This is a genomic window from Nocardia sp. SSK8, from assembly GCF_037034205.1.
In the GTDB taxonomy this organism is placed as follows: domain Bacteria; phylum Actinomycetota; class Actinomycetes; order Mycobacteriales; family Mycobacteriaceae; genus Nocardia.
Window position 1 is genome coordinate 115,343 of the sequence record NZ_JBAGKD010000006.1, and the last position, 230,686, is coordinate 346,028.

The following is a 230,686-nucleotide window of genomic DNA, read 5'->3' on the forward strand; positions in this document are numbered from 1 at the left end:
CGTACTGGTGCCGATGCGGACATGGACTGACTCGCTCGACTACCTCGTCAATCTTCGCCGCAACCTAAAAGAGTCGTACGGCCTCCTAATGCGCGAAGAGGTCAAGGCCAACTACCTTGTCGGTATCAAGAAGGTGTATCGGGAACTCGGGCTCGGTGATGGGCAGGTCCGGGACATCTACCAGCGCCACATCGATGCCGCCGTCAGCGTCTCAAGTGGTGTGTGCTCGCTCGTCGTGCACAAGTCCGAGATCAAGAAGCCAGACATCGATGTGTTCGAGAAGGCGTGGGAGTACCTGTTCACTCGTCTACGTAAGAGGAGCGAAGAATCGGGCAATCCCATCATGATCATTCATGACAAGGGCGAGGAAGAGCGCGTCCGGAAGCATCTGCGTAGGTTCCGCCGAAGCAACTGGCAGGGCGCTGGCTACGGCGGCGCCCGCATGCTGATCGAAGACTCAGTCGGCCGTGACTCCCAGCACAGCTACTTCATCCAGCTCGCCGACCTTGTGGCGTACGCGGGTTCACGGCACGCAGTACCAACCACTGGTAGGACCACCAAGATCTGTGATCAGACAATGTGGGATCGGCTGGAAGCAATCCAGATCAAAGAGGTGAGCACGCGCAGGGACGGCATCTACAAGTGGCCACCGTAAAAAAGGGAAGGCGCCACAGTGGGCGCCCTCCTTGACGGCCAACCTACCCCGACCACGCGGTCGGATCAGCCAGCACTCATAGTCTGACATAGAGCCGCGGTTTTAGTACCGATCTGTCCGTGACGTCACAACATCGTTGTTGTCCCGTAGGGGAGCATGTGGCCTGCGGCCACGAAGTCAGCGTGGTGGCGATACGTAGGCAAAGCCCTTCCACAAGGGCCACCAAGCGCCAGGCCGAGGAGCTCTGCAGGCAGCCCAACAACCGTTTCAGGGTGGCGTTCTCGAGGTCATTGAGCTTGCTCGCGTCATCGAGCCTTCCGCCCACGACCGAACCAGCGGGGTCAGGTCAACCCTGAGTCCACCGCGAGTTAGCGCGGGGGCTCAGGGTCCGCACCGGCCTACGCGGCGTTGCCGTCCACCGCCTTCCGGAACCGAGCCTCACGGCGCGTCCACTGGGCGTCTGAGCCGCGGCGCCAGAAGCTGTAGCTGTTGGGCTCGGTGGTGAATTCGAAGCCGAGCAGCTTCAGCAGCGCGATTTCGAGGTCGAGGCCCTGCCGGAGCGCCGTGTCGAACTGGGGGTTCGGCATCGGCTCCCGTGCCGACGGCAGCGCGCTGTACAGCTTCGTGCGCTCATACCAGTGGTCGCCGACATAGTCGTTCCAGGTCGCACGGGCGAGGTCGGATGCTTGTGCTTGCGGAGGGCCGTCGGGGTAGAACGGGGCAGCGTAGGCGAGGTACTTCGACAGCCAGTCCTGGGTGCGGATCACCTGCTGCATGAAGAACTGCGGGTCATCGCTCCGGGGATCTACGCAAGCGTTGAGGATCTCACCGTTCACCATGAACATCGTCGGCTCGAAATGGTCGAGATCGCAGGACTCTGGCGGGGCGTAGCCCAGCTCGGCGAGGGCGCGCTCGATGCGGTACTCGTCGAGGGCCAGGGCCCCGACACAGAGCAGGATCCACTGCCATTCCGATCCGCCAGCCAGATGGCGACGCCCCGTCACCGTCTCGCCGCGCCGGTTCAGCAGCACATGGCCGCCCTCGTGGGCGAGGATCCGCTCCAGGTCTTCGGCCTCGCGGCGCCGAAACTCCGGCGCGTTGAGCACGATGACGGAGTCGTTGGCGGTGGGGATCGTCTTGGCGCCCACCACCCCTGAGCCGCGGACGGCGACATAGTCAGGGTCACCGGTGATTTCGCGGACCTTGGTGACGAGGTTGTCGGTGACGATCACCTCCACGCTGTCCTGGGTCGCGCCTATCGCCACCAACCCGGTCTCGATGGCATCGAGCTGGCTCGAATCGAGCCCGGCGCCTTCGGTTGTCAGATGCATCAGCATCTCCTTCATCAGGCCGAGGTACTCGTCCAGATGGAACGCGCAGGCGAGGTGGCTTACCATCGGAGAGTCTGGCCAAAGACGCGTCCGAGGTCGTCCTGCCGGTGTTCCGCTCCGGCAGGGCGCCTCGGCGATAACGGTGGGATTACTCCCGGTTGCCGAATCTTCCTCCGGCAACTCATCAATCATATATGTTGGGGGTGACAACCTCCGTCAACACAACAGCTGGTGTTGCGAATTGCAGGCCAGGCAATGCGAGGCAACATCTGCGGGCGAATGTCGAGGTCAGCAGTGGGTCATCCGAACTGCTGAGCCTAGGGCACGCGAGCACACGTCGGTCTTCGGCGAGATCTGTGTTCTCAGCGCTGATGCCGGGCCCGGCGACGGCGTCCTTGCCGCAGTCCGGAGTCGACCTTGGCCCAGAGATCGGTTCTGCCAGCACAGCCGCCGAGTTATCGCAGACAGTGTGCGGACCTACGCGGCAACTCGCTACCGTGGCTATCTGCTGGATGTTCCCCGACCTCGAGAAGGTTTGCCGGAATCGTCGACGAGGGCGGGGTCCAACCTGGTCGAAACCCTCTGGGGCACTGACATTGAACACCGACGGAGCACCGCCCCTAGTGGGGCTGTAGGAGTAGGTCTGGCCCCATGAACGGGATCTGGATCCCCTCGATCAGCTGGACGGCGCTAAGCCTGCTCGGGGCATTCGGGCTACTGCGATCTTGAGCAGCAGGTCAGTTCGCATGCGCTCAAGAATCGGTACAACAGCACCTGCGGGGCCTTGGGCCGCGCCTGTGGCGGGTTCCATCGATCGATGCTCTCACCAAGCACTGAAGCAAGATTGAGTGAACGACCTACCGATGAATCCGACCACTGAATCGTCGTGGCGGTTGCGAATTGTTAGCGAGACGAAGATTTGACCGATGCATCGTGACGAACGAGTCCGGAATCATGGGCTCCTGTTAGGCCCAATGCATGTCGGTGCCCCGCCGTATTCTGGCGCCGCTCGGAGATTGCCGGGCGAGACATCATGGGGCGAGGAGCCGTTCAGTGAGCGCGAACCAGTATCGAAACCAGCTGACCACCAAGCGCAAGCAGCGCGTCGACGCTGAGAAGAAGGCCGGTGAGTTCAGGACCAAGGAGTCGAAGAAGCGCGGCGAAGCCGCAGCGGTTCGACTGGCGGCCTCGAAGACCAAGAGCGAGTCGATCGCTAAGAGCAAGCTCCGCGAGGCTGAGCGCAAGGACAAAGAAGCCGAGACCGCCGGAAAGGAAGCTGGTAGGTGGCAGGAGCGGGCCAGCAACTATGCCAAGAGTGAGGCTGATCTACAGGGCAAGCTCGCCAAAGCAGAGAAGTCCGAAGCCGACGCTGCCGAACTCAAGCGCAAGCGAGACGAGCAGCGTGCTCAGCGGCTCGCAGCCGGCCAACAGGCCGAACTCGAATCCCGGATCGCGAATACCGAATCCGCGGTCGACCGCGTGCTTCGCCGGCTGCCGACGCCGAAGCCCGAAAAGCTGCGCGTGCTCATCCTCGGGGCAGCAGGTGAGGGTGATCTTCGCGTGGGCCGCGAGCAGAAGCGGATTCGCGCGGCTGTCGAGTCAGCTCTTCATCGCGATCAGATCGAGTTCGACGTTCGCCCTGCGGCGACGCCGGCGGACCTGCTCGACGGGATCGGTAGGTTCCGACCTCACGTGGTTCACTTCTCCGGTCACAGCGATGATGATTTCCTGGTGTTCGAACAGGACACCGACGAGCTCAATTCGGGCACGGACGTCACCGCTGGGGCGTTTGTCCGCGCGATCCAGGCGACCGATACCCCGCCGCTGCTGGTGATGTTGAACTCGTGTAATTCCGCAGCTCAGATCGATGATCTCGTCGCCGAGGTCGTGCCGTTCGCGATTGGCATGGCTGACGAGATCGAGGACGGCGATGCGATCAACTATGCCGCTCAGTTCTATGCCTCCATCACCAACGGCCAGTCGATCAACTCCTCCCACTTGTCCGGGCGATCCGCTCTCGAACTCGCGGGGCTAACTGGCGCTGACCTGCCGACCCTTGTGTGGGCTCCTGACGTGGATCCGAGCGTGACGATCCTGGTCAAGCCCATGGACTAACTGCACAACAACTCCTGACCGCCCAAGTCTGCTGGTCTGATCGGTCGTGCTGTGGGCGATCTGCGCTTCCGACTGCATGATGCGGTTGTCGCCGCAGGATCGACATGATTGGGCTGCGCGGGACCGTCGCACCGATTCAAGATCTCGATTCCATGGGCAACGACCATCGGATGCATGGGCAACAGCGTGTTAGGAGCCAGCATTTCTAGAGGTCAGCGGGTTTCGCAAACTGCCCACAAAGACAAGAGGCTCGATCCCTTCGGATCGGGCCTCTTGTCGTTTCCGGGGTCAGCGGCGTACCAGGCGCAGCAGGGCCGCGCGCAGATCCGGCCGGGGGGCGGCGGCGTCGAGTTCCAGCAGGGCCGTTTCCGCGATCGCGGCGACCAGCAGGACAGCCACCGGGTGCGGGTCGGACCAGCCAAGGGCGGCCAGGTCGGTGCGCAGCAGCTCGGCGGCGGTGGCGTTGCGGGCCGAGACCGCGCCCTGCAGGCCCGCGTCGGTGCGCGCCTGCACGAGCAGACCCTTCGTCGCCGGTTCGGCCAGGCAGCCGTCCAGGTAGGTGGCGACGACGACCGTGAGCCGTTCTTCTCCTGGTGCCAGCTCGGCGATCGCGGTCTCGACCCGCGCGGTGAGGTCGTCGTGGAAGGCGGTGTGCAGGGCGAGCAGATAGTCCTCGCGGCTGGGCCAGTGCTGATAGAAGCTGCCCTTGGCCATTCCCGCCTCGGCGGTGATCGCGTTGACCGACAGCTTCCCCAGATTCGCGGTGGCCAGTAGCTGCCTGCCCGCGTCAAGCAGCGCGCGCCGCCCGGGTCCGCCGTCCCTCATGAACTCAGCTCCGCGCGGGCGGACAGGAATTCGCGCACGGTGTCCAGGAACAGCGCGGGTGCCTCGGCGAAGGGCTCGTGGCGGGTGGCCAGCACGGCCACCTCGGCCTTCGGCAGCGCGCGCCGCACCCCGCGCCTGCTGAGCAGCCACGGATTGATCGGATCGCGGCTGCCCCAGACCACCAGCGTGGGCAGGTCCGGCAGCGCCGGTCCGGCGGACAGGTCGACGCGCGGGTCGTCGAGGCTGCGCCACAATCGCCGATAGACCGCCAGCCGCACCGGATCGCGCGAGACCTCCCGCGCCCGTTCGAGAATCGGGCGCACCCCAACGTTGCGCGCGGAACCCAGATACATCCGCGCGCACGGGACCACCGCCCGCCGTGCCACCCCCGGTGCCGCCATCATCCGGAACATGGCTCTGGTCAACGGGTTCCACGGCGCGAATCCCGCGGGCTGCACGAGCACCACACCGGAGATCCGCGCACCGGCGCGCTCGGCCAGCCGCACCGCCGCGTACCCGCCGACGCTGTTACCTATCACTGTGAAAGAACGGAAACCTTTGGTATTCAACGAATCCACGACCTGCTCGGCGATCTCGCCGAGGGACTCCACGCCGAGCGCGTCGATCTCGGTGACCGTCGACGCGCCGTAGCCGGGCCAGTCCACCGCCGCGATCGCCCAGTCCCGGCCCAGTTCCTCGATGATCGAGTCGAAATCGCGATGATCGCCCGGATTGGCATGCAGCAGAAGCAGTCCCGGTGCGTCGCCGGGCGCCCGGCCGCTGAGGTGCACGGCCACCTCGCCATAGGCGGTCGAGACCGTATGGATGGCGTTCATGAGGTGCGCCGTCGGTGCGCGGTGTGGATCTCCATGTACCGACGGTACGTATGACCGACCGGTCGGTCAAGGCTTTCGACAGCGCTGAGCACGCCCGCCGCGGACGGTATCGATCAGGACTTGCGGGCGATCAGCAGGTGATGCGGGATGGGCGGATTCGCCAGGGTGTGCTGCTCGACGGTGAGTCCGGCCGCGGTGAGCGCGGCGACCACCTCGTCGACCGGGCGCAGCCGGAATCCATAAGCGGTGAACGGCATCTTGGCCATCGCCTCGGGATCGCCGATGCCGACCACGGCCGTCGCGCCCGGACGCAGCACCCGCGCGAGTTCGGCACCGGCGGCGGGCAGATCGTCGAGGAAGTAGACGGTATTGGTGGTGATGGCCGCGTCGAGGCTCGCCTCGGGCAGGCCAAGCGCGGTGAGCGAGCCGTCGGTGAGTACGAGCCTGCCCGCCGCCGATTCCATGGCGAAGCGGGCGCGGGCGCGGGCGAGCATGTCGGGGGAGGGCTCGATGCCGTGCACGGTGCCCTCGTCGCCCACCCGCTCGAGCAGCAGGCCGAGGCCGACCCCGCCGCCGAAGCCGATATCGGCGACGCTCGCGCCGGGACGTGGGGCGGCCGCTTCGACGGCGGCGGCGATGGCGCGCTTGTTCCCCCGGTTGAGGACGAAGGCCACCCCCTTGCCGAGCAGGCCGTGCGGATTACCGAGCTGGTCGGCGATGGTGGCGAGCAGGCGATCCTTGACCCCGGTCATCCGCCCATCGTAGGGGGCGCCAGGACCCTGGATTCGCGCTGGTGAGGCGAAGATCACAGTGCTTCCGACGGGGTGGTTCCCGGGCGTTCCCCGGGCGATTTCACGCCGTTCGGCGGACCGTTCGCAACCGGTCATCCGACCGGTTATCGACCCCTGGGAAGGTGTTCGAGCCGGATTGCTGTGCGCAGGTCATGTTTGCAGCGTTGTAAACCAACTTGAGGTTTCTTTTATCGCGTTCCGATCTCGGCAAACCGAAAATCCATGGACGAATCCGCAGGTGATGGGCTATGCGCCCGACGCGGATGTGATCCGGGCAACCGGTGCGAACAATCCGATGACGCGGCAACGATCGATGCCCGACGGGTTGTCCAAGGTTTGCGGAAGATGAATTTCTGGTGTGGCGCGCGCCTCGATCCGGGTGCCGCCGGAAGTTTGCTGCGGGTGTGGAAATCGCTGCCTCCACACATGTTTGCCGCTTCGCAATTCTTACGCCGGACCTGCGCGTTGGGGGTTGCATGGGCATAACGATTGTGTACAGTTAACGGCAACGCTGGCCGCAGCTGAGCTCGACTCGCTGCGGCCAGCGGAACTCAAATGGGGGAGTTCGACACCTTCTCGTTACCTCGCGTAGCTGCCGATTGTCCGGCGCTGTCCCGCCTCCGGTGTGCTCGGAGTTGCCTGCCGCGCAAATGCACGTACAGATGCGAGTTCAGGCCCGTTCCAGGGCGTTGTCCACAGGTGCCAGCCACCGCTGTGCCGGGTCCGGCAGCGCGGCAGGCGCGGCGGCGAGCGCGTCCTGTTCCTCGGCCACCCGCCTGCCGATCCCGAAGACGTAGCACAGGAACAGCGCCTCGGCGGTGAACCCGAAGGCGATGCGCACCGGCGCGGGCAGCCCACTGGGCGTCACGAAGCCCTCCAGCAGGCCGCACACCAGCAGCACCACCACCAGCCCGAGCGCCACCGTCGCCGTGGCGCGGCCCTGGCGGGCCATCGCGGCGGCCCGGCTACGCCGTCCGGGGTCCACCAGCGTCCAGCCCAGCTTCAGCCCCACCCCGCCCGCGACGAACAGCGCGGTGAGCTCGAGGGTGCCGTGCGGGAGGATGAAGCCGAAGAAGGAGTCGAGGCGGCCCGCGTCGGCCATCAATCCACCGGTTATCCCCAGATTCAGCGCGTTCATGAACATCGCGTACACAGCCGGGAGGATCAGCACGCCGGTGAACAGGGCGATGGCCGAGACCCAGGAATTGTGGGTCCACACCTGTGCGGCGAAGGCGTCGTTGGGGTGCTCGGAGTAGTAGGTCTCGAACGAACCCCCAGGTCCGGTGATGCTCGAGAGGTCGCCCTCGGGAATCCCCAGGGCCGAGCGGGCGGCCGCGGAGTTGTCCACAAGCACCGCGATCACGGCGGCCACCGCCAGGAAAACGACAGTTGTCCCCACCCACCACGGCCACGCTCTGTACACAGCCGCGGGAAAGTGCCTGGTGAAGAACCGGCCCACCTCGCGCCAGGGCTGGGAACGCGCCGCGAGCACCCGGCCGCGGGCCCGGGCGAGCAGCCCGCTGAGCCCGGCCACCAGGTCCGGATCGGGATGGTGGCCCTGCACCCGGGCCAGCTGCTGGGACGTCGCGCGGTAGAGGCGGACCAGTTCGTCGGCCTCGGCGCCGGTGAGCTTGCGCTGGCGGACCAGCTGATCGAGCCGATGCCACGATCGTTGATGCGCCCAGCTGTAGGCATCGGTGTCCATATCGGGAATGCTAGCCACATGGCCGAATTCACCACCGGCGAAGCGGTGGCGCTTGACCTGCCGCTGGCTCGTATCCCCAGCCGCGCGGGCGCCTTCCTGATCGATCTCACGCTGCAGGTGTTCCTGGCGATCTCGATCGCCTACGTGGGCATCATCGTGCTCACGGCCGCCGACGCCGACTCGGCCTGGTTCGCGGTACTCGGCGTGGTCACCATCGTGACGGTGCTGGTGGGCTATCCGGTGTGCAGCGAGACCGTCTCGCGCGGGCGTTCACTGGGCAAGGCCGCCTTCGGGCTGCGGGTGGTGCGTGCCGACGCGGGCCCGGTCGACTTCCGGCACGCGCTCACCCGCGGTCTGGCCGGGGCGATGGTGGATTTCTGGATGCTCGGCGCGTTCGGTGCCGTCGCGGTGATCACCTCGCTGTGCTCGGCGCAGGGCAGGCGCGTGGGTGACGTACTCGCGGGCACGGTGGTTGTGCACACCCGCCAGGCCATGCCGCGTCCCGCGCTCGCGGCCGCCCCGCCCTGGCTCACCGGCTGGGCCACCCAGCTCGATCCCGCCGCCGTCTCCGACGAGCTGGCGGCGGCCATGCGCCAGTACCTGACCCGGCTCACCACCCTCACCCCGCCCGCCCAGCACCACCTGGGGACAGCGCTGGTCGAGGCGGTCTGCCGGGCGATGCGGTGCGCGCCGCCCGCGGGTTATCCCCCGTATCACGTGCTCGGCGCGGTTCTGGCTCGGCGCCAACAACTTTCGCGCGGCTGAGCCTGTGGATAAGTCATCCCTGTGGACAACCTGTTGGTGAACCGGTGGATGAACTGTGAGTGGCGGTGGACAACTCGGGTTGTCCACCATTCACAGGGAGCCGGATTGCTTGAGTTCCAGGTACTCGTCGGCTAGCGCTTCGGCCAGTCGATCCGGTGACGCGGTCACCACGGCCACCCCGCGACGGCGCAAGGACTCCTGCACAACGGCCCTTTCCGCCAGCACCGTTTCGGCGGCGGCCGCTTTGTACACAGCCTCCGCTGTTCCACGATCCCGGGCGGCCGCGGCGATCTCCGGGTCGGTGACCGACACGATCAACACCCGGTGCCGCCGGGTGAGTGTCGGCAGCGCGGGCAGCAGGTGTTCGGTGACGGTCGGCCCGTCCAGACCGGTGAACCAGACGATCAGCGCCCGCTTGCGCACCCGGGAGATCACCGTGCGCACCAGGCCGCCGGTATCGGTATCCACAAGCCGTGGGGTCACCCCGGCGAGGGTGTGCATAAGTCTCAGTGGCAGTTGATGACCGGCCACACCGCGCACCTCGGCGCGCACCGCGCGGTCGTAGGCCAGCAGGTCGACGGTGTCGCCCGCCGCCGCGGCCAGCCCACCCAGCAGCAGCGCCGCCTCGATCGAGGCGTCCAGCCGGGTGCCCGCGCCGACCCGTCCGGCGGCCGCGCGGCCGGTGTCGAGCACCATCAGCACGTGCCGGTTGCGTTCCGGGCGCCAGGTGCGGACCAGCACGTCGGTGGCGCGGGCAGTCGCGCGCCAGTCGATGCTGCGCACGTCGTCGCCCGCCACGTACTCGCGGAAGGAATCGAATTCGGTGCCCTGCCCCCGGGTATTGGCCACATTGCGGCCCTCGAGATGGTGCAGCCGCTTGACCTTCGAGCGCAGCAGCCGCTCGCTGCGGAACGCGGGCAGCGCCCGCACCCGCGCGGGTACATCGACCCGGCGCTGCCGTCCGGCCAGCCCGAGCGGGCCGAGCAGGCGCAAGGTCACCGGGCCCGCGGCGCGATCACCGCGATAGATCGGAGTCAGGCTGGTGCGCAGGCGGATTCGGGTGCGCGGGGCCAGGTCGAGATGATGGGTGCCCAGGTCGGGGCGCGCGCTGTCCGGCCAGGAATCCCACAGCATGCCGCGCACGGTGGACGTGCCGGTGTTGGTGACCACCAGTTCCACCTCGGTGCCGCGTCCGAGCCGCACGATCGTGAGCGGATCGCGGGTGAGGGTGAGCGCCTCCGCGCGGCCCGCCAGACCCACATCGACGAGCAGCAGCGTGCCCAGCAGCAGGCACGCGCCGAGCACACCCCAGCCCGACGGCACCGCGAACATCACCAGCGCCGCCGCGGCCGTGGCGAGCAGCGCGAACCGTCCCGTGACGACCACGTCGCTACACCGGCACCGGCACCGAGACCAGCAGCGAGGAGAGCACACCCTCGCTGCTGACCCCGTCCAGCTCGGCCTCCGGCCGCAACTGCAGGCGGTGCCGCAGCACCGGCACGGCCACCGTCTTCACATCGTCGGGGGTCACGTAGGCGCGGCCGTTGAGCCAGGCGAAGGCGCGCGCGGCGGCCAGCAGCGCGGTCGCGCCACGGGTGGAGGCGCCGTGCGCGACGGCGGGGGAGGAGCGGGTGGCCCGGCACAGATCCACGATGTAGGCCAGCACTTCCGGGCTCACCGTCACCTCGGCGACGGCGGCGCGGGCGGCGGCGATGTGCGCGGGCCCGGCCACCGGGCGCAGGCCCGCCGCGCCGAGATCGCGCGGGTCGAAACCGTTCGCGTGCCGCTGCAGGATGCGGAATTCGTCGTCGCGTTCGGGCAGGCGGATGTCGACCTTGAACAGGAAGCGGTCCAGCTGCGCCTCGGGCAGCGGATAGGTGCCCTCCTGCTCGATCGGGTTCTGGGTGGCGATCACCACGAACGGATCGGGCAGCGGCCGTGGCTGTCCGTCGACCGAGACCTGGCGCTCCTCCATGGATTCCAGCAGCGAGGACTGGGTTTTCGGTGGCGTGCGGTTGATCTCGTCGGCCAGCAGCAGATTGGTGAACACCGGGCCGCGCCGGAAGGTGAATTCCGCGGAGTGCGGGTCGTAGATCTGCGAGCCGGTGACGTCACCGGGCATCAGGTCTGGCGTGAACTGCACCCGCGCGTGCTCGAGATCCAGCGAAGTCGCCAGCGCGCGTACCAGCAGCGTCTTCGCCACGCCCGGAACACCTTCCAGCAGAACGTGGCCGCGACACAGCAGCGCGAGCACCAGATACAGCACGGCCTGGTCGTTGCCGACCACGGCCTTACCGATCTCGGTACGCAAAGCGGCCAGTGCCGCACCGGCTTCCGCCGCGCTCGGCGATTTCTGCAGGACAGTGTTGTCGGTCATGCGAGCTCCGTCTCGATCCATTCGAGGTGTGCGGCAACGTGATAGAGGGTGTCCTCGTCCGGCACGTCGCCGAACAGGACGGTGCCGAGCTGCTGGGCGGGGATGCCAAGGCGCGCGGCGGCGGTGTGGACCAGCTGGTCGTCGGTGGGGTCGCCCAGGCGCGGGCGGATGCGGCGCAGGGTGGCCGCGCGCAGGATTCCCGCGACATGGGCGACATCGCCGGAGCGGCGGTACAGCCCCGCCTGCCCGGCGAGCAGTTCGTTGGCCGGGACCTCGACCGGGCGCGGTTCGCCGACCAGCGCGCCGCGACGGCGGGCGCGCCAGGCGATCACGGCGAGGAAGGCCAACAGGAACTGGAGTCCGCCGAAGGCGAGCCAGCCGGGTAGCGAGCTGAAGATCGAGTCCTTGCCCGCGCCGAAATCGGGGTCGAAGTCGCTGGGCGGGTCGGGGGTATCGGGAGGTGGCGGCAGATCCGGCGGGATGACGGGGGTGGGTGGGGTCGGCGCGGTGGGCGCGCCACAGGATTGCAGGGTGGCGTAGAGCAGCAGGGCGATCGCCAGCCCCGCCGCGATCGCGGCCCAGAACTTCGGGTTGCGTAGCAGGTCGGGCAGCGGGGGAAGTTGTTTGCGCTGCTTTGCTTCTCGCTCGGTGATCTCGAGTTCGACCGGCTCGGGTGCCGGGGGTGGGGCGCCCTGGGAGTAGCGGTCGGCGTATTCGAGGCGGCGGTATTCGTCCTCGGTGGCGGCGCGGCCGCCGTAGACGACCTCGTCGAAACTGCGTGCCGCCGGGTGTAGTTCGGTGGCGTGCTCCAGCGGGAGCGCGGTGGTGGCGTCGTCGGCGGTTTCCTGCGCGGTGCGCGAGCGGCGCACGGGCAGGGTGCCGCCCTGTTCGAGGGCGCGCAGGACGGCGCGGAAGCGTTCGCGCAGGGCGCTGTCGTAATCGCGGCGGTTCGCTGCCTGTTCGGCGGCGGCGCGGTGGTCGGCGGCGGCGCCGAGGCGGGGTGGGGGAGGCGGGCCGACGTGCGCCGGTTCGGTCGGCGAGGGGGACTGGCCGGTTGCCGAATCGTGCTGCGGCGCTGGGCCGAACTCTTGGTCGCTCATCCGGGTGCACCCGGGATCTTGATGTCGAGACCTTCACGCACGCAGCGGCGGTCGATATAGCAGACTGCGCGGCTGGCCGACTCGACGATCTCCGCCACGACCACCACCAGCAGCCATCCGCTCACCAGCAGGGTGAAGAAGGCCCAGCGGTGCGTGCCGGAGAAGTCGGACAGGAAGGACGGAATACCGAAGGCGGGCACCGCGAGTACCGCGAACAGCACCCGCTGTAACAGCCACAGCCCGGCGAGACGCCACTCCGCGCCCTGGGTGAGCTCCTTGGAACGGGCCACGGCCACCCCGTAGCCCGCGTGCTCACCGATGATCGCGGGCTCGACAGCGAACCGCCCCGCCCGCACATAGGACAGCCACAGCACCGCCAGCGGATAGGTGACGATCAGCAGACTGCCCACCACCAGAATCCCCACCCCGAACAGCGCGAACATCAGCTGGGCCAGCAGCAGCGGACCGAGATGATCGCTCGCGGTGCGCAGAGCCGCGCGCAGCCCGAACCGCGCGCCCCGGAAATCGGCCAGCGCCAGGGCGACGGTCGTCCCGCGCAGCACCAGCCGCACCAGCCACCCACACCCGAGCGTCGCCAGCAGCAATGCCCACATTGTCCCCAGCTTCGTGCCCCCGGTCAGATGCGATACCAGCCCGGTGAACCCGAGCACGGCGAGCACCGCCAGCACCAGCGCACTCCCACCGAGCACAGCCAGCGGGCGCAACTGGGCCTGGATCAGGGCGAACGGCTCGTCGAGCAGTTCGCGGAAAGCCAGGGGCCGGATCGGAACCGTCGGCGGCCGTACCGGATCGACGCCCCCGTCGGCGCCGACCGCATCGACGGTGGAACGCACGGCGAGCAGTCTAGCTGTGTTTTTGGAGCGCTGGCGCGCTCGAGGTCGCGGCCCCTGGGGGGCCGCCGGTCAGCGCTCGAGACTCGCGCCTGCGGCGCATGCGCTTCGAGCGCTGACCGGCGACCCGGCCGCGACCCGCCGCTGCGCGGCGGATCCCTCCTCGAGGTCGGGATGTGCGGGGCTGGGAGTGCGGGAGGTGGCGCACTTCAGGCGCAGGGTGTGGCTGGGAGTGCGGGAGGTGGCGCACTTCGGGTGTGTGGTGTGGCTGGGAGTGCGGGAGATGGCGCACTTCAGGCGCAGGGTGTGGCTGGGAGTGCGGGAGGTGGCGGACTGGGGCTTGGTGGGTGCGGTCTGGGCGGTGCTGGTTCAGGTGGGACTGGGTTAGGTGGTGGTTGTGGGCAGGGCGAGGTGGGTGGGGTTCAGGCGGCCTCGGAGGGTGACGGTGTCGCCGAGGGTCCAGTGGGCGGATTCGGTCGGGGTGGCGGTGGCGAGGGTGGTGGCGGAGCTGAGGAGGCGTTGTTCGTAGTTCTTGGAGAGTTCGCAGAGGCGGGCGGCTTCGTTGACGGCGTCGCCGATGACGGTGAATTCGTAGCGGTTGTGGGTGCCCACGTTGCCTGCGACGACGCGGCCCGCGGCGACGCCGATGCCCGCGTCGAGGTCGGAGGCGGCGCGTAGGCGGCGCTGGATGGCGCGGCCGCAGGACAGGGCGGCACCGGCGAGGTCGTCGAGGGGGGCGGGGGTGCCGAAGACGGCGAGGGCGGCGTCGCCCTCGAACTTGTTGAGCAGGCCGCCGTGGCGTTCCACCTCGTCGACGACGATGTCGAAGAAGCGGTTGAGGATGCCGACGATCTCGGGGGCGGGGCGGGTGGCGGCCATGGTGGTGGAGCCGATGATGTCGATGAACAGGGCGGCGGCCTCGGTCTCGGTGCCGCCGAGCACGGGCTGGGAGGCGATGGCGGCCATGGCGACATCGTGGCCGACGTGTTTGCCGAACAGGTCCTCGATCATGGCGCGCTCGCGCAGGCCGTGCACCATGCGGTTGAACCCGCTCTGCAGGTCGCCGAGTTCGGTGCCGTCGTAGAGGGGGATCTCGGTGTCGAGATCGCCGTCCTCCACCCGGCGCAGCGCCTGGCGCACGCCCTTGATCGGCGCCACCGTCGCGGCGACCACCTGCGCCATCAGCAGCATCCCGAACAGCAGCGCCGAGCCGCCGAGGCTGAGTACGCACACCGCCAGCCGGGCCTTGCTGACGGCCGGGTCGGCCAGCGCCCACACCGCGACCACCATCGACAGCGCCACCGGAATCCCCACCCCGACCAGCCAGGACAGCATGGTCCGGCCGAAAACGCCGATACCGCGGCGGCGGTGCGGGTCGGCCTGCAGCACGCGCGCGGTCACCGGGCGCAGGGCGAATTCGACGATCAGGTAGCTGTTGGCGCACACCACGATCCCGGCCGACCCGATCGACAGCGCGACCTTGGGGATGAGCGCGGGATCGGCGATCCCGTAGACGATCGTCAGCGTGACCAGCGCCAACGTCCACAGCACGGCTTGCTGCAGCACCATCCAGCGCGGCGCCGACACGGTGACGCGCTGTTCGGCGGGAGTCGGCACGCGGTCGGGATCAGTGGCCCAGCGCATGGTGCGCAGCCCGGCCACCGTCCCCCAGACGGTGCCGATCACCAGCGCGAGCACCGCGCACAGCGGCGTGAACACCGCGTTGATGAGCAGCAGGTCCCAGGTGAACACGGTCGGCCCGGGCAGCACGAACCCGGCCAGCACCACGATCATCGCGATGCCGATCAGATTGGCGACCAGCAGCGGCACGGTGAGCAGCAGCTGCACCCGCACCCGTCGGATGGACGATTTCTCCTCGACCGGTCCGAGCAGCGGCGAGCCCCATGGCGCGGTGCGCGCCCCGCCCTTCGGTCCGTCGCTGTGCGTCACTCACGCACTGTAAACCGGACCACGGCGTGCCCGGTGCTGTGTAGTTCAGGTCACTGATGCCGAGGGGTCGCTATATGACCAGTCAGCGCGCTGTTTCCGGGCAGCGCGGGCCGGGGTGGGAGTGCGATGCGACACCCGGCGAGTTCGGAGCACAGGTGTTCACTGAATTTCCGGCGCCCACGGAGCGACTTCGCGTGGCACGCCAGGAGATCTGCCGGTCAGCGGGCAGGCGGCAACTGACGCCGACCGCCACCGGGCAGCTCGTCGATCCCACGTCCGGCGATCTCTCCCTGTCCCTCCGCCGCGGGCAGCCCGGTGCCCTGGCTCGCGGGCAGCGCCGGGTAGCTCGGCGCGGCCGGGTACTGGCGTGGGTCCGGATGGAACCGGGTCGAGGGCGCGTCGACGACGGTCGAGGCGATCTGCTGGGCGTACGGGTTGTGCTGGGCGTACTGCGGCGCGGCTTGCTGCGGGTAGCCGGGCGGCAGGTAACCCTGCACCGGCTGACCGGGCAGCTGGTACCCGGCGGGCGCCATCATCTGCGGCTGCTGCGGCGCCTGCGAATCCTGGCTGTCGACGGTGACCTTGCGGGTGCGGCGCAGCGTGAAGGTGACCTCCTCGACCTCCTCGAATGCCTGTCGCGCGGTCCGCAGCGGGTGCGTCGCCGAGTCGATGGCGCTGGCCACGAACGAGGGCACCAGCGGCCGGATCCAGCGCGCGGCGGTATCGGTGAACGGCACCGTGCCGATGATCGGCAGCTCCAGCCCACCACCCCCGGCCGGTGCCTGCGCGGGCGCGGCGGGCGCGCTCACCGGCTGCTGCACGGGCACCAGCGCGCCCGCTTGCGGTGCGTTCGCCTGCGGCAGCGCGTTCGGGAGGTACCCGGCGGGCAGCTGCTGCGGTGTCACGTTCGGCTCCAGAGCCACGGAGTCGTCCTTTCGATGCGGCTCGGCGTACCCGAGCTCGAAACCGCCGATCGCGGCGATGATCCTGGTGCGCTGACGTTCTCGATCGATCACGGTATCGGCCTCGATGGCCAGGCGCGCGCTGGTGAGCTCGTGCTCGGCGCGCAGCGCGGCCGTCTCGGTGCGGACCTCGGCGCGCTGCACCGCGATGGCGGCGTCGGCCGCGCGCTCGGCCCGGTCGGCGATCTCGGCGGCGCCGAGGCGGCGGTCCAGCGCCGTCTCCCCGCGCCACCAGCGCAGCAGCAGCGGCAGCAGGGCCAGCAGCACGCCGATCGCCAGCATCAGCAGGCGCAGCGCGGCGGCGCCCGGATGACCGGTGGTGTAGCTGTTCATGGCCAGCCAGCGCGCCCCGAGGCCGCGGTCGGCGTCGGCGAAGGCCAGGGTGCGGGCCGCGGCGAGGTCGGCGGTCTCGGTGCGCACGGCCGCGTCGAGTGTCTCGGTGCGGGCCTGGGCGGCGGTGAGCTGCTTGCGGGCGTCGTCGAGCATGTCGTTGGCGGTCTGCGATTCCGGGCCGCGACCGGGCACGCCGGTGATCCGGGTCTGCGGGCATTCCGGGGTGGGGTTGTACTCGCAGCGCGCGATGACCAGCGCGGTGTCGATATCGGCCTGGGCCTTGGCGATGGTCGCGTCCAGCGCGGCGCGTTCGGCGGTGGCCCGGTCCAGCTCGCCGCGCGCGGCGACCACCACCGGCGCCTGTTCGGCACTGTCCTGCGCGCGGACGTCCAGCTCCCGGTCGACGGTCCCGCCGAGCAGCACGGTCGAGGCGAGTTCGGCGACCAGCACGCCCGCGGCCACCCCGACGCCGATCCTGGTCGCGGTCGCCCGCCGGTCGGTGCTCGCGGCCGGTTCGTCCGCGGAGATGCGCCAGGCCAACGGCGTGCTCGCCAGCGCCCGGCCGAGGGCCAGCGCCCCGGCAACGCCCAGCAGCGCGACCACCACGATCACCGGCCAGCCGATCCCCTCGGCCGCGCTCAGCGCCGCCACCAGCACGAGCCCGGTGACCGCGCCGAACAACGCCACCGCGGCTCCGGTGACGGCATATCCCGCTTGTTCCTGGCTGACGGCCTGCTCCGCGCCGGTATCCGGCGTGCCGCGCCGCGGCGAGGCGAGGCCTCCGCCGAGCCAGGTGAGTGTGCCGGTCATAGGTTCTCCCCGGGTCGTGCGCTCCACATGGCATGGCGAAACTGTCATGGATTCGTTGTGTCAGCGTGACAGGCCGACCGGCGCCACACCGAGCGACGACGGGCTGTTTGTGGTCAGCCTCACAACTGGACACTTGATACGTCGCGTCGGCATCCCGCGGGCCCGCCCACCTCGGCGTGTCGGCCCTGGCGAGCCATACTGGACGGTCTTATTCGATGCCGATGTGGCGAACGCCACTCCGCGAACGGTAGCCAGGAGTGTGCTGTGGCACATTCGCGAAATACAGACCGAACGGTTGGATGACTGCCCTGCATGTCGCGGCCGCTGTCGGATATATCTCACCGTGACCTACCCCGGTTAGCGGAGGTCCCAGGTTTGGCCGCCGCGGGTACGGGGAAATCTGCTGCGGTGCAGGTGAGTTCAGCTTTCGGCCAGGTGCCGGAGGCTGGAGCGGGCTTGCTCGCCCACGGTGTTCGCGCAGGTCGGCACGGGTTGTCCGGGATCGATCCAGCACCCGCTCTGCTTTACACTGGACGACGCGCGCGACGAAGCAAGCTGCCGTTACAAACCCCAGCTAGACAAGGTTATTAGCACAACCTTAGTTGGTTGGGCTCACGGTCTGACTTATCGTTTGCTCTTACGCCGAACACACCCCTGTTCGGCACAACCACCTGTTCGGGGTCCGGTGAAACCGGGCCAACAGTAGCGGGTGAAACCCGCGCGGAGGTGAGGAACGTGTCAACGTTCCGTTACCTCTGAGCACCCACTACGTCAACGAAGCGGGTGGACAACTGGAGACGTGACTGCACGCCGCAAACCATCACCGTAGCTGGTTTCGGATCGTACGGACGCAGTCTTGACGGAGGCGAAACGACGATAGGGCCCAATCCCACGGGCGGCCGATTCATCGACAGCCGACTTTCTTGAAGGCAGAGGCATGACGCAACTTCCTGGCCACAGGTCACCCGGTGTCACCGGGCTCTACGATCCGGCATTCGAGCACGACGCCTGCGGCGTCGCGTTCGTCGCCGACATGCACGGACGACGCAGTCGCGACATCGTCGACAAGGCCATCACGGCACTGCTGAACCTGGAGCACCGCGGTGCCGCGGGCGCAGAGCCGAACTCCGGTGACGGCGCGGGCATCCTGATCCAGCTCCCGGACAAGTTCTTCCGCGCTGTGGTCGACTTCGAGCTGCCCCCGGTCGGCTCCTACGCCTCGGGTATCGCCTTCCTGCCGCAGGCCCGCCGCGAGGCCGCGCGTGCCGCCTACGGCGTCGAGAAGATCGTCGTCGAAGAGGGCCTGGCCGTGCTCGGCTGGCGCGAGGTGCCGATCGAGGAGTCCTCGCTGGGCGCGCTGGCGCGCGACGCCATGCCCACCTTCCGGCAGATCTTCATCGGCTCGCCGAAGAACTCCGCCGAGCAGCTCTCCGGCATGGACCTGGAGCGTCGCGCCTACGTGATCCGCAAGCGGATCGAGCACGAGCTGGGCAAGTCCGGTTCGGGCGAGGGCGCGGTCGGCAAGGAGTCGGTGTACTTCCCGAGCCTGTCCGGCGAGACCTTCATCTACAAGGGCATGTTCACCACGCCGCAGCTGCGCGCGTTCTACCTGGACCTGCAGGACGAGCGCGTCGAGTCGGCCATCGGCATCGTGCACTCGCGCTTCTCCACCAACACCTTCCCCTCGTGGCCGCTGGCGCACCCGTTCCGCCGGGTCGCCCACAACGGTGAGATCAACACCGTCACCGGTAACGAGAACTGGATGCGCGCGCGTGAGGCGCTGCTGCGTTCGGACGTGTTCGGCAAGGACGAGGCGGGCAAGAACCGCCTGGAGAAGATCTTCCCCGTCTGCACGCCGGGTGCCAGTGACACGGCCCGCTTCGACGAGGTGCTCGAGCTGCTGCACCTGGGCGGTCGCGACCTGCACCACGCCGTCATGATGATGATTCCCGAGGCCTGGGAACGCAACGAGAACATGGACCCGCAGCTGCGGGCGTTCTACGAGTACCACTCCATGCTGATGGAGCCCTGGGACGGCCCGGCCGCCGTCTGCTTCTCCGACGGCACCAAGATCGGCGCCGTGCTCGACCGCAACGGCCTGCGCCCCGGTCGCATCTGGGTCACCGAGGACGGCCTGGTCGTGCTGGCGTCGGAGGTCGGCGTGCTCGACATCGACCCCGCCACCGTTGTCCAGAAGATCCGCCTGCAGCCGGGCAAGATGTTCCTGGTCGACACCGAGCAGGGCCGCATCCTCACCGACGCCGAGATCAAGGGCGAGCTGGCCGCGGCGCAGCCGTACCAGCAGTGGCTCGATGAGGGCGTCAGCCGCCTGGCCGACCTGCCCGACCGCCCGCACGTGCACATGTCGCACGACCGCGTGCTGATCCGTCAGCAGATCTTCGGATACACCACCGAGGACCTGAACCTGCTGATCACGCCGATGGCCAAGACCGGCGGCGAGGCACTGGGCTCGATGGGTACCGACACCCCGATCGCGGTGCTGTCGAACCGGTCGCGCCTGCTGTTCGACTACTTCTCGCAGCTGTTCGCGCAGGTCACCAACCCGCCGCTGGACGCCATCCGCGAGAAGGTCGTCACCAGCCTCAAGCGCAACATCGGCCCCGAGGCCGACCTGCTGCACCCGGGCCCGGAGTCCTGCAAGCAGATCGCGCTCGAGCAGCCGATCCTGGACAACGACGAGCTGGCCAAGCTGGTCCACATCAACGACGACGGCAGCCACCCCGGCCTGCGTTCGGTGGTCGTGCGTGGTCTGTACCCGGTCGCCGAGGGTGGTGAGGGCATGCGCAAGGCGCTGACCGCCATCAACACCCAGGTCTCGGCCGCCATCGACGGCGGCGCGCGGATCATCGTGCTGTCCGACCGTGAGTCCAACGAGAAGCTGGCGCCGATCCCGTCGCTGCTGCTCACCTCCTCGGTGCACCACCACCTGGTGCGCGAGCGCACCCGCACCATGGTCGGCCTGGTCGTCGAGGCCGGTGACGCCCGCGAGGTGCACCACATGGCGATGCTGGTGGGCTTCGGTGCCGCCGCGATCAACCCGTACATGGCCTTCGAGACCATCGAGGACATGCTCGAGCGCGGTTCGCTGCAGATCCCCGGCAGCACCGGTGATCGGGCCGCCGACTTCCGCAAGGCCGTCGCGAACTACTGCACCGCGGGCAGCAACGGCGTGCTCAAGGTGATGTCGAAGATGGGCATCTCCACCCTGGCCTCCTACAACGGCGCCCAGCTGTACCAGGTCATCGGCCTGGCCCAGGACCTGGTCGACGAGTACTTCACCGGCCTGCGCTCGCCGCTGGACGGCATCGGTCTCGACGAGATCGCCGCCGAGGTGGCCGCCCGTCATCGCGTGGCGTTCCTGGAGAACCGCAATGAGCGCGCGCACCGCGAGCTCGAGGTCGGCGGTGAGTACCAGTGGCGTCGCGAGGGCGAGTACCACCTGTTCAACCCCGACACCGTGTTCAAACTGCAGCACGCGACCCGTTCGGGCCAGTACTCGGTCTTCAAGGAGTACACCAAGCTCGTCGACGACCAGTCCGAGCGACTGGCGGCGCTGCGCGGCCTGTTCAAGTTCAAGACCGGTGCCCGCGAGTCGATCTCGATCGACGAGGTCGAGCCCGCCACCGCGATCGTCAAGCGCTTCTCCACCGGCGCGATGAGCTACGGCTCCATCTCGGCGGAGTCGCACGAGACCCTCGCCATCGCGATGAACCGGCTCGGCGCGCGCTCGAACTCCGGTGAGGGCGGCGAGAGCCCCGCTCGCTTCGAGGTCGAGGAGAACGGCGACTGGCGTCGTTCGGCGATCAAGCAGGTCGCCTCGGGTCGCTTCGGCGTCACCGCGCACTACCTGACCAACGCCACCGACATCCAGATCAAGATGGCCCAGGGCGCCAAGCCGGGCGAGGGCGGCCAGCTGCCCGCGCACAAGGTGTACCCGTGGGTCGCCGAGGTGCGGCACTCCACCCCGGGCGTCGGCCTGATCTCCCCGCCGCCGCACCACGACATCTACTCGATCGAGGATCTCGCCCAGCTGATCCACGACCTGAAGAACGCGAACCCGCAGGCGCGGATTCACGTGAAACTTGTCGCGGAGCCGGGTGTCGGCACGGTCGCCACCGGTGTGTCCAAGGCGCACGCCGACGTCGTGCTCATCTCGGGCCACGACGGCGGAACCGGCGCCTCGCCGCTGACCTCGCTCAAGCACGCGGGTGGCCCCTGGGAGCTCGGCCTGGCCGAGACCCAGCAGACCCTGCTGCTCAACGGCCTGCGCGACCGCATCGTGGTCCAGGTCGACGGTCAGATGAAGACCGGCCGCGACGTGATGATCGCCGCCCTGCTCGGCGCCGAGGAGTTCGGTTTCGCGACCGCTCCGCTGGTCGTCTCGGGCTGCATCATGATGCGCGTGTGCCACCTCGACACCTGCCCGGTGGGTATCGCCACCCAGAACCCGGTGCTGCGCGAGCGCTTCTCGGGCAAGCCGGAGTTCGTCGAGAACTTCATGCTGTTCATCGCCGAGGAGGTGCGTGAGCTGCTCGCCGAGCTGGGCTTCCGCACCCTCGACGAGGCCATCGGCCGGGTCGACCTGCTCGACACCACCAAGGCCAAGCAGCACTTCAAGGCCGCCAAGCTGGACCTGTCGCCGATTCTGGACATGCCGGAGACGGCGTTCATGAACCAGAACACCCGCTGCACCGGCACCCAGGACCACGGCCTGGACAAGGCGCTGGACAACGAGCTGATCGCGCAGAGCGCCCCCGCGCTCGAGCGGGGCCAGGCGGTGAAGATCGAAACCAAGATCACCAACGTCAACCGCACGGTCGGCACCATGCTCGGCCACGAGGTGACCAAGCTCTACGGTGGCGCTGGCCTGCCCGACAACACCATCGACATCACCTTCAACGGGTCGGCGGGCAACAGCTTCGGCGCGTTCGTCCCGGCCGGTATCACGCTGCGCGTGCAGGGTGACGCCAACGACTACGTCGGCAAGGGTCTGTCCGGTGGTCACATCGTGGTCCGCCCGGCGCTCACCGCGCCGGAGGGCTTCGTCGCCGAGGACAACATCATCGCGGGCAACGTGATCATGTTCGGCGCCACCAGCGGCCGGATCCTGATCAACGGTGTCGCCGGTGAGCGGTTCGCCGTGCGTAACTCCGGTGCCACCGCGGTCGTCGAGGGCGTGGGCGACCACGCGCTCGAGTACATGACCGGTGGCCGCGTGGTCATCCTCGGCAACACCGGCCGCAACCTCGGTGCCGGTATGTCCGGTGGTGTCGCGTTCGTCTACGACCCGGAAGGCACGCTGCCCAACCGCGTGAGCCCGGATCAGGCGGAGGCGATCGAGCAGCTCTCCGGTGATGACTTCACCTGGCTGCGCGACATCATCACCGCCCACCGTGACGAAACGGGTTCGGCGGTGGCCGAACGCATCCTGAGCGACTGGTCCCAGCAGGTGAACCACTTCGTGAAGGTCATGCCCCGCGAATACAAGAAGGTTTTGCTCGCCATCTCCGAGGCTGAGAAGAGCGGCAAGGACGTGGACGAAGCGATTATGGAGGCCGCACGTGGCTGATCCCCAGGGATTTCTGAAGCACACCTCTCGGGAACTTCCCACCCGGCGCCCGGTCGAGCTGCGACTGCTCGACTGGAAAGAGGTCTACGAGGACAAGTTCTCGCACGAGACCCTGCAGAAGCAGGCCAGCCGCTGCATGGACTGTGGTATCCCCTTCTGTCACAACGGTTGTCCGCTCGGGAACCTGATCCCCGAGTGGAACGACCTGGTGTACAAGGGCGCGTGGCGCGAGGGCATCGACCGCCTGCACGCCACCAACAACTTCCCGGAGTTCACCGGCCGCCTGTGCCCGGCTCCGTGTGAGGCGTCCTGCGTGCTCGGCATCAACCAGCAGCCGGTCACCATCAAGCAGGTCGAGGTCGAGCTCATCGAGAACGCCTTCGACGAGGGCTGGGTCACCCCGGTGTACCCGACCCGCCTGACCGGCAAGAAGATCGCGATCGTCGGCTCCGGCCCGGCCGGTCTGGCCGCCGCCCAGCAGCTGACCCGGGCCGGTCACACCGTGACCGTGTTCGAGCGTGACGACCGCATCGGCGGCCTGATGCGCTACGGCATCCCGGAATTCAAGATGGAGAAGGCGGTCATCGACCGTCGCCTCGCCCAGATGGAGGCCGAGGGCACCATCTTCAAGACCGGTGTCAACGTGGGCGTCGACATCACCGCCGAGCAGCTGCGCGAGCAGTTCGACGCGATCGTGCTCGCCGGTGGCGCCACCATCGCCCGTGACCTGCCGATCCCGGGCCGCGAGCTCGACGGCATCCACCAGGCGATGGAGTTCCTGCCGCTGTCCAACCGGGTGCAGCTCGGCGACGACATCACCGACGAGAACGGCCTGCCGCCCATCCACGCGAAGGGCAAGAAGGTCGTCATCATCGGTGGTGGCGACACCGGCGCCGACTGCCTGGGCACCTCGCACCGCCACGGTGCCGAGTCGGTCCACCAGTTCGAGATCATGCCGCGTCCCCCCGAGGAGCGCGCGGGCTCGACCCCGTGGCCGACCTACCCCCTCATGTACCGGGTCTCCTCGGCGCACGAAGAGGGCGGCGAGCGCGTGTTCTCGGTGAACACCGAGCGTTTCGTCGGCAAGGACGGCAAGGTCACCGGGCTCGAGGCGCACGAGGTCAAGATGGCCAACGGCCGCTTCGAGAAGGTCGAAGGCACCGACTTCACCCTCGAAGCCGACCTGGTGCTGCTGGCCATGGGCTTCGTCGGCCCGCAGAAGCCCGGCCTGCTGACCGACCTCGGTGTCGGCTACGACGGCCGTGGCAACGTGCAGCGCGACAAGAACTGGGCCACCAACATCCCCGGCGTCTTCGTCGCCGGTGACATGGGCCGCGGCCAGTCCCTGATCGTCTGGGCCATCGCCGAGGGCCGCGCCGCCGCCTCGGCCGTGGACAAGTTCCTGGAAGGCGAGACCGCGCTCCCCGCGCCGATCCCGCCGACCGCCGTCGCCCAGCGGTAATCTCTCGCGACAACACGAAAGGCGCTCGCCGACCACCAGGTCCGCGAGCGCCTTTCGCATTCTCCGGTGGTTACGCGGGCGGGGTCAGCTTGGTGACGGTGCCCAGGAAACTGGTGGCGTACAGGGAGTTCGGGTCCCAGCCGGGGCCGGAGCCGAAGCGGACCGAGGAGACCAGGGGCAGGCCATCGGCGATCCGGCAGGAGGTGCCGGTGTCGAGGTCGACCCGCTGCACGGCGCCCGCGACGTTCAGCGCGACATAGGCGGTGCCGTCGGTGTCGACGGTGAGGTCGTCGGCCGAGTTCAGTGGGCCGAAGCCGGGGAGTTCGGTGCGGGTGATCGGGGTGCCCGCGGTGTCGACGGCGGCGATCACCGTGGTGGGGTCGAAGGTGGTCGAGACGACCAGGCGATCACGGGGCGCGTCGAAGGCCAGTCCGTTGGTCGAGGTCAGCGCCGTCGCGAACGGCGTGGTGTTGCCCGCCGCGTCCACCCTGGTCATCGACCCACCGCCGATGTCCTTACTGACCACGAAATCACCGTTCGCCAATCGCGCCAGCCCGTTCGGCATCGTCAACCCGCGCGCGACCGTGCTCCGCACACCGGTCGCGAGATCGACCGCATCGATGGTCCCCGAACTCTGCCCGCTCAACGCGGCCGTCGCGGTGTTCCCGGTGGTGAAGTACGCGCTCGCCCCGGCGACCACGATCCCACCCGGCCCATCGACCTCGTTCGCCAGCGTGCCCCGAGTGCCATCGGCACCCAGCACCCGCACGGCCCCCGGCCCACCACCCAGATCCTGTTCGGACAGCAGCACATTCCCCCGCCCGTCGAACCCGAGATTCTCCAACGCCCCGAACCCACCGGCCACGACCTCCCGCGACCACGGCGCACACGCCTGCGGCGCGGCACTCACCGTAGCTGCCCCGGGCAGGACGAGAGCACCGGTCACCCCGGTCATCAGCAGGAGAAGAAGGCGAGGAGTTCTCATGATCCCGATGTCCTGACATGCCGCCGATCGAATTTCGTCCGATCGTATCCACGCACCCCCTGAGTACGTTGGGATTCATGAACTCCCGCCGGTCGACCGTCCTCCGTCTGGCCGACCTCCTCCTCACCATCGCACTCTGCGTCGCGGTACTCGCCGCGTTCGTCTACTCCGCCGCCATCGCCGCCGCCCTCATCGACGACCTGGACCGCTGCCCGGTCGACCCATCGTGCGAGGCCTCCAGCAAGATCACCGCCCTCACCGTCCTCATCATCGGCGAAGCCCTCGCCTTCGCCTTCGGCACCTTCCTCGCCTCCGGCGCCGCCCTCCGCGGCGACCTCATCTCCCCTCGCGCCGCCCTCGGCACCCTGGCCATGGCCACCACCTGGCCACTCGCCACCTGGATCTCCGCCTAACCACCCCACCCAGCCACCCGCCCAGCGAGCAGGTTGGTGGTGAAGCGGGTGATGTCGTCGGTCAGTGTGGAATGTGCCCGAGGATGTGGTGTTTCGGCTCGCACTGTGGCCAGCGTGCGGGACAAGGTGGTATCCACGATCTCGGCAGCGGTGGACAAACCCCAGGCAGCACCCTCGGCGATGAGGTGCGCACGGGTGATCGCCCGGTGGCGGTACTCCTCGTGCACCGCGAGCGCCATCTCGCCGTCGTTGCGCTGATGAGTCTGTGGAACGAAGTCGTACGCGGGCGCCAGCGTGGTCGAACCGTCGGGCAGGTGCAGCAGCGAGATGTTCTTCGCGTGCATGTCCAGATTGCCGACCGCGACCGCGAGCGTGGTCATCCGCAGCAGGCGTTCCAGCGACTCACGATCACCGAGGGCGGCCAGGCAGCCCGCGATGCGTGCCATGGTGACGCGCCCACCGAACCGCTGGTACTTCTGGTCGCCCGAGGCGCCCAGCACCTGGCTGAAGTCTTCCTGGTGAATTCGCGAGGAAGGCGCGTCGCCCATCCGATCGAATCGCTCGATCACCACGGCGGGGACGCCGTCGAACTCGGTTGTCCACGTGTCGTATTCGGCGAGCCCCACGGCGCGAACGAAACGTGCTCCGTACTCCTCGTCGTAGATCGTGCTCGGATTCATACCCGATTCGGGCTTGAGGATATGGGTCGACGGATAGCCGTCGATGACGCGATTCCACCCCTGTGGGGTCCGAGCCAGGACGATCTTGTCCTGCACGCCCGCCAGGGACGTTTTGCCGCCGACCGGTCTGTTTCCGAGCGGGTTCTCACCGACATTGACCAGCATTTCCGCGACAGCGGTCGGGGTCAGGGGCTCCAGCGCGGGGGATTTCGGCTCTCCGGGAACATCGGGATCCCAGATCTGGATCGCACCCGCCACGTCACGACCGTATCGGCGGAGCAGTCCGATCACGTCGCGCTCGCCGAGGTCCGCCGCCTCGGCCATGCGTGTGAGCATCCGGCCTTCCGGTAGCAGTTCGCGGAAGAAGTTCTGTCGACGTGATCTGCGTGCTCGCGTCGGGACGGCGGCGAGGGGGACGGCCAGCGACAGGATCGTGCTGTCCAGACCGAAGGTATCGATGGCTTCGACGTCTGCCACGAAGTCGTAGTCGCGGGTGGTGCCGGTGAGGGTTCCCACCCGGGTGCCGTACAGCTCGACGGTCAGGTCACCCATGGTTTTCCCTCGGGTCGATGGTCGCGGTGAGTTCCATGCCGGTCTCGCGCATCATGGCGAAGAGTCGTTCGACGTAGATCGAGGGCTTGCCTGCCTCGATCTCCCAGATGTAGCGCTGGGTGGTACCCAATCGTTCGGCGAGTTCGCGCTGGGTGAGGCCGCTGAGAAGACGGGCCTGTTGCAGGATTCGGCCCAGTGATTCGGGGCTGGTCACCTTTCCCGAGTAGGCCACGACAACCTCCTTGGTGACTACGATTTCGTAGTCATGATAGGCGACTACGATATTGTAGTCAACCTGTTTGACTACAATATCGACGTCAGTTGGTGGGGTGGTGGCCGAGCTGGCCCGAGGTCGTGCTCGAGCGCCGGGGTGGGCGCGAATCCGTATAGCGGGCGCGCCAGGTTTGCCCGGTAGATGCGTAGGGGGGTGAACGGTGTTATGGGGCAAGGGGTTCGGGGGTGGGGAGAACGACGTGGCTGATCTTCGGTGCAGCACATAGACTTTCCGTGTCGAGGTTGTAACCGGTGATCCGAGGGGGAGCTGTGCCGTTGCCGCCGGGAACGATGGCGAGCCTGCATCGCGCTGCCGAGCGCGGAGACGGTACCGCCATGCACAATCTGGCCAACATCTACTACGACCACAGCGATTTCGAGGCCGCGGAGTACTGGTTCCGGCAGGCGTCGGCGGCGGGGCACACCCGGGCCATGAACAACCTCGCGGTGCTGCTGGACAAGCTGGGTGACATCGATGAGGCCGAGTCCTGGTACCGGCGCGCGGCCTCCGGCGGCAACGCCAACGCCATGTACAACCTGGCGACGCTGCTGTATCAGTACGGCGACCGCGCCGACGCCGAGTCCTGGTACCACCGCGCCGCCGTGGCGGGTCACCTCGACGCCATGTACAACCTGGCGCGGCTCTACGAGCAGCGCGGCCACTACGACGAGGCCGAGTCCTGGTACGCCGAGGCCGCCGACAACGGCGACATCGACGCCATCAACAATCTCGGTCTGCTGCTGCGTGACAAGGGCGCCACCACCGAGGCCCGCCGCTGCTTCCGCCGCGCCGCCGATCTGGGTCATCCGCGCGCGATGGCCAACCTCGCCGCCCTGCTCGAATCCGAGGGCGCGCATCGCGAAGCCGAATCCTGGTACCGGCGCGCCGCGGGCTGACGCGCCGCGCGCCGGAACCCGGGAATAACGCTGCCCACACAATGGCGAGGTTTGCGAAGTGGATAATCCTTGAGTTCGCGCGAAGATCGCTGACGCGCGAAAAGGGGGATTGACCTTCGGATTCACCGGTGCGTAGCGAATAGGGCTTCCGGTTACTCAAAAGTATTGATACCGAGCGGTTTTCCAGCAAACCCCAGCAAACATTCTGGTGGGCAGCAATTTTCCGGCGTTCGGGATGCGGGCGGTTGCGGGTCGGTATAGCGTCTCGCTTCGATAACCGATCGATGACGGGCCGGGGCGTGTGAATTCTCTCGACGGCTGCTTGAAACGCATCATGGATATTCCCGGTGCGCGCAGCGTGACACTGGTGGATGGGGCCAGCGGTTTGGCGATCGCCGCGGCCGGGGATCACGGCATCCTCGACGAGCACGAGGACGCGGCGGGGACCACGGAGGTGGTGCGGGCCGCCCTCGGCTGTACGGCACTGTCCGGCGGGCGCGACAACGACGAGATCTCCGAGATCGTCGTGTGCCGCAGCGCGGGCTTCCACCTGTTGCACCTGGTCGACGGTGATTTCGACGGCAGGCTGTTCATGCACGTCGTCTTCGACGGTGACACCGGCAATCTCGGCATGGCGCGCTACCAGCTGCGCTCGGCACTCGACGAACTGACAGGTGGGCAACGATGAGCGTCGCGCTCGCCGACGAACTGCACCGGCTCGAACAGCAGCGCGAGACCGGCGTGCTGCGCACCGGCGACGGCGAATTCCATTTCGCCGAGGGCGCGATCACCGCCGCGGGCTGCCGCCGCACGCCGGGCCTGGACCGCCTGGTGGTCGAGGCGGGCGTGGCCACCGCCGAGGACTGGCGCCGCGCCGGTGCGGGCGACCCCGCCGCCTTACCGCACGGCCCCCGCCTGGAAACCCTGGCCGTGCTCTCGGTCTACGACGCCGCCTACTTCCTGCTCGCCTCCCCGGCCGAACCGGAATTCGTTCCGGCGCCCGAACATTGGCTGGCCAACGTCTGCCGGGTGGCCCCGCACGCGGTGGTGCACGAATGCGCCCGCCGCGGCGATCCGGAATTCGGCCCGTGGCCCGCCGAGCTGGTGGCGGACCAGCCGGTGGTTCCGGCACCGCGCGGCGACCGCAAACGGCGCACGCTGACCGGCAGCCAGGCCGAGGTGCTCGCCGCCGCGGACAGCTCCCGCAGCATCGCCGAGATCGCCCGCGACCTGGGCCGCACCACCTACGGCTGCCTGGTCGCGGTGCGCGATCTCACCGCCGCCGGGCTGATCGAGGCACCGGCCACGCGGCGCCGTCATCTGGCCATCGCGCCGGACCCGGCGCCGCGCCGCGCGCCCCGGCCGACCACCGGCCTCCCCGAACTGCCCCGGCGGGTGTCCTCCCCGCCGCGGCCCGACCGTCGGGTGACCGGCACGAGCGCACCGGGCAGGCACGCGGCCGTCGAGGAAGCGACCGCGACCGTCCGCTACCGCGACACCGGCACCCGGCCCTACCGCCCCGAACGCTGGCAACCGGTGGACCGCGACCTGCTCGTCCGGCTCAAAGCGGCGTTGGAGGAGCTTGCGTGACCGTGCGGAAGAAGCTGCTCGGTGATTGGAGGGGAAAGAAAGTGACCAAGGTGGCGATGACCGTGCCCGAACGGAACGCGGCCGTCCTGGCCGAATTGACCGCCCTGCGCGAGCGCGTGCCCCGGCTCACCGGCTCGGTGGTCGCCTCCAGCGACGGCCTGCTCATCGAGCACGACCTGCCCCCGCACATCGAACCTGCGGGCATGGCGGCGCTGGCGGCCGCGCAGCTGTCGCTGTCGTTCCGGCTGGCGTCCACGGCGCACGGGGGCGGATTCAACGAGGTCGTCGTGCACGGCACCGAGGGGCAGGTGGTCATCTACGCGGCCGGCTACACCTCGCTGACCGTGCTGGCGGGCCCGGAAGTGAACGTCGGCCGGCTGCACCTGGAATCGCGGCCGGTCGCCCGCGCCATCGCCGAACATCTGGCGGCGGCGAACTCCTCTGGCAACGAACAGGGGAAGCACACCAAATGAAAGGTAGGAAATGTCGAATATCGATCTGGCCCTGAAGGACATGATGGTGATCGACGGCGCGATCGGCGCCGCGATCGTCGACTACAACTCCGGCATGGCGCTCGGCATGCTCAGCAGCACCAAGGCCATGGACCTGCAGGTCGCGGCCGCGGGCAATACCGAGGTCGTCCGGGCGAAGATGCGGACCATCGAACAGCTCGGCCTCAACGAGGAGATCGAGGACATCCTCATCACCCTCGGCACCCAGTACCACGTGATCCGCCCGATGACCGGGCGCAAGTCGAAAGGACTGTTCCTCTACCTGGCCCTGGACCGCGCGCGCGGCAACCTGGCGCTGGCCCGCCACCGCCTCAAGGGCATCGAAGAAGACCTCGAGGTGTGAGTCCCCGAAACGAATTCCGCCACAGCCTGTCACGCGGAATTCATCGGTGGACCGTCGGAAATCGGACAACGGCGTCCGGTCATGTGGCACCAACGGGCGTGTGCCCCTATTGTGATTCGCGGCGAGGTCTGGGAAGACAAGGTTGAACTGGAGCGGCATGCGTTTGAAGAAAGTTGCCGCGGCGCTGGGTGCCGCCGCGGCGATGACCACCGGAATCATGGTCGGTTCCACGAGTGCCTCCGCGGCACCGGGATGTCCGAGCCTGTATGTCGTCGCGATCCCGGGTACCTGGGAGACCGGCCACGACAAGGCGCCCGGCCCCGGCATGCTGTCCGGAGTCACCCGGGGCCTACCCCGTAATACCGACGTCGATTACGTCACCTACGCCGCCACCGCGTTCCCGTGGGAAGGCGATGTGTACGGCAACTCCAAGAAGGAAGCGGTCAATGCCGCGCGTGGGCTGATCAACGCGAAGCTGGCTTCCTGCGGCGACACCAGGATCGCGCTGGTGGGCTACAGCCAGGGCGCCGACGCCGCCGGTGATCTGGCCGCCGAGATCGGCACCGGCATCGGCACGATCCGGCCGGAGCAGGTGGCCGCGGTCGGGCTGATCTCCGATCCGCGCCGCTCGCCGACCGACGTGCAGGTGGGCCCGCACGCCCAGGGCGCGGGCGCCGGTGGCGCGCGGCCCGGCGGCTTCGGCTGGATCAGCGACCGGGTGCGTACCATCTGCGCGGTCGACGATCTGTACTGCGCCACCGCCACCGACGATTTCGTCACCCGGTTCGCCGGTTTCCTGGCCCAGAGCTCGGACGCCAACCCGGCCAACCTGTGGCGCTACCAGATCGAGGCGGGCGCCATCATGAACGACCTGATGGCCCACGGCGGCGTGCCGACGCTGCAGGCGCAGCTCTCGGACGCCGCCAACCAGCAGCGCGCCAAGGACCTGGAGCGCTTCTACCGCTCCCAGGCCCACACCCTCTACGGCTCCTACCCGGTGGGCGGCGGCCAGACCGCCATCACCTGGATGCACAACTGGATCGCCCAGCAAGCATGAGCTGACCTGACGGCGGGCCCGGTGTCGACGACATCGGGCCCGTGGTCTGTCAGGGGGTAGTGCGGGAGAGGTTGCGCGGGAGTAGTTCCCAGACGTGGCCGTTCTCGTTGATGGTGGCCGCGGTGCGGGTGCCGGTGCGGGAGTAGAGGATGCGGGTGATCGAGCAGTAGTCGATCGGGAAGGTCAGCGGGCGGGGCAGGCCGAGGATGTCGGCCAGCAGGACGTTGACCACGCCGCCGTGGGCGAAGGCGACGACCGTGTCGGTGGAGGCACTGGTGGCGACCAGGGTTTCCACGGCGGTGAGGACGCGGGCGGTGAAGGCGGGGCCGTCGATCTGCTCGGGGAGATAACCGGCCTTGATGCGGGCGTAGGCGTCGGCGAAATCGGTCTTCGCGTCCTCGATGGGGATGTAGGCGGGCAGGTCGCGGTCGTATTCGGCGAGGTCGTCGATGATCTCCACGTCGAGACCGCGGGCGGCGGCGGTGGGCGCCGCGGTATCGCGGGCGCGGCGCTGCGGGCTGCTGACCACCCGGACGATGTCGTGCGCGGCCAGCGCGGCGGGCACCCGCTCGGCCTGGAGCCCGCCGATCTCGGTCAGCGCCGGGTCGGCGGCGGTGGACGTGCCGATGACACGGTCGGGCTGGGCATGGCGCACGAGAATCAGCTGCACCCCCTCACTCTGCCCCATCACCCCAGCCGCACGGCTCCGGGTCGACCTCTTCCCGTCCGGTGACATCGGCGACATCGAGAATCACGATCTCGCGCCCCTGCTCGAGCAGCATCGGCACCCGGCCAGACCGGTCGTTGAGAGCTCCCTGGCGAACAGGTGTTCGTTCGAGGACTCGCGGGGATGCCTCGTCATCGACCGAAGGTATCGCCGCGAGTCCTCCGATCAGGTCAGGGCTGGCCGTAGGGCGGCTGTCCCGGCTGACCGTACTGCTGGCCGGGCTGGCCATAGGGCTGCTGTCCGGGCTGGCCATAGGGCTGCTGACCGTAGGGCTGTTGGCCCGGCTGGCCGTAAGGCTGCTGACCGTAGGGCTGGTCCCCGGTGTTTCCGTGAGGCTGCTGACCGGGCTGGCCATAGGGCTGCTGGCCGTAGGGCTGGTCGCCGGTGTTTCCGTAGGGCTGCTGACCCGGCTGGCCGTAAGGCTGCTGGCCGAAGGGCTGGTCGCCGGTGTTCCCGAAGGGCTGCTGCCCGTAGGGCGGCTGGCCGGGCTGGCCGCCGTAGGGCTGCTGGCCCGGCGCGCCGTAGGGCAGCTGACCCTGCGGCGGCTGGTTGTTGTTCTTCTTCTTGGTCATGAGGACGACCACCACGATCACCACCACGACCACCAGGCAGCAGATGCCGCCGATGACCGTGCCGACGCCACCGCCGCGGCTCTTGCTACCGCCCCGCTTCTTCGCCAGTACGTCGAAGGCGGTGTTGACCGCGTCGGAGCTCGCCAGTGTGTCCACACTGCTGGTCAGCAGGTGTGGATCGGCCAGCGAGGCCGTGGTCAGCAGATCCAGATACATCTATTCCCATCCCGTCGAGGTGTTCGCGGCCGGTATTCCTCCCGGTGCCGGTCCGCGAGACCGATGGTGCCGCAACGACACCGAACTTCCAAGATCGCGGCGTGCACGTGCACCGTTAACGCCCCGGGACGGGGTACCCAATCAGCGAGGTTTCACCAAAGGGAAGGGCAAGGTTTCGCGAATGCTGCGACCGGTGATCAACATGACCACCCGGTCCACGCCCATCCCGAGCCCGCCGGTCGGCGGCATGGCGTGTTCGAGCGCCTGCAGGAAGTCCTCGTCGAGTTCCATCGCCTCCGGATCGCCACCGGCGGCCAGCATGGACTGTTCGGTGAGGCGGCGGCGTTGCTCGACCGGATCGGTGAGTTCGCTGTAGGCCGTACCCAATTCGACGCCCCAGGCCACCAGATCCCAGCGCTCGGTGACGCCATCGATGCTGCGATGCGAGCGGGTCAGCGGGGAGACCGAGGTGGGGAAGTCGAGGTAGAAGGTGGGCTCGGTGGTGCGCGCCTCGACCAGGTGCTCGTACATCTCGAGCACGACCTGTCCCGCGTCCCAGCCGTGCTGGTAGTTCACCCCGACCTGATCGCACAGCTCGTGCAGCCGCGCCAGCTCGGTGCGCGTATTCACCTCGGCGCCAACGGCTTCCGATACCGCGCCGTGCACGGTCTTGACCTGCCATTCGCCGGAGATGTCGACGGTCTCGAAGCCGCCGTCGGGCGTGGGGCGCAGGGCCACTTCGGCACCGTTGGCCGCCACCGCCGCGTCCTGGATCAGCTTGCGGCACAGCTGCATCATTCGCAGGTAATCACTGTGTGCCTCATAGGCTTCCAGGATCGTGAACTCGGGATTGTGGCTGAAGTCCACGCCCTCGTTGCGGAAGGTGCGGCCCACCTCGAACACCTTCTCCATGCCGCCAACGCACAGCCGCTTGAGGTAGAGCTCGGGTGCGATGCGCAGGTACAGGTCGAGGTCGTAGGCATTGATGTGGGTGCGGAACGGGGTGGCGTTGGCGCCGCCGTGTACCTGCTGCAGGATCGGCGTCTCCACCTCGAGGAAGCCCCAGTTGTGCAGCGAGTGACGCAGCGAGTGCAGCACCGCGCTGCGCTTGGCCATCACCTCGCGGGTCTCGGGGTTGATCGCCATGTCGACATAGCGCTGGCGCACCTTGGCCTCGGCGTCGGCCAGGCCGCGCCACTTGTCGGGCAGCGGATGCAGGCACTTGCCGTTCATCCGCCAGTCCTGGGCCAGCAGCGAGAGCTCACCGCGCCTGCTCACCCCGAGCTGACCGCTCACCTCGATCAGATCGCCCAGGTCGAAGAACTCGGTGAACTCGGCGCTGCGGTCGGTGCCCACGCGTTCGCGGTCGATGAGCAGCTGGATCTCGTCGGTCCAGTCGCGCACCACCGCGAAGATCACGCCGCCGTAGTCGCGGATGCGCAGCAGCCTGCCCGCCACCCGGACCGTGGTGCCCTTGGGACAGCGGCGGGCCTCGGCGATGGTGTGGGTCGGGGGATAGGCCACGGGGTAGGAGTCCACGCCCGCGGCGGTGAGCCGGTCGAGTTTGTCCAGGCGTACGCGGACCTGCTCGGGTCGGCGCGGGCCCTGATCGGCTTCGGCGCCCTCGGCCGAGGCGGGGGCGCTGCCGTCGTCGCGCAGGCCAGCGACGCTCGCGGGCACCGAGGGATGGGTGCCGGTGTGCACGGCGGCGTCGGGTTCCTTGCCCAGGCGCGGCAGGAAGCCCTCGGCCAGCCCGCACGCCATGGCCACGCGCGGCAGCTGCCTGCTCTCCTCGAACAGGAAGAACCGGGGCACCCAGCGCGGCTGGTACTTCACATTCGACCGGTACAGCGCCTCGAGCTGCCACCAGCGCGAGAAGAACAGCAGCACGCCCCGCCAGGCCCGCAGGATCGGACCGGCGCCGATCCGCCCGCCCTCCTCGAACACCGAGCGGAACACCGCGAAGTTCAGCGAGATCCGGGTGACGCCGTACTGATCGGCGGTGAGCGCGAGCTGCGAGATCATCAGCTCCATCACGCCGTTGGGGCTGGTCGGGTCGCGCCGCATCAATTCCAGCGAGACGCCCGAGCGACCCCACGGCACGAACGAGAGCATGCCGCGCACCTGTTCGGCGCCGTCGCACGCCTCCACCAGCAGGCAGTCGCCGTCGAGCGGGTCGGCCAGGCGTCCCAGCGCCATGGAGAAGCCGCGCTCGGTCTCGGTGTCGCGCCAGGCGTCGGCGCGGGCGACGATGGCGGCGTATTCGTCGGCGGGGATATCGCGCCAGCGCCGCACCCGCACCTCGAAGCCCTGCTTGCGCAGGCGGTTCGCGGCCTGGCGCACCTGTTTCATGTGCGGCCCGGCCAGGGAGAAGGCGCGGGTGTCGAGCACGGCCTCGTCGCCAAGGCGCAGCGCGGTCAGGCCCGCGTCCCGGTAGACGGTGGCGCCCGCCTCGCTGGCCCCCATCACCGCCGGTGCCCAGCCGAACCGGTCGGCCTGACGCAGCCACTCCCGGACCGCAGGCGCCCAGGCGTCGTGGGTGCCGATCGGGTCGCCGCCTGCCAGGCACACGCCCAGCTCCACGCGATAGGTGATGGCGGCCTTGCCGTTCGGCGCGAAGATCACCGCCTTGTCGCGGCGGGTGGCGAAATAGCCCAGCGAGTCCTCGACATCGGACTCGGCGAGCAGGCCGCGGATGGCCGATTCGTCGCGGCCGGTCATGGCGTTGTCGGCGCGCTGGGAGCGCAGCAGCACGACCACCGCGGCCAGCAGCGCGCACGCGCCGAACAGGCCGAGCAGCAGGTTCACCCAGTGCGGCGGGATGCCGTCGAAGTTCTCGTTGTCGACCAGCACCGCCGCGGTGACCCGGTACAGCGACCAGAGCGGGCGCTGCCAGCCGTCGGCGGGCAGCGAACCGGGGAACAGCTCCACCAGCCCCCAGCCCAGCAGCCAGCCCGCCGCGATCCCGGCCACCAGCACCCCGAGCGCCTTCCAGGCCGCGCCCGGCCGGACCCGGGTGTAGAACTGCTTGCGCGCGGCGATGAGGATCCCGAGCACCACTACGTGCACCGCGCAGGCCACCAGCGCGTCGATATCGCCCTTGTCGGTGTACTCGGCGATATTGGCCAGCGCGAACAACAGCAGATAGCCGATCAGTAGCCACCAGGCGATCCGCTTGCGCCCGGCCAGCGCGGCGGCCAGCAGGCCGACCACCAGCGCCCACACCAGACTGGTGTCGGGGGCGTCGAAGTAATAGGTGTCGATGTAGTGGCGCGGGGTGTGGGTCAGATACCGCAGCGCGGGCGACAGACTCCACAGAAAACACAGCACCGCGAACACCCCGAGCACCAGCCCGGTGAGGTGCGGTACCTCCGCGAGGCGGCCGTGCGGCCGGTGCGCGGCGGTCGCGCTCGCTCGTCTGCCGGGAGTCGCCGCGGGGGGTTGCTGCTCGGTTTGCACGGAGGTCACCAGTCCAGTGTGCGTGCATCCGCGGCGGATGGGTACGGCGGTGCGCGCGGCGTGTTCGTCACGCGCGGCAGCGGGGCCGGTGGTACCCGGTTTTCGGTGGAGGAGTAAGTATTAGCGCATGTCGGAACCAGTCGATGTGCCGATCGATGACGAGGTCATCAAGCTCGGGCAATTCCTGAAACTGGCCAACCTGATCGATTCGGGTTCCGAGGCCAAGACGGTGATCGCGCAGGGCTTGGTGCGCGTCAACGACGAAGTCGAACTCCGCCGCGGCAGGCAACTGCAGATCGGCGACGTGGTGGTCCTGGCGGGCCACCGGGTGCGGGTGTCCGGAAACTAGTCCCGGACACCCGCGCGGCTCAGTCTTCTGCGCGGACTACGACGCCGTCGTGGTCGCTGTAGAGCATGTCGCCGGGGACGAAGCTGATGCCGCCGAACTCGACGGTCACGTCCTTTTCGCCGCTGCCGGTCTGGGTGCTCTTGCGCGGGTTGGTGCCCAGCGCCTTGACGCCGATGTCGAGGGTGCGCAGGATCGCCGAGTCGCGCACCGCGCCGTTGACGATCACGCCCGCCCAGCCGTTGTCCACGCCGCGACCGGCGATGATGTCGCCCACCAGGGCGGTGTGCACGCTGGCGCCGCCGTCGACGACGAGCACCTTGCCCTCGCCCGGCTCGCTCAGGGTCTGCTTGACCAGCAGGTTGTCCTGGAAGCAGCGGATCGTGGTGATGCGCCCGGCGAACGTCTCCCGGCCACCGAACTGGATGAACTGGGTATCGCAGGAGCGGATCTCGGGGCCGATCTCATCGGCCAGGTCGGCAGTGGCCACAACATTCGCTGATTCGGTCATGGAGCCGATTGTGTCAGGTCGGGGCGGTGCCGTGGCATCCGTCGTTCGCCGACGCGGTCAGGCGCGCCCGTACCGGCGCTCGTAGGCGGTACGCGCCGCAGCTTCCTTGGCCCGCGCGCTCGCGTCGGCCAGGGCGGGGTCGAGTCCGTGCCGGATCAGCCGGTTTCGGCGGAACACGTAGGTCAGCGCCACGGTGAAGTAGATCAGCGGCAGGTAGAGCAGCGCCATCATCGACAGGCCCATCCACAGCGGACCCGGTGTGAGCAGGAACACCGCCAGCAGCGGCAGGATCGGCACCAGGATGCGCAGCAGGTAGCGGCGGGTGGCGCCGGGGCCGGTGAGGTCGCGCAGCACCCAGTCCCGCATCGAGGGCGGCAGGGTGCGCCCGTAGATGTAGCCGATCCGCTGGGGCAGGGTCGGGGTGCTGCGTTCGCTCATCGCTGTGCTTTCTCTCAGGCGCTGGCCTGGTGGGCCTTCTCGATCTCCCGGCGCAGCGCGTCGGTGGTGTGCTGGACGGCGATCTTGATGAACGGCTCGATCGTCTTGGCCAGCACCTTGCCCGCCAGGCCGCCGCCGACATTGAAGTCGATGACCGCGTCGATGGTGCTGAGCTGGTCGGTCTTCGGCAGGAAGCGGAAGGTGGTGACGATCTCGATGCCCTTGATCGAGCGGGTGGCGATGAGCCGGTTCTCCTCCCAGCCGACCACCTCGATGCGGGAGGTCAGCGAGGCCGGGCCCAGCTTCATCTTGCCGTCGAAGGTCGCGCCGAGGCCGTCGGTCTGCTCGGTGACCGGGGTGAAGGACTCCAGGCCGTACCAGAATTTCGGCAGGTTGTGGTAGTCGTTCATGAAGGCGAACGCGGTCTCGGCAGGCGCGGCGCAGTCTTCGGCGATCCTCACTTCGGTCATAGCGCAACTCTAGCCCGGTTCGTACATCGTCCAACGGAGCTGTGGGCGAACGTGACGGAGCCGACTACGCGGTGACCGCCAGGGTCGCGGCCAGGCCGAAGGCCAGCGCCATCACCGTGACCTCGATCGTCGCGTTGCGCAGCGAGGTCTCGGCCGTCACCCGGTGGTTGGCCGCCCGGGCGACCCAGCTCGTGCGCCACCACCAGCCGAGGCCGACCAGCACCAGCAGCACGGCGAGCTTGGCCAGCAGGATGCGCCCGTAGCCGGTGGACCACAGCGGGGCGAGCCCGCCGAGCCGGACCAGCCCGTCGATCAGGCCGGTCAGCGCGACGGCCACCACCAGCGGCGCGGCCAGCGCCGAGTATCGCGGCAGCGTGGCGGCCCATTCGCCGCGGGTGCGCAGCACCACCGCCATGGCCAGCAGCAGGCCCAGCCAGCAGGCGGCGGCCAGCGCGTGCACCGCGGCCAGCACCGAACCGAAGACCTGCTGGGACATGTGCCCGGTGATCGGGCGCAGCGCCAGCGCGACCGCGGCGAACACCAGCACCAGATCGGCCGAGGCCGACTCCGGCCCGCGGAAGGCCACCGCCGCGTAGCAGGCGATCGCGCCGGTGCAGAACAGGATCGCGATGCCGATCTGCCCGCCGCTGAGCCGGGTCAGGAAGGTGCCGAACTCGGCGGCGCCCAGCGCGCGCACCGGCACCCCGACGATCTCGGCGGCCTCGCACACCAGCACGGTGAACTCCGCCGCGAACCACGCCCCGGCCAGCGCCGCCAGCGGCCGCCAGGCCACCTCCAGCCGCTCCGCGAGCCGGGGCAGCGCGGCGAGGCCGAGCACCAGCGCGCCCGCGCCGTCGGCGATCACCCGCGCGAGCGCGACCCCGGGAAAGCCACCCGAGGTGCGCAGGGCCCAGGCCAGCAGCACCCCGGCCAGCCCGGTCACGACGACCGGCACCAGGACCCGCCACCGACGCGGTGTTGTACCGGGTACCCGGCGACCGGTCGTCATCGTGGACTACTTCGCGCGTCGGCCACCGAGCAGCGCCACCGCAAGGCCCGCGCCGAACAGCACCACGCCACCGGCGATGAACACCCACACGGGCACCCCGCCGGAGTCGCCGCCGTCGGCCTGGTCCTCGCCCGGGCGCGGGCCCGGGGTGCCGGTGCCCGCCTTGCTCAGCGTGAAGGTCCGGGTCCCGCTGACCGGGTGCCCGTCGGCCGAGGTGACCCGGAACGCGAGGGTGTACTCACCCACCGGCCCGAGCTCACCCAGCTCCACGCTGACGGTGTTGCCCTCGACGGTCGCCTTGCCCTTCGACCACAGCCTGCCGTCCGGGCCGACCACGGTCAGCGACGGAAAGCTCTCCTGCAGCTGCTCGTTGAAGGTGATGCTGGCGCGCGCCGGTCCGGTCTCGATGGTCGAGCCGTTCTCGGGCACGCTGCTCACCGCACCGGAGTGCGCGCTCGCGAAGCCCGCCACCGCGAACACCGAGGCGAACAGCCCGGCGAGCAGCACCGTGAGCACCCGCCCGGCGATCCGCCTGCGCGAGGAGCGGTTGATCTCGGCGACCACCTCGGGGCCGACCGGGTCGCGGCGCGGTTTCGTCGCGCGGGCGCAGTGATCGACGCGCATCACGACCGCCGTCCACGGAAGACCAGGCCCAGGCCCAGCGCGGCGGCGAACAGGCCAAGGGCCAGGCCGATGCCGCCCATCCAGCGGGCGACCGAGTCGGTGCCGGATTCGGCGGTGTCGCCCGAGGCGACCTGGTGGTCGTCGCCGTGCGCGCCGCCGGACGCGCCCAGGGTGAGCGAGGGCGCCGGGTGTTCGGGCTCGGCGCCGTCGGTGCTCGGCTGGTCCCAGGCGACGACCTTGCCGTCGCTGTAGGTCTGCTGGGCCGGGAAGTTCAGCGTGTCCTGGCTGGGCAGCGGGCCCAGCGAGAGCACGAACCGCTGGAACTGGCCGGGGCCGACACCCTTGTTGCCGGGATCGGCGGTCCACACGACCGCGACCGCCTCGCCCTTGTCGTTGCGCTCGATCTTCGCGGTCCAGCCCGCGAGCGGCTCGGTGCGCACGCTCTTGAGATTGGGCACGGCGACGCGCAGTCCGGTGGTGGCGGCGGTCTCGGATTCGGTGGGCACCTTGAAGGTGGCCACGGTGTACCCGCCCTGGGCCGCGCCGGGGGCGTCGACCGTCACGTGCGCGGCCGCGCTACCGCAGGCGGCCAGGACCAGACCGGCCGCGAGGGCCGCAGTGCCGGTACCACGGGTGATGAAGTTGTGCATGGAATTGCCTTCTGTCCGAAGAGATCTGAGGTGCGGAAATCAGGCGAACAGCGGCGGTGCGCGCGGGCTGCGCGAGCCTTTCGGACGGGCGCCGCGCCGGGCGGCGGGGGAGTCGAACCAGTGCGCGGGGCGCGGGCCGACGGGGGAGACCGGGACACCGAGCACGGCCCGAAGGGTGCTCGAGGCAACGAGATACAGCCGCTCGGCCGCGAGAATCAGTGCGGCGCAGGCGAAGGCGGCCAGCAGGTGCGCCGCGATCATCGGCGCGCTGGGCAGATGGAGCAGGTCGCCGTGATGGTCGAGGGTGGCGGATAACGCGAAGTGCCCGGCCAACTGGCCACCGATCAGTGCCGCGGCCGCGCGCGTCGCGGCAGGCGACCGGCCACATCCCGAACCGCCCGACCGCGCGAAAGTCCCGGCGCGAGAAGCGCTCGTGCCCGCCGGATACGCGGATGCCGTCGCACCCTCCGGTCGGCCACTCCCGGCGAAGATCCCGGCCCCCAGCGAAACCAGCAGCAGCAGCGCGATTTCCGCCGAGCGGGGGACGCCACCACCACCGATCCCGTGCGCGGCGACGGCCAGCGCGCCGACGAGGACGCCACAGCCACCACCGCGCAGGCGGGCGGACAGCTGTGGCGTGGTCACGACGGGGTCAGCGCACGCCGAGGCGGGCGAGCGCGTCGTTCTCGAGCACGGACAGTTCGGCCGAGATGGAGGCGTGCACGGCCTTGCGGCGCGGCGCTGGCATCTGCTCGGCGGTGTTCACCGCGACGTTCAGGTCGGTCAGCCGCGAGCGGGCCGCCTCGACGAACTTCTTGGTGTCGGCGTCGCCGGGGGCGTCGCTCACGATCTTGTCCAGCGCGGTCTCGGTGTTGGTGATGCGGGCCTGCAGGCGCGCGCCGTGCCCGCTGAACTCGCCGAGCTGGTCCAGCCCGATACCCAGCTGCTGGGCCTTGCGCGCGTCGAGCTGACCGCGCACCAGGGTCGCGCCCCGGTAGGCCAGCGGGGCCAGCACCGGGATGAGCACCCGCGCGACACCGATGTACTTGCGGATCTGGGCCGCGCTGAACAGTTCGCGGTCGGCCTTGGCGGCCACTTTCTGGGCGGCCTTCTCCTCGGCCTGCAGCGTGGCGATCTGCGCCTTGGCCACCTTGGCCTCGGTGCGGGCCTGCGCCTTGGCGGCCTTGCGCGTGGTGCGCTCGCCCGCCTTGGCCGCCTTGCGGTCGTTCTTGGCGGTCAGCTTGGCCTCCACGGCCGCCTTGTGCTTGAGCGCCTTCGCCTCCGCGCGCCGGCTGGGACGCCGCTTACGCTTGCTGAACAACCCCATGAGATCAGGCCCTCCGTCATGCTCGCCAAGTCATGAGGCAGCACCACCGCGCGGTGGGCTGCCGTACTTCGTAGCGTAGTGGGATCAGGGTAGCGATTGGGCATTGTGTCGGGGGGAGGGACCATACTGCTTGCGTGCGTGCAGCCGAGGACGACTTCGACGGCGGGCCGGTGCGATGCCCGGCCCCCGCTTCCGCTGCGCCCGATCGAGGTGCCGAGAGCGGGCCGGAGTCCCGGACCGCTTTCCTGGACGCGCGCTCGCTGATCGGGTGCAGGCACCGCCTGCACCTGGACGCGCTGCACCCCGGTGTGCTCACCGAGGTGCGCGAGGATCCGGGCGTGCAGCAGCGGCGCGAGGCCGCCGCCAGCCACCGGGCCAAGGTGCGCGACGAGCTGGTCGCCGCCGCCCCCACCGACTGGGTGGTGATCGACCCGCAGCTGCGCGCGGCCGAGCGGGTCGCCGCGACGATGGCCGCGATCGAGGCGGGCGCCCCCCGCATCTGGGGCGCACTGCTGCCCCAGGAGGCCGATACCGGCCGCCGCGGTGGGGTGGAGTTCCTGCTGCGCGACGAGGACCGCGGCGGCTATATCCCGATCATCGTGGTCAACCACAAGGTCACCGACCCGCGTCGCCCCGACCCGGCCGATTTCCATCCGCTCACCTCGGACCTGTTCCGCTGGGCCCCGCGCCGCGACAAACACGTGAAGCTGCGCCCGCAGCCCCGCGACCAGCAGCGCCTCGCGCATCTGTACCGGATGTTGCAGCGCTACGGCATGGCCAGCCCCGCCCTGGTCGGCGGCGCGATCGGCCTGGCCTTCGACCGCATCCTCGTGCACGACCTGACCACCGTGCTCGCCGACTACGACCAGCGCTACGCCGACCGCATCGCGGTGGTGCGCGGCGAACTGCCCACCCAGCCGTCGAAGGTGCCCGAGTGCAGGCAGTGCCCGTGGTGGGTGCGCGGTGCGGGGGGATCACCCAGCTGCGAGGGGCAGCTGGCGCTGATGCGGGACGTGAGCCTGGTCGCGCCGGGTTCACGGGCCGAGGTACTGCGCGGGCACGGCGTGCAGACCATCGATGAGCTGGCCGCCTGGGACGGCGACGACCCCGAGGACTGGCAGCACGGCCCGTTCGACGAGGCGGTGGTCACCGCGCGCGCCTGGATCGCGGGCGCGCCGCTGGTGCGCCGCTTCGAGCAGGTCAGTGTGCGCCGCGCCGACGTGGAGGTCGACGTCGATCTGGAGAGCTACCAGGAAGACGGCGCCTACCTGTGGGGCACCCTGCTCGACGGCGTCTACCGCCCCTTCCACACCTGGGTCCCGCTGCCCACCACCGACGAGGGCCGCTCCTTCGGCGAATTCTGGACGTGGCTGATGGATATCCGCGCCCAAGCCCACGCCGCGGGCAAAACCTTTGCCGCCTACTGCTATTCACGCACTGCCGAGGACAAGTGGCTCTACGAGTCGGCCCGCCGCTTCGCGGGCATGCCCGGCGTCCCCACCCACGAGCAGGTGCGCGCCTTCGTCGACTCGATCGAATGGGTCGACATGTTCCAGGCCGTCACCGAACAGTTCATCTGCCCCAACGGCAAGGGCCTGAAGAAGATCGCCCCGGTCGCGGGCTTCCACTGGCGCGACGCCGAGGCCAGCGGCGAGGCCTCGATGGGCTGGTACCGCCGCGCCGTCGGCTACGACGCCCCCAGCGACCTCTCCCAGCGCACCCGCCTGCTCGAATACAACGAAGACGACGTCCGCGCCACCCAGGTCCTACGCGACTGGATGACCCACCGCGCCGTTGACGAGGTTCCCGCACTCCCGGATTTCGGGCGCGGTGCGACCGGCGGGCCCGGAGGCGGTAGCGAAGCGTGACCACGGAGGGTCCTCGGGAGCACCGCCGATGAGCACGGTAATAAAATCGTCGGCGTGACTGAGCACGTCGAAACCCTCGAGTTCCAGGCCGAGACCCATCAGCTGCTGGAGCTGATGATCCACTCGGTCTACTCCAACAAAGACACGTTCCTGCGGGAGCTGATCTCGAATGCTTCCGACGCACTGGACAAGCTGAAGCTGGCCGCGTTCCAGGACAAGGACCTCGTCGCCGATACCGCCGATCTGCACATCGAGCTGGCGGTCGACACCGACAAGCGGGTCCTGACCGTGCGCGACAACGGCATCGGCATGTCCCGTGCCGAGGTGATCGATCTGATCGGCACCCTCGCCAAGTCGGGCACCGCCGAGCTGCGCCGCAAGCTCACCGAGGCCAAGTCCGATGCCGCCGCCGAGGAGCTGATCGGCCAGTTCGGCATCGGCTTCTACTCCACCTTCATGGTCGCCGACAAGGTCACCCTGACCACCCGCAAGGCGGGCGAGACCGAGGGCACCCGCTGGAGCGCCGCCGCCGGTAGCTCCACCTACGCGATCGACACCGTCGCCGACGCCCCGCAGGGCACCGCGGTGACCCTCGAGCTCAAGCCCGCCGACGAGGACGATCACCTCTTCGACTACACGCAGGAATGGAAGCTGCGCGAGATCGTCCGCAAGTACTCCGACTTCATCGCCTGGCCGATCCGCATGCAGGTCGAGCGCACGGTGATGGAAGGCGAGGGCGAGGACAAGGTCGAGAAGACCATCGTCGAGGACCAGACCCTCAACTCGCAGAAGGCGCTGTGGACGCGCCCGCGCTCCGAGGTCTCCGACGAGGAGTACAAGGAGTTCTACCACCACGTCTCGCACGCCTGGGATGAGCCGCTCGAGATCATCCCGATGAAGGCCGAGGGCACCTTCGAATATCAGGCGCTGCTGTTCATCCCGTCCACCGCACCGTTCGACCTGTTCACCCGCGAGCACAAGCGCGGCGTGCAGCTCTACGTGCGCCGGGTGTTCATCATGGACAACTGCGAAGAGCTGATGCCCGAATACCTGCGCTTCGTCAAGGGTGTGGTGGACGCGCAGGACCTCTCGCTCAATGTCTCGCGCGAGATCCTGCAGCAGGACCGTCAGATCCAGATGATCCGCAAGCGCCTGGTCAAGAAGGTGCTGTCCACGGTGAAGGACATGCAGGGCGCCGAGGACCAGACCAAGTACCAGACGTTCTGGTCGCAGTTCGGCCGGGTCCTCAAGGAGGGCCTGCTCTCCGACACCGACAACCGCGAAACCCTGCTCACCGTCTCGTCGTTCGCGTCCACCGCCTCGGAGTCCGAGCTCACCACGCTGAAGCAGTACGTGGAGCGGATGAAGGACGGCCAGGACGCCATCTACTACATGACTGGCGAAAGCCGTGCGCAGGTGGAGAACTCGCCGCACCTGGAGGCCTTCAAGGCCAAGGGGCTCGAGGTGCTGGTGCTCACCGATCCGGTCGACGAGATGTGGGTCGGCTCGGTGCCGGAGTTCGACGGCAAGAAGTTCCAGTCCATCGCCAAGGGCGAGGTCGACCTGGAGACCGAGGACGAGAAGAAGGAAACCGAGGCCCTGCGCGAGCAGCAGGACAAGGACTACGCCGACCTGCTCACCTGGCTCGGCAAGACCCTCGACGACGTCGCCAAGGAGGTGCGCCTGACCAACCGGCTCACCACCTCGCCCGCCTGCCTGGTCGGTGACGTCTTCGACTTCACCCCGATGCTCGAGCGCATGTACCGCGCCTCGGGCCAGGCGCTGCCGGAGTCCAAGCGCATCCTCGAGCTCAACCCGACCCACCCGCTGGTCACCGGCCTGCGCGATGCCTACGACGCGCGCAAGTCCGATGCCGACGAGGGCAAGGTCCCCGAGCTGGCCGAGACCGCCGAACTGCTCTACGGCACCGCGGTTCTCGCCGAGGGCGGCGAGCTCAAGGACCCGTCGCGTTTCGCCCAGCTGCTCACCGAGCGCCTGACCCGCACGGTCTGAGGACGCGTGGTGCCCGGTTCGCCGGGCACCACGCCCCGGTCACAGCCGCGCACCGTTCACCGGGAATTACCTCGCCACGCGGCGCGGCAGCCTGCACCATGAAGTCATGGCTGGGCACGAGATCCGGCGGGCTCGGCCCGGTGATTACGACGATCTGATCGCGGTGGTCGACAACTGGTGGGGGCGCACGGTCGTGCAGAACCTGCCCAGGATGTTCCTCGACCACTTCCACCGCACCAGCCTGGTCGCCGCCGACGCGGACGGGATCTCCGGTTTCCTGGTGGGTTTCGGCTCGCCCTCCCAACCCCGCACGGCCTACATCCATTTCGTCGCCGTGCGCCCCGACGCCCGCAAGGCCGGGCTCGGCCGCGCCCTCTACGACCGGTTCTTCGCCCTCGCCAGGGCCGACGGCCGCGAGGTGGTGCACGCGATCACCTCCCCGGCCAATTTCACCTCGATCGATTTCCACCGCAGCCTCGGCTTCACCGTCGTCGGCCCGGTGCCCGACTACAACGGTCCCGGCCGCGCGCTGATCACCTTCGCCCGGGCGATCTGACGCACCGCGCGCGAAAACGTAGGCTGGGCAACGATTGTCGGTGGCGTGTGAGAGGAACGAGCGCCTATGTCGGAGCAGACGCCGGTCGCGGTGGGACCGTGGGACCTGGTGGCCGAGGGCTACGCGCAGACGGCGAGCGCCGTGCTCGGGCCGTTCGCGGCGCACGCGCTGGAGTACGTCGGCCTCGGGTCCGACAGCGAGATCGTCGACGTGGCGGCGGGCTCCGGACTACTCAGCCTCGCCGCGGCCGCCCAGGGCGCGCGGGTCGAGGCGATCGACCTGTCCGCGCCGATGATCGACCAGCTCACCGCCGCAGCCGAACTCGCCGGGCACGGCACCATCACCGCGCGGGTGGGCGACGGCCAGGAACTGCCCTACGCCGACGCGAGTTTCGACGCGGGCTTCTCCCTGTTCGGCCTGATGTTCTTCGCCGACCGCCCACGCGGCTTCGCCGAATTGCGCCGGGTCCTGCGCCCCGGCGCGACCGCGGTGGTCACCGCCTGGGCACCGGCGGTGGACTCCTCGCTGATGCGCGCCCTGTTCGGCGCGCTCACCGCCGGTGACCCGAATACCTCGCTGCCCCGGCCGAATGCGCGTGGACTGGAGAACCCGGCCGTCTTCGAGGCCGAGATGCGCGCGGCGGGCTTCGACGCCGTCACCATCCGCCCGCACACCGTCGAGGTGTACTTCCCGGACGCGGAATCACTGTGGGACACCATGACCCGCAGCAGCGCCCCCCTCACCGCCCTCAGAGCGGAAGTGGGCGAGCAGGATTGGCAACGCCGCACCGAGGCCGCGATCGAGCACCTCACGGTCACCTACCGCCCCAACACCGCGCTGTTCGCCAACGCGCTGATCGGCGTGGGCACGGTCCCGACTGACTGAAAAGAACTGCCCGCCACCGGAAGTCCGATGGCGGGCAGTCTCGGGTGTGACCCTAGCGCGGGGCCATGCGCAGGGCGCCGTCCATGCGGATGGTCTCGCCGTTGAGGTAGTCGTGGGTGGTGATGTACTCCACCAGCTGGGCGTACTCGTCCGGACGGCCCAGGCGCGAGGGGAACGGCACGCCCGCCTCGAGGCCCTTGCGGTACTCCTCGGTGACACCGGCCAGCATCGGGGTGTCGATGATGCCGGGGGCGATGGTGTTCACGCGGATGCCGAACTGGGCCAGGTCACGCGCGGCCGGAACGGTCATGCCGTGCACGCCACCCTTGGAGGCCGAGTAGGCGATCTGGCCGATCTGGCCCTCGAACGCGGCCACCGACGCGGTGTTGATCACCACGCCGCGCTGGCCGTACTCGTCGACCGCCTCGGTCTTGGCGATGGCGTCGGCGGCCAGGCGCATGACGTTGAACGTGCCGAGCAGGTTCACGGTGATGACGGTGCGGAACAGCTCCAGATCGTGTGGGCCGTTCTTGGACAGGATGCGCCCGGCCCAGCCGACACCGGCACAGTTGACCACGATGCGCAGCGGCGCCGGGCCCTCGGTGATCGTGGCGATCGCGGCGGCGACCTCGTCGTTGCTGGTGACGTCGGCGGCGATCAGGGTGACACCGGCGGGGACGTTGTCGCCTGCGCGCTCGATGGACGCCGGAACGTCCAGGCCGAAGACGGTGGCGCCAGCGTCGGCCAGACGCTTGGCGGTGGCGGCGCCGAGGCCGGACGCGCCTCCGGTGACGATGGCGGCGGAACCCGAAATCTCCACAGTGATCCCTTTCTGAAACATTGGCGGCTCGAGCAGTGTGCCAATTAGCAAACTGCCAACAATGGCACCCTAGCCGGTTCCGGGCGTGGTGCCTATCACGTCCGCCGACTACCCGGTACGAGCTGCTGAATTACCGGTGAACAGGCGTGTTTTCCGGTGGTAACGTGCCGTCATGAGTTGGTTCTCTGGGCCGTCGGTGGCCGGGCGCAGGGTGCTGATCACCGGCGCGGCGCGCGGGATCGGCGCGGCGCTGGCGGTGCGGCTGGCCGCGCAGGGGGCGCGGGTGGCGCTGCTGGGCCTCGAGCCCGAACTGCTGGCCGAGGTGGCCGCCGAATGCGGCAACGCGCCGTGGCGCTACTGCGATGTGGCCGACCGCGCCCAAGTGGAGCGGGTGGTCGAGGCGCTGGTCGCCGAGCTGGGCGGGCTGGACGTGCTGGTCGCCAATGCCGGGATCGCCAAACAGATGGCCATGATCGGCGGCGACCCCTCGGTGCTCGAGGAGACGCTGGCGGTCAATGTGCTCGGCGCCGCCTATGTGGTGCAGGCGGCGGGCACGCATATCGCGCGCCCCGGCGGGTATGTGCTGATGATGTCGTCGATCTCCACGGCGGTCCAGTTGCCGCTGGCCGGGGCCTACAGTGCCTCGGCGGCCGCGATCGAGGCGCTCGGCATCACCCTGCGCGGTGAGCTCCGCTCGACCGGCGCCCGGGTGGGGATCGCCTACTTCGCCGAGATCGACACCGATATGACCCGCCGCGGTTTCGGGACCGCCGCCGCGCACACCGTGCTCGCCGAGATCAGCCTGACCGGCATCTCGCCGATCGCCCCGGCCGTCGACGCGCTCGCACGCGCGATCGCCCGGCGCCGCAAGGCCGTGGTGTCCCCCTGGTGGGTGGCGCTGGTGCTGCCGGTGCGACCCTTGGCGCAGCTGGTGGTGCAGCGGCTGCTCGGCAACAAGGTCGCGCGCGCGGTGGAGATCGCCCGCACCGAGGACGTCCCCTTCACCACCACCCAGCCTGCCCGCCCCCGCAGAATGGAACGACGATGAGCGATCCGGCACCGACGGTGCGCCCGCTGCCGCGCGGGCGTCATCACCTCTCGCGCGAGCAGGTGGTGGCCTCCCAGCGCGAACGCATCCTGGTCGCGATGGGGGAGGCGATGACCGAGGGCGGCTATGTCGGCACACCGGTCGCGGCGGTGCTCAAGCGGGCCGGGGTCTCCCGCGAGACCTTCTACGAGCTGTTCCGCTCCAAGGAGGACTGCTTCTCCGCCGCGTTCGACCGGGCGTCGGGCCTGCTGGCCGCCAAGTTGCAGGCGGTGATCGCCGACCACGCCGACGCCGACGCGCCGACCAGGATGGATCGCATCCTCACCGCCTATTTCGACCACATGATCGACGACCCGGCCGCGGCCCGCCTGTTCCTGGTGGAGGTCTACGCGGTGGGCCCGGCCGCGATCGAGGCGCGGATGGCCCTGCAGCAGCGTTTCGTCGAGGTGGTGGCGAGCATGCTCGGCGCGCAGAGCGACGAGCAGCGGTTCGCCTGCGCGACCCTGGCCGCCGCGATCGGCGCCCTGGTCACCGGCAAGATCGCTGCCGACGAGCTGGACAGCCTGCACGGCCTCAAAGACCAGCTCCTCGACCTGGCCCGCCGCTCCGGCACGCTCTACGGCAACGCCTTCGCGGGCTGATCGACCTCGATCTCGACGGTCCGGCGGGTGAGCTTCCAGGCACCCAGACCGGCGCCGGTCAGCGCGGGCACCAGCGCCGCCACCGCGATACTCCCCCAGCCGCCCAGGCCGGGCGCGAACGCGTCCAGCGTCGTCTTGGCGGCGAAGAACAGGAACAGCAGGCCGGAGGCGATGGCGATGCCGCGTTCGGGCAGGTGCTTGCCCGCGAGCTTGCCGACCAGGATGGCCAGCGCGCCCGCGGCGACCATGCCAGCCACCGAGCCGATCCAGACCGCCAGCCAGCTGTTGTTGGAGGCCAGCGCGGCGGCGGCGAACATGGTGCGGTCGCCGAGTTCGGCGAGCATGAAGGCCGAGATCACCACCAGGAAGGCATTGCGGGTGCTCGGGGCGGGCGTCTCGTCGGCCTCGTCGGCGCCGCTCAGCGCGTCGCGCAGGGTCCACAGGCCGACGGCGAGCAGGGTGAGCGCGGTGACCACGGCGATGGCGTTCGCGGGCAGCGCGGTGCCGAGGAAATGGCCGACACCTGCGGCGATGAGATTGACCGCGACACTGGCGACGCTGATCCCCGCCAGCACCACCCACCAGCGATAACGCAGCGCGAAGGTCAGCGCCATCAGCTGCGATTTGTCGCCGAGTTCGGCGAGGAACAGCACGCCGAAGCTCAATGCGATGGTGGCGATCATCCTGAACTCCAGACGGCGACTATGGCTGGCGGTCGGCCCTCAACCGCACCGAACTACGGCCGGTGCGGCCGAAGGGTCTCGTCCACCGCTGGTGTAGCAGCCGGACCACGCAAAGTGGTATGCCGACTGTGCGATTGCGGGCTTCTCCCGGGATCATCCCCGCGTGTGCGGGGAAGCGGCTACGGCGACCTCTCAACCATAGGCCGATTGCTGTCGATATGCCAAGTTCGGGTAACTCAAATCTCAATGGGCGCAATAAGTTTGGGTGTCCAGCGGGGATAGTTCGGATACCCTGATTTCGGCGTCACACAGAACCGTTGCCAGGCATTCGCCAACCCGGCGTGAGCGAAGGTCTCAGGCCGCCAGCAACATTGCCAGCACGGCGGTGTCGGGATCACTGATCAGATCCATCCCGACCCGGCTCACCAGCGAGGTGACGGTGCCGTCGAGCTCGGCCTCGGCCCAGGCCGCCCGATGCTCGAGACCCAGATGCGGCACGCCGGGCAGCAGCACGCAGCCCGAGGCCGCGCCCGCGCACTCGGGCAGCGAGGGGCGCGTCTCCGACGGGGGATGCAGCATGAGCAGAGCGGGCGGCACATGCGCGGCGAAGCGGCCCGGCTCGAGCGCCGCGTCACCGAGTACCGGCCCCTCGGCCAGCACCAGCCCGACCGTGCCGGGCTCGGGGTCGTCGGGTAGTTCCTCGCGGACCCCGAATACGGTGGTGGTGAGCAGCAGGCCGGGCATCGAGGCCACCCGCACGGCGAGCACCAGCACCTGGGCCCACTCCTTGGTGGTGTCGGGCCACCGGCCCGAGACCACGAATCCACACAGCTGACCGCGCGCCTGGAACGGCGTGATCCCGATCGGACCCTGCGTCGTCATGTTGGCCTCCCGATGTCCGGGGGCTGCACTGCCCTGTACACCAGGAATAGCCCGAAAACCATCTGGCACACAAGTACCAATGAGTGCTAATCGGGCATAAACGACAAGGGGCCTGTGCGCGGCGATTCCGCGCACAGGCCCCTCGAACGAGGCTCTTACCCGAAGATCAGGCCCTTGCCCTGCGACACCGCGCGGGCGAAGCGGTCCTGCACGTCGGCCCAGTTGACGACGTTCCAGAACGCGGTCACGTAGTCGGCCTTGACGTTCTTGTACTGCAGGTAGAAGGCGTGCTCCCACATGTCGACCTGCAGCAGCGGGATGATGCCGATCGGCACGTTGGCCTGCTGGTCGTACAGCTGGAAGGTCAGCAGGTTCTGGCCCAGGGTGTCGTAACCCAGGACGGCCCAGCCGGAGCCCTGCAGGCCGTTGGCGGCCGCGGTGAACTGCGCGCGGAACTTGTCGAACGAACCGAACTGGTCGTCGATCGCGGCGGCCAGCTCGCCCTCGGGCTTGTCGCCACCGTTGGGGGAGAGGTTCTTCCACCAGATGGAGTGGTTGGTGTGGCCACCGAGGTGGAACGCCAGGTTCTTCTCGTTGAGGAAGATGGCGGCGTGGTCACCCGACTCGCGGGCGGCTTCCAGCTTCTCCAGTGCGGCGTTGGCGCCCGCGACGTAGGCGGCGTGGTGCTTGGAGTGGTGGATCTCGTTGATCTGCCCCGAGATGTGGGGCTCCAGTGCGCTGTAGTCGTAATCCAGATCCGGCAGCGTGTACTCGGCCACGTTGTCCCTTTCCTGTGTCGGGCTGTGTGCGCCCATCCGTTCGAGCACACCAACCATCATTCGTACACCCGCACGGTGCAACTGACTACAGCCGCCTCCGCATTCCGCTTGTACTCACCGAGAGGAAAATCCGGTGGTGCGCCGCCCGAAACTCAGAGCGGAGGTGCCACGTCGGCCTTCGACGCGCGAGTGTCACCGGAATCGTGGGCGGCCCACCACCGGCGCCCACCCGCGATGAACTCCGCCATCGGGATCTCCTGGCCCGCCAGGTCGGTGACGGTGATCCGGTCGAACCAGACGCGTACATCGAGTTCGCGCGGGTCGATGCCCTCCTCCTGGGAGAACTCGATGACGTGCGCGGCGATGCGCTGGTCGAGGACGGTGTCGAAGCTGAGCAGCTCGCTCCACAGCGTCCAGCCGCTGTCGTCGAGGTCGATGAACTCCCAGCCGTGCAGCCCACCGCCGCCGAAGCTTTCGATGGCGTCGTCGAGCTGGTCGAGGGTCAGCGGCAGGACGCGGGCGTCGATGTCGTCCCAGCGCTGGATGCGCAGGGAGGCGGCGACCCGGGTGACGCCGGTGAAGGTGAGCAGGACTTTGGTGTCGGTGGGCGCGGGTCCGTCCGCGGGTAGCGTCAGCACCTCCAAGGCGAGTTGCAGCCGTCCGGCCGCGGCGTCCACTTCTACCCCGAGACAGGTGGATTCGGACAAAGCGGTATTCAGGCCGTTGATGTCGAAACTGTCGAGTAGCCCCCTGCTCGTGTTCATGCGCTCAGGCTACCGATCCGGCCGCCCAGATCCCAGGATTTAGGATTTTCTCTAGGGATGTCGTTTTTTATGGAACCGAAACCGGTCGGCTCGCGTCCAAGTAGATGTCGGGACCGGTGAACCTCGGAAATCCCGACGTCAGCGGCGAACGACCGCTCCGGGATGACATGGAGGGGAGTCCCGGATCGGTCGTTCCCGCTAGTCTTCCCCGGCCGCGACGGCCGTTGATAGCCCGATCCTCACGAATGTGTGCTGACCGATAGCTGAGACCTGTGGATCAAGTTGTGGATTCTGTGGATAACCGGGAACGATCCACCGACCACGCACTGTCGCGCCCGGGGCCGGGCCCGACATGGCAGGATCGAGGCGTGACGAGCTCCGATGTCCCGACGGTGCCGGTGGGTGCGGTACCCGCCGCGTTCGACGACGCCGAACCGGTCCCCGGCGCCCAGCTGCTCGACGTGCGCGAACCCGACGAATGGGCCCTCGGGCACGCGCCCGGCGCGATCCATATCCCGATGGTCGACGTGCCCGCCCGGCTCGACGAGATCGATATCGACGCCCAGCTGTACGTGGTGTGCAGGCAGGGGGGCCGCTCGATCGAGGTCGTGCGTTATCTGGCCCATATCGGGTACGAGGCAGTCAACGTCGCGGGCGGCATGGTGGCCTGGCAGCAGACCGGCCGCCCGGTGATCGCCGACGGCGAGCACGAAGCCAAGATCTACTAGTCCGGAACGGGGTGCGCGGGTGAGTTCGGTGGTGCAACCATGTGCACGCTGTGGCGCGCGGTGGGCCGTGCAGGGCGCGCCGATGCACTGGTGCCCGCGCTGCCGGGGCGTGCTGCTGTCGCCTGGCAAGGTCGACGCCCCCGCCGCGCAGCGCAACTATCGCTGGGTCGCCCGCAGGCCCGACCACCGCACCCGTCGGGCCGCCGCGTCGAGCGCTCCCGCTCCGCTCGGCCCCACCCCGCACTACACCGAGACCCCGCGCTGGGGCCTGCTCGACGCCCCGCCCCCGGCCGCCGCGGTCCCCGCGCGGCCGCTGCGCGGGCTCGCCGCCCGCCGCGACCGGCTGCTCGTGGCGTGTATGACGGCCTTCCTGCTGGCCGGGCTCGCCGAATACGGCCGCTACCTGATCCTGCTGCGCAACCGCACCCGGCTCATCCCCGAGTGGCTGCTCTGGCTGTCCGACTCGACGGTGTGGGTCTTCGGCACGCTGGCCCCGATCGTCGCGCTGGTGACCGCGTTGTCGCTGGTGGCGTGGCTGATCGAGGCCCGGCGCGCCGCCTTCGCCGCCGACGGCAGGCGCGATCCGCGCAGGCGCTGGACCTTGATCGCGGGGTGTGTGATCCCCGGCGTGAACCTGGTCTGGCCGGGGGTGTTCCTCACCGAACTGCTCGGCACCGATCCCGATCCGCGGGCGTTGCGCGCGGTGCGGATCTGGTGGGCGGGCTGGGTGGTCAGCGGGCTGGTGCTGGTCGTCGCGACGCTGTGGCGCGACGCGGGCACCCTGCAGGCCGAAGCCGACGGCGTCTCGTTCACGGGGTTCAGCAATCTGTGCGCGGCCGGGTTCGCGGTGCTCACGCTGTGGACCGTGCGCCTGCTCGAAGGCCGTGACCTGCGGGGCGCGGCGCGTGCGCCGCATCGCTGGGTGCGGGCCGCCGATCCGGCGCAGGTCGTCATCGCCCCGGTCCAGCCGGGCGTGCCTGCCCGGTCCGAAGCGGTCGAACGCGCGGATTCCGCCGATTCCGGCGAGAACGCGCTGGAGGAGGTTGTGGCCAAGTGAGCCAGGGCAATCGCGCGCCCTTCGTGGTCGCGCACCGCGGCGCGTCCGGGACGCGCCCCGAGCACACCCTCGCCGCCTACGAGCTGGCGTTGCAGGAGGGGGCCGACGGCGTCGAATGCGATGTCCGGCTGACCCGCGACGGGCACCTGGTCTGCGTGCACGACCGCACCGTCGACCGCACCTCCGACGCCACCGGCCTGATCAGCGAACTGACCCTGGCCGAACTCCGGGACATGAACTTCGGCACCGCCGAGCAGCCGCAGGGCGTGCTGGCGCTGGCCGACCTGATCGGCCTGGTGCTGGACTGGCGCAGCAGGCCGACCAAGCTGTTCATCGAGACCAAGCACCCCGTGCGCTACGGCGCCCTGGTGGAGAACAAGGTGCTCGCCGAACTCCAGCGCTTCGGCATCGCCACCCCCGCCTCGGCCGACCACTCGCGCGCGGTGGTGATGTCCTTCGCCGCCACCGCGGTCTGGCGCATCCGCCGCGCCGCGCCGCTGCTGCCGACCGTGCTGCTCGGCGAGTCCTCGCGCTTCCTCGGCGGCGGCGCCGCGACCACGGTCGGCGCGACCGCGGTCGGCCCGTCGGTGAAAACCCTGCGTGAGCACCCGGAACTGGTCGACAAGGCCGCCGCCGCGGGCCGCGCCACCTACTGCTGGACCGTCGACGACCCCGAGGACGTGCAACTGTGCGCCGACCTGGGCGTCAGCTGGATCGCCACCAACCATCCGGCGAGAACGAAGGCCCTGCTTGTTTGAGCGCTGGCGCGCTCGAGGTCGCGGCCCCTGGGGGGCCGCCGGTCAGGCACCGTTTCTTGCTCCTTCGTCGCCTACGAAACGGCGCCTGACCGGCGACCCGGCCGCGACCGGCCGACTTCGTCGGCCGCCGCTCCTCGGGGTCGCGGGTGCGGGGTTGGGAGGGTGTGCGCTGGTGCGTTGCTCCTCGTGGTTTCGGGGTGCGGGGTGGGGAATTTGCGTGGGGGAGTGATGGCCGACATAGCGGCCGACCTAGACTTCCCACGTGGGTAAAAGCAAGCGGAACAGTCCGAAGCCCGACAGTAATCGGGCTCAGCGTCTCGCCGAGCGGCGTGCGGCGCAGGAGCAGGCATCTGCGGCCGTGACGCGGCCGTTCGAGGGGCTTGCTGCCGAATGTGATCTGGTGGCGCTGCGGGAGTTCGTGCCCTCGGCGACCGCGACCTTGAAGCTGGCGCCCGGTGTCGCCGCCCAGCGCGAGGTCACCCTGGCGACGGTGCTGCCCGGTGCGGTGGCCGCGCTGGTGCGTGCCGCGGACGAGCCGGTCGGCTTCGTCGGCACGCAGATGCAGTACCAGGGTGGTGACGCGTCGGCCGATATCGCCGCGGCCATCCTGTGGACCCAGTCGGCCGAGCCGGGCGAGTCGCTGACGGCGGCGGAATCGGTCGAGGGCGGGCCGCGCCTGGCCGATGTCATCGACCCGGGCGCCGATCTCGAGCTCACCGTGCACCAGGACTTCGACTGGTGGGTGCCGGAAGGCGTCACCCCTGACCCGCAGGTCGCGGCCACCATCGAGCAGGCCAAGCAGGCGATCATGCCCTCGGCGCGGCTGGATCTGGGTGCCGACGGCATCGGCGCGGCCTGGTGGGTCGACGCGGGCGACAAGGCGCACGTGCGCTGGGTGCGTCCCGAGGACGAGGATGCCCTCATGCTCGCGCTGGCCCGCGTGCACGCCACCGGTGGCCTGCACATGGGCGAGGGTTCGCGTTTCGCGGGCTCGTTCCGCACGCACGGCCTGCTGGTGCCGGTCTTCGACCTCGATCCCGAGCGTCACCCCACCGAGTGGGAGGCGCCCGCGCGCGAATTCGGCGCCCGGCTGGCCGAGGCCCTGGCCTCGAAAGCGGAGATGACCAGCGCGGAACGTCGTTCGCGCGATGGTCTGCGTTCGCGCCAGGTCACCCTGCGCTGAAATGACCCGACGGATCAGGCTCGCACGGCGCGAGCCTGATCCGCGGTTTCCGAGCTAGACGCTGCCGCCCGCGACGGCCGGCGCGCCCGAGGCTTCCTTCGGGGTGCTGAGCTCGCGCCACATGAACGCCTCCAGGTCGAACAGGTTCGACCCGGCGCGATCGGCGATATTGAGCAGCGTGGTCATGTGCGCGACCTCTTCGACCTGTTCCTTCAGGAACCACTGCATGAACTGCTCGCCGAGGTAGTCGCCCTCTTCGCGCGCGGTGCTGGCCAGGCGGACGATCTGGTCGGTGACCGTCTTCTCCTGGGCCAGCGCGAGCTCGATCGGCTCGCGGGCGTTCTCGAAGCTCGATTTGGCCGCGTCGATGCCCGCGATATCGACCGCGATGTCGCGGTCGACGAAATACTGCACGATCATCATCGCGTGATTGCGCTCTTCGACGGACTGGGCGTAGAACCGCTTGGCCAGCTGCGGCAGGTCGTTGTTGTCGAACCACACAGCAATCGCGATGTACTGGTGTTCGGCGTTGAACTCATGCCGGATCTGATCTTGAAGCAGGCCGTGGAATTTACTGCGGGGGGGTTCCGGATGAATCGACATGGCCGCAACATTAGCCCTGGTCAGAGGGCTTGTCATCCAAGTGCATCCTTATTGAGGACAGTATTCCCTAACCAAGTATTTCCTAACGAAGCGTTCCCTAAGCGGTGCCCGCCATGCGCGGTGCGGTGTTGTCCACGGGCACCGCGCCGGTGAGTTCGCGGCGGATGAATTCCTCGACATCGAACAAATTGTCCTGCCGGTCCAGCACCGTCAGCAGGGTGTCCATTTCGGCGACATCGTCGATCTGTTCGCGTAGGAACCACTGCATGAATTGTTCGCCGAGGAAATCACTCGACTCGCGCGCGGCCGCTACCAGGGCGCTGATCTGCGCTGTCGTGGTCCGCTCGCGGTCGAGCAGGAAGGCGATGGCCGCGCGCGGGGAGTCGAATTCCGAGCGGATCTCGTCGAGCCCGCCGATGCTCACCCCCGCCTCGCGGTCGAGCAGATACTGCACCATCCGCATGGCGTGGCCGCGATTCTCCGCGGATCTGGCGTAGGTCTGCGCGGCCAGTTCGGGCAGGCGCTGCGCGTCGAAGTAGACGGCGGCCGCCAGATACTGCTGTGCGGTGGTCAGTCCGTGCCGGACCTGGTCACGCAACATGTCGGGAAACACTCGGTCCTCGCCCATCCTTCGACGTTACCGCGTCAGCAGGTCCTCCGGAATCGGCCGATCGTCGGCGATGGCCTGGAAGAAGTCGGGGGCCTTGGCCTTGTCCCAGAGCAGCACATTGCCCACATCGGTGTCGTCGAAGCCGCCGATCGGGACGCTGGTGGTCACCGTGTCGCCGCGCATCGCCCAGCCCAGCGAGGCCAGGTTCCAGATGTGGTCGCCGTCGTCGACCTTCAGCGAGCCCGCCACGCCGGTGGCCATCGGCCACAGCGAGAACGGATTGGCCAGGGTGCCCATGCTGGTGGCCTTCTGCAGCAGCGCCGAGAGGAAGATGCGCTGGTGGTTCATCCGGTCCACGTCGGCGCGCGGGGTGGCGCGGGTGCGCACGAAACCGAGCGCCTGCGGACCGGTCAGCTGCTGACAGCCCGCGGGCAGGTCGAGCCCGGCCAGCGGGTCGACGATCGGTTCGTCGAGGCACACGTCGATCCCGCCGAGCGCGTCGACCACGTGCGCGAAGCCGCCGAAGCCGATCTGGGCGTAGTGGTCGATCCGGATGCCGGTGGCCTGCTCCACGGTCTGTACCAGCAGTTCGGGGCCGCCGAGCGCGAAGGAGGCGTTGAGCTTGTCCTTGCCGTAGCCCGGAATGCTGACGTAGGAATCGCGCGGCAGGCTCACCATGGTCGTTGGGCCGGAACCGGGGATGTGCACCAGCATGATCGTGTCGGTGCGCTCGGTGCCGTCGATATCGCCGCCGGTGGCGAGCTCGGCTTCCTGTTCCGGGGTCAGGTCGCCGCGGCTGTCGGAGCCGACCAGCAGCCAGTTGGTGCCGGGGGTGTTGCCGACGCGGTCGCTGTAGGAGGTGAGCGCGGTGATGCGGGTCAGCGAGTTGTCCAGGTGCACGATCCCCGCGACGAGCCCGACCACGAACAGCACCACCAGCACCGTGAACCATCGCAGCGGATGACGCCTGCGCCTGCGTCGCGGCGGCTGCGCCTGCCCGCCCCCGTGGACCGGCGGGGGTGTGCGGCGCGGCGGCAGCGAGTCGTGATGCGGGACCGGGCGCTGCGTCGGGGCGTGCCGCACCGGCTCGCGCCGCGGCGGCGGCTGGGCGTGCGGCTGCTTGGTCTTGATGTGCTCGCGCGGCATCTGCGAGTAGGCCAGCGGCTGGTCGCCCCGGCCGTCGCGGTGCATGACCTGGGTCGGCTCGACGTGCGAGGCCGGTTGCCTGCGGTCCGGGGGCGGGGTGTGGCGGACGGTCTGGCCGTCGGCGGGCGGTGGGACCGGTCGTCGGCCGGGACCGCCCGGTGGTGGTGTGCGGCGTGCGGCTATGGGGTCGCCGGGGTGGTGGCGAGCGTCGTCGGATGGCCGGTGCGGTGGGCTCTGGCGGACGGTCTGGCCGTCGGGCGGCGGGACCGGACGTCGACCGGGGCCGGGTGGCGTGCGGCGCGCGGCCATGGGGTCGCCGGGGTGGCGCGCGTCGTCCGGCGGGGGTCGGCGCTGGTCGGCGGGGGGTCGGCCGTAGCCGGGCGGGGTGCGGCGTGGGGCCGGACCGGCGGCGGACGGCGGCAGCGGGGGCTGGCCGGGGCGGCCCTGAGGTGGCGGCACCCGGCGCCGGTGTGGATCGTCGCCGTTCATCACCGTGGAACTCTACTGATCGTCGGGAGCGCGGGGCGGTCGCGAGCGCTCGGTCTCTACTGGATACCTCGCGGGGCCCATGGTGTTAGCGCGAAACGCCGTGGTGTGGCCGACTCGCCGCGACACGCCGATCAGGGCAGCCACGACACGCGTCCACGCAGCACGTTGTAGCCGAGATAGGCGACCGCGTCGATGAGCGCGTGGGCCAGGATCAGCGGCCACAATCTGTTGGTTTTCTGCCAGTAGCGGCCGAAGATGATCCCCATCACGATATTGCCGAGGCCACCGCCCAGGCCCTGGTACAGGTGATAGCTGCCACGCAGCAGCGCCGAGGTGAGCAGCGCGGCATTGTCCGACCAGCCGAGTTTGCGCAGCCGGGTCAGCAGATAGGCCACCACCAGCACTTCCTCGGCCACCGCGTTCGCGCAGGCCGAGGCGATCAGCACCGGCAGCCGCCACCAGTGTTCGGACAGCGAACTGGGCACGATGGTGACGCTGAATCCCAGTGCGTGCGCGAGCAGATACAGTGCAAGGCCGGGCAGGCCGATCAGCGCGGCCAGGCCGATCCCGGGCAGTACATCCGCGCGGCCGATACGGGCCAGACCGATGAGCCGGGGCCCGATGCCGCTGCGCCACAGCAGGTACAGGCCGAGGGCGGCCCAGGCCAGCAGCCTGGTCACGCCGACGAGCTGGAAGAGCAGGTCGAGCAGGGAGTTGTCGGAGCGGGAGGCGTTGAGCGCCACCGTCCGTCCGCCGATGCCACCCGGTGACAGCGCGGAGTCGAGCAGGGACAGGGCCGCGCTGATCCCGCTGAGGCCGAACGTCACCAGCAGCACGATGACGATCTCGCACTGGATCTCGCGGCGGCTGAGCTCGCGGGTCTGCGGCTGCGGGGTCTCCGCTCCGGCGTTCAGGCGCCTGCTCCTTCGCTGTCGTCGTCACCCGTCGGGGCGACCGGCTCCAGCGCAGTCTAGGCAGCCCGGGATCAGATGCGGCGCAGGCCGTTCAGGAACGGGCAGCCGGCCAGGATGCGCACGGCCTTGCTCAGCGATTCCACGTCGTCGGCGGGCGTGGCGAAGGGCAGGCGCACGTCGTGGTCGGCGTCGGGGCCCTCCACGCGCAGGGTCAGGCCGTAGCGGTCGATGGCCAGCGGGTGCACCATGCCGCCGCGCAGCCGGGTGGGCAGGTGCCGCGAGAGCTGGGCGACGACATCGGCGTGGTCCTCGGCCATGTGCTGCAGCCAGGCGCTTTCCATCTGGCAGAACGGGTCCGGCGAGGCGGCGCGCAGGTCGGCGTGGTCGACCGATTCGGCGCCGGAGGTGTCGGCCAGCACCGCCGAGTTCACCACCACCCGCAGCAGCGTGGTGGTGTGGCCGACGTCGAGCAGGCCCGGATGCGGGTATTCCTTGGCGATCTCCACCGCGAGCGCGCGCTGGGCCTGCGTGGGCACCTGCCGCACCCAGCCGCGCAGCCAGACCAGCGCGCGCACCGGCTCGCGCAGCGGCAGCGGGGCGTGGTCGGTGAGTTCGAGGACGGCGGAGGTCTCGTTGGCCGTGGCCGCCAGGGCCGCCGCGATCGAGTCGGCGGGCACGGCGATCACCGCGTCACCACAGCGCCGCAGGTGATGCAGCGTGGTGGGGACCGGATCGATGCCGGGCAGCGCGAGCACCGAGGTCTCCGCGTGCGAGCACGCGCTGCGCACCCGCTCCGCGGTGGTCGGCGCGACGATCGTGGTGGGGCTCGACATGACAACCTCCGCGAACTGACGATTAGGTAACCCTAAGCTAAGTTACGAAGCCGTTCCGCGCAAGAGGACGCCCCCGGTGAACTTTCCCGAAAACCCGGTCTACGGTGAGCGGATGACGCACGACGACCACGAACCCGTCCTGGTCACCCTCTCCACCCCGGCCCGTCGCAGCCTGGTCGCTGGCCTGCTCCGCCCCGCAGGCAGCACCCCCGACACCGTCGACGCCGACATCCCCGACGCCGAACTGGCCGCCTTCCTGGCCGGTATCGCCCACGCCGACCGCGGCTTCGTCGCCCGCACCACCAGCGGCCCCCGCGCCCTAGCCGTCGTCGCGGGCACCGTCGCCGCCCTCTGCGGCGAAGACATCCCCACCGCCCTCACCACCCCCGACCTCACCTTCCTGAGGGGCCTCAAACCCCCGGCCATCGAAGCCACCCGCACCGTCCTGCTCGGCATCGAAACCCCCGCCGAGCCGGAAGTAGCGGCCGCCCTCGCCGTCCTGGACCCTTAGCTCGCAACCGGTCCCGCGGCGAATACGCGTGACGCCACCAAACACCCAGCGCACCTAGCTCGCAACCACCTCCCGCGACGGCACCCCCCACCTGACGCCACCAACGCCACCCCCGAAACCCAACCCCCACGGTTTTCGGCAGCCTCGCATCCGAGGGGCGAGACGTAACGGCGAAGCCGGAGTATCGCCCCTCGGATGTGAGGCCCAAGGGGCCGAAAACCACGCGGCGCCAGCCGCCAATCAACACAGCTAAAATGGCGCCCGTGCCACGTATTGGGTATTTCGGACCATCCGGAACGTTTACCGAGATGGCCTTGGTGAAGTTCGAGGACTCGGGGGCCTTCGACGGGCCCGTCGAGCGGATCGCCGCGCCCAGTCAGGGGGCCGCGCTGGATCTGATCCGCTCCGGTGACGTCGCCGCCGCCGTGGTGCCCATCGAGAGCTCGGTCGAGGGCTCGATCCCCGCCACGCTGGACTCGCTGGCCATCGGCCCGCGTCTGCAGATCGTCGCCGAGACCGAGCTGGAAGTGAGCTTCACGATTCTGGCCCGTCCGGGGCACACCCTGGACCAGGTGCGGTCGCTGGCCGCCTACCCGGTGGCCGGTGCGCAGGTCAGGGAGTGGGTGGCCCGTCATCTGCCCGACGCGCAGCCCTATATCTCCGCCTCCAACGCGGCCGCCGCCGAGGACGTGGCCGCGGGCAAGGCCGACGCGGCCGTGTCGACCGCGCTGGCGGGGGAGCGGCTGGGGCTGGTCGCGCTCGCCGAGGGCGTGGCCGACCACGAGCAGGCCATCACCCGCTTCGTCCTGGTGACCCGCCCCGGCGTCGCACCGCAGGCCACCGGCGCCGACCGCACCTCCATCGTGCTCGAACTGCCCAACGAGCCGGGCTCGCTCATGCGCGCGTTCGCCGAATTCGCCACCCGCGGTGTCGATCTCACCCGCATCGAATCCCGGCCCACCCGCACCGGCATGGGCACCTATCGCTTCTACCTCGATTGCGTCGGCCACCTCGACGACCCGGCCGTCGCGGAAACGCTCAAAGCCCTGCATCGCACGGCCCGCGTGCGCTTCCTGGGTTCCTGGCCCGCCACCGCGGCCGTCGGCACACCGCCCCCGTCGGACGAACCCGCCGCGGAATGGTTGACGCAGTTGCGAAAGGGGGTCGCCGACCTATGACCGCACAGCCCATCCAGCCCACCCGCGCGAAGCTGATCCTGGTGCGTCACGGCGAGACCGAGGGCAATGTGGCCCGCGTCCTCGACACCCGCGTGCCCGGCCTGCCGCTCACCGAACGTGGTGTGGCCCAGGCGAAGGCGTTCGGATCGGGTCTGCTGCGCCCGCCGCAGGTGCTGGTGTCCTCGGAGGCGCTGCGCGCCCGCCAGACCGCAGGCTATATCGAGGCCGCGACCGGCACCCTCTCCCATGTGCTCGACGGACTCTTCGAAGTCCAGGTCGGCGATCTGCACGGCCGCTCCGACCCCGAAGCGCACGAGCTGTTCCAGCGGATCTACCGCGGCTGGCACCTCGGCGAGCTCGACGCCCGCGCCCCCGGCGGCGAATCCGGGCAGGAGGTGCTCGACCGGATCCTGCCGGTGCTCGGTGGCCTGCGCGAGGAATTCCTCACCGGCGACGACGCGGGCGACGTGATGGTGGTGAACCACGGTGCCGCCATGCGCCTGGTCGGCAAGGCGCTGGCCGGGGTGGCGCCGCCGTTCACAACGAACAACCACCTCGACAACACCGAGACCATCGAACTGCTCCCCACCGAGGACGGCGGCTGGGAATGCCTGCGCTGGGGCAGGTTCACGCCACCGTTCACGGTGAAGGCCGAGCCCACCGCCGACGACCCGATGGGCTGATCGTCAGCTCTCGGCGACCGCGGCCTTGAATTCGCTTCGCACCGGCAGTGATTCGATCAGATCGGCCACCGCCGTGCGCAGGCGCGCGGCCGAACCGGTGGCGATCGAGGACCACTTCACGCCGTCGTCGGCGACGCTGGCCGTGATGAGGAAACGGCCTGCGCGCGTGTTGAACACGGCGATGTGGTTGTCCTGGATGTCGCGGGTGCCGTCGCCGTAGGCGACACCGACGATCTCGGCGTAGGAGTGGATCTCCACCAGGGCCGAGGCCAGCGTCTGGGCGTCGGTGGCCGGGTGGCCGACCTTCGTCAGCCGCTCGGTGGTGGCCGCCGCGTCACCGGTGTCGCCGAAGATCGGCGCCAGTTCCTCGGTCGGCGCGTTCATGCCGTACAGCTCGAGTGCCTCGGTCTGCCCGAGCGCGTGCAGAACCGCGCCGGGCAGATCGAGACCGGCATCGTCGACGACATAGGAATCCGGCCCGCGCAGGGCGACGACCGCGCGGTCGTCGCCCTGCGCCAGACAGAATCGATTCACCTGGCCCGCGACCACCCACCGCAGCGCGATGATCCACTGCGGCCGGTAGAGCACCCGCAGGCGCTCGGCGAGCTCGGGCGCGACCGTGTCACCGAACAGCAGTTCGCGTTCGGTGAGCACGGCCTCCGCGGCATTCATGGCCGCGTCGTGCGCGGTCACGTTGTCGTAGCGCCCCATGGCATCGAGGACGACGGGCATCTCGTCGAACTGCAGCTTCTCCAGGAGATACTGCATCTCGTCCAGCGAGAGCACGACGGCCTCGAGCAGCGATCCCCCGCTACCCCCGCCCAGGACCGTCACTTGGCCGTTCCGGCGAGATCGGCGCCGATCACGCCCTCGGCCGCGTAGCGCCCGTCGGTGAACTGCTCGTTGGAGCGGCCGTAGTCGACGGCGTCGTGCTCGTCGTCGTCCTCGCCCTTGGCGCCACGGCCGAGCAGCGGGTTGGCGCCGTGCGCGGTGTTGTTGCGCACCGGCGCGCCGTCGACGCGGTTGACCACCGACTCGGTGACCGGCGCCGCCGCGGGCGCGCTGGCCGCCGGAGCGCCCCAGCCCTCGGGCAGCTTGAGCTGACCCGGCGCGAACGTGGAGCCGCCGAGACCGGCCGACACGGTGGACAGGCCGCCCGCGGCCCCCGCGCCGAGACCGGCCATGACCGGCGCCGCCGCGGTGGCGGGCACGGTACCGGCGGTGGTGACCGCCGACAGCGCCGAGCCCGCGATATTGCCCGCGGTGCCGACACCGCCGGAGACGACGCTGCCCGCGACATTGGCCGCCTGGGTGGCCGCGCTGACCACACCGGGGTTGGACACGAAGGCCTGCGCCGCGCCGATCGCGGTGGAGATCGGGTCACCGCCGAAGTCGCCCTCGGTGGCGGTACCGGCGCCGCTGGCGATCTGCGGCGGCATGGAGAACTCACCCGGGGTGGTGACCGTGGCGGTGGTGGCCGCCTCGTAGGTCTCCATCACCAGCGCGGCGCGCACGTCCATGGCGTGGCGGGCGACCTCGGCCACCTCGAACGCGCCGGAGACGACACCGGCCGGGTTGGTCGAGGCGGCGACCGCCGCGTTGGTGGCCAGGATCTCGGGCAGGCTCGGCATCGCCAGCGAGGCCACGGTGTAGGCGGTGGCGTTGGCGGTGGCCTTGGCGCTCATCACACCGGCCATCGCGCTCTGCTGGCCGGTCCAGGCCAGGAACGGCGCGAGCCGCCCCAGCACGGCCAGACCGTTGACACCCTGCAGGCCGACGCCCACCTCGGCGATCACGCGGGTGATCGTGAAGGTCGCGTCACCCCAGGCCGCGGCCAGCGTCCCCCACGACGTGGCCGCTGCGGCGATCGGCACGGCGTGCGCGCCGGTGTTGAGGGTGGTCGAGTTGACCTCGGCCATACGCGGTAGCCAGAAGACCCCGGTGATCCCTGCGGTCATTGTTGTTTCTCCCCTGAGTGAATGATCGTCGACGGATCGGGTACGACTACACCTGGACGGCGTTGATGGTGGCCGCGCGGGCCACGTCCTCGCCGATGTGGGTGGTCAGCTGCGAGCGCAGCGTCGCGGCGGCGTGGTGCAGCTCGAGGATGCCCTGAGCCATCGCGCCGTCGTGGGTACCCGCCGCGCGGTTGAAGTGCGAGGCGGCCAGCAGCGACACCTCTTCGGCTCCGGAGGGGAGCACGTGGGTGGTGGGCCCGGCCAGGCCCGCGGCGACGGCGAGCCGCTCGGCGAGCAGATCGAGCTCGGCGGCGGCGGCGAGGACGATTTCAGGTGCGACGAGAACGTGTCCAACCATGACCCGACTCCTTCTGGTGGCGACTATCGGGAACCACGAGAATTCCCCCTACGAGTGATAGGACGCGAGAGCGGGTCGTTCGGTTCCATCGATTCCCCACCCATTTTCGCTAACCCCATCCCAGCTCATGCAACCGGTCGTCGTCAATCCCGAAATAGTGTGCTATTTCATGGATCACGGTGATCGCGACTTCCTCGATCACCTCGTCGTCGGTGGTGCAGATGTCGAGAATAGCCTCTCGATAGATGGTTATGGTATCCGGCAGCGAACCCGCGTAGAAGCTGTCTCGCTCAGTGAGCGCGATCCCGTGGTAGAGCCCGAGCAGCGAGGGCTCCTCGTCATTGCGGTCCTCCACCAGCACCACCACGTTGTCGATGGCCTCGGTGAGCTGAGGTGGGATCTGATCGAGAGCGTCGCTGACCAGCTCTTCGAACCGCTCCGGCGACATCCGGCCGGGTGCTGTCACCGCGGTTGCGGCTGCGGCGGCAGCGGTGCGGCGCCGGGCAGCGGTGCCGGGGTGGAGCGGCCGGTGTTCGGTGGCGGCACGGGTGCCTGGCCGTCGATCAGGATCTCGCCGCGGGCCGAGCCGACGATCGGCGCGAAACCCTCACGGTCGACACCCTTTCCGAGCCAGCAGTTCAGTTTGTGACTGCCCGCGAGCCAACTGGTCGGTTCCAGCACATCGAAGAACATCGTCAGCGTCTTGTTGCGGATGGCGTCGGGGCTGCCCAGATAGTCGGTGGCCAGCCTGCTGCACTCGGCCTCCACGTACTTGTCCTGGTCGGCCTCCGAGGGCGGCCCGCCGGTGAAGTTGGCGGCCAGGTCGACGGTGCCGACGATCTCCACCGCGTGCGGCTGGGCGCAGTCGACCGGGTCGGTCGGCAGGTTCTGGCTGATGCCGAGGCAGGTGCCCGGCTCGTGGATCTTGGACTGGTCGCCCTCGGCGATGCTGCCGGTGGAGGCCGGGCTGGTGGTGGTGGCGGCCACCTGCACCCCGCAGCGCAGGGTCCGGTCGCCGTGCTGCCAGCCCGCCGGGCTCGGTGACATCACGTTCACCGTGTACTTGCCCCTGGCGTCGAAGCGCCCGCCCAGGTAGCTCTGCACCGCGCTGACGCAGTGCTCGTCGCGCAGCTCGGTCATCCGCAGCGAATCCGGATGCCGGGTGCCCTCGCCGAACTCGCGGCCCGGGTAGGCGCTCAGGTCGATCACCCCGGCCACCTCGAACAGGTGCTTGTCCGCGCAGTTCACCTTCACCAGGTCGCTGCGGTCGGGCTTGGTCCAGCTCAGGCAGTCGCCCTCGTTGGCGCTGCTGAACTCCTTGTCTCGGACCACCGGCTCGGCGCCGGGCTGGTGCGCCTCGACCTTGTCGCTGTCGAACCCGGTGACGGTCATGGTGACCATCGCCGCGACGACCGCGCCGAGGGCGCCGATCAGCAGGCCCCAGCGGAGCTTGTTCGCCGACAGGTGCAGCGAACTGCCGCTGCGGCGGGGCTTTGCCGGGCTCGGTGCTGGGTCATTTCGCTGCTTGGACATCGTTGGCGAGTGTAGGTAACGTGCCGGAACTTTGTACGCGGTCCCAGATGGTGCTGTGTTTTTTGGAGCGCTGGCGCGCTCGAGTCGCGGCCCCTAGGGGCCGCCGGTCAGCGCTCGAGACTCGCGCCTGCGGCGCATGCGCTTCGAGCGCTGACCGGCGACCCGGCCGCGACCGGCCACTTCGTGGCCGCCGCTCCTCGGGGTCGCGGGTGCGGGGCTGGGAGTGCGGTCATGGCGGACCTGGGGTGTTTCGGTGTGGCTGGGGGTGCGGTAGGTGGTGCACTCCGGTCGTGCCGTGGGGGGCGGTCGTCAGCCGCGCAGGGCGGAGGCGAAGATGCCCGGTAGGCGGCGGATTTTCCCGTCGCCGTAGAACTCGGTCAGCTTGCGGCCGGTGCCGGTGCCGGTCTTGTTGGAGACGAACCACGGGGGCTTGGGGGTGGTCGCGAACTCGCCGCCCAGGATCGAGCGCGGCGCCGGGCGGAAGGGGCCGCGGACGACGGTGCGCTCGACATCGTCGAGGAGGAAGGCGTTGTGTACGACGCCGACGCCGCTCTGGATGTCGTCGAGGGTGTGGCCGGGGTAGGCGCCCCAGCTGGCGCGCGGGGTGAGGAAGGCCAGACCGGTCCAGGAATTGAGCGCGACGGTGCCGTAGCGCAGGTTCGCGATGGCGGTGTCGAGGGCGCCGCCGAGCTCCTTGATGGTGGCCGGATCGGCGATGAGGTTGGCGCCGAGGGTGCCCATCAGTTCGTCGTTGGCGAAATCGACCGCGTTGCCGAGGAATTCGGTGCCGGTGCCGGGCAGTTCCACCACGCCGAGCACGGGGGAGAAGTACTCGGTGCGCAGCAGCGGGGTGCCGGTGGTCGGCAGGTTCTCGACCAGCACGCGGCCGTTGGCGCGGGCGGTGCCCGGGTAGCTCTCCAGCGCGCCCGCGACCCGGTTGTCGCTGCCGGGGTAGTAGGCGGTGCGGGTGGGAGCGGCGTCGATGGCGGCGCGCAGTTCGGTGAGGAACTGCTGCTTGAGCGGCCAGTCGGCGGCCAGCACCACGGTCTGCGCGGCCACACAGTTGTAGCCGCCGTTGTGCAGGCGCATGGTCGCCACGTGCTCGGCCTGGAACTTCAGATCGGCCGCCGACCACTCGCCGGGCACCACGATGACCGGCGCGACGCCGCCCAGCTCGCTGGTGATCGGCTTCGCCAGCGCGGGCGTGCCCGCCGCGCGGCGCTGGGCGCCCTCCTCGCCGGTGCCCCAGACGATGGCGTCGTGGGTGGGCGCGCCGCCGGTCATGTGCACGTGCGCCACCTGCGGGTGGTTCACCAGGTAGCCGCCCTCGGCGGCGCCGCCGGTGAGGATGCGGACCAGCCCGAGTGCGATGAACGGCGCGAAGATGGTCTGGAACACCGGCAGCAGCGGGTCGGTGATGGGGTTGAGCTTGAGCGCGACGACGCGGTTGTTGGCGTAGAGCTCGTAGAGAGTGTCCAGCGGCGCGATGGACATGATGTTGCCCGCGCCGAGCACCGCGCCGACCCCGCCGGTCGCGGCCGGGTCGAGCTGGGCCAGGCCCGCCTTGCGCCGCGCGGTCCCCGCGTCGACGCCGGGCTTGAGCCAGACGTCCGCGGAGAACCCGCTGAGCAGCAGTTTGTCGTAGACGCCGTGCGGCAGCGCGGGCACGCTCACCCGGCCGCCGGGCGCGCTGCCCAGCGCGATCCCGTCGAGCGGGCTGCGGCCCTGCTCGAGTGCGCTCAGCGATTCGCTCAGCGCCTGGGCGCCCGCCAGCATGGTCATCGGGCCCGACATCCACTCCTCACCGAGCAGCGGGCTGTCGGCGTCGAGCTTCTTGATCACGCGCGCGGCGTCCACCCACGCCTGCGCCTCACGCGCGGTGATCGCGTGCAGTTCGTCGAGCAGTTCGCGGCGGCGACGCAGGTCGGTCGCGGCCCAGGTCTTCTCCCCCTGAGTGAGATCGGCGAGTGCGGCATCTATCCCGGCGGTGTCGAAAGAAGTACTCACACCGCAACTATGCTCTCCCCGCCCCCGCTTGGCATAGGGGCGAAAGATTATCCGTTGCGCGCACTACTAGGCTGTTTTCCTATGATCGACCTCCGATTCGTGCGCGAGAACCCGGAAGCCGTGCGCGCCTCGCAGCGGGCCCGCGGTGAGGACCCCGCCCTCGTCGACGCGCTGCTGGAAGCCGACGCCGCGCGCCGCGCCGCCGTGGCCACCGCCGACAACCTGCGCGCCGAGCACAAGGCCATGGGCAAGGTGATCGGCAAGGCGAGCAAGGAGGAGCGCCCGGCCCTGCTGGCCGCCGCCACCGACATGTCCGCCAAGGTCAAAGAGGCCGAGGCCGCTCAGCACGCCGCCGACGCCGACCTCGACGCCGCGCACCGCGCCATCTCCAATGTGGTGCAGGAGGGCGCGCCCGCGGGCGGCGAGGACGATTACATCGTGCTCGAGACCGTCGGCACCCCACCGGAGTTCGACTTCGAGCCGAAGGACCACCTGGAACTCGGCGAGTCGCTGGGCCTGATCGACATGGAGCGCGGCGCCAAGGTGTCGGGCTCGCGGTTCTACTTCCTCACCGGCCACGGCGCGCTGCTGCAGCTGGGTCTGCTCCAGCTGGCCGCGCAGAAGGCCGTCGCCAACGGGTTCACCATGATGATCCCGCCGGTGCTGGTGCGCCCCGAGATCATGGCCGGAACCGGCTTCCTGGGTCAGCACGCGGCCGAGGTCTACCATCTCGAGGACGACGATCTGTACCTGGTCGGCACCTCGGAGGTGCCGCTGGCGGGCTACCACGCCGAGGAGATCCTCGACCTGAGCGAGGGCCCCAAGCGCTACGCGGGCTGGTCGTCGTGTTTCCGCCGCGAGGCGGGCAGCTACGGCAAGGACACCCGCGGCATCATCCGGGTGCACCAGTTCGACAAGGTGGAGATGTTCGTCTACACCACCCCCGAGCAGGCCGACGCCGAGCACCAGCGCCTGCTGGCCTGGGAGCGCGAGATGCTGGCCGCCATCGACGTGCCCTACCGGGTCATCGACACCGCGGCGGGCGACCTGGGCAGCTCGGCGGCGCGCAAGTTCGACTGCGAGGCCTGGGTCCCCACCCAGCAGACCTACCGTGAGCTGTCGTCCACCTCGAACTGCACCACCTTCCAGGCCCGCAGGCTCTCGGTGCGCTACCGCGACGAGAACGGGAAGCCGCAGATCGCGGCCACGTTGAACGGCACCCTGGCGACCACGCGCTGGATCGTGGCCATCCTGGAGAACCACCAGCAGGCCGACGGCTCGGTGCGGGTGCCCGCGGCGCTGGTGCCGTTCGTCGGCACCGAGGTCTTGAAACCGTAGACCTCTTCACTGTTTGCCAGGTGGGCATTTGTAGCATGTGGCAAACGACCTGACCCGACAACATCTAGGCTGGTGCTCGTGCGAGGAATCGGGGCGCGCGGCGATACCCGAACCCGGGTGCGGGCGGCATCGGCGTTGGCGACGGCAAAGGTCATGGCCAGGACAACGGGGGCGTTCTACGTCCTCGGCGGTGTCCTCGGCCTGACCATCACTGCGATCGCACCGGCTGACACGCGTGCCCTGGACGTCACGGGCGTCGAGGACGGCAGCCGGTTACTGGTCGGCATCGCGGCCGCGGTCGCGCTGGTCCTCGGACTCACCCTGCTGGCCTGGGGTCCGCGCATGCCGCACGCCCTGCACCACGCCTACCTGGCCACCGCGACCGTGCTGGTCACCATCGCGGTGCACGATTTCCCCAACCTGGTCGGCGGCATCACGCTGGCCTCGTTCTACGTCTTCGTCGCCTGCGACGCCGCGCTGTTCTTCGCCTGGCCCTTCGCCGCCGCGCACATCGGCTTCGCGATGGCGCTGTGCCTGTGGGTGCTGCCCGATCGCGGGTTGCCGTGGTGGTCGGGTCTGATCCCGGCGGGTGTCACCTTCGGCGCGGGCGTGGTGGTCGGCATCCTCACCCGGATGGCGTCGGACGCCGATATCGACGTGCTCACCGGCCTGCTCAACCGGCGCGGTTTCGAGAAGCAGCTCAACCCGGCGATCGACGCGGCCGGACGCGGCGGGCACGGCCTGTCGCTGGTGCTGGTCGACCTGGACCGCTTCCAGAAGATCAACGACCATCTCGGCCACCGCGCGGGCGACGCCGTGCTGCAACGCGTGGCCGACACCTGGCTCGACCTGCTCGCCCCCGACCAGGTGCTGGCCCGCTTCGGCGGCGATGTCTTCGCGCTGCTGCTGCCCGGCACCACCGAACAGGCCGCCATCCTGCTCACCGAGCAGCTGCGCGCCGCGGTGACCATGGGCTGCTCGGCCGGTGTCACCTCCTGGCAGCCGGGCGAATCGGGATCGCTGCTGATCAGCCGGGCCGATGTGGGCCTGTACCGGGCCAAGCAGGCGGGCCGCAACCGCACGGTGCTCGAGTCCTCGCGGCAGCTGCCGCTGGCGGTGGAACTGCGCGAGGCGATCGACCGCGGCGCGCTGGACGTGCACTACCAGCCGATCGTCAGCCTCACCGAGGACGGCGGCCAGGCGGTCGGCGTCGAGGCGCTGCTGCGCTGGTCGTCCAATGCCCAGCCCGAGGTCACCACCGAGGGCCTGATCCGGGTCGCCGAGGAATACGACCTCATCTCCGACCTGGACGAACTGGTGCTGCGCCGCGCCTGCGCCGACGCCGCGCGCCTGCAGGAGAGCTTCGCCTCGCTGGACCTGACCCTCAATGTGAACGTCTCGGGCCTGGAACTGGCCGAGACCGATTACGCCGAGCGGGTCGCCACCATCCTGTCCGATACCGGCTGGCCCGCCGACCAGCTCGTCCTCGAGGTGACCGAGAGCGAACTGGCCGCCGAATCGCAGACCGCCATCGCCAACCTGCACACCCTGCGCGACCGGGGCGTGCGCATCGCCATCGACGATTTCGGCACCGGCTACTCCTCGCTGAGCCGCCTGGCCACCATCCCCAGCGACATCCTCAAGGTCGACCAGTCCTTCGTCGCCGCGATCCGCTCCGATTCGCCCGCGCCGCCGCTGCTCGGCGTGATCGCCGCGCTGAGCAAGTCGCTGGACCTGCAGGTCATCGCCGAGGGCGTGGAAACCGAATACCAGGCCGCGGTGCTCACCGAGCTGGGCTTCGCCCTCGCCCAGGGCTACCACTACAGCGATTCGCACCCGGTCTCGGAGCTCATCAACGACCTCAACGAGGGCAACCCGCCCGTGGGCAGCTCCGACGACGACGATTCGCTCTCCGCCAGCGGCTGGATCCCGCTCGGGTAAAAGCCCTTGACGGGTCGCGGCCGCGCGGCGAACCATGGTCTGCATGAGCATGCTGGTCTACGACTGTTGATCCCGGCTCGTCCGCCGATGCGCCGCGGTGGTTACGCGCTTGACCGCTGACCCGGTCGACGTCCGCGCCCTCACAGTGCGCGCGGTCCTGTTCCGGGGCACCCGCGACCTGCTGCCGATCTATGCCCTCTACGGTGTGCTCTTCGCCGACCACGGCCTGAGCACCGCCCAGATCTCGCTCCTGCTGGCTGTGTGGTCGGTGACGGCGTTCGTGCTCGAGGTCCCCTCGGGCGCCTGGGCCGACACCGTCTCGCGCCGCGCCCTGCTCATCGCGAGCTGCCTGCTCCAGGGCACCTGCTTCGCGCTGTGGATGATCGCGCCCTCCTTCGCCGGATTCGCGCTCGGTTTCGTGGTGTGGGGTATCGCGGGCGCACTCGAATCGGGCACCTTCGAGGCTCTGATCTACGACGACTTGGTCGCCCGCGGTGCCCCGAACGCCTACGCCTCGATCATGGGCTGGTCGCGCGGCGCCCAGGAATCCACCGTCCTGCTGGCGATCCTCGCGGCGGCCCCGCTCTACGCCCTCGGCGGATACGCCCTGGTCGGCTGGGTCAGCGTCGGCATCGCCCTGCTCCACACCGGCACCGCCCTGCTCCTCCCACGCCCCCCGGTCGCCATCTCCGCCACCGCCGTAGACGACCTCGACGACACCCCACCCACCCCCGACCGCCTCGGCCCCCACGCCATGCCCACCTCCCCGCCGGTCATCCGCGCCGCGACCGACACACCATCGCCCACCAAGGCTGACGCCACGCCCCCCAGTCGCGCCGATGCGCCCGTGCGGGGCGACGCCGATGCGCCCGTGCCGGGCGACAACGATGCGCTTGGCGACGGCGGGCTTGGCGACGGCGGTGTGCCCGCGCCTGGCGACGACGATGCGCCTGTGCCCGCTGGCGGTGGTGTGCCCAACGTCGATGACGCGTCCACATCCGGCGATGACACGCTGCGCGCGCTAACACCCGACACCGATCACCCGGCAGCAGCCACCACCTACCGCGGCGCAACGGTGTCCTCCCGCTACTTGACCATGCTGCGCACCGGTCTCGGCGAGGCCCTGCGCGTGCGCCGGGTCCGTCGCGGTGTCCTGCTCGGCGCGCTGCTCTACGGCGTCACCGCCTTCGACGAGTACTTCGGTCTGCTGGCCGTCTCCGGTGGCGCCTCCACCAGCACCTCCGCCCTGCTCATCGCGGTCACGGTGGTCGGTTCGCTGCTCGGCTCCCTGCTGGCGGGCCGCACCGAGGCCGTCTCGGCCCGCACCCTCGCCATCGCCCTGTTCGTCGCGGGCCTGCTGTTCGTCGCCGGTGCGCTGGCGGTCGGCGTGGGCAGCACCGCCATGCTGTGGATCGGCTTCGTCGGCATCGGTATCGCCTACGGCATCGACTTCAATGCCGAGGTCATCGCGGATGCCCGGCTCCAGGACACCATCGCCGGACCGGCCCGCGCCACTGTCACCTCGGTGTCGGGTCTGCTGTCGGAGATCGTGGCGCTGGGGGTGTTCGCGTTCGTCGCGCTGGCCACCCAGTGGCTGGCGATGTCCACCACCATCGCGTTGCTGGGCTTGGTCATCCTGGTCAGTGCCGTGCTCACCCCGACCTGGCTGCCGCCTCGCCCCACCCACTAGCGCCGCGCCGGGATGCTAGGTTGCTGGCGAAACTAGGAGTGGGGGAGTAACCGCGATGATCGAGCCGTTGTCGCCGACCGAGTCACCGGTGATCGGCCGCTACCGCATCCGCGGGGTGCTCGGCGCGGGCGGGATGGGCCGGGTACTGCTGGCCACCGGGCCGGACGGCCGTTTCGTGGCGATCAAGCAGATCCACGCGCACCTGCTCGACGACCGCGAGTTCCGCGCGCGCTTCGAACGCGAGGTCGCCATCTCGGCGCGGGTGTCGGGCGCGTTCACCGCCGCCGTGGTTGACTTCGACACCGCGAGCGAATCCCCTTGGCTGGCTTCGGTGTTCATTCCGGGCGTGCCGCTGGACAAAGCGGTCCGCGAGCTGGGCCCACTGCCGGTACCGGCGCTGCGCACCCTCGCCTCCGGCCTGGCCTCGGCCCTGCACTCCATCCACAGCGCGGGCCTGGTGCACCGGGATCTCAAGCCCGCCAACGTGATCCTGGCCGCCGACGGTCCCCGCGTGATCGACTTCGGTATCGCCCAGGCGGCCGGGCTCGGTTCCGCCCCACTCACCGAGGTGGGCGCGGTCGTCGGCTCGCCCGCGTACATGTCCCCGGAACAGGCCAACAGCGCTCCGGTCACCTCGGCCAGCGATGTCTTCTCCCTCGGCTCGCTGCTGTGCATGGCCGCGACCGGCGACAGTCCCTTCGCGGCTACGTCGGCGCCGTACACGCTGTTCAATATCGTGCACAGCGAACCGCAGCTCGACGCGGTCCCGCCGCCGCTGCGCGAGCTGATCGCGGGCTGCCTGCGCAAGGACCCGCAGGCCAGGCCGACGCCCGCCCAGATCCTGGACTACCTCGGGGTACTGCCGGTGCAGGCCCAGCCATGGCCAGCCCCCGTGCACGCCGAAATCGCGGAGCAGACGCGGAATCTGGTCGCGCTCACTTCCGATCCCGAAGCGACCCAGATCCTTCCGCCGAGTCTCACGATCCCCCGGCCGAGCTCGGCGGCGGTGCCACCCGCCTCGCCGGTTCCGAAGCGGCGCACCGGATTACGGCTCGCCATCGCCGCGACGGCCGCAGTGGTACTGGCGGGCGCGCTCACCGCGGTGGTCCTGCGCGGTGACGACGACCCGCCACCCCCGGCTGTCGCCACGGCCGCCCTCCCCGCGCTCGACCGCCTGCGGGGCATCGACACCTGCGACTGGCTCCGCGACGCACTCGGCGAAACCCTGCCTGCCGCCGTGGCTGCCAAAGCCGCCACCTCGGTCGATGCCTGGCGCTGGCAGCCGACCTCGAGCTGGGGCTGTGACAGCAGCTCCGGCGGCGCGCGCCTGGCCGTCGAGATCGGCGCCGCCACCGACCTTTTCGACGACGAGGCCGGAGTCGTCAACGGCTACGTCATCACCCGCCGCGGCACCGACTGCGCTTTCGCCATCGCCGGTCCCGACGCCCAGCCGTGGGGGATCACCGTTGACACCTTCACCCGCGACGACTGCGCGCTGGCCGAACACACCGTCGACCGGCTCACCTCCGCCGTCACCGGGCTGACCCCCGGCCCCGATGCCCAGGCGTCGCTGTCCTCGGTGGATCCCTGTGCCCTGATCGACGACTCCGCCTTTCTCTCCCTCGGCACCGCCACCGCGAAATCGGCGCACGTGTGTGAGTGGCCGGGCGCCACCAGCGTGCGCGTCACCCTGTCGCAACCGCAGCAGCGGCAGAGCTCGGTCGAGGAGAAGGTGATCGATATCGGTGACGGCGTGCTGGTCGAGGACGAGATCATCGGCTCGGTGGGGTTCAACGAATGCCGCCGGGTCTACCGGTTCCGCAAGATCGGTACCACCTATCGCGAGGTCGTCGAGGTGTTCGTCGCCGATCCCAAGCGCACCTCCGGCGATCTGTGCCAGGTGGCCGATCCGCTGATGCGCCAGGCCGTGAGCCGGTTGCCCGCGCGGTAGCCGCGGCGAATGCGCAGGTGATAGGTTCACCGCAGAGTTCGGGGAGGGAATGTTCGTGCGTCATCGGTACCTCGCGGTATTACTCTCGCTCACCCTGTTCACCGCGGGTTGTGGGGACGAGTCCGTCGCGCCCGACCACGGCGACTACGCGCTGACCCCGATCCCCGGCGATTTCGACGAGAGCCCCAGCCGGGTGCGCGGTTCGCTGGTGGAATCGGCGCGCATCGGTGAGCGGGTGATCTTCGCCGACCAGGTGGACCCGGAGCTCACCTCGGGCAACGGCGGTGGCGTGGTGGTGGGTGTGCGCGGGGTCGACGACATGCTCTCCGGCGTCCAGAAGTCCGCGCTCGGCCCGTTCGACGTGCTGGCCGGGTTCGGTGCCATCGGCGGCAACGGCCAGACCGACGACGAGCAGAAGGAGAAATTCCTCTCCGTCACCCTGCTCTCGCTGCCCGACGCGGCCCAGGCCGAGGCCGCCGCCCGCGCGATGGCCGCCGCGGACTTCACCGCCAATACCGAGAACGCGCCCTTGACGCTGCCGGAATTCCCCACGGCGCTGAGCCATTGGCGCCCCGGCGTGCCGACGGCCGGGAGCTGGCTGGTCTGGCAGAACATGGTCATCCGGGTGTTCGCGAAGGTCATCGAGCCGAGCCCCGAAGCGCTCACCGACCTGCTCGCTCGCACCTACCGCGCGCAACTGGCCGAGCTGGACGGCTTCGTGCCTACCCCGGCCGCCGAGCTGGCGAATCTGGCTCTCGACCCCGACGACCTGCTGGTCCGCACACTGAAGACTGGCGAATACTGGCCCGACCGCTGGAATTTCCTGATCTACGGCCCGCGCGGCTACGCCCTGCTGCTGGACAAGCCGACCGCCCGTCTGCGCGAATTCGACGCCGTCTCGATGGACGCCGTCGCGGTCTCGCACAACAAGTTCCTGCACCGCACCGCCGACGAGCAGGCCGCCACCACCTTCGCCGAGACCGAACGCCAGTCCCTGCTCGCCGGTGACTACACGGCCATGCGCGCGGTGCCCGGCATCGACGGGATCGACTGCTACCGGGCGGCGCGGCCGAACACCACCGCCAACGAGGCCCGGCGGTTCGCCTGCGTGGTGCGCCACGGCGAGTTCGTGGTGCGGCTCTACGGCAACGACGACATCGACATCCGCAGGCAGTCCGCCGCGCAGTTCGCGCTGCTCGGCGGCCGGTGGTGAGCAGGGGAGGCGCGATGCGACCGTTGACAGCCCAGGACCCGGATCAACTCGGCCGCTACCGCCTGCTGGCCCAGATCGGGCGCGGCGGCATGGGCCAGGTGCTGCTGGGGCAGGGGCCCGACGGCCGGTTGGTGGCGGTGAAGCAGATCCACCGCCAGTTCACCGGCAATCCGGAGTTCCAGGCGCGCTTCCGCCGCGAGGTGCTGGCCTCGCAGCAGGTCACCGGCGCCTACACGGCGGGCGTGGTCGACCACGACGCCGAGTCGGCGACCCCCTGGCTGGCCTCGGAGTACATCGCCGGGCCCGCCCTGCAGGACATGATCGCCGAGTACGGCAAGCTCACCGTGAGCGGTCTCAAACTGCTGGCCACCGGCCTGGCCATGGCCCTGCTCGAGATCCACCGCACCGGTCTGGTGCACCGCGATCTCAAGCCGAGCAATGTCCTGCTCACCAACGACGGCCCCCGGGTGATCGATTTCGGCATCGCCCGCGCGCTCGAGGACGACCTGGCCCTCACCCAGACCGGAACCGTGCTCGGTTCGCCCGCGTACATGTCGCCCGAGCAGGCCGAATGCCGCCCGCTCACCGCGGCATCGGATGTGTTCGCCGTCGGCGCGATCCTGGCCATGGCGGCCACCGGCGCCAGTCCGTTCGAGGCGGCCTCCACCCCGCAGGTCCTCTACAACGTGCTCTACACCGCCGCCGATACCAGCGCCGTCCCGCCGCCGCTGCGCCCGATCGTCGAGGCCTGCCTGGCCAAGGACCCGGCCGCGCGCCCCACCCCCGAGCAGCTGCTCGACCTGGCGGGCCGGATCGAGGCCGAACCCGTGTGGCCGGTGCGCATCCGCAGGCACATCGCCGACTGCCACGCCGAGGCCATGGCCTGGGCCGACGGCACCGCCCGGTCCGCCACCCCGCAGGCGCCCGCACCGCCGAAAAAGCGCTGGCAGCGTCTGGTCCCGATCGCCGCCGGGGTCTCGGTCCTGACCCTGGTCGCCATCGCGATCACCGGTATCGGCCAGGAGGGCACCGCGGTCGCCATGGACGACCCGCCGCTGGCCCTGACCGACGACGAGACCCGCGGCCTCGACGTCTGCGCGCTGATGAAACCGGACGTGCTCGGCGAACTCGGCACGGCCGTGGGCGAACTCGTGCCCGGCGGCGTCACCGGCTGCCGCGTCTACTACCTCGACCAGTCCGGCCAGAAGATCTACTTCGGCCTGGAGACCAGCATCCCGGTCGGCGAGACCCGCTCCGGCAACCAGCCGATGGGCACCACCATCAACTGGATGCCGGTGCTCGGCCGCTACCGCGAGGCCCTCAGCTGCGACCGCTCGGTGGTGACCCAGAGCGGCCTGCCGTTGGCCCTGACCATGACCGCCACCCCGAACGCGGGCAACGGCTGCCCGGCGGCCGAACGCGCGCTGGCCGCGGTGGTGCGCCGCCTGGCCGTCAACCCGCCGCTGCGCGCGGACGCACCGGACTCGGTGCTGCGGATGGACGCCTGCACGCTGATCGATATCGCGGCGACCAGCGCGGTCGTCGGCGATCCCGTCCGCGAGCGCACCCCGCACGGCTGCGCGGCGACCGGTCGCGACGGCTACTTCGCCGTCGACATCGACGATCGCGTGCGCCCCGACAATGTGGTCGGCGGCAAGGTCCGCCCGACCACCACCATCGCGGGCCGGGAGGTCTACGTGCACCACGAGGCCGAGACCTACTGCGAGTTCATCGTGATGATCCGCCCGACCCGCGACGACCGCGCCGAACAAGTGCACACCACCTACTACTCCACGCTGCCCGACCCGCCGGACACCTGCGACACCGCGGCTGGCCTGCTCGCTCCCGCCCTCGCGAAGTTGCCGACCTCATGACGATCCAGCCCCCCGACCCCCGCGACCCCGGCACCATCGGCCGCTACCGCGTGCTCGGCACGCTCGACTCCGCGCCCGGCTTCCACGCCGTGCTGGCCGCCGGACCCGACAACTCCCTGGTCGTGGTCCAGCAGGCAGGCCAGGAACTGCTCGGCGAACCGGACTTCCGGGTCCGCCTGCGGCACAGCGCCGTAGCCGCCATGCGGGTGGCCGGTGCGCACAACACCACCGTCATCGATGTCGACGCCGATGCCGAACGGCCCTGGCTGGCCTCGGTTTTCGTGCCCGGCGTCCGGCTCGACCAGGCGGTCGCCGAACACGGCCCGCTGCCGGTGCCCGCGGTGCGCGCGCTGGCCGGGTCGCTGGCCTCGGCCCTGCGCGCGGTGCACGGCGCGGGCCTGGTGCACCGGCGGCTGCGCGCGGATTCGGTGCTGCTGTCCACTGATCGCGGCAGGCTCAGCGAAATCGGCATCACGCCTGTCGAGGGGGCGTCGAATACCGCCGCGGCCCTTGGCACCCCAGAATTCCTGGCCCCGGAACAGGCTCTCGGACTGGAAGTCACGCCCGCCGCCGATGTTTTCGCGCTCGGCTCGGTGCTGGCCTTCGCCGCCTCCGGCGTCACCCCGTTCGCCGCGCCCTCGGTGCCGTACACGCTGTTCAATATCGCCCAGCGCGAACCGGATCTGAGCCGCGTCCCCGAACCGCTGTTCGAGATGCTCGCCGCCTGCCTGCGCAAGGACCCGGCCGCGCGCCCCACCCCCGGCCAGATCCTGCAGTATCTCGGCGGCGAACCGACCGGCCCGCCGCCGTGGCCCGCCCCGGTCCTCGACGACATCGGCCGCCGGGAACATGAGATCACGGCCCTGCTGGCCGCGCTGCCGCCGATGACCGCGCCCGAACCCGAACCCGCCCGTCCTCTTCCGGAGCGGCTGGCCGATCTCCGGTCGACGACCGTCGAATTCGGCAGGCGCGCGGCGCTCTTCGCGCAGGACCGGTGGAAGGCGTCGAGCCCACGCCTGCGGATCGGCGCGGCCCTCGGCGTGGTGGCCGTCCTGCTGGCCCTCACCGGGATCACCGCCTTCGCGACCCGCGAGCGGCCCCCGGTCACCGGGCTGACGCTGGCCGAACTGCGCCGCGTCGACGGCTGCGCCTGGCTCACCACCGCCCTCGGTGACGTCGTCCCCGTCGACCCGGAGCCATTGCCCGCCGACACCTGGACCTACGAACCCTCCTCGACCTGGGGCTGCCGGGCCGCCTCCGGCAGATACGGCATCACCCTCGCCCTCGGCGAGGAGAACCAGTACCTGACCCCGCAGGTGAACCTGGTCGACGGCGTCCCGGTGATCGACGGCAGCAACGCGACCTGTGCCAGGGCCATCGCCAGCCCGGGCGACGAACACGAGGCGGGCATCGTCATCAGCCTCACCGAGCCGGGCCTGAAGGGCACCTGCGCGGGCCTGGACTACGTCGCCGCCAATATCGCCCGCACCCTCACCTCGGCACCGCGCGCCGAGGACCGCGACGGCTCGCTGGCCACGCTGGACCCGTGCGCCCTGCTCGACCGCGAGCTCGTCGCCGACAAGATCGGCGCCCTGCCCGCCACGCCGACCATCGCCGACGCGCACACCTGCCAGTGGGACGCGCGCCTGCGGCTGAGCGTGAAACTGGTGCGCGCCAGCCTGCTCACCGCGGGTGAGAACCTGGAGATGACCACCGTCGACGGCCTCCAGATGTATCTGGACAAGGGCAGTTCGAGGGCCATCTGCACCCGCGCCTACCTGCTGCCGGATTCCACCGAGACGGTCGAGGTCGCGGTGCACGGCATCGACGGACTCCGCGAGGACTACTGCCCGATCACCACGTCCGTCCTGCGCCATGTGGTGGACCAGCTGCCGAACCGCTGATCGAGGTCGATGGGGAATACTCGACCCCGGACAACCACCACGAAGGGACAGCGATGGACCAGCTCGGGGTAGCGGTGATCGGGTACGGCCTGGCCGGGGCGGTGTTCCACGCGCCGCTGATCGCGGCCGAACCACGCCTGCGGGTGGCCTCGGTGGTGACCTCGTCGGAAGAGCGGGCCGCCCAGGCGCGCGCCGAGCATCCGGGCGTGCGGATCTGGGCGACTGCCGAGGAGCTGTTCGCCCAGGACGAGGACGTCGACCTCGCCGTGATCGCCACACCCAACCGCACCCACGCCCCGCTCGCGCTGAAAGCGCTGGCCGCCGGTCTGCCGGTGGTGGTGGACAAGCCCTTCGCCGTCACCGCCGCCGACGCCCAGGAGGTGGTCGAGGCCGCCGAGCGCACCGACCTGCCGCTGAGCGTGTTCCAGAATCGCCGGTGGGACAACGACTTCCTGACCGTGCGCGCCCTGCTCGACGCCGGTGAGTTCGGCGAGGTGCGCCGCTTCGAATCCCGCTTCGAGCGGTGGCGCCCTGAGGTGAAGGGCGGCTGGCGCGAGGTCGGCCCGGCCGAGGACGGCGCGGGCATCCTGTTCGATCTCGGCGCGCACCTGGTGGACCAGGCGCTGACCCTGTTCGGCCCGGTCGTCGAGGTCTACGCCGAACTCGACCGCCGCCGCCCCGGTGTCGCGGCCGACGACGACGCCTTCATCGCCCTCACCCACGCCCAGGGCACGCGCTCGCAGCTGTGGATGAGTGCCGTCGCCCCGCAACTCGGCCCGCGCCTGCGGGTGCTGGGCTCCACCAACGGCTACACCGTCTCCGGCCTCGACCCGCAGGAATCGGCGCTGCGGGCCGGACGCCGCCCCGATGACGGAAAACCCTGGGGCACTGTCGATCCCGAGGCCTGGGGAATCCTCGGCGCTGGCGCGGATCTGCGCGCCGTGCCCACCCGCCCCGGCGACTACCCCGCCTTCTACGCGGGCATGGCCGCCACGCTGCTCGACGGCGCCCCGGTCCCGGTCGACCCGCGCGACGCGGTGGAGACCCTGCGCATCCTCGAGTACGCCCGCCATGTCGCGGGCGGCCCCGAGGACTGAGGTGGCTAGAGCTCGAGCTCGGCGTCGATATCGGCCAGCCTGCGGCGAGCCAGCGCGAGATTGCCGCGCGAGCGGTCCATGGCCAGGTAGAGGAACAGGCCCTTGGACCGGCGCCCCTGGGTGGGCCGGATCAGGTGGTACTGCCCACCGAGGGTGATGAGCACGTCCTCGATCTCCTGCTCCAGCCCGAGCTGCTCCATGGTGCGCATCTTCGCGCGCAGCACCTCGGTATTGCCCGCGGCGGCGACCTGCAGGTCCAGGTTCTTGGAGCCGCCGATGGTGCCCAGCGTCATCCCGCTGGTGTAGTCGACGACGCAGGCCCCCAGCGCGCCGTCCAGCAGCATCATTTCCTTGAGCGCAACATCCATGTCCGCCATGGTTTTTCCTCTCGAATCGGATCGGATCGAACCGTTGTTCGTGAGGTTAGGCGAGAGCCGTTGCGGCCGATGCCGAATCGATACCTAATTCTCCGAAGATCGGCAGTTTGCAAGTTATGCAAACAGCGATACCAGGTCTCGGCACGAAAAACGGGCGAGACGAAGGTCGTCTCGCCCGTTCGGGTTTCGGGGGTCAGAGCTTGCGGGAGCGTAGTTCGTGGCCCTTGGAGGTCTTGCAGCGGCCCGATTCCAGGTCCCACTGCCAGCCGTGCAGGTTGCAGGTGAGGTTGTTGCCTTCCACCACACCGAATTTCGACAGGTCGGCCTTGAGGTGCGGGCAGCGGCGCTGCACCTCCCAGCCGTCCAGCTCGACCACGGCCGAGTCGTCGTGCGCCTCGGAGAACCAGCCGTCGGCGTAGGCGATGCGCTCGTCGGTGAGGCACTTGAAGAAGGTGTAGAGGAACTCGTTGTAGCCACCGATGCGCCACGCCTGGAAGCGGGTGGACAGGAAGATGGTGTTCACCCAGTCCGGCTCGTTGTCGCGCAGCACGGTGCGCACCAGCTCGGGCGCGATGCGGAAGCCGTAGCGGTAGCGGCCCTCACCCTCCACGGGCAGGCGCACGGTGCGGTGCGGGAAGTCCAGCACGATGGTCTCGTCGCCGATCACCAGGCCGACCGGGTAGCCGATGCCGTCGCTGATCAGCGCGCTCTGCTTCATGATCGGCTCGAACAGCTCGCGCAGCGGCTCGAGCAGCGAACCCTCGCCGGTCTCCCAGGACGCCTTCTCCGCGGCCAGCACCGGCGCGAACCGCTGCGCCATCTCGGCGATGTAGGCGGCCTTGTCGCCGTAGATGCGATCGGGGTCGAACGGATGCGCCAGATCCAGCTCCGCGCCGCGCACATCGGCCACCGAACCCGGGATCATCAGGATCCCGCCCGCGTTGCCGTGGATCTCCATCTGCTCGAGGAACACCATCTGATCAGGGAAGATATTGCCCTCGTCGCCCCGGTCGTCGTTGAGGTAGCGCAGCTCCTCGTCCAGGAACACCGGCGGACCGGCCGAGGGCACCACCCAGGTGGCGCCGACCTGCTCGATGTAGGAGCGGGCCCGGTCCATGCCGCGCTGCCGCTTCTGCTTGCCGAAATTGGCCTTGGTGCGCGCGGGGATGTCGTAGACGGCGGGGTACCAGATGGCGCCGGAGTACTGCAGCAGGTGGATATCGATGTGACCGAACGCGTCGTGGATGACGTCCATGTCCACCGGGCGCGCGTCGTTCATGTTGAAACAGGTGGTCTCGCCGTCGGAGACCAGGATGCCCGAGTCGCCGATGGGACCGTCGGCGGGCGCGCGCAGGGCCACGATCATGATGTCGAGCGAGCCCTTGGGCCCGGTGATCGTGTGCTTGACCGAGTCCTGGGTCTCGAAGAACTTGGTGAAGCCCAGCGCCTCGAGCTCACGGCGCAGATCCGGCACCGGGTAGTCCGGCAGCAGGATGGTCGCGTCCTTGTTGACGTACTTGCGCAGGTGCGCGGCGTCGAAGTGGTCGCGGTGCAGGTGCGACACGTAGAGGTAGTCGACATCGCCGAGCGACTCCCAGTCGAGCTGCGAGTTGTCCGGGAACGGGAACCACGACGCGAAATACGCGGGATTGACCCATGGATCGCACAGGATCGTCCCGGCCGTGGTTCGGATATGGAAGCCTGCGTGTCCGACGCTGGTGATCTGCACGAGCCATTTCCTCCTACCAGTACCAGCCAACCAGGGTAGTGGCTAAATCGTTACGTCACCGATGCAGTAGCCCTCGGCTGTCGGAACGAGGGTGAATGTCCGATTTCTCGTCTCCCCCGTCGCGGTGGTCACGGGAACGTGAACCGCCAGGTAGTCGCCACGAACCTGCTCGGATCGTAGCTCTTCGGCGGCGTAGGAGGTGACATTGCCTACTTTGCCCGAGTCGCCTGTCAAGGGGGGTGCTGTGGGGTTGCCGGTGCCCGTGGGATCCCAGGTGGCGGGATCGGCCTTGCAGGTCAGCGGGTGAGATGCTTCGATGTCTGCCGGATCGAGCGGTTTGCCGGTGGCGCGCGCGAGGTAGCGGCGCACGGTGTGGCGGGCGTCGGCGTCGTCGTAACCGGGCTCGACGCCCGCGGCGAACACCCGTCCGCAGGCGTAACCCGAGGCGACGGACTCGCGGTCCACGGTCACCGTGGTGGTGCCCGACTGCCAGGTCACCGTGTCGGCGGTGGCGGTGCCGGGGCTGCTCAGGGCGGTCAGTACGCGCTGCGGGTCGGCGTACATCTCGGCGACGGTGCGCGGCGGGATCGTCCAGCACTTGGCCTGGAGTTCGGCGACGGTGCCGGTGCGCAGGTCGGCGGCCCAGCGGCGCACGGCGGTGACGGCGTCCGGCTCGCCGGGGACCGCGCCGACCTGTGGCGCGTCGGCGGGCAGCGGGGCGGTGGTGGCCGTCGGGGCCGGTTCGCCCGGCGCGATCGGGGCGGGGGTCGTCTCGATGGTGGTCGTCGTGGTGGTCTCGTCCTGGACCGGGTCACCGGGAATCCCGGAAACCGAATCGCATCCGGCGACCAGCGCCGCGGTGACGGTCAGCCCCGCGACCAGCACGAAGGCGCGATGCGGGCGGGCCGGGACGGGCAGTTGAGCGCGTTGCACTGCGACGTTCCTCATTCCTAGGTCGTGGCACCCGCGTACCGAGCACGGGCGGTGACTGTCGGGGCGAGCGAACTCGCCGGGGGTAGGCCGGTGTGCGCGAACCGAATTCGGCACCCGAGGCATCGCCGCGATCCTACGGGGAGATCCGGCGACGGCGGCGACCTGCCGCGAGCGGCGATCGGCGACTACGCTAGCGGACTTGTGGAACCCGTCTACCGGTCGATCATCGGCCTGGCCCGAACCGTCTTCTTCCTCGAAGGTCTGAAGTTCACCGTCAAGGGCGCGGAGAACATCCCCGCGTCCGGCGGTGCCGTGGTGGCGATCAACCACACCGGCTACATGGACTTCACCTACGCGGGACTGCCCGCGCGCACACCTGGTCGCTACATCAGGTTCATGGCCAAGAAGGAGGTGTTCGACAACAGCGTCTCCGGCCCGATCATGCGCGCGCTCAAGCACATCCCCGTCGACCGGACCGCGGGCGCCGACTCCTACAAGTCGGCGGTGTCCTACCTGCGCGACGGCGAGCTCGTCGGCGTGTACCCCGAGGCCACCATCAGCCGCAGCTTCGAGATCAAGGAATTCAAGTCCGGCGCGGCCCGGATGGCGCTCGAGGCCGAGGTCCCGATCATTCCCGTGGTGATCTGGGGCGCCCAGCGAGTGTGGACCAAGGGCTTCCCCAAGCGCCTCGGCCGCACCAACACCCCCATCTCCATCGCCGTCGGCACCCCCATCCACCCCTACGAGCCCGCCGCCGACCTCACCACCGAACTCCGCACCACCATGCAGGCGATGCTCGCCGACCTCCAGGAGTCCTACGTCCACGAACCCGGCGCCTACTGGGTCCCCAAGCGCCTGGGCGGCAGCGCCCCCTCGCTCGAAGAGGCCACCGCCCTCGACGACGCCGAAGCCGCCGAACGCCTGGCCCGCAAAGCCGCGAAGAACTCCGATTCCTGATCCGGTGGTGGCGGCGCGCGGCGTCGCCACCACCGGATCAGTTCATGGTCAGCACCCAGGACCCGTTGCAGCCCTTGCTGGTGTTGCGGTCGGCGTCGTAGACCCAGGTGGTCTTCACCGGCGGGTTCGTGCGGACGCTCCACCGGCCGTTGGGTGACTTCACCACCTTGCCGTCGTAGGCGAGGAGCGACAGCTGGTTGCGGCCGAACGTCCACGTGCCCTTGCTGGTGGGGTAGTTCAGGCGCAGGTGCACGTTGCCGCCGCGGTGGTTCTGCACCACCAGGCAGGAGCGCGGATAGCTGCGACCGGCCGCGTAGTCGGCGAATCCGCCCTCCTCGACGTTCTCGACCGCGTCGGAGTATTGCGTCGGGTCGGTGATCTCGGCGTGGGCCGGGCCGGCGCCCAGCATGGTTACCGTGGTCACAGCGATCCCCGCCGCGACCGTCCCCAGAGTCTTCATTCGCGTGCCTCCCGTTGTCTTCCGGCAGGGCTGCCGGGCTGGGAAAACTGTGCGCCACAGGGTTTTCCGCATCCTTGTCGCGGGCTTAAGGTGACGGTGCGCCGGGGCCGGATCTCACCGTGGGCCGGGGGCGGCTGTGCGCACGGATTTCGTGTTTTCGGGGGTCACGCGCTAATGTCTCTTCTCGCACGGCGAAGGCCCCGGCGATCCCGGAACGGTCATCGAAGTGCATGCGGATGTAGCGCAGCTGGTAGCGCATCACCTTGCCAAGGTGAGGGTCGCGAGTTCGAATCTCGTCATCCGCTCCACGAGAAGCCCGGTAGACATCATGTCGCCGGGCTTTTCTCATGGCCGCTCGTCGGACATCGGGGGCAGGAAATCGCCGAGGAGGGTGCGGCGCCACCAGATGCCCTCGCGGAACAGCTCGGTGGGGGAGCTGAAGTGGTATTCGTAGAGCCGGGCGCGCAGGTAGGTCGGCGGGGTGTCGGGGAACGGGCAGTGGCGCAGCAGCCGCAGGGTGTCGGGGTCGTTGCGGAGCAGGCGCGTGACCAGGGGAACGAACCAGCCGCGCGCGTACGACGGCGAGAGCGCGGCGAACCACATCAGCCAATCCAGCCGCAGGTGGTAGGGCGCCCACTGACGCGGGCGGCGGCGCGGATCACCCGGTTTGCCCTTGAACTCGTATTCGCGCCACACCGTGTCCGCGTCGAGGTGGGCGGCGTCGGTGCCCTCGAAGACGATCTCCTGGCGCACCCGGGTGATGTCACCGAACGCGCCGTAGGTGTTGACCAGGCGCAGCGGGTCGAACGAGGCGTTCATGGCCTGCCGGGAGGACAGCAGGTTGGCCAGCGGCCGATAGCTCAGCACGAGCACGAGGGCGACATAACCGAACACCGCCACGGTGAACCAGAGCGGCGTGCTCGTCGCGGGCGGTCCGGGCGGCCCGGCGGCGACGGCGGTCGCGGCCAGCAGCAGGGTCACCCAGTTCAGCCAGGAGAAATTGCCGGAGAACACCAGCCACAGCTGGGTCACGATGATGAGCACCGCCGCCACGCTCGCCACCGGCTGCGGCGCGAACAGCCCGAACGGCACCACCAGCTGGGCCACATGATTGGCCGCCGCCTCCACCCGGTGCAGCGGCCGGGGCAGGTGGTGGAAGAACCAGCTCAGCGGGCCGGGCATCGGCTGGGTCTCGTGGTGGTAGTACAGGCAGGTCAGGTTGCGCCAGCAGGGGTCGCCGCGCAGTTTGATCAGCCCGGCGCCGAATTCCACCCGGAACAGCAGCCAGCGCGCGGCCAGCAGTACCAGCAGCGGCGGCGCCACGCTGTCGTTGCCCAGGAAGATCGCCAGGAAACCGGCCTCGAGCAGCAGCGATTCCCAACCGAACGCGTACCAGCGCTGCCCCACGTTCACGATCGACAGATACAGTGCCCACAGCGCCAACCACAGCGCCATCGAGGCCCACAGCGGCACCAGATCCGCGAGCCCCACCGCGACCGCCACCGCCAGCGCCGCCCCCGACCAGGCCACCACGGCGAAGAACCGGTCCGAGTAGCGCACGTGGAACAGGCTCGGTGACCGGCGGAACGGGGTGCGCGCGAGATAGCGCGGAATCGGCAGCAGGCCGCGTTCCCCGAGCAGCGCGCGGAATTGCAGCGCCGCGCCGACGAACGCGACGGCGTAGAGCACCGCCAGGCCGCGCTGGAAGATCAGCCTGCCCAGCCAGTATTCGGGTGCCGCGAACCACTCCATGCCAGTGCTCCCGGGCGCTCGCCTCCCTGATCGATGGGCTACCCGCTGATCGCCGGGCGAAACGCCGCTGCTCAGTCCGGCAGGTCGAGGCCCGCCGTACCGGTGAGCGCGGTGCGCAGTTCGGGCTCGGTCCAGTGGGTCGCGATGCCGGGCAGTGCCGCGAGGTAGCCGACGATCCGGTCGGTGTCCCAGCCGTGCGCGGCGCGCAGGCCGTCGGCGATCATGGCGAGGTAGCGGGCCGAGGGACGTTGCGGCACCACGGTTTCCGGTCGCCACGGCGCGGTGAAGGTGAGCACGGGAACGCCGTCGCGGGTGTCGGCGTGCAGCACGGTCTGATAGCGGCCAGGGCCGAGCCGCACGCAGCCGTCGGCCAGGACCGGCGCCGGATCGAAGTCGGCGGCCGGGGGCAGGTACATCTCCTGGGCGAGCAGGTCACCGAACTGGCCGGTGGTGAGCAGATAGCCCCGCGCGGCGACGCCGGTCGGCCAGCCGTCGGCGGGCCGGTCGGTATAGAACGCGACACCGCCCGTCCAGACCGGGCTCTGCCAGGCGAAATACAGGCTCCCGGGCAGGGTGAGCGGCGTGACGGCGGCTGGGGGAGTGGGGTCGCGGAAGCCCGGATAGTCGTGCGCGGTCGCCGGTGGCGTGCCGCCGAGCCGGTAGTAGTCGAACCGCGCCGCGTGCATATTGGAGCCGTACGCGGCGTACCAGACGTACTGAGCGCTGCTCACGGCCTCACCTCGGCTTCCCCGCGCGCCGGAAACGAAATCGTCTGCTCCTTCGATTCTCCTTCGAGAGGTCGGGGAGGACTACCGAGGGGAAGCTCATGAGAACAGCATTCGTGATGGCCGCGCTGGCGGTGACCGTGGGCGCGCTCACCGCCTGTGCCGGGGGCGACGGGGAACCGGTCGTCCTGCCGGGCACCACCCCGGCCGTGACCTCGGCCCTCGAACCGACGACCGCCCCGCCGGGCACCGGACCGGTGATCCTGCCCGAGGCGACGGGCCCGACGATCGTCGTCCCCGGCACCCCGGACCTCCCCACCCGCGCGGACGCCACCGTCGACGCCCGCGCCTACCAGCAGCGCGAGAGCTTCTACTTCCAGTCCCCGACCGGCAACATCATGTGCGGCATCCTCGCCGACGCCCCCTTCGGCTTCGGCTGCCAGCTCGCCAAGGCCAACACCATCCCGGCGCGACTGCCCGGCTGCACCGATGCCCCCGACCGCAAGGTCGCCGTCCACGTCGACGGCAACACGCGCGAATTCCTGTGCACCAGCCAGGGCATCTTCGTCGGCTCCCCGGTGGACGGCACCAACAAGGGCGGCGGCGCCACCCTGCACTACGGCGACACCCTCGTCGCCCGTGGCGTCGCCTGCACGTCCACCGAGAAGGGCGTCCGCTGCGAAGCCTCCGGTCACGGCTTCTTCATCTCCGCCGACGAACAGACCCTGTACTGAAAACGCCTGTGGGGGCGGCGAATCGCCACCCCCACAGTGTCCTTCCCGCTACTGCGCGGTCGACTTGAACCGGCGTAGCCGCAGGCTGTTGCTCACCACGAACACCGAGCTGAACGCCATCGCGGCGCCCGCCAGCATCGGGTTGAGCAGCCCGGCCATGGCCAGCGGGATCGCCGCCACGTTGTAGGCGAAGGCCCAGAACAGGTTGCCCTTGATGGTGGCCAGCGTGCGCCGCGAGAGCCGGATGGCGTCGGCGGCGGCGCGCAGGTCGCCGCGCACCAGGGTCAGGTCGCTGGCCTCGATGGCGACATCGGTGCCGGTGCCCATGGACAGGCCCAGATCGGCCTGGGCGAGGGCGGCCGCGTCGTTGACGCCGTCACCCACCATGGCGACGACCTTGCCCTCGGCCTGCAACCGCTTGACCGTGTCGACCTTGTCCTGCGGCAGTACCTCGGCGATCACCTCGTCGATGCCGACCTCGGCGCCGATGGTGCGGGCCGCGCGGGCATTGTCGCCGGTGAGCAGGATCGGGGTCAGCCCCAGCTCGCGGAACTGGGCGATGGCCTGCGCCGAGGTCGGCTTCACCGCGTCGGCGACCACGAGCACGCCGCGCGCCTTGCCGTCCCAGCCGATCGCCACGGCGGTGCGGCCCGCCGATTCGGCCTCGGCCATGGCGGCGGTGAGGGTGTCGTCCAGCGGCTGCGACCAGTCGGCCAGCAGCCGGGCCCGGCCGACGACCACCGCGTGCCCGTCCACCACGCCCTGCACTCCCAGGCCCTCGATATTGGCGAAGCCCTCGACGGCGGGCAGCGTGCCCACCTCGTCCTGCGCGCCCTTGGCGATCGCCTGCGCGATCGGGTGCTCCGACGAGTGTTCCAGCGCCCCAGCCAGTTCCAGCACCCGTGCGCGCTGTTCACCGGCGGCGGGCAGCACCTCGAGCAGGGTCATCTTGCCGGTGGTGACGGTGCCGGTCTTGTCCAGCACGATGGTGTCGACCTCGCGGGTCGATTCCAGCACCTCGGGCCCCTTGATCAGGATGCCCAGCTGCGCGCCGCGCCCGGTGCCGACCATGAGCGCGGTCGGCGTGGCCAGGCCCAGGGCGCACGGGCAGGCGATGATCAGCACCGCGACACCCGCGGTGAAGGCCGCCGCGACGGACCCGCCGGTGCCCAGCCAGAAGCCGAGCGTGGCCATGGCCAGCGCGATGACGATCGGGACGAAGATCCCGGAGATCCGGTCGGCCAGCCGCTGGGCCTTGGCCTTGCCGGTCTGCGCGTCCTCGACCAGCTGTGCCATCTGCGCGAGCTGGGTGTCGGCGCCGATCCTGGTGGCGCGCACCACGAGTCGTCCGCCGACATTCACCGTGGCACCGGTGACGGCATCGCCCGCACCGACCTCCACCGGCACCGACTCGCCGGTCAGCATGGACGCGTCGACCGCCGAACTGCCCTCGGTCACCACACCGTCGGTGGCGATCTTCTCACCCGGCCGCACCACGAACTCGTCGCCGACGGCCAACTGCTCCACCGGAATCCGCGTCTCCACGCGGTCGCGCAGCACCGCCACATCCTTGGCGCCGAGCTCGAGCAGCGCCCGCAGCGCCGCCCCGGCCCGCCGCTTGGACCGGGCCTCGAAGTAGCGCCCGGCCAGGATGAACGTGGTGACGCCCGCGGCGGCCTCCAGGTAGATGCTGCCGGTGCCGTCCATCCGCGCGATGGTGAATTCGAACGGGTGGGTCATGCCGGGCGTGCCCGCGGTGCCCCAGAACAGCGCGTACAGCGACCAGCCGAAGGCGGCCAGCGTGCCCATCGACACCAGGGTGTCCATGGTGGCGGTGCCGTGGCGCAGGTTGGTCCACGCGGCCCGGTGGAACGGCAGCGCGCCCCACATCACCACTGGCGCGGCCAGCGTGAGCGAGAGCCACTGCCAGTTGGTGAACTGCAGGGCCGGGATCATCGCCATGGCGATCACCGGGACGGTGAGCACCAGCGAGACCAGCAGGCGGGTGCGCAGCGAGGCGGTCGGGTCGGGTTCGGCGGCGGTGTCCTCGGTGGGCTCGGCCTGCTTCGGCGCGGGCAGGGCCGCGGTGTACCCGGCCTGCTCGACGGTGGCGATCAGGTCCTCGGGGGAGACCTCGCCGGTGAAGTCGACGCGGGCCTTCTCGGTGGCGTAGTTGACCGTGGCGGTGACCCCGTCGAGCTTGTTGAGCTTCTTCTCGATCCGGTTGGCGCAGGAAGCGCAGGTCATGCCACCGATCACCAGTTCTACCTGGCCGGTGCCCGGTGGGTGTGTCACGGCGGTCATGGGGTGCTCCGATCGTTTCCTGATATCGATTCTTGCTGAATGATTGCTCGTGGGTGGTGCGGGGTCAGTGGCCGTGGCCTGGGGTGCCGTGGTCGTCGGGCGCGCTGGTCGGCGCGGTGTCCGGCTGGGCGACCCGCACGGTGAACTCGGCCGTGCGCACCACGCCCTCGTGCTGGAAGTCCAGGAACAGGCGGTAGTCGCCCGCACTGGGCGCGTTCACCACGAAGTCGATGCCGGGACCGGCGGGGGTGACCCCGTCACCGGGCGCGCCCTCGGGATGAACGTGCAGGTAGGCCAGGTCGGCCGCGCGCAACGCGACCAGATGACCGTAAGCGCCGAGGTAGGGCTGCAGGTCGGTGACCGGCTTGCCGTCGCGGCTGACCGAGAGGGTCACCTTCGAGGCCGCGCCGGGGGCGACGGTGCCGTCCAGGGTCACCGTGTAGTCGCCGACCCGCGCGGTGGTGGCGGGGGCGGGTAGCGGCTGCACGTCGTAGTCGCCGGAGACCCGCAGATCCGCGCCCAGGGTCAGGTTCCGCCCGCCCGCCGGGGTGAAGTCGGCGAAGACGCGGTAGTCACCGGCCCGGCTCAGGTTCAGCGGGACCGACCAGGTTCCGGTCTGGTCGAGTACCGGGTGTACGTGCTGGAATCCGGCCATGTCGCGGCGGACCACGATGAGGTGCAGGTCCTTGTCGTGGCTGGTCTCGTAGCGGGTGACCGGGGCGCCGGTGGCGTCGAGGATGCGGAAGGCGGTCGGCGCCTGGGCCGCGGTCGTGGTGTCGGGCTGGTTCAGGGCCAGCGTGTAGCCCTGATCGGTGACGAGCAGGCCGCCCGGGATCTCGCCCTCGGTGGCCGGGGCGGCGTGCTCGTCGTGCCCGGCCGGTTCGGACGGATCCGGACCGATCAGGGCACCCGCGGCCAGAGCGATCCCGAAGATCGCCGCGAGGCCGAGGGCGAATCCGGCGAATTTGGCTGGTGCGTTCATCGGGATGCTCCGTTCCGGGTTCAGTCGGCGAGTTGGAAACCGGCCGCGGTGACGGCCTCGGACAGGGCGGTGCGCTCGGGTGCGGTGCCCTCGATGGCCACCGCGCCGGTGGCCAGGTCGACCGCGACCCCGGTGACGCCGGGCAGCGCGCCGACCTTGTCGCGCACCTTGGTGGTGCAGCAACCGCAGGTCATGCCCGTGACGGTGACAGTGGTGGTGCTCATGTTCGTCTCCTTGCGCGTAGTGTCGATCATTACCATACCCCCCTAGGGTAAGTTGTCAATTGTGCTCGCCGGTGGGGGTACGCAGGGTGGCGGCGGCGATGCCCGCGCCTGTCAGGGCGAGGACGCCCGCGCCGAGGAAGGCGGCCGAGTAGCCGTCGGTGAGTGCCGTGACGTCGCCGAGTTCGCCCGCGCCGAAGGCGGCGGCCAGTGCCGTCATCGCGGCCAGGCCGAGCGCGGAGCCCACCTGGTAGCTGACATTGACGATGCCCGAGGCCAGCCCGCCCTCCTCCGGCCGCGCGGCCGAGATGGCGGTGCCGAGCGAGGGGATGAAGGCCAGCGACATGCCACCCGCGGCGACCAGCGAGGCGGGCAGGACGTCGACCCAGAAATTGCCGGTCGGGCGGACCAGCGACATGACGCCGAGGCCGAGGCCGAGCACGAGCAGACCGGTGACGATCATCGGCTTGGCGCCGAACCGCTGCATGGCCTTGGGGGCAAGCACCACCATGCCGAGCATGATCAGCGTGGTCATCGGCAGCAGCGCCGCGCCCGAGGGGAACGCGCTGTAGCCGAGGACCTGCTGGAGGTACAGATTGAGGAAGAACCACATCGGCACCCAGGCGGCGGCCAGCGCGAACTGCGCGAAGTTGGCGGCGGCGAGGTTCGGCGCGCGGAAGATGCTCAGCCGCATCAGCGGTTCGGCGCGACGCGACTGCAGCACGACGAATCCGGCGAGCAGCGCGGCGGCCACGGCCAGCACGCCGAGGGTCTGCCCCGAGGCCCAGCCGACCTCCGGTGCCTGCACGATCGCGTACACGGCGGCCGCCAAACCCGCTGTCACAGTGATGGAACCGGCGATATCGATGGATCCCTTACGGGCCGGTGCGGCGGGCATGAGCAGCGGCACCGCGATCAAGGCGAGTACCGCGATCGGCACATTGATGTAGAAAACCCAAGGCCAGCTGAGGTATTCGGTGATCACGCCACCGAGGAAGACGCCCGCGGTACCACCGGCGGGCGCGGCCGCGCCGTAGACCGCCAGTGCCTTGGTGAGCTCACCGGGCGATCCGCCGAACAGCATCATCAGCAGCGTCAGCGCCGAGGGGGCGATGAGCGCGGCGCCCGCGCCCTGAATCGCCCTGCCCGCCAGCTCGATTCCCACCGAGCCCGCCGCTCCGGCGAGGACCGAGCCGATGGCCAGCACCACCCAGCCCGCGCCGAACACCCGCCGGGCGCCGAGCAGATCCGACAGCCTGCCGCCGAGCAGCAGCAAGCCGCCGAAGGCGATGACGTAGGCGTTGAACACCCAGGTGAGCGATTCGGGCGTGAAGCCGAGCTCGCCCTGCATCCGCGGCAGCGCGATCCCGATGATCGAGGTGTCCATGATGACCATGAATTGCGCGGCGGCGATCGCCGCCAGCGCCCACCACCTACGGGTGGATTTCGTTTGTGTGGTCACGACTTTCGTCCTTTCGAGCGGTCGAGCGCGGCGCGTCTCGGTGCTCGATACCATACCCCCCTAGGGTAGTAATCCGTCAAGCATGGATTTCACGCACGTGGCCTGGGCGAACGAAAACGCCCGGTCCGCCGTGCGGGCGGACCGGGCGTCGAAGGTGGGTCTGAGATCAGCTCGCGTGCAGGTGGCGGGCGGTGGGAGAGGTGGGTACGGCGGCCGGATCGGGGGCGGTGCGCAGGAGGCGATCGGCGGTGTTGGTGGTGGTCACCGTGAACCAGTAGTGCTCGTTCTTGTAGTGGTGGTGACGGTGGTTGCGCCAGACCGCGCGATACGGGGCGTGCCGGGGCTTGTAGTCGGTGTGGATGAGGTAGTGCGTCCACTCGTAGAGGAGGCCGAGCACGGTGATCGTCAGCAGGAAGGTCAGGCCCAGGGCGGTGCGGGGGAAGGCCAGCAGGGCGATGGCCACCAGCGCGACGATGGTGAGGGTCAGCGACTTGGGCGGGATGAAGATCAGTGGCACATCACGCGGGTCGGTGTGGTGGGCGCGATGCTTGCGGGCCAGCTCGCTGTCGAGAGTGAGCGGGCCCAGATGCCGTGGGCGCCAATGCAGGACGCTGACATGGATGACCCATTCGACCAGCGGGAACGCGGCGAGGATCAGCACCGGCACGAGGGCGTCGGTGAGCTGCCAGTCGCCGAGGACGAGGCGGACGGTCAGCACGACGGTCAGACTCGCCGCGATCATCCACGGCGAGGGGTGCCGGGCGAACTCCCGCGCCGCCGCCGCGAGCGTCAGGCTGCGGCGGATCGCGCGCGGCTTGGCGGTTCGCCGTTCGGCCTGCGGCGGCGCGAGCTCGTCGGGGGAATCGGAAGGGAGCGGGCTGGTGCTGGTCATGATGTTTCCTCGGGTGGATCACGCCCCGTCGAGGGCGTGGATGAGGGCGGTGGTCGCCGGTCCGAGCAGTGCTCGGGCGGATTCGGCGGCCCGTTCCGGCTCGCCCGCGCTGATCGCGGCGGCCAGGTCTCGATAGGCGTCCCCATTGCCCACCTCGGCGGACATGATCGGCGCCAGGGCGGCGAGCGCGGGCTCGTAGGCCGCGCGCAGCATGGAGTACATGAGGCGGAAGGCGATCGAATCCGCGAGATCCAGGACGTGATCCCAGAACTCGAGCGCGATCCGCTGCTGGCCGAGTGAATCCGTCTCAGCGACAAGCACTTCGACACACTCCCGCAACAACCCGAGCTCCGCATCGACCCGCGCGTTCGGTGCGGTGGGAGATTCGATCGGCGCGGCGGGGGTGGTATGAGCCCTGCGCACGCGGGCGGCCGCGAGTTCGGCGATCTTGGGGCCGTTGTGCAGGCGCGCTTCGAGGATGCTGCGGGCGACGGTGGGGTCGATGGTGTCGCCACGGAGGAGGAGGCGGGGGAGGACTTCCAGTCCGGCGCTGCGCCGATAGTCGAGCACGGTCGTCGCCTCGCCTTGACGCACCGAGACCAGTCCCGCCGCCGCGAGCCGCTGCAACGCCTCGCGCACCGCGGGCCGCGAAACCCCCAGCGCCTCGGCCAACTGCCGCTCACTCGGCAACGTACTCCCGGCAGCCAGCTCCCCGCCCAGCACCTCCCCGGCGATCTGCTCGAACACATCACCGGAAACCGACCGCTTCACCACAGGAGTCCATGCCACCCCCTGATAATCCACCCACCTTGGTCAGAGGTCAAGTGGTCAGACCAGTTCCCTGGCCTCCGGTCATCGCCACACTCCGGTGGCGGCAACAACGGAGAAGTCCGCTCTGGTGGCGGCAACGTCGAGAGTCCGCAGCCATCAGCGCGTGGTGATCGCTTGACCAGGTGATTAGCTGGGGTCGGAGCCCCGGATGGCGGAAAGCCAGGTGAAGGTGGTGGCGGCGACGGTGGTCGCGCCGACGAAGGCGCCGGTGCCACCGTCGGCGACATAGACCCAGAGCAGGCCCACGACGGGCGCGCCGACGGCGAACTGGGTGTCGAGCAGGAGGCGGCGGCCGGGGCCGAACGACGGCGGGTCGGCCGGGCGTGAGGGGTTGTCGACGAGTTTGCCGGTGGGCTCGGTGGTGCGCACCCGGCCGGAGGGATAGAAGCGCAGCTCACCGGCCGAGATCGAGGCCGCCGTGAGCTCGAGATCGGTGGGGGTGAGGGTGCTCAGGGCGGGGGTGTAGAACACCGGCTGCCACACCATGCGGTCCCCGCTGGTGATCTCCAGCCACGACCGGCTGACCAGCCGATGCTGCTGGCGCACCCGCTTCCCACGCACCGTCCCCTGCGCGACGAGCCCGGTCGGCAGCACACCGGCCGCGAGCCCGAGCTGGTAGGCCGTGAACACCAGGATCGCCACGGCTACCACGGCGAGCGCGCTGAGCTGATCGAGATCGGCGAACGGCACCCAGGCGGCGATCACCACCAGGGCGCCGCTCGTCACGAGCAGCGGATAGCCCAGCGCGCGCACCGCACTCACTTCAGGAAGCCGACCTTGGTGTAATCGGCCGAGGCGAGCCCGAACGCGCCGTAGTTGGCGAGGTTCTCGCGGGCCGCGTAGGTGCCAGAGGCCTGGTACAGCGGCAGCGAATAGCCCTCGGCGAAGATCATCTGATCGGCTTGGTTGGCCATCTCGATCGCCTTGTCCGGGTCCAGCTCGGACATGGTGCGCTCGATCAGCGCGTTCAGTTCGGGCGTGCCGATGCGAGCCTTGTTGCCCTGCAAGTTGTTCGGGTCGTAGGCGTAGATCTGCGGCAGCGCGGTGAGCGGCAGGACGCTACCGCCCCAGCTGAACTGGGCCAGCTCGAAATTGCCCGGATCGATCACATCCTTGAAAAGCCCGGTGCCGGGCACGGTCTGGATGTTCAGCTTCACGCCGACGGCGGCCAGGTTCTGCTGCACGATCTGCGCGACCTGCACCCAGCCGTCCTGCTGGTACATCACATCGCGCAGTTCCAGTCTGCGCCCGTCCTTCTCGCGGACCTCGCCGTTGAGCTTCCAGCCCAGGTCGTCGAGCATCTTCGCGGCGGCGTCGGGGTCGAAGGAGATGGGCGCCGAATTGTCCTGGTAGCCCTTCTGTCCCAGCACGAAGATGTGGTTGTTGAGCGTCTTCGGGTCGTCGACCACACCGTTCTGCGCGGCGTTGACGATGCCCTGCCGGTCGATCGCCTTGGAGATCGCGATGCGCAACTGCGGGTCCTCGAGCAGCGAGCCGGGCGCGCCGTTGAAGGTGATGTGCGACCAGCTCGGCTCCGGCGTGCGCCGCAGCACCACGCCCGGCGCCTGCTTGGCGGCGGTCACGTTCTCGATGCCGGACATGTAGGCGATATCGAGCTCGTTGTTCTGGATGGCGGGCAGCCAGGCCGAACTGTCGAGCACGCTGAAGGTGATGGTGTCCAGCTTCGGCGTGGCACCCCACCAGGACGGGTTGCGGCTCAAGGTGATCCGGCTCTGTGTCCGGTCGATATCACTCACCTGGAACGGCCCGGCGCTCACCGCCAGCCCCGACCGGTCACGATCGTTGAACGCGGCCGCCGACTCCGTGGTCGCCTTCGGGTACAGCGGGCTGAACTGCCCCTGCCACTCGGCGTAGGGCTGGGCGAAGGTGACGATCGCCTGCCGGTCGTCGACCCCGCGCTCCACCTTCTCCACCCGCTCGAACCCACTGGTCGACGACACCAGGAAGGCCGGATCCCGCCCGCTCAGCGCGGCGGCCTGCGAGCGCAGATCCTCCCAGGTGATCGGCGTCCCGTCCGACCACACCGCCTTCGGATTGATCGTGTAGGTCACCTGCTGCGGATCGGTGCCGGTGAGCTGGATATCGGTGAAATAGTCGTGATTGATCGCCAGCTCACCGGCCGCGTCGCTGGTGTACGGCGAGGGCAGCACCGGCTCGATCACATCGCCGGTGTTGTTGGTGCCGCCGTCGATCTGCAGGTAGTTGAACGTCTCCGGGAACGCGCTGAGCACCAGCCGCAGATTCCCGCCCTCACGCAGATCGGCCACATCGTGCGGATTGATGTCATTGGTACTGCCGACGGTCGCGCTTCCCGGCGTGACCCCACTGTCGGCCGAACACCCCGACAGGATCAAGCCGATCGCCACGCACGGAATGGCGAACCTGGTGCCGAGCGAGCGAATTCGCATGGGTGGTCCTTCCTGTCCGCGCGTGGCGGAGCTACTACTTGACGAAGCCGATCTTGGTGTAGTCGGCCGAGCTGAGTCCGAAGGCGCCGTAGTTCGCCAGGTTCTCCCTGGCCGCGACCGCGCCCGCCGACTGCACGATCGGCAGCGAGAAGCCCGACTCCCAGATGATCGTGTCGGCCTTGTTGGCCAGTTCGATCGCCTTGTCCGGGTCGAGTTCGGCGATGACCTCGTCGATCAGCGCGTTGAGCTCGGGCGAGCCGATGCGGCCGAAGTTGCTCAGCTTGTTCGCCGGATCGTAGGCGTAGATCTGCGGCAGCGCGCCGAGCGGGAAAATGCTCTTGGACCAGGCGAATTGGGCGATATCGAAATTGCCGGGATCGATCACGCCGGTGAAGAAGTTGCTGCCGTGCGGCTCGATGAGCAGCTTCACGCCGATCGCGGCCATATTCTGCTGGGTGATCGTGGCGATGCGGACCTGGGTCTCGTTCTGCGGAATCGCGTCACGGATCTCGAGTACCCGGCCGTCCTTCTCCCGGAACTCGCCATTGAGCTTCCAGCCGAGGTCGTCGAGCAGCTTTCCGGCGGCCGCCGGGTCGAACGACACCGACTGCGCGTTGTCCTGGTAACCGGTCTGGCCGACGAGGAACAGGTGGTTGTTCAGCGGCTTGGGATCGGTGACCAGGCCGTTCTGGACGGCGGTGGCGATGGCCTGGCGGTCGATGCCCTTGGAGACCGCGATGCGCAGCTTCGGGTCCGCCATGATCGAACCGGTCGCGCCGTTGAAGGTGATGTGGGTGAAGCTGTTGGCGGGCGCGCGGCGGACCTGCACGCCGGGGGTGTTCATGGCGATCTTGATGTCATCGACCGTGCTCAACGGCTCGACGGCATCGAGTTCGTTGTTCTGCAGGGCGCTGAGCTGGGCGGACGCGTCGAGAATGCTGTAGGTGACGTGGTCGAGCTTGGGGGTGTCACCCCACCATTTCGGGTTGCGGCTCAGCGTGATCCGCTGTTCGGGCCGATTGATGTCGGTGATCATGAACGGGCCCGCGGACACCGGCATGTCGTTGCGGTACAGATCGTCGAACGCCTGCGGCGACTCGTTGACCTGCTTCGGGTACAGCGGATTGAACAGGCCCTTCCACTCCGCGTAGTGCTCGGCGAAGGTGACGATCGCCTGCCGGTCGTCGACCCCGCGCTCGACCGTCCCGACACTGCTGTAGGCCTGCGTCGCGCGCACCTTGTAGGCGTTGTCGCGCCCGCTGAGGGCGTTGACCTGGGCGCGCAGGTCTTCCCAGGTGATCGGCGAGCCGTCGGACCACACCGCCTTCGGGTTGATCGTGTAGACGATCCGCTGCGGGTCGGTGCCGGTGAGTTCGATCGAGGTGAAGTAGTTCGGGTCGACCTCGAGGTTGCCCGCCGCGTCGCTGGTGAGCGTGCCCGGCAGCGTCCAGCCGGTCACCTCGGAGACGTAGCCGTCCGCGTCGATGTGCGAACTGTTGAAGGTCGGCGGGAAGTTCGGGATGGCCAGGCGCAGGTTGCCGCCGTCGGCGACCTCATCGCGGGACTTGGGGTTGATATCGCTGGTCGCCCCGATATCACTGGGCGCGGTATCGATCGTCGGGTCGGTGCCACAGCCACCCAGGGCCAGCGTCAGCGCGAGAAGGGGTATCGCGGCGCGGCGTAGGCGCCTGCCGGGGGCTGCAGTGGTCATTTCAGGAATCCGATCTTCGTATAGTCGTACGACGCCAATCCGGGCGAACCCATATTGGCGAGGGTGGCGCGGGCGCCGTAACTGCCGTCGGACTGGAACAGCGGCAGCGAGTGCCCCTCCTCGAAGACCGCGCGGTCCACCTGGTTGGCCAGGTCGATGGACTTCGCGGGGTCGAGTTCGGTGAGGGTGCGTTCGATGAGGGCGTTGAGTTCGGGGGAGCCGATGCGGCCGTAGTTGCCCTGCAGGTCGTTCGGGTCGTAGTAGTAGATCTGGCGCAGGCTCGACAGCGGGAACGGGTCGCCCTGGAAGGTGAACTGGGTGGCGTCGAAATCACCGGGCTGGATGACGTCGGTGAAGAGCCCGGCGGCGGGCTTGGTGTCGATGGTCAGGCCGACGCCGATGGCCGCCAGGTTCTGCTGGATGATCTGCGCGATCTGCACCCAGGTGGGGTCGTTGTACATGACATCGCGGATGACGAGCTCGCGACCGTCCTTCTCGCGCACGTCCCCGTTGAGCTTCCAGCCGAGCGCGTCGAGTTCGCGGGCGGCGGCCTCGGGATCGAAGCCGAGGCTGTTGTCCCGGTAGCCCTCCTGGCCCTGCAGGAAGACGTGGTTGTTCAGCGGTTGCGGGTTCTCCACCAGGCCGTTCTGCATGGCCGAGGCGATACCCTGCCGATCGATCGCCTTCGAAATCGCCACGCGCACCGCGGGATCGGCCAGGATCGAGCCGGGGGAGCCGTTGAAGGTGATGTGGCGCCAGCGATTACCGGGGGCGCGGCGTACCTGGAGGCCCTCGGTGCCGCGCACGGACTTCACGTCGTCGATGGTGGACAGCATGGCCAGGTCGAGTTCGTTGTTCTGCAGGGCCTGCACCCACGAGGTGCGGTCGAGCACGCTGTAGGTGATGGTGTCGAGCACGGGCTTGTCGCCCCACCAGGTCGGGTTGCGGCCCAGCACGATCCGGCCCTGCGCGCGGTCGGTGCCGGTGACCACGAACGGGCCGGAGGTGATGTCGACGGCATCGACGAGGCTGGTGTTGAACGCCTCCGGCGTGCCGGTGACCGACTTCGGGTACAGCATGCTGTTGCCCGCGAACTGCCCGCGCCAGTCGGCGAACGGGGTGTTGAAGTTGAGGATCGCCTGGCGGTCGTCCACGCCGCGCTCGACACTGTCGACGAACTCGAAGCCGTTGGTGATGGCGATCAGGTAGCGCTTGTCGCGCCCGCTCATGGCGTTGGCCTGGGCGGCGATGTCCGCCCAGGTGATCGGCGTCCCGTCCGACCACACCGCTTTCGGGTTGATCGTGTAGGTCACCCGCATCGGATCGGTGCCGGTCAGCTCGATATCGGTGAAGTAGTCGGTGTTCACGCTGAGCTTGCCCGCGGCGTCGATGTCGTAGGAGCGCGGCATCAGCGGGCGCAGGATGTCGGCGATCTCGCCCTCGTTGCCGTCGTTGGACAGCGTGTTCCAGTTGGCCGGAAACGAGGTGGTGGCCAGGCGCAGGTTGCCGCCCTCGCGCAGCTCCTCGACCCCGCGCGGGTTGATATCGCTGGTGGTGCCGATCTCCCCGGACAACCCCTCGGCCGACTCGTCACCGCTCCCGCAGCCCGCCACGATCATCCCGGCGGCCACCACCACGGCGGCACAGCGCAACCGGGTTCCGCGTCCTCGATGCAAGCGACGGGTTCTCATGGCGCCTCCTGTGGGGTCGGCGTGGCAGGCTCAGGCGCTGACCACGGGTTCCGGTACGGCCGCGATCAGCTTCCGGGTGTACTCGTGCCGAGGATTCGCGAAGATCTCCTCGGCCGGGCCGGATTCGACGATTTTGCCGCGCAGCATCACCGCGATGTCGTGGGCCAGATTGCGCACCACCGACAGGTCGTGGGAGACGAACAGGAACGACAGCCCGCGCTCGGCCTGCAGTTCACGCAGCAGATTCAGCACCCCGGCCTGGATGGAGACATCCAGCGAGGAGACCGGTTCGTCGAGGACAAGCAGTTGCGGGTCCAGCGCCAGCGCGCGGGCGATGCTGATGCGCTGCTTCTGGCCGCCGGAGAAGTCCGAGGGGTAGCGGTCGGCGTGCTCGGGCCGCAGCCCGACCTGGCGCAACAGCTCGGGCACCCGCCGGTTGACCTCCTCGCGCGAGCGCCCGTCGATGCGCAGCGGCTCGGCAAGCACGTCGAAGATCGGCAGGCGCGGGTCCAGCGAGGCGCTGGGGTCCTGGAAGACGATCTGCATCTTGCGCCGGATCTCGCGTACCCGCGCCTTGGTGAGCGTGGCGACATCGTTGCCGAGCACCTCGATGCTGCCCGACTGCGGCGTCATCAGGTCCATGATCTGCGACAACGTGGTCGACTTGCCCGAACCGGACTCGCCGACCAGCGCCAGCGTGCGGCCCGCGCGCACCTCGAAGCTGATGCCGTCGACCGCGCGCACCTCGCCGGTGCGCCGCCGCAGCAGCACGCCCGAGGTGAGCGGGAAGGTCTTCACCAGATCGGTCACCCGCAGCACCACGTCGGTATCGGTGCGGTCGGGCGTGGGCGGTGCGGTGATCTCCGCGCGGTAGGCCTCGAACAGCTGCGCGGAGCCCACCTCGGCGGTCCGGATGCAGGCCACGGCATGGCCGGGACCCACCTTCTCCAGCGGCGGTTCGGCGACGACGCAGTCGTCGATGGCGACCGGGCAGCGCGGCGCGAACGAGCAGCCGGGCGGCAGCGCGTGCATGGCGGGCGGGGCGCCCAGGATCGGGATGAGCGGGGTGCGCGGCGGGCCGTCCATGCGCGGGATGGAACCCAGCAGGCCGACCGTGTAGGGCATCCGGGGCGCGCGGAACAGCTCGCCGACCGGCGCGGTCTCCACCACCTTGCCCGCGTACATCACCGCCACCCGGTCGGCCACGGTGGCCGCGATGCCCATGTCGTGGGTGATCATGATGACGCCCGCGCCGGTGAGATCGCGCGCCTTGCGCAGCAGGTCCAGGATCTGGGCCTGCACGGTGACATCGAGCGCGGTGGTCGGCTCGTCGCAGATGATCAGCGCCGGGTCGTTGGCGATGGCCATGGCGATCACCACGCGCTGGCGCATCCCGCCGGAGAACTCGTGCGGGAACGAGCGCGCGCGCAGCCGGGCATCCGGGATGCCGACCAGGTCGAGCAGCTCGATCGCGCGCTCACCGGCTTCTTTGCGGGTCATCTCGCCGTGCGCGAGCAGCGCCTCGGCCACCTGGTCGCCCACCCGGTAGACCGGCGTGAGCGCCGAGAGCGGGTCCTGGAAGACCATGCTGATCGAGGAGCCGCGCAGCTTCGACATCTGCTTGTCGCCAAGGCCGAGCAGTTCGCGCCCGCGCAGCCGGATGGAACCCTGGACCCTGGCCTGATCGGGCAGCAGACCGATCACCGCGAGCGAGGACACCGACTTGCCCGAACCGGACTCGCCGACGATCGCGAGGACCTCACCGTCGGCGACGGTGTAGTTCACCCCGCGTACGGCGTCCACCCGGCCTTCCTCGCCCGGGAACGAGACTCGCAGGTCGCTCACCTCGAGCAGGGGCGCGGTCGACGTACTCATCGCTTCTCGGCTTTCTTCAGCTCGACCTGTGCCTGATCCTTGCGCTCGGCCTTGTCCTTGCGCAGCTTGCGCGCGCCCCTGGCACCGGGGTCGAACGCGTCGCGCAGACCGTCGCCGACGAGGTTGGCGCACAACACGATCGTGATCAGCAGGCCACCGGCGAACAGGAACAACCACGGATAGGTGATCGCCGACTTGGTGCCCGCCGCGATCAGCGAGCCCAGCGACACATCCGGCGGCTGCACACCGAAACCGAGGAAGCTCAGCCCGGTCTCGGCGCTGATCGCCGCGCCCACCGCGAGGGTGGTGTCGATGATCAGGATCGAGGCGATGTTCGGCACGATGTGGCTGACGATGATCGTGCGCGTCGGCGCGCCCATATACCGTGCGGCGCGCACGAATTCGCGTTCCCGCAGGCTCAGGGTGAGGCCGCGCACGATGCGCGCGGCGATCATCCAGCCGAACACGCTCAGCAGCACGATCAGGATCAGGATCGAGCCGGAACCCTTGGTGCGCGGGGCGAACAGCGCGATGATGATGAAGCTGGGCACCACCAGCAGCAGGTCGACGAACCACATGATGGCCCGGTCGGTCCAGCCGCCGAGCAGCCCGGCCACCGCACCGGCCGTGGCCGCGATAATGCTGGAGAACAGCGCCACGCAGAAGCCGATGATCAGCGATTTCTGCAGCCCGCGCAGGGTCTGGGCGAGTACGTCCTGGCCGATCTGGGTGGTGCCGAAGGGGTGCTCGAGGCTGGGTGGTTTGAGCAGCGCGGTGTAGTCCATCTGCTGGTAGTCCCATTTCAGCAGCGGCGGCAGCGCGAAGCTGGCGATCACCAGCACGATCAGGATCACCGCGCCCACCACGGCGGGCTTGTTGCGCAGGAACCGGCGCCAGACCAGTTTGCGGCGCCCGGCCGCGACGTTCTCCGGCGCGCCGACGGCGATCAGTTCGGTTTCGGTCACGACACACGCACCCTGGGGTCGAGCAGAGCGAGGACGACATCGGAGAGCAGGCCAGAGATCAGCACCACCAGCCCGGCGAAGGCGGTCACCGTGACCACCACGTACAGGTCCTGGGCATTGATCGAGTCGACCAGCCATTCGCCGACACCGTGCCAGCCGAAGATCTTCTCCACGAAGGTGGCGCCGGTGATCAGCCCGCCCAGGCTGTAGGCGAACAGGGTCGCCATCGGGATGAGCGCGGTGCGCAGGCCGTGTTTGTAGAGCGCGCGATTGCGGGAAAGGCCCTTCGCGCGGGCGGTGCGGATGAAATCGCTTTGCAGCACATCGAGCATGGCATTGCGCTGGTAGCGGCTGTATCCGGCCATGCCGTAGAGGGCCAGGGCCAGCGTCGGCAGCACGAGATGCTGTGCGCGGTCGACCAATTGGTTCCACATGCCGGTGATCTGATTGGCCGAGGTCTCGCCGGTGTAGAGGAAGAACTGGGTGCCCGTGGCGGTATTGAACTGCAGCGCACCGTATTTCAGCAGGGTCGCGAGCAGGAAGACCGGGGTCGAGATGATCAGCAGCGAGAGCACCGTCGAGAAATAATCACTGAACTTGTATTGCCGGATCGCGCCCGCCGCGCCGATCAACACACCGAGCACGGTGCCGATCACCGAACCCAGGATCAGCAGCCGCAGACTCACCGCGACCCGCCTGCCCAGCTCCTCGCTCACCGGCTGCCCGGCCAGCGTGGTCCCGAAATCCCCTTGCACGACGCCACCGAGCCAGGTGAGATAGCGCTGCGGGATCGGCTCGTCGAGGTGCAGCTGCTCGGCCTTGGCGTCGATCACCGACTGCGGTGGGCGCGGATTGCGTTGCTCGAGGCTGTCGAGCGGGTTGAAGGTCAGCGAGGCGAGGCTGAACGTCAGGAACGAGGCCAGCAACAGGAGCACGACGTAGTTCAGCGCGCGCCGCAACAGAAAGCCGGTCATCAGTCCCCTCTGGATCGGGTATTCAGGCCATGATCATAAGGACAACTACGCAATCGCCGCGTGGCGACGTGCGGCAGGATGGAACGGATGACGCCCCTGCACCCGAAACCGAAGCTGGTGGCCACCGACGTCGACGGCACCCTGATCGATGACGCCGACAAGGTCTCGCCGCGCACGAAAGCCGCCGTCGGCGCGCTCGTCTCCGACGGCACCACCTTCGTGCTGGCCACCGGCAGGCCGCCGCGCTGGATCGATCCGGTGGTCGCCGAACTCGGGTACGCGCCGCTCGCGGTCTGCGGCAACGGCGCCGTCATCTACGACAGTGCCACCGATCGGGTGCTGTCCTCGCACACCCTCGACGTGGAGACGCTGGCCTGGCTGGCCGAGCTCGCCGAACACGCGCTACCCGGGTGCGGGCTGGCCACCGAGCGGGTCGGGGCCAGCGCGCACGACGCGGTGACGCCGCAGTTCGTCAGCTCGCCGACCTACGAGCACGCCTGGCTCAACCCCGACGACACGGTGGTCTCGCACGCCGAGGTGATCGACACTCCCGCGATCAAGATGCTGATCCGGCTCAGCTCGGCGCGCAGTTCGCAGATGCGCGCGGCGCTGGCACCGCTGGTCGGCGACCGCGCCGAGATCACCTACTCCACCGAGCACGGGCTGATCGAACTGGCGGTGCCCGGGGTGACCAAGGCGTCCGGGCTGGCCGAGGTCGCGCGCAGGATCGGGGTGGGCGAGCATTCGATCGTCGCCTTCGGGGACATGCCCAACGACGTGCCCATGCTGACGATGGCCGGGCACGGCGTCGCCATGGGCAACGCGCATCCGGAGGCCCGCGCCGCGGCCAACGAGGTGACCGGCAGCAATATCGATCACGGGGTCGCCATGGTGCTCGAGCGCTGGTGGTCGTGAACAGGGTGGCTGATCACCACGATCGGCCCGCCACCGGCGCGTGCTGAGCCCGATCGGGAAAACATAACGGCCGGTGCCCTCGCTCGGAGGGACACCGGCCGTTCTTCGCCGTGGCCGGGTGTCAGCCAGCCGGGGCGGGTTCCGGGGCCACCGGTTGCTCCGGGGCCGGTTCGGGCTCGCCGACGCCTGCCTGCGGGTCAGCCGGGACCGGCGGGTCAGCCGGGACCGGCGGGTCAGCCGGGACCGGCGGGGTGGCCGGGTCGGTGGGGGCCTGCGGATCGGCGGGGACCGGGGCGTTCGTTGTCGGCGGGACCACCGAGGCCGGGGGTTGCGGCTCGGTGCCGTTCATTTCCGCCTTGTAGGTCTCGTCGTAGGTCTTCCAGAAGGTGGTGACGATGCCGGTGAGCTCGTTGAGCACCAGCGAACCGTTCTGGAAATCGGTGCGCATCCCGTCCGGGACCAGGTAGGAACTGCCGGTCGGCAGGCCGAGCACGCCGCTGTCGGCGCCCAGGCTCAGATACCGGTCCAGGATCGCGCCGACCAGCTCGAAGACCTGGCCGTTCTCGCCGGAGTAGACGAAGCCGTTGGTGAACTTCGCGTACTGGCGGCCCTGCGAACCGGACAGCAGATCCGATTTCGGCGCGCCGAGCGGACCGTCGACCCCGCCCCTGGCCACCCAGTGCTGGGCGATCGGGTTGGTCGAGGACAGGCCGAGCAGCTTGTCGACCAGCGCGCCCAGCTCGGCCATATTGCCCTGCGGGGCGGCCTGCACCTGCTGGTCGGGCTGCGGGGCGCGCGCGTCCTGGCTCGGTGGGCGATTCGGTGTCGCGGGGGAGCTGTAGGTATTGGCACCCGCCGCGATCGACCGGATGCGGTCCATCAGCGCGTAGGCGGCGTCACCGGGGCAGTCGGTATTGCCGACATCGCGGTGCGCGAACACCACCGGCAGGTCGACCTCCTCACCCAGCGCGTACGGGGTGAACTCGGTGCCCTCGGAGTACATGGTGGTGTAGCCCTTGGGATTGAGCCCGTCGATCTTGGCCCGCCAGCCGATGAACCGGCCGATCGCGGTGATCGACTCGTTGCTCGGCGTCTCGGTCTCGTAGTTGCCCATCAGCGCGACACCGGCGGTGTTCTCGTTGAAGCCGCCCGCGTGCGCGCCCTGCACGTCACGGTCCAGGCCGCCGTAGCGGCCCTCGAAGATCTGGCCGTACTGGTCGACCAGGGCGTTGTAGCCGATGTCGCACCAGCCGAGGGTTTCGGCGTGATAGGCGTAGATCGCGCGGACGATGCCCGCCGACTCGGCGCGGCTGTAGTCGTTGCGGCCCGCGGTGTGGTGCACGGTCAGGCCGCCGAGACCGTCGTCGTAGGTGGGTTCCTGGCAGCGGATCGACTCGTCGGCACCCCACTGCGCGCGGGTGATGACCTTGGGTCCGCCATTGGGCAGCGCGGCGGCGACGTCGTTGAGCGCGGCGTCGATGGCGGCGCGGCCCGGGTTGATCAGCACGGCCTTGAGCGCGGCCTCGGTGAGGTGCGCGGGGTCGTGATCGGGGGCCGCGGTGGGCTTGCGGGTCACCAGCATCTGCACCGCGGTGGTCTCGCCGACGTAGATCGGCTCGGTGCCGGTCGGCGCGTCGGCCGGGGTCTGATCGGTGGCCCTGGTGTCGATCGGATCGGCGTTGTACCAGGGACCCCAGTTCCCGTCCGGCTGCCTGGCGCGCAGCTTGGTGGTGGTGTTCGCCAGATCGCGCGCGGTGACGGCGACCATGCTGAACGGGGTCTCCTGGGTGATCTCCTTGACCTGCGCGCCCACCTCGTCGATCAGCTCCGGGCCGACGGCTCCCGGCGCGAGGGCTGGGGTGTCGGGGGTGGTGCCGGGTTCGAGGTTCGCGGGGTCGGCGATGAACTTCATCCCGGACGGGCGGTGCTGGGCGACGGGGTCGCTCGCGGGCGCGCCGGGCTCTGGCTGCGGTGCGCTGGGCGCCGACGGTGTGTCGGCGGGTGCCTGGGTGTTCGGTGTGCCGACCGGCGGTGTGTCGGCGGGTGCCTGCGCGTTCGGTGCTCCGGCTGGGGGTGCTTCGGCGGCCGGAGCCGGGTTTTGCGAGGTCGAGGTGGTGGCCGGGGCTGGTGTGTCGGCCGGAGCGGCCGGGGCCTGCGCGGCGGCGGGCGGCTGCGCGTTGGGCGCGGCCGGGGCCTGCGCGGGAGCGGATTGTGCTGGGGGAGTTGACGATTCCGGTGTCGCGGCGGGGGCGGGCCGGGCATCGGGGGTGGCTGCCGGGGGCTCCGGAGCGGGCGCCGGGGGCGCTGGGGCAGGTGGGGGCGGGGCGATCGGGGCCGTCGGGACCGCGGTGCTCGGCACCGGGGGACGGGCATTGGGTGCCGCCTCGGGTGCGGGCGCCTGCGTGGTGGGGGTCGGCTGCGCCTTCGACGGGATGGGCGGCAGCGGGATCTCGGTCGGCAGTGTCACGCCCGGGGGGACCGGCAGGCCAGGGGGGATCGGGATCGAGTCGGGCAGGGGGAGCATCTGCAGGTCGGAGAGGTGGAGATCGGGGAGGTCCAGGCCGGTCAGCTCGCGTAGTGGGACGGTGATGTCCTGGGCGGAGGTCAGGGCGACCTCGGCGAGCTGGGCGGGGACGGCGGTGAGCTCGGAATCGTTCGCGCTGCGGTAATCGGTCGAATCGCTCAGTGCGAACGCGCCGATCGGTGCGGCGACCGCGAGCGTGGTGACTACCGGGAGCACATAGGAACGTTTCGGCTTTCGGTATCGCACGTGCGACTCCAATCAGGGTCGAACCTTGCCTGTGGCGGCTGGCGCCTGGTGTTCCGCTGGCATGTGATGCTTGCTTCCTATCGCCTCACACACCACACTAGTTAACATACGTCACACATCTAAACCTCAACTTGAGGATTATGTGATTGCTCGAATGTAGCCCTCGGATCCCGCTCGGCGACGACGACATGCCGACGCGAGCTCCGCCGGTCGAACCGCGAAACCCGTGGGAGCGCAGTATGAGAGCGGACACCTTCATCAACCGCACGAACCGTCGTGGCACCCGGCGCCGAAGCGTGCCGGTCTTGCGGACCGTGCCACTGCCGGTGCTGGTCAGCGGAACCGCGCTGGTACTCACCGGCGCGATGGGGCTGTGGCAGATCTTGCCGGGGGAGGTTACGCCTACCGTCGGCGCTGGTCACGGGCGCGGTCTGAGTCAGTACGGCGCCTTCGAGAACGCGCAGGACGGGTGGTCGGCCGAGGACATCCTCGGGCACTACTATCCCGGCGCCGAACTCGGGCAGATCGGGCCCACCACCATCGGCGTCCGGCTCCAAGCCCAGGACGACGCCACCCTCGACACCTACGCCGCCGCGGGCGCGCAGGTCGCGGGCCGCGCGATCGGCCCCGGCGAGGCCGCGCACCTCACCCCGCTGCCCGACGGCGGCGCGAATGTGGTGGTCACCGCGGGCTGCGACGGCGAAGTGCTGTGGCAAGCGGCCACCGACGACCCGTTCGTCTACCCGGTGCATCCGGGTGTCGGCAGGCCCGCCGAGGAACACCTCACGCTGTGCAACGGCACCGGCTATCGCGGCGCGCTCGGCGTGGCGCTCGAGGGCGAGGCGTTCCGGACGGTCAACGAGGTCGACCTCGACGACTACCTCGCGGGCCTGCTGCCCGCCGAGATGCAGGCCAACTGGGCCGATCAGGGCGCCTTCGAAGCCCTGCGCGCCCAGGCCATCGCGGCCCGCTCCTACGCCCTGGCCGAGGACCGCTACCCCTACGCCCAGACCTGCGACACCACCGACTGCCAGGTCTATCCCGGCACGGTCCTCGAGGACGCGCGTACCACCGAGGCGGTGGCCGCCACCACCGGAACCGTGCTGCTCCGCGACGGATTCATCCTGCGCTCGGAGTACTCCGCGGCCCCCGATGGCGGCCGCCCCGCCGATATCCAGACCTTCGAGGTGGGCCCGGCCCCCGGCGATCTCGTCGAGACCGTCCCGATCCCCCCGGTCCCCGCCGAACCCATCCTGCCCGACCCCGCCGCGCCCGACCCGACCCGGCCCGATCCCACCATCGAGGCCCTGGCGGGCGAGAGCCTCATCGACACCGCCTACCGCCGCATCGGCGGCCCCGACAGCGCCGTCGGCGCGCCCATCGGCCCGGAAATGCTGCTCCCGCAACGCGCGGGCACCTACCGGATGTACACCAACGGCGTCATCATCGCCACGCCCACCCTCGGCGCCCAGGTCGTCGACTTCTCCACCCTCCTCGCCTTGGTCCCCGACCTCGGCGACGACCTCCCACCGTCGGCCTCCGGCCAGCGTCCCCGCCTGACCATGCCGGAAGGCGCCGTCCCCAACGGCGCGTCACCGGGTGCCGCGCCGGGTGCGCTGGACTCCGATGGCGTCGCGCCCGGTGGTGCCGCACCGGGCGACGGCCAGCCGGACGGCGCAGTGCCGGGCGCGGCGGCGCCAGGTGAGGCGGCACCAGGTGAGGTCGCGCCGAGCGATTCGTCGCCCGGCGAGGTCCCGCCGGGCGACGCCGCGCCGGAAGGGGCCTTCTGAGAACGGAATTCGCGGGCGGTGGGTGTACCACATGGCCGGTCGGCCTCGCCCATCGTCGAGCGTAGGAAGCCGACTGGTTTCGGCGGCCGGATCAGTCGAGGGTGGTGTCGTCCAGGCCGATGGACAGGGTGCGGAGCAAGGCTGCGAGGTGGTCGCGGTCGGTGGGGGTGAGGGCGGACAGGAGGCGTTCCTCGTTGGCGACGTGGAGGGGGAGCAGGTGGTCGACCAGGGCGCGGCCTTCGGGGGTGAGCTGGACGTAGACCGAGCGGCGGTCGTCGGCGCAGGGGGAGCGGCGGACCAGGTTCTTGGCTGCCAGGCGGTCGATGCGGTTGGTGATGGCGCCCGAGGTGACCATGGCGGCGCGGTTGAGGGCGCCCGCGGTCAGGCCCTTGTCGCCGCCGGAGCGGCGCAGCGTGGCCAGCACGTCGAACTCCCAGAATTCCAGCCCGTGACCGGCGAAGAAGCGCTTGAGGTCCTGTTCGAGGATGCGCGAGAGCCGGGTGATCCGGCCGATCACCGCCATCGGTGACACGTCCACATCGGGCCGCTCGACTTCCCAGTGCGCGGTGATCAGATCGACGGCGTCCCGCATCCCATTTTCCTCTCGATTAAAAATCTCAACGTTCATCTACTTGACGCTGAGTTAGATCGGCGAGTAGATATTTCAACGTTGAGATTATCAATCAGGAGTGAACATGACGACCGCACCCCGCTCCACCGGTTACGCGGGCACCCTCGCGCTCACCGCCCTCACCCCGATCGTGTGGGGCTCCACCTACGCCGTCACCACCGAATTCCTCCCGCCGGACCGCCCGCTGTTCACCGCGCTGCTGCGCGCCCTGCCCGCCGGACTGGCCCTGCTCGCGCTGACCAGGGTGTTCCCGCACGGCCGCTGGCTCGGGCGCGCCGCGATCCTCGGCCTGCTCAATATCGGCGTGTTCTTCCCGCTGCTGTTCCTGGCCGCCTACCGGCTGCCCGGCGGCGTCGCGGGCGTGCTCACCGCGGTCGCCCCAATGTTCGCGCTCGGTTTCGCGGCGGTGCTGCTGGCCGAGGTGCCCACCCGCCGCAAGCTGCTCGCGGGGCTGATCGGCGTGTTCGGCGTGGCGCTGGTGGTGCTGCGCGGCAATGCCGAACTCGACCTGCTCGGCGTGCTGGCCGGGCTCGCGGGCGCGGGGTCGATGGCGGCGGGCACCGTGCTGACGCAGAAGTGGGGCCGCCCCGAGGGCGTCGGCCCGCTGGCCATGACCGGCTGGCAGCTCACCGCGGGCGGGCTGTTCATCCTGCCGCTGGCGGTGCTGCTCGAGGGCGCGCCGCCCGCCATGGACGCGCAGGCGGTCGGCGGGTACCTCTACATCGGCGTCATCGGCACCGCGCTGGCCTACTGGCTGTGGTTCCGCGGGATCTCGCGGGTGCCCGCGACCTCGATCGCCTTCCTCGGCCTGCTCAGCCCGGTCTCGGCCGCGGTGATCGGCTGGATCGCGCTCGGCCAGGCGCTCACCGTCGTGCAGATCCTGGGCCTCGGGATCGCGCTGGCGGGCACGATGCTCGGCCAGATCCCGGCGAAAACCACTGCTCCTACGACTGTTTCACGTGAATCGGACACCGATCGAGCCGAACTGGTTGCCGCACCGAAGGTTCCGGAGCTCGCACGCTGAAACCGCGTCAGCCGCGCATCGCCCGCAGCAACTGGTCCTCGGTGAGGGCCGGAACCGGCAGGGGGTGCGCGGCTTTCGCGCGGAGACCGTCCAGGATGAGCGCCAGATTCCGCCGCCACAGGTCGGGGGCGACGGTGGCGGTCGCGGCCACCACGCTGGTGTGCGACCAGGTGATGAAGGCGATGTCCTCGAGCGTCCAGTCCGCGCGCAGTTCCCCGGCCTCCTGCGCGCGGGTGATGATGCGCCGCATCAGGGCGTGGCCGTGTTCGCGGGCGTGGGCCAGGGCCTCGCTCGGCGGGTGGCGCAGGGCGAGTTCGCCGAGCAGGCGGTCTCCGGCCTGGAGTGCGCAGATGCGCTCGACGAGCACCGTGAAGGCTTCCCACGGGTCGGCGATCTCGAGTGCCTGCTCGGCGATGCGGGTGCCCGCCTCCACGCGGTCGGCCACGGCGGCGGCGATCAGGTCATCGCGGGTGGGGAAGCGGTTGTAGAGGGTGCCGATGGCCACGCCCGCCCGGGCGGCGATGTCCTTGAGCGGGGCGTCGAGGCCGCGCTCGTCGAAGAGTTCACGGGCGGCGGTGACCAGCGCGTCGCGGTTGCGCTGGGCGTCGCTGCGCAACGGCTTGTCCTCGGGCATTCGCCGATCCTACAAATCAGGCGTGCGATTTATCTTGAGCCCTAGTTCAACTTAGTGCTACTTTGCGGATAACTTGAACCAACACTCAACTTGGTGAGGTAGACGGATGAGCACGCTCGCGATCTTCGGATACGGACCCGGCCTCGGCGCCGGAACAGCACGGGAGTTCGGCCGCAACGGTTTCCGGATCGCGGTGATCGGCCGGGACCCGGTGGCGGCGGCCGAGCGCGCGGCGGTCTTGCGCGCGGAGGGCATTGAGGCCGAGTCGTTCCCGGCCGATATCACCGAGCCCGCGCAGCTCAGCGCCGTCATCGCGCAGGTGGAGGACAAGCTCGGGCCCATCGAGGTGGCGCTGCATTCGGCGGCCGCGGGGATGTCGATCCGCAGCGAGTCGACCCGCGCGGTGGACCGGGCGGCGCTGGAGCTGCCGCTGGCGCTCAAGGTGTACTCCTCGATTCAGCTCAGCCGGGAACTGCTGCCCGGCATGATCGCGCGGGGCAGTGGCGCGCTGCTGTTCTCCTCTGGCGCCTCCGAGGCGAATCCGCAGCCCTACCTGGCCAATGTCGGTGTCGCGCTGGGCGCGCAGCGGGCCTATGTGCGGCAGCTGGCCGCCGAGGTGGCGGGCACCGGCGTCTATGTCGGGCTGCTCGGGATCGGGGCGCTGATCGAGAACAGCGCCGTGCAGCGCGAGGTCGACGCGCATCCGGAGCTGATCCCCGACGGGCTGGTGCTGCCGCGTATCGGCAATGCCGAACTCGGCGCGCGGTACTGGCGGATGGTCACCGAGCGCGACGCGGTCGAGGTCGAGATCGGGTTCTGAGTTCCGGGGTTGACCTTGACGTAGCGTCAACTTGCAGACTGGTCTCATCGACGGGAAAGGAGCTGGTCATGGCGGGTGAATGGGCCATCCAGGACCTCGCGAAAGCCGCGGGCACCACCAGCCGCACGCTGCGCCACTACGGGCAGCTCGGCCTGCTGGAGCCGAGCCGGATCGGCGCCAACGGCTACCGCTACTACGACCAGAACTCCCTGGTTCGCCTGCAGCGCATCCTGCTGCTGCGCGAACTCGGCCTCGGCCTGCCGGTGATCGCCGAGGTCCTCGCCGGTGAACAGGGCACCGCCGACGCACTGCGCACGCACCTGGAACTGCTTCGGCAGCAACAGGATCGGATCGCGCGGCAGATCGAATCGGTGTCGACCACATTGCATAAGACAGAGAGAGGTGAACCCCTCATGGCCGCAGAGGTTTTCGACGGCTTCGACCACACCCAGTACAAGGACGAGGTGATCGAGCGCTGGGGCAAGGACGCCTACGACAGCGGCGACCGCTGGTGGCGCTCGCTGACCGAGGACGACAAGAAGTCCTTCCAGCAGACCCAGCTCGACATCTCCGCCGACTTCGGAAAGGCCCACGCCGCAGGGCTTCCCGTCGACGGCGAGACGGTTCAGTCCATCGTCAGCCGACACGTCGCCTGGCTCGGCGTGGGCACGCAGGGTCGTCCCGTCAGCGACGAGTACCTGCTCGGCCTCGGCGAGATGTACGTCGCCGACCCGCGCTTCCGCAAGAACTACGACGTCCACGGCGAGGGCACGGCCGAGTACATCCTGGAGGCCTTCCGCGCCTATGTCGCCGGGCGGTCCGCCGAGTAGTTCGTGAGGTCGTGGCGCGTGGACGAGCGGCAGGTCATGCGCGCACCGGCATCGACTCCGGGTCGACCGGTGCGCGCGGCTGTCCGGATCCGGCGATAGGCTGACTCGATCGAGGCTCATCTACCCGGAGCCGAAGGGGGAGCAGTGAACAATCCGCACATGCCGCTCGGGGCGCCGCCACCGCCGTATGTCGCTTCCGGGCCAAGGATGCCGATGACCGTGCTCTTCGCCGGAATCGGCGCGCTACTCGGGGGCGGGTACGGAATCTTCGGTGTGCTCATGGGCGTGACCGGGCTGAGCCGGGAACCGTACTACCTGTCCATGTCGATTTCGGACGCGGAGCTCCGAGCGCGGATGGAGCTCGAAGCCGATATCGCGGAGCTCTGGCATGTCGTGGAACTCGCTACCGGTGCGGTGATGTTGGTGTTGCTCGGGATCGGCGGAGGTCTGCTGCTGCGCAGGCAGGCCGCCGGTCTGCCGATGGTGATCATCGGCAACGGGCTCGCCTTCTTCGTCTGGGTCGGCATCGGGGCAGCTGACGGCCGCAACGGCAGGATGGTGATCGCGGTGATGGCCGCGTTGCTATCGCTGGCCGTCCTGATCGCGGCGGTCCTGCCGCGCACGCAACGCTGGATCGATGACGGCCGGAATGCGCCGAATGGTCCGAATCGTGCTCGATCGGCGGTCGCGCCGTATAACTGACGGCGGCGGTGTTCGAGTACGGGGGCAGATGGTGGCGCAGGACGAGGACGGGCGGTCGCGGCGGGCGGTGACGGCGCTGGTGGCCGGGTGGCTCGGGGCTCTCGTCGGGGTCGCCGGGCTGGTGGTCGCGGGGGTGACCGTGGTGCTTCGGGTCATCGGGCGTGCGATCGAGCTCGACTACACGGGGGCGGGGATCGTCGGCGGGCTCGGGGTGGTGTACCTGCTGGGCGCGGTGCTGTTGCTGCGGCGGCGGCTGCTCGGGCGGCGGGTGCTGATCGGGGTATCGGGGGCGATGAGCGCGGCGACACTGCTGGTCGTGGTGCTCAACGGGGCCGGGCACGGATGGCGGCTGGGGGTGCTGGACTGGTGGCTGCTGCTGAACCTGGTGATCCTGGTGCTCAGCGTGATCGAGCCCACGCGGCGATGGACCGTCACGCGGTGACCCGGCACGGAATAAGGTCTTGATCGTGCGGGAGACGAACTCGAAAACCGGTGAGGTGGCGGCGATCGTCGCGGTGAGCCTCGCGGCGGTGGCGGCCGCCGCCAATCTGATCGCGGCCGCGGTACTGACACGCGCCTTCGTGCGCGACGCCGAGCTGCTCGACGACTCACTGGCCCTGTTCACCCTGCTCGGCGCGCTCGCCGCGGCGTTCGTGTTCGGCTACGGCGGCTGGCTGCTGGCCCGGCGCGAGGAGACCGGCCGGTGGCTGGTGATCGTGGCCGCTGGCACCCAGCTGGGGCTCGGCGTGCTCGCCCTGCTGGCCACGCTGGTGAACTACGACGCCGAGTACGGCATCCACTGGTTCGCGCCCGAACCGCTGCTGTCTTCGATTGTGCTCGGCTTCGGCGGGGTACCCGGTGCGGTGACGGCGATCGTGAACCACAGCTGGGCCGCGTCGGCGTCGGCGGTCGCGCTCGGTGTGCTGGCCCTGCTGCCCGCGGCGCTGCCGTGGACGGCGGACTACACACTCGCTCGCCCGCACCGCGCGGTCGAACCGACCGTATAGTTTCGGCAGGTCGGCGTAGGAATTCGAGGAGGGGGACACCATGGGGTATCCGTATGGCCCACAGCAGGGACATGATCCGTACGCGGGACAGGGATACGCGCAACCGGGCTACGGCGCCCAGCCGTATGCGGCGCCCGGACCCCAATACGGCTACGGCGCACCGGCTTACGGCGCCGCGCCGTACGGTTACGGCGCGCCCTACGGCCAGCCGCGCGCGAGTGGCGGCACCGCCATCACCGCCGCCCTGTTGGCCCTGGTGCTGTCCATGTTCGGCGGGGTGGGGCTGCTGGTCACCTTGGTCGCCATGTCGGAGATCGACGGGGCCGCCTCGGACGCGATGGTGGTTCCGCTCGTCATCGGCGGTGGCGCCTGCTTGCTGTGGTTCCTCGGCTCGATCCTGCTCTTCCGCCGCAAGGCCGCGGGCCGCGCGATCCTGATCATCCTGTCCACCCTGGCCCTGATCGGCATCGGCATCTCCACCGCCATCACCCTCGACAGCGGCGCCGAACCCGGCCCCGCCCTCGTCGGCAGCGCCATCGGCGGCGGCCTCGCCCTCCTCATCCTCTGCCTCGCCGCCGCGGGCTCGACCGGCCGCTGGATCCGCGACGCCCGCCAGCCCCAGGCCCCGTACCCGTACTACTGACCACTGGTACGGCCGTATAGTTCCGCAAGTCCACGTTGGGAATTCGAGGGGGATTCGTGGGATATCCGTACGGTCAGCAGGGGCATGCCCCGTCCCCGGTTCCGGCCAACCCGCAATTCGAGGTGGGACCGGCGGGCGTCCCCACCACGGCTTCGACGGCGGGAGCAGCCGGTCGGACACAACCCGGGGATGCGCGGATGAACCGTCCAGATGTTCCGAATCAGGGCTCGGCTCCGCTGTTTCCGCCTGGCCCGGTGAATCAGCCGGTGGGCTATGGAGCGCCCGGGTACCCGGCTCCCGCGCCCGCGGGTCCCTACGCTGGTCCGCAGCAGGGGCAGGCGGTGCCGCCGCCGGGGTATGGGCCGCTCGGCGGGCAGGGGCAGGTGGGTGGGGTGATGCCGGGGCCTGGTGCGGGAGTTGGGTATGGGCATCCCGGTGGGGCGGGACAGCCGTTCGGGCAGCAATGGCCGATGGGTGGCGGGGGTGGGCCGGTGCCGCGGGGGTATCCGCCTGTTCGGCCGAGGCGGGCCGGTGGGTGGGACTTGTTCGCCCACTGGGCGGGGATTGTGCTCGCGGTGTTGCTCGTCGGGGTCGCTCTCGGGGCGGCGGTCGGTGGGGTGGCGGCGTACCGGCTCATCGGGCCCGGGTATCCGGACGATACGAGTCGGGTTATGGCGATGACGCTGGTGCATCTGGGGGCCGCGGCGCTGTGGGGGCTTGCGGTGTTCCTGCTCGTGCGGCGCGTGAAGGCGGGGCAGGTGATTGTCGGCGTTCTCGCGGCGGGGTATATCGCGTTGAACGTGCTCGCGATGGACTCGATTTTCACGATCATGCTGCACTTCGTCGTTCTCGACCAGGGCTGGGGCCAGGGGTTCCTGGGTCTGCTCTTCGGGGACGAGTCCGGGACACGGATCACCGGGGCTGGGGCCGTGCTGGCGGGGTTGTTGCTGATTCTGGTGCTGGTGTCCGTGGTCAAGGGCAGGACGCAGGGGTCAGGAGCGGGGCGGGTGCCGGACGGGTTCGGTGGGCAAGCACCCGGGCAGACCCCATCGGCTCCGCCCCAGCCCTACCGCTGAGGCACCCGTATCGGCCCAGCTCACGGACTGGTCGGTGACTCCGCCGGGACAATCCGCGGTCTTCCGATACGCTGGGCTCCCGTGACCGCCGCATCGCCTTCTTCCTCCCCGGCCAACCAGTACGACCTGATCGTGGTCGGCTCCGGCTTCTTCGGGCTGACCGTCGCCGAGCGTGCCGCGAACCTGCTGGGTAAGCGGGTGCTGGTGCTCGACCGCCGCTACCACCTGGGTGGCAACGCCTACTCCGAGCCGGAGCCGGAAACCGGTATCGAGATCCACAAGTACGGCGCGCACCTGTTCCACACCTCGAACAAGAAGGTGTGGGACTACGTCACCCAGTTCACCGAGTTCACGAACTACCAGCATCGGGTGTTCGCCCTGCACAAGGGCCAGGCCTACCAGTTCCCGATGGGGCTGGGTCTGATCTCGCAGTTCTTCGGCCGGTACTTCTCCCCGGAGGAGGCCAAGGCGCTGATCGCCGAGCAGGCCGCCGAGGTGTCCACCGCCGACGCGCAGAACCTCGAGGAGAAGGCGATCTCGCTGATCGGCCGCCCCCTCTACGAGGCGTTCGTGCGCGACTACACCGCCAAGCAGTGGCAGACCGACCCCAAGGAACTGCCCGCGGGCAACATCACCCGCCTGCCGGTGCGCTACACCTTCGACAACCGCTACTTCAACGACACCTACGAGGGCCTGCCCAAGCACGGCTACACGAAGTGGCTGGAGAACATGGCCGCCTCCGAGCTCATCGAGGTGCGCGTGAACACCGACTGGTTCGACGTGCGCGACGAGATCCGCGCCGCCAGCCCGGACGCCCCGGTCGTCTACACCGGCCCGCTGGACCACTACTTCGACTACGCCGAAGGCGAACTCGGCTGGCGCACCATCGATTTCGAGACCGAAGTGCTCGAGACCGGCGACTTCCAGGGCACCTCGGTGATGAACTACAACGACGCCGACGCGCCCTACACCCGCATCATCGAGCCGCGCCACTTCCATCCCGAGCGCGACTACCCGGCCGACAAGACGGTCATCATGCGCGAGTACTCCCGCTTCGCCAAGACCGGCGACGAGCCGTACTACCCGATCAACACCCCCGAGGACCGCACCAAACTGCTGGCCTACCGCGAGCTCGCCAAGCAGGAGACCGCCGAGAACAAGGTGCTCTTCGGCGGCCGCCTCGGCACCTACCAGTACCTGGACATGCACATGGCGATCGGTTCGGCGCTGAGCATGTTCGAGAACGTGCTGCGCCCGCACCTCGAGTCCGGCGCGACCCTGGTGGACCAGGCGTGAGCGGGCAGGACAACAGGTCGGCGGCTGTCACCGGCGCGAACGAGCAGGAACCGGCTGTGAACGGGCAGACCGCCACGAACGGGCAGGCAAAGGCCGACTCCGCGCCCGCGAGCACGCCGTCCACCCGCGCACCGCGCAAGGCGACCAGTCCGAGCGCGCAGAACCAGGCCGCCGCCACGCCGGGTGCGAGCGCACCCAGGAAGCAGTCGGGCGACGACCAAGCCGCCGCGGCGAGTACCCGCACCCGGCGCAAGGCGGGCGCGAGCGCGGCGAAGCCTGCTCCGGTGAGCGCACCGCGGAAGGGACGCGGAGTGAGCGGACAGTCCGAGGCGCCCACCCAGACGCGAGCGACCTCGCTACTGCAGCGGGTCATCCTGCCGCGGCCCGGCGAACCGCTGGACGTGCGGACCCTCTACCTGGAGGAATCCACCACCAACGCGCGTCGCGCGCACGCCACGAGCCGGACCGCGCTCTCGATCGGCGCGGAGTCGGAGGTGTCGTTCTGCACCTACTTCAACGCGCTGCCCGCGAGCTACTGGCGCCGCTGGAGTGTGCTGAACTCGGTGGTGCTGCGGCTGGAACTGGACGGGCACGGGCGCGTCGACGTCTACCGCTCCAAGGCCGACGGTTCGCGAATCCACGTGCAGGGCAAGGAATTCGCCGTCGAGCAGGGCGCCGATTCGGTGTTCGTGGAGTTCGAGACCGATCTCGGCCCGTTCGAGGACGGCGGCTGGATCTGGTTCGACATCACCACCGACACCGCCGTGACACTGCTGGCCGGTGGCTACTACGCCCCGCAGGACGCGCCGGGCACCGGCACCATCGCGGTCGGCATGCCCACCTTCAACCGGCCCACCGACCTGGTGAAGACCCTGGCCGCGCTGGGCTCGGACCCGCTGGTGCTCGACAATATCGCCGGGGTGATCGTCGCCGATCAGGGCAACCGCAAGGTCGTCGACGAGCCCGGGTTCACCGAGGCCGCCGCCACCCTGGGCGACCGGCTGAGCATCCACGACCAGCCCAACCTCGGCGGGTCCGGCGGGTACAGCCGGGTGATGTACGAGGCGCTCAAGACCGACGCCGAGTTCATCGTCTACATGGACGACGACATCGAGATCGAGCCCGACTCGATCCTGCGCGCGCTCGCGTTCTCCCGCTTCGCCAAGTCACCGCTGCTGGTCGGCGGGCAGATGCTGAACCTGCAGGAGCGTTCGCACCTGCACAGCATGGGCGAGGTCGTCGACCGGGGGATCTTCATGTGGTCCTCGGCGCCCAACGTCGAGTACGACCACGATTTCTCGAAGTACCCGCTCAAGGACCGCGACAATTCCAAGCTGCTGCACCGGCGTATCGACGTCGACTTCAACGGCTGGTGGACGTGTGTGATCCCGCGGCAGGTGGCCGAGCAGATCGGTCAGCCGCTGCCGCTGTTCCTCAAGTGGGACGACGTCGAGTACGGCCTGCGCGCCCGCGAGGCCGGGTACCCGACCATCACCCTGCCGGGTGCGGCGGTGTGGCACATGGCCTGGTCGGACAAGGACGACGCGATCGACTGGCAGGCCTACTTCCACCTGCGCAACCGCCTGGTGGTCGCCTCGCTGCACCTGCCCGGTGACGGCAAGCCGATGATCGTGAACACCGTCAAGGCCACCCTCAAGCACCTGCTGTGCCTGGAGTACTCCACGGTCGCCATCCAGAACGAGGCGATCCGCGACTTCCTGGCCGGGCCGGAGGGCCTGTTCGACCTGCTGCCGAGCGCGCTGGGCAAGATCCACGCGATGCGCAAGGAGTACCCGGACGCGGTGGTGCTGCCGTCCTCGACCGAGCTGCCGCTGGCCAACCGGCACGGTGTGGGCGCCACCGGCGAGCCGGGTAACCCGATCGCCAAGGTCGCGCGCCTGGCCAAGGGCGTGGTGCACAACTTCCGCAAGGCCGACCCGGGCGCGCACGAGACCCCGCAGCTCAACGTGCCGACGCTGGACGCGCGCTGGTTCCTGCTCTCGCAGGTCGACGGCGTCACCGTGACCACCGCCGACGGGCGCGGCGTGGTCTACCGCAAGCGTGACCCGCGCAAGGCCGCCGAACTGCTCAAGGAAGCCCTGCGCCTGCGCAAGGAGCTCACCGCCCGTTTCCCGGAGATGCAGCAGCGCTACCGGGCCGCGCACGCCGAACTCACCAGCACGGCCGCGTGGGAGAAGATCTTCCAGACAGGAACCGAGAAGTGAACGCGATCAACCCCGAAACGCCCGAGCTCGAGCTGATCGAGGAAGGCTGCGGCGGCGAGTGCGCCTGCGCGTGCGGCGACGAGTACATCGAGGTGCCGCTCGAGGTCGGCATCATCAACACCGTGCAGAACACCATCGGCACCAGCCCGGCCGTCGTCTCGGCCGCGCGCGGCATGTCGCACTTCGGTGAGCACGCGCTGGGCTGGGTCGGTATCGCCGCGGCGGGTTGGCTGGTCGACAAGCCGCGCCGTCGGCAGTGGGCCGGGGTCGCGGTCGGCGCGGTCGGCGCGCATGCCGCGTCGATCGTGATCAAGCGGATCGTCCGCCGCCCGCGTCCGGACAGTCCCGCGGTGCAGGTCAACGTGTCGACGCCGAGCAAATTGAGCTTCCCGTCCTCACACGCGACCTCGACAACGGCGGCGGCGGTGTTGCTCGGCAGGCTCACCGGGCTACCCTTGCCTGCGGTGCTCGTGCCGCCGATGCTGCTGTCCCGGGTCGTGCTCGGCGTGCATTACCCTTCCGACGTGCTCGCCGGTTCCGCCTTGGGGGCCGCGTCGGCAGCCGCCGTGCTAGCCGCCGAAAAGAGACTCCGACCTTGACCGCAACTGAAAGAACCTTGGCTGAGATGAGCGAAGAACCGTCCGCCGCCGTCCTGGACGAGGCTGTCGTGAAGGGCCCGCCGAAGACCCTGGTCGGCGGCGTCATCAAGGCCATCCGCCCACGTCAGTGGGTCAAGAACGTGCTCGTGCTGGCCGCGCCGCTGGCGGTGGGACCCGAGGCGATCAGCGATGGTGGCGTGCTGGTGCACGTCGCGATCGCGTTCGTGGTGTTCTGCATGGCGGCCTCGGGCATCTACCTGGTCAACGACTCGCTCGATGTCGAGGCCGACCGGGCGCACCCGACCAAGCGCTTCCGCCCGATCGCGGCGGGTGTCGTTCCTGTCAACCTGGCTTACGCGCTGGCGGCGGTGCTGCTGGTCGGTTCGATCGGCGGTTCGTTCCTGGCGTCCTGGCACCTGGCCGTGGTGATGGCGATCTACATCGGCATCCAGCTGGCCTACTGCCTCGGCCTCAAGCACCAGGCCGTGCTCGACATCTGCATCGTGTCCTCTGGCTTCCTGCTGCGCGCGGTCGCCGGTGGCGCGGCCGCCGATATCGCGCTGTCGCAGTGGTTCCTGCTGATCATGGCGTTCGGTTCGCTGTTCATGGCGGCGGGCAAGCGCTACGCGGAACTGCAGATCGCGCTGGAGACCGGCGCCAAGATCCGCAAGTCGCTGCAGTACTACACGCCCACCTACCTGCGCTTCATCTGGACGCTGGCGGCCACCGCCGTTGTGATCTTCTACGGCCTCTGGGCGTTCCAGCAGGACGAGCTGCGCGACACCCAGTGGTACTCGATCTCCATGATCCCGTTTACCATCGCAATCCTGCGTTACGCGGTCGACGTCGACGGTGGCGAGGCCGGTGAACCCGAAGAGATCGCGCTGGGGGACCGCATCCTGCAGTTCCTCGCTATTGCCTGGATCGGAGCGGTAGGTGTCGCTGTCTATCTCACCTGACGAGATCGTGGTAGCGGAGCGGGAATCAACCGAATACGAGCGGCTACGCGACGACGAGTCGGCGCGTCCGGCCGCGCGTTTCACCGTCCTGTCCCGTGCCACCTTCGTCGGTGGGATCGTGCTCACCACGGTGATCTTCGCGGTCGGCGCGTGGAACCGGCGCTGGATCGCCGATGACGGCCTGATCGTCCTGCGCACCGTGCGCAACCTGCTCGCGGGCAACGGCCCGGTGTTCAATATGGACGAGCGGGTCGAGACCAACACCAGCACCGCGTGGACCTACGTGGTGTGGTTCTTCAGCTGGCTGACCCAGGCGCGCCTCGAGTACGTGGTGCTCGGCGTGGCGCTCACGGTCTCGCTGCTGGCGGTCGTTTTCGCCATGCTCGGCACCGCGCGGCTGTGGGGCGGTAGCGCCACCCAGCTGCTGCTGCCCGCGGGCGTGCTGGTCTACATCGCGCTGCCGCCCGCGCGCGACTACGCCACCTCCGGACTGGAGAGCGGGCTGGTGATCTGCTGGGTCGGGCTGCTGTGGTGGCTGATGATCCGGTGGAGCCAGGCCGCGGTGGTGCGGGTGCCGAGCCTGCTCGGGCTCGTCTTCCTTGCCGGGCTCGCGCCGCTGGTGCGGCCGGAGGCCACGCTGATCGGCGTGCTCGCGCTCGGCATGATCTTCCTGGCCCCGATGCCGGAATTCCGGTTCGGTCCGACCGCGCTGCGCGCGCTGATCGTGTTCGTCGCCGGGATCGTGCCGGTGGCCTACCAGATCTGGCGGATGGGCTACTACGGCCTGCCCTACCCGAACACCGCGGTCGCCAAGGACGCGGGCGGGGCCAAATGGGGCCAGGGCCTGACCTACCTGTGGGACCTGGTCGGCCCGTACTACCTGTGGATTCCGCTGCTGGTGCTGCTGATCGCGGGCATCGTGGCCGGGATCGCGCGCGGCTTCGCACTGCCGAGACTCTCGGTGGGCGGCGTGCGCGCGTGGCTGCGCTCGCCCAGCGCGGTCGTGGTGATGGTGCTGGCCAGCGGCCTGCTGCTGACCGTGTACGCGGTGCGCGTCGGCGGTGACTTCATGCACGGCCGGATGCTGCTGACCCAGCTGTTCCTGCTGCTGCTGCCGGTGGCCGTGGTGCCGCTGCGGCTGCCGCGCGACGGCTCGCCCAAGGACTGGTCGTTCGTCGCGCTGCTGGTCGCGCTGCTCGGCGCGGTGGGCTGGTCGCTGTTCGCGGCCAACACCACCGCGATCAAGACCGGCACCAAGATCAGCTCCTCCGGCATCGTCGACGAGCGCGTCTACTACGTGCTCAACACCGGCCACGACCATCCGATCCTGGCCGAGGACTACCTCGACTACCCGCGCATGCGGGCGATGGTCGAGGACATCGCGGCCAACCCCAACGGCGGCCTGCTGCTGAACTCGCCCTCGTTCACGTTCTGGTACCTGGACCCGCCCCCGCAGCCGATCCCCGAGGACGGCGCCGGGCACACGGTCTACTTCCTGAACCTGGGCATGACCAGCATGAACGTCCCGTTGGGCGTGCGCGTGATCGATCCGATGGGCCTGGCCTACCCGCTGGCCGCGCATTCGGACCGGCTCGCGGACGGGCGCATCGGCCACGACAAGAGCCTGTACCCGGACTGGGTGGTCGTCGATTCGGGCATGGTCGACATCCATCCGTGGATGCCCTGGTACATGGACGAGAAGTGGGTCAGCCAGGCCCGCGCGGCGATGTCGTGCCCGCAGACCCAGGCGCTGCTGATCTCCACCCGCGACCCGATGACCTTCGATCGGTTCAAGCACAACCTGCGCCACGCGCTGAGCTTCGCGAAGTACCGGATCGACCGGGTGCCCAAGTACGAGATCCAGCGCTGCGGCTTGGTCGATCCGCACCCGCAACCGCCGCGCTGACGCTAGTCTCTCCTGGGCCTGGCCAGGCATAACAGAGTGGTGTTCGCCGCTAAATCACTTTTCGGTAACGCCAGGCTATCGATGTAGCGATATGGTCAACGAGAACTCCACCGTCGGCGCACTGGTGTGCCGGATGACAGTCGGCGGCATTTGCAACCGCGGTTCGCGCGAACCGCACGAGGAAAGGCCCAAAACAGCATGCGTGGCGGACGTCTGAGAGCCAGGGGAGCCGGCTGGCTCAAGCGGGCAGCACTGGTTTCGCTGGCGGTTGTGCTGCCGCTCGGTGCGTCGGTGGCTGGTCCCACCGGTACCGCGTCGGCGGCGTTCAACCCGGATGGTTTCGACTTCTGGGTCGACTCCGAGATGGGCCCGATCAAGTCGCGGATCTTCCGCGCGGCCGACGGCAACACCGGACGCGTGGTCTACGCGCTCGACGGTATGCGGGCTCGCGACGATCTCAACGGCTGGGAGATCGACACCGAGGTCGCGCGCGCGCTGACCGCGAACAACATCAATGTCGTGATGCCGGTCGGCGGCCAGTCCAGCTTCTACGCGGACTGGAACGCCCCGAGCAACTTCTTCGGCATCGACGCCGGTTCGGGCGGTAGCTCGACCGGTTCGGCGGCCACCGGTTCGGCGATGACCGGCTCGTCGATCGCCCCCGCTCAGGTCGCGGGCAAGAAGAACACCTACAAGTGGGAAAGCTTCCTCACCAACAACCTGCGCAACGCGCTGGCCAGTCGGCTGGGCTTCAACCCCAACCGCAATGGTGTGTTCGGCCTGTCGATGGGTGGCTCGGCCGCGCTGACGCTGGCCGCCTACCACCCGGACCAGTTCAGCTTCGCCGGTTCGTTCTCCGGCTACCTGAACATCTCCGCGCCGGGTATGCGTGAGGCCATGCGCGTCGCGATGATCTCGGCCGGTGGCTTCAACATCGACGCGATGGCGCCGCCGTGGGGCCCGCAGTGGCTGCGGATGGACCCGTTCGTCTTCGCTCCGCGCCTGGTCGGCAACGGCACCCGCGTGTGGGTCTCGGCCGCCAGTGGTATCCCCGGCCCCGGTGACGTGTCCAACCCGATGGAGATCGTCCAGGGCGTGCCGCTGGAGCTGCTCGCGATGGTGAACAGCCGGGCCTTCCAGGTCCGCATGGCCACCCTCGGCGGCGGCAACGCGCACTTCGACTTCCCGATCACCGGCGTGCACAACTGGCGCAACTGGGAGACCGAAGTCAACCGCATGATCCCGGACCTCTCGGCCAACATCGGCTGAGACATGGCGGCTGGCGCCGTTCGCTAGGGAACCCGCTCAGTGCACTCGCACTGGGCGGGTTTTCTTCGTTTGCGTCACGATCCGAGCGAAAGCTGGTGACGAATCATGAGCGGCAGGTCACCGCGAGTTGTGCTCGGGGTCACTTTCCAGCAACATATAGGCATTCGTTCAGCGATTGATACACAGTGAGCATGCGTCGAGGTTGAATCGTCCGTTTTGCCCTGGATTGATCTGTTTCGACGCCCGATGAGGGAACCGACCGTGTAGCTCGGGGTTTGCGCTGGCGGTCAGCCGAGAAAGGTCTAGTCGAATGCGAACACTGCGCCGCAAGCATCGGTCCGTGCAGACTGCCTCCCGTGGTTCGTGGGTGCGGCGCTGGGCCGCTGGCGTCTCCATGGCACTGCTGGTTCCCGTGGTGACAGCCGTGGGTGGCACCACCGCTCCCGCCTCCGCCGGTTTCAACGGCGCCGCGTTCGACTTCTGGGTCGATTCCGGGATGGGGCCGATCAAGTCCCGCGTGCTGCGCGCGGCCGACGGCAACACCCACCGGGTGGTCTACGTGCTCGACGGCATGCGCGCGCCGGAGACGCTCAACGGCTGGGAGATCGAAACCGATATCCCCAACGCGCTCGCCGCGGCCAATATCAATGTGGTGATGCCGGTCGGCGGCATGTCCAGCTTCTACGCCGACTGGAACTCCCCGAGCGAATTCTTCGGCATTCCCGGAAACGGTGCCCCGAACTCCGGTTCCGGCGCGGCCAACGCGCTGTCCGGCGGTCCCGGCAAGAGCTACCGGTACCAGTGGGAAACCTTCCTCACCAACGACCTGCGCAACGCGCTGGCCGACCGGCTGGGCTTCAACCGCTTCCGCAACGGCGTGTTCGGCCTGTCGATGGGTGGCTCGGCCGCGCTGACGCTGGCCGCCTACCACCCCGATCAGTTCTCCTTCGCCGGTGCCTTCTCCGGCTACCTCAACATCTCCGCGCCCGGCATGCGCGAGGCCATCCGCATCGCCATGCTCGACGCGGGCGGCTACAACGTCGACTCCATGGCCCCGCCGTGGGGCCCGCAGTGGCTGCGGATGGACCCGTTCGTCTTCGCGCCCAACCTCGTCGCCAACAACACCCGGCTCTGGATCGCGGCGGCCTCCGGCCTGCCATCGAATACCGACGGCCCGCACATGGGCACCGTCAACGGCATGGCGCTCGAGGCGCTGGCCCTGGCCAACACCCGCGCCTTCGAAGTCCGCATGGCGACCCTCGGCGCCCGCAACGTGGTGTACTCGTTCCCGCCCTTCGGCATCCACGCCTGGAACAACTGGAACGACGAGGCCCTGCGGATGATCCCGGATCTGTCCGCCAATATCGGCTAGTCCGACACCGCGCGAACGCCCGGCACATTCGTGTGCCGGGCGTTTATTTTCCGGTGCTTCTCGGTCCCGAACCCGTTGGTCTTGCAACTAATTCGGTACTCGAATACTCTCCAGCGAGCGTAAGTGTGTCCAGATCGTTGTTTCGGCTGGCTTGTCGGGAACCAGTCGAAGATCAAGTCCTGTCTGGCATGCCACAACAGCAGAAAGAGAGCGGAATTCACATGCGTTTCGGCAAGGCCGCCGCGCCGAAGGGTGATCTGGGCGCGTCCCGGGCAGTAGCACCTCGTGGCTGGCGTCATCGAATTCTAGCTGTCGGCGCAGCGGCCCTGGTGCTGCCGATCGCCGCAGGGGCGGCCCCGACCGCGTTCGCCGCCCCGGCGCCCTCCGCGCCCGCGCTGCGGGCCCCGGCCGGTGGCTACGAAGAACTCATGGTGCCCTCGAAGATGGGCCCGGTGAAGGTCCAGGTGCAGTGGGCGCGCAACGGTGGCAACGCCGCGCTCTACCTGCTCGACGGCCTGCGCGCCCGCGACGACAAGAACGCCTGGTCGTTCGAGACCAACGCGATGCAGCAGTTCGCCAACGACAACGTCACCCTGGTGATGCCGGTCGGTGGCCAGTCGTCCTGGTACGCGGACTGGACCTCGGCGTCCAACACCAACGGCCAGAAGACCACCTACAAGTGGGAGACCTTCCTGACCGAGGAGCTGCCCGCCTTCCTCGAGGGCTACGGCGTCTCCCGCACCAACAACGCGGTGCTCGGCCTGTCGATGAGCGGCCCGGCCGCGCTGCGTCTCGCCGCGCTGCACCGCGACCAGTTCAAGCACGCGTCCTCGCTCTCGGGCCCGCTGAACTGGGGTGCCCCCGGCATGCGTGAGGCCATTCGCGTGATGATGCTCGACGCGGGCCGCTTCAATGTCGACTCCATGGCCGCTCCGTGGAGCCCGGCGTGGCTGCGGATGGACCCGATGGTCTTCGCGCCCGAGCTGCGTGGTCTGCCGATGTTCATCTCCTCGGCCAACGGCCTGCCCGGTCAGCACGACCGTCCGGCCGGTCTGGGCGGGGTGTACAACACCGCCAACGCCATGGGCATCGAGGCCATCTCCTTCGTGAGCACGCTGGCCTTCCAGCAGCGCCTCAAGACCCTGGGCATCAGCGCCATCTTCGACTTCCCCGCCAACGGCACCCACTCGTGGAAGTACTGGGAAGACGAGCTGTGGAAGGCGCGTCCGCACATCCTGGGCGCGCTGGGCGCCTGATAGTTTTCGCCCAGCAACCTGAGAAGACCGGTCCACCCGCAGGGTGGGCCGGTCTTTTCGTTGTAGTCGGGCTTCGCGTGTCGTCCCGGTTATCGGCCCGCACTGCGGTACAACCGAGGATGAGGCTGTCCCGTGGGGTGGGATGAGGAGGGTAGGGTCGCGCATGTCGAAACATCGTGTCCGAGCGCCCATGCGGCGGATCCTCGGAATCGCGGCCACGACCGTGGCCCTGCTGGCACCCGTCGTCGCCGTGCCCGCCCAGGCCCAGGCCCAGCCGGTCGCCTCGGCGGTGCAGCGCGTCGAGTGGCTCTCCGATCGCCGGGTGGCGATGTGGGTCTACTCCGCGGCCATGAACACCCCGATCCAGGTCCAGATGCTGCTGGCCAGAGACTGGCATTCGCGTCCCGACGCCCAGTTCCCGATGCTGCTGATGCTCGACGGCCTGCGTGCCCAGGACGACGAGAACGGCTGGACCAAAGACGCTGACGCCGAGGGCTTCTACGCCGACAAGAACGTGAATGTGGTGCTGCCGGTAGGTGGTCAGTCGAGCTGGTATTCCGACTGGCTCTCGCCCGACAACGGCTACACCTACAAGTGGGAGACATTTCTCACCAAGGAACTGCCGCCCATCCTCGAACGCGACTGGCGCACCACCGATGTGCGTGGCGTACAAGGACTTTCGATGGGTGGCACGGCCGCGATGAATCTGGCCGGGCGCAATCCCGGGCTGATGAAATACGTGGCCTCCTACTCCGGGCTGCTCACCACCACGACTCTCGGTATGCCGCAGGCGATCACCTTCGCCAACAAGGACGCGGGCGGCTTCGACGCCGCCGCCATGTGGGGTCCGCCCGGCAGCCCGGAATGGGCCGCACACGACCCCTATCTGCTGGCCGAGAAGCTGCGCGGAGTGAGCATGTACGTCTCCAGCGGCAGCGGGCTGGCCGGTACGCACGACCAGCTCAGCGAGATGCCGCTGCTGAGCGAGAACTGGGCCGGGACCGGGCTGGAGATCCTGGCGCGGCTGTCGACGGAGAACTTCGTCACCAAGCTGGAGAAGCTGGCGATTCCGGTGCAGGCCAACTACCGGCCCTCCGGCACGCACACCTGGCCGTATTGGGACTTCGAGATGCGCCAGTCGTGGAGTCAGGCGGCCGCGGCGCTCGGCACCGATCCGAACGGGGCGAACTGTGCTCTCGGCGGGGCGATCGCCGGGCTCGCGCAGGCGGCGAACTGGCTGGGCACCTGCCTGACCGCGGAGTACCCGGCGGCCACGGGCGTGGCGCAGGACTTCCAGCACGGGCGGGTCTTCCATTCCGCCGCCACCGGCACGCACGCGGTGGCGGGCCGGATCGGGGGCACCTACACCGGAGTCGGCGGGGCGGCCTCGCCGCTGGGCCTGCCGACCGGTGACGAGGTGGGCCTGCCCGACGGCCGCGGCCGGATGCAGACCTTCGAGGGCGGCTCGATCTACTGGACGCCGCAGACCGGCGCCCAGGTGATGCGCGGGGCCTTCCTGGCGGAATGGGGCAAGCAGGGCTACGAGCGCGGTCCGGCCGGGTATCCGGTCGCCGCCGAGGCGGCCACGCCCAGCCGTGACGGCGCGGTGCAGGCCTTCGAGCACGGTCCGATGTTCTACAGCGCGGCCACCGGCGCGCACCGGGTGCAGGGCGCGGTGCTGGACAAGTACGCCCAGCTCGGCTTCGAGAACAGCCCGCTGGGCTTCCCGGTCGCCGAGGAGGTGCCGCTGAAGGACCTCGGCCGCTACAGCCGGTTCGAGGGCGGCAACATCTACTGGAGCCCGCTGTCGGGGGCCTGGTCGGTGCGCAACGGCGCGCTGATGGAGGAGTGGGGCAAGCAGGGCTTCGAGAACGGCAGGCTGGGGTTCCCGGTGAGCGACGAGTTCACCGTTCCGGGCGGGATCCAGCAGAACTTCCAAACCGGGTTCATCGTGGTGCGAGACGGCAAATCCGAAGTTCACGGGGTGTGAGCCCGGGCTGAGAACTCTCTGAACTTCGCCGCCTGGCACCCGAACAGGCCCGATGTCCGGCTAGCCTGGTCTGCGACCGCTTCCCTGACGAACGATCGAGGAAAGACATCTTCATGCATCGGATCCCTGGCAAGGTAGCCGGATCGGTCGCGGCACTGGCCGCCGTCGCCCTGTTGTCCGCCTGTGGTGGCAACGACTCGACCGCGTCGCAGACGCCCACCCTCTCCAGCAGCGCGAGCGCCCCCGCGGCGTCCACCGCCGCCCCGGCCCCGTCGGCCGACGAGCACGGCGAGCATACGCCCAGCGCCACCGACGCGCCGGAGACCAGCGCTCCCGAGCAGCCGCAGACCGCGCCAGAGGCCACCGCGCCCTCGGCCCCGGTGACGGCCAAGGACCAGGCCTTCCTCGATGAGCTGGCCAAGAACGGCATCAACCCGGCCAGCCCGGATATCGCGCTGACCGCCGCCAACTACATCTGCTCGAGCCGCGCCACCGGTGCCTCCGATGCCGATATCGCCCCGTTCGTCGCGGCGATCGCAGGTACCGACACCAACTTCGACGAATCCAAGATGGACGTCGACAAGGCTTCCCAGGTCTATATCGCGGCCGCGACCTCGACCTACTGCTAGTGACGCCCCGGTCGACGCGACGGACCCGCAGGTTCTGGCCTGCGGGGTGCTTCACCCTGCTCGCGCTGCTGGTCCTGGCGATCATCGTCGTCCTGCTGCTGTGGTACCTGCTGGCGGGGCGGCTGGAGAAGCCGCCGCCGACCCCGCCGGGCGAGGAGCCGCCCACTTCGCAGTCGGCGGACTGTCCGGACGTGATGTTCCTGTCCATCCCGGGCACCTGGGAATCGGCCAGCGACGACGACCCGTACAGCCCGCACGCCAACCCGATCTCGCTCATGCTGAGCGTGTCGGGCCCGCTGCGGGCGCAGTTCCCGGAGGACCGGCTCGAGGTCTACACCGTGCCCTACGTGGCGCAGTTCTCGAACCCGATCGCCTTCCCGCCGGACGGCCAGGCCTCCTACAACGTCAGCCGGACCGAGGGCACCGCGCGGGCGACCGATGTGCTCTCCCAGCGGCATCGGGAATGTCCGTTGACGAACTTCGTCATCGCGGGCTTCTCCCAGGGCGCGGTGATCGCCGGTGACGTGGCCGCCCAGATCGGCGCGGGCAACGGCCCCATTCCGGCCGATCGGGTGCTGGGCGTGACGGTCATCGCCGACGGGCGCCGCACCGCCGACACCGGGCCGGGGCAGCCGACCGAGATCGGTGATCCGCCGCCTGCCGGGCAGGGTGCCGAAGTGGCGCTCAAGGGTGTCAATGTGCCGGGTATCAGCATGACCGGCCCGCGTCCCGGCGGTTTCGGTGAGCTGGCGTCGAAGGTGAACTCGATCTGCGCGCCCGGCGACATGATCTGCGACGCGCCGCGCGAGGCGCTCAACCCGGCCAACGCGCTGGGCAGCCTGGCCGCGCTGATCCGCTCGGCGGGCAACCCGGTGCACGCCCTCTACGCCACCAACACGGTGGACGGCGACGGCACCACGGCCACCCAGTGGACGGTGAATTGGGCGGCGGGGTTGATCGAAGCGGCGCCGCGTCCGCCGCATTCCTGAGTCTTGCGGGGCGGAGTTGTCACAGTCACAGCGGGTGCGTGATTGCCATGGATCATGCCTCGCTGTGACATCCGCACTCCCATTCGCCCGCACGCTGTAAAGTGCGCTGGTGATTGCGCCCGAGTACATCGCACAGCCAGGAGCGAAGAGTTCATGACCGAAGCTGCCGCACCCGTCGGTGAGTCGACCGCGCTGGGTACGCCGCTGCGTCCGTTCCGCTTCGGAGCGGCGGGCGAGGGCAACAAGCAAGAAGGCGGCGCTCGCAAGTTCGTGCAGACCGCGCAGGAGGCCGAGGAGTACGGGTACGACACCTTCTTCGTGCCCGATCACCTGGGCGATCAGATCGGCCCGATCGCCGCGCTGGGCGCGCTCACCCAGGCCACCAGCAAGATCCGCCTGGGCACCTCGGTGCTGGCCAACGGCTTCCGCCACCCGGTCGTGCTCGCCAAGGACCTCGCCACCCTCGACGTGCTGTCCAAGGGACGGCTCGAGGTCGGCGTCGGCGCGGGCTGGATCAAGGAGGAGTTCGACAACGCGGGCATCCCGTTCGAGCGCCCCGGCGTCCGGCTGGAGAAGCTCGACGAGTCGCTGACCATCCTGGACACGCTGCTGCGCGGCCAGGAATGCAATTTCGAGGGCAAGCACTACCAGGTGCGCGGCATCAAGGGCACCCCGCGCCCGCGGCAGGGCCCGCGCCCGCCGCTGTGCACCGGTGGCGGTGGCCCCAAGATGCTGGCCCTGGCCGCCAAGCACGCCGATATCGTCTCGATCGTCCCGCAGACCACCAAGAACGGGAAGGGTCTGCTCTCTGGCATCACGCTGGAGAAGACGATCGAGAAGGTCGAGATCGTCAAGGCCGCCGCCGGTGACCGGTTCGCCGAGATCGAGCTGAACTGGGCCATCACCGCCATCGTCATCACCGACGACCGGGAGAAGACCGCGGAGATGGCGCTCAACGCGATCGCCCGCGGGCTGCACCCGAATCTCGAGGTGGACGTGGAGCTCACCGTCGAGCAGATCCTGGAATCGCCCTACGTCGCGATCGGCACGTTCGAGGAAATCGCCGAACAGATCAAGCGTGTGCGCCAACTCACGTCGATGTCGTATGTCGGCATCTTCCCCACCCAGATGGATGCTTTCGCTCCGGTCATTCCGCTGCTGCGGGAGGACTGAGCGGGGGTTCTCTGTAACATGACTCTGGTTTGAGAACATCTAGCCGATAGCGGTCACCGCGCAGACCGCTCGAAAATCCGCAGGTTGTCGGGATGCACACGCCACGGCGTGCTCCTTGCGCCGGTGGCGATAGCGAGTCGAGGCCGCACAGGTGTCAACGCCCCCAGCGCGTTGGAACAATTCACCGGTGCCCGGTCCTCGGAGGAGAAGAAGGAATGGAAGAGACTTTCGACGACTACCTGGACGAGACCGGGAACATTGTGATTCCCGAGGGTCGGACCCTGGTCGATCACGTCGAGAAGCACACCCGTAACGACGCGAATACGCTCGCGTACCGCTACATCGACTACTCGCGGGAACGCGATGGCGAGGTGCACGAGCTGACCTGGCAGGAGTTCGGAGTTCGGCTGCGCGCGGTGGCCGCTCGCCTGCAGCAGGTGACCAACCCGGGCGACCGGGTCGCGATCCTGGCGCCGCAGGGTCTGGACTACGTGATCTCCTTCTTCGCCGCGATCTACGCGGGCACCATCGCGGTGCCGCTGTTCGATCCGGACGAGCCGGGCCACACCGACCGCCTGCACGCGGTGCTGGGCGACTGTGAGCCCTCGGCGATCCTCACCGCGACCTCCTCGGCCGCCGGTGTGCGCCAGTTCTTCCGCTCGCTGCCCGCCGCGCAGCGCCCGCGCATCATCGCCGTCGACGCGATCCCGGACACCCTCGGTGACTCCTGGATCCGCCCCGACACCGCGATCGACGACATCGCCTACCTGCAGTACACCTCGGGTTCCACCCGGGTGCCCGCCGGTGTGGAGATCACCCACCGCGCGGTCGGCACCAACCTGCTGCAGATGGTCAAGGCCATCAACCTGGACTGGAACTCGCGCGGTGTCACCTGGCTGCCGCTGTTCCACGACATGGGCCTGCTCACGGTCATCCTGCCCGCGGTCGGCGGCCGCTACATCACCATCATGTCGCCGAGCGCCTTCGTGCGTCGCCCCTCGCGCTGGATCAACGAGCTCGCCGCGGTCTCCGACGGCGCGGGCACCTTCGCGGCCGCGCCGAACTTCGCCTTCGAGCACGCCGCCGCGCGTGGTCTGCCCAAGGCGGGCGAGTCGCTGGACCTGTCCAACGTGATCGGCCTGATCAACGGCTCCGAGCCGGTGACGGTCTCCTCGATGAAGAAGTTCAACGAGGCCTTCGCCCCCTACGGCCTGCCCAAGACCGCCATCAAGCCCTGCTACGGCATGGCGGAGGCGACGCTGTTCGTCTCGGCCACCAAGGCCGAGGACGAGGCCAAGGTCATCTACGTCGACCGGCACGAGCTCAACGCGGGCCGGATGGTGCGCGTGGAGCCCTCGCACGAGAACGCCATCGCGCAGGTCGCCTGCGGGTACGTGGCGCTGTCGCAGTGGGCCACCATCATCGACCCCGAGACCGTGGAGTCGCCCGAGGGCGGCCGCGAGCAGGCCGACGGGCACGTCGGCGAGATCTGGCTGCACGGCAACAACATGGGTATCGGCTACTGGGGCCGCCCGGACGAGTCGACCAAGGCCTTCCGCAACAAGGTCACCCAGCGCATCGCCGAGGGCAGCCACGCCGAGGGCACCGACGCCGACGCCGACTGGCTGCGCACCGGTGACTACGGCGTGTTCTACGACGGCGAGCTCTACATCACCGGTCGCGTCAAGGACCTGGTGATCGTCGACGGACGCAACCACTACCCGCAGGATCTGGAGTTCTCCGCCCAGGAGGCCTCCACCGCGCTGCGCCCCGGTTTCGTCGCCGCCTTCGCGGTGCCCGCCAACCAGCTGCCCCCCGAGGTCTTCGGGGCCGACAGTCACTCGGGCCTGAAGTTCGACGCCGACGACGCGTCCGAGCAGCTGGTCATCGTGGCCGAGCGGGGTCCTGGCGCGGGCAAGGCCGACCCGGCCCCGATCGCCGACGCGGTGCGCGCGGCGGTCTCGCAGCGCCATGGTGTCACCGCGCGTGACATCCTGCTGGTTCCCGCGGGTTCCATCCCGCGCACCTCCAGCGGCAAGATCGCCCGGCGCGCCTGCAAGGCCGCCTACCTCGAGGGAACGCTGCGCGGTGGTTACACCCAGCAGGCTTTCCCCGATGCACCAGAAGAGTAATCGGCCGACCGGTTCGGTGATGACGCCCGGCATGTCACGCATGCCGGGCGTCATTCCACGGCGCGCCCTGTACGCAGACAGGTAGCTTGAGGAATTGATGGAACACAACGAGGCCTCCCAAGAACGCGCCGAAACCGCAGACGCAGATCGTCCGGCGACCGCCGCCGACGCGACGACCACGCCCTCGGGTGACCTTTCGGTCGCCGAGCTGCGTGAATGGCTGCGCAAATGGGTCGCCGACGCGACCGGGCAGTCGGTCGAGGCGATCACCGTCGACCGGCCGATGGAGGAGTTCGGGCTCGCCTCGCGCGACGCGCTCGCCCTCGGCGGTGACATCGAGGACCTCACCGGCGTCACGCTGACCCCGACGGTGGTCTACCAGCACCCGACCATCGCCTCGCTGGCCGAGGTCATCGTCAACGGTGAGCCGGAGCTGCCGGTCGAGGAGTCCGAGGACTACACCGTCGCGTACTCGCCGTCCGAGGCGCACGACATCGCCGTGGTCGGTCTGTCGACCCGGCTGCCGGGTGCGGGGACGACGCCGGAATCGACCTGGGAGTTCCTCATCGGGCGCGGGGACGCGATCCGGGAGCTGCCGGACGGGCGCTGGTCGGAATTCCTCGCTGACCCGGGCGTCGCGCAGACCATCCGCGAGTCCAACACCCTCGGTGGCTACCTGGACCAGGACGTGGTCAAGGGTTTCGACGCCGAGTTCTTCGCCATGTCGCCGGTCGAGGTCGAGCGCGTCGATCCGCAGCAGCGGCTGATGATGGAGCTCACCTGGGAGGCGCTCGAGCACGCGCGCATCCCGGCCAGCGACCTCAAGGGTGGCAAGGTCGGCATGTTCGTCGGCTCGTCCACCCACGATTTCTCGCTGCTCGCGGCCCTGGGTCTGGGCGACCGTGACCCGAGCCTGCCGATCTCGGCGGAGGCGTACGCGCTGCTCGGTGGCTCCACCGGCATCATCGCCAACCGCGTCTCGTATTTCTTCGACTTCCGTGGCCCGTCGGTCACCGTCGACACCGCCTGCTCCTCGACCATCGTCGCGGTCCACCAGGCCGTGCGCGCGCTGCGCGACGGCGAGGCCGATGTGGCGCTGGCCGGTGGCGTGAACATGATCCTGGCGCCCGTGATCACCCTCGGTTTCGAGAAGAACGGCGCGGTGGCCAAGGACGGCCACATCAAGGCCTTCTCCAGCGATGCCGACGGCATGGTCCGCTCCGAGGGCGCCGGTCTGATCGTGCTCAAGCGACTCGTCGACGCCGAGCGCGACGGCGACAACATCCTCGGCGTGATCAAGGGTTCCGCGGTGAACTCCGACGGTCGCTCCAACGGCCTGTTCGCGCCGAACCCGGAGGCCCAGGCCGACGTGCTGCGCGCCGCCTACCGCGACGCGGGCATCGCCCCCTCCACCGTCGACTACATCGAGGCGCACGGCACCGGCACCCCGATCGGTGACCCGATCGAGGCCGAGGCGCTGGGCCGCATCGTCGGTCGTGGTCGTGACGCCGACAAGCCCGCCCTGCTCGGCTCGGCCAAGACCAACTTCGGTCACCTGGAGTCCGGCGCCGGTGCGGCGAGCCTGGCCAAGGTGCTGATGTCGTTCCAGCACAACGTCATCCCGCCGAACATCAACTACGCGGGCCCGAGCCCGTACATCCCGTTCGAGCAGGCCAACCTGAAGGTCGTCGACGAGCCGACCGAGTTCCCCCGCTACAGCGGTGTGGCGACCGTCGGCATCTCCGGCTTCGGCTTCGGTGGTACCAACGCGCACGTCGTGCTGCAGGAGTACGTGCCGACCGCGCCGGTCGTCGAGAACGTCACCTCCGCGCAGGTCGCGGCCGAAGAGGTCGAGGGCGAGGAGACCACCGATGTGGTCGCCGAGGCCGTCGCGATCACCGAGGCCGCCGTCGAGCCGGTGCCGCCGGTGCTGGAGTGGGACGGCGAGCGCGCCGAACCGCTGCCGGTGATCCTGCCCGTCTCGGCCTACCTGCCCTCGCGCCGCAAGCGCGCCGCCGCCGAGCTGGCCGACTGGCTCGAGGGCGCGGGCAAGGACGTGCCGCTCACCGAGGTGGCCCGGGCGCTGGCCAAGCGCAGCCACCAGCGCTCGCGCGGTGTGGTGCTGGCCAAGACGCACGAGGAGGCCGTCGCCGGTCTGCGGGCGATCGCGGAGGGCAAGCCGGGCGCGGGTGTGTTCACCGCCGATTCCCCGGCCGCCGCCGCGCCGATCTGGGTGATGTGTGGCTTCGGCGCGCAGCACCGCAAGATGTCCAAGCAGCTCTACAACGAGAACTCGATCTTCCGTAAGACGGTCGACGAGGTCGACGAGCTGGTGCAGGACGAGGCGGGCTACTCGATCCGCGAGATGTTCCTCGACGACGAGCAGGACTACGACGTCGGCACCTGCCAGGTCGGCATCTTCACCACCCAGCTGGGCCTTGCCGCGCTGCTGCGCGCGCATGGCGCCGAGCCCGCCGCGGTGGTCGGCCACTCGATGGGTGAGGTCGCCGGAGCGTATATCGCCGGTGGGCTGAGCCTCGAGGACGCGGTGCGCGTGATCTGCGCCCGGTCGCGCCTGATGGGCGAGGGCGAGCAGATGATCACCGAGGACGACGTGCGCAATATGGCGCTGGTCGAACTCAGCGCCCACGATGTGGCGCAGCTGCTGCCGCGCTTCCCGGACGTGGAGTGCGCGGTGTACGCGGCGCCGACCAACACCGTCATCGGTGGGCCGCGCGAGCAGGTGGAGCAGATCGTCGCCGAGGTGGAGGGCATGGGCAAGTTCGCCCGCATCCTGCCCACCCGCGGCGCGGGCCACACCTCGCAGATGGACCCGCTGCTGGGCGAACTCGCCGCCGAACTGGCGGGCATCGAGCCCACCTCGCTGAAGACCGGCCTGTACTCGACCGTGCACGAGGGCCTGTACTTCAAGCCCGGCACCGAGCCGATCCACGACGAGCCCTACTGGGTGAAGAACATGCGCCACGCGGTGTACTTCACCAATGCCATCAAGGCCGCCGTCGACTCCGGGCACACCACCTTCCTGGAGCTGGCGCCCAACTCCGTGGCGCTGATGCAGGTGCTCGGCACCACCTTCGCCGCGGGCGTGCACGACGCGCAGCTCATCCCCACGCTCAAGCGCAAGGAGGACGAGTCCGCCGGTGTCATCGGCGCGCTCGCCCAGCTCTACGTGCACGGCCACGCCGTGAACCTGAGTTCGCTGCTGCCCGAAGGCGATTACGCCGACGTGCCGCGGACCGCGTTCGTGCGCAAGGAGTACTGGCCCAAGGTCGCCATGTCCTCGGGCACCGGCGACACCCGGGTGCCCGGCGCGCACGTCGCCATGCCCGACGGGCGGCACGCCTGGGAGGTGCAGGCGGGGTCGGTCACCGACCTGACCGCGCTGGTGCGAGCCGCTGCCGCGCAGGTCCTTTCGGATGTGGCCGTCACGGTCTCGCACCCGCACGCCGCGCTGCCCACCACCGGCACCCTCACCACCACCCTCACCCCGCACCTCGGCGGTGCCTCGGTGCAGGTGCACGCCAAGACGCCGGTCGGCTTCGCCCTGCTGTTCGACGCGGTGGTCACCTCCGGTGCGCCACTGCCCGAACCGGTTGCCGCCCTTGCCGTTCCGGCCGCCGCCGAGCCCGAGCCGACCGCCGCCGAGATCGCCGTCGCCACCAGCGACCGCTGGAGCCCCGACAGCGGCGAGACCATCGAACAGCGCCTGTGCGTGATCGTCGCCGAGTCCATGGGTTACGCCGTCGAGGACCTCCCGATGGAGATCCCGCTGATGGAGCTGGGCCTGGACTCGCTGATGGCCATGCGCATCAAGAACCGCGTGGAGTACGAGTTCGATATTCCGCAGCTGCAGGTTTCGGCCGTGCGCGACGCCAGCCTCAACGAGGTGTCGAAGGTGCTGCGGTACGCGATCGAGCATCGTGACGAGGTCGCCGCGATGGCGGAGAAGCAGGCCGCTGCCCGCGCTGCCGGTGAGGATGTCGAGCTGGGCGTCGACGCGAACTTCGTCGAGGCTGCTCGTGCCGCGATCGCGGCCGGTGATGATCCGTTGGCTGCCGCCAAGGTCGCTGGCGCGGACTTGCCGTCGGACGCCGCGGGCGAGCAGACGGTAGCCGGGTCCGCCGGAGCCGAACTGCCGGATGCCGCTGGCGCTGACGCGGTTTCGGCTGCCGATGCGGCCCGGACATCGGATATCGCTGCTGCCGAAGCAGTTTCGGATACGCGAACCGATGGGACGGCGGCCGGGGCTGCGCCTGCCGAGGCGGCGGAATCCGGCATCGCCGATATCGACTACTTCGGCGACGCGAGCGCCGACGAGGACAACGTTCCGCCACGTGACGCTGCCGAGCGTTTGGCTTACGCCACCTGGGCTGTCGTCACAGGGACGTCACCCGGCGGTGTCTTCAACACCCTGCCGATCCTGGAAGAGGAGGTCGCCGAGAAGATGGCGGCCCGACTCACCGAGCGGGTCAAGGCCGAGGTCACCGTCGACGACGTGCTCGACTGCGAGACCATCGAGCAGCTGGCCGAGATCGTGCGCACGCTCCAGGACAGCGGCGCCGACGTAGACGGCTTCGTGCGCCCGCTGCGCGCGCGGGTCGAGGGCACGGACAATGTGCCGGTCTTCGTATTCCACCCCTCGGGCGGCAACACGCTCGTGTACGAGCCACTGTTGAAGCGCCTGCCCGCCGACACTCCCATGTACGGCTTCGAGCGGGTCGAGGGCAATATCGAAGAGCGCGCTCGCCAGTACCTGCCCGAGCTCCGCAAGATCCAGGGCAACGGTCCCTACGTGCTCTACGGCTGGTCGCTCGGTGCGGTGCTGTCGTTGCAGGTCGCGCAGTTGCTGCGGGAAGAAGGCGCCGATGTCCGCGTCGTCGGTCTGATCGACCTGGCCCTGCCGGTCAAGGGCGAGGACAACAGCCCCGAGGAGCGGGTGGCCCGTATCCAGCGCTACCAGCAGTTCGCCAAGACCACCTACGGCGTCGAAGGGGAACTGCCCGACGAGCAGCTGCAGGAACTCGCCCAGGCCAACGACGAGGAGCAGTACGACATCGTCGCGAGCCTGGTGAAGCTCACCGGCGCGAAGATCCCCGGCGGTGTGCTCGAACACCAGCGCACCTCGTGGATCGAGAGCCGTCATCTGGCGAAGGCCACGCCCTCGCGCTACGACGGCGACGCGGTGCTGTATCTGGCCGACCGCTACCACGATGGCATGATTCAGCTCGAACCCCGTTTCGCCGACCGTCGGCCCAACGGCGGCTGGGATGAGTTCATCCCCAACCTCGAAGTGGTCCACATCCCGGGCGACCACCTCCAGATCGTCGACGAACCGCGGATCGGCCAGATCGGTGCCGACCTCGCCGCCAAGCTGGCCGCGATTTCCGCAAAGGGAGAGAAGTGAGCACCACCGCCGAGAAGCTGGCCGATCTACACGAGCGGCTGGAGCTCGCGAAAGAGCCCGCGGGTCAGAAGGGGATCGAGAAGCGGGCGCGCAAGGGCATTCCCAGCGCGCGTGATCGGATCAATCAGCTGCTCGACCCGGGCACCTTCGTCGAGATCGGCGCCCTGGTGCGCAAGCCGGGCGACCCGACCGCGCTCTACGGTGACGGTGTCGTGGTCGGCCACGGGCTGGTGGAAGGCCGTCCGGTGGCGGTGTTCTCGCACGACCAGACCGTGTACGGCGGGTCGGTCGGTGAGGCGTTCGGGCGCAAGCTGTGCGGCATCATGCAGTACGCGGCCAAGGTCGGTATCCCGCTGGTCGGCATCAACGATTCCGGTGGCGCGCGCGTGCAGGAGGCGATCAGCTCGCTGGCCTGGTACGCCTGGATGGCGACCAATCTCGAGCCGCTCTCGGGCATGGTCCCGCTGGTCTCGCTGATCCTGGGCAACTGCGCCGGTGGCGCGGTGTACGAGCCCATCTGCACCGATGTGGTGGTGGCGACCGAGTCGGCGCACATGTTCGTCACCGGGCCGAAGATCATCAAAGAGGTCACCGGCGAGGACGTCAGCCTCGAGGAGCTCGGCGGTGCGCGCACGCAGGCCGAGTACGGCAATATCCACCACGTCGCCAAGGACGAGGACGCCGCGTTCCAGTGGGTGCGCGAGTACCTGGGCTACATGCCGACCAGCTGCCAGGAGCTGCCGCCGGTCGTGAACCCGGGCCTCGAGCCCGAGATCACCGATTCCGACCGCGAGCTCAACACGATCATGCCGGACTCGGACAACGCCGGGTACGACATGTACGACATCCTGCTGCGCATCTTCGACGACGGTGAGTTCAAGGAGATCAGCTCCGGCACCGGGCCCAACATCATCACCGGGTTCGCCCGGGTGGACGGCCGCAGCGTCGGCGTGGTCGCCAACCAGCCGCTGGCCTCGGCCGGTGCGCTGGACGCGCGCGCCTCGGACAAGGCCTCGCACTTCGTGCGCCTGTGCAACGCCTTCGAGATCCCGCTGGTGTTCGTGGTCGACACCCCCGGCTTCCTGCCGGGTGTGGAGCAGGAGAAGGTCGGCGTGATCAAGCGCGGTGGCCGGTTCCTGTTCTCCTACGTGGAGGCCTCGGTCCCGAAGATCACCCTGGTCGTGCGCAAGTCCTACGGCGGCGGCTACGCCGTGATGGGTTCCAAGCAGCTCGGCGCCGACATCAACCTGGCGTGGCCCACCGCCCGCCTGGCCGTGATGGGCGCCGAGGGCGCGGTCAGCCTGATCGGCGCCGCCCAGATCGCCGCCGCCCCGGAAGACCAGCGCGCCGCGGTCCGCCAGCAGCTCATCGACTTCTACAACACCAATATCGCCACCCCGTGGGTCGCCGCCGAACGCGGCTTCATCGACGCGGTCATCGAACCGGCCACCACCCGCCTCGAGATCCGCCGCGCCCTGAAACTGCTGGAAGACAAGAAGATCGTCCGCAACCCCCGCAAACACCACGTCCTGCCGCTCTAGGCAAGTGGCATGCAGAATGGGCCGCCCAGGCATAGTCCGGGCGGCCCATTCGCTTTTGGCCACCCGAGCCGTGGTGGTAATATGTTTTTATGCGCACTACGGTTGATCTATCGCCAGGTCTGATGCAGGCCGCCAAACTGGCGGCTGCCGCGCGCGGAATCAGTCTCAAGGAGCTGTTCGCCAAAGCGCTGGCGCGCGAGGTCGGCGCCTCGCCGAGCCCGAGTGTGGGCCGGGTGAGCTTTCCGCTGGTCGGCACGGCCGACTCTGGTCCGCTTCGGAACATCACCAATGCCGATATCGCCGATGCCTTCGATGCCGACGACGTAGAGAGGTATGGCCGGTGACACTGGTCGATGTCGGCCTGTGGCTGGCCGCTGTGTACGGCAGGCATGTCCATCATCGCGCTGCGGCCACCTGGTTCGATGCCCAATCGGACAGCCTGCTCATGTGCCGGGTCACCCAGACCGGCCTGCTGCGCTTGCTCTCGAACCCTGCGGTGATGGACACCGAGGTCTTGTCTCGCAGTGCTGCCTGGCGGGTCATCGACCAGCTCAACGCCGATGAACGTGTGATCTGGGCCGAGGAGCCGAACTCGCTGGATCAGGTGTTCCGTGCGTTGTCGGCGCGCAACGACCACAGCCACAAATTGTGGACCGACGACTATCTGGCCGCCTTCGCGCAGGCGGGCGGCGCCACCCTCGCAACGCTGGATCGCAAGCTCGCCGCGCGGTACCCGTCGGTGGATGTGGTGACGGTTTTCGCCTGACCCGGGTACGGAACGGGGCCGTCACCGCTGTGGTGACGGCCCCGCTGGCTCGAAAAGCTACGCGACGGTGGCGGATTCGATGATGACGTCTTCGACGGGGACGTCCTGGTGGGGGCCCGCGCTGCCGGTCTTGACGGCGGCGATCTTGTCGACGACGGTGGTGCCGTCGGTGACCTTGCCGAAGACCGCGTAGCCCCAGCCCTGGCCCTGGGGGGCCGAGTGGTTGAGGAAGGCGTTGTCGGAGACGTTGATGAAGAACTGGGCGGTGGCCGAGTGCGGGTCGTTGGTGCGGGCCATCGCGACGGTGTACTTGTCGTTCTTCAGGCCGTTGGTGGCCTCGTTCTGGATCGGTGCCTGGGTGGGCTTCTGCTTCAGGCCCGGCTCGAAGCCGCCGCCCTGAACCATGAAACCGGGGATGACGCGATGGAACACGGTGCCGTTGTAGTGGCCCGCGTTCACGTAGTTCACGAAGTTGGCGACCGTGTTCGGCGCGGCCTGGTCGTCCAACTCGAGCACGATCTGTCCGTGGTTGGTTTCGAGATTCACCTTGGTCATGGCGTCGAGTCTAGGGAGCGGAAGCGCCGGGAAGGGACCGGGGTCCGCGCGGGCGTGGCGGCTACCCACCGCGCACGTCGCGAATATTGCCTACGATGTGGTGGAACCAGCGTGCGTGTGAGAGACGCACGCTGGTTCTTTTTCACACCGGATTGTTCATCGAATCAGCGCGGATTCGATTTCCCGGAAATTGTCAGGGGCCGACCGTGATCGGCACCGACGGGGTGGTGGTATTGGTGACCTGATATGTCCCGGTCACCGTTCCGGTGGTGGCGCTGGTGGGGCAACCGAAACCGCCGGTCACCTTGATCGGTGCCGGGGAATTGGTCGCCTGCACCGTCGACGGGGTGCCGTTGGTCCAGGTGCCCGCCAGCGAGGCCGGTGCCGTGGGCGCCACGACGACCTTGCAGGAGGCCAGCCCGGAGGTCTGGATGACCATGCCGCCGGTCGGCACATTGATCGAGCCGGCCACCGGCGACCCGTTCTGTCCGGTGATCGACCAGCTGCCGCTGGTGGTCACCGTCGCGCTCACGCCCCACATGCTGGTGGAGCAGCCGGTGAAGGTGGGCGCGCTGATCGGCACGGTCACCGGGCCGCTGGGGTTGGTGTTTCCCGGTGCGGCGGGCACCGAGCCGGTGGCCGAGGACGTGGTGCAGGTGATCGATACGCCACCGGCCACCGCCTTGACCACGCCCTGGTTGGTGGCATGCACCGCGGCGCCCGCGGGGCTGACCGTGGTGGAGGACTGGGCCGCGGCGGGTCCGAGCCCGAACGATGCCGCGGCCACCGCACACCCTGCGGTGACCAGTGCCGAGCGGGCGAAGAAGTTGCTGTACAACATTGCGTACTCCTTGCTAGAAGCGACCGATTCCAGAAGTGAAGCGGTCGTGTTCAAGAGTACGAAAAGGCAATTTTATCCAGCGGGGAGTTCGCGCCTACATTTTCATTCGGGAACCTTCGCGGTCCGCCCTCGGTAGTGCCGATCCGCATTTAAAATGCGCGGCCGTTACCGTGCGTAACGGTTACCATCGTTCTTATCTATGTGCGTTGTGCACACTGGTAAAGTCGAAAAACTCCTGTGCCATGGCCGTGAACGGCACATACCCGCCGATCGATAGCCGATTCCTATGAGAACGAAACCCGCGTCGGCTTGTGAATCCTAATGAAATGCTTGAACTTCACACCACAACATAGTGCATGTTCGGTAGCCAGGCGTGCGACCCCTCACAACGACCCCGGTGCGGATACCATGGCGAACCGTGCCAGACGCCGCAACAGCTGTTCTCACCAAGCCGCCCGCAGAACCGGCGGCTTCCGCGAAGGACTTCCGGATCGCGCGATGGATCGCGCTGGTCGCCGGACTCCTCGGAGCCCTCTTCGCGGTGGCGACGCCGTTCCTGCCGGTCACCCAGACCACCGCGGAACTCACCTGGCCGCAGAACGGCACGCTCGGCAATATCCAGGCCCCGCTCATGTCGCAGGTGCCGATCGACCTGAACGCCACCATCCCGTGTGCGGCGGTGGCGAGCCTGCCCGAACAGGGCGGCATGCTGCTGGCCACCGCGCCGCCGCAGGGCGACCGCGCCGCGCTGGAAGCGCTGTTCGTGCGCGTGTCCGACACCGCGGTGGACGTGGTCGACCGCAACGCGGTGGTGGCCTCGGCCGACCGGTCCGCGATGGACCAGTGCTCGGCCATCGTCATCAGCTCCGACCAGCACCGCACCACGGCGAAGTTCGAGGGGCTGAGCAAGGAGATCGAGCGGCCGATCGCCGGGCAGCCGGGCACGGTCGAGACCGTGCGGGTGCCGGTGCAGGGCCAGCTCGCCGGTGACCTGCGCCCGCAGATCGTCGGCATCTTCTCCGACCTGCGCGGCGATGTGCCGCAGGGTCTTTCGCTGACCTCCACCGTCGACTCGCGCTTCTCGTCGAGCCCGTCGCCGGTGAAGCTGATCGCGATCGTCGCCGCGGTGCTGTGCACCCTGCTGGCGCTGGCCGCGCTGGCCCAGCTCGACGGCAGCGACGGGCGCGGGCACCGCCGGTTCCTGCCGCGCAACTGGCTCAAGCCCACCTGGGCTGACGGCGCGGTGATCGGCACGCTGCTGGTCTGGCATTTCGTCGGTGCCAACACCTCCGACGACGGCTACATCCTCTCGATGGTCCGGGTGGCCCCCGACGCGGGCTACATGGCCAACTACTTCCGCTGGTACGGCGTGCCCGAGGCGCCGTTCGGCTGGTACTACCACGTCATCCAGGTGTTCGCCGAGGTCTCCACGGCCAGCCCGTGGGTGCGCCTGCCCGCGCTGGTGTGCGGCATCCTGTGCTGGATGGTGATCAGCCGCGAGGTGGTCCCGCGCCTGGGTAACGCGGTCAAGCGCAGTCAGGTGGCGCTGTGGACCGGCGGCCTGGTGTTCCTGGCCTTCTGGCTGCCCTTCGACAACGGCCTGCGCTCGGAGCCCATCGTGGCGCTGGGCGCCCTGCTCACCTGGGTCTCCATCGAGCGCGCCATCGCCACCGGCCGCCTGCTGCCCGCGGGCATCGCGGTGCTGATCGCGGCCTTCACCCTGGCCGCCGCCCCGACCGGCCTGATGTGTGTGGCCGCGCTGCTGGCCGGTATCCGCCCGCTGGTGCGCATCATCGTGCGCAGGCATCGCCAGTTCGGCACGCTGCCGCTGCTCGCACCGATCGCCTCGGCCGGGCTGCTGGTGCTGGTGGTCGTCTACGGTGACCAGACATTCGCCGGGATCCAGGAGGCCAACCGGGTGCGGCAGGCCACCGGCCCCAACCTGGCCTGGTACGAGGACTACCTGCGCTACTACTACATGTTCGTCGAGACCGTCGACGGCTCGCTGGCCCGGCGCTTCGCCTTCCTGGTGATGCTGCTGTGCCTGTTCACCACGCTGCTGGTGCTGCTGCGCCGCCGTCAGGTACCGGGTATCGCCTCGGGGCCGACCTGGCGGCTGATGGGCATCGTGTTCGGCACGATCTTCTTCATGATGTTCAACCCGACGAAGTGGACCCACCACTTCGGCGCCTACGCGGGCATCGCGGGTGCGCTGGCGGCGGTCACGGCGGTGGCGGTATCGCAGAGCGCGCTGCGCTCGCGCAAGAACCGGGCCATCTTCCTGGCTGGCCTGCTGTTCGTGCTGGCGCTGTCGTTCTCGGGCATCAACGGCTATTGGTACGTCTCCAGCTACGGCGTGCCGTGGTTCGACAAGACCGTCTCGCTGCGCGGCATCAACTCCAATACGGTGATGCTGATCCTGTTCGGCCTGGCCCTGGCCCTGGTCGGCTGGTACGCGCTGCGCGAGGACTATGTGAAACCGGTGCCCTCGGCCGCGACCAAGCGCGGCAGGCGCATCCGCAAGTTCGCGGCCATCCCGCTGACCGTGGTGGTCGGGCTGATGGTGGCCTTCGAGGTGCTCTCGCTGGTCAAGGGCGCCACCCAGCAGTACCCGGCCTACTCGCTGGCCCGCTCCAATATGAACGCGCTCGGCGGCGACGCCTGCGGCCTGGCCGGGGACGTGCTGGTGGAACCGGACCCCAACGGCGGCAAGCTCGAACCGATCGTCGACCCGGCCCGTCCGCTCACCGACCCGAACGACCCGCTCGCTGGCATCGACTCGGTCGGCTTCACACCCAACGGCGTGCCCGGTGACCTGTCCGCCGACGCGGTCGAGGTGAAGCCGGGTACCGGCAACACCAGCAACCAGTCGGTCGGCGCGGCCTTCGCCGAGGGCGAGAGCGCGGGCACCGGCGGTGGGCAGGGCGCGCTGGGCGTCAACGGGTCGACCGTGGCCCTGCCCTTCGGCCTCGATCCGGCACAGACCCCGATTCTGGGCTCCTACCAGGAGGGCGTGCAGCAGCCCGCGCACCTGGAGTCGTCCTGGTACGGGCTGCCCGCCCGCTCCGAGGACTCGCCGCTGATCGTCATCTCGGCGGCCGGACGCATCGCCTCGAAGTCCGATACCGGCGCCGACACCTACGGGCAGTCGCTGCTGGTGGAGTACGGCACCCGGAATCCGGACGGCAGCGTCACCAGCCTCGGTGCCTACCTGCCGCGCGATATCGGCCCGTTCCCGTCCTGGCGCAACCTGCGCGTGCCGCTGGCCGACCTGCCCACCGAGGCCGACGCGGTGCGTATTCTGGCCAACGACCCGATCCTGATCGGTGACCAGTGGCTGGCGTTCACCCCGCCGCGCGTGCCCAAGCTGCAGACGCTGGACCACTACATCGGCCGCACCCAGCCGGTGCTGCTGGACTGGGCCGTCGGCCTGCAGTTCCCCTGCCAGCGCCCGTTCGCCCACCACAACGGCGTGGCCGAGGTGCCCAACTACCGGATCCTGCCGGACCGGCCGCTGGCCATCTCCTCGACCGACACCTGGCAGGCGCAGGAGTTCGGCGGTCCGCTGGGCTTCGCGCAGATGCTGGCCAACCGGGTCACCATCCCGACCTATCTGAAGGACGACTGGGCCCGCGACTGGGGTTCGCTGGAACGCTACGACCAGCACCTGCCCGCCGAGCCCGCCCAGCTCACCACCGGGACCCAGACCCGCACCGGGCTGTGGAGCCCGGGCCCGCTGCGGGTGTTCTGATCCGATAACGCAGAAGGCGCGGACCACCTCGGGTGGTCCGCGCCTTCGCCGTGTGGTGGCCAGGAGTTCAGACGTTGAGCATGCGACGGGTGAGGTCGCGGCGTAATACCTCTTGGGAAGGCAGTCTCTCCAGTACCCGCATCACGGCAGGTCGTAGTTCGTGCTTCTCGTCGTCGCTGAGCAGCTCGACGAGATCTGTCAGATCCATGTCATCGAAGGCTCCTGTCATACCCACCAGGGTACGTGCTCAAACCTGCAGGCACATCGGCTTTACGCTGTCATTTACAGGTGCTTCACCAAAGCGAAACCCTAAGGGACACTGAGCATTTCGTAAGCGTCCAGACGCAACGCCCGGCCACTGCCCTTACGCTGCCGCACTCCTACTTTGCCCGGATTGCCGGTTCTTTCGCGCGTCCTGACTGATCGATCACAGCTACGGTGATCTCGGCCGGGGGTGCGGGCCGGAACGGGGTGAAGCGTTCCAGCGAGCCCCAGTCGCGGCCCAGATCGCGGTCCAGGTAGGTCGGGACGGTCTCGGATTCCAGCAGCAGCTCGGTCCAGCCGAGCGGTCCGCCGCCGATATCGTCCTGCCAGGCGTTGGAGGCATCCGAACCTACCCGGTCGGGCAGAATCCGCCACTCGGGGGCCTCGGCCACGCCGTCGTGGTGGTCGAACGGGCGCTGGCAGGGGAAGGCCAGGCCGACGTGCCAGTCGAGCAGCACCGGCGCGGTGTGGCCGACGACCGAGTCCAGGGTGGCCAGCTTGGGCAGGCGCGGCGGGGTGAGCGCCAGCCACTGCTTCTGGGTGATGTCGTTGTCGGTGGCCACCAGGCGCACCGCGTTCACCCCGGCGGGCAGCTGGTCGACCGGCACGCGCAGGTTGCGCCAGGACGGGGCCGGGCCGATATCGAGCGGCATGAGCGAGCCGGTGACCTCGACGGTGCCGTCCTCGGCCCGGGTGCCGTACTCGACCCGCAGGTCCTGGCCGTACTGCACGACGCCGTCGGTGTCGACCGAGCGGATACGGCCCGCGGCGGTGATCACCAGGGCCTGGTAGGCGGGGTCGTCGCGGACGGCGTCGGTGAGGTCGACGCGGTACCACTGCGAGGTCAGCTTGGCCTGCTGCTGCACGCCGTCCTGGTAGGAGCCCAGCACGGGGGTGCGGGCGGGGTCGAGGCCGAAGGGCAGGGCAACCGTGCTGCCGTTGACACCGGCCTGCTCGCTGGTGCCGCCGCCGGTGCCAGCGCCGGTGGTGTTGGTGGTCTTGTTGGCCGAATCGGTGTCGACCGAGTTGGCGCCGCCGACCACGGTCTCGTCGGCGTCGGCGGTGAGGTCGGTGGCCACGCCGTTGGGGTCGAAGCCGGTGGACTCGGCGCTCAGGCCGTCGGCGGGGTCGCCGGTGTAGGGGGTGAGCAGGGAGTCGGCGGTGTTCGTCTCCACCAGCACGTCGTCGGCGAGGGCGCAAGTATTGCCCTGGAGGGCTTCGATATTCGACTTGGCGATGGAGTAGGCCGGGTACTGGGTGATCGCGCCCTTGGCCATCGAGGCCACCTCGAACAGCACCAGCAGCGCGGCGGCGATGGTCAGCGGCATGGTCGCGAAGCGGTCGAAGCGGGCCGGGCCCGCGGGCTTGCGGTAGGGAGCGCGCAGGTGGAAGTACAGCGCGAGCAGCAGGGCGAGCACGCTGAGCCCGAGGAACAGCGTCGACAGGCCCTTGCCCGCCACCAGCGGCGCCTTGTCCCAGAACGGCACGCCGTAACTGGAGACGTACCACCAGCCGTTGGAGCCGGTGAAGGTCAGCGCGAGCAGGAACAGCACCGCCGCGGCGAACAGCGCCCGGTTGCGTGGCGCGCGAATCCCGTTGGTGCCCACCGCGACCGCCGCCAGCGCGGCCAGCGACCCGGCCAGGCCCGCGTAGACGCCGAAGTGGTGGGTCCACTTGGTCGGCGTCCACATCATCAGCAGTAGCGCCGCGAAGACGATGCCCAGGATGCGCACCGACGGGCCGCGCGAGGTGCCGGGGATACGGCCCTTGCGCAGCACCTGGAGGATGCAGACGATCAGGCACAACAGCAGCACCAGCACGCCGAAGCGACGGGCCAGCGAGCCGTCGGGGGAGAGCATGAACAGCGAGTCCCAGCGGGTGCGCTCGTCGAACCAGGCCACATTCGGGCCCACCAGCGTGCGCACGCGGGTGGCTTCCATGACGGTCGCCAGGGTCTGATCGGCGAAGACGACGATCAGTACGAGTGTCCCCGCGGCGAGTCCCGGTGCCAGCAGCGCGGCATAGCGGAAGATCGTGCTGGACAGCGACCGTCGCCCCGGCTCGCTCGCGCCGCGCTGGTCCGCATCGCGGTCGCGTTCGCTCGCGCCGTCGACGCTCTGCCCACTGCCTCCACTCCGGGCGCTGCTTGCGCCCTGCGCGCTGCCCGCACTCTGCGGGAGGCTCGTACTCTGCGCGCTGTCGGCGCCAGCGCGGGCTTGGTCGTCTCCGCTGTTCTGGTCCGAGTCCACATCGCCGAATGACGCGTCGCGGTCGGCGGCGATCCGGCGCGGCACGATGCCCTGGGCGCGCTTGATGATGATCTGCATGACCGGCCGGGTGCCTGCGATGAGGGCGGCGATGCAGATCAGGCCGGTCGGACCAGCGGCCAGTGAGAAGGCGGCGATGAGGATGGCGAGGGCGGCGGGCAGGAGCCGGGCGGTGGCGATGGCGCGTTCGATCGCGCACCAGGTGAGCAGCGCGCCCGCGGCGATCAGCGGTTCGGGGCGCAGGCCGTTGTCGTAGGGGAGCCAGAAGGCCAGGAACACCAGTCCGGCCGTCCACAGCGCCACCTTGTCGCGGCGCACCCGGGCGCCGAGGCGGGGCAGCACCTCGCGGCTGATCACCGCCCAGCAGACCAGCCCGGCGAGCAGCGCGGGCAGCCGCATCCACAAGCTGGCGTCGGAGATCTTGGTCATCCAGGCCAGCACCTCGTAGGACCAGCCGAACGGCGCCTCCGGCACCCCGAACCAGCGGTAGTAATTGGCCATGTAGCCCGAGGGGCCCGAGGCGCGGGCCATATTGAGGATGTAGCCGTCGTCGGAGGTGTTGGCGCCGATCACGTGCCACAGCAGCAGCGTGCCCACCACCGCGCCGTCGGCGGCGGTGACCTGCCACCAGTGCCGGGGCAGGAAGCGGCGGGCGCGGCGGCCGTCGGTGGTGTCGAGCAGGTGCAGGGCGATCAGGGCGGCGAGCGTGGCGACCGCGGCGACGATCATCGTGACCAGCTTGAGCGTGGTCGGAGTCGAGGTGAAGCGGGAGTCGATATCGGCGTGCAGCCGGGCGCCGGTGAGGGCCGATTCGTCCAGGTCGGTGTAGACGCCGACGATCTGCGGCCGCTTGTCCACAGTGACGGTATTGCGGAACGGGGTGCCGTCCTCGCGCGTCACCCCGAGGAACTCGACGGTCGTCGCCTCGATGGTGGAGACGATGCTGATCTGCGCGCACCCGCCGATCTCGGCGACCGGCGCCGACAGCATCGGCACATCGCGCGCCTGCACCCCGAGCACGCCGTCGCGCACGGTGACGCTCAGCCCCTTGGCGCTCTGGCCGGACTCGGCGGGGATGGTGGTGAGCAGCGTGGTCGGCTCCCCCTCGGGGAGATCCCGCAGCATGGCGCAGGGCAGCTGCGCGTCCAGCCGCTGCGGCACATACGACACGAGCGGCGCCTCGACACTCGTCGCGCCGGGCTGCGGCCAGTCCAGGCTCGCGCGGTCCTGGCGCACCGGCAGCAGCGGTGTCAGCAGGGCAAGCACGAACCCGAGCAGCCCACAGACGAGGGCGATCAGGCGGTAACGGGTGAACGCTCGTTCAGATCGGTCCGGTCGCACGGGGGTTGATGGTAGCCATCGAACCCGCGTGCGATGCGGCGCCGCGACCTAGCCGGTCTTGCGGTCGGTCCACTCCAGCTGGGTGCGGGCCCAGTCGGGGATCACGGCGTCGGGGCGGGGGAAGGCCTCGAACTCGGCGCGCAGGTCCTCGGCGGTGACCTCCGGCATCCAGTCGGCGATGCTGCCGGTGGAGTAGGTGGCCTTGTACCGGGTGGGCCCGGCGATGAAGATCTCGGCGCTGAGCCAGGCGCCCGCCTCGGCGTCGTAGGACATCTGCTTGTGGTCGGCGAAGTACCCGAGCACCTCCGGCGGCGGGACCAGATCGGTGAGCGACCCGTCGCGCTCCTTGATCTGCACCCCGGCGACGGTGTGCTCGCCGACCTGTAGGGACCACAGCAGGGCGAACTTCTGGCCGGGGGCCAGCATCGCGATGGTGGCGTCGATGACGGCGTGCTCGATCGCGACGAGCGAAGACAGCTGCTCGCGGGGGGCTGGGTCACGGTCCTGACGATGGGGCCGTGTCAGCAGGAGATCGATTCGCTCCGGTCTGCTGAGCGTCATAGCTATACCTCTGCATCCGTACCGATCAGCACTACCAAAACTGATTTCGGTCGGCCGAACTATTCAACATTGCGCAGCGTACTCGCCCCGCGAAGTGCTTCGTGCGGTTTGTCCACGCTGACCGGAGATATTGTGGTCTATCGCGCACCCGCACACCAGTAGCTACCCCGTGTCCATGAACACACCTCACGCGGCCGAGGCGCGCAGGGCGAACCAGCCGTCCCTCGGGTCGGCGAAGCCGTGGTAGACGAGCGGAATGCGCTGGTCGACGTCGAAGAAGCGGTAGACCGCCGCCATCGCCTGCCGCACCGAATGCGCCTGGAAGTCGTCGATGCGCCGGGCGCCGATGCGCCGCTCGGGCAGCAGGGCGAGCCGGATGAGCTCGGTGGGGTCGTCGATGTCGAGGCCCCACGGGTTGTCGTCGTCGATCAGGTGATCGTGCAGCACCGCGCGGCTGGTCGGCGGATCGTGGCGGGGGCCGGTGAAGGTGACGCTCTCCACGTGGGCCAGCCCGCGCGTGTTCAGCGGGGTCTGTGCGGCCTGGATCAGGTCGATGAGGGCGGGATCGGGTTTCGGGATCTGCCCGGTGACCGGGGCCTGTTCGAGCAGGTGCAGCATCTGTCCGCCGCGCACCAGCGGCTCGGGCACCAGGAAGACGCTGATGCTGGGGCAGGTGCGGTTCATGCCGGTGAGGCACACCCTGGTGTGCAACGGATCGGACATACGTCCTCCTCCGGGAGCGGGTCGGTGTTGTTTTCGCCATCCGCCGGGGCTGCCCGGCGACGACCGTGCCGCACCAGTCAGTGTAGTGCGGACGGGCCGTGTGGTCAGCGGGTCAGGCGATCGATTCGGTGTAGCGGCGGGCCAGAGTGCGCAGGTGCCCGACCAGCTCCGGTGGGCCGTCGACGCGGAAGTCCATCATGAGCATGCTCAGGTAGATGGCGATGGTCTCCATGGCATCGGCGCCGGTGAGCAGGACGCAGCTGTGCTCGTCGACGGGTTCGACCACGCCGACGGCCGGGTTGATCCGGGCGATCACGGTCTCGGCCGGGGCCAGCACGGTGACCCTGGCGTGCACCCGCCAGCCGCTGGTCGCGATATCGCGCATGACGAAGGCGACCAGGTCGTCGTCCGGCAGGCGGCGCGGGGCGAAGACGCGGCCGGTCGCGGTGGCGGTCGTGAGGGTGGCGACCGGGACGGCGGTCCAATCGTGCCCGGCCAGGCTGTAGGCGACGAGGTACCAGCGGCGCTGCCAGTTGATCAGCCGGTACGGCTCCAGCTCGCGGCCGTCGTCGACGGTGAGGGCGGTGGTACGGCGCACGGCCTCGGCGATGGTGGTGAGGATGCCCGCGGCGACCGGGGCGTCGGGTTCGCGCGAGCCGGTGGTCGCCGGGCCGATCTCGGTGACCTCGCGCAGCGCGGAGACCTTGCGCTGCAAGCGTTTCGGCAGGATCTGCTCGATCTTGCGCAGTGCCCTGGCGAGCTGTTCGCCCAGGTCGGAGACGGCGAGCGCGCCGTCGGCGGCCACGGCGATGGACAGGGCGACGGCCACCGCCTCGTCGTCGTCGAGCAGCAGCGGCGGCATGGTGGCGCCCCGGCCGAGCCGGTAGCCGCCGACGGCGCCGCGTTCGGCGTGCACCGGGTAGCCGAGGTCGCGCAGGCGCGCGATGTCGTTGCGGACGGTGCGTTCGGTGATCGCGAGGCGGTCGGCCAGTTCGCGGCCGGTGTAGGCGCGGTCCTGGAGCAGGGCCAGCAGGCGCAGGACGCGGGGCGTGGTCGCGGCCATCTCCACCTTTTTCGGATCGGGGAAAAATTAGGAACGAAACGAGCCTAATGGGTTCCTAGGCTGGAGTCATGAACAACAACACCGCAGTCCTCGAATCCGTCTGGCGCGACGTGGTCGCCGAGTCCTACGCGGCCCTGTCCGCCGTGGTGGCCGGGGTCGCCGACGACCAGTGGGACCTGCCGACGCCCTGCTCGGAATGGACCGTCGCCCAGGTCGTCCAGCACGCGGCGGGCGACCAGCTCGCCTACGCCGCCGCCCTCGGCGTCGGCCCCGGCCCGAACTTCAACCCCTTCGCCCCCTCCGGCACCCTCGACCTCCCGGCCACCACCCTCATCCGCACGGCCGTCGAGCAGACCGCCGCCGCCTGGGCCACCGTCTCCGACACCACCCCCGTCGTCCCCACCCCCCTCCCACACGGCGACCTCCCCACCCCCGTAGCCGCCACCCTCGCCGCCCTCGACGCGGCAGTCCACGCCTGGGACATCGCCACCGCCACCAACCAACCATCCCCCCTCACCGACCCCCTCGCCACCCACCTCCTCACCGCCGCCCGCACCCACCACCCCGCCCCCGGCTCGGGCATCGAAGCCGAGATCACCGAACCCCTCCGCCAGTGGGGCGCCTACGCCCCCATCATCGAAACCCCCGCCACCACCCCCACCGAGGCCCTCCTCCACTACCTCGGCCGCACCCCGGCCTGAGGTTCCCCGCCCGCAGGTGGCAGCCCTGACGCGCGCGATCATCGGCTCACGCAATATCGCGACCGACGCTCCCGCCGTGCTGATCCGCGCGGTCGATGTCTACGAGCACCACCGCTTGTCGTTCGCCGACGCGTATCTGGTGGCGCTCGCGGAGGCGGACTCCGGCTCGTCGATCGCCTCGTTCGACAAGGGGATCGGCAAGGTGGGCACCGTCCCGCGCATCGAACCCGGATCCGGCGAAGCCTCCTGAGGCCCAGTCGTCAGCGGTTGACGGTGATGAGGGTGAAGGGGCCGATGTCGGTGGTGGTGAAGGTGGGGTCGTCGAAGAGGGATTTGGGGAAGGCGACGGTGTAGCGCTTGACGTTGGGGTCGTTGGGGTAGACGTCTTCGGCGAGGCGGAGGGTGTAGGTGTCGGCGTCGCGGCGGAAGAGGAAGGCGTCGGGGGCTCGCCAGGGGGAGTGGGCGAGGGCGTCGACCAGGGCCTCGGAGGTAGGGAGTTCGCTCCAGGCTGCGATGGTGGCGGCGCGGCCCTTGAAGTCGGCGAGGGGGTTGGCGTAGTGGGAGGTGAGCGCCTGGAAGCCGAAGTAGGGGTAGTAGGCGAGGAAGGTGGTATCGGCGGTGAGGACGACGGATTCGTCACGGGGACGGCCGGTTTGGGCTCGCAGGGCCTCGTCGACCGCGTGGTAGTACGCGACGGCGGAGGGCTTGCGCTTGTCGGCGCGCTCGCCGTAGGTGCCGTCGGCGTCGGGGACATCGGTGGGCACGGTGTCGGTGTAGGCGGTGTCGATCTCGTGGGTGAGCACGGTGGGGATGTGCTGGGCGAAGGCCAGGGCGCCGAGCACGGCGAGCACGCCCGCGGCGGTGCGCAGGGGGGCCGGTTCGTTGAGCGCCTGGTAGATCGCGCGGCCGCCCTCGACGAACCCGAACACGCCCGCCGCGGCCAGCACGGCCAGCAGCACCGGCTCCAGCCGGAACGACAGCAGGGTGGTACCCGCCGCGGTGGCGGTCATCGACAGCAGGGTCCACAGATAGATCGAGATCACGCCGATCCCCAGCGCCTGCGCCCTGCGCGACGACCCGGCCCGCACCACCAGCCACACCGTGCCGAGCAGGCACAGCGCGCCTCGCAGTGAGAACTCCAGCATCGGGAACGCCAGCTCGGCACCGGACTGCGGCAGATAGTGGAAAGCACTGCCGGACGGCAATTTCGCGCCCCCCAGCATCTCCAGCAGATACGGCGCCCAGACGACGAGCGCCAGCACCACCGCGATCGCACCCATCACCGCCAGCCGCACGAACGGCCCGATCGCCGCCCGCCACACCGCGGGGCGCGCCGCGAAGTTCTCGCCGTCGCTGGTGCCCCGCGCGTCCACGGCCGAATCCCTGCCCGCATCCTCGGTGACCGCCGGAACCGAGCCCGTTCCGGCAGTCTCAGCCGCAATCGCCGAGTTCGTGCCGGTACCCCTCGCATTGCTCGCCACCGCTGCGTCTGCGTCGGCGGACCGAGCGTCGGCGTCTGCCGTGTCTGTGTCGTCGGCCGACACATCCGCGACAACCGTTCGCCCGCCGCTGATGGGCCCACCCTGCACCGCGACAGCGGAACGCACCCGCCGGGCGCCGAGCGAGTGCCGACCTTCCCGGCGACGCGCCGCGACAGCGAGACCGGCGGCGACCACCGCCATCACCACGACGGTGAACGCGGCGATGGCCAGGTACAGCGTGTAGAAGCAGGCCGCGACCCCGAGGAACAGCCCGGTGCCCAGCACCGCGCCCCAGCCGCCGGTCGACCGGTGCAGCGCACCCCAGGCGAGAACCAGCACCGGCGGGATGAACACCACCAGCACCGCGCCGTACGCCTCGGGCGAGGCATAGGCCAGGGTCATCGCGGTGACCGCTGCGGCGGCGCCGACCGCGAGATCGGCACGCACCAGCTGCGTCCACAGCACCAGCGCGATCACCGCGCAGACGGCCAGCAGCCCGATCGCGTACGGCTTGAACACTTCCCAGCCGTCCATGCCGAGCACATTCGCCACGCGTCCACCGATCCAGAACCAGCCAGCCGGATAGAACGGCGGGATGTCGGGGTAGGTCATGTCGCGCAGGGCGGCGCTGTCGGTGAGCCGGGTCAGGTATTCGGTGCGGAACTCCTGGTCCACCGAGACGCCGAACAGGTACAGCTTGGTGGCGGCCAGCGGCATACCGAGGGTGACGGTGACGAAGCTCGAAAGACCGATCCAGGAGGCCAGTTTCGCCACCACCGGCCACTTGCGCAGCCGGATCAGCAGCACCGCGACCACCAGCAGCGCCACCGCGGCGAACTGCCCGACGGTGGTCAGCGCGCGAGTCACATTGGAGGAGTTGAACGCGGGCCACTGCACCATCGAGAACGCGGTCAGGCCAACGGCGGCCACGACCAGCGCCACCAGTGCGGCAGCGGCCGCCTCGCCGAGGCCCGCGCCGATCCTGCGCACCGGCCGCACCTGGTCATCGGTAGTCATCGGCGCGCAATCCTCCGGCTCCACTGTGGTTCACGGTCCGGGCCAGCCTAGTAGAGTCCCGTTCGTCCGACTGTGGCGAATTCGCCGGACGAGTCAGCGGTGCCGTGTCAGCTGGGATTCCGCCGGGCAGAGTTCGAACGCGGCGCAATGGGCTGGCGCTATCTGGCGAAAATGTCGATGGTCCAACGTCGCAATGCGCTTTACCCCGAGACGTTCGGCCACAGCGACAACCGACGCGTCCGCCGCACCGAGAGGGAAGCCGCGGTACTTGACCACCAGATCAGCCATGCGCACATAGTCCTCGGGCGTGTGCGCTTCGACGCGAAGCTCCCCGGCAGCGATGGAGCGTAGAAAGTCGGCCTCCGCCGTCGCATCGACTCTGCCGAGCATGTAGCAGACCTCGGTCACGATCATCGCTGGGACGATCAGAGGGCCCGGTTCGGAGCTCAGGACTTCGAGACAGGGCTTGTGCTCCCTGTCTTTTCTGTTGGCTACGGCCAGCAGGGGCCCGGTGTCGCAGACGATCACTCGCCCCCGCCGAGCTCTCGGCGGAGAATCTCCTCGGAGGTCGAGGCGAAGTCGGGTTCGGTCTCTATCGATCCCGCGAAGGACAGGTGTCGGCGGGGAGCCGGATGAGCAGCGGGGGCGTGCTCGTGACTGGTCACGAGCCGTAGAACCACCGGCCGCAGGTCTCGCTGTTCGGCATCGGTCAGATAGCCGACGAGATCCTGCAGGGGCATGTCGTCGAACGCCGCAGTCATACAGCTCAGGATACCTTCGCCACTGGATCTGAATGAAGCGTCGGCTGCCACGCGCTACACGGTGTGGCAACCGACGACGACCGAGAATCAGATAGGCAGCTTGCGGAAGATCGGGCGCGGGACATGGCGCAGGGCCGACATCACCAACCGTGCCTCGTTGGGGGTCCACACAATCTCGGTCCCCTTCTCCGACGCGGCGACGGCCTGGCGGGCGACGTCTTCCGGGTCGACGGTGAGCGGAGCTTCCTTGGAACCGGTCGCAGCCCAATGCGCCTTGGTCGCGCTGGTACGCACCTGCATCGGGCGCACCACGGTGACGCGCGGGCCGTAGGGGCGCAGCGCCTCGCCCAGGCCGAGGTAGAAGCCGTCCAGCCCGGCCTTGGTGGAGCCGTAGACGAAGTTCGAGCGGCGCACCCGCTCGCCCGCCACTGACGACATCACGATGAACCGGCCGTGGCCCTGCGCCTTGAACTTGTCGCCCACCAGCACACCGACCGACACCCCGGCGGTGTAGTTGATGCCGACGGTCATGACCGCCTTGCGCTGGTTCTGCCACAGCTCCTCGGCGTCACCGAGCACACCGAAGGCCACGATGGCCACATCGACATCACCGTCGGCGAAGGCCGCGTCGACGACCTTGGGGTGCGAGTCGGTGTCGAGCGCGTCGAAGTCGAGCACGTCGACCTGGGTCGCGCCCGCGGCCTTCAGGCCGGTGACGGCCTGCTCGAGCAGTGGGTCGCCGGGCAGGTTCGCCAGGATGACCCGGGCCGGGCTCTTGCGCAGGTACTCGGCGCAGATCGCCAGGCCGATCTCGGAGGTGCCGCCGAAGAGCAGGATGGTCTGCGGGTTGCCAACTGCGTTGATCACTGGAGCTCCAGCCTCCTGGCCATATCGGACATGAAAACGCCGTTCGGGTCGACGCTGCGGCGGACCTTGATCCACTCGTCGATCCGTGGGTACATCTTGTGGAACGCCTCCGCGCTGGTCCGCGAGTCCTTGGCGGTGTAGAGACGGCCGCCGAACTCCATCACGCGCCGGTCCAGGTCGGTGACCAGCTCGTTGAGGCCGGGCTTGATCGGGAAATCCACGCAGATGTTCCAGCCGGGCATCGGGAAACTCAACGGCGCCGCGTTACCCGGACCGAACAGCTTGAACACGTTCAGCGCCGAGTAGTGTCCGGACGCCTGGATGTCGATGATGATCCGCTTGAACTCCTCGACCGCCTCGGTCGGCACCACGAACTGGTACTGGAGGAATCCGTTGGAACCGTAGCCACGGTTCCACTCCGAGATCATGTCGAGCGGGTGGTAGAACTGCGTCAGGTTCTGCACCTTGCCGGTGTAGTCACCGCCCATGGCGTAGTACGCCTCACCGATGGCCGACAGTGTCAGCTTGTTCATGGTGAAGTTCGGGAAGATGTCCGGCACCGTCATCAGGTGCGGTGCGTCGAACTTCAGCGGCTTCTTCTGCAGACGCTTGGGGAGTTCGTCCAGCTTCGCCAGGCGGCCCCGGGTGATCGTCGCGCGGCCCAGCTTGGGCAGCGGGCTGATCACGTCGAACCAGGCACTCGAGTAGGTGTAGTTCTCTTCGCTGCCGTCGCTGTGTGCCGCGATGGTCTCGTCGAGGGTGGAGGTTTTCACACCATCGTTGAGGAAGTAGGCCGTCTCCGTCGGCGCCATCTCGATGGTCGCGCGCAGGATGATGCCGGTCAGGCCGTTGCCGCCGACGGTCGCCCAGAACAGCTCGGCGTCCTCGCTCGGCGAGATCGTACGCACCGCGCCGTCGGCGGTGAGCAGGTCGATCGAGCGGACGTGGTTGCCGAAGCTGCCCTCGCTGTGGTGGTTCTTGCCGTGGATGTCGGAGGCGATGGCGCCGCCGATGGTCACCTGGCGAGTGCCGGGTAGCACGGGAACCCACAGGCCGAACGGCAGCGCGGCCTTCATCAGCTGGTCCAGGCTCACGCCGCCGTCCACGTCGACCATGCGCGATTCGCGGTCGATGCGGTGGATGCGGTTGAGCGCGGGCATGTCGATGACGAGCCCGCCTGCGTTCTGCGCGTGGTCGCCGTAGGAGCGGCCGAGGCCACGCGCGATCACGCCGCGTCGCAGATGCGCCGGCTTGGAGTCGTTGTCCTCGGCGACCATGCGCACGGCCGTGGCGATCAACTCGGGATCGCTGGTCGAGAGCACTTCGGCGGAGGTGGGTGCGGTGCGACCCCAGCCGGTGAGCTTGCGGGTGCGCGTTGGCAGCGCAAACGGCTCGTCGGCGGTGGTCGGAATGTTCTCGGACATCGGCTAAGAGGCTACATGCATGGCGGGACACGCGACCGGTCTCGTACTCTTCCTCACGTGCAAGCCCAACCGCATCTGCCGCTTCCCGCCGAGATTCCCCTGGTCGACGAGCCCGGCGGAACCGACGTAGACCTGAAGACGCAGATCGTGCGGTTCGGCCTCACCGGCGGCTTCTCCGCCGTGGTCGACTTCGGGCTGCTCACCCTGCTGTCGAACGTGCTCGGCGTGCCGGAGATCCTGTCGAAGGTGATCAGCTTCATCGCGGGCACCACCACCGCGTACCTGATCAACCGGCGCTGGACCTTCAAGGCCGAGCCGAGCAAGGCGCGTTTCGTCGCCGTGGTGGCGCTGTACGCGGTGACCTTCGCCGTGCAGGTCGGCATCTACGCGCTGATGTACTACGGCCTCGACGACGTGTGGTGGCGCCAGCCGCTGTCGTTCGTCGTCGCGCAGGGCACGGCGACGGTCATCAACTTCGTCGTGCAGCGCGCGGTGATCTTCCGGATCAAGTAGTCAGCTGGCCTGCGCCGCCGGCGCGGCATGCTGCTTGTCGGATTTCACGCCGAAGTAGTCGCCGCCCTTGGCGCGGATGTTGTCGGTGCCCCATTCGCGCTGCTGCCTGGTGACCGGGACCATCTGGGGTATGTGTTTGCGGCAGTGGATGTAGGCTTCCTCCACGTCGACGACGACCCAGACCTGCGAGGTCTTTCCCCGCTCCGGCGGTGGCAGCCCGTCGACGGTCTCGCGCAGTTCGCTGTCGGCGACCATGCGAGCCTTCCCGTTGATGTGCAGCCCGATCAGGTCGCGGACGAAGTCGATCATCAGGATCCCGACATGCGGGTTCTCGAGGATATTGCCGAGGCTGGCCATTACTCCGTTACCTCGATATTCGGGGTACGCAATCGTGCGTTCGTCGATCACGTGCAGGAATCCCGGCGACCCCGAGCGGAAGCTGGCGTCGCACTCGCCGTGCGCGTCCGCGGTGGAGATGAAGGCCATGTCCATCCTGGCCACGAATTCGACCATGGTGGTGTTGAGATAGTCGATCACCTGGTCGTCGTAGAACTTCGCGGCCCTGTCCGCGGTGCCCAATGTGTCCTGTAGCTCGTGCTCTCCGTCGCTGCCGACGTGTCTTCCGGGCATCAGGCCCCCTCTGCTAGCCGAACCGCCTGGTGTGACTGCAATCTCACACAGTGTAGGGGAGCATCACAGTGCGCGGGGCGGGTCCATTGTTGCGAATGCGTTGAAAACCAGGTTTGCGCAAAGGTTTCCAGTGGTGGACTGATCAGGCTGGTTCTACCGTCACCGGCACGCCGTTGAAGATCGCGGTGCCGGAGATCGCGTCGACCATCGAATCGTCGGTCAGCACATTGGCATTCACCCCGGCATGGGCCGAGGCCACTGCCTGGGTGGTGCTCTCGGCGTGGCCCCAGCCGTGCGGCAGGCTCACCACGCCGGGCATGATCGCCGTCGTCAGCTCGACGGGCACCGTCAAGGCCCCTGCGGCCGAGCTGATCTCGGCGTGCTCGCCGAGTCCGAGCCTGCTCGCGTCGTCGGGGTGGACCTGCAAGGTGCAGCGATTGGAGCCGCCGACCAGGCCCGCGATGTTGTGCATCCAGCTGTTGTTGGAGCGCAGCTGCCTGCGCCCGATCAGCACCATCGCCGGGGCGGCCGCGGCGAGGCGGGCGCGCAGCCGTTCGACATCGGCCAGCAGCGGTTCCGGTGCCAGGTCGACCCGGCCCGACGCGGTGCGCAGCGCCCCGGGCAGCCGGGGCCGCAGCGGGCCGAGGTCGATGCCGTGCGGATGGTCGAGCAGGGTCCGCAGACTCAGCTCGCCGCCGTTCCATGCCCCGTAGGGTCCGAGCTTGAGCATCAGGTCGATGCGCTGTTCGGTGCTGTCGGCGCCGGTCAGCTCGTCGCGACGTTCGCTCATGCCCGCCTTGTGCAGCATGCCCGCGATGACCAGTTCGTCGACCACGGCGATCGGACTGCGCTCGCCGGTGCCTGCGTGCGGCTGCCCGCTGACGGCGGCGGCGAGCCGGGCCAGCACCGCCGACTCCGACGGCCTGCCGCCCAGCGGGACCAGCGGCGGCGAGTACCGCGCGTAGTTGCGCACCGCGAACTGCAGCAGCGCGAAGTCGTAATGCGGCGACTGCACCGAACGCGGCGGCGGCAGGATGACGTGCGCGTGCCGGGTGGTCTCGTTGACATAGCGATCCACGCTCACCATGAATTCGAGCCCGGCGAACCCCTTGTCCAGCCGGGCACCGCTCGGCGCCGACAGCACCGGATTGCCCGCCACCGTCACCAGCGCCTTGATCTGCCCCTGACCGGGGGTTTCGATCTCGTCGGCGAGGGTGGCGACGGGCAGTTCGCCCATCACCTCGGGCAGCTCGCGCACCCGGCTGGTCCAGCGCCCCGGCCGGAACGGCCTGGTGCGCGGGATGCCGCCCGCCGCCGCGGTGGCGAACATGGCGCCGCCAGGGGAGTCGAGATTGCCGGTGACGGCGTTGATCGCGTCGACCAGCCACTGAGTGAGGGTGCCGAACTCGGCGGTGCAGGTGCCGATGCGGGCGTAGACGGCGGCGGTGGGGGCGGCGGCCAGCTGCCGGGCGAGCGCGCGGATGGTGTCGGCGGGGATGCCGGTGCGCTCGGTGACCGCCTCCGGCGCGAAGTCCGTGGCGGCGGCGCGGAGCTCGTCGAGCCCGTCGACCTCGAGTTCCACGCTGGTCAGGCCCTCGGCGAAGAGGGTGTGCAGCACCGCGAACAGCAGGTACGCGTCGGCGCCGGGGCGGATGAACAGGTGCTGGTCGGCCAGCGCGGCGGTGCGGGTGGCGCGCGGGTCGACGACGACCAGCGTGCCACCGCGGGCGCGCAGGGCCTTCAACCGGCCGGGGAAGTCCGGCGCCGTGCACAGCGAGCCGTTGGATTCGAGAGGATTGGCGCCGAGCATGAGCAGGAAATCGGTGCGGTCCAGGTCGGGGACCGGCACGGTCAGCGGGTCGCCGAACATGAGTCCGGCGGCCACCTGCTTCGGCATCTGGTCGGCGGTGCTGGCCGAATAGATGTGCCGGGTGCTCAGCGCGCGGATCAGCGCGGGCAGATACAGCGCGCCCGCGACGGTGTGGGCATTGGGATTGCCCAGGTAGACGGCGGTGGCGCCGCTGCCGTGCGTTTCGCGGATCTGGCCGAAGCGGCTGGCGATCAGGTCGAAGGCCTCGTCCCAGCTCGCGGCGCGGAACCCGGTGCCGTCGCGGACCAGCGGCGTGCTGACCAGGTCGGGATCGTCGTCGAGCTTGCCGAAGCTGGCGCCCTTGGGGCACAGGAAACCCTTGCTGAACGGGTCATCGCGGTCGCCGCGGGCGGAGAGCACCCGGTCGTTGTCGTCGAGGGTTAGAGTCAGACCACAGACGGCCTCACACAGCGGACAGGTGCGCAGCAGCGTTCGTGGAGCCATGCCCCATCCTTGCTCCGCCTCGGGCCTCCTGCTGGGAAACGCCGAAAGCAATTCAAACATGGTTCACGCCAACGGAATTGGGGGCGTGACAGACCGTTAGCACGTCTTAGGATCACCAAGCGTGGGGGGCTACGGGAAGGAAATCATGCGTACTTTCAAGCTGGCGACCGGAGCCACCGCCCTCGCCACCGTCGCGTTCACGCTGCTGGCGGGCACCGCCTCCGCCGCGCGGACCGCCGACGCGGTGGGCGGCGCCGACAACATCACCGTCTCGATCAACAACACCGACGACGCGTGCTGGTCGGGCACTGTGATGCTGGACGAGATGCTCCAGCAGACCATCCTCTCGGCCGACAAGCCCTCGGCCGTGCTGACCGACATCGCGGCGGGCGAGCACCGGGTGCGCGTCCACCTCTACGTCGGCGAGGGCGACACCTGCAGCGTCAACACCCCGGCCATCGAGCTGCTGGACGAGACCGTCACCGTGGGCGAGGCGTCGGGCAACCCGATCCAGGACCTGCTCGATTCGGGCAGTGCCGCACTCGGGCTGAAGTAAGCGAATCCACGACATCGGGCCGGGTAGGGGCCACCTGCCCGGCCCGAGTCGTGTCCGGAACCGGAAACGCCGAAAACCCGCGGTGCGACGTCGGGGATCACGTCGCGACCGCGGGTTGCGGAGAAATAGGACCTAGCAGGCCACCGTCAGGGTGGTGCGCTTGCGGCTGGCGGCGGCGCGCACGGCGGCACCGAGGGCGACCACCGGCGGGATCCAGCGGGCCTCACCGGGGGCGACGCCCCAGGCGGCCGAACCGGCGGCGAGCTGGGTCGGCGGCAGCGGGATGCTGGCACCGTCGGTGTGCACGAGCACGCCCGCCTCGCGCATGGCCTCGATCGCCATGGCGGCCTTGCGGACACCGGTGACCAGGTGGATCTCGCGACGCTCGGCGCCCGGGATCTCGATCACGGGGCCGGAGAGGTTGTTGGCGCGCAGGAAGCGACGGACCTCGCCGGCCATCTCACCGGAGATCTCGATAGCCGAGATGTCCTCGTCGGTGATCAGGCACAGGCCATTGGCCGTTTCGGCAACCGTCCAACCCCGCGCGGCGTACTCCTGCGCGGCGGCACCTTTCCCGGCACCCGTGGTTGTGGTCGGAAACGTCGTGCGCACTGTGTTCTCCATTCCCCGGAAGAGCTCTGTTCTGCGTTCATGGGCGTATCGGCACGGGGTGGCCGTCGTGTTACGCCGTTACCGAAAAATGTTCGAGACTGTCTGCTTCGTCTCAGTTCGATCACCTTCGCTATCGGAGGTCGCGCCCGCCCAGGGTTGGCGTAGGGGGTGAAACCGGGCAGGATTCGGTACATGACCGAAGAGCCGGGCACCGCCCCGTCGACCGCCGAGGACGCCGAGGAGTTCGAGGCCGAATCGCGATGGCTCTCTTGGAAAGAGGCTGACGTGAAGCGTTCGGCGCCCAAGCCCGCGCGGATCGATTCTCCTGACGCGGGCTTCGATGACCCGTTCCGCAGTACCGGCTCGGCCAAGCAGTGGGCCGCCGAGGCCGCGCGCTCGCTGCTCGACGTGCAATTCCGCAGGCCCGCGACCAGGACCCTGTTGCCGCTGGCCTACATCCTCGGCGTGGTGTCCTTCGGCATCGGGTTGCCGATCGCGCTGGTGGTGCTGATGTGGAAGGCCTCGGTGCTGCTGGGCATGCTGGCCGCGCTCGTCGCGATCCCGCTGGGGCTCACCATCGCCGCCTCGGTGCGCCTGATGCTGGAGTTCGCCGACAACGCCGCGCGGCTGGCGGGGCGCGTGGAACACATCAGCGATCTGGCCGACGGGCTGTTCCAGGCGCTCTCGGATGTGGCCGAACCGGTCAACCAGCTTTCCGAAGACGTTCGGGCCGTGCAGTTCTGGCGGTTCCGGAAGAAGAAGTAGGCTTGCGTAGGGCGGTCTCCGAAAGCTAGTGAAGGAGGCCGGATTTGGATACAGGGGGGAAGTATGGCTTCACCGCAGGGCGTCACGGGTTCGACCATGCCACGCAGGCAGCTGGGCAGGCACTTACGTGACCTGCGCAATCAGGCGCGGATGACCACGCGCACCGCCGCGTCGAAACTCGAATGGTCCGAGGCCAAGATCTGGCGGATCGAAACGGGACAGACCTCGTTGCGCAGTCTCGACGTCGAGGCGATGTGCAAGGTCTACGGGGCACCGGCCGACCTGGTCGAGCCGCTGGCCGCGCTGGCCCGCGAGACCAAGGCGCGGGGCTGGTGGACCGGCTACAGCGATGTGATTCCGGAGGGGTTCGAGGTCTACATCGGCCTCGAGGAGGCCGCGACGGGGCTCTCGATCTACGACAACGGCCTGGTCCCGGCGCTGTTGCAGACCGAGGACTACACCAGGGCGCTGCTCGAGCAGTCGGTCCCGGATCTCACCGAGGGCGAGCTCGAGCGCAGGCTGGGCGTGCTGCGCGCGCGCCAGGCGCTGATCACCCGCGAGGACTCGCCGCTGCGGCTGCACGTGGTGCTCACCGAGTCGGTGCTCGCGGCGCGGGTCGGCGAGGAGAAGGTCGGCACGGCCCAGCGCGCGTGGCTGCGCGAGCTGGCCGAGCGCGACCACATCCGGGTCCAGGTGCTGCCGTCGGACACCGGCTACCACGCGGGCCTGGAGTCGGGCCGGTTCGTGATCCTGGACTTCGGCGTCGACGGCTCGCTGGACCGGCCGGAACCGCCGGTGGTCTTCGTGGAGACCTTCGCCGGGTCGGCCTACCTGGACAAGGCGCCCGATTACGACCGGTATCGCGGGGCTTTCATCGATATCGCCGCGGCCGCTACGGACACGCCTTAGGGCGCTCCCAGGCGCTGGCGAGCACCGAGCGATGCGTGGGTAGGGCCTGGTCGTAGACCGCCCTGCCCTGCTCGGTGAGCCGGACGAAGATGGCGCGGCGGTCCTCGACGCACATGGTGCGTTCGACCAGGCCGTCGCGTTCCAGCCGGGCCACCGCGCGGGAGAGCGCGCTCTGGCTCAGGTAGATGTCCCCGGCGAGTTCGGTCATGCGGACCTTCTGACACTCGGTACCGGCCAGCCGATCCAGGGTCTCGAATTCGCTGAGGCCGATGCTGTGGTCGTGCTGAAGCGCCTTCTCCAGTGCGCAGCTCACGGCGGCGTGCCGATCGAGCAGTGCGCGCCACTGGCCGACGAGCTCGGAGGGCGCTTCGTTGCGCCGAGCTGTCGCATTCGCCGGGTTCGACATGGCCCCATCTTAGTGGTGCGGGCATGCCCATGCAACCGCATTAAATGTGTTGGCATTTAATGCGTGCGCATGTAATGTCCTCCGCATGACTTCGCCAGCAACGCTCTCGGCCGCAGATCAGGCGACCGATCCCACCAGGTGGCCGCTTCGCCTCTGGGGCATGCTGATCACCCTGTGCATCGTTCTGTTCCTCGACGGTCTCGACGTCTCGATGATCGGTGTCGCGCTGCCGTCCATCGGCGCCGAACTCGATCTGTCCACCTCCACCCTGCAGTGGCTCATCAGCGGCTACGTCCTCGGATACGGCGGCCTGCTGCTGCTCGGCGGGCGCACCGCCGACCTACTCGGGCGCCGCAAGGTATTCCTCATCGCGCTGGCCGTGTTCGCGGTCGCCTCGCTGGTCGGTGGCCTGGTCAGCGACCCGACGCTGCTGATCGTCACCCGGTTCATCAAGGGTCTGGCCGCGGCGTTCACCGCCCCGACCGGCCTGTCGATCATCACCACGACCTTCGCCGAAGGAAAGGCGCGCACCAAGGCGCTGTCCATCTACACCGTGTTCGGTGCCGGTGGCTACTCGATGGGTCTGCTGTTCGGCGGCCTGATGACCGGCGTCGGCTGGCGCTGGACCTTCCTGCTGCCGGTCCCGATCGCGCTGGCCGCCCTGGTCGCCGCCTTCGCGCTGGTGCCCAAGGACGGCAAGGCCGAAGAGGGCGGGCACGATCTGCTCGGCGCGCTGCTGTCCACCGCGGGCATGCTGCTGCTGGTCTACACCGTGGTCACCGCGCCGGAGGTCGGCTGGGCCTCGCCGCGCACCGTCGGCTCCTTCCTCGGCGTGATCGCGCTGTTCGCCGCGTTCGTCATCACCGAGCAGCGGGTCAAGCACCCGCTGGTGCGCCTGGGCATCCTGCGCAAGGTGTCGCTGGTGCGGGCCAGCCTGGCCATCGTCGCGGTCGCCGGTTCCTACTTCAGCTGGCAGTTCATCGTCACCCTGTACCTGCAGGACACGCTGGACTGGTCGGCGCTGAAGCTGGCCATGGCGCTGCTGCCGGTGGGCATCCTGGTGGTCGGCTCGGCCTTCTTCTCCGAGAAGCTGATCGACCGCTTCGGCACCGGGCCGGTCATCGCGGTCACCATGTCGGTGATGGCCGTGGGCTACCTGCTGTTCCTGCGGATCGACACCGCGCCGGACTACCTGACCGTGCTGCTGCCCGCCATCCTGCTGATCGGCATCGGCTGGGTCGGCTTCCCGGCCATCAATGTGCAGGCCACCAGCGGTATCGACGACGACGAACAGGGCCTGGCGGCCGGTGTGCTGCAGACCTCCATGCAGGTCGGCGCGGCCATCGTGCTCGCGGTGACCACCGCCATCGTCACCTCCGGCGCGCACGGCGCGGACACCACCCCGCAGCAGATGCTCGACACCTACCGGCCGGGTCTGACCTTCGCCGCGGGCGTCACCATCGTCGGCGCGCTGGTCGCCCTGACGGTGTTCCTGCCGCGGCGCAACCGCTCGCAGGAGATCGACGCACCGGTGGCCGAGGCGAAAGTCCTCGAAACGGTGTAACCGAATATCGCCGGACGGCACCATCTCTCGCGGGTGGTGCCGTTCGCGGTATCAGGAGAAACCGGGCGCGGCCTCGTCCTTGGCGGAGCGGATGTAGGTCAGCGCCCGGCCGTCGCGGCCCTCGGTCGGCCAGTCGATGTTCAGCCGGGGGTCGAAAGCGTCCATGTCGTGGTCGAATTCGGGGGAGTACTCGAGCGAGCACAGGTAGGTGACCGTGGAGTTGTCCTCGAGGGAGAGGATGGCGTGGCCCAGGCCCTCGGACAGGAAGACCGAGCGGCGGTGCACGTCGTCGAGCAGGACCGAGTCCCAGCGGCCGTAGGTGGGCGAGCCGGGGCGCAGGTCGACCACCACGTCGAAGAACGCGCCGCGCACGCAGGTCACGTATTTGGCCTGGCCGGGCGGGGTTTCGGTGTAGTGGATGCCGCGCAGCCCGCCCGCGGCGGAGACCGAGGTGTTCACCTGGTGCAGGTCGAACGGGCGGCCGGTGGCCTTCTCGAACTCCGAGGCCTTGAACGACTCGCAGAAGGTGCCGCGATCGTCACCGAGCAGGCGCGGGGTCATCACCCAGGCCCCGGGGATGGCCAGCTCTCGAAATTCCATGGTTACCAGTCTTTTCCGCGATCGATGAGGTCGAGAAGATAGCGGCCGTAGCCCGAGCGCACCATCGGTTCGGCCAGCTCGCACAGCTGCTCGTCGCTGATCAGGCCGCGCCGCCAGGCCACTTCCTCTGGCACGCCGATCTTGAGGCCCTGCCGCTCCTCGATGGTGCGCACGTAGTTGGCCGCGTCGAGCAGGGAGTCGAAGGTGCCGGTGTCGAGCCAGGCGGTGCCGCGAGCGAGCACGTCGACGCTGAGCTTGCCCTGGTCGAGGTAGGCGCGGTTGATATCGGTGATCTCGTACTCGCCGCGCGCCGAGGGGCGCAGTCCGCGGGCGATCTCGACCACGTCGTTGTCGTAGAAATACAGCCCCGGGATGGCGTAGTTCGAGCGCGGGACCTTGGGCTTCTCCTCGATCGAGACCGCGCGGCCCTGCTCGAACTCCACCACGCCGTAGGCGGTCGGGTCACTGACCCAGTAGGCGAACACCGCGCCGCCATCGATGTCGTGGAAGCGCTCGAGGCTGGCGCCGAGGCCGGGGCCGTGGAAGATATTGTCGCCGAGGACCAGGGCCGCGGGCTCGCCACCGATGTGGTCGGCACCGAGGACGAACGCGCTGGCCAGACCGTCCGGTTCGGGCTGGACCCGATAGCTGATCGCGACCCCGAACTGACTGCCGTCCCCGAGCAGCCGGGCGAACGCGTCGGCATCCTCCGGCGTGGTGATCACGAGAATGTCGTCGATGCCTGCCAGCATGAGGGTGGACAACGGGTAGTAGACCATGGGCTTGTCGTAAACCGGGACGAGCTGCTTGCTCACCCCGCGCGTGATGGGGTGCAGCCGCGAACCGGTGCCGCCCGCCAAGATGATTCCGCGCATGGGGCTGAGTCTATTGGCGGCTGGCGCCGCGGGGGTCTCGGCCCCTGGGACGGCCGAACCCCCGTCGGAGTGGGATTGGCGCCATCGTGCGAACCGGCCGCTCTCGGTCAGAATACTGACTGGTGGGCGGTGGTTCGCACGATGACGCCAGCTCCGGTCGTTCGGGTCACTCGCAGGCGCCGGGCAGAGCACGATCCGGCTACGAGGGTTTCGGAGGTGGGCGTGTCGGGCGATAACTGGTGCAGAGACGGCGTTCATCTGATTATGTGAGCGTCGATGTGTGAAACATCACTGTGTTAGATGTCAGCGGCGACATCCGTACCGGGTCTCCCGGGCCGGGGTCGACGCGCCAGCTGTGAGGTAGGTGCGCGATGAAGGCGACCAGGATCGGTGGGCCCGGCGTGATGAGCGGGCTCGCCCCGGCGGCCCCGGTCAAGACCGGCGGCAAGCAGCCCGCCCAGGGCATCATCGTGAACTCCGGCCGGACCAGCACGTCCTCGCGGGTGCTGATGGGCGCCTGCCTCGGCGTCGTCGGACCGCTGCTGCGCACCGTCCCGATCAACCGGGCGACCGTGCCGATCGGCGCCGTCGCGGTGGACCTGCTGGCGCGGCTGCGGCCCGAACCGCAGGGCATCGAGCGCGAGCAGATCCAGCTCGACGGCTTCAAGATGGAGATGGTCCGCCCGGCGGGCGGCTCGCGGGCGCTGCGGCACGGCGCGATGCTGTACCTGCACGGTGGCGGCTTCGCGGTCTGCGGCCTGCAGACCCACCGCGCGATCGTGGCCGGGCTGGCGCGGCGCACCGGACTGCCCGTGCTCAATGTCGAGTACCGGCAGCTGCCCGGCAACTCCGTCGACGGCTCCATCGACGACTGCGTGCTGGCCTATCGCTGGCTGCTGCGCCACGGCGCCGATCCGGCGCGCATCGTCATCGCCGGTGACTCGGCGGGCGGGTTCCTGACCTTCGCGACCGCGATCCGCGCCCGCGAGATCGGTCTGCCGCTGCCCGCCGGGCTGGTCGGCCTGAGCCCGCTGCTGGATCTGGACTACCGGGCCAAGCGCGGCTACGTCAATGTCGAGCGCGACGCCTACATCTCGCTGTCCGCGCTGGAGGCGGTGGTGCACCTGGGCGCCGAGCAGGAGGGACCGCTGGATCCGGCGCTGTCGCCGGTCAACGCCGATCTCGCCGGGCTGCCGCCGGTGCTGCTCATCGCCGCCGAGGACGAGCTGCTGCGCTACGACTGCGAGCTCATGGCCCACCGGCTCAGCGCCGCTGGCGTGCCCAACACGCTCGAGCTGTGGCGCGGGCAGGTGCACGCGTTCATGTCCATCCTGCCGAGCATGCCGGAGAGCCGCTCGGCCCTGGGCCGGGTCGCGAAGTTCGTGCGCGCCGCGCTGGAACCGGCACAGCGCGCCCGCACGGCCTAGGCGACGCGAAAGCGGTCTCCGCCCATCCGGACGGAGACCGCTTCCTTACTGTCCTGTGGTGCCCAGGGCCTACTTCTTGGCCGGGGGAACGAAGGGCGAGTTGATGATGCCGAAGTAGTTGACGACCTCGACGACCGCGACCGGCGCGGTGATCAGGATGGTGCCGACGACACCGAGGAACGACGCGCCCGCGGCAGCACCGACGATGCAGCCGACGACCGGACCGGCACCCAGCAGGAAGGCGACCGGGGCCGAGGCGGCGGAGCCGAGCGCGGCGCCACCGATGCAGCCGATCAGGCCACCGAGCACGGTGGTGGTCAGGCCCGCGACGGTGGCGGCCAGGCCGATGTTGTCCTTCATACGCGAGTACGCGGCCTTCTCGCGCTCGTACTCGTTCTTGAACTCGGCCTGACCCTCGAACGGCAGGGCGACCGGCTTGTAGACGGCGTGCTGCTCGTCGAGCTGCGGGGTCAGGGTCACGGTGCGGTCGGCGACCTGCGCGGCGACCGGGAACTCGTGGTCGAAGATCTGGGTGGCGAGCGGGATGCCCGCCATCACGGTGCCGTCGTTCGCCTTGACCGTCAGCGTGCCGTTCTCGGCGACGAGCGAGCCGGAATCGACGGTGAGCTCGAGCGAACCGGCCGCCTCGTCGATCTTGTACGAGAGGTTGACGGGCAGCGGAGCGGCCTGGGCGGGCTCAGCGTGCGCGGTGCCGACGGAGACGCCAAGGGCCGCGATCAGCAGCGCCGAAGTCGCGGCGAATTTCCTCATCTGCATTGTGGTTGAACCTCGATGTTGGAGCGTTTCGGAGGGGACTCGATGATCAAAAGCCCCCGCAGCTAACGAGCGGTGAACCGGCCGTGACCGTTCATTCAAATTCCGTTCACCGCTGATACTCCGGCGCCGGTGCGCACCCGGAAACCTGAGTGTTGACCGGCCGTTTTCTCAGCAAAGCCGACGCGAAGTCTTAACCTAGCGCACTCCACTGTGACCGACGTCACGGCATAAAACTCTGGAGTCCGGCCGTGCGGCAACACTTTCCGTTGTTCGCCCAGGCCGTCCCCGGCGCGCGGGCGCGGCACGTATCGTTGGTCGGGTGCGAGTGCTCGTTACCGGCGGGGCCGGATTCATCGGTGCGAATTTCGTCCAGCAGACCGTGGCGACCCGCCCGGACGTGGCGGTGACCGTCCTGGACGCGCTCACCTACGCGGGCAATCGCGCCTCGCTCGACCCCGTGGCCGACCGCATCGAATTCGTGCACGGCGATATCGCCGATCTGGACCTGGTCGACAACCTGGTCAGCGGCGTCGACGCGGTGGTGCACTTCGCGGCCGAATCGCACAACGACAACTCGCTGGCCGAACCGTGGCCGTTCGTGCAGACCAATATCGTCGGCACCTATTCGCTGTTGCAGGCCGTGCGTCGCCACGACGTGCGCTACCACCACGTCTCCACCGACGAGGTCTACGGCGATCTCACCGCGGAGGACCCGGCCTTCACCGAGACCACCGCCTACAACCCGTCGAGCCCGTACTCGGCGACCAAGGCGGGCAGCGATCTGCTGGTGCGCGCCTGGGCCCGCTCGTTCGGCGTGCGCGCGACGCTGTCGAACTGCTCCAACAACTACGGCCCGTACCAGCACGTGGAGAAGTTCATCCCGCGCCAGATCACCAACCTCATCGACGGGGTGCGCCCGCGGCTCTACGGCGCCGGGCACCAGGTGCGCGACTGGATCCACGTCGACGACCACAACCGCGCGGTCTGGGACATCCTCGACCGCGGCCGCCTCGGCCGGACCTACCTCATCGGCGCCCAGGGCGAACTCGACAACCTGCGCGTGGTCCAGATGATCCTCGAGGCCTTCGGCCGCGCCCCCGACGACTTCGATCACGTGACGGATCGCCCCGGCCACGATCAGCGCTACGCCATCGACGCGAGCCTGCTGCGCACCGAACTGGGCTGGGCCCCGCGCTACGCCGACTTCCGCGCCGGGCTGGCCGACACCATCGCCTGGTACCGCGCCAACGAGGACTGGTGGCGTCCGGCCAAGGCCGTCACCGAGAGCGCCTACGCGGCAGCGGGCGAGCGCACGCTCTGACCCGCCGCCGGATCAGCCCCAGACGACGGTGTAGTACGTCGCGGCGGCGGCGATCAGGGCGAACACCGAGGCGCTGACGACGGTGATCGCGGTGCCCCTGGTCGGTGTCGTGCCCTGAGCGTCGGTGAGCCGCAACGGCACCCAGCGCGCCACCACGGCCAGCCCCATGATCGCCAGCGGCACGAAGTAGCGGCCCTGCACGCCGTCGATGATGTAGAAGTCCACCGGCGTGAACGACATGTACAGCGTCACGTAGATCATCGCGACACTGGCCAGCACGGTCAGCGCGACGATCAGGGTGCGGCGGAAGGTGGCCGTCACGATGCTCATCCGCTCGACGATGCCGAAGCTCACCGCGAAGGCGATCAGGCAGGCCAGCATCGAGACCGCGGGCACGTCCACATAGGCGAAGCCGAGCTCACCGAAGAACTGGTTGAACCAGCGGTGATCGCGCAGCGCGATGCTCTCCCCGAAGGTGTGTACGAATTGGATCGGATCGGTCAGCACGCCTTTGAGCTGGTCACCCGGGCGGACCTGGCCCCACTGGTGTGGCGGGCGCATCAGGCTCATGCCGTCACCGGTCGGCGCGGCGATCTTGGTCCAGGCCAGGAACAGCCCGGCACCAACCGCGGCGAAGACCCACGGCAGGAACCGGCGCTTGCCGGTGCAGCCCAGTCGCTCGGCGGGCACGACCACCACGAGCATGGCCAGCAGCACGTAGGTGGGCTTGCTCAGCGGCAGCGCGATGGTCGCCGCGAGCAGCGCGCCGGTCTCCACCGGGCGCAACCGGTCACCCACGAACAGGGCCTTGAGCAGCAGCGCCGAGGTCATGATGGCCAGAGCGTTGGTGAGCGTGTCGGCGGTGACGGTCCCGGCCTGGAACAGCGCGATCGGCAGCACCGCGACGGTGAACACCAGCCACTGGCTGCGCCGCTCGCGCAGCGCGTAGAGCCCGAAACCGACTACCGCGAGATAGGCGACCAGCCCGGCCAGGCGGGTCAGCAGGTACATCCCGCCCACGCTCAGGCCCAGCGCCTCACCGAGGCGGATGCCGATCGCGGCGGGCACGTACGGCACCGGCGAGTAGGCGGCGGTGTTGGTGAACCACATCTGCTTGGTGGCGTCGGAGATCGCGGCGTCACCGAGGCGGTCGTAGACGGCCGGGTCGGCCACCATGGCGCCGGGCTCTTCGGGGTTGTCGTTGTAGTCGCGGAAGGCGTAGTCCATCAGCGCGTCCACGCTGACCGGGATCTGGCCGCCGTAGGCGACGCCGCGATCGTCGGCGATGCGCTGCGGGAACACCCCGCCGTGCGCCACCTGGTACGCGCGGCCGAACTGGGTCAGCTCGTCGTGGCCCCAGAACGGTGGAGTGAGCACGGCGAACAGCGCGCCGAAGATGGTGGCCACGATCGTGAAGGCGACCGTGGCGGCGCCGAAGCGGTGGGTCAGCGCGCGGACCGGGGCCAGCGCGCGGTCCTTCTTCGACGGTGCGGCAGTGGGTTCTTTGTCGAGCTCGACGGTGGCGTCCGGCTCGGTGGAGGTGGTCACCGACGGTCTCCGATGGTGCTGTCATCGGTGGCGCCGACGGCCGAATAGCGCAGGTAGATCAGGCGCGCGGCCTCGTGCCGGGAGCGGCGGATGCCGTCGAGGATCAGGCCCGCGGTCCAGGCCAGGCTGCCCAGCAGCAGCAGCGTGAACCCGAGGAACAGCGTGGGGAACCGTGCCACCTCGTGGGTGTTGTAGAACTCGATCACGATCGGCACGGTGAGGATCACCGACAGCAGCCAGGCCAGCGTGCCGAACAGGCCGTAGAAGGCGACCGGGCGTTCGTGCCGGGCCAGGCCGAGGATCAGCGCGAGGATCTTGGTGCCGTCGCGGTAGGTGCGCAGCTTGGACTCGCTGCCCGCCGGGCGGTCCCGGAAACCCACCTGCACCGCGGTCTGCGGGACTCGCAGGTGCAGCGAGTGGACGGTCAGCTCGGTCTCGATCTCGAACTCGCGCGAGACCGCGGGGAAGCTCTTGACGAACCGGCGCGAGAACACCCGGAAGCCGCTGAGCATGTCCTCGACGTTCTCGCCGAACACCTTGCCCACCACGCCGTTGAGCACTTTGTTGCCGGTCTCGTGGCCGGAACGGTAGGCGCTGGCGTCGGTGTCGTCCTGCTTGCGCACGCCGAGTACGTGATCGTAGGGGCCCTCGAGCAGGGTCTTGATCATCAGCGGCGCGGCCGAGGCCTCGTAGGTATCGTCGCCGTCGATCATCAGGTAGACGTCGGCTTCGATATCGGCGAAGGCGCGGCGCACCACATTGCCCTTGCCCTTGGTGTTCTCGAACCGCACGATCGCCCCGGCCTCGCGGGCGCATTCGGCGGTGCGGTCGGTGCTCAGGTTGTCGTAGACGTAGACGACGATCCCCGGCACGGCGGCCTTGAGGTCGGTGACGACCTTGGCGACCGCGGCCTCCTCGTTGTGGCAGGGGACCACGGCGGCGATGCGAAGCTCGGTGGAATCCACCCGGGTCAATCCTCGTTTTGTAGGGAGCAATGGGTCATCGGGAGGGTACCGGATTCGCCTTCGAACGCACTCCCGGTGTTTACGGTCCCAGAAGGTGCTGTGTTTTTGGAGCGCTGGCGCGCTCGAGTCGCGGCCCCTGGGGGGCCGCCGGTCAGCGCTCGAGACTCGCCTTCGGCATGCGCTTCGAGCGCTGACCGGCGACCCGGCCGCGACCCGCCGCTGCGCGGCGGATCCCTCCTCGAGGTCGGGATGTGCGGGGTCGGTTAACGTCGGGGCGTGTCACATCCAGTTGAGTCGTCTGCTGCCTCGTTGTTGTCGAAGGTCGTGACGGGGCTGCGGCAGGGGGCGGCGTTTCTTGTCGTGGGGGCGGTCGGGTTCCTGGTCGACGCGGGTACTTACAACCTGCTGGTGTTCTGGGGTGGCGGGCTTTCCTTCTCCGAGGGTGTGCTCTATCACTTCCCGCTACCGGCCAAGATCATCGCGATCGTGGTGGCCACGGTGGTCACCTACTTCGGCAACAAGTGGTGGACGTTCTCGCACAAGAAGACCGACAACCCCGGCCGCGAATACCTTCTGTACTTTTTGTTCAACATCGTCGCGATCGGCCTGCAACTCGGCTGCCTCGGCTTTTCCCGCTATGTGCTGGATCTGTCGAGTCCGCTCTCGGACAATATCTCCGGCACCTTGATCGGCCAGATCGTCGCGGTCGTATTCCGCTATTGGGCCTACGACAAATTCGTCTTCACCGGCTCGGGGGCTACCGAGGAGCAACACGCGCGGGGCGCGGCAACCCCTCACTGACGACGCGACGGGGCCGGGCGATTGATATCCTCACCCCCGCCCGCCGCGTCACGCGTTTCTTTCCGTGACTACCTGCGTCGGCGCAGTCGATACCGAGAATTTCGAGGACTTCATGGAACAGTCGGCTACGGGAGCCGTGACCGAATCGAACGATCGGCGCGAGGCCGCGCCCGCCTCCCTGCGGGGTGAACACACCGCGCCCGAACGCCTGGTGCTGGCGCGCGGCATCTTCACCGGGCCCTCGGCCCGGGTCAGCGACGAGCTCTACGCCGTCGTCAAGGGGGGTGCCGCGGTGCGGGAGCGCCTGACGCTGCACCTGCCCAAGGGCGCCACCGCGCACACCAACACCTACTTCGGCCGCTTCGCCGCCAGCTACTGGCAGCGCTGGACCACCGTCACCGAGGTGCGGGTCGACGCGCGACTCACCGTCGGCAACAAGGCCAATGTGCGCCTGGTCGCCTCCGACATCGCGGGCCACCGCCGCATCATCGCCTCGCTGGTGGCCACCTCCAGCGGGTATGTCAGCCTGAGCGCCCCGCTGGACCAGTACGTCGACGGTGGCGCGCTGTGGCTGGAGTTCGACGCCATCGGCGGCACGCTCGACATCGCCGAGCTGGCCTGGACCGCCGCGGCGCCCGAGACGGTGCGCCCGGTCGCCATCGCCATCTGCACCTTCAACCGCGCCGAGGACTGCGCGCACACGGTGGCCGCGCTGGCCTCGGACCCGACCGTGCTGGCCGCCATCGACGCGGTCTACGTGGTCGACCAGGGCACCGACCTGGTCCAGGACCGCCCGCTGTTCCAGCAGGTCCGCCCCGACTTCGGCGACAAGCTGCGCTACCTGCGCCAGCCCAACCTGGGCGGCGCGGGCGGCTTCACCCGCGGCCTCTACGAGGTGTCGGCCGCCAACGATCACGCCGACGTGATCCTGATGGACGACGACATCCTCTGCGAGCCGGAGACCGTGCTGCGGTTGCAGGCCTTCGCCAACCTGACCGTGGAACCGACCCTGGTCGGCGCGCAGATGCTGTTCCTGCTCAACCCCGACTACCTCAATGTCGGCGCGGAGGAGGTGCACCTGCACGAGCTCAAGCACGGCCAGAAGGTGCCCAAGGCGCTGCGCAACACCTCCATGCTCAAGAAGAACCAGGAGCGCCGCGTCGACGCGGGCTACAACGCCTGGTGGACCTGCCTGATCCCGGCCGAGGTCGTACGCAAGATCGGCCTGCCGGTGCCGATCTTCTTCCAGTGGGACGACGTGGAGTACGGCATCCGGGCCCGCGAACACGGGTTCGTCACCGTCACCCTGCCCAACGCGGCCGTCTGGCACGCCGACTTCTACTGGAAGGACTACGACGACTGGGCGCGCTACTTCTCCACCCGTAACTCGCTCATCGTCGGCGCCCTGCACACCGATCTCGACGGCAAGGCGATCACCAGGGAGTTCTTCCGCTACATCGCCGAGCACCTGGTCGGCATGCAGTACGGCCTGGTGCACACCACCCTGCAGGGCATCGAGGACTTCATGAAGGGCCCGAAGGTGCTGCGCGACGGCGGCATCGACGCCCTCGCCGCCGCCCGCACCTCGCGCGGCGACTACCCGGAGACCATCAAGCACCCCGCCGCCACCCCGCCGGTGAACTCCGCCGACATCCAGGTGCGCCGGGCCAGCGGTGAGCCAAGCCGGGTCACCCTGGTGCTGATCAAGCGCGCCATCGGGCAGTGGACCGGGCGCACCCAGCACGGCCTGATCGGTGTCACCCGCGAGGACGCGCACTGGTGGCATGTCGGCCTGTTCGACCATGTGGTCGTCACCGACGCCTCCCAGTCCGGTGTCCGCGTGCGCCGCCGCGACAAGGCCCGCGCCCGCGCCCTGCTCATTCGCACCTACCGCACGCTGCGCAAACTCCGCAAGGAACTGCCCGCGCTGCAGGCCGAATACCGCGCCGCCGTCCCGGAACTCACCAGCCGTGAGAACTGGGCCCGCCTCTACGGGATCGACCCGAGCTGATTCGGTGAGCTATTCCGTCCGTCCCGCCTCCGCTCTCGACGCGGAGGCGGCCACCGGACTCCTGGCCGAACTGCACGCGCATTTCGATGTCGACCGCCCGGCCGACCTCCTGCGCCGCACCCGTCGACTGCTCGACTCCGACCAGCGGCATCCGGCACCGCTGCTGCTCGTCGACGGGGTCACCCCGGTCGGCTTCGCGACCTACGACCTGTCCGTCCCGAGCACGTGGTGGGCGGGCAGCCTGCGGATCTCGGAATTCCTGGTGACCGCCTCGGCCCGTGGCACCGGCGGGGGCACTGTCCTGCTGGCCGAACTGCACGAGATCGCGCGCACGGCCGGGGTCGGGCTGCGCGAACCGGATCAGGCCGGGCCCGAGGTGTTCACGACCGAGGAGCGCTACATCGGCTCCCATGTCATCAACTTCGCCTACGAGCGGCGTCGCGCGGAGCACTGGACCGCGCTGCGTGCCGACGCGGCCGAGAACGGCTGGCCCGCACCGCGACTCGACGACCGCTGGCACACCGAACTCCACGACGACCCCGAACCCGGCCACCTCTACGCCGAGGGCGAGGTGCCGTTCCTGCTGCTGCCCGACGGCCGGGTCGTCACGGCCCGATTCCGGACGATCCACGTCGAGGAGTACCTCGGCCACGGCCCGGAGAACCGCTGGACACTCGCGCTGGACGGTCACGAGCTGCGCGTGCACGGGACACTGCGGATCGACCACAGCTGGTCACGGGCGGAGAACCGGCCAGCCCTGGCGGTGCCCGGGGACGACGGCCGTCTGATGGTGAACTACGCCTACTACGACAGCAACCACTTCGGTTCCGACTCGGGCACCATCGACTACCTCGTCGACCTCGACACGAGCACCGTGACGCGGCGCGAGCACCTCACCTTCGAACCGGACTAGCCGCGACGGCGGCGAGGTGCTCGCGGTGGTCAGCGGCGGCCGCGTTCGCGGTACCGCTGACGGTGCTGCTTGGTGATATCGCGCCAGACGCGTTCGCGTTCGGCGGCCAGGCGCTTGTCGGTGCGCGCGGCCATCCACTCGTTCTCCCTGGCCAGCTTGCGGTAGCTGGTCAGACGGCGTTGCGTGAGGGTGCCGTCGGCGAGCGCGGCGGTGACCGCGCAGCCGGGTTCGGTCTCGTGGGCGCAGTCGGTGAAACGGCACTCCTCGGCGAGGGATTCGATATCGCTGAAGGTCTTGCCGATGCCCTCGGCCGCGTCGTAGAGGCCGACGCCGCGCAGGCCGGGAGTATCGATGAGGGTGCCGCCGCCGGGCAGCGGGCGCAGTTCCCGGTGCACGGTGGTGTGTCTGCCCTTGCCGTCCACCGCGCGAACCGCGTTGGTGGCGAACACCTCCGCGCCGAGCAGCGCGTTGGCGAGGGTGGACTTGCCCGCGCCGGACGGGCCGATCAGGGCGACCGTTCCGTCCAGCAGGGCGCCGAGCACATCGAGCCCGACCTCGGCGGTCGCGCTCACCGCCAGCACGGTCGCCCCGGGCGCGACGGCCCGGACCTCGTCGAGCGGAACACGCTCCGCCGCATCGGCTTTGGTGAGCACTACCAGCGGCTGGGCAGCGCTGTCCCAGGCCAGTGCCAGCATGCGCTCGATCCGGCCCAGGTCGACGTCACCGTCGGCGGCGGTACAGATCAGCACGGTGTCGACATTGGTGGCCAGCACCTGCGCCACCGACCGCCCGGACACCGAGGAGCGCATGATCGCCGAACGGCGTGGAAGCAGCCGCCGTACCGTCTGTTCGGCGTCGAGGGCGACCCAGTCGCCGGTGCACAGGCCGGTGATGTCGCGCGGACAGGCGGCCCTGGCCGGGCCGGTGGGTGTCACCACATCGCATTCGCTGCGATCCATCCGCACGATGCGCGCGGGCGTCAGATCGCCGAGCAGGGGGAGATATCCGGAAGCTACGGCTTCGGTCCAGCCGTAAGGGACGAGCAGGTCGTAGTCGACCATGAGGGGGAGTCCTTCGTCGGGGCCGAGCCCGACGACGGGCTCAGCGAGAAGAGTTCGAGGGGATGTCCACGGCGGTACGCACGGCGCACCCGGGCACGGCAATCCTCACCACGGACATCCACCTCCTCTTCGATCGCTGGTTCCCTCACTCTGCCCCACAGCGGAAACCCCGGCAACCTATTTTCCGGGGAGCCGACTACGGGACGAAGACCTCGGCGGTCTGGGGAAGGTTGGGCTTGTCGGTACGGACGGTGAGCGAGACCCGGCCGGGGCCGGTGTGCACGACCACGTCCTGGATCGGGTAGGTGCTGGTGTTGCCTGCCGGGATGAAGCGGGTCAGCGAGCCGGTGGCACCGTTGTCCAGGTTCGTCCAGTCGACGATCAGGTTCACATCGCAGGCCAGCAGGGTGGGCGCCCAGTTGCCGAGCGGGGAGAAACCCTGCGAGACGATCAGCGCGATGCTGTGCGTGGCGCCGGGTGCCACGCTCGGGGAGATGAGCGGCCCGTCGAACGCGGTGCCCTGGACGTTCAGGAGGCCGACGCAGACCCCGTTGCCCAAGGTCGCCACCGGCGCGGTGCGCACCTCGTTCATGGCGCAGCTGCGCGGGCCCACATTGGACCAGCCGAGCTGGCAGGGGTCCTCGGCGTGCGCGGTACCCGGCGCGGCCAGGCACAGCGCGGCCCCGGTGAGCACGGTGGCGGCGGCGGACGCGAAACCCTTAGTGAAAGTCACGTTTCGAATCGTAGGACGAAGGGACCGTCATACCTAGTAGCGATGACCCCCGATTTCTGGGGGCTGGCCGGACTCTTACTCCTGGAAGGCTTTCGCGCGACAAGCGATTCACAAGATTTCGCCAGTGGCGGCCGCGCAGCATGATCCTGTCGAACAAACCCACGGAGGGGGAACATCATGAAGACAGCAATCGCCGCCACGCTGATCGCCGCGATCGGCTGGTTCGGAGCCGGCGTGGCCTCGGCGGTGCCGGTCGGCGGGACCGCTCTCGCCGTCGCGGGCCCGCAGGGCGGAGGCGGCCAATCGGGCAAGTCCGAATGCGGTACCGACCGGCCGTGTGGAGCCTCCGGCCCAACTCAGTCCGGGCAGGACCAGATCGGTAACGGGGCTGGTCGTGGGTCGGGGCCCAGCCGGTAGAGCGTCGGCTTTCGAGCCGGGCTCAGTCGGGCTTGCCGAACTGTTCGTTGCGGCCCAGCGAGCGCAGCCGGAACCATTCCTTGAGACCGGCCGGGTCGCGGCGGGTCACCAGGAAGAACCAGGAGAAGCGGATCCACTCCTGCGGCAGCAGCTTGCGCATGCCGGGCTGGGCCATCAGGTAGCCACGGTTGCGGTAGGTGAAGTAGCGCTTGACCGGGTCGTCCGGGTACTGGGTGTGCATCCGCCCGCCCAGGATCGGCTTGAACTCCTCGGCGCCGTTGGGGTGCAGGTAGGCGGTCTGCAAGCAGGTGCCGAACGGCAGCCCGGAGCGCACCAGGCGGCGATGCACCTCGACCTCGTCGCCGCGCACGAACAGGCGCAGATCGGGCACGCCGATCAGGTCGACGGCCTTGGCCGAGATCAGCGCGCCGTTGAACAGCGAGGCGATGCCGGGCAGGAAATCCTCGTCGCCGAGCTCCGAGCGCAGCCGCCGCCACACCACGCCGCGCCGCAGCGGGAAGGCCAGCCGGTCGGGTTCGTCGATATCGCAGACCACCGGCGAGACCTCGACCAGATTGTGCCTGCGGGCGCAGTCGATCAGGGTGGCCAGCACCTCGGGACCGTCGGGGCGGCCGTCGTCGTCGGCCAGCCACACCCAGTCCGCGCCCAGGGTGAGCGCGTGCAGCATGCCGAGCGCGAAGCCGCCCGCGCCGCCGAGATTGTGCCGCGAGCCCAGGTAGGTGGCCTCGATCGGCTGCTGGGCGACCAGCTCGGCCACCGCGTCCTCATTGGCGTTGTCGACCACGATCAGGTGGTCGACCGGGCGCGACTGCGAGGCCAGCACCTTCAGCGACTCGGCCAGCAGCTCGCGGCGCTTGTGCGTGACGACCACCGCGACGATCCGCGCGGTGGGGCCGGTATCGGTGGTCAGGTCGGCCGGTTCCGCCCCCGGCGGCAGGTCGGCGTCGTCGGGCAATACCGCGGCGGGCTCGACGGGCGCCGCCGTGGCCTCCAGCCGGTCGGTCATGCTGAACCCGCCCGGAACACTCGGCTGTTGACCACTCATGCCTTGGTTTGCTCCAGTTCGTTCTCTGTCTCCAGCTCACGCAGCACCTGTGCCACATGATTACCCGCCTCGGGGCCCTCGTACGCTCGCACAACTTCTTCGATCCCGCCGTGCAAGCGGATCTGCCCGTGGTCGACCCACATGGCGGTATCGCAGAGCTGGGCCAGGAACTCGTTGGAGTGGCTGGCGAAGACCAGGATGCCCGAGCGCGCCACCAGCGATTGCAGCCGCGTGCGCGCCTTCTTCATGAACTCCGCGTCGACCGCGCCGATGCCCTCGTCGAGCAGCAGGATCTCCGGGTCGATGGAGGTCACCACGCCCATCGCCAGGCGCACGCGCATGCCGGTGGAGTAGGTGCGCAGCGGCATCGACAGGTACTCGCCGAGCTCGGTGAAATCGGCGATCTCGTCGATCTTGGCCAGCATCTGCTTGCGGGTCTGCCCGAGGAACAGGCCGCGGATGATGATGTTCTCGTAGCCGGAGATCTCCGGGTCCATGCCGACGCCGAGGTCGAAGACCGGGGCCACCCGGCCGCGGATGCGCGCGCTGCCGCGCGAGGGCTCGTAGATGCCCGACAGCAGCCGCAGCAGCGTCGACTTGCCCGCGCCGTTGTGGCCGACCAGGCCGACCCGGTCGCCTTCCTGCAACGACATGGTGATGTCACGCAGCGCCTCGACCACGACCACATCGGAGTTGTTGCGCCCGATCGCGCCACCCGCCTTGCCGAGGAACGCCTTCTTCAGCGACCGCGACTTGGCGTCGAAGATGGGGAACTCGACCCACGCCTGCTGGGTTTCGATACTCACACGGCTCATCGCCAGATTGCTCCTAAACCCAGTACGGGACGCGGGCACGGTACTGCTTCATCGCCAGGATGGCGACGATCCAGCCGACCACGGTGATCGCGCCGACAATGGCCCAGTGCCGCCATTCCGACGGTTCGCCGAGCAGCGGCGCGCGCACGATCTCGAGGTAGTGGAAGGTGGGCACGATCTCGATCAGCTTGGCCCGGTCGCTCATCCCGCCGACCGAGTCCTCCAGCGCCTTGGTCGACCACATGACCGGGGTCAGCACGAACAGCATGAGCGTCATCGAGCCCAGGATCGGGGCGATGTCGCGGTAGCGGGTGGAGAAGATGCCGAACACGATCGACACCCACATGGCATTGAGGAACAGCAGCACGATCGCGGGGATCACCAGCAGCACCGAGGCGTCCAGATCCCGCCAGAGCGAGAACGCCAGCAGCAGCACCGCGTAGATCGCGGCATTGTGGATGAAGAACAGGAATTGCCGCCAGACCAGGCGATACACGTGCACGCTCAGCGCCGAGGGCAGCTGCTTGATCAGGCCCTCGTTGGCGATGAACACATCGGAGCCTTCGAGGATCGACGCGCTGATGACGTTCCACACGATCAGGCCGACGGTCACATACGGCAGGTACTCGCTGATCGGCTGGTTCAGCAGCGTCGAATACAGCAGGCCCATGGCCAGCGCCTGCAGGCCGGTCGCGATGGTGATCCAGAACGGGCCGAGCACCGAGCGGCGGTAGCGCTGCTTGATGTCCTGCCAGCCCAGCGACAGCCACAGCTCGCGCTGACCGAAGCCGTCGCGCATGTCCTTGAAGGCCCGCTTGAAGGTCTGCGAGTCCGACATCATCGGCGTCGTCACCAGCAGCGGCGCGTCCGCGGTGGCCTCGGCCGCGGCGGCGTCGGCCACCTCGGTCTCGGTCACCGGGGAGTTGTCGTCAGAATGCACGGGGCTCTCTTCGGGACGAGCGGAAGCGGCGGGCACGGCTCCCGACCTTACAGGGTTGGACCTGGGCCGGTACCCGGGTGTGCGGAGGTGGACCCGGCGTATCCGTGCATTTCACGCGGGCAGACTCGAGATATCGATCGAGCGGCGACGAATTGCACGATTACGCCAGGTCTCCTACAGGTACTGCCCGCCCCCGACATGCCCCGTGGCCTTCGGATCGCCCGCGTGCATCCCCGGCGGCAATGCCCCCTGACGCATCTGCTCGAGCTGGGCCCGCGCGGCCATCTGCTGGGCGAACAGCGCGGTCTGGATGCCGTGGAACAGGCCCTCCAGCCAGCCAACCAGCTGGGCCTGGGCGATCCGCAGCTCGGCGTCGGAGGGCACCGACTCGTCGGTGAAGGGCAGGGTCAGCCGTTCCAGTTCCTCGCGCAGCTCGGGGGCAAGGCCCTGCTCGAGCTCGCGCACCGAGGACTTGTGGATCTCCTTGAGTCGCGAGCGGGAGGCGTCGTCGAGCGGAGCCGCGCGCACCTCCTCGAGCAGCTGCTTGATCATGGTGCCGATGCGCATCACCTTGGCGGGCTGCTCGACCATGTCAGCCAGCGATTCCTCGGGTGCTTCCTCGGCGGGCTTCTCGTCGTCGGCGACGACCTGCCCGGTGAAGGCGGCCGCACCGTCGGAGTCGGCGGGCACCGTGACCGGACGCCCGTCCGGGCCGATCACGACGATGGATTCGGGGACATCCTCCGAGTGCGTCATGTCCCCATCATGGCGTGTGTGTCGGGTTCGCGCTAAAACCCCCACGCGGTTACATCGCGGCGCCCGCTGCCCTTAAAGTGGCCACCATGACTTATGACGTCGCGAGGGTTCGGGGCCTGATACCGTCCCTGGGCGACGGCTGGATCCATCTGGACCCGCAGGCGGGGATGCTGGTTCCCGATTCGGTATCTCGTGCCGTCTCAACGGGTTTCCGTACTTCCTCGTTCTCTCATATCGGCCGCCACGGCGCGGCCACCCGCAGCGGCGCGATCCTCGACGCCGCCCGCGAGGCGGTCGCCGACCTGGTCGGTGGAGATCCGGCCGGCGTCGTGCTCGGGCCCGATCGGGCGGTGCTGCTGGCCTGGCTGGCGGAGTCGCTGAGTTCCCGCCTCGGCCTCGGCACCGGCATCGTGCTCTCCCGCCTGGACGACGAGGCCAATGTCGCGCCCTGGCTGCGCATCGCCAACCGCTACGGCGCGCACGTGCGCTGGGCCGAGGTGGAGATCGAGACCTGCGAGATGCCCTCGTGGCAGTTCGAGGAACTGATCGGCCCCACCGCGCGCTTGGTCGCGCTCACCGCCGCGTCCCCGATCGTGGGTTCGGCGCCCGCGGTGCGGGTGGCCGCCGACCGGGTGCACGATGTGGGCGGCCTGCTGGTCGCCGACGCCTTCGGTGCCGCGCCCTACGCGCTGATCGATATCGACGAACTCAACGCCGACGTGGTCGCCCTGAGCGCGCCGTCCTGGGGTGGCCCGCAGGTGGGCGCGCTGGTCTTCCGCGACCCGGCCTTCCTCGACCGCATCCCGTCGATGTCGCTCAATCCCTATGCCAAGGGTGCTGAACGCCTCGAGGTCGGCGGGCATCAGTACGCGCTGCTGGCCGGGCTCACCGAGTCGGTCGACTTCCTGGCCGGGCTCGACGACCGCGCCACCGGCACCCGCCGGGAACGGCTCGAGGTCTCGATCACCTCGCTGCAGGACTACCACGATCAGCTCTTCGACCACCTCATGCAGGTGCTGGAGAAGGTCGACGATCTCACCGTGATCGGCCGCGCCTCCACCCGCATCCCGACGGTCAGCTTCACCATGGCCGGGATGCAGGCGGAGAAGGTGGCCGCCAAGCTGGCCGACGCCCGGATCGGCACGGTCAGCGGTGTGCACGGCGGCAGCAGGCTGCTCGACGCGCTTGGGGTCAACGACGAGGGCGGCGCCGTCACCATCGGCCTGGCGCCCTACACCACCCGCTACGAGATCGACCAGCTCGGCCGCGCGCTGAGCGCGCTCGAATAATCACCGCCCTGCCGCCCAGAACCCACTCTCGGCGAGGTCGAGACGTGAGCGTTGAGCCGCGACGGCGAGTTACTCGCGCACGCGCAGCACCACCTTGCCGAAGGTGCCCGAATCGTCCAGCAGCTCGTGGGCGCGGGCGGCCTCGGTGATCGGCAGTTCCGCACTGATCACCGGCACCACCTCGCCCGCCGCGACCAGCGGCCACAGGTCGGCCCGCACTGCCGCGACCACCTCGGCCTTGCTGCCCGCGCCCACCCGCGGCCTGCCGCGCAGATTGGTCGCGTGCACGGTGCCCCACTTGCGTAGCAGCACACCGAGATCGAGCTCCCCGGTGACCCCGCCCTGCATGCCGATCACCACCAGCTGCCCGTGCGGGGCCAGCGCCTCGACATTGCGCCGCAGATAGGCCGCGCCCATATTGTCCAGGATCACGTCGGCTCCCGCGCCGCCACCGGGGGCGGGCTGGGCCGCCAGCTCGGCGACGAAATCCTGGGTCCGGTAGTTGATCAGCAGGTCGGCGCCGAGCTCGGCGCAGCGCGCCAGCTTCTCGTCCGACCCCGCCGTCACCGCGACGCGGGCGCCCAGCCGCCGGGCCACCTGGATGGCGTGCGTCCCGATCCCGCCACCACCCCCGTGGACCAGCACCAGCTGCCCGGCCCGCAGCCCGGCGGTGAGCACGAGGTTCGACCACACCGTGGCCGCCACCTCGGGCAGCCCCGCGGCGGCCATCGGATCGAGCCCGTCGGGAATCGGCAGCAGCTGGGTCGCGGGCACCGCCACCAGCTCGGCGTACCCCCCGCCGCTGAGCAGCGCGCACACCCGATCACCCACCTGCCAGTCGCGCACCCCTTCGCCGAGCTGCACGATGGTCCCCGAACACTCCAGCCCCGGCACCGCACTGGCGTCGGCGGGCGGGTGATAGAACCCCCGCCGCTGCAACACATCGGCCCGGTTCACCCCCGCCGCGAGCACCTCGACCAGCACCTCACCGGGCCCCGGCTCCGGGTCCACGGTCACCGTCCACTCCATCACCTCGGGCCCACCGAACCCGTTCAACTCGATTGCGCGCATAGCTGGATCCTTCCCCGCCGAAGCCCGTCCCGCGAGCAGCGCCGCCGAACGCCCCGAAACCCGTTTGCGGGGATCGGCTACGATTTCCGACCAGGGAGACGTGGCAGAGCGGCCGAATGCACTCGCCTTGAAAGCGAGCGTGGCGTAAAAACCACCGGGGGTTCAAATCCCTCCGTCTCCGCCAAGGTCCGCCGGATTCCCGGTGAGCCCGTCGAAGACCCGCCGGTAGTACGTGGTGAAGAAGCGGCGGCCGATGATCCGCATCATCAGCAGGCCGAACATCGCCGAGCCGTTCTTCGCGGTGTTGTCCCAGACTCCGTGCACCAGGCTGCCGCCGCCCGGCTCGGCGGTCGCCGTCACCGTGTGCAGGCTCCCGGTCACGAGGTAGGGACTGTCGGTGACGGTCATGTGGACGGTCCCTGGCGTGGACCAGTCGTAGCGCCAGGTGGCGTAGATCTTCGGGAAGTTCTGCCCTTCCTTGACGACCGCCTCGGTGTCACCGACGGAAAAGACCTGGTACATGCCCGCCGAGAGAGCGGGCCAGCGCTGCGGCCGGGTGGCCGAGAAGTCGGTCAGCACCTCGACGATCTGGTCCGGCGTCGCGGTGGTCCGCAGGTCGAATTCGAACGACGTTCGCACCGGTCCTCCTCGCTAGGGCTCGTCCCAGGCCTGGATGGAGGTCTGGTCGACGATGCGGCCGTCGCGCAGGTCGGCCATCGAGTGGACCAGGACCCGGGTGCCGTCGGGGTAGCGGCACGATTCCACGAAGGCGATGTGGTCGCCGTCGGTCAGCAGGCTTTCCAGTCGGTGGGTCATCTCGCGGGCGCACACGTCGTCGAACATCGCGCCGATGGCGTCGCGGCCGTGCAGGACCCTGGGGTGGCTGGGCTGGTCGTGGTGGTCGACCATGCGGATCTCGGCGTCCTCGCCGTAGAGCGTGAGCAGGGTGGTCGCGTCGCGACCCTCGATCCCGCGCCGCAGCGCGTCGGCATCGAATCCCGGAGTAGATGCGGTGCTCATCTGAGGTCTCCTCGCTAGTCGTCAGCGAGCCGGACCACGCCGATTCGGCCCGTTGACCAGCACATTACGCCCGCTTCGCCGTCCAGGGAATGGCCGGGGCCGGGTGGGGACCCCGGGGTCAGGCGTCGGCGCGCTTGACGAAGTTCGGTCGCACGTCCAGGTCCGGTTCGTCGTAGTAGCGGTGGAAGGTGGGCGTCAGGCCCGAGGAGGTGGGCGGGTTGATCCAGCTCCAGTCGGTGGGGCAGCGGCGGCCCGCGGCGGCCTCGCGCTCGGCGTGGTCGCAGAACTGCTTGGCCACGGTGTGATGGTCGACCAGGTGCACCCCGGCGGCCCGGAAGCTGTGCAGCACGGCGTGATTGAGCTCGATGAGCGCCTTGTCGCGCCACAGTGTTCGCACCGAGGAGGTGTCCAGGCCCATCATGTCGGCGATGAGCGGGAGCATGTTGTAGCGGTCGGTATCGCTGAGATTGCGCGCGCCGATCTCGGTGCCGACGTACCAGCCGTTGAACGGGGCGAACGGGTAGGTGATACCGCCGATGTCGAGGTCCATGTTCGAGACCGCGGGCAGCGCATGCCATTTCAGGCCGAGCGAGCCGAACCAGGGGTAATCGGGGTGCGCGAGGTCGACCTCGCGGACGAGTTCGCGCGGCACCTCGAAGTACCGCACCTCCGCGTCGGGCGCGCTGATCAGCACCGGCAGCACGTCGAACGGAGTGCGCTCGCCGCGCCAGCCGAGCGCCTGCGCCTGTTCGGTGGCCGCGATATTGGCCGGGTCGCCGGTGACGGTGCCGTCCCCGTTGCGGTACCCCGCGTAGCGGATCAATTGCGTGCTGACGATGCGGAATTCACGCCGCCCCGGCACCCGCTGCGGGCCGACGGTAACCATCGATTGGATCGCACCGCCATTGGTCGCCAGCCGCAGATGTTCCCAGCAGACACCGGCGAGTTCGTCGGCCGAAGTGACCTGCCGCGCGTCCAGGAGTTTCAGTGAGCGCCAATGTTTGCGGCCGACGCAGCGAGCGTGATTTCGCCAGGCCAATTTCGCACCGATCAGTATTTCCTCGGCGGTCTGGCGATAGGTTCCGGTTTCCCGCAATTCCGCCAGCGCGCTCAGGCGGCGCTGGGCGGGCAGGTGGCCCAGTTCGGGGTAGCGGAAGAATTCGTCGCAGTCGCGTAGCCTGCGCTCCAGGTCGACATCCGGTTCGGTGAAAGCTGTTGGTGCGGTGACAGTTTCGCAGACGAGCGGGCGTGAGCGTTGGTTCACGGGACATCTCCGGTCGGACAGGGGGCGGGGCCGTGCGGACGGAACCAGGCCGCGCGACGAAGCCCGCCGGAAACCCCTCCACCCGGCCGATGCGCCTCCCGGCGGCCGCTTCGCCGCCGGTGCCCGAATTCGCTGTGCGCCAGCCTATTGCCGGTGTGCTGGCGGTGTGCTCGAATTCGCCGTAATCACACCGTGACTGGCTGTCAAGGCCGGATGACCGTGTCCTGAACTAACGGAATCGCGCGGCATTCTCCGGCGCCGTGGCGAAGGCGAGGAACAGCTCGTTCTCGCGCGGATCACCGATTGTCACGCGCACGCCGTCCCCGGCGAACGGGCGCACCAGCACCCCGGCCGCAGCGCTCGCCTCGGCGAAGTCCAGGCTGCGCTCGCCCAGCGGCAGCCAGACGAAGTTGGCCTCGCTCGGCGGCACCTCGTAGCCGGCGGCCAGCAGCGCCGCGCGCACCTCGTGGCGCTGGGCCACCAGCACGTCGGTGCGGTCGAGCAGCTCGCCGCGCGCCTCCAGCGAGGCGATGGCCGCGGCCTGGGCGAGCTTGTTCACGCTGAACGGGATGTGCACCTTGAGCAGCGCGGTGATCACCTCGGGATCGCCCACCGCGTAGCCCACCCGCAGCCCGGCCAGGCCGTAGGCCTTGGAGAAGGTGCGCAGCACCACCACGTTGGGGCGGGTGCGCGCGATCTCGATGCCGTCGGGGTGGTCCTCCGGCGTCAGCCGCAGGTATTCGTAGTAGGCCTCGTCGAGCACCACCAGCACGTGCGCGGGCACCCGGTCCAGGAACCGTTCCAGCGCGGCGCGCCCGTGCGCGGTGCCGGTGGGGTTGTTGGGGTTGCAGACGAAGATCAGCTTGGTGCGCTCGGTGACCGCCGCGGCCATCGCGTCCAGATCGTGCAGATGTCCCTCGGCCAGCGGCACCGGCACCGCGGTGGCATTGCCCACCTGGGTGACGATCGGATACGCCTCGAACGAGCGCCAGGCGAAGACCACCTCGTCGGTCGGCGCGTCGCAGGTGATCTGCACCAGCTCCTGGCACAGCGCCACGCTGCCGCAGCCGACGGCCACGTTGGCCACGGTCACGTCGAGGAAGTCCGCCAGCGCGGCCCGCAGCTCGGTGACTTGGTTGTCCGGATAGCGATTGGCCTGCTCGGCGGCCTCCGCGATGGCCTTGGCAGCGCTCGGCAGCGGCCCGAAGGTCGTCTCGTTGGACGCGAGCTTCACCGCGTCGGGGTGGTTACGGCCGGGAACGTAGGCCGGGATGGTGGCGAGATCGGGCCGGATATGCGCTGACACACCTCCACCCTACGATGAGCGGCCGAATCGACGCGCGGCGCGGCGGCGCAGCCCTACCCAAGTCCAGTTCCGCCGCCTACGCTGGGTTTATGCCGGGCACTTACGACGACGTCGCCCCCCTACGGCCGGTGCGGGCCACCGGCGAGGCGGGCGGTGTGGACACGGTGGAATCCGCGACGCGCACCGCGGTGCCGATCACGGTGGTCGAACCCGAGCGGGTGGCCCGCGGCGGCATCGTCGTCCTGCACGAATCGCGCGAGTTCCCGCCCCAGCTGCTCGAGCTGATGCGTTCGCTGGCCTTCGAGGGCTGGATCGTCGTCGCCCCGCACCTGTTCGACCGCATCGCCGACGACGATGTCCACGACGTCTTCGGCGAGGAACTCTTCGGTGATTTCGACGCCGGTTTCGATTGGCTCACCGGCCGCGGCGTCTTCCCCGACACCATCGGCGTGCTCGGCTTCGACACCGCGGGCACCGCCGCCTTCCTCGTCGCCGCCACCCGCCCCATCGGCGCCGCGGTGAGCGTGGCCGCCCCCGGCATCACCGACCCGCTGCCCGGCCAGGACGCCGCCCTCGTCGCGGTGGCCCCCCGCTTGCAGGCCCCCTGGCTCGGCCTCTTCGGCGCCGACGATCCCGCCACCCCACCCACCGCCGTCGACCAGCTCCGCGACGCCACCGCCCGCGCCGATGTGGCCAGTCTCACCATCACCTATCCCGGCCTGAGTCACCGCGTCGACCGCCCCGACCCCGACGACGATGCCGCCACCGAGATCCGCGTCGACTCCCAGACCCGTATCTACGACTGGTTCGACAGCAATTTACGCTGATTGACCAGGCGTTTTGGACTACTTCACCGGCTCGTGTAATCTTCATTCCCGGCGGTTCGAGAAGAACCGGTGCCCTCGAAAGAGAAGGCTCCAGGAGGCGTGCCAGAGCGGCCGAATGGGACTCACTGCTAATGAGTTGTCCCTTCACGGGGACCGGAGGTTCAAATCCTCTCGCCTCCGCCACACCCGGTTCGCCGGGTAACAACTGAAAACGCACCACCATGCGCCCGTAGCTCAACGGATAGAGCACTTGACTACGGATCAAGAGGTTAGGGGTTCGAATCCCTTCGGGCGCACAACAATCCGCCTCCTACCGGCATCCGGTAGGAGGCGGATTTCGTTTGTGGCGGGATAGATTGTCGGGCGTGAGCGGCCATCCTGTTCTCTGTCCGGCGCTGCCTCCGGCTGCGTATCTCGCGGGCGACTCCGTCGTTCAGGTCGATGATTCGGGGGTGCTCGCGCTGGCGGATGACCTTCGGCGGGGTGTGGTGGATGATGTCGAGTTCGCGCGGGTGGCGTTCGAGTGGGTGCGGGATGAAGTCGGGCACTCGTTTGACGTTCGGGATTCGCGGGTGACGTTGGCTGCGGGTGAGGTGCTGCGGGAGCGGGTGGGGCTCTGTTACGCGAAGTCGCATCTGCTCGCCGCGGTGTTGCGTTCGGCGGGGATACCGACCGGGCTCTGTTATCAGCGGCTCGCGCATGGTGATGGTTTCGTGTCCGGCTGCTTCGGTCGTCACCGCCCTCCGGGGCGCGACCGATGTGCTGTCCATCTACGACACCGGGTTGCCTTCGGCCCTGGACGGCTGAGGTCCGGCAGGGCCCTATTTCCAGGCGGGGAGTGGGGGGAGGGGGCCGGTGAGGTCGTGGCCGGGGGAGCGGCCGAGGAGCCAGGCCAGCAGGGCGTGGGAGGGGCCGACGATGGTGTGGTGCGGACGGCCGGGGCCGAGGGTGGCGATGAAGTCGGTGTCGGTGGCCTGGATGTCGAAGGTGGGGGTGGCCGCGGGCTCGAGTTTGGCGGACAGGTCGGTGATGGTCTCGGGGAGCAGGCGGGCCACGAAGGGCGCGGGCCAGTCGGCGGGGGTGTAACCGGTGCCGAGGTCGACGTGATGGATCTCGGTCTCGCGCAGGCGCATCCAGGGAATCTGAGCGGCGGTGAGGGTGCCGCCCTGGCGGTTGCGGACCTCGGCGTGCCAGTCGGGGGACGGCATGGTGGCGGCCACGGCCTGCCAGCGGTGCGCCGAGCCGGTGAAATCGGCGTGCTGGACTTCGAGCGGGCGGGGCGCGCCTGCCTCGATATCGGCATCGCGGAGCGCACCGCTGGCGTACTGCGGGATCTCGATGCCGGTGCGAGCCCACAGCAACAGATTCAGCAGGCTGTCGGCATTGCGGGACATGTGCGCCAGCACGTGGCCGCGGGTCCAGCCGGGTAAGCGGGACGGCTCGGTCAGCGCGGCCTCGGTGAGGGTGCCGATCGTGGTGTCGAAGCGCGCGGTGGACGCGGCGACCTGATCGAGCAGGTCGGTGGGAGTTGCCGTTTCGCTGGTCACACGGTCGAGCGTAGTGCTCGGGCCGTGGCGGCGCCGCCGATCACGGCCGCCTGTGGACAACTCCGAACCTGTGGATAACTGGGGATATTTCGGGCTTCGCGCCGATCCGCCGGAGCGGCCGCGTGTGACGATTTCAGTCAGCGACGATCGCGTCGGCTTCGATCTCGATCAGGAGCTCCGGAGCGATCAGGGCAGACACCTCGTACATGGCGGCGGCGGGCCGGATCTCCCCGAACACCGCGGCGTGGGCGGCGGCGACCTCCGGCCAGCGGGCGATATCGGTGACGAACAAGCGGGTACGGACCACGTCCCGCAGGCTCGCCCCGGCCTGCTCGAGCGCGGCGGCGATACGGATCAGGACCTCCCGGGTCTGCGCTCCGATGTCGTCACCACCGACCGCACCGCCACTGGGGATCGCGGCCGTGGTGCCGCTGACGACGACATGAGCGCCCACGCGCACCGCCCGCGAATACCCCACGACATCTTCGAAATCGGAGGCAGAAGAGATGTTCACCCGACTAGTGGTCATGGCAGCAAGAATGATCCACCGGCTGCTGGATGACAATTCACATTCCGGTCGTCTGCCGGACGATTCACCACGGTACGCAGGGCAGGTGAACGCACGACCAGGTCTACGCCTCTTCCCCCTCACCGCCGCGCTGTGCGCCGCGGCCGCCCTCGCGGCAGGCTGCTCGACGCCGGGCACCGACGCGGGTTTCACCGCGAGCAAGGACCAGCCGCTGGTGCTCTCCCTCGACGACCTGGTCGCCGCGTCGGGCACCAGCGCGGTGCTCGGGGTGCGCGTGGAACCCGAGCACGGCTCGGTCACCCGGCGCACCGACGGCGCCTACGTCTACACCCCGGACCCGGGCTACACCGGCTCCGACACCTTCGGGGTCACCACCACCGACGCGGTGCGGCTCTACACCACCGATATCCCGGTACTCGGCGAATACGGCGGTGCCACGGTGCAGGGCAGCGGCTACGGCTCGGCCTGGACGCCGGTGCCGGGCAGTACCGACGAGTTCTACGGTCTCACCGACCGTGGCCCGAATGTCGACGGTCCGGGCAAGAACGAGAAGCTCTCGCCGACACCGGAGTTCGTGCCGAAGATCGGCAGGTTCAAGCTGGTCGACAATCGCGCGGTGCTGCAGTCGAGCATCGACCTGCGCAATGCCGCGGGCCTGCCGTTCAACGGCCAGGTCGACACCGCCGCCGACACCGGCGAGACCATCAAGGACCTGCAGGGCACCGTGCTGCCCGCCACCGATCACGGCCTCGATCCGGAAGGCCTGGTCGCACTGGCCGACGGCACCTTCTGGGTGTCCGACGAATACGGGCCGTTCCTGGTGCATTTCGACGCGCAGGGCAAGGAAATCGAGCGGCTGGTACCGGGTGCCGGTCTGCCGCAGGAGATCTCGCTGCGCAGCCCGAACCAGGGCATGGAGGGCCTGACCATCACGCCGGACGGCAACACGCTGGTGGGCATCGTGCAGAGCGCGATCAAGACTCCCGGCCTGGACGGCTCGGCCAAGGAGGTGCCGCTCGCCCGGATCGTCACCGTGGACCTGAAGACCAAGGCGCAGAGGGAGTTCCTGTACCCGCTGCAGGACCCGAAGCAGACCAAGGTCGCGGTATCGGAGATCACCGCGCTGAGCGCGACGACCTTCCTCGTCGACGAGCGTGACGGCAATCTCGCGCCGAAGTCGGACAAGAAGATCTGGACCATCGACATTACCGGCGCCACCGATGTCGGCCCGCAGTCGACGGTGCCGGGCGCGACCTATGACGCCGCCAAGGGCGGCTTGCTGATCGACGGCAAGGCGATCGAGACGCTGGTCGGCGTGGTGCCGACCACCGATGCCGTCGCGGCGTTGCGCAAGGCTGGCATCACGCCGGTCGCGAAGACGAGCAACCTGGACTTGTCGGCCTTACTGGTCTCCCTCGACGACAAGGGCCGCTTCTTCGGCCACGACAAGATCGAGGGCATCGCCACCCTCGACGGCGGCAAGACCGTCTACATCGCCAACGACAGCGATTTCGGGCTGGCCGCGAGCACCGGCGAGCAGCCGCCCTTCGGGCTGAAGCCCAAGACGCTGCCCGACGGGGTGCAGGACACCGGCGAGGTGCTGGTGGTCGACACCACCAAGCTGCCTGCGAAGGTGGACCGCTACACGGTGCAGATCACCGTCAAGTAGTCCACTCGCGGGACTCGACGAGCACGGCGGCGGCCAGCGCGAGCAGCCACAGCGACATCGCGCCGACCTGGATGCGCTGGGCGATGCCCAGAGCATAGGAGCCGGACAGGTTGTCGGCCACCAGCATCCAGATGGTCGCCGCCGACCCGACGACCAGCACGACTACGCCGAACTCGCGCAGGATCCACCAGCGGTGATAGCGGTAGGCGGCGACGCTGAACGCGAACGCGGCGACCGCGATCGAGGTGACCGCCAGGGTGCTGGTGAGGGCGTGCGGTTGGTGCAGCTGCGGGAACAGCCCGCTGTCGCCACCGCACGCGCTCACCGTGGGGTCGCAGTCGCGCAGCGGCAGCATCGCGTCGGCGATGGTCGCGGCGCCGAAGCAGAGCAGGGCCAGCCAGCCGGTCGTGGTCAGCGCGCGACGCCGGAAGACCAGCAGGCCGCCGAGCGCGGCGGGGATCAGCAGCAGGCCGACGAGCTTGTCGGCGGTCGCGAACACCTCGCGGTAGGGCTTGCCCTCGGCGTCGAGCTCGCTGAGGAAGGCGTTGACCGGATCGGTGTCGATCGGGAGGACGAACTCGAGGACCCAGGACGAGTAGCACAGGCCCGCGACGGCGATCGCGGCCGCGATCAGCAGGGGGTAGACACGGGAGAACCGGGCGAGTTCGGTCACATCGATCATTGTGCTGTTCGCGCCGAACAGGCACGATCAGGCGCGGCGGGGTTCACGAACGTGGTTACATCACCCCGCGCACAGGTTGCTGTCAGGTTCACCGGGCAGGGTGGTGAACGAATACCAACCGGGAGGTCTTCGATGAGCTATGTGATCGCGATGGCGAGTACCGCCACGATCCTGGCGATGGCGGTGTCCGGCTATCTTGCCACTCAGGCGCGCAGGGCGCCGGTGCGTGTGCGGGTGCGCGACGGCGCACGGTGGCGCTGAGTTCGACCGTTCGCCGTGCAGCCGGTCAGCGTGGCCGCTGAGCTCCGCCGAATCCGGCCGGAGCGCGGTCGATGACTGGATCCGCGCCGGGTCAATCGGCGTGCGTGGACTGTCTCCGCGCACGGACCAGCGCGCCGATCTGTTCGGCCGCCGCGCGTGGGTCCTCGTGTTCCCAGACGCGCACCACCTGCCAGCCCGCCGCCGTCAGCGCGGCGTCGGTGGCCCGATCGCGGGTCACGTTCCCAGCCAGCTTCTCGGCCCACCACTGGGCATTGTTCTTCGGATCGGTCGCGTGCTCCGGGCAGCGATGCCAGAAGCATCCGTCCACGTAGACCGCGATCCGCAAGGTCGGAAACACCACGTCAGCGCGTCGCCGCTGGCCCTTGATGGGCGGCCGGTCGACGAAATAGCGCAGCCCAGCCCGATGCAGCTCGCGCCGGAGCGCCAGCTCCGGATCGGTATGCGCGCGTCGCTGCCGAGACATCCGCGCGCTGGTCGCGGGGTCTGTCTTCGGCCGCCCGGCGTTCATGCCGCCCAGCCGCCCATCCGGTCGAGGTGGTCACGCACGTCGTCGAGGAAACCGGGCGGGAAGCGCAGATTGCCCATCGAGGTCCGGCGCAGGAAGCCCGCGGTGGCGCGGGGGGAGAGCAGGCGGGATTCGGTGAGGAAGTTCTTCAGGTCCTCGTAGGGATCGTGCACCGGCCAGGTCGACACCGGGACCCGGTGGACGATGCCCGCGTGACCCCAGGCCGCCGCCGGCCACGGCTCGCCGGGGCGCAAGGGTGCGCCATCGGTCAGCGGGGTGAGCGGGGCGGCCAGGCGCTCTCCGACCCAGTTCGCCATGCGCACGCTCACCGCGTTTCCGACCAGCTTCCAGCGGTGGCCCTGCCGCACGCCGGGAACGTCGAGGGCGGGCGCGGTCCAGTCGGCGGCGAAGCCCTGGAGGCGTTCGCCGTCGACGATGCCCGGGGTGACGATCTCGCCCGCGGGCAGCCGCACCGCCGGGGGACTGGCGATACCGAGGCCGGAGCCGCCCTTGAGGGTGGGCACCGCGTTCACCGCCCAGCCGAGGCCGCGCACACCCTCGGTCCAGTAGAAGCCGCAGGGATCGCGGTCGGGGTCGCCGTAGTCGCGTGGGCCCGCGTCGTCGCCGAAGAGCACCTGGCGCGGGTCCTCGGTGCGGGAGGCCAGCATCAGGACTCGCTGTCTGCGCTGCGGTAGGCCGAACGCGCGGCCGTCGACCACGCGATAGGCCCAGGTGTAGCCGAGTTCCTCGAGCGCGCCGGTGATGTGACGCATGGCCGCGCCACGGCCCAGTTGCAGCATGAACGGCACGTTCTCGATCAGCAGCCAGCGCGGTCCGCGCTTGCGGCGGACCAGCCGGAAGACCTCGTCGACCAGGCCCGAGCGGCGTCCGGTGATGCCCGCGGTGCGGCCTGCCTGCGAGAGGTCCTGGCAGGGGAAACCGGCCGCGACCAGCTCGGTGTTCGCGGGCAGCGAGCGTAATCGGGTGATGTCGCCGTGCAGGTCGGTCTCGGGGAAGCGGGCGGCGAGCACGCCCTGGGCGCCGGGGTCGATCTCACAGAGCAGCTCGGTGGCCCAGCCGTTCGCGGCGAGGCCGAGTTCGAGCCCGCCGATACCGGCGAACAACCCGACCATCCGAGTCAACGACACTCCCTCTGCTCCGTCAGCGCCACGCGCTGCTCAGCGACCCGCACTCGCTCCGCGGCGAATTGTATCGGCCCGCCCGCCGCCGGGTTCCGGGCGCGAACGTGGGCCCCGGCCGCCGGGCGGAAAATCGGTGGCCGGGGGCAGGGGTCCGGTGCGACTCTTGATGGGCCGAACTTGTCGGACCCCGGTGCGAACATCACCTGGCGTCCGTTCCGGAAAACCATCCATCCACCGGACATCAAGGGGGAACCTTGTCTGTCACATTGGACCTGGCGGCAGCCGACTCGGAGGCCGACAGATCGGAGCCGCCCACACAGCCACCGCGCGGGGGAATGTGGTCGCTGCGGCGGTTCCTGCCACATCTGCGCCCCTACTGGGTGCCGCTGGTCGCCGCCAATGTCCTGGCCATCGTCGCCACCAGCACGGCCATCTTCATCCCACTGCTGATCGCGAAGGTGATCGACGGGCCGATCGCCCAGCGTGACATCGGCGCCCTGGTCTGGCCGGTCGCGCTGGTCTTCGCGCTGGGTGCGCTGGAATCGTTCGGCATGTGGGGCAGGCGATGGCTGGTGTCCAAGCCCTCGACCCTGTTCGAGATCACCATGCGCGCCAAGCTGTTCAGGCAGTTGCAGGCGCTCTCGATCGGCAGGCACGACGGCTGGCAGTCCGGTCAGCTGCTCTCGCGCGCGATCGACGACATGGGCGTGATCCGGCGGTTCGTGGCCTTCGCTGGCCCGTTCCTGGTCGTGCACACGGTGGTGCTGCCGATCGGGCTGGTCGCGCTGTTCGTGATGAATTGGCAAGTGGGGCTGATCTTCACGGCGCTTTCGCTGCCGCTCATCGTGTTCTGTACGCGGTTCGTGCGGCGCTTCGAGGTGGCCTCGCGGCGCTCCCAGGACCAGTCCGGTGACCTGGCGACCATCGCCCAGGAGTCCGCGCAGGGCGTGCGGGTGCTCAAGGCGCTGGGCCGGGGCCGGTTCTTCGGTTCCCGGTTCACGGCGCTCTCGCGCGAATTGCAGCGCACCGAACTGGAGAAGGTGCGCCTGGACGCCACACTGTGGGCGGCCATGGTGACCTTCCCGACGGTGTCTATCGCGATCTCGCTCGGCGTCGGCGGCTACTCGGTGGTGCAGGGTTCGATGACGATGGGCACGCTGGTCGCGAGCATCACCCTGGCGACCTTCCTGCAGTGGCCGATCATCTGGACCGGCTTCCTGCTCTCGGAGCTGTTCGAGGCCCGCACGGCCGCCGACCGGTTCTGGGAGATCATCGACACCCCGCTCGACATCACCGACCCGCCGCGGCCGGTGGAGCTGCCCGAGCGGGTGCGCGGTGAGCTGGTCATCGACGGTGTCAGCTTCGCCTACCCGCGCTCGGGTGACGGCGCCGACGCGGCGGTGCTCGAGGACGTTTCCCTACGGATCCGTCCGGGCGAGACGGTCGCGCTGGTCGGTGCCACCGGCAGCGGGAAAACCGCCCTGCTGGAACTGATTCCGCGGCTCTACGACGTGAGCGCGGGCCGGATCACCATCGACGGCATCGACATCGCCACCCTGCGCCTGGCCGACCTGCGCCGGGTGGTGACGGTGGCCTTCGAGGAGCCGGTGCTGTTCTCGGCCAGCGTGCGCGAGAACGTGGCACTGGGCGACCCGCGCGCGACCGACGCCGATGTGCGCCAGGCGCTCGATATCGCGCAGGCGAGCGAGTTCGTCGACGCGCTGCCGTGGGGCCTGGACACCAGGATCGGCGAGCAGGGCATGAGCCTGTCCGGTGGTCAGCGTCAGCGGCTGGCGCTGGCCAGGGCGGTGCTCACCGGTGATACCGGAGCCGAGCCCGGCCGGATCATGGTGCTCGACGATCCGCTCTCCGCGCTGGACGTGGAAACCGAAGAGCGCGTGCAGGACCGGCTGCGCAGCGTGCTGTCGGGCGCCACCACGCTGCTGGTGGCACACCGGCCGTCCACGGCGGCGCTGGCCGACCGGGTGGCGCTGCTGGCCGAGGGTCGCATCGTCGCCGAGGGCACGCACGAGAAGCTGCTGCGCGGCAACGCGCGCTACCGCGAACTGATGGGAGGTGAACCATGACGAGTACGGAAACAACGACGGCGCAGGACATTCCGGACCGGGAAGCCGACTGGCGCGGCATCGCCAAGGAGGACGATGCCGTCACCGGGACCGGAAACCTGGTGCTGGCCGGGCGTTCCCGGCGGCTGCTGCTGGAGCTGGTGCGGCCCTACCGCAAGCAGGCGCTGCTCACCTTCGTGCTGATCCTGCTCGACAACGCGGCCAAGGTCGCGGGGCCACTGTTCATCGCCTACGGCCTTGACCACGGCATCAGCGCGGGCAGGCAAGGGAATTGGACGCCGCTGATCGCCACGGTGGCCGGGTTCGTCGCGGTCACCGTGGCCTCGGGTGTCACCACGTTCTGTTTCCTGCGGGCATCGGGGTCGCTGAGTCAGCGGGTGCTGTTCGATCTGCGGGTGCGGGCGTTCCGGCACACCCAGCGGTTGAGCGTGTCATTCCACGAGAGCTACACCTCGGGCAAGGTCGTCACCCGGCTCACCAGCGATATCGAGACCCTCCAGGAACTGCTGGAGGGCGCGCTGAACCAGGCCTTCGGCGCGATCCTGTCAGTGGTCACCATCGCGGTGCTGCTGGTCTGGCTCGATCCCACGCTGGCCTCGATCGTGCTGCTCGGCTTCGTGCCGCTGGTGCTGGTGACGCGGTGGGCGCAGCGGCGCCAGCGGGCCGGTTACCGGCGCACCCGCGGGGCCATCGCCAAGGTGATCGTGCAGTTCGTCGAGGCGATGAGCGGCATGCGGGCGGTGCAGGCGTTCCGGCGCGAGCAGCGCAACGACGAGGTACTCGCCGCCGAGGACAGCGAGTACCAGCGCGCGACCACCACCGCGATCCGCGGCATGGGCGACTACGTGGGCCTGTCGAACTTCATCGGCAAGCTGACCACCGTCATCGTGCTGCTGGTCGGCGCTTGGCAGGTGATGGAGGGCGATCTCGCCCTCGGTGTGCTGGCGGCCTACCTGCTCTACCTCGACCAGTTCTACGGTCCGCTCGACGAGCTCGCCCAGGTGTTCAACTCCTACCAGTCCGCCGCGGCGGCACTGGAGAAGATCTCCGGGGTGCTCGAGGAGGAGCCGTCGGTGGCCGAGCCGGACGATCCGGTCGCGCTGCTCGAGGCGCGGGGCGCGGTGCGGATGGACCACGTCTGGTTCGGCTACCACGACACCCGCGTGCTGCCGGAGTTCGAGCTGGACATCCCGGCGGGCCAGGTGGTGGCGCTGGTCGGGGCGACGGGCGCGGGCAAGTCGACGCTGGCCAAGCTGCTCACCCGGTTCTACGACCCGAGCGGCGGCACCATCAGCCTCGACGGGGTCGATCTGCGCAGGCTCACCGACGACGATCTGCGCAGGCATGTCGTGATGGTCACCCAGGAGGCCTACCTGTTCTCCGGGACCATCGCCGACAACATCCGCCTTGGCAGGCCCGACGCGTCCGACGCCGAGGTGCGCGCGGCCGCCACGGCGGTGGGGCTCGACCCGTTCGTGGTCTCGCTGCCCGACGGGTACGACACCGATGTGCGCACCCGCGGTGGCAGGCTCTCGGCCGGTCAGCGCCAGCTGGTCGCCTTCGCGCGGGTGTTCCTCGCCGATCCGGCGGTGATCGTGCTCGACGAGGCCACCTCCAGCCTGGACATCCCGGGCGAGCGGCAGGTCCAGCACGCGCTGGAGACGCTGCTGCGCGACCGGACCGCGGTGATCATCGCCCACCGGCTGTCCACGGTGGCGATCGCCGATCGGGTGCTGGTGCTCGACGCGGGCCGGATCGTGGAGGACGGCGCACCGGCGGAACTGATCGCCGGACAGGGCCGATTCGCCGGGCTGCACGCCGCCTGGCGCGATTCGCTGGTGTGATGCGCCCGTGTTGTACAGCAGCGGGGCTGGTGTCGCTTACCGTAGAGAGGTGACGACCCCAGCCCCGGGCCCGGCCGCAGGCCCCTCCGAGAACCGACCGGCCTCTCGGTGGCCCTCGGTCCTCACCTGGCGTGCCCACGACAACACCCGGATGGAATCGGTGCGGGTGACGGTGAACGGCAACCGGATCAGGGCGGCGGGCCGGATGATCGGCAGCGCGGGCGAGGAGCACCCGGCCTTCAGCGCCTCCTACGACCTGGTCACCGACGAGGCGGGCGCGACCCGCAGGCTCTCGCTGCGCACCACCACGGCGGCGGGGGAGCGGCACGCCTCCATCTCCCGCGACGAGGAGAACTACTGGCTCGTCGACGCGGGCGGCAGCCATGTGCGCTCGACCTTCGGCGGCGCGCTCGATGTCGATGTGGTGCTCAGCCCGTTCTTCAACACCCTGCCCATCCGGCGCTTCGGCTTGCAGAACGCCGTGGGCGATGTGCAGGTGCCGGTCGTCTACGTGCGGCTGCCGGATCTGCTGGTGCAGGAGGCCGAGCTCACCTACTCGAGCGCCGCCGACGGGATCAACGTCCTCTCGCCGGTCTCCAGCGCCACCCTCACCGTCGATCCGGAGGGGTTCGTCCTCGACTACCCGGGCCTGTCCGCGCGCGTCTGACCCCCCGACCGCGGAAGGCGCGGGCTCTCCGGAGATCCATCGTGATCAGCCGATGGAGCGCGGCCCCCAGCTCGCCGCGGGTAGGCGCGCCCACTCACCGCCGATCGGCCATGACGACGCCTACAGCGAGCGCAGCACCCCACCCCGCTGACCGGCCCGCCGCAGTTCACCCAGCCAATCACCATCCCCGGGCGTCACCCCGGTGATCTCCCACCGCTCGCGCTGCTCGTACGCGGTGCGCCCCCGGTAACCCGCCTCGACAAGCTCGCCGAGGGTGCCGTCGGTGCGCAGCGACTCCCGCGCGGCCAGCAGCGCGGCGATGGTCTCGTCGATGACCTCGCCCAGGGCGGTGCCGTTCGGCTCGCAGATCGCGCGCACCAGGTCGGGCGCGGTCCCGGCGACGCGGGTGCCGTCGCGGAACGAGCCCGCAGCCAGCCCGAGCGCCAGCGCCCCGCCGTCTGCCCCGGCCGCCGCCAGCGCCTCGGCCAGCACGTGTGGCAGGTGCGAGATCCGCGCGACGGCCTGATCGTGTTCGGCCGCGACCACCGGGACCACCACCGACCCGCAGTCCAGCGCCAGCCGCACGACCGTCGTCCAGGGCCCGACCCGCGTGCCCTCGTCCACCCCGACCGCCCACACCGCGTCCCGGAAAAGCTCGGGATCAGTTGCCGCCCAACCGGATTCGGCGGTACCGGCCATGGGATGACCACCCACGTAGTTCGCTTCCAGCCCCTGCTCGCGCACCGCGTCGGCGACCGGCTGCTTAATGCTCACCACATCGGTGAGCGGGCAGTCCGGCGCGTGCGTGGCGATCGCGGTGAGGATGGCGTCGACCGCGGGCATCGGGACCGCCAGGACCACCAGCGCGTGGGTGTCCGCGGCCCGGCGCAGCACCGTCGTCAGCTCGCCCGTGACATCGAAACCGTCGCGACGCGCCGCCTCGGCACCCGAATCGGAACGGTTGTAGCCGAACGCCTCGTAGCCCGCCGCGGCCGCGGCGCGCAGCAGTGAGCCGCCGATCAAGCCGGTTCCGAGGACGCAGACAGTGGCGCGCTGGTCGAGAGTCATCGGAACAGATTGGCACACGAGTTCATCATTACGGGCGGGACAGACTACCGTTTGGTCCATGGCAGCACAGCGCTCGGGCACGAACAGGGCGACGTCGGACGACGACTTCGACGTCGAAGGGTTCGCAGTGGCGGTGGTCCGCGAAGAAGGCACCTGGCGGTGTAGTCCGCTCACCAGCGATGCCCTGCACGATCTGTCGGTCGCCGAGACCGAACTGAAGGCCCTGCGCAGCTCGGGGGCGGTATTCGGGCTGCTCGACGTCGACGACGAGTTCTTCGTCGTGGTGCGTCCGGCGCCGAGCGGCACCCGGCTGCTCGTCTCCGACGCCACCGCGGCGATCGACTACGACATCGCCGCCGACGTGCTCGACGCGCTCAATGTCGAGATCCCCGACATCGACCCCGACGACCTCGACGACGTCGAACCCTGGGAAGAGGGCGACCTGGGCGTGCTGGCCGACCTGGGCCTGCCCGAACCGGTGCTCAGCGTGATCCTCGCCGAGACCGACCTCTACCCCGACGAGCAGCTCGGGATGATCGCCCAGCGCCTCGGTTTCGCCAACGAATTCGCGGCGGTGCTGGACAAACTGCCCCGGTGACCACCGAGCAGGACATGATGCGCGCCGCGCTCGCCGCGGCCGCCGACGCCGACCCGCGCGATGTGCCGGTCGGCGCCGTCGTGTTCGACGCCCAGGGCCGGGAGCTGGCCCGCGCCAGCAATGCCAGGGAAGCCACCGGCGACCCCACCGCGCACGCCGAGGTGCTGGCCCTGCGCGCCGCGGCCGCCGTGCACGGCGACGGCTGGCGCCTCGAGGGCGCGACCCTGGCCGTCACCCTCGAGCCCTGCACCATGTGCGCGGGCGCGCTGGTGCTGGCCCGCGTCGACAAGCTGATCTTCGGCGCCTGGGAACCCAAGACCGGCGCCGTCGGCTCGCTGTGGGACGTCGTCCGCGACCGCCGACTCAACCACCGCCCCCAGGTCCGCGCCGGAGTCCTCGAGACCGAGTGCGTCACCCTCCTCGACGATTTCTTCCGAAACCAACGCTGACCAGCCGATTTAACGATCCGGCACCCACTCCGGTATCGTAGTCGGCGGTGGCGTGTCCGAGCGGCCTAAGGAGCACGCCTCGAAAGCGTGTGACGGGTAACCCCCGTCCGAGGGTTCAAATCCCTCCGCCACCGCCAAAAGGAGCCCCTCACCTGTTCACCCAGGTGGGGGGCTCTTTGTCGATCGGGTCAGGCCGTTGCCTGGGGGGACGAAGTCAGGGCCGTCACCGTGCGGTACGCGCCATCGATCAGATCGCGGATCGACGCCAGATAGGTGGTGATCGATTTGAGGCTCTTCGCCAACTGGGTGAGGAGTTTGGCCACGATGGCCGCGATCCGCGCTATCGCCTGGGCGATTACCGCCGGCGTGGCGGTGCCGAGCGAGGCCAATTCCTGGATCGCCCAGCTGACCAGGGCACCCGCCAGCGAACCGAGCAGGTCTCGGACCGCCGTGCGGACGCCGTTGACCAGCTCGGCCGCGGCGGTGGTCAGAGTCGACAGAGCCTCCGCGCCCTTGCCCATGACCTGCGTGAGAGTCGTGAGGCTGGCGCCGAGAGTCCGGTAGGCGTCGCCCGCGGCGCCGGACCAGTCCGCGGTTTCGTTCTTCACCGAGGACGCGAGATTCGTCGCGGACTGGGACAGGCTGCCGCCGATATTCGTCCACGACTGCGCGTACGACTTGATCAGGTCGGGATCTCCCGCCAGCGAATTGAACGCTTCCCGGAGCGGTTTGACGTGTTCGAGCATCCAGGTGCCGAGCTGGCCGGCCGCGAAGCGCAGCTTGTCGCCCGCGCTGTGCAGGGAGACACCGAGCGCGGTGAGCGCCACGGCTTCGGCACCTGGAGGCCCTGGAGCATGAGGGCTACCGGCTGCCCGTAGACGCCGTAGCCGTCGGTGGTCATGGTGAGATAGCGGGCGGCCTCGGCCGCCTTCTCGATCTCATCTCCGTAACCGTCGATCGCCGTGGCATGACCGCCGGTCTGGTTCCATCGGGTTCCGATTCGGGTCGCTACCTGCGGTGGTAGTGATGGATGCGTCGCCGGACGACTTCGGTCAGGACGGCTGCGTCCGGGGTGGGGATGGTGAATACGGGCAGGTTGGGGTCGGTGGTCGACAGCAGGATCGCGGTGGAGATCTTGTTGTTGTAGAGGGGTTTGCCATCGGGGGTGATGAACCAGCGGTGCTGGGTGTACCCCGGGGGGAATGTCCAGAGGGTCACGTCACGAATGCGGTCGAACGGCAGCTCGAGCAGGGTGGTTTCGTCCTCGACACCGACATAGTAGGCCTGCGCGTTTAGTCTTGTCGGCCGCTCGGGTCGCTTGGTCCACGAGCGAAGCGAAATCCTGTCGGCTGCGAGGTAGACCCGGACGAGGACCAGCAGATTGTTGTTGTCGTATCCGCCGTCGGCGTAGAGGTCGATTTCGTCGTCGGACTCGGCGCGGTACAGGGCGTCTACTGGATGGATTGCTATTCCGGCCTTTCCGGCGAGGAACAAGCTCACGCGGCGGACGATGAAAGCCAGGACCGCGAGGACCGGCAGGACGGGCCAGCCGCGGTATCCCAGGAAACCGGCCAGCGCGGACTCGATGACGAGAATCCATGCCTGCGCCCGGATTCCGTCCGACGCCCGATACCACGCGTCCATGGGCCACAGTCCGCGCCGCAGGCGCCGGAGGGCGAGGAGCGGGGGTATCACAACGGCGAGGATGTGCAGCGGAAGCGCCACGAACAGGATCGTCGTCGGCGCGCCCAGCAGTCCGATCGCCAGGACGGCCACGGTGGAGATCGCCGCGACCGCGCTCGGCAGCACGATGAAGGCGAGGCGTAGTCTCCGGACGGCTTCCGGCCAGGTTCGCTGGAGGAGGGTGTTCGTGCCGGGTTGCGCAAACCGGACCTGGGTGATTGCCGTGGCGGGCGTGTGGCGCCGTGGTGCGTAATAGACTGGTAGTACCGAAATCCGGGAAGGAACGATGATTATGCGCGGGCGACAGCCGCCACCCGCGAAGTCCGGGATCGGGCTCGGGGGGAAGCTCTTGGTTCTCGTCGTCTTGGGGTGGGTGGCGGTGGGGCTGCTCGCCGCGGGACAGCGGCACTACTTCGCCAAGCTGCCGCGGGAATGCTCGGATTGGGCGACGATCGCGGTGACGGCCGCCGCCGGACCGACCAACTACATCGGGCTGAACCCCAAAGTCACGGAGTGCCAGGTACCGCAACCCAGTCAGTGAACATGGGCGGCTGGCGCCGCGGGGTTTTCGGCCCCTTGGGCCTCGAACCCGAAGGGCGATACTCCGGCTTCGCCGTTACGTCTCGCCCTTCGGGTTCGAGGCGGCCGAAAACCCGTGGTGGTCAGGAACCCACCGGGACGGCGACCTTCTCGTGCTGTTGCAGTTCGCGTAGGCGGGCGCCCTCGACGTCGATGTCGGGGACGATCTTGTCCAGCCAGCGCGGCATCCACCAGGCCCACTTGCCCAGCAGCACGAGCAGGGCGGGGATGAGGATCATCCGGACGACGAAGGCGTCCAGCGCCACGCCCGCGGCCAGGGCGAAGCCCATGGACTTGGCGGTGACGTCGGTTTCCAGCAGGAACGAGCCGAACACCGAGATCATGATGATCGCCGCGGAGGTCACCACGCGCGCGCCGTGGTGATAGCCCTTGATGACCGCGTCGGTGGGGGACGCGCCGTGCACGTATTCCTCGCGCATGCGGGTCACCAGGAACACCTGGTAGTCCATCGCGAGGCCGAATACCAAGCCGATCAGCATGATCGGCAGGAAGCTGACCAGCGGATGGGGATCGCTGATCAGGCCGAATTTGCCCTCCTGGAAGATCAGCACGGTCGCGCCGAAGGTGGCCGCCATGGAGAGCAGGAAGCCGAGCGCGGCGGTGAGCGGCACCAGGATCGAGCGGAACACCAGGATCAGCAGGATGAACGCGGCGCCCGCCACGATCGCCATGTACGGGACGATCTTGCTCAGCAGCACGTGGTCGATATCGGCGTAGATGGCGGTGGTGCCGGTGATGCCGTAGGAGATCTGGTACTGGTCGTTGAGCTCGGCTTCCGCGTCACGGGCCGACTGCACCAGATCCTTGGTGGACTGGTCGTTGGGGCCCGAGCGGGGGATGCCGTTGATCAGCGCGCCCGCGCCGTCCTGGCTCAGCTGCGGCTCGGTGACCAGCTCCATGTCGGGGTAGGACGCCAGCTTGGCGCGTAGCGCGGTCAGGGCGTCGGCGCGCTGGTCGGGGGGTGTCTCGCTGAGGTCGACGGCGATCTGGAGGACGCCGTTGCTGCCCTCGCCGAACCCCTCGGTGCGCAGATCGTAGGCCTTGCGCACGGTGGTGGTCTTGGCCAGGCTGTCCTCGCCGGGCAGGCCCAGATTCAGGTTCAGCGCGGGCGCGGCCAGCAGGCCGAGCACCACGATGGCCAGCACCATGGTGACCGCGGGGAACTTGGCGATCGCGCGCGCCACCCGGGTGCCGTTGCTGACGATGGTGTCGTCCTCGGGATCGTGCTGGGCGATCAGCGGCAGCTTCGGCTTGAACAGCGCCTTGCCGAACGCGCCGAGCAGCGCGGGCATGAGTGTGATGGCGGTGAGCACGGCGAACGCGGCCGCGACCGCGCCGCCCAGACCCATGAAGGTCAGGAACCGCACCCCGACGATGCTCAGCCCGACCAGCGCGATGATGACGGTCAGCCCGGCGAACACCACCGCCGAACCCGCGGTGCCGAGCGCGGTGCCCGCGGCTTCCTCGGCCGAATCCTGGACCGCCAGTTCGTGTTTGTAGCGCGAGACGATGAACAGCGCGTAGTCGATCGACAGCGCGATGCCGATCATCGAGGCCAGGAAGGTGGTGAAGCTCGGCACCGAGAGCACCGAGGTGGACAGGAAGATCAGCGAGGTCGCCGCGCCGAGGCCGACGATGGCGGTGATGATCGGGACGAACGCCGCGACGATCGCGCCGAAGGCCACCACCATGACCACCAGGGCCACCGCCATACCGATCATCTCGGACTTGCCCGAGGGCATCTCCTGCTCCATCGCGATGGTGCCGCTGATCTCGACGGTCAGCCCGGCCGCGCGGGCCGCGTCGCCCACGGCGTAGGCGGCCTCGCGATCCTCGGCGGTGATGTCGGCGAAATCGGTGATGGTGAACGGGACACTGAGGAAGGCGACCGTCTCCGGTGCGGTCTTGTTCAGCACGTTCAGCGGGGCGGCGCTACAGGTCGACGGGTCGGGTTGCGCGGTGAGGCAACCCATTTCCTCGGTGGCGGTGATCGGGTCGACGATCGGTTCGCTGTGATCGACGATGTCGAGCTGCTCGAGCCTGCCGATCAGCGCGGTCACCTGTTCCCGGTTGGCCGGGTCGGTGAGTTTCTGCCCGGCGGGCGCGCCGATGACGTAGGTGCCGGTCACCGCGTCGAAGGCGAAGGCCTCGGACATGCCGGGGAAGTGTATGTCGAGGATCTCGGTGGCCCGCTCCGAGGGGAGGTTGGGCATGCTGAAATCGTCGGTCATCGGTTTCTGCAGCTGGGCGCCGAGGCCGCCGAGCACCAGGAAACAGATCAACCAGACGGGCAGCACGATCCACTTGCGGCGAAAGGCCAGCTTGCCCCACCGGTACAGATAGACGGACACGGTTTTCTCCTCGCGATGAGCGGATCTGGAGATACAGCCGGGTCGAGCTAAGTCCTGAGTCTAACGACGGAAACGACGCGACCCCCGCACTCCGGGAGTGCGGGGGTCGCGAACTTTCACGCGGGGATCAGCCGACCGGAATCGGCTGCTTCACCGTCTCGGCGTTCTGGGTGCGCAGCTGTTCGAGCTTGGCGCCCTCGACGTCGATATCGGGCAGGACGCGGTCGAGCCACTTCGGGATCCACCAGGACCACTTGCCCATGATCACCAGCAGCGCGGGCACGATCACCATGCGGACCACGAAGGCGTCGATGGCGACACCGGCGGCCAGCGCGAAGCCGAAGGACTTGGCGGTCACATCGGTCTCCATGATGAACGAGCCGAACACCGAGATCATGATGATCGCCGCGGCGGTCACCACGCGGGCACCGTGGTGGTAACCCGAGACCATGGCGTCCTTGGGCGACTTGCCGTGCACGAACTCCTCGCGCATCCGGGTCACCAGGAACACCTGGTAGTCCATCGCCAGACCGAACACCAGGCCGATCAGCATGATCGGCATGAAGCTGACCAGCGGTTGCGGGTCCTCGATCAGGCCGAACGCGCCCTCCTGGAAGATCAGCACGGTCGCGCCGAAGGTGGCCGCCATGGAGAGCAGGAAGCCGAGCGCGGCGGTGAGCGGTACCAGGATCGAGCGGAACACCAGGATCAGCAGCACGAACGCGGCACCGGCGACGATCGCCAGGTACGGCAGGATCTTGCTGAGCAGCACGTGGTCGACATCGGCGTAGATGGCGGTGGTGCCGGTGATGCCGTACTCCATGCCGTACTGCGCCTTCAGGTCGGCTTCGGCGCCGCGGGCCTCGGCCACCAGGTCCTTGGTGTCCTGGTTGTTCGGGCCCTGCTTCGGCACGCCGTTGAGCATGACGCCCTGCTTGGACTCGTTCCACTGCGGCGCGGTGACGTAGTCCATCTGCTCGTAGGAGTCGAGCTTGTCGCGCAGCGCGGTGACCGCTTCGTCGCGCTGGGCCTCGGGCACCGCGGTGAGATCCGCGACGACCATGAGCACACCGTTGCTGCCCTCGCCGAAGCCCTCGGTGCGCAGGTCGTAGGCCTTACGCACGGTGGAGGTCGTGGGCAGGCTGTCCTCGCCGGGCAGGCCGAGGTTCAGGTTGGCCGCGGGGGCGGCCAGGGCGCCGAGCGCGAGCACCGACAGGATCAGCGCGACCCAGGGGGCCTTGCCGATCAGGCGGGCGAAGCGCTGGCCGTTGGTGACCGAGCTCTCGTCCTCGGGATCGTGCTGGGCGACGATCGGCAGCTTCGGCCGGAACAGGTACTTGCCGAAGGCGCCCATCAGCGCGGGCATCAGGGTGATGGCGGTGAGCACGGCGAAACCGGCCGCGATGGCGCCACCCAGCCCCATGAAGGTCAAGAACTGCACGCCGACGATGCCCAGCGCGCCGAGCGCGATGATCACGGTCAGACCGGCGAACACCACGGCCGAACCGGCGGTGCCCAGCGCGGTACCCGCGGCCTCTTCGGCCGAATCACGCACGGCCAGTTCGTGCTTGTAGCGCGAGACGATGAACAGCGCGTAGTCGATCGACAGCGCGATACCGATCATCGAGGCCAGGAAGGTGGTGAAGCCGGGCACCTGCATGACCGAGGTGCCGAGCATGATCAGCGAGGTGGCCGCACCGAGGCCGACGATGGCGGTGACGATCGGGACGACCGCGGCGACCAGGGCACCGAAGGCGACGACCATGACGACCAGGGCCACGCCCATGCCGATCATCTCGGACTTGCCGCTCGGCTGTTCCTGGGTCATCGCGACCGAGCCGCTGACCTCGACGGTCAGACCGGCGGCGCGGGCCTCGGCACCCACCTCGTAGGCGGCCTCGCGGTTCGCCTCGGTGACATCGGTGACGGTGTCGATGGCGAAGGGCACGTTCAGGATCGCGACGGTGTCGGGCGCGGTGTCGCTCAGCACGTTGAGCGGGGCACCCGAACACTGCGACGGATCGGGGTCGGCCAGGCAGCCCATCTTCTCGGCCATCTCGACCGGGCTCATCAGCGGCTTCTCGTGGTCGACGATGTCGAGCTCGGTGAGCTTCGCGATGAAGGCTTCGATCGCGGCGCGGTTGGCCGGGTCGGTGAGCTTCTGGCCTTCCGGCGCGCCGATGACGTAGGTACCGGCGACGGCGTCGAGCGCGAACTGCTCGGACATGCCGGGGAAGTGCTTGTCGAGGATCTCGTTGGCGCGCGCCGAGGGGAGCTCGGGCATGCTGAAGTCATTGCTCATCGGCTTGCTGAGGGCGGCGCCCGCGCCGCCCAGCAGCACGAACAGCAACAACCAGACCGGCAACACGATCCATTTACGGCGGAAAGCGAACTTTCCCCATCTGTACAGGTATACGGACACGTGCCCCGCCTCCACATCGTCGATTTATCTGCCTACCGTGCGGTAGGTAGACTACCGATCAGTTAAGTGGAGAGGCAACCTCGATTTCTTGGGGGTTGCCGCGGGCCACATCAATTGATGGGAGGATTGGCGCATGACTGCCCGAGACGCCGTCGACACCGTTTCCGCAGGTGGCGGCACCAAGCAGGCGATCCGCGATGCCGCGGTCCAGCTTTTCGCCGCCAAGGGTTTCGAGCAGACCAGTCTGCGGGAAGTCGCCGATGTGGTGGGAATCACGAAGGCCTCGCTGTACTACCACTACGCCTCGAAGCTGGACCTGCTGCTGGCGATCATCGACCCGATCATCGACCACATGCGCGACATCGTCACCGACATCGACGCCGTGCCCTACGACAACGAGGGCATCCGCGCGGTCCTGCGCACCTACCTGCGCGGCATGATCCGGCATCGCGACGCCGGTGCGCTGTGCGTGCGCGACACCGCCGCCATCGTCAACGCCATCGCCGACCGCTATCCGGACCTGATGGAACCCACCCGTGAGCTGCGGTTGTGGCTGGCCGGGCCGGAGCCGACGCAGGAGTCCAAGCTGCGCGCCTCGGCGGCCATCGAGGTGCTCGGGGTGGCGCTGCTGTCGAGTGAGCTGGCCCCCGGCGCCAGCGACGAGATGGTGGAGAAGACCCTCCTAGACGCGGCGACCTGCGTCCTGACCGCGTGCGGCACCGCGTAAGTTCGAACCCGTGCATATCACCGCCAGGGTCGATTTCGCGGTGCGAACGCTACTCGAGCTCGCCGCGGCCGACGGGGTCGTCAAGGCCGAAGCCATCGCGGCGGCCGCGCAGATTCCGCCCAAGGTGCTCGAATCGGTGCTGGCCGAGCTGCGTCGCGCCGAGCTCGTGCTGAGCAGGCGCGGACCCGACGGCGGCTACCGGCTCGGCCGGGCCGCCACCGAGATCTCGGTGGCCGACGTGATCCGCGCGGTGGAGTCGCCGCTGGCCTCGGTGCGCGGGCAGCGGCCCGAGGACGTGCGCTACCCCGGCGCGGCCGAACCATTGCAGCGGGTGTGGATCGCGCTGCGGGTCAATATCCGCGCGGTGCTCGAGAATGTCTCGATCGCCGATATCGCCGCCGACCAGCTGCCGGACTTCGTCGCGGAGCTCGTCGCCGACCCCGGCGCGTGGGTCCGGCGCGAACCGCGCACCCCCGCGGGCGCCTGATTCATCGCCTGGGCGAGGTTGTCCATAGCGCAGGTAAAAGTCGGCGGCGTCGGTGATCGGCACGCGGTAGCCTGCGACCATCATGTTGATCTCCCTGCTGCGGACCTACCTGGCCCCGTACCGCGCCCAGCTGGCCGGGGTTCTCGTACTCCAGCTGATCTCGGTCATCGCGATGCTCTACCTGCCCAGTCTCAACGCCGACCTCATCGACAACGGCGTCACCGTGGGCGATATCGGCTACATCTGGACCACCGGCCTGTGGATGCTGGCGGTGAGCTGCGTGCAGATCGTGGCCTCGGCGGCCTCGGTGTACTTCGGCGCGCAGGCGGCGATGGGCGCGGGCCGGGACATGCGCGGCGGGGTGCTGCACCGGGTGGAGACGTTCTCCGCGCGCGAGGTCGGCATGTTCGGCGCGCCCTCGCTGATCACCCGCTCGACCAATGACATCCAGCAGGTCCAGCTGCTGATCGTGATGTCGGTGACCATTCTGGTGATGGCCCCCATCATGTGTATCGGCGGCATCATCATGGCGCTGCGCGAGGACCTCGGGCTGTCCTGGCTGCTGCTCATCGCGGTGCCCGCGCTGGCCCTGGCGATGGGCACCATCGTGGCCAGGATGGTGCCGGGGTTCCGGCAGATGCAGGCGCGCATCGACGAGGTCAACCGGGTGCTGCGCGAGCAGATCACCGGCATCCGGGTGGTGCGCGCGTTCGTGCGCGAGCGTCAGGAGATCTGGCGTTTCGGGACCGCCAACCGTTCACTCACCGATGCCTCGCTGCGGGTGGGCAAGCTGATGGCTTTGATGTTCCCGACGGTGATGTTGATCAGCAATCTGACCGCCGTCGCGGTGATCTGGTTCGGTGGCCACCACGTCGACAACGGCACCATGCAGATCGGCTCGCTCACCGCGATGCTGTCCTACATCATGCAGATCCTGATGGCCGTCATGATGGCCTCGTTCCTGGCCATGATGGCCCCGCGCGCGGCGGTCTCGGCCGACCGGATCGGCGGGGTGCTCGAGACCGAGTCCTCGGTGCGGCCGCCGAAGCTGCCGCAGCCCTTCGCCGGTGACCCGGCCACCGTCGATCTGCGGTTCGCCGAGTTCGCCTTCCCCGGCGCGGAGAAGCCGGTGCTGTGTGGCATCCGATTCACCGTGGAACCGGGCACGACCACCGCGATCGTCGGCTCGACCGGGTCCGGCAAGACCACGCTGCTCAATCTGATCCCGCGCCTCATCGATGTCACCGACGGCGCGGTCTATGTGGGCGGCACCGATGTGCGACAGCTCGACCTCGAGGAGCTGCGCGCCGAGATCGGCCTGGTGCCGCAGAAGGCGTATCTGTTCTCCGGCACCATCGCGACCAACCTGCGCTACGGCAAGCCCGAGGCCACCGACGAGGAGCTGTGGCGCGCGCTCGAGGTCGCCCAGGCGGCCGATTTCGTGCGCGAGATGCCGCAGGGCCTAGACACCCCGGTCGCCCAGGGCGGCACCACTGTCTCCGGTGGGCAGCGACAGCGGCTGTGTATCGCCCGCGCGCTGGTGCGCAGGCCGCGCGTCTACCTGTTCGACGATTCGTTCTCGGCGCTCGATGTCGCCACCGACGCGCGGCTGCGCGCGGCGCTCAAGCCCGAGACCGCCGACGCCTCGGTGATCATCGTGGCCCAGCGCATCCAGACCATTCGCGACGCCGACCAGATCGTCGTCCTGGAAGACGGCGCCATGGCCGGTATCGGCACCCATGACGAGTTGATGCGGCGATGTCCGGAATACCGCGAGATCGTCGAGTCCCAGCTCAGCGCGGAGGAGGCTCGATGAGGCCCGCACCCGTTCCCGGCGCACCGGGGACCAAGGCCAAATCGTTCGGCCCGTCGCTGAAGCGGCTGCTGCGCAGACTCGCCCCCGAGCGGGTGTACGTGGGAACCATCATCGCCCTGGTGATCACCTCGGTGGTGCTCAATACGCTCGGCCCGTATCTGCTGGGCAAGGCCACCAACCTGGTGTTCGACGGGTTCGTCGGCAAGCAGCTCGAACCGGGGCTGAGCAAGGACCAGACCGTCGAGCTGCTGCGTCAGCAGGGGGAGAACACCCGCGCCGACATGCTCTCGGCGATGAACGTCATCCCGGGGACCGGCATCGATTTCGACGCCGTGCGCCAGGTTCTGCTGGTGGTGCTCGCCCTCTATATCGCGGCCGCGCTGTTCGGCTGGTTGCAGGGCTACCTGCTCAATATCGTCATCAACCGCACGGTCAAGCGGCTGCGCGACGAGGTGGAGAACAAACTGCACCGGCTCCCGCTGCGCTACTTCGACACCGCCCCGCGCGGTGACGTGCTCAGCCGCGTCACCAACGACGTCGACAATGTCTCGCAGAGCCTGCAGCAGACCATGAGCCAGCTGCTGACCTCGCTGTTCACCGTGATCGGCATCCTGATCATGATGTTCTGGATCTCGCCGCTGCTGGCGCTGATCGCGCTGCTCACCGTGCCCGCGGCGATCGTGGTCACCGCCCAGATCGCCAAGCGGTCCAAGCCGCACTTCGTCGACCAGTGGAAATACACCGGCGAGGTGAACGCCGCGGTCGAGGAGGCCTACACCGGCCACGAGATCATCACCGCGTTCGGGCGCAGCCGCGAGGTGGGCGCGGAGTTCGACAAGCGCAACCGCAAGCTCTATGACGCCAGCTTCAAGGCGCAGTTCATCTCCGGCCTGATCATGCCCGCGATCATGTTCCTCGGGAACGTGAACTTCGTGTTCATCGCGCTGGTCGGCGGTCTGCGGGTGGCCACCGGCAATCTGTCGCTGGGTGAGGTGCAGGCCTTCATCCAGTACTCGCGCCAGTTCAGTCAGCCGCTCACCCAGATCGGCGCGATGGCGAATCTGCTGCAGTCCGGCGTGGCCTCGGCCGAGCGGATCTTCGAGATCCTCGACGCCGAGGAACAGAGCCCCGACCCGCTGGTGGAGAACGCGCGCCCGGTCGATCGCGGCCGGGTGGAGTTCGAGGCGGTGTCGTTCGGGTACGAGCCGGACACACCGATCATCGAGCGGCTCTCGCTGGTCGCCGAGCCGGGCCACGTGGTCGCCATCGTCGGGCCGACCGGCGCGGGCAAGACCACGCTGGTCAACCTGCTCATGCGCTTCTACGAGCTCGACGCGGGCGCCATCACCATCGACGACGTCGATATCACCACCATCACCCGCGACCACCTGCGCGAACGCATCGGCATGGTGCTGCAGGACACCTGGCTGTTCAAGGGCACCATCCGCGAGAACATCGCCTACGGCAACCCGACCGCCACCGAGGAGGACATCCTCGCTGCGGCCCGCGCCGCCTACGTCGACCGGTTCGTGCACGCCCTGCCCAACGGCTACGACACCGTCATCGACGAAGAGGGTGGCGGGGTGAGTGCGGGCGAGAAGCAGCTGATCACCATCGCGCGCGCCTTCCTGGCCAAGCCGTCGATCCTGGTCCTGGACGAGGCGACCAGCTCGGTCGACACCCGCACCGAGTCACTGGTCCAGCACGCCACCGCCGCCCTGCGCCGGGACCGGACCAGCTTCGTCATCGCGCACCGCCTCTCCACCATCCGCGACGCGGACCTGATCGTGGTCATGGACAAGGGCCGTATCGTCGAACACGGCAACCACGAGCGTCTCCTGGAGGAGCGCGGCGCGTACTACAACCTCTACAACGCCCAGTTCGCGGCTGTGATTGATTGAGCTTGTGTTGTTGGAGCGCTGGCGCGCTCGAGGTCGCGGCCCCTGGAGGGCCGCCGGTCAGGCACCGCGGCTTGCTCCTTCGTCGCCTACGCCGCGGCGCCTGACCGGCGACCCGGCCGCGACCGGCGCTGCGCGCCGCCGCTCCTCGGGGTCGCGGGTGCGGGGCTGGGAGTGCGGTCATGGCGGACTTGGAGTGTTTCGGTGTTTTTGGAGCGCTGGTGCGCTCGGGTCGCGGCTCCGGGGGGTCGCGGGTGCGGGGCTGGGTTCGGGTGGATCGGCGGCACTGGCACGATGGGCGGGTGGCTGATTCCAGCGAATTCGCGTTCAAGGTCGGTGCCCGGCTCGAGGGTGGGCGGCACGGCCGGACCGGGGTGATCAGCACCCCGCACGGGGAGATCTCCACGCCCGCGTTCATTCCGGTGGGGACCAAGGCCTCGGTGAAGGCGGTGCTGCCGGAGACGATGAAGGAGCTGGGGGCGCAGGCGCTGCTGGCCAACGCCTATCACCTGTACCTGCAGCCGGGCTCCGACATCGTCGACGCGGCCGGTGGGCTGGGCGCGTTCATGAACTGGGCCGGGCCGACGTTCACTGACAGCGGCGGGTTCCAGGTGATGTCGCTGGGTGTGGGGTTCAAGAAGGTGCTGGCGATGGAGTCGGTCGACATCCGCTCCGATCAGGTGATCGCGGCGGGCAAGGAGCGGCTGGCCACCGTCGACGATGACGGCGTCACCTTCCGCTCGCACCTGGACGGCTCCAAGCACCGCTTCACCCCCGAGGTGTCGATGGGCATCCAGCACGAGCTCGGCGCCGACATCATGTTCGCCTTCGACGAGCTCACCACGCTGATGAACACCCGCGGCTACCAGGAGAAATCGCTCCAGCGCACGCACGAGTGGGCCCAGCGCTGCATCGACGAGCACGAACGCCTCACCCTCGCCCGCGGCCACCGCCCGTACCAGGCGCTGTTCGCGGTGATCCAGGGCGCGCAGTACGAGGACCTGCGGCGCAAGGCCTGTCGCGAGCTGGAGTCGATCCGTGGTGCGGGCGGCACCGAATTCGACGGCTACGGCATCGGCGGCGCGCTGGAGAAGCACAACCTCGGCACCATCGTCGGCTGGTGCTGCGACGAGCTGCCCGAGGCCAAGCCCCGGCACATGCTCGGCATCAGCGAACCCGAGGACATGTTCACCGCCATCGAGAACGGCGCCGACACCTTCGACTGCGTGAACCCCTCGCGGGTGGCCCGCAACGCGGCCATCTACGTCGACGAGGGGCGGTTCAACATCAACACCAGCCGCTTCCGCCGCGACTTCACGCCCATCGACGAGAACTGCGACTGCTATACCTGCGCGCACTACACCCGCGCCTATCTGCACCACCTGTTCAAGGGCAAGGAGATGCTCTCGGCGACGCTGTGCACGATCCACAATGAGCGCTTCACGGTCCGGCTGGTCGACCGGATCCGCGAGAGCATCGACGGCGGCTACTTCGACGAATTCAAGGCGGAGTTCCTCGGTCGCTGGCAGGGCCGCATCAAAGCGCCCAGCGCCTAGCAGCCTCCCGCACTACCAGCCTGCGCTCGCGATCTAAGGTGGCGCTGCGCGCCGCCGCTCCTCGGGGTCGCGGGTGCGGGGCTGGGAGTGCGGTCCGTGGCGGAATCAGTCGTGCAGTGCGTCGGCGGGGGCGGGAGCGTAGCTCGGTTCGGCCTTCTTGAGGAAGGCGATGACGCGGTAGGTGATCGGCATGACCAGGACCTCGACCAGGGTCTTCCAGACGAAGCCGACGATGACGTAGTTGACGAACGTCTGCCAGGAGTCGATGCCGATGGCGGTCGCGGCGATGGAGCAGAAGATGAGGGTGTCGGCGAACTCGCCGATCACGGTGGAGCCGATCAGGCGGGCCCACAGGTGCTTCTCCTTGGTGCGTTCCTTGATCAGCACCAGGGTGGCCGAGTTGAGCAGCTGACCCACGAAGTACCCGGCCAGTCCGGCCAGCACCAGCTGCGGGGTGGTGCCCAGGACGGTGCGCAGGGCTTCCTGGTTCTCGTAGAAGCCAGCGGGCGGGAGCTGGATGGTCACCCAGAAGCAGGCGACGGTGAGCAGCAGCGCGCCGAAGCCGGTGTAGATGGCGTGGCGGGTGGCGCGGAAACCGTAGACCTCGCTGAGCACGTCGCCGAGGATGTAGGCCAGCGGGAACAGGAAGAAGGCGCCGTCGGTGACCAGCGGCAGGATCTGCACCGGGCCCAGCGTCACCGACAGGTCGGCGAACAGCTCGACGCCCTTGGTGGCGCAGATATTGGAGATGATCAGCGTCGCGGTGAAGAACGCGACGATCACCGGATAGAACCCCCGCGCAGCCTGGGCGAATGCCGCGTGTTCCGGCGCGGGGCGCCCAGTTCCGGCGGGTTTGTCGAGCGAGTTTGCATCAGTCACGGGGTCTATCCAACCAAGGTCGCGGTACGTCATGGTCGCAGGTTGTGGAATACGCTGTACCAATGACGAATCCCGGCGATTCCGACGAGTGGTGGAAGCAGTACGGCGGCTCCGGCGTGTCGCCGGAGTCCGGCGCGCCGGGTTCGGTGCCGCAGCATCCGCAGCCGTCCCAGCCTCCGAGCTACCCCTCCGCGCCGCAGTATCCGCAGCAGCCCGCGCCGCCGCCGTCGCTGTCGAAGCAGCCGGACTATCAGCAGCCCGTGCCGCCGCCGTCGCAGCCGCAGTACCCGAACTACCAGCAGCAACCGCCCCCCGGCCAGTACCCCCAGCAGCCCGGTTACGGCGGCTACCCGGGCCCGGGCTACCAGCCCTATGGCGCGTACCCGCCGCCGCAGGGCACCAACGGCCTGGCCATCGGCGCGCTGGTGTCCTCGCTGATCGGCTTCTGCAGCTGCGGTCTGGGCTCGATCGTCGGCATCATCCTCGGGGTGATGGCGCTCAACCAGATCAAGGAGCGGGGCGGTGAAGGTCGCGGTATGGCGCAGGCCGGGATCTGGATCGGCGCGCTCGCGATCGTGGGCTGGGTGCTGTACCTGATCCTGGTGGTCGTGCTCGGCGTCGTGGGCGGACTCGACTCGAGTTCTACGTACTGATCATCGAACGAAACAGGGGCGCTTCCGGAAAATCCGGAAGTGCCCCTGTCGCTTTACGCGGGTGCTGATCAGCCCTTGACGACCTGGGTGCCGCCGGCGAGCTTGTCGTGCCAGCCCTGCTTGTTCGGGTCCTGGTTGATGGTGACCGCAATGTAGATCATCAGACCGAAGGTCACCAGACCGCCGATGCAGTAGATGATCTGCGGGATCAGGAACGCGTTGCGCTTGATGGACTGCTCGGGGGTCAGGTTGGGGGCGCCACCGGGGGCGACCACGCGCAGGCCGAGCAGCTTCTTGCCGACGGTCGCGCCCTGGGTCACCTCGAGCGCGACGTTGTAGCCCACCAGCGCGAGGGACGACAGCGCCGAGATGATGATGGCCGTGGCGAAACCGGCAGGCAGGAAGAAGTTCACGATGGCCAGCGGGATACCGACGATCAGGGCGTCGATGAAGCGCGCGCCGAAGCGGGTGCCCAGATCAGCGGGCAGCACGCCACCGAATCCCTGTGCGCCGTACTGCTGCCCGTACGCGGGCTGCTGGCCGTAGGGGTCCTGGCCGTAGGCAGGCTGCTGCTGACCGTACGGGTCGGCCGCGCCGTAGGCGGGCTGCTGGCCGTACGCCGGGGGCTGCTGCCCGTAACCCGGCTGCTGGCCGTAGCCCGGCTGCTGCTGCCCGTAACCCGGCTGCTGCTGGCCGTAGGGGTCCTGGCCGTAGCCGCCGGGCTGACCGCCCTGCGGGTACTGATTGGGGTCGTAACCACCGCTGGTCATAAATTAGTCCTCGTCATGATCTAGAGATCGGTCGATGCGTACGTTACGGACATCGGTCAGGTCGGAACAACCCGTCGGGCTCGAGTATCCACGGTTTTCCCGGGATACGGGCGGCGTCGAAAACTTCGCGGAGCTCGGCGGTCGTGCGGGCGGTGTAGCCGAGCGAAGCGGCGATCGCGGACACCACATCCTCCGGCGTGTTGCCCTTGGCGCGTTGGTCCGAAAGGGTCACCGCCCCGTCGCGTTTGGCCAGCCGTTTGCCCTCGGCGTTGAGCACCAGCGGCACGTGCGCGTAGGTGGGCACCGCGAGTCCGAGCAGCTCGGCGAGGTAGGCCTGACGTGGGGTGGACGGCAGCAGATCGTCCCCGCGAACCACCTGGTCGACGCCCTGGGCGGCATCGTCGACGACCACCGTCAGGTTGTAAGCGGGAACACCGTCGCCGCGGCGCAGCACCAAATCGTCGACGGCGCCGCGATATCGGCCGTGCAGCAGATCGACGACCTCGAACTCGGCCACCTCGGCGCGCAATCTGATTGCGGCCCGGCGGCCTTCGGCCCGGCGCCGCGCGCGCTCGGTCTCGGTGAGCTCGCGGCAGGTGCCGGGATAGGCGCCCATCGGGCCGTGCGGCGCGGTGGCGGCCTGCTGGATTTCGCGGCGGGTGCAGAAACATTCATAGGTGCGCCCCGCCGCGGTGAGTTCGGCGACAGCGGCGGCGTAGCCGGGTAGCCGCTCGGACTGCCACACCACCGGACCGTCCCAGTCGATGCCGATCGCGGCGAGGTCGGCGAGCTGGGTCTCGGCCGCGCCGGGGCGCACCCGGTCCAGATCGTCTACGCGGAGCAGGAACTCGCGTTCGGTGGTGCGGGCGAACAGCCAGGCCAGGATCGCGGTGCGCAGATTCCCCAGATGCAGCTCACCCGAGGGGCTGGGGGCGTAGCGGCCTGCTGGCATCAGCTCAGTCTAGGTGGGCTCGCGGCGCAGGCTCGGGCTCAGCTGGTCCTCGGCGATCGGCGCACCGGCGTCGAGGGCCGACAGCAGCGTGCGCGCGTGCGCGATGAGCCCGGCGCGGTCCACCTCGTGCTGCTGGGCATTCGCCGGATAGGCGTCCAGCCGCTCGCTCGCGCGGCGCAGCAGCAGCCCCGCGCCCTTGGTGTTCCCGCGCTGGATGTGGGTGATCCCGACCGCGTACTGCGCCAGGCCCTGCCAGAGCATCCGCTCGGCAACCGGCCCGTTCTTCCAGGCGGCCTCCAATACCTCGTGCGCGTTGAATGCCAAACCGTCGTCCAGCAGTTGCTGAGCGAAGGCCAGAGTTTGCTGGGGCGCCAAGTCGAGGTCGTCGGGAATTCGGGCCACCCCGGGACTGCCGGGCGGTAGCGGTCTGCCGAGTCGGTCCCTGGGGCGGTCGTTACGGGCACGACCTGCGGCGTCGCGGTCACGGGAGATCATTCCCCCATGATCCACGCCCGGCGCCGATGGTGCGCGTGGGGCGGCTGGGACGAGATGGAAATTGACGTATCACGGACCAATCACATGGAAGTAAATCCAGATGTGTCAACGGGTTCAGGAATGGGTATGAGGGCCTGGCAATGCCCCCGCAAACACGAAGCTTCGCAAGCTTGGCAAACAGATATGAGAAAGCAAATTCTCATCCGCAAACTTGCGGAAGACCTGCTAGTGTCTCTTCCGCGGGGGCAGCCCCCGGAGGCGCAAACGCCTCGATGCGCTGGTTCGTGCCGATCTGTTGCGCGCACCGTGTGGCAGTGCTGTGTCTGCCACGAAGTAACTCATCGGTCACGCCGTAAATCGGAATGTTCAACGATTCCAGGAGTAATCCCGTTCTCGATGAAGCAAAGGAGCATGTGCCGTGGAAGTTGATGTGACGGACGCTGTGTGGCGGAAGAGCACCTACAGCGGACCCGATGGGAACTGCGTGGAAGTGGCCTTTCTCGCCGGCGGCGAAGTCGCGGTCCGCGACACCAAGGATCGCGGCCGTGGTCCCGTGCTGGCCTTCGGACCGGGAGACTGGCGGGCGTTTCTAGCCGATGTCACCGCGGGAGAGTTCGCCCGCGGCTGAGCCGCGCTGTGCGCAACGAGTCGGCAGTACGGGCCCCGGGTCGGTAGGACTCGGGGCCTTCTCAGGGGTGGCCTATCGTTGCCGGATGACCAGGATGGCTCCGCGCGACGCGACGATGTTCTGGCTGTCGCGGCGTAGCGCCAACGATGTGTTCCTGCTCTACGTGTTCGCCGAAACCGCAACGGCCACCGGCGAACTCCGCGCTTTCGTCGCCGCGCGTTCCGCGCGCATTCCGGATCTGCGGATCCGGGTTCAGGAGATACCGGGCGATCTCGACTATCCACGCTGGGCGCCCGCCGAATTCACGCCCCAGCAATTCGTGACCCATCCGGCCGACGGTCCGGCATGGCATACCGTGCTGGACCGGATCGGCGAACTTCTGGGTACCGGTGTCACCGCGACCGAACATCCCTGGCGTCTGCATGTCTTCCGTGGGGTGCGCGGGGCGCCGCGCTCGACCGGGCCCGCGCTGGTCGCGGTGTTGCAGGTCTCGCACGCCCTGGCTGATGGCACCCGTGCCGCCGCGATCGCCCGCGCCCTTTTCGGCCCTGACGAAGTTGTCCACAGCAATTCCCCACGCCCTGTGGATAACTCGAGCATACCCCGGTCACGACCTGCGAAAATCCTTGCACAGGCTGTGGATTCCTGTGGACAGATCTGTGGATGGACGCGTACAGGCTGGCCCGCGAGTGTTCTTGGCGCCCTGCGTTTTCCCCAGCAGGTCATCAAGACCACCCGCCGTGGCCGCGCCGCCCACCTGGCGCAGCGCGCACTCGCCGACCGGACCGCCGCGGGCGAAGTACCCACGGCCGCACCCGGCTTCACGCCCGGCCCGCTCAACCCCGCCACGACCGTCGCCGCCGACGGGCATCGGGTCCGGTTGCTGGTCGTCGACTCCGCGGACCTACGCATCCCCGGCCATACCGTCACTCTCGTTGCCCTGACCGCGATTTCGGTCGCGCTCGCGTCCTATCTCGCCGAACGCGGCGCAGCGCCAACCCGTCTCGGGGCCGCGCTACCCATGGCCGTCCCCGCCGACGGCCCCGCGCGCAACAACTATCGCGGCCTGTCGATCGACTTGCACATCGACGAACCGGACCTCCGCACCCGCGCCGCCCTTATCGCCGACGACCTCGCCGCCCGCCGCGAGCGCGCACTCAATCCACTACAGGCCGTGCGGAACCGTGTGGGGGAGACGGTGCCCGCCGTCTTCGCCGTGCGCGATGTGGCCAACGCCGACCTCGACACCGTGCCACCCGAGATCGACGGCAACACCGTGGTCTCCAGCGTCAACCGCGGCGCCGCCGACCTCGCCTTCGCGGGCGCACCGGTGCTGTTCACCGGGGGTTTCCCCGCGCTGGGCACGGTCATGCACCTGACCCACGGCGTGCACGGGATCGGCGAAACCGTCACGCTGTCGGTGCATTCCGATCTCGCGGCGGTTCCGGATCAGGACCGCTATCTCGCCTTGCTCACCGAATCCCTGACCACCGTGATCGCCGCGCTGCGCTGACGTCTGCCCGCCCTGGCCAGTTCGATGCCGATGGTCTGCAGGGCCGAATGCAGCGCGGTCGCCGGATCGTTCCCGGCTGCTTCGCCCTCGATCAGGCCCTCGACCCGGAACGGGCAGCAGTACCCGGTCGCGTCCGGCTGCGGATGACCGATCTCGATGAGCGGCTCGTCGCGCGCGGGGGACAGGGCGGTGGCCAACGCGGTGTCGGCGGCGCGCGGATCCTGGCGGCGGGTGCCGAGCACGGCCTGCGCGTGGATCCGCTCGTACCACTCGACGACGGTGGGCGGAGCAGCGCGCGTGCCGGTTTCGTAGTGGCCGAGGGCCGCCCGGCTGTAGGGCACCCGGGTGGCCAGCGCGGTCAGTGAGAGACCGGCCTCTTCGCGTAGTGCGCGCAGCCGCGCTCCGGTCGCGCTGCTGTGGTTCTCCTGTGCGCCCCGACTGGACATGGACCCATCGTAGAGAACTGTAGACGTTTGTAGACGCTTTTTGCTGTCCAAAAGGTCTTGACGGCGACCATACTTTTCTGTGGCGGCTTCGTCATCACCATACCGCGCCACCCGTGCAAGTACTGACTCGTTCGGAGGGGACAGATGGATATCTATGTGTGGATCTTCGTGGGGCTGTTGGTTTTCGGGGCGCTGACCCGCTACCTACTACTGATGCCGCCGGACGAGCCCGCGCGGCCCAGCGTCTACGACATCGCGATGCGGATTCAGGCCGAGCGCGCGGTACCCGGCCACGCCTCGACGGTGCCGTCGGTGCGGACCAGTTCCGACAGGAGCTTCTCGGCATCGGATTTCTCCCTGGCCAGCGCGCTCCAGCCGCGCACGAGCCCGTCGACCCCGGCCTTCGTGGTCCAGGAACCGACGGCGTGAGCGCCTTGGGGATGCAGCGAGTAGTAGATGACACCGACCGGGAAGGCGATATCCATGCCGCGGACCCAGCCGGTGAGCGCGTCACCGTCCCAGACCCGCATCTCGCCGCGCACCTGCGCGACCGGGTCGTCGGTCGCCGCCGGGGCCTCGGCGTCGCTGTCGAGCAGGAGGTGGTCGCCCTCGTGCCGGATGGTCACCGGCGCTATCTCGACTTTTTCGCCGGAGTCGGCCGGTTTCTGCCTGGCGGCCCACCACCGGCCCGCCAGGTCGACCCGATTGTCGACGATCCCGGCGAGCTCGGCCAGCGAGATCCGCAGCGCCTCGGCCAGCCGGATGGCGACCGGCAGCGTGGGCGACTGCTCCTCGGATTCGTAGCGGGTGATCTGCCGCGAGCTCACCCCGATCGCGGAGGCCAGCGCGGGCTGCGACAGCCCGAGCAACCGCCGCCGCTCCTGGATCACCTTCCCCGTCCCGGTGTTCATACAGACATCGCCTCCATCGCCGGCCCCTACCGTCACACCCTGCACGACCCATCCGCACCAGACCCGCCGACATCGCGCGCCGCGGCCCGCGCCCACGAAGACCACTGGCGCGCCGCGCATGCCGACTGCGTGGCCGATTCTCCCATTTCTTCGTTGCGGCAGGCCCGTTTCGTGCTGACTCAGCACGACGGATGCGGACCGCGGTGTCTACAGCACCTCGCCGCGACGGCCTACAGCACCGGCCTGATCGAGGACATCTGAGCGCGGACCGACACGTTGACGAAGTCGTTGCGAGACGATGAACAGCCCCGATGCGCTACTACCGTCGAGGTATGAGCGCGGACCCACTGCCCGATGGCGAGGGCGACACGATCATCGAAACCCCAGGTGGGCGCCGCTGGTGGATGTTCCGGCGTCCGTTCCTGCTGCCCTCACAGCGCGCCACAGCCGACAATATCGTCGCCGCGCCCACCCCGCTCAAGCCGATCGATCTCACCGATGACGCCGAGGTGTCGCAGGTGCTGGATCTGGCCGTGCGGGTGGGCGAGGTGGTGCTGGCGGCGGGCACCAGCGTCGGGGACACCTCGGCGCAGGTGCGCTTCATCGCCTCGACCTACGGTCTGGACAAATGCGATATCGATGTCACCTTCGACGCGATCCGCATCTGGGCCGACCGTGGGCTGAGTCTGCCGCCCGCCAGCGATATGCGGGTGGTGAAATACCGCTCGCTGGACTTCACCCGGCTGGCGGCGGTCGACCGGTTGACCCGACGGATCCGCAGCCAGGTGGTCCCGGTCGACCAGGCGCACGCGGCGCTCGACGAGATCGTGTCGCTGCGGCACCCGTATCCCCGCTGGGTGTCCACGGCGGGCTGGGCGCTGCTGGCCGCCGCGATCGCGGTGCTGCTCGGCGGCGGGGCGCTGCTGGCGGTGATCAGTTTCGCGACCACCGCGCTGATCGATGTGGTGAACCGGGCGCTACACCAGCTCGGTCTGCCGATCTTCTTCCAGCACATCGTCGGCGGGATTCTCGCCGCCGCGCCCGCCATCGCGCTGGCGGCGATCAGCGACGACTGGCGGGCCGAGGCGGCGCTGATCGTCGCGGCCGGAATCACCGTGCTGCTCAGTGGTTTACAGCTGGTCGGTTCGGTGCAGGACGCCATCACCGGCGCGCCGATCACCGCCGCGGCGCGCATGCTGGAATTGGTGATGATGACCGGCGGCATCGTCGCGGGTATCGGTCTGGCCCTGCGGGTTTCGGTGCTGCTCGGCATCCCGGTGCCGGAGATCGCGGCCAACGCGGGGCGAGACACCGGGTATCTGGCGGTCACGCTGCTGGCCGGTGCGGTGGCGGCGATCGCCTTCGCGCTGGCCTGTTACGCCGAGCGCCGGGCGCTGCTGGCGGCCGGGCTCAGCGGCGCGGCGGGCACGATAACCTTCCTGCTGGCCCAGGACATCGGCTTCGGTCCGGTGATCTCCTCCGGCATCGCGGCCATCCTGATCGGTATGGCCGGTGGTCTGATGGCCCGCCGGGCGCTCACCCCGCCGCTGGTCGTGGCGGTCGCGGGCATCACCCCGCTGCTGCCCGGCCTGAAGGTGTATCGCGGGCTCTACGCCCTGCTCGAGGACGAGACCATTCTCGGGTTCAGCCAGCTGCTCGGCGCGTTCGGCGTGGGGTGCGCGCTGGCCTCGGGCGTCGTCCTCGGTGAGTGGTTCGACCGATTGCTCAGCCGCCGCGGCGCGCCCCGCGACTTCGACCCGACCTACACCAGCGACCGCTAGAGCTGGGCCAGCGGACGCGGCCCGTCGGCGGCCGTCTCGGCCGGGGCCGGGTCCTGGACGCGGGGCTTGCCCGCCGCCCAGCGCATCTGGCTGCGCGCGGCGGGCGCCTCGGTGGCCGCGGGGACCACGAGCAGCGCCAGCGCGGCGCCGTTGCTGCCGACCAGGTGCATGATGCGCGAGCCGGGTTCGGTCTCGGTACCGGATTCGGCCGCGTTCCAGTCGAATCCGAGGCGGGCGAGCTTGCCGATGCGCGGGCCGACCGCGTGCACCAGCTGGTGCAGCTCGGTCATCGGCTGGTCGGTCCGCGGCCACCAGGCGCCGTCGATCGGGCCGGTGGTGCTCTGGTGGTCACGCAGCATCAACCGGATCGGCCCGGCCGCGT

207 protein-coding genes, 5 tRNA genes and 1 pseudogene (2 of these 213 cut by a window edge) are annotated in these 230,686 nt (G+C 69.2%); 101 read left to right on the forward strand and 112 right to left on the reverse strand.

The genetic code is table 11. The features are described 5' to 3' along the window. Nucleotides 1–655 carry the 3' portion of a DUF3800 domain-containing protein gene (locus tag WA675_RS13685; protein ID WP_336084640.1) on the forward strand. The gene continues 110 nt to the left of window position 1, outside the view, so the window shows 655 of its 765 coding nt (coding positions 111–765); its start codon lies off the left edge, out of view; its stop codon occupies nt 653–655. Nucleotides 656–1,053: 398 nt separating this feature from the next. On the opposite strand, the gene WA675_RS13690 is transcribed toward WA675_RS13685, so the two are convergent. Further along, nucleotides 1,054–2,052 (reverse strand): hypothetical protein, encoded by a 999-nt coding sequence (locus WA675_RS13690; RefSeq protein ID WP_336084641.1) that lies wholly within the window; start codon nt 2,050–2,052, stop codon nt 1,054–1,056. Nucleotides 2,053–3,039: 987 nt separating this feature from the next. Here WA675_RS13690 and WA675_RS13695 point away from each other — a divergent pair. After that, nucleotides 3,040–4,101, forward strand: coding sequence for a CHAT domain-containing protein (locus WA675_RS13695; RefSeq protein WP_336084642.1), 1,062 nt, complete (start codon nt 3,040–3,042; stop codon nt 4,099–4,101). A gap of 288 nt (nt 4,102–4,389) precedes the next feature. Here WA675_RS13695 and WA675_RS13700 read toward each other — a convergent pair whose 3' ends face one another. The 4 genes from WA675_RS13700 to WA675_RS13715 form a co-directional block, all read right to left on the reverse strand. After that, complete coding sequence (locus WA675_RS13700) at nt 4,390–4,926, reverse strand: TetR/AcrR family transcriptional regulator (RefSeq protein WP_336084643.1); 537 nt, start codon at nt 4,924–4,926, stop codon at nt 4,390–4,392. Further along, nucleotides 4,923–5,762, reverse strand: a complete 840-nt coding sequence (locus tag WA675_RS13705; RefSeq protein WP_336084644.1) for an alpha/beta fold hydrolase — start codon at nt 5,760–5,762, stop codon at nt 4,923–4,925. Before WA675_RS13705 ends, WA675_RS13700 begins: the two co-directional genes overlap by 4 nt. Before the next feature lie 113 nt (nt 5,763–5,875). Then, on the reverse strand, nt 5,876–6,514 hold the full coding sequence (locus WA675_RS13710; RefSeq protein ID WP_336084645.1) for a methyltransferase domain-containing protein: 639 nt from the start codon (nt 6,512–6,514) through the stop codon (nt 5,876–5,878). A gap of 709 nt (nt 6,515–7,223) precedes the next feature. After that, entirely contained in the window at nt 7,224–8,258 is a 1,035-nt protein-coding gene (locus WA675_RS13715; protein ID WP_336084646.1) for a stage II sporulation protein M, read from the reverse strand. 18 nt (nt 8,259–8,276) lie between these two features. Between WA675_RS13715 and WA675_RS13720 the strand changes: the two genes are divergently transcribed. After that, nucleotides 8,277–9,023 (forward strand): RDD family protein, encoded by a 747-nt coding sequence (locus tag WA675_RS13720; protein ID WP_336084647.1) that lies wholly within the window; start codon nt 8,277–8,279, stop codon nt 9,021–9,023. 90 nt (nt 9,024–9,113) lie between these two features. Here WA675_RS13720 and WA675_RS13725 read toward each other — a convergent pair whose 3' ends face one another. From WA675_RS13725 to WA675_RS13750, 6 genes are all read right to left on the reverse strand, one after another. Next, complete coding sequence (locus WA675_RS13725; protein ID WP_336084648.1) at nt 9,114–10,409, reverse strand: DUF58 domain-containing protein; 1,296 nt, start codon at nt 10,407–10,409, stop codon at nt 9,114–9,116. 4 nt (nt 10,410–10,413) lie between these two features. Beyond that, nucleotides 10,414–11,400, reverse strand: coding sequence for an AAA family ATPase (locus tag WA675_RS13730; protein ID WP_336084650.1), 987 nt, complete (start codon nt 11,398–11,400; stop codon nt 10,414–10,416). Beyond that, nucleotides 11,397–12,500: a DUF4129 domain-containing protein gene (locus tag WA675_RS13735; protein ID WP_336084651.1), complete on the reverse strand. Its 1,104-nt coding sequence runs from the start codon at nt 12,498–12,500 to the stop codon at nt 11,397–11,399. Before WA675_RS13735 ends, WA675_RS13730 begins: the two co-directional genes overlap by 4 nt. Next, nucleotides 12,497–13,354, reverse strand: a complete 858-nt coding sequence (locus tag WA675_RS13740; protein ID WP_336084652.1) for a hypothetical protein — start codon at nt 13,352–13,354, stop codon at nt 12,497–12,499. Before WA675_RS13740 ends, WA675_RS13735 begins: the two co-directional genes overlap by 4 nt. A gap of 381 nt (nt 13,355–13,735) precedes the next feature. Then, a complete protein-coding gene (locus WA675_RS13745) occupies nt 13,736–15,301 on the reverse strand; it encodes an adenylate/guanylate cyclase domain-containing protein (RefSeq protein WP_336084653.1) in 1,566 nt (521 codons plus the stop codon). Between the two features lie 218 nt (nt 15,302–15,519). Further along, nucleotides 15,520–17,406 carry a DUF4407 domain-containing protein gene (locus tag WA675_RS13750; RefSeq protein ID WP_336084654.1) on the reverse strand — a complete coding sequence of 629 codons (1,887 nt, stop codon included), beginning with the start codon at nt 17,404–17,406 and terminating at the stop codon, nt 15,520–15,522. 937 nt (nt 17,407–18,343) lie between these two features. Between WA675_RS13750 and gltB the strand changes: the two genes are divergently transcribed. Continuing rightward, on the forward strand, nt 18,344–22,996 hold the full coding sequence (gene gltB, locus WA675_RS13755; RefSeq protein WP_336084656.1) for a glutamate synthase large subunit: 4,653 nt from the start codon (nt 18,344–18,346) through the stop codon (nt 22,994–22,996). Then, nucleotides 22,989–24,458, forward strand: a complete 1,470-nt coding sequence (locus tag WA675_RS13760) for a glutamate synthase subunit beta (protein ID WP_336084657.1) — start codon at nt 22,989–22,991, stop codon at nt 24,456–24,458. The genes gltB and WA675_RS13760 overlap by 8 nt, the downstream gene beginning before the upstream one ends. Nucleotides 24,459–24,528: 70 nt before the next feature. Here WA675_RS13760 and WA675_RS13765 read toward each other — a convergent pair whose 3' ends face one another. Then, nucleotides 24,529–25,413: an SMP-30/gluconolactonase/LRE family protein gene (locus WA675_RS13765; protein ID WP_336084658.1), complete on the reverse strand. Its 885-nt coding sequence runs from the start codon at nt 25,411–25,413 to the stop codon at nt 24,529–24,531. 107 nt (nt 25,414–25,520) lie between these two features. Here WA675_RS13765 and WA675_RS13770 point away from each other — a divergent pair, with 107 nt between their 5' ends. Beyond that, on the forward strand, nt 25,521–25,856 hold the full coding sequence (locus WA675_RS13770; protein WP_336084659.1) for a hypothetical protein: 336 nt from the start codon (nt 25,521–25,523) through the stop codon (nt 25,854–25,856). Here WA675_RS13770 and WA675_RS13775 read toward each other — a convergent pair. Beyond that, nucleotides 25,853–27,088, reverse strand: a complete 1,236-nt coding sequence (locus tag WA675_RS13775; RefSeq protein ID WP_336084661.1) for a type II toxin-antitoxin system HipA family toxin — start codon at nt 27,086–27,088, stop codon at nt 25,853–25,855. The genes WA675_RS13770 and WA675_RS13775 overlap by 4 nt on opposite strands. Further along, nucleotides 27,081–27,320 carry a helix-turn-helix domain-containing protein gene (locus WA675_RS13780; RefSeq protein ID WP_336084662.1) on the reverse strand — a complete coding sequence of 80 codons (240 nt, stop codon included), beginning with the start codon at nt 27,318–27,320 and terminating at the stop codon, nt 27,081–27,083. The genes WA675_RS13775 and WA675_RS13780 overlap by 8 nt, the downstream gene beginning before the upstream one ends. A gap of 377 nt (nt 27,321–27,697) precedes the next feature. Here WA675_RS13780 and WA675_RS13785 point away from each other — a divergent pair, with 377 nt between their 5' ends. The 6 genes from WA675_RS13785 (at nt 27,698) to WA675_RS13810 (ending at nt 31,760) form a co-directional block, all read left to right on the forward strand. Further along, nucleotides 27,698–28,258, forward strand: a complete 561-nt coding sequence (locus WA675_RS13785) for a tetratricopeptide repeat protein (RefSeq protein WP_336084663.1) — start codon at nt 27,698–27,700, stop codon at nt 28,256–28,258. A gap of 334 nt (nt 28,259–28,592) precedes the next feature. Further along, complete coding sequence (locus tag WA675_RS13790) at nt 28,593–28,946, forward strand: hypothetical protein (RefSeq protein ID WP_336084664.1); 354 nt, start codon at nt 28,593–28,595, stop codon at nt 28,944–28,946. Further along, on the forward strand, nt 28,943–29,848 hold the full coding sequence (locus WA675_RS13795) for a hypothetical protein (RefSeq protein WP_336084665.1): 906 nt from the start codon (nt 28,943–28,945) through the stop codon (nt 29,846–29,848). Before WA675_RS13790 ends, WA675_RS13795 begins: the two co-directional genes overlap by 4 nt. After that, a complete protein-coding gene (locus tag WA675_RS13800; protein WP_336084666.1) occupies nt 29,845–30,321 on the forward strand; it encodes a roadblock/LC7 domain-containing protein in 477 nt (158 codons plus the stop codon). Before WA675_RS13795 ends, WA675_RS13800 begins: the two co-directional genes overlap by 4 nt. Before the next feature lie 10 nt (nt 30,322–30,331). After that, the gene (locus WA675_RS13805) at nt 30,332–30,703 is read left to right on the forward strand and encodes a hypothetical protein (RefSeq protein ID WP_336084667.1); all 372 of its coding nucleotides are present in this window, start codon (nt 30,332–30,334) and stop codon (nt 30,701–30,703) included. Nucleotides 30,704–30,860: 157 nt separating this feature from the next. Further along, the gene (locus WA675_RS13810) at nt 30,861–31,760 is read left to right on the forward strand and encodes a cutinase family protein (RefSeq protein ID WP_336084668.1); all 900 of its coding nucleotides are present in this window, start codon (nt 30,861–30,863) and stop codon (nt 31,758–31,760) included. A 49-nt stretch (nt 31,761–31,809) separates the two neighbouring features. On the opposite strand, the gene WA675_RS13815 is transcribed toward WA675_RS13810, so the two are convergent. The 3 genes from WA675_RS13815 to lysX form a co-directional block, all read right to left on the reverse strand. Next, the gene (locus WA675_RS13815) at nt 31,810–32,430 is read right to left on the reverse strand and encodes a histidine phosphatase family protein (RefSeq protein ID WP_336084669.1); all 621 of its coding nucleotides are present in this window, start codon (nt 32,428–32,430) and stop codon (nt 31,810–31,812) included. A 227-nt stretch (nt 32,431–32,657) separates the two neighbouring features. Beyond that, nucleotides 32,658–33,275 carry a hypothetical protein gene (locus WA675_RS13820; protein ID WP_336084670.1) on the reverse strand — a complete coding sequence of 206 codons (618 nt, stop codon included), beginning with the start codon at nt 33,273–33,275 and terminating at the stop codon, nt 32,658–32,660. Nucleotides 33,276–33,416: 141 nt separating this feature from the next. Beyond that, a complete protein-coding gene (gene lysX / locus WA675_RS13825) occupies nt 33,417–36,746 on the reverse strand; it encodes a bifunctional lysylphosphatidylglycerol synthetase/lysine--tRNA ligase LysX (protein ID WP_442945629.1) in 3,330 nt (1,109 codons plus the stop codon). Nucleotides 36,747–36,861: 115 nt separating this feature from the next. Between lysX and WA675_RS13830 the strand changes: the two genes are divergently transcribed. Continuing rightward, entirely contained in the window at nt 36,862–37,083 is a 222-nt protein-coding gene (locus WA675_RS13830; protein ID WP_336084672.1) for an RNA-binding S4 domain-containing protein, read from the forward strand. 19 nt (nt 37,084–37,102) lie between these two features. Here the strand turns inward: WA675_RS13830 and rraA are convergent, their stop codons facing one another. From rraA to WA675_RS13870, 8 genes are all read right to left on the reverse strand, one after another. Then, complete coding sequence (gene rraA / locus WA675_RS13835; RefSeq protein ID WP_336084673.1) at nt 37,103–37,591, reverse strand: ribonuclease E activity regulator RraA; 489 nt, start codon at nt 37,589–37,591, stop codon at nt 37,103–37,105. Between the two features lie 57 nt (nt 37,592–37,648). Then, nucleotides 37,649–38,029 (reverse strand): DUF5313 family protein, encoded by a 381-nt coding sequence (locus WA675_RS13840; protein ID WP_336084674.1) that lies wholly within the window; start codon nt 38,027–38,029, stop codon nt 37,649–37,651. 14 nt (nt 38,030–38,043) lie between these two features. Beyond that, on the reverse strand, nt 38,044–38,499 hold the full coding sequence (locus tag WA675_RS13845) for an SRPBCC family protein (protein ID WP_336084675.1): 456 nt from the start codon (nt 38,497–38,499) through the stop codon (nt 38,044–38,046). A 64-nt stretch (nt 38,500–38,563) separates the two neighbouring features. Beyond that, nucleotides 38,564–39,508, reverse strand: coding sequence for a CopD family protein (locus tag WA675_RS13850; RefSeq protein ID WP_442945622.1), 945 nt, complete (start codon nt 39,506–39,508; stop codon nt 38,564–38,566). Nucleotides 39,509–39,514: 6 nt separating this feature from the next. After that, nucleotides 39,515–40,132 (reverse strand): copper resistance CopC family protein, encoded by a 618-nt coding sequence (locus tag WA675_RS13855; protein ID WP_336084679.1) that lies wholly within the window; start codon nt 40,130–40,132, stop codon nt 39,515–39,517. Further along, a complete protein-coding gene (locus tag WA675_RS13860; RefSeq protein ID WP_336084680.1) occupies nt 40,132–40,782 on the reverse strand; it encodes a YcnI family copper-binding membrane protein in 651 nt (216 codons plus the stop codon). Before WA675_RS13860 ends, WA675_RS13855 begins: the two co-directional genes overlap by 1 nt. 39 nt (nt 40,783–40,821) lie before the next feature. Then, a complete protein-coding gene (locus WA675_RS13865; protein ID WP_336084682.1) occupies nt 40,822–41,427 on the reverse strand; it encodes a hypothetical protein in 606 nt (201 codons plus the stop codon). A 7-nt stretch (nt 41,428–41,434) separates the two neighbouring features. After that, nucleotides 41,435–42,109: a DUF6474 family protein gene (locus tag WA675_RS13870; protein ID WP_336084683.1), complete on the reverse strand. Its 675-nt coding sequence runs from the start codon at nt 42,107–42,109 to the stop codon at nt 41,435–41,437. A 245-nt stretch (nt 42,110–42,354) separates the two neighbouring features. Here WA675_RS13870 and WA675_RS13875 point away from each other — a divergent pair, with 245 nt between their 5' ends. The 4 genes from WA675_RS13875 (at nt 42,355) to WA675_RS13890 (ending at nt 47,431) form a co-directional block, all read left to right on the forward strand. Then, entirely contained in the window at nt 42,355–43,977 is a 1,623-nt protein-coding gene (locus WA675_RS13875) for a TM0106 family RecB-like putative nuclease (RefSeq protein ID WP_336084952.1), read from the forward strand. 54 nt (nt 43,978–44,031) lie between these two features. Then, nucleotides 44,032–45,990, forward strand: a complete 1,959-nt coding sequence (htpG, locus tag WA675_RS13880; protein WP_336084684.1) for a molecular chaperone HtpG — start codon at nt 44,032–44,034, stop codon at nt 45,988–45,990. Nucleotides 45,991–46,096: 106 nt separating this feature from the next. After that, nucleotides 46,097–46,546 carry a GNAT family N-acetyltransferase gene (locus WA675_RS13885; RefSeq protein ID WP_336084685.1) on the forward strand — a complete coding sequence of 150 codons (450 nt, stop codon included), beginning with the start codon at nt 46,097–46,099 and terminating at the stop codon, nt 46,544–46,546. Between the two features lie 66 nt (nt 46,547–46,612). Beyond that, entirely contained in the window at nt 46,613–47,431 is an 819-nt protein-coding gene (locus WA675_RS13890; protein ID WP_336084686.1) for a class I SAM-dependent methyltransferase, read from the forward strand. Between the two features lie 52 nt (nt 47,432–47,483). On the opposite strand, the gene WA675_RS13895 is transcribed toward WA675_RS13890, so the two are convergent. Then, the gene (locus WA675_RS13895; RefSeq protein WP_336084687.1) at nt 47,484–48,251 is read right to left on the reverse strand and encodes an SDR family NAD(P)-dependent oxidoreductase; all 768 of its coding nucleotides are present in this window, start codon (nt 48,249–48,251) and stop codon (nt 47,484–47,486) included. A 172-nt stretch (nt 48,252–48,423) separates the two neighbouring features. On the opposite strand from WA675_RS13895, the gene WA675_RS13900 reads away from it, so the two are divergent. Both WA675_RS13900 and WA675_RS13905 read left to right on the forward strand, forming a co-directional pair. After that, nucleotides 48,424–49,299, forward strand: a complete 876-nt coding sequence (locus WA675_RS13900; protein ID WP_336084688.1) for an SDR family NAD(P)-dependent oxidoreductase — start codon at nt 48,424–48,426, stop codon at nt 49,297–49,299. Beyond that, the gene (locus tag WA675_RS13905; RefSeq protein ID WP_336084689.1) at nt 49,296–49,940 is read left to right on the forward strand and encodes a TetR/AcrR family transcriptional regulator; all 645 of its coding nucleotides are present in this window, start codon (nt 49,296–49,298) and stop codon (nt 49,938–49,940) included. Before WA675_RS13900 ends, WA675_RS13905 begins: the two co-directional genes overlap by 4 nt. Here WA675_RS13905 and WA675_RS13910 read toward each other — a convergent pair. From WA675_RS13910 to WA675_RS13925, 4 genes are all read right to left on the reverse strand, one after another. Next, nucleotides 49,916–50,623, reverse strand: coding sequence for a TMEM165/GDT1 family protein (locus WA675_RS13910; protein WP_336084690.1), 708 nt, complete (start codon nt 50,621–50,623; stop codon nt 49,916–49,918). The genes WA675_RS13905 and WA675_RS13910 overlap by 25 nt on opposite strands. Before the next feature lie 354 nt (nt 50,624–50,977). Continuing rightward, complete coding sequence (locus WA675_RS13915) at nt 50,978–51,505, reverse strand: peptidase (protein ID WP_336084692.1); 528 nt, start codon at nt 51,503–51,505, stop codon at nt 50,978–50,980. 155 nt (nt 51,506–51,660) lie between these two features. Then, entirely contained in the window at nt 51,661–52,284 is a 624-nt protein-coding gene (locus tag WA675_RS13920) for a superoxide dismutase (RefSeq protein WP_336084694.1), read from the reverse strand. A gap of 152 nt (nt 52,285–52,436) precedes the next feature. Further along, on the reverse strand, nt 52,437–53,048 hold the full coding sequence (locus WA675_RS13925; protein ID WP_336084696.1) for a hypothetical protein: 612 nt from the start codon (nt 53,046–53,048) through the stop codon (nt 52,437–52,439). Nucleotides 53,049–53,416: 368 nt separating this feature from the next. On the opposite strand from WA675_RS13925, the gene WA675_RS13930 reads away from it, so the two are divergent. From WA675_RS13930 to WA675_RS13945, 4 genes are all read left to right on the forward strand, one after another. Then, entirely contained in the window at nt 53,417–53,776 is a 360-nt protein-coding gene (locus WA675_RS13930; RefSeq protein ID WP_336084697.1) for a rhodanese-like domain-containing protein, read from the forward strand. A gap of 67 nt (nt 53,777–53,843) precedes the next feature. Further along, on the forward strand, nt 53,844–54,833 hold the full coding sequence (locus tag WA675_RS13935) for a DUF4328 domain-containing protein (RefSeq protein WP_336084698.1): 990 nt from the start codon (nt 53,844–53,846) through the stop codon (nt 54,831–54,833). Then, nucleotides 54,830–55,591 carry a glycerophosphodiester phosphodiesterase gene (locus WA675_RS13940; RefSeq protein ID WP_336084700.1) on the forward strand — a complete coding sequence of 254 codons (762 nt, stop codon included), beginning with the start codon at nt 54,830–54,832 and terminating at the stop codon, nt 55,589–55,591. Before WA675_RS13935 ends, WA675_RS13940 begins: the two co-directional genes overlap by 4 nt. A 262-nt stretch (nt 55,592–55,853) precedes the next feature. After that, the gene (locus WA675_RS13945) at nt 55,854–56,774 is read left to right on the forward strand and encodes a DUF5926 family protein (protein ID WP_336084701.1); all 921 of its coding nucleotides are present in this window, start codon (nt 55,854–55,856) and stop codon (nt 56,772–56,774) included. A 54-nt stretch (nt 56,775–56,828) separates the two neighbouring features. Here WA675_RS13945 and WA675_RS13950 read toward each other — a convergent pair whose 3' ends face one another. The 5 genes from WA675_RS13950 to WA675_RS13970 all read right to left on the reverse strand — a co-directional run bounded on the left by WA675_RS13950 (nt 56,829) and on the right by WA675_RS13970 (nt 61,369). Beyond that, a complete protein-coding gene (locus tag WA675_RS13950) occupies nt 56,829–57,377 on the reverse strand; it encodes a ferritin (protein WP_336084702.1) in 549 nt (182 codons plus the stop codon). A gap of 97 nt (nt 57,378–57,474) precedes the next feature. Further along, a complete protein-coding gene (locus WA675_RS13955) occupies nt 57,475–58,005 on the reverse strand; it encodes a ferritin (RefSeq protein WP_336084703.1) in 531 nt (176 codons plus the stop codon). A 9-nt stretch (nt 58,006–58,014) separates the two neighbouring features. Beyond that, entirely contained in the window at nt 58,015–59,622 is a 1,608-nt protein-coding gene (locus WA675_RS13960; RefSeq protein WP_336084704.1) for an LCP family protein, read from the reverse strand. 131 nt (nt 59,623–59,753) lie between these two features. After that, a complete protein-coding gene (locus WA675_RS13965) occupies nt 59,754–60,536 on the reverse strand; it encodes a CPBP family intramembrane glutamic endopeptidase (RefSeq protein WP_336084954.1) in 783 nt (260 codons plus the stop codon). Between the two features lie 71 nt (nt 60,537–60,607). Beyond that, nucleotides 60,608–61,369: a DUF2470 domain-containing protein gene (locus WA675_RS13970; protein ID WP_336084706.1), complete on the reverse strand. Its 762-nt coding sequence runs from the start codon at nt 61,367–61,369 to the stop codon at nt 60,608–60,610. A gap of 76 nt (nt 61,370–61,445) precedes the next feature. On the opposite strand from WA675_RS13970, the gene WA675_RS13975 reads away from it, so the two are divergent. From WA675_RS13975 to WA675_RS13985, 3 genes are all read left to right on the forward strand, one after another. Then, nucleotides 61,446–61,880 (forward strand): hypothetical protein, encoded by a 435-nt coding sequence (locus tag WA675_RS13975; protein ID WP_336084707.1) that lies wholly within the window; start codon nt 61,446–61,448, stop codon nt 61,878–61,880. 263 nt (nt 61,881–62,143) lie between these two features. Further along, a complete protein-coding gene (gene pheA, locus WA675_RS13980; RefSeq protein WP_336084708.1) occupies nt 62,144–63,058 on the forward strand; it encodes a prephenate dehydratase in 915 nt (304 codons plus the stop codon). Next, the gene (locus WA675_RS13985) at nt 63,055–63,741 is read left to right on the forward strand and encodes a histidine phosphatase family protein (RefSeq protein ID WP_336084709.1); all 687 of its coding nucleotides are present in this window, start codon (nt 63,055–63,057) and stop codon (nt 63,739–63,741) included. Before pheA ends, WA675_RS13985 begins: the two co-directional genes overlap by 4 nt. A gap of 3 nt (nt 63,742–63,744) precedes the next feature. Here WA675_RS13985 and WA675_RS13990 read toward each other — a convergent pair whose 3' ends face one another. From WA675_RS13990 to WA675_RS14015, 6 genes are all read right to left on the reverse strand, one after another. After that, complete coding sequence (locus tag WA675_RS13990) at nt 63,745–64,575, reverse strand: ESX secretion-associated protein EspG (RefSeq protein WP_336084710.1); 831 nt, start codon at nt 64,573–64,575, stop codon at nt 63,745–63,747. Beyond that, nucleotides 64,572–65,699 (reverse strand): PPE family protein, encoded by a 1,128-nt coding sequence (locus tag WA675_RS13995; protein WP_336084711.1) that lies wholly within the window; start codon nt 65,697–65,699, stop codon nt 64,572–64,574. The genes WA675_RS13990 and WA675_RS13995 overlap by 4 nt, the downstream gene beginning before the upstream one ends. Nucleotides 65,700–65,745: 46 nt before the next feature. Beyond that, entirely contained in the window at nt 65,746–66,057 is a 312-nt protein-coding gene (locus tag WA675_RS14000; RefSeq protein WP_336084712.1) for a PE family protein, read from the reverse strand. Nucleotides 66,058–66,166: 109 nt separating this feature from the next. Beyond that, nucleotides 66,167–66,505 carry a metallopeptidase family protein gene (locus WA675_RS14005; protein WP_336084956.1) on the reverse strand — a complete coding sequence of 113 codons (339 nt, stop codon included), beginning with the start codon at nt 66,503–66,505 and terminating at the stop codon, nt 66,167–66,169. A 14-nt stretch (nt 66,506–66,519) separates the two neighbouring features. Further along, nucleotides 66,520–67,590 (reverse strand): septum formation family protein, encoded by a 1,071-nt coding sequence (locus WA675_RS14010; RefSeq protein WP_336084713.1) that lies wholly within the window; start codon nt 67,588–67,590, stop codon nt 66,520–66,522. A gap of 309 nt (nt 67,591–67,899) precedes the next feature. Next, complete coding sequence (locus WA675_RS14015) at nt 67,900–69,597, reverse strand: aldehyde dehydrogenase family protein (RefSeq protein WP_336084714.1); 1,698 nt, start codon at nt 69,595–69,597, stop codon at nt 67,900–67,902. Between the two features lie 81 nt (nt 69,598–69,678). Here WA675_RS14015 and serS point away from each other — a divergent pair, with 81 nt between their 5' ends. The 8 genes from serS to WA675_RS14055 all read left to right on the forward strand — a co-directional run bounded on the left by serS (nt 69,679) and on the right by WA675_RS14055 (nt 82,605). Beyond that, nucleotides 69,679–70,935 carry a serine--tRNA ligase gene (gene serS / locus WA675_RS14020; RefSeq protein WP_336084715.1) on the forward strand — a complete coding sequence of 419 codons (1,257 nt, stop codon included), beginning with the start codon at nt 69,679–69,681 and terminating at the stop codon, nt 70,933–70,935. A 153-nt stretch (nt 70,936–71,088) separates the two neighbouring features. Further along, nucleotides 71,089–72,876 (forward strand): putative bifunctional diguanylate cyclase/phosphodiesterase, encoded by a 1,788-nt coding sequence (locus WA675_RS14025; RefSeq protein WP_336084716.1) that lies wholly within the window; start codon nt 71,089–71,091, stop codon nt 72,874–72,876. A gap of 109 nt (nt 72,877–72,985) precedes the next feature. After that, nucleotides 72,986–74,566 carry an MFS transporter gene (locus tag WA675_RS14030; protein ID WP_336084717.1) on the forward strand — a complete coding sequence of 527 codons (1,581 nt, stop codon included), beginning with the start codon at nt 72,986–72,988 and terminating at the stop codon, nt 74,564–74,566. Nucleotides 74,567–74,621: 55 nt separating this feature from the next. Continuing rightward, on the forward strand, nt 74,622–76,517 hold the full coding sequence (locus WA675_RS14035; RefSeq protein ID WP_336084718.1) for a serine/threonine-protein kinase: 1,896 nt from the start codon (nt 74,622–74,624) through the stop codon (nt 76,515–76,517). A 55-nt stretch (nt 76,518–76,572) separates the two neighbouring features. After that, entirely contained in the window at nt 76,573–77,730 is a 1,158-nt protein-coding gene (locus WA675_RS14040) for a DUF7373 family lipoprotein (protein ID WP_336084719.1), read from the forward strand. Between the two features lie 14 nt (nt 77,731–77,744). Continuing rightward, nucleotides 77,745–79,604 carry a serine/threonine-protein kinase gene (locus WA675_RS14045; RefSeq protein WP_336084720.1) on the forward strand — a complete coding sequence of 620 codons (1,860 nt, stop codon included), beginning with the start codon at nt 77,745–77,747 and terminating at the stop codon, nt 79,602–79,604. Beyond that, complete coding sequence (locus WA675_RS14050) at nt 79,601–81,508, forward strand: serine/threonine-protein kinase (RefSeq protein WP_336084721.1); 1,908 nt, start codon at nt 79,601–79,603, stop codon at nt 81,506–81,508. The genes WA675_RS14045 and WA675_RS14050 overlap by 4 nt, the downstream gene beginning before the upstream one ends. A gap of 53 nt (nt 81,509–81,561) precedes the next feature. Beyond that, complete coding sequence (locus WA675_RS14055; protein ID WP_336084722.1) at nt 81,562–82,605, forward strand: Gfo/Idh/MocA family protein; 1,044 nt, start codon at nt 81,562–81,564, stop codon at nt 82,603–82,605. A gap of 5 nt (nt 82,606–82,610) precedes the next feature. Here WA675_RS14055 and WA675_RS14060 read toward each other — a convergent pair whose 3' ends face one another. From WA675_RS14060 to WA675_RS14070, 3 genes are all read right to left on the reverse strand, one after another. Further along, nucleotides 82,611–82,982: a hypothetical protein gene (locus tag WA675_RS14060; protein ID WP_336084723.1), complete on the reverse strand. Its 372-nt coding sequence runs from the start codon at nt 82,980–82,982 to the stop codon at nt 82,611–82,613. Between the two features lie 193 nt (nt 82,983–83,175). Further along, nucleotides 83,176–84,711 carry a Rieske 2Fe-2S domain-containing protein gene (locus tag WA675_RS14065; protein ID WP_336084724.1) on the reverse strand — a complete coding sequence of 512 codons (1,536 nt, stop codon included), beginning with the start codon at nt 84,709–84,711 and terminating at the stop codon, nt 83,176–83,178. Nucleotides 84,712–84,753: 42 nt separating this feature from the next. Then, nucleotides 84,754–85,644 carry a hypothetical protein gene (locus WA675_RS14070; protein ID WP_336084725.1) on the reverse strand — a complete coding sequence of 297 codons (891 nt, stop codon included), beginning with the start codon at nt 85,642–85,644 and terminating at the stop codon, nt 84,754–84,756. A gap of 201 nt (nt 85,645–85,845) precedes the next feature. Between WA675_RS14070 and WA675_RS14075 the strand changes: the two genes are divergently transcribed. Continuing rightward, nucleotides 85,846–86,601 carry a lysophospholipid acyltransferase family protein gene (locus tag WA675_RS14075; protein WP_336084726.1) on the forward strand — a complete coding sequence of 252 codons (756 nt, stop codon included), beginning with the start codon at nt 85,846–85,848 and terminating at the stop codon, nt 86,599–86,601. Nucleotides 86,602–86,638: 37 nt separating this feature from the next. Here WA675_RS14075 and WA675_RS14080 read toward each other — a convergent pair whose 3' ends face one another. Beyond that, a complete protein-coding gene (locus WA675_RS14080) occupies nt 86,639–87,061 on the reverse strand; it encodes a hypothetical protein (protein WP_336084728.1) in 423 nt (140 codons plus the stop codon). Nucleotides 87,062–87,293: 232 nt separating this feature from the next. Here WA675_RS14080 and WA675_RS14085 point away from each other — a divergent pair. Then, a tRNA-Gly gene (locus tag WA675_RS14085) sits at nt 87,294–87,369 on the forward strand. Between the two features lie 37 nt (nt 87,370–87,406). Here the strand turns inward: WA675_RS14085 and WA675_RS14090 are convergent. Together WA675_RS14090 and WA675_RS14095 are read right to left on the reverse strand one after the other, a co-directional pair. Further along, nucleotides 87,407–88,813 (reverse strand): lipase maturation factor family protein, encoded by a 1,407-nt coding sequence (locus WA675_RS14090; protein WP_336084730.1) that lies wholly within the window; start codon nt 88,811–88,813, stop codon nt 87,407–87,409. Nucleotides 88,814–88,884: 71 nt separating this feature from the next. After that, on the reverse strand, nt 88,885–89,544 hold the full coding sequence (locus tag WA675_RS14095; RefSeq protein ID WP_336084731.1) for a histone deacetylase: 660 nt from the start codon (nt 89,542–89,544) through the stop codon (nt 88,885–88,887). Nucleotides 89,545–89,639: 95 nt separating this feature from the next. Between WA675_RS14095 and WA675_RS14100 the strand changes: the two genes are divergently transcribed. Further along, a complete protein-coding gene (locus WA675_RS14100; RefSeq protein ID WP_336084732.1) occupies nt 89,640–90,272 on the forward strand; it encodes a DUF6636 domain-containing protein in 633 nt (210 codons plus the stop codon). Between the two features lie 48 nt (nt 90,273–90,320). On the opposite strand, the gene WA675_RS14105 is transcribed toward WA675_RS14100, so the two are convergent. From WA675_RS14105 to WA675_RS14165, 13 genes are all read right to left on the reverse strand, one after another. Further along, nucleotides 90,321–92,576: a heavy metal translocating P-type ATPase gene (locus tag WA675_RS14105; RefSeq protein WP_336084733.1), complete on the reverse strand. Its 2,256-nt coding sequence runs from the start codon at nt 92,574–92,576 to the stop codon at nt 90,321–90,323. A 64-nt stretch (nt 92,577–92,640) separates the two neighbouring features. Beyond that, entirely contained in the window at nt 92,641–93,558 is a 918-nt protein-coding gene (locus WA675_RS14110; protein WP_336084734.1) for a hypothetical protein, read from the reverse strand. A 20-nt stretch (nt 93,559–93,578) separates the two neighbouring features. Beyond that, the gene (locus WA675_RS14115) at nt 93,579–93,782 is read right to left on the reverse strand and encodes a heavy-metal-associated domain-containing protein (RefSeq protein ID WP_336084735.1); all 204 of its coding nucleotides are present in this window, start codon (nt 93,780–93,782) and stop codon (nt 93,579–93,581) included. Nucleotides 93,783–93,837: 55 nt separating this feature from the next. Next, on the reverse strand, nt 93,838–95,241 hold the full coding sequence (locus WA675_RS14120) for an MFS transporter (RefSeq protein ID WP_336084736.1): 1,404 nt from the start codon (nt 95,239–95,241) through the stop codon (nt 93,838–93,840). Between the two features lie 166 nt (nt 95,242–95,407). After that, nucleotides 95,408–96,133 (reverse strand): sterol desaturase family protein, encoded by a 726-nt coding sequence (locus tag WA675_RS14125; RefSeq protein WP_442945625.1) that lies wholly within the window; start codon nt 96,131–96,133, stop codon nt 95,408–95,410. 18 nt (nt 96,134–96,151) lie between these two features. Next, on the reverse strand, nt 96,152–96,922 hold the full coding sequence (locus tag WA675_RS14130) for a FadR/GntR family transcriptional regulator (protein WP_336084737.1): 771 nt from the start codon (nt 96,920–96,922) through the stop codon (nt 96,152–96,154). 168 nt (nt 96,923–97,090) lie between these two features. Continuing rightward, nucleotides 97,091–97,726 carry a hypothetical protein gene (locus WA675_RS14135; RefSeq protein WP_336084738.1) on the reverse strand — a complete coding sequence of 212 codons (636 nt, stop codon included), beginning with the start codon at nt 97,724–97,726 and terminating at the stop codon, nt 97,091–97,093. Then, nucleotides 97,723–99,393: an ABC transporter family substrate-binding protein gene (locus WA675_RS14140; protein ID WP_336084739.1), complete on the reverse strand. Its 1,671-nt coding sequence runs from the start codon at nt 99,391–99,393 to the stop codon at nt 97,723–97,725. The genes WA675_RS14135 and WA675_RS14140 overlap by 4 nt, the downstream gene beginning before the upstream one ends. Nucleotides 99,394–99,427: 34 nt before the next feature. Continuing rightward, complete coding sequence (locus tag WA675_RS14145; RefSeq protein WP_336084740.1) at nt 99,428–101,104, reverse strand: ABC transporter family substrate-binding protein; 1,677 nt, start codon at nt 101,102–101,104, stop codon at nt 99,428–99,430. Continuing rightward, nucleotides 101,101–102,795 (reverse strand): ABC transporter family substrate-binding protein, encoded by a 1,695-nt coding sequence (locus WA675_RS14150; protein WP_336084741.1) that lies wholly within the window; start codon nt 102,793–102,795, stop codon nt 101,101–101,103. The genes WA675_RS14145 and WA675_RS14150 overlap by 4 nt, the downstream gene beginning before the upstream one ends. A 30-nt stretch (nt 102,796–102,825) precedes the next feature. Next, entirely contained in the window at nt 102,826–104,670 is a 1,845-nt protein-coding gene (locus tag WA675_RS14155) for an ABC transporter ATP-binding protein (protein ID WP_336084742.1), read from the reverse strand. Continuing rightward, nucleotides 104,667–105,635, reverse strand: coding sequence for an ABC transporter permease (locus WA675_RS14160; protein ID WP_336084743.1), 969 nt, complete (start codon nt 105,633–105,635; stop codon nt 104,667–104,669). The genes WA675_RS14155 and WA675_RS14160 overlap by 4 nt, the downstream gene beginning before the upstream one ends. Continuing rightward, nucleotides 105,632–106,609, reverse strand: a complete 978-nt coding sequence (locus WA675_RS14165) for an ABC transporter permease (RefSeq protein WP_336084744.1) — start codon at nt 106,607–106,609, stop codon at nt 105,632–105,634. The genes WA675_RS14160 and WA675_RS14165 overlap by 4 nt, the downstream gene beginning before the upstream one ends. An 87-nt stretch (nt 106,610–106,696) precedes the next feature. Here WA675_RS14165 and WA675_RS14170 point away from each other — a divergent pair, with 87 nt between their 5' ends. Then, nucleotides 106,697–107,524 (forward strand): HAD family hydrolase, encoded by an 828-nt coding sequence (locus tag WA675_RS14170; RefSeq protein WP_442945626.1) that lies wholly within the window; start codon nt 106,697–106,699, stop codon nt 107,522–107,524. Nucleotides 107,525–107,645: 121 nt separating this feature from the next. On the opposite strand, the gene WA675_RS14175 is transcribed toward WA675_RS14170, so the two are convergent. Next, nucleotides 107,646–110,264, reverse strand: coding sequence for an N-acetylmuramoyl-L-alanine amidase (locus WA675_RS14175; RefSeq protein ID WP_336084747.1), 2,619 nt, complete (start codon nt 110,262–110,264; stop codon nt 107,646–107,648). Nucleotides 110,265–110,608: 344 nt separating this feature from the next. On the opposite strand from WA675_RS14175, the gene WA675_RS14180 reads away from it, so the two are divergent. Beyond that, nucleotides 110,609–112,084, forward strand: a complete 1,476-nt coding sequence (locus WA675_RS14180) for a SpoIID/LytB domain-containing protein (protein WP_336084959.1) — start codon at nt 110,609–110,611, stop codon at nt 112,082–112,084. 91 nt (nt 112,085–112,175) lie between these two features. On the opposite strand, the gene WA675_RS14185 is transcribed toward WA675_RS14180, so the two are convergent. Continuing rightward, the gene (locus WA675_RS14185; protein ID WP_336084748.1) at nt 112,176–112,676 is read right to left on the reverse strand and encodes a MarR family winged helix-turn-helix transcriptional regulator; all 501 of its coding nucleotides are present in this window, start codon (nt 112,674–112,676) and stop codon (nt 112,176–112,178) included. Nucleotides 112,677–112,779: 103 nt separating this feature from the next. Here WA675_RS14185 and WA675_RS14190 point away from each other — a divergent pair, with 103 nt between their 5' ends. Next, nucleotides 112,780–113,739, forward strand: coding sequence for an EamA family transporter (locus tag WA675_RS14190; RefSeq protein ID WP_336084749.1), 960 nt, complete (start codon nt 112,780–112,782; stop codon nt 113,737–113,739). A 7-nt stretch (nt 113,740–113,746) separates the two neighbouring features. Here WA675_RS14190 and WA675_RS14195 read toward each other — a convergent pair whose 3' ends face one another. Beyond that, entirely contained in the window at nt 113,747–114,373 is a 627-nt protein-coding gene (locus WA675_RS14195; RefSeq protein ID WP_336084750.1) for a TetR/AcrR family transcriptional regulator, read from the reverse strand. Between the two features lie 106 nt (nt 114,374–114,479). Between WA675_RS14195 and WA675_RS14200 the strand changes: the two genes are divergently transcribed. The 24 genes from WA675_RS14200 (at nt 114,480) to WA675_RS14315 (ending at nt 144,978) form a co-directional block, all read left to right on the forward strand. Further along, on the forward strand, nt 114,480–115,193 hold the full coding sequence (locus WA675_RS14200) for an SDR family NAD(P)-dependent oxidoreductase (protein ID WP_336084751.1): 714 nt from the start codon (nt 114,480–114,482) through the stop codon (nt 115,191–115,193). Nucleotides 115,194–115,261: 68 nt separating this feature from the next. Next, on the forward strand, nt 115,262–116,023 hold the full coding sequence (locus WA675_RS14205) for a MerR family transcriptional regulator (protein WP_336084752.1): 762 nt from the start codon (nt 115,262–115,264) through the stop codon (nt 116,021–116,023). Between the two features lie 279 nt (nt 116,024–116,302). Then, a complete protein-coding gene (locus tag WA675_RS14210) occupies nt 116,303–116,725 on the forward strand; it encodes a hypothetical protein (protein ID WP_336084753.1) in 423 nt (140 codons plus the stop codon). Nucleotides 116,726–116,753: 28 nt separating this feature from the next. Further along, nucleotides 116,754–117,167 carry a hypothetical protein gene (locus WA675_RS14215; protein ID WP_336084754.1) on the forward strand — a complete coding sequence of 138 codons (414 nt, stop codon included), beginning with the start codon at nt 116,754–116,756 and terminating at the stop codon, nt 117,165–117,167. 25 nt (nt 117,168–117,192) lie between these two features. Continuing rightward, nucleotides 117,193–117,732, forward strand: a complete 540-nt coding sequence (locus WA675_RS14220; protein WP_336084755.1) for a hypothetical protein — start codon at nt 117,193–117,195, stop codon at nt 117,730–117,732. Nucleotides 117,733–117,772: 40 nt separating this feature from the next. Further along, a complete protein-coding gene (locus WA675_RS14225; RefSeq protein ID WP_336084756.1) occupies nt 117,773–118,375 on the forward strand; it encodes a hypothetical protein in 603 nt (200 codons plus the stop codon). 671 nt (nt 118,376–119,046) lie between these two features. Beyond that, entirely contained in the window at nt 119,047–119,451 is a 405-nt protein-coding gene (locus tag WA675_RS14230) for a hypothetical protein (RefSeq protein WP_336084757.1), read from the forward strand. Between the two features lie 81 nt (nt 119,452–119,532). Then, nucleotides 119,533–120,747, forward strand: a complete 1,215-nt coding sequence (glf, locus tag WA675_RS14235; protein WP_336084758.1) for a UDP-galactopyranose mutase — start codon at nt 119,533–119,535, stop codon at nt 120,745–120,747. Nucleotides 120,748–121,058: 311 nt separating this feature from the next. Continuing rightward, nucleotides 121,059–122,972, forward strand: a complete 1,914-nt coding sequence (locus WA675_RS14240) for a glycosyltransferase (RefSeq protein ID WP_336084961.1) — start codon at nt 121,059–121,061, stop codon at nt 122,970–122,972. Between the two features lie 86 nt (nt 122,973–123,058). After that, the gene (locus tag WA675_RS14245) at nt 123,059–123,571 is read left to right on the forward strand and encodes a phosphatase PAP2 family protein (protein WP_278261178.1); all 513 of its coding nucleotides are present in this window, start codon (nt 123,059–123,061) and stop codon (nt 123,569–123,571) included. Between the two features lie 26 nt (nt 123,572–123,597). Then, nucleotides 123,598–124,530, forward strand: coding sequence for a decaprenyl-phosphate phosphoribosyltransferase (locus tag WA675_RS14250; RefSeq protein WP_336084759.1), 933 nt, complete (start codon nt 123,598–123,600; stop codon nt 124,528–124,530). 7 nt (nt 124,531–124,537) lie between these two features. After that, a complete protein-coding gene (gene zomB, locus WA675_RS14255; protein ID WP_442945630.1) occupies nt 124,538–126,436 on the forward strand; it encodes a flagellar motor control protein ZomB in 1,899 nt (632 codons plus the stop codon). Nucleotides 126,437–126,634: 198 nt separating this feature from the next. Next, nucleotides 126,635–127,705 (forward strand): alpha/beta hydrolase, encoded by a 1,071-nt coding sequence (locus WA675_RS14260; protein WP_336084762.1) that lies wholly within the window; start codon nt 126,635–126,637, stop codon nt 127,703–127,705. Nucleotides 127,706–128,015: 310 nt separating this feature from the next. Continuing rightward, entirely contained in the window at nt 128,016–129,077 is a 1,062-nt protein-coding gene (locus tag WA675_RS14265; protein WP_336084763.1) for an alpha/beta hydrolase, read from the forward strand. A 221-nt stretch (nt 129,078–129,298) separates the two neighbouring features. Then, complete coding sequence (locus tag WA675_RS14270; RefSeq protein ID WP_336084764.1) at nt 129,299–130,333, forward strand: alpha/beta hydrolase; 1,035 nt, start codon at nt 129,299–129,301, stop codon at nt 130,331–130,333. 163 nt (nt 130,334–130,496) lie between these two features. Continuing rightward, nucleotides 130,497–132,323 (forward strand): alpha/beta hydrolase-fold protein, encoded by a 1,827-nt coding sequence (locus WA675_RS14275; RefSeq protein ID WP_336084765.1) that lies wholly within the window; start codon nt 130,497–130,499, stop codon nt 132,321–132,323. A gap of 113 nt (nt 132,324–132,436) precedes the next feature. Beyond that, nucleotides 132,437–132,952 carry a DUF732 domain-containing protein gene (locus WA675_RS14280; protein WP_336084766.1) on the forward strand — a complete coding sequence of 172 codons (516 nt, stop codon included), beginning with the start codon at nt 132,437–132,439 and terminating at the stop codon, nt 132,950–132,952. After that, a complete protein-coding gene (locus WA675_RS14285) occupies nt 132,952–133,941 on the forward strand; it encodes a cutinase family protein (protein ID WP_336084767.1) in 990 nt (329 codons plus the stop codon). The genes WA675_RS14280 and WA675_RS14285 overlap by 1 nt, the downstream gene beginning before the upstream one ends. A gap of 153 nt (nt 133,942–134,094) precedes the next feature. Beyond that, a complete protein-coding gene (locus WA675_RS14290) occupies nt 134,095–135,114 on the forward strand; it encodes an LLM class F420-dependent oxidoreductase (protein WP_336084768.1) in 1,020 nt (339 codons plus the stop codon). 215 nt (nt 135,115–135,329) lie between these two features. Further along, nucleotides 135,330–137,246 (forward strand): long-chain-fatty-acid--AMP ligase FadD32, encoded by a 1,917-nt coding sequence (gene fadD32, locus WA675_RS14295; protein WP_336084770.1) that lies wholly within the window; start codon nt 135,330–135,332, stop codon nt 137,244–137,246. Nucleotides 137,247–137,343: 97 nt separating this feature from the next. Next, on the forward strand, nt 137,344–142,671 hold the full coding sequence (gene pks13 / locus WA675_RS14300) for a polyketide synthase Pks13 (protein WP_336084771.1): 5,328 nt from the start codon (nt 137,344–137,346) through the stop codon (nt 142,669–142,671). Next, entirely contained in the window at nt 142,668–144,212 is a 1,545-nt protein-coding gene (locus WA675_RS14305) for an acyl-CoA carboxylase subunit beta (RefSeq protein ID WP_336084773.1), read from the forward strand. The genes pks13 and WA675_RS14305 overlap by 4 nt, the downstream gene beginning before the upstream one ends. An 89-nt stretch (nt 144,213–144,301) precedes the next feature. Further along, nucleotides 144,302–144,556 carry a hypothetical protein gene (locus tag WA675_RS14310; RefSeq protein WP_336084776.1) on the forward strand — a complete coding sequence of 85 codons (255 nt, stop codon included), beginning with the start codon at nt 144,302–144,304 and terminating at the stop codon, nt 144,554–144,556. Then, nucleotides 144,553–144,978 (forward strand): TA system VapC family ribonuclease toxin, encoded by a 426-nt coding sequence (locus WA675_RS14315; RefSeq protein ID WP_336084777.1) that lies wholly within the window; start codon nt 144,553–144,555, stop codon nt 144,976–144,978. The genes WA675_RS14310 and WA675_RS14315 overlap by 4 nt, the downstream gene beginning before the upstream one ends. 57 nt (nt 144,979–145,035) lie before the next feature. On the opposite strand, the gene WA675_RS14320 is transcribed toward WA675_RS14315, so the two are convergent. Further along, nucleotides 145,036–145,533, reverse strand: coding sequence for a peptidylprolyl isomerase (locus WA675_RS14320; protein ID WP_336084778.1), 498 nt, complete (start codon nt 145,531–145,533; stop codon nt 145,036–145,038). Between the two features lie 193 nt (nt 145,534–145,726). Beyond that, nucleotides 145,727–146,374: a hypothetical protein gene (locus WA675_RS14325; RefSeq protein ID WP_336084779.1), complete on the reverse strand. Its 648-nt coding sequence runs from the start codon at nt 146,372–146,374 to the stop codon at nt 145,727–145,729. Nucleotides 146,375–146,792: 418 nt separating this feature from the next. Here WA675_RS14325 and WA675_RS14330 point away from each other — a divergent pair, with 418 nt between their 5' ends. Continuing rightward, a complete protein-coding gene (locus tag WA675_RS14330; protein ID WP_336084780.1) occupies nt 146,793–150,125 on the forward strand; it encodes an arabinosyltransferase domain-containing protein in 3,333 nt (1,110 codons plus the stop codon). A 67-nt stretch (nt 150,126–150,192) separates the two neighbouring features. Here the strand turns inward: WA675_RS14330 and WA675_RS14335 are convergent, their stop codons facing one another. The 5 genes from WA675_RS14335 to WA675_RS14355 form a co-directional block, all read right to left on the reverse strand. After that, nucleotides 150,193–150,354: a hypothetical protein gene (locus WA675_RS14335; RefSeq protein ID WP_336084781.1), complete on the reverse strand. Its 162-nt coding sequence runs from the start codon at nt 150,352–150,354 to the stop codon at nt 150,193–150,195. A 151-nt stretch (nt 150,355–150,505) separates the two neighbouring features. Continuing rightward, complete coding sequence (locus tag WA675_RS14340) at nt 150,506–153,997, reverse strand: arabinosyltransferase domain-containing protein (RefSeq protein WP_336084782.1); 3,492 nt, start codon at nt 153,995–153,997, stop codon at nt 150,506–150,508. 48 nt (nt 153,998–154,045) lie between these two features. Beyond that, on the reverse strand, nt 154,046–154,558 hold the full coding sequence (locus tag WA675_RS14345) for a hypothetical protein (RefSeq protein WP_336084783.1): 513 nt from the start codon (nt 154,556–154,558) through the stop codon (nt 154,046–154,048). Between the two features lie 186 nt (nt 154,559–154,744). Continuing rightward, nucleotides 154,745–155,281 carry a hypothetical protein gene (locus WA675_RS14350; protein WP_336084784.1) on the reverse strand — a complete coding sequence of 179 codons (537 nt, stop codon included), beginning with the start codon at nt 155,279–155,281 and terminating at the stop codon, nt 154,745–154,747. Between the two features lie 112 nt (nt 155,282–155,393). Further along, nucleotides 155,394–156,344, reverse strand: a complete 951-nt coding sequence (locus tag WA675_RS14355) for a helix-turn-helix transcriptional regulator (protein ID WP_336084785.1) — start codon at nt 156,342–156,344, stop codon at nt 155,394–155,396. Between the two features lie 68 nt (nt 156,345–156,412). On the opposite strand from WA675_RS14355, the gene WA675_RS14360 reads away from it, so the two are divergent. Both WA675_RS14360 and WA675_RS14365 read left to right on the forward strand, forming a co-directional pair. Further along, entirely contained in the window at nt 156,413–157,045 is a 633-nt protein-coding gene (locus tag WA675_RS14360; protein WP_336084786.1) for a TIGR03086 family metal-binding protein, read from the forward strand. Nucleotides 157,046–157,061: 16 nt separating this feature from the next. Continuing rightward, nucleotides 157,062–157,295 (forward strand): PIN domain-containing protein, encoded by a 234-nt coding sequence (locus tag WA675_RS14365; RefSeq protein ID WP_336084787.1) that lies wholly within the window; start codon nt 157,062–157,064, stop codon nt 157,293–157,295. Between the two features lie 10 nt (nt 157,296–157,305). Here WA675_RS14365 and WA675_RS14370 read toward each other — a convergent pair whose 3' ends face one another. The 5 genes from WA675_RS14370 to WA675_RS14390 all read right to left on the reverse strand — a co-directional run bounded on the left by WA675_RS14370 (nt 157,306) and on the right by WA675_RS14390 (nt 162,583). Continuing rightward, entirely contained in the window at nt 157,306–159,543 is a 2,238-nt protein-coding gene (locus WA675_RS14370; RefSeq protein WP_336084788.1) for an arabinofuranosyltransferase, read from the reverse strand. Nucleotides 159,544–159,636: 93 nt separating this feature from the next. Then, the gene (locus tag WA675_RS14375; RefSeq protein WP_336084789.1) at nt 159,637–160,071 is read right to left on the reverse strand and encodes a type II toxin-antitoxin system VapC family toxin; all 435 of its coding nucleotides are present in this window, start codon (nt 160,069–160,071) and stop codon (nt 159,637–159,639) included. Beyond that, nucleotides 160,068–160,304: a hypothetical protein gene (locus WA675_RS14380; RefSeq protein ID WP_336084790.1), complete on the reverse strand. Its 237-nt coding sequence runs from the start codon at nt 160,302–160,304 to the stop codon at nt 160,068–160,070. Before WA675_RS14380 ends, WA675_RS14375 begins: the two co-directional genes overlap by 4 nt. 87 nt (nt 160,305–160,391) lie before the next feature. Then, nucleotides 160,392–161,171, reverse strand: a complete 780-nt coding sequence (locus tag WA675_RS14385) for a decaprenylphospho-beta-D-erythro-pentofuranosid-2-ulose 2-reductase (protein ID WP_336084791.1) — start codon at nt 161,169–161,171, stop codon at nt 160,392–160,394. Beyond that, complete coding sequence (locus WA675_RS14390) at nt 161,168–162,583, reverse strand: FAD-binding oxidoreductase (protein WP_336084965.1); 1,416 nt, start codon at nt 162,581–162,583, stop codon at nt 161,168–161,170. Before WA675_RS14390 ends, WA675_RS14385 begins: the two co-directional genes overlap by 4 nt. A gap of 27 nt (nt 162,584–162,610) precedes the next feature. Between WA675_RS14390 and WA675_RS14395 the strand changes: the two genes are divergently transcribed. Next, nucleotides 162,611–163,108 (forward strand): GtrA family protein, encoded by a 498-nt coding sequence (locus WA675_RS14395; RefSeq protein WP_336084792.1) that lies wholly within the window; start codon nt 162,611–162,613, stop codon nt 163,106–163,108. Here the strand turns inward: WA675_RS14395 and WA675_RS14400 are convergent, their stop codons facing one another. After that, nucleotides 163,109–163,738, reverse strand: coding sequence for a pyridoxamine 5'-phosphate oxidase family protein (locus WA675_RS14400; protein ID WP_336084793.1), 630 nt, complete (start codon nt 163,736–163,738; stop codon nt 163,109–163,111). It lies immediately after the preceding gene. 142 nt (nt 163,739–163,880) lie between these two features. Then, complete coding sequence (locus tag WA675_RS14405) at nt 163,881–166,052, reverse strand: molybdopterin-dependent oxidoreductase (protein WP_336084794.1); 2,172 nt, start codon at nt 166,050–166,052, stop codon at nt 163,881–163,883. 145 nt (nt 166,053–166,197) lie between these two features. Here WA675_RS14405 and WA675_RS14410 point away from each other — a divergent pair, with 145 nt between their 5' ends. Continuing rightward, nucleotides 166,198–166,608, forward strand: coding sequence for a hypothetical protein (locus WA675_RS14410; protein WP_336084795.1), 411 nt, complete (start codon nt 166,198–166,200; stop codon nt 166,606–166,608). Between the two features lie 132 nt (nt 166,609–166,740). Here the strand turns inward: WA675_RS14410 and WA675_RS14415 are convergent, their stop codons facing one another. Further along, complete coding sequence (locus WA675_RS14415; RefSeq protein WP_336084797.1) at nt 166,741–167,232, reverse strand: hypothetical protein; 492 nt, start codon at nt 167,230–167,232, stop codon at nt 166,741–166,743. Nucleotides 167,233–167,412: 180 nt separating this feature from the next. Here WA675_RS14415 and WA675_RS14420 point away from each other — a divergent pair, with 180 nt between their 5' ends. Both WA675_RS14420 and WA675_RS14425 read left to right on the forward strand, forming a co-directional pair. Then, nucleotides 167,413–167,985 (forward strand): DUF4282 domain-containing protein, encoded by a 573-nt coding sequence (locus tag WA675_RS14420; RefSeq protein WP_336084799.1) that lies wholly within the window; start codon nt 167,413–167,415, stop codon nt 167,983–167,985. Nucleotides 167,986–168,048: 63 nt separating this feature from the next. Further along, the gene (locus tag WA675_RS14425) at nt 168,049–168,894 is read left to right on the forward strand and encodes a helix-turn-helix domain-containing protein (RefSeq protein WP_336084800.1); all 846 of its coding nucleotides are present in this window, start codon (nt 168,049–168,051) and stop codon (nt 168,892–168,894) included. Here WA675_RS14425 and WA675_RS14430 read toward each other — a convergent pair. Then, nucleotides 168,878–169,300: a MarR family winged helix-turn-helix transcriptional regulator gene (locus WA675_RS14430; RefSeq protein ID WP_336084802.1), complete on the reverse strand. Its 423-nt coding sequence runs from the start codon at nt 169,298–169,300 to the stop codon at nt 168,878–168,880. The genes WA675_RS14425 and WA675_RS14430 overlap by 17 nt on opposite strands. 85 nt (nt 169,301–169,385) lie before the next feature. Between WA675_RS14430 and WA675_RS14435 the strand changes: the two genes are divergently transcribed. Further along, on the forward strand, nt 169,386–170,864 hold the full coding sequence (locus WA675_RS14435) for an MFS transporter (protein WP_336084803.1): 1,479 nt from the start codon (nt 169,386–169,388) through the stop codon (nt 170,862–170,864). Nucleotides 170,865–170,915: 51 nt separating this feature from the next. Here the strand turns inward: WA675_RS14435 and WA675_RS14440 are convergent, their stop codons facing one another. Both WA675_RS14440 and rfbA read right to left on the reverse strand, forming a co-directional pair. Continuing rightward, entirely contained in the window at nt 170,916–171,464 is a 549-nt protein-coding gene (locus WA675_RS14440) for a dTDP-4-dehydrorhamnose 3,5-epimerase family protein (protein ID WP_336084804.1), read from the reverse strand. Between the two features lie 2 nt (nt 171,465–171,466). After that, on the reverse strand, nt 171,467–172,339 hold the full coding sequence (gene rfbA, locus WA675_RS14445; RefSeq protein WP_336084806.1) for a glucose-1-phosphate thymidylyltransferase RfbA: 873 nt from the start codon (nt 172,337–172,339) through the stop codon (nt 171,467–171,469). A 371-nt stretch (nt 172,340–172,710) separates the two neighbouring features. Here rfbA and WA675_RS14450 point away from each other — a divergent pair, with 371 nt between their 5' ends. Beyond that, a complete protein-coding gene (locus WA675_RS14450) occupies nt 172,711–173,766 on the forward strand; it encodes an alpha/beta hydrolase (RefSeq protein ID WP_336084807.1) in 1,056 nt (351 codons plus the stop codon). A gap of 69 nt (nt 173,767–173,835) precedes the next feature. On the opposite strand, the gene WA675_RS14455 is transcribed toward WA675_RS14450, so the two are convergent. Next, entirely contained in the window at nt 173,836–174,543 is a 708-nt protein-coding gene (locus tag WA675_RS14455) for a hypothetical protein (protein ID WP_336084808.1), read from the reverse strand. Nucleotides 174,544–174,862: 319 nt separating this feature from the next. Here WA675_RS14455 and rfbB point away from each other — a divergent pair, with 319 nt between their 5' ends. Continuing rightward, complete coding sequence (gene rfbB, locus WA675_RS14460; protein ID WP_336084809.1) at nt 174,863–175,864, forward strand: dTDP-glucose 4,6-dehydratase; 1,002 nt, start codon at nt 174,863–174,865, stop codon at nt 175,862–175,864. A gap of 12 nt (nt 175,865–175,876) precedes the next feature. Here rfbB and WA675_RS14465 read toward each other — a convergent pair whose 3' ends face one another. Together WA675_RS14465 and WA675_RS14470 are read right to left on the reverse strand one after the other, a co-directional pair. Further along, entirely contained in the window at nt 175,877–177,412 is a 1,536-nt protein-coding gene (locus WA675_RS14465; RefSeq protein WP_336084810.1) for a DUF2142 domain-containing protein, read from the reverse strand. Beyond that, nucleotides 177,409–178,377: a glycosyltransferase gene (locus WA675_RS14470; RefSeq protein WP_336084811.1), complete on the reverse strand. Its 969-nt coding sequence runs from the start codon at nt 178,375–178,377 to the stop codon at nt 177,409–177,411. The genes WA675_RS14465 and WA675_RS14470 overlap by 4 nt, the downstream gene beginning before the upstream one ends. A 276-nt stretch (nt 178,378–178,653) precedes the next feature. On the opposite strand from WA675_RS14470, the gene WA675_RS14475 reads away from it, so the two are divergent. The 3 genes from WA675_RS14475 (at nt 178,654) to WA675_RS14485 (ending at nt 182,102) form a co-directional block, all read left to right on the forward strand. Next, nucleotides 178,654–179,178, forward strand: coding sequence for a GtrA family protein (locus WA675_RS14475; protein WP_336084812.1), 525 nt, complete (start codon nt 178,654–178,656; stop codon nt 179,176–179,178). 112 nt (nt 179,179–179,290) lie between these two features. Next, nucleotides 179,291–181,189: a glycosyltransferase gene (locus tag WA675_RS14480; protein ID WP_336084813.1), complete on the forward strand. Its 1,899-nt coding sequence runs from the start codon at nt 179,291–179,293 to the stop codon at nt 181,187–181,189. 4 nt (nt 181,190–181,193) lie between these two features. Then, nucleotides 181,194–182,102 (forward strand): GNAT family N-acetyltransferase, encoded by a 909-nt coding sequence (locus WA675_RS14485; protein ID WP_336084814.1) that lies wholly within the window; start codon nt 181,194–181,196, stop codon nt 182,100–182,102. Nucleotides 182,103–182,131: 29 nt separating this feature from the next. Here the strand turns inward: WA675_RS14485 and rsgA are convergent, their stop codons facing one another. The 6 genes from rsgA to WA675_RS14515 all read right to left on the reverse strand — a co-directional run bounded on the left by rsgA (nt 182,132) and on the right by WA675_RS14515 (nt 187,890). Then, the gene (gene rsgA, locus WA675_RS14490) at nt 182,132–183,163 is read right to left on the reverse strand and encodes a ribosome small subunit-dependent GTPase A (protein ID WP_336084815.1); all 1,032 of its coding nucleotides are present in this window, start codon (nt 183,161–183,163) and stop codon (nt 182,132–182,134) included. Between the two features lie 196 nt (nt 183,164–183,359). Then, entirely contained in the window at nt 183,360–183,896 is a 537-nt protein-coding gene (locus tag WA675_RS14495; protein ID WP_336084816.1) for a hypothetical protein, read from the reverse strand. 439 nt (nt 183,897–184,335) lie between these two features. Further along, nucleotides 184,336–185,340 (reverse strand): galactofuranosyltransferase GlfT1, encoded by a 1,005-nt coding sequence (gene glfT1 / locus WA675_RS14500; RefSeq protein ID WP_336084817.1) that lies wholly within the window; start codon nt 185,338–185,340, stop codon nt 184,336–184,338. A gap of 35 nt (nt 185,341–185,375) precedes the next feature. Continuing rightward, on the reverse strand, nt 185,376–186,194 hold the full coding sequence (gene wzt / locus WA675_RS14505) for a galactan export ABC transporter ATP-binding subunit Wzt/RfbE (protein WP_336084818.1): 819 nt from the start codon (nt 186,192–186,194) through the stop codon (nt 185,376–185,378). 13 nt (nt 186,195–186,207) lie between these two features. Beyond that, entirely contained in the window at nt 186,208–187,035 is an 828-nt protein-coding gene (wzm, locus tag WA675_RS14510; protein WP_336084967.1) for a galactan export ABC transporter permease subunit Wzm/RfbD, read from the reverse strand. A gap of 273 nt (nt 187,036–187,308) precedes the next feature. After that, the gene (locus WA675_RS14515) at nt 187,309–187,890 is read right to left on the reverse strand and encodes a bacterial proteasome activator family protein (protein ID WP_336084819.1); all 582 of its coding nucleotides are present in this window, start codon (nt 187,888–187,890) and stop codon (nt 187,309–187,311) included. 86 nt (nt 187,891–187,976) lie between these two features. Here WA675_RS14515 and WA675_RS14520 point away from each other — a divergent pair, with 86 nt between their 5' ends. Further along, a complete protein-coding gene (locus tag WA675_RS14520; RefSeq protein ID WP_336084820.1) occupies nt 187,977–189,179 on the forward strand; it encodes a cysteine desulfurase-like protein in 1,203 nt (400 codons plus the stop codon). A gap of 69 nt (nt 189,180–189,248) precedes the next feature. Here WA675_RS14520 and WA675_RS14525 read toward each other — a convergent pair whose 3' ends face one another. Then, a complete protein-coding gene (locus tag WA675_RS14525) occupies nt 189,249–190,250 on the reverse strand; it encodes an NAD(P)H-quinone oxidoreductase (RefSeq protein WP_336084821.1) in 1,002 nt (333 codons plus the stop codon). A gap of 94 nt (nt 190,251–190,344) precedes the next feature. Between WA675_RS14525 and WA675_RS14530 the strand changes: the two genes are divergently transcribed. Then, nucleotides 190,345–190,434 (forward strand) — tRNA-Ser (locus WA675_RS14530). On the opposite strand, the gene WA675_RS14535 is transcribed toward WA675_RS14530, so the two are convergent. The 4 genes from WA675_RS14535 to hisC form a co-directional block, all read right to left on the reverse strand. After that, a complete protein-coding gene (locus WA675_RS14535) occupies nt 190,413–190,889 on the reverse strand; it encodes a hypothetical protein (protein WP_336084823.1) in 477 nt (158 codons plus the stop codon). The two genes, WA675_RS14530 and WA675_RS14535, sit on opposite strands and share 22 nt — an antisense overlap. Before the next feature lie 12 nt (nt 190,890–190,901). Then, entirely contained in the window at nt 190,902–191,270 is a 369-nt protein-coding gene (locus tag WA675_RS14540) for a nuclear transport factor 2 family protein (RefSeq protein ID WP_336084824.1), read from the reverse strand. 118 nt (nt 191,271–191,388) lie between these two features. Continuing rightward, a complete protein-coding gene (locus tag WA675_RS14545) occupies nt 191,389–192,459 on the reverse strand; it encodes a nitric oxide synthase oxygenase (protein ID WP_336084969.1) in 1,071 nt (356 codons plus the stop codon). A 304-nt stretch (nt 192,460–192,763) separates the two neighbouring features. After that, entirely contained in the window at nt 192,764–193,840 is a 1,077-nt protein-coding gene (gene hisC / locus WA675_RS14550; RefSeq protein ID WP_336084825.1) for a histidinol-phosphate transaminase, read from the reverse strand. A gap of 89 nt (nt 193,841–193,929) precedes the next feature. Here hisC and WA675_RS14555 point away from each other — a divergent pair, with 89 nt between their 5' ends. The 4 genes and pseudogenes from WA675_RS14555 to WA675_RS27390 form a co-directional block, all read left to right on the forward strand. Then, complete coding sequence (locus WA675_RS14555; RefSeq protein WP_336084826.1) at nt 193,930–194,667, forward strand: dienelactone hydrolase family protein; 738 nt, start codon at nt 193,930–193,932, stop codon at nt 194,665–194,667. Between the two features lie 93 nt (nt 194,668–194,760). Continuing rightward, a tRNA-Ser gene (locus WA675_RS14560) sits at nt 194,761–194,850 on the forward strand. 40 nt (nt 194,851–194,890) lie between these two features. After that, a tRNA-Arg gene (locus WA675_RS14565) sits at nt 194,891–194,963 on the forward strand. A gap of 156 nt (nt 194,964–195,119) precedes the next feature. Next, nucleotides 195,120–195,356: pseudogene (locus tag WA675_RS27390) on the forward strand (transglutaminase-like domain-containing protein); the annotation flags it as partial. Between the two features lie 132 nt (nt 195,357–195,488). Here the strand turns inward: WA675_RS27390 and WA675_RS14570 are convergent. Together WA675_RS14570 and WA675_RS14575 are read right to left on the reverse strand one after the other, a co-directional pair. Continuing rightward, nucleotides 195,489–196,214 carry a maleylpyruvate isomerase family mycothiol-dependent enzyme gene (locus WA675_RS14570; protein ID WP_336084827.1) on the reverse strand — a complete coding sequence of 242 codons (726 nt, stop codon included), beginning with the start codon at nt 196,212–196,214 and terminating at the stop codon, nt 195,489–195,491. A gap of 133 nt (nt 196,215–196,347) precedes the next feature. Then, the gene (locus tag WA675_RS14575) at nt 196,348–196,743 is read right to left on the reverse strand and encodes a RidA family protein (RefSeq protein ID WP_336084828.1); all 396 of its coding nucleotides are present in this window, start codon (nt 196,741–196,743) and stop codon (nt 196,348–196,350) included. Nucleotides 196,744–196,828: 85 nt separating this feature from the next. Here WA675_RS14575 and WA675_RS14580 point away from each other — a divergent pair, with 85 nt between their 5' ends. Next, nucleotides 196,829–198,412, forward strand: a complete 1,584-nt coding sequence (locus tag WA675_RS14580; protein WP_336084829.1) for an esterase-like activity of phytase family protein — start codon at nt 196,829–196,831, stop codon at nt 198,410–198,412. Here the strand turns inward: WA675_RS14580 and WA675_RS14585 are convergent. After that, nucleotides 198,405–199,085, reverse strand: coding sequence for a DUF998 domain-containing protein (locus tag WA675_RS14585; RefSeq protein ID WP_336084830.1), 681 nt, complete (start codon nt 199,083–199,085; stop codon nt 198,405–198,407). The genes WA675_RS14580 and WA675_RS14585 overlap by 8 nt on opposite strands. A 141-nt stretch (nt 199,086–199,226) precedes the next feature. Here WA675_RS14585 and WA675_RS14590 point away from each other — a divergent pair, with 141 nt between their 5' ends. Then, complete coding sequence (locus tag WA675_RS14590; RefSeq protein WP_336084831.1) at nt 199,227–199,355, forward strand: hypothetical protein; 129 nt, start codon at nt 199,227–199,229, stop codon at nt 199,353–199,355. Between the two features lie 91 nt (nt 199,356–199,446). Here the strand turns inward: WA675_RS14590 and WA675_RS14595 are convergent, their stop codons facing one another. Together WA675_RS14595 and WA675_RS14600 are read right to left on the reverse strand one after the other, a co-directional pair. Further along, complete coding sequence (locus WA675_RS14595; RefSeq protein ID WP_336084832.1) at nt 199,447–199,884, reverse strand: very short patch repair endonuclease; 438 nt, start codon at nt 199,882–199,884, stop codon at nt 199,447–199,449. Then, nucleotides 199,881–201,014 carry a DNA cytosine methyltransferase gene (locus tag WA675_RS14600; protein ID WP_336084971.1) on the reverse strand — a complete coding sequence of 378 codons (1,134 nt, stop codon included), beginning with the start codon at nt 201,012–201,014 and terminating at the stop codon, nt 199,881–199,883. Before WA675_RS14600 ends, WA675_RS14595 begins: the two co-directional genes overlap by 4 nt. 344 nt (nt 201,015–201,358) lie before the next feature. On the opposite strand from WA675_RS14600, the gene WA675_RS14605 reads away from it, so the two are divergent. Genes WA675_RS14605 through WA675_RS14615 form a run of 3 tightly spaced genes read left to right on the forward strand, consistent with a single transcriptional unit; the run spans nt 201,359 to nt 205,621 of the window. Continuing rightward, entirely contained in the window at nt 201,359–203,110 is a 1,752-nt protein-coding gene (locus WA675_RS14605; RefSeq protein WP_336084833.1) for an ABC transporter ATP-binding protein, read from the forward strand. Beyond that, on the forward strand, nt 203,107–204,954 hold the full coding sequence (locus WA675_RS14610; RefSeq protein ID WP_336084834.1) for an ABC transporter ATP-binding protein: 1,848 nt from the start codon (nt 203,107–203,109) through the stop codon (nt 204,952–204,954). The genes WA675_RS14605 and WA675_RS14610 overlap by 4 nt, the downstream gene beginning before the upstream one ends. A 49-nt stretch (nt 204,955–205,003) precedes the next feature. Further along, on the forward strand, nt 205,004–205,621 hold the full coding sequence (locus WA675_RS14615; RefSeq protein WP_336084835.1) for a putative glycolipid-binding domain-containing protein: 618 nt from the start codon (nt 205,004–205,006) through the stop codon (nt 205,619–205,621). Nucleotides 205,622–205,741: 120 nt separating this feature from the next. On the opposite strand, the gene WA675_RS14620 is transcribed toward WA675_RS14615, so the two are convergent. Further along, on the reverse strand, nt 205,742–206,689 hold the full coding sequence (locus tag WA675_RS14620; RefSeq protein WP_336084836.1) for a prephenate dehydrogenase: 948 nt from the start codon (nt 206,687–206,689) through the stop codon (nt 205,742–205,744). 58 nt (nt 206,690–206,747) lie between these two features. On the opposite strand from WA675_RS14620, the gene WA675_RS14625 reads away from it, so the two are divergent. From WA675_RS14625 to WA675_RS14635, 3 genes are all read left to right on the forward strand, one after another. After that, nucleotides 206,748–207,287 carry a tRNA adenosine deaminase-associated protein gene (locus tag WA675_RS14625; protein ID WP_336084837.1) on the forward strand — a complete coding sequence of 180 codons (540 nt, stop codon included), beginning with the start codon at nt 206,748–206,750 and terminating at the stop codon, nt 207,285–207,287. A 14-nt stretch (nt 207,288–207,301) separates the two neighbouring features. Beyond that, nucleotides 207,302–207,736: a nucleoside deaminase gene (locus tag WA675_RS14630; RefSeq protein ID WP_336084973.1), complete on the forward strand. Its 435-nt coding sequence runs from the start codon at nt 207,302–207,304 to the stop codon at nt 207,734–207,736. Between the two features lie 46 nt (nt 207,737–207,782). After that, nucleotides 207,783–207,873 (forward strand) — tRNA-Ser (locus WA675_RS14635). Between the two features lie 51 nt (nt 207,874–207,924). Here the strand turns inward: WA675_RS14635 and WA675_RS14640 are convergent. Both WA675_RS14640 and WA675_RS14645 read right to left on the reverse strand, forming a co-directional pair. Continuing rightward, nucleotides 207,925–208,563, reverse strand: a complete 639-nt coding sequence (locus WA675_RS14640) for a WXG100 family type VII secretion target (RefSeq protein WP_336084838.1) — start codon at nt 208,561–208,563, stop codon at nt 207,925–207,927. Between the two features lie 181 nt (nt 208,564–208,744). Further along, the gene (locus WA675_RS14645; RefSeq protein WP_336084839.1) at nt 208,745–209,545 is read right to left on the reverse strand and encodes a hypothetical protein; all 801 of its coding nucleotides are present in this window, start codon (nt 209,543–209,545) and stop codon (nt 208,745–208,747) included. A gap of 223 nt (nt 209,546–209,768) precedes the next feature. On the opposite strand from WA675_RS14645, the gene WA675_RS14650 reads away from it, so the two are divergent. Continuing rightward, the gene (locus WA675_RS14650; protein WP_336084840.1) at nt 209,769–209,960 is read left to right on the forward strand and encodes a hypothetical protein; all 192 of its coding nucleotides are present in this window, start codon (nt 209,769–209,771) and stop codon (nt 209,958–209,960) included. Nucleotides 209,961–210,081: 121 nt separating this feature from the next. On the opposite strand, the gene WA675_RS14655 is transcribed toward WA675_RS14650, so the two are convergent. Further along, on the reverse strand, nt 210,082–212,370 hold the full coding sequence (locus WA675_RS14655; protein WP_336084841.1) for an MMPL family transporter: 2,289 nt from the start codon (nt 212,368–212,370) through the stop codon (nt 210,082–210,084). Between the two features lie 127 nt (nt 212,371–212,497). Continuing rightward, the gene (locus WA675_RS14660; protein ID WP_336084842.1) at nt 212,498–214,792 is read right to left on the reverse strand and encodes an MMPL family transporter; all 2,295 of its coding nucleotides are present in this window, start codon (nt 214,790–214,792) and stop codon (nt 212,498–212,500) included. A 133-nt stretch (nt 214,793–214,925) separates the two neighbouring features. On the opposite strand from WA675_RS14660, the gene WA675_RS14665 reads away from it, so the two are divergent. The 5 genes from WA675_RS14665 to tgt all read left to right on the forward strand — a co-directional run bounded on the left by WA675_RS14665 (nt 214,926) and on the right by tgt (nt 221,276). After that, nucleotides 214,926–215,519, forward strand: a complete 594-nt coding sequence (locus WA675_RS14665; protein ID WP_336084843.1) for a TetR/AcrR family transcriptional regulator — start codon at nt 214,926–214,928, stop codon at nt 215,517–215,519. 10 nt (nt 215,520–215,529) lie between these two features. Beyond that, a complete protein-coding gene (locus tag WA675_RS14670; protein WP_336084844.1) occupies nt 215,530–216,006 on the forward strand; it encodes an RrF2 family transcriptional regulator in 477 nt (158 codons plus the stop codon). Between the two features lie 82 nt (nt 216,007–216,088). Then, a complete protein-coding gene (locus WA675_RS14675) occupies nt 216,089–217,822 on the forward strand; it encodes an ABC transporter ATP-binding protein (RefSeq protein ID WP_336084845.1) in 1,734 nt (577 codons plus the stop codon). Then, nucleotides 217,819–219,723 (forward strand): ABC transporter ATP-binding protein, encoded by a 1,905-nt coding sequence (locus tag WA675_RS14680; RefSeq protein WP_336084846.1) that lies wholly within the window; start codon nt 217,819–217,821, stop codon nt 219,721–219,723. Before WA675_RS14675 ends, WA675_RS14680 begins: the two co-directional genes overlap by 4 nt. 299 nt (nt 219,724–220,022) lie before the next feature. Further along, complete coding sequence (gene tgt / locus WA675_RS14685) at nt 220,023–221,276, forward strand: tRNA guanosine(34) transglycosylase Tgt (RefSeq protein WP_336084847.1); 1,254 nt, start codon at nt 220,023–220,025, stop codon at nt 221,274–221,276. A 105-nt stretch (nt 221,277–221,381) separates the two neighbouring features. Here tgt and WA675_RS14690 read toward each other — a convergent pair whose 3' ends face one another. Next, on the reverse strand, nt 221,382–222,164 hold the full coding sequence (locus WA675_RS14690) for a queuosine precursor transporter (protein ID WP_336084975.1): 783 nt from the start codon (nt 222,162–222,164) through the stop codon (nt 221,382–221,384). Nucleotides 222,165–222,217: 53 nt separating this feature from the next. Here WA675_RS14690 and WA675_RS14695 point away from each other — a divergent pair, with 53 nt between their 5' ends. Then, a complete protein-coding gene (locus tag WA675_RS14695) occupies nt 222,218–222,808 on the forward strand; it encodes a DUF4190 domain-containing protein (RefSeq protein ID WP_336084848.1) in 591 nt (196 codons plus the stop codon). A 68-nt stretch (nt 222,809–222,876) separates the two neighbouring features. Here the strand turns inward: WA675_RS14695 and WA675_RS14700 are convergent, their stop codons facing one another. From WA675_RS14700 to WA675_RS14710, 3 genes are read right to left on the reverse strand one after another with little or no spacing between them, the layout of a single operon-like run. Further along, nucleotides 222,877–223,578, reverse strand: a complete 702-nt coding sequence (locus WA675_RS14700; protein ID WP_336084849.1) for an RDD family protein — start codon at nt 223,576–223,578, stop codon at nt 222,877–222,879. 43 nt (nt 223,579–223,621) lie between these two features. After that, complete coding sequence (gluQRS, locus tag WA675_RS14705) at nt 223,622–224,530, reverse strand: tRNA glutamyl-Q(34) synthetase GluQRS (RefSeq protein ID WP_336084850.1); 909 nt, start codon at nt 224,528–224,530, stop codon at nt 223,622–223,624. 9 nt (nt 224,531–224,539) lie between these two features. Next, a complete protein-coding gene (locus tag WA675_RS14710; protein ID WP_336084851.1) occupies nt 224,540–225,025 on the reverse strand; it encodes a DUF309 domain-containing protein in 486 nt (161 codons plus the stop codon). Nucleotides 225,026–225,443: 418 nt separating this feature from the next. Between WA675_RS14710 and WA675_RS14715 the strand changes: the two genes are divergently transcribed. After that, entirely contained in the window at nt 225,444–225,653 is a 210-nt protein-coding gene (locus WA675_RS14715) for a DUF397 domain-containing protein (protein WP_336084852.1), read from the forward strand. Nucleotides 225,654–225,738: 85 nt separating this feature from the next. After that, nucleotides 225,739–227,166 (forward strand): wax ester/triacylglycerol synthase domain-containing protein, encoded by a 1,428-nt coding sequence (locus WA675_RS14720; protein WP_336084853.1) that lies wholly within the window; start codon nt 225,739–225,741, stop codon nt 227,164–227,166. Here the strand turns inward: WA675_RS14720 and WA675_RS14725 are convergent. Both WA675_RS14725 and WA675_RS14730 read right to left on the reverse strand, forming a co-directional pair. After that, nucleotides 227,112–227,612, reverse strand: coding sequence for a helix-turn-helix domain-containing protein (locus WA675_RS14725; RefSeq protein WP_336084854.1), 501 nt, complete (start codon nt 227,610–227,612; stop codon nt 227,112–227,114). The genes WA675_RS14720 and WA675_RS14725 overlap by 55 nt on opposite strands. Before the next feature lie 266 nt (nt 227,613–227,878). Next, nucleotides 227,879–228,523, reverse strand: coding sequence for a helix-turn-helix transcriptional regulator (locus WA675_RS14730; RefSeq protein WP_336084855.1), 645 nt, complete (start codon nt 228,521–228,523; stop codon nt 227,879–227,881). Between the two features lie 332 nt (nt 228,524–228,855). On the opposite strand from WA675_RS14730, the gene WA675_RS14735 reads away from it, so the two are divergent. Further along, a complete protein-coding gene (locus tag WA675_RS14735) occupies nt 228,856–230,304 on the forward strand; it encodes a threonine/serine ThrE exporter family protein (protein ID WP_336084856.1) in 1,449 nt (482 codons plus the stop codon). Here WA675_RS14735 and WA675_RS14740 read toward each other — a convergent pair. Next, nucleotides 230,301–230,686 carry the 3' portion of a DUF5994 family protein gene (locus WA675_RS14740; protein ID WP_336084857.1) on the reverse strand. Its footprint extends 34 nt past the window's final position, so only the last 386 of its 420 coding nucleotides appear in the window; its start codon lies beyond the right edge, outside the window; its stop codon occupies nt 230,301–230,303. The genes WA675_RS14735 and WA675_RS14740 overlap by 4 nt on opposite strands.

Coding starts and splice junctions, on each gene's coding strand:
- WA675_RS13690 (WP_336084641.1), bottom strand. CDS start 2,052: ATGGTAAGCCACCTCGCCTGCGCGTTCCATCTGGACGAGTACCTCGGC.
- WA675_RS13700 (WP_336084643.1), bottom strand. CDS start 4,926: ATGAGGGACGGCGGACCCGGGCGGCGCGCGCTGCTTGACGCGGGCAGG.
- WA675_RS13705 (WP_336084644.1), bottom strand. CDS start 5,762: ATGAACGCCATCCATACGGTCTCGACCGCCTATGGCGAGGTGGCCGTG.
- WA675_RS13710 (WP_336084645.1), bottom strand. CDS start 6,514: ATGACCGGGGTCAAGGATCGCCTGCTCGCCACCATCGCCGACCAGCTC.
- WA675_RS13715 (WP_336084646.1), bottom strand. CDS start 8,258: ATGGACACCGATGCCTACAGCTGGGCGCATCAACGATCGTGGCATCGG.
- WA675_RS13720 (WP_336084647.1), top strand. CDS start 8,277: ATGGCCGAATTCACCACCGGCGAAGCGGTGGCGCTTGACCTGCCGCTG.
- WA675_RS13730 (WP_336084650.1), bottom strand. CDS start 11,400: ATGACCGACAACACTGTCCTGCAGAAATCGCCGAGCGCGGCGGAAGCC.
- WA675_RS13735 (WP_336084651.1), bottom strand. CDS start 12,500: ATGAGCGACCAAGAGTTCGGCCCAGCGCCGCAGCACGATTCGGCAACC.
- WA675_RS13750 (WP_336084654.1), bottom strand. CDS start 17,406: ATGACCGGCACACTCACCTGGCTCGGCGGAGGCCTCGCCTCGCCGCGG.
- gltB (WP_336084656.1), top strand. CDS start 18,344: ATGACGCAACTTCCTGGCCACAGGTCACCCGGTGTCACCGGGCTCTAC.
- WA675_RS13765 (WP_336084658.1), bottom strand. CDS start 25,413: ATGACCGGGGTGACCGGTGCTCTCGTCCTGCCCGGGGCAGCTACGGTG.
- WA675_RS13770 (WP_336084659.1), top strand. CDS start 25,521: ATGAACTCCCGCCGGTCGACCGTCCTCCGTCTGGCCGACCTCCTCCTC.
- WA675_RS13775 (WP_336084661.1), bottom strand. CDS start 27,088: ATGGGTGACCTGACCGTCGAGCTGTACGGCACCCGGGTGGGAACCCTC.
- WA675_RS13785 (WP_336084663.1), top strand. CDS start 27,698: ATGCACAATCTGGCCAACATCTACTACGACCACAGCGATTTCGAGGCC.
- WA675_RS13790 (WP_336084664.1), top strand. CDS start 28,593: ATGGATATTCCCGGTGCGCGCAGCGTGACACTGGTGGATGGGGCCAGC.
- WA675_RS13795 (WP_336084665.1), top strand. CDS start 28,943: ATGAGCGTCGCGCTCGCCGACGAACTGCACCGGCTCGAACAGCAGCGC.
- WA675_RS13805 (WP_336084667.1), top strand. CDS start 30,332: ATGTCGAATATCGATCTGGCCCTGAAGGACATGATGGTGATCGACGGC.
- WA675_RS13810 (WP_336084668.1), top strand. CDS start 30,861: ATGCGTTTGAAGAAAGTTGCCGCGGCGCTGGGTGCCGCCGCGGCGATG.
- WA675_RS13820 (WP_336084670.1), bottom strand. CDS start 33,275: ATGTATCTGGATCTGCTGACCACGGCCTCGCTGGCCGATCCACACCTG.
- WA675_RS13830 (WP_336084672.1), top strand. CDS start 36,862: ATGTCGGAACCAGTCGATGTGCCGATCGATGACGAGGTCATCAAGCTC.
- rraA (WP_336084673.1), bottom strand. CDS start 37,591: ATGACCGAATCAGCGAATGTTGTGGCCACTGCCGACCTGGCCGATGAG.
- WA675_RS13840 (WP_336084674.1), bottom strand. CDS start 38,029: ATGAGCGAACGCAGCACCCCGACCCTGCCCCAGCGGATCGGCTACATC.
- WA675_RS13845 (WP_336084675.1), bottom strand. CDS start 38,499: ATGACCGAAGTGAGGATCGCCGAAGACTGCGCCGCGCCTGCCGAGACC.
- WA675_RS13850 (WP_442945622.1), bottom strand. CDS start 39,508: ATGACGACCGGTCGCCGGGTACCCGGTACAACACCGCGTCGGTGGCGG.
- WA675_RS13855 (WP_336084679.1), bottom strand. CDS start 40,132: ATGCGCGTCGATCACTGCGCCCGCGCGACGAAACCGCGCCGCGACCCG.
- WA675_RS13860 (WP_336084680.1), bottom strand. CDS start 40,782: ATGCACAACTTCATCACCCGTGGTACCGGCACTGCGGCCCTCGCGGCC.
- WA675_RS13870 (WP_336084683.1), bottom strand. CDS start 42,109: ATGGGGTTGTTCAGCAAGCGTAAGCGGCGTCCCAGCCGGCGCGCGGAG.
- WA675_RS13885 (WP_336084685.1), top strand. CDS start 46,097: ATGGCTGGGCACGAGATCCGGCGGGCTCGGCCCGGTGATTACGACGAT.
- WA675_RS13890 (WP_336084686.1), top strand. CDS start 46,613: ATGTCGGAGCAGACGCCGGTCGCGGTGGGACCGTGGGACCTGGTGGCC.
- WA675_RS13900 (WP_336084688.1), top strand. CDS start 48,424: ATGAGTTGGTTCTCTGGGCCGTCGGTGGCCGGGCGCAGGGTGCTGATC.
- WA675_RS13905 (WP_336084689.1), top strand. CDS start 49,296: ATGAGCGATCCGGCACCGACGGTGCGCCCGCTGCCGCGCGGGCGTCAT.
- WA675_RS13910 (WP_336084690.1), bottom strand. CDS start 50,623: ATGATCGCCACCATCGCATTGAGCTTCGGCGTGCTGTTCCTCGCCGAA.
- WA675_RS13915 (WP_336084692.1), bottom strand. CDS start 51,505: ATGACGACGCAGGGTCCGATCGGGATCACGCCGTTCCAGGCGCGCGGT.
- WA675_RS13925 (WP_336084696.1), bottom strand. CDS start 53,048: ATGAACACGAGCAGGGGGCTACTCGACAGTTTCGACATCAACGGCCTG.
- WA675_RS13950 (WP_336084702.1), bottom strand. CDS start 57,377: ATGTCGATTCATCCGGAACCCCCCCGCAGTAAATTCCACGGCCTGCTT.
- WA675_RS13955 (WP_336084703.1), bottom strand. CDS start 58,005: ATGGGCGAGGACCGAGTGTTTCCCGACATGTTGCGTGACCAGGTCCGG.
- WA675_RS13960 (WP_336084704.1), bottom strand. CDS start 59,622: ATGAACGGCGACGATCCACACCGGCGCCGGGTGCCGCCACCTCAGGGC.
- WA675_RS13970 (WP_336084706.1), bottom strand. CDS start 61,369: ATGTCGAGCCCCACCACGATCGTCGCGCCGACCACCGCGGAGCGGGTG.
- WA675_RS13985 (WP_336084709.1), top strand. CDS start 63,055: ATGACCGCACAGCCCATCCAGCCCACCCGCGCGAAGCTGATCCTGGTG.
- WA675_RS13995 (WP_336084711.1), bottom strand. CDS start 65,699: ATGACCGCAGGGATCACCGGGGTCTTCTGGCTACCGCGTATGGCCGAG.
- WA675_RS14000 (WP_336084712.1), bottom strand. CDS start 66,057: ATGGTTGGACACGTTCTCGTCGCACCTGAAATCGTCCTCGCCGCCGCC.
- WA675_RS14005 (WP_336084956.1), bottom strand. CDS start 66,505: ATGTCGCCGGAGCGGTTCGAAGAGCTGGTCAGCGACGCTCTCGATCAG.
- WA675_RS14010 (WP_336084713.1), bottom strand. CDS start 67,590: ATGTCCAAGCAGCGAAATGACCCAGCACCGAGCCCGGCAAAGCCCCGC.
- serS (WP_336084715.1), top strand. CDS start 69,679: ATGATCGACCTCCGATTCGTGCGCGAGAACCCGGAAGCCGTGCGCGCC.
- WA675_RS14025 (WP_336084716.1), top strand. CDS start 71,089: ATGGCCAGGACAACGGGGGCGTTCTACGTCCTCGGCGGTGTCCTCGGC.
- WA675_RS14035 (WP_336084718.1), top strand. CDS start 74,622: ATGATCGAGCCGTTGTCGCCGACCGAGTCACCGGTGATCGGCCGCTAC.
- WA675_RS14045 (WP_336084720.1), top strand. CDS start 77,745: ATGCGACCGTTGACAGCCCAGGACCCGGATCAACTCGGCCGCTACCGC.
- WA675_RS14050 (WP_336084721.1), top strand. CDS start 79,601: ATGACGATCCAGCCCCCCGACCCCCGCGACCCCGGCACCATCGGCCGC.
- WA675_RS14055 (WP_336084722.1), top strand. CDS start 81,562: ATGGACCAGCTCGGGGTAGCGGTGATCGGGTACGGCCTGGCCGGGGCG.
- WA675_RS14060 (WP_336084723.1), bottom strand. CDS start 82,982: ATGGCGGACATGGATGTTGCGCTCAAGGAAATGATGCTGCTGGACGGC.
- WA675_RS14080 (WP_336084728.1), bottom strand. CDS start 87,061: ATGAAGACTCTGGGGACGGTCGCGGCGGGGATCGCTGTGACCACGGTA.
- WA675_RS14090 (WP_336084730.1), bottom strand. CDS start 88,813: ATGGAGTGGTTCGCGGCACCCGAATACTGGCTGGGCAGGCTGATCTTC.
- WA675_RS14100 (WP_336084732.1), top strand. CDS start 89,640: ATGAGAACAGCATTCGTGATGGCCGCGCTGGCGGTGACCGTGGGCGCG.
- WA675_RS14105 (WP_336084733.1), bottom strand. CDS start 92,576: ATGACCGCCGTGACACACCCACCGGGCACCGGCCAGGTAGAACTGGTG.
- WA675_RS14110 (WP_336084734.1), bottom strand. CDS start 93,558: ATGAACGCACCAGCCAAATTCGCCGGATTCGCCCTCGGCCTCGCGGCG.
- WA675_RS14115 (WP_336084735.1), bottom strand. CDS start 93,782: ATGAGCACCACCACTGTCACCGTCACGGGCATGACCTGCGGTTGCTGC.
- WA675_RS14125 (WP_442945625.1), bottom strand. CDS start 96,133: ATGACCAGCACCAGCCCGCTCCCTTCCGATTCCCCCGACGAGCTCGCG.
- WA675_RS14140 (WP_336084739.1), bottom strand. CDS start 99,393: ATGCGAATTCGCTCGCTCGGCACCAGGTTCGCCATTCCGTGCGTGGCG.
- WA675_RS14145 (WP_336084740.1), bottom strand. CDS start 101,104: ATGACCACTGCAGCCCCCGGCAGGCGCCTACGCCGCGCCGCGATACCC.
- WA675_RS14150 (WP_336084741.1), bottom strand. CDS start 102,795: ATGAGAACCCGTCGCTTGCATCGAGGACGCGGAACCCGGTTGCGCTGT.
- WA675_RS14155 (WP_336084742.1), bottom strand. CDS start 104,670: ATGAGTACGTCGACCGCGCCCCTGCTCGAGGTGAGCGACCTGCGAGTC.
- WA675_RS14165 (WP_336084744.1), bottom strand. CDS start 106,609: ATGACCGGCTTTCTGTTGCGGCGCGCGCTGAACTACGTCGTGCTCCTG.
- WA675_RS14170 (WP_442945626.1), top strand. CDS start 106,697: ATGACGCCCCTGCACCCGAAACCGAAGCTGGTGGCCACCGACGTCGAC.
- WA675_RS14185 (WP_336084748.1), bottom strand. CDS start 112,676: ATGCGGGACGCCGTCGATCTGATCACCGCGCACTGGGAAGTCGAGCGG.
- WA675_RS14190 (WP_336084749.1), top strand. CDS start 112,780: ATGACGACCGCACCCCGCTCCACCGGTTACGCGGGCACCCTCGCGCTC.
- WA675_RS14195 (WP_336084750.1), bottom strand. CDS start 114,373: ATGCCCGAGGACAAGCCGTTGCGCAGCGACGCCCAGCGCAACCGCGAC.
- WA675_RS14200 (WP_336084751.1), top strand. CDS start 114,480: ATGAGCACGCTCGCGATCTTCGGATACGGACCCGGCCTCGGCGCCGGA.
- WA675_RS14205 (WP_336084752.1), top strand. CDS start 115,262: ATGGCGGGTGAATGGGCCATCCAGGACCTCGCGAAAGCCGCGGGCACC.
- WA675_RS14210 (WP_336084753.1), top strand. CDS start 116,303: ATGGGCGTGACCGGGCTGAGCCGGGAACCGTACTACCTGTCCATGTCG.
- WA675_RS14215 (WP_336084754.1), top strand. CDS start 116,754: ATGGTGGCGCAGGACGAGGACGGGCGGTCGCGGCGGGCGGTGACGGCG.
- WA675_RS14225 (WP_336084756.1), top strand. CDS start 117,773: ATGGGGTATCCGTATGGCCCACAGCAGGGACATGATCCGTACGCGGGA.
- WA675_RS14230 (WP_336084757.1), top strand. CDS start 119,047: ATGGCGATGACGCTGGTGCATCTGGGGGCCGCGGCGCTGTGGGGGCTT.
- WA675_RS14250 (WP_336084759.1), top strand. CDS start 123,598: ATGAGCGAAGAACCGTCCGCCGCCGTCCTGGACGAGGCTGTCGTGAAG.
- WA675_RS14260 (WP_336084762.1), top strand. CDS start 126,635: ATGCGTGGCGGACGTCTGAGAGCCAGGGGAGCCGGCTGGCTCAAGCGG.
- WA675_RS14265 (WP_336084763.1), top strand. CDS start 128,016: ATGCGAACACTGCGCCGCAAGCATCGGTCCGTGCAGACTGCCTCCCGT.
- WA675_RS14270 (WP_336084764.1), top strand. CDS start 129,299: ATGCGTTTCGGCAAGGCCGCCGCGCCGAAGGGTGATCTGGGCGCGTCC.
- WA675_RS14275 (WP_336084765.1), top strand. CDS start 130,497: ATGTCGAAACATCGTGTCCGAGCGCCCATGCGGCGGATCCTCGGAATC.
- WA675_RS14280 (WP_336084766.1), top strand. CDS start 132,437: ATGCATCGGATCCCTGGCAAGGTAGCCGGATCGGTCGCGGCACTGGCC.
- WA675_RS14290 (WP_336084768.1), top strand. CDS start 134,095: ATGACCGAAGCTGCCGCACCCGTCGGTGAGTCGACCGCGCTGGGTACG.
- fadD32 (WP_336084770.1), top strand. CDS start 135,330: ATGGAAGAGACTTTCGACGACTACCTGGACGAGACCGGGAACATTGTG.
- pks13 (WP_336084771.1), top strand. CDS start 137,344: ATGGAACACAACGAGGCCTCCCAAGAACGCGCCGAAACCGCAGACGCA.
- WA675_RS14310 (WP_336084776.1), top strand. CDS start 144,302: ATGCGCACTACGGTTGATCTATCGCCAGGTCTGATGCAGGCCGCCAAA.
- WA675_RS14320 (WP_336084778.1), bottom strand. CDS start 145,533: ATGACCAAGGTGAATCTCGAAACCAACCACGGACAGATCGTGCTCGAG.
- WA675_RS14325 (WP_336084779.1), bottom strand. CDS start 146,374: ATGTTGTACAGCAACTTCTTCGCCCGCTCGGCACTGGTCACCGCAGGG.
- WA675_RS14335 (WP_336084781.1), bottom strand. CDS start 150,354: ATGACAGGAGCCTTCGATGACATGGATCTGACAGATCTCGTCGAGCTG.
- WA675_RS14345 (WP_336084783.1), bottom strand. CDS start 154,558: ATGACGCTCAGCAGACCGGAGCGAATCGATCTCCTGCTGACACGGCCC.
- WA675_RS14350 (WP_336084784.1), bottom strand. CDS start 155,281: ATGTCCGATCCGTTGCACACCAGGGTGTGCCTCACCGGCATGAACCGC.
- WA675_RS14355 (WP_336084785.1), bottom strand. CDS start 156,344: ATGGCCGCGACCACGCCCCGCGTCCTGCGCCTGCTGGCCCTGCTCCAG.
- WA675_RS14360 (WP_336084786.1), top strand. CDS start 156,413: ATGAACAACAACACCGCAGTCCTCGAATCCGTCTGGCGCGACGTGGTC.
- WA675_RS14370 (WP_336084788.1), bottom strand. CDS start 159,543: ATGACTACCGATGACCAGGTGCGGCCGGTGCGCAGGATCGGCGCGGGC.
- WA675_RS14380 (WP_336084790.1), bottom strand. CDS start 160,304: ATGACTGCGGCGTTCGACGACATGCCCCTGCAGGATCTCGTCGGCTAT.
- WA675_RS14395 (WP_336084792.1), top strand. CDS start 162,611: ATGCATGGCGGGACACGCGACCGGTCTCGTACTCTTCCTCACGTGCAA.
- WA675_RS14400 (WP_336084793.1), bottom strand. CDS start 163,738: ATGCCCGGAAGACACGTCGGCAGCGACGGAGAGCACGAGCTACAGGAC.
- WA675_RS14405 (WP_336084794.1), bottom strand. CDS start 166,052: ATGGCTCCACGAACGCTGCTGCGCACCTGTCCGCTGTGTGAGGCCGTC.
- WA675_RS14410 (WP_336084795.1), top strand. CDS start 166,198: ATGCGTACTTTCAAGCTGGCGACCGGAGCCACCGCCCTCGCCACCGTC.
- WA675_RS14415 (WP_336084797.1), bottom strand. CDS start 167,232: ATGGAGAACACAGTGCGCACGACGTTTCCGACCACAACCACGGGTGCC.
- WA675_RS14420 (WP_336084799.1), top strand. CDS start 167,413: ATGACCGAAGAGCCGGGCACCGCCCCGTCGACCGCCGAGGACGCCGAG.
- WA675_RS14425 (WP_336084800.1), top strand. CDS start 168,049: ATGGCTTCACCGCAGGGCGTCACGGGTTCGACCATGCCACGCAGGCAG.
- WA675_RS14430 (WP_336084802.1), bottom strand. CDS start 169,300: ATGTCGAACCCGGCGAATGCGACAGCTCGGCGCAACGAAGCGCCCTCC.
- WA675_RS14435 (WP_336084803.1), top strand. CDS start 169,386: ATGACTTCGCCAGCAACGCTCTCGGCCGCAGATCAGGCGACCGATCCC.
- WA675_RS14440 (WP_336084804.1), bottom strand. CDS start 171,464: ATGGAATTTCGAGAGCTGGCCATCCCCGGGGCCTGGGTGATGACCCCG.
- rfbA (WP_336084806.1), bottom strand. CDS start 172,339: ATGCGCGGAATCATCTTGGCGGGCGGCACCGGTTCGCGGCTGCACCCC.
- WA675_RS14450 (WP_336084807.1), top strand. CDS start 172,711: ATGAAGGCGACCAGGATCGGTGGGCCCGGCGTGATGAGCGGGCTCGCC.
- WA675_RS14455 (WP_336084808.1), bottom strand. CDS start 174,543: ATGCAGATGAGGAAATTCGCCGCGACTTCGGCGCTGCTGATCGCGGCC.
- WA675_RS14480 (WP_336084813.1), top strand. CDS start 179,291: ATGGAACAGTCGGCTACGGGAGCCGTGACCGAATCGAACGATCGGCGC.
- rsgA (WP_336084815.1), bottom strand. CDS start 183,163: ATGGTCGACTACGACCTGCTCGTCCCTTACGGCTGGACCGAAGCCGTA.
- glfT1 (WP_336084817.1), bottom strand. CDS start 185,340: ATGACCGACCGGCTGGAGGCCACGGCGGCGCCCGTCGAGCCCGCCGCG.
- wzt (WP_336084818.1), bottom strand. CDS start 186,194: ATGAGCCGTGTGAGTATCGAAACCCAGCAGGCGTGGGTCGAGTTCCCC.
- wzm (WP_336084967.1), bottom strand. CDS start 187,035: ATGATGTCGGACTCGCAGACCTTCAAGCGGGCCTTCAAGGACATGCGC.
- WA675_RS14515 (WP_336084819.1), bottom strand. CDS start 187,890: ATGACGCACTCGGAGGATGTCCCCGAATCCATCGTCGTGATCGGCCCG.
- WA675_RS14520 (WP_336084820.1), top strand. CDS start 187,977: ATGACTTATGACGTCGCGAGGGTTCGGGGCCTGATACCGTCCCTGGGC.
- WA675_RS14525 (WP_336084821.1), bottom strand. CDS start 190,250: ATGCGCGCAATCGAGTTGAACGGGTTCGGTGGGCCCGAGGTGATGGAG.
- WA675_RS14540 (WP_336084824.1), bottom strand. CDS start 191,270: ATGAGCACCGCATCTACTCCGGGATTCGATGCCGACGCGCTGCGGCGC.
- WA675_RS14555 (WP_336084826.1), top strand. CDS start 193,930: ATGCCGGGCACTTACGACGACGTCGCCCCCCTACGGCCGGTGCGGGCC.
- WA675_RS14575 (WP_336084828.1), bottom strand. CDS start 196,743: ATGACCACTAGTCGGGTGAACATCTCTTCTGCCTCCGATTTCGAAGAT.
- WA675_RS14590 (WP_336084831.1), top strand. CDS start 199,227: ATGAGCTATGTGATCGCGATGGCGAGTACCGCCACGATCCTGGCGATG.
- WA675_RS14595 (WP_336084832.1), bottom strand. CDS start 199,884: ATGAACGCCGGGCGGCCGAAGACAGACCCCGCGACCAGCGCGCGGATG.
- WA675_RS14600 (WP_336084971.1), bottom strand. CDS start 201,014: ATGGTCGGGTTGTTCGCCGGTATCGGCGGGCTCGAACTCGGCCTCGCC.
- WA675_RS14605 (WP_336084833.1), top strand. CDS start 201,359: ATGTGGTCGCTGCGGCGGTTCCTGCCACATCTGCGCCCCTACTGGGTG.
- WA675_RS14610 (WP_336084834.1), top strand. CDS start 203,107: ATGACGAGTACGGAAACAACGACGGCGCAGGACATTCCGGACCGGGAA.
- WA675_RS14620 (WP_336084836.1), bottom strand. CDS start 206,689: ATGACTCTCGACCAGCGCGCCACTGTCTGCGTCCTCGGAACCGGCTTG.
- WA675_RS14625 (WP_336084837.1), top strand. CDS start 206,748: ATGGCAGCACAGCGCTCGGGCACGAACAGGGCGACGTCGGACGACGAC.
- WA675_RS14630 (WP_336084973.1), top strand. CDS start 207,302: ATGATGCGCGCCGCGCTCGCCGCGGCCGCCGACGCCGACCCGCGCGAT.
- WA675_RS14665 (WP_336084843.1), top strand. CDS start 214,926: ATGACTGCCCGAGACGCCGTCGACACCGTTTCCGCAGGTGGCGGCACC.
- WA675_RS14675 (WP_336084845.1), top strand. CDS start 216,089: ATGTTGATCTCCCTGCTGCGGACCTACCTGGCCCCGTACCGCGCCCAG.
- WA675_RS14680 (WP_336084846.1), top strand. CDS start 217,819: ATGAGGCCCGCACCCGTTCCCGGCGCACCGGGGACCAAGGCCAAATCG.
- WA675_RS14695 (WP_336084848.1), top strand. CDS start 222,218: ATGACGAATCCCGGCGATTCCGACGAGTGGTGGAAGCAGTACGGCGGC.
- WA675_RS14700 (WP_336084849.1), bottom strand. CDS start 223,578: ATGACCAGCGGTGGTTACGACCCCAATCAGTACCCGCAGGGCGGTCAG.
- gluQRS (WP_336084850.1), bottom strand. CDS start 224,530: ATGCCAGCAGGCCGCTACGCCCCCAGCCCCTCGGGTGAGCTGCATCTG.
- WA675_RS14710 (WP_336084851.1), bottom strand. CDS start 225,025: ATGATCTCCCGTGACCGCGACGCCGCAGGTCGTGCCCGTAACGACCGC.
- WA675_RS14720 (WP_336084853.1), top strand. CDS start 225,739: ATGACCAGGATGGCTCCGCGCGACGCGACGATGTTCTGGCTGTCGCGG.
- WA675_RS14725 (WP_336084854.1), bottom strand. CDS start 227,612: ATGTCCAGTCGGGGCGCACAGGAGAACCACAGCAGCGCGACCGGAGCG.
- WA675_RS14730 (WP_336084855.1), bottom strand. CDS start 228,523: ATGAACACCGGGACGGGGAAGGTGATCCAGGAGCGGCGGCGGTTGCTC.
- WA675_RS14735 (WP_336084856.1), top strand. CDS start 228,856: ATGAGCGCGGACCCACTGCCCGATGGCGAGGGCGACACGATCATCGAA.